The organism is Nonomuraea sp. NPDC050680 (genome assembly GCF_040654555.1).
Taxonomy (GTDB): domain Bacteria; phylum Actinomycetota; class Actinomycetes; order Streptosporangiales; family Streptosporangiaceae; genus Nonomuraea.
In genome coordinates this window covers 55487-282829 of sequence record NZ_JBFAIF010000009.1, presented here as the reverse complement: position 1 = coordinate 282829, position 227343 = coordinate 55487, and the positions used below count along the sequence as shown (strand labels likewise).

The 227343-nt window shown below is 70.9% G+C and carries 215 protein-coding genes and 1 pseudogene (2 of these 216 only partly in view); 104 read left to right on the top strand and 112 right to left on the bottom strand.

The annotated features are described in order from the left end of the window. Positions 1-1309: the 5' portion of a S8 family serine peptidase gene (locus AB0H88_RS29165; RefSeq protein ID WP_357649869.1), read on the bottom strand. The gene continues 2678 nt to the left of window position 1, outside the view; only the first 1309 of its 3987 coding nucleotides appear in the window; the start codon lies at positions 1307-1309; its stop codon lies off the left edge, out of view. 148 nt (positions 1310-1457) lie between these two features. Between AB0H88_RS29165 and AB0H88_RS29160 the strand changes: the two genes are divergently transcribed. After that, positions 1458-2444, top strand: a complete 987-nt coding sequence (locus AB0H88_RS29160; protein WP_357649867.1) for a LuxR C-terminal-related transcriptional regulator — start codon at positions 1458-1460, stop codon at positions 2442-2444. Between the two features lie 2 nt (positions 2445-2446). Continuing rightward, entirely contained in the window at positions 2447-3478 is a 1032-nt protein-coding gene (locus AB0H88_RS29155) for a LuxR C-terminal-related transcriptional regulator (RefSeq protein ID WP_357649865.1), read from the top strand. Positions 3479-3481: 3 nt separating this feature from the next. On the opposite strand, the gene AB0H88_RS29150 is transcribed toward AB0H88_RS29155, so the two are convergent. Further along, a complete protein-coding gene (locus tag AB0H88_RS29150) occupies positions 3482-4024 on the bottom strand; it encodes an isochorismatase family cysteine hydrolase (RefSeq protein ID WP_357649863.1) in 543 nt (180 codons plus the stop codon). 87 nt (positions 4025-4111) lie between these two features. Here AB0H88_RS29150 and AB0H88_RS29145 point away from each other — a divergent pair, with 87 nt between their 5' ends. Next, complete coding sequence (locus AB0H88_RS29145) at positions 4112-4585, top strand: hemerythrin domain-containing protein (protein WP_357649861.1); 474 nt, start codon at positions 4112-4114, stop codon at positions 4583-4585. Here the strand turns inward: AB0H88_RS29145 and AB0H88_RS29140 are convergent. Beyond that, complete coding sequence (locus AB0H88_RS29140) at positions 4566-5444, bottom strand: LysR family transcriptional regulator (RefSeq protein ID WP_357649859.1); 879 nt, start codon at positions 5442-5444, stop codon at positions 4566-4568. The genes AB0H88_RS29145 and AB0H88_RS29140 overlap by 20 nt on opposite strands. 80 nt (positions 5445-5524) lie before the next feature. On the opposite strand from AB0H88_RS29140, the gene AB0H88_RS29135 reads away from it, so the two are divergent. The 3 genes from AB0H88_RS29135 (at position 5525) to AB0H88_RS29125 (ending at position 9757) form a co-directional block, all read left to right on the top strand. Next, the gene (locus AB0H88_RS29135) at positions 5525-6727 is read left to right on the top strand and encodes an MFS transporter (protein WP_357649857.1); all 1203 of its coding nucleotides are present in this window, start codon (positions 5525-5527) and stop codon (positions 6725-6727) included. Positions 6728-6853: 126 nt separating this feature from the next. Further along, the gene (locus AB0H88_RS29130; RefSeq protein WP_357649855.1) at positions 6854-7504 is read left to right on the top strand and encodes a TetR/AcrR family transcriptional regulator; all 651 of its coding nucleotides are present in this window, start codon (positions 6854-6856) and stop codon (positions 7502-7504) included. A 171-nt stretch (positions 7505-7675) separates the two neighbouring features. Further along, the gene (locus tag AB0H88_RS29125) at positions 7676-9757 is read left to right on the top strand and encodes an alpha-galactosidase (RefSeq protein ID WP_357649853.1); all 2082 of its coding nucleotides are present in this window, start codon (positions 7676-7678) and stop codon (positions 9755-9757) included. Here the strand turns inward: AB0H88_RS29125 and AB0H88_RS29120 are convergent. Continuing rightward, positions 9729-10571, bottom strand: coding sequence for an AraC family transcriptional regulator (locus AB0H88_RS29120; protein WP_357649851.1), 843 nt, complete (start codon positions 10569-10571; stop codon positions 9729-9731). The two genes, AB0H88_RS29125 and AB0H88_RS29120, sit on opposite strands and share 29 nt — an antisense overlap. 93 nt (positions 10572-10664) lie before the next feature. Here AB0H88_RS29120 and AB0H88_RS29115 point away from each other — a divergent pair, with 93 nt between their 5' ends. Next, complete coding sequence (locus tag AB0H88_RS29115) at positions 10665-11402, top strand: phytanoyl-CoA dioxygenase family protein (protein WP_357649849.1); 738 nt, start codon at positions 10665-10667, stop codon at positions 11400-11402. 60 nt (positions 11403-11462) lie between these two features. On the opposite strand, the gene AB0H88_RS29110 is transcribed toward AB0H88_RS29115, so the two are convergent. Further along, positions 11463-12473: a substrate-binding domain-containing protein gene (locus AB0H88_RS29110; RefSeq protein ID WP_357649847.1), complete on the bottom strand. Its 1011-nt coding sequence runs from the start codon at positions 12471-12473 to the stop codon at positions 11463-11465. A gap of 237 nt (positions 12474-12710) precedes the next feature. Between AB0H88_RS29110 and AB0H88_RS29105 the strand changes: the two genes are divergently transcribed. Then, the gene (locus tag AB0H88_RS29105) at positions 12711-15011 is read left to right on the top strand and encodes a glycoside hydrolase family 3 N-terminal domain-containing protein (RefSeq protein WP_357649844.1); all 2301 of its coding nucleotides are present in this window, start codon (positions 12711-12713) and stop codon (positions 15009-15011) included. A 67-nt stretch (positions 15012-15078) separates the two neighbouring features. Here the strand turns inward: AB0H88_RS29105 and AB0H88_RS29100 are convergent, their stop codons facing one another. The 12 genes from AB0H88_RS29100 to AB0H88_RS29045 all read right to left on the bottom strand — a co-directional run bounded on the left by AB0H88_RS29100 (position 15079) and on the right by AB0H88_RS29045 (position 28179). After that, entirely contained in the window at positions 15079-16947 is a 1869-nt protein-coding gene (locus AB0H88_RS29100) for a cytochrome c oxidase assembly protein (RefSeq protein WP_357649842.1), read from the bottom strand. 85 nt (positions 16948-17032) lie between these two features. Next, on the bottom strand, positions 17033-17560 hold the full coding sequence (locus AB0H88_RS29095) for an MFS transporter (RefSeq protein WP_357649840.1): 528 nt from the start codon (positions 17558-17560) through the stop codon (positions 17033-17035). A gap of 87 nt (positions 17561-17647) precedes the next feature. Then, entirely contained in the window at positions 17648-18253 is a 606-nt protein-coding gene (locus AB0H88_RS29090; RefSeq protein ID WP_357649838.1) for an energy-coupling factor transporter transmembrane protein EcfT, read from the bottom strand. Then, a complete protein-coding gene (locus AB0H88_RS29085) occupies positions 18250-18924 on the bottom strand; it encodes an ABC transporter ATP-binding protein (protein WP_357649836.1) in 675 nt (224 codons plus the stop codon). Before AB0H88_RS29085 ends, AB0H88_RS29090 begins: the two co-directional genes overlap by 4 nt. A gap of 84 nt (positions 18925-19008) precedes the next feature. Then, positions 19009-20175 carry a thiolase family protein gene (locus AB0H88_RS29080; RefSeq protein WP_357649834.1) on the bottom strand — a complete coding sequence of 389 codons (1167 nt, stop codon included), beginning with the start codon at positions 20173-20175 and terminating at the stop codon, positions 19009-19011. After that, a complete protein-coding gene (locus tag AB0H88_RS29075) occupies positions 20160-21575 on the bottom strand; it encodes a class I adenylate-forming enzyme family protein (protein WP_357649832.1) in 1416 nt (471 codons plus the stop codon). Before AB0H88_RS29075 ends, AB0H88_RS29080 begins: the two co-directional genes overlap by 16 nt. 7 nt (positions 21576-21582) lie before the next feature. Continuing rightward, on the bottom strand, positions 21583-22194 hold the full coding sequence (locus AB0H88_RS29070; RefSeq protein ID WP_357649830.1) for a biotin transporter BioY: 612 nt from the start codon (positions 22192-22194) through the stop codon (positions 21583-21585). Between the two features lie 145 nt (positions 22195-22339). Continuing rightward, the gene (locus tag AB0H88_RS29065) at positions 22340-23947 is read right to left on the bottom strand and encodes a sugar ABC transporter ATP-binding protein (RefSeq protein WP_357649828.1); all 1608 of its coding nucleotides are present in this window, start codon (positions 23945-23947) and stop codon (positions 22340-22342) included. Further along, positions 23947-24945, bottom strand: coding sequence for an ABC transporter permease (locus AB0H88_RS29060; RefSeq protein ID WP_357649826.1), 999 nt, complete (start codon positions 24943-24945; stop codon positions 23947-23949). The genes AB0H88_RS29065 and AB0H88_RS29060 overlap by 1 nt, the downstream gene beginning before the upstream one ends. Then, positions 24942-26012, bottom strand: a complete 1071-nt coding sequence (locus tag AB0H88_RS29055; RefSeq protein WP_357649824.1) for an ABC transporter permease — start codon at positions 26010-26012, stop codon at positions 24942-24944. Before AB0H88_RS29055 ends, AB0H88_RS29060 begins: the two co-directional genes overlap by 4 nt. Next, a complete protein-coding gene (locus AB0H88_RS29050) occupies positions 26009-27094 on the bottom strand; it encodes a mandelate racemase/muconate lactonizing enzyme family protein (protein ID WP_357649822.1) in 1086 nt (361 codons plus the stop codon). The genes AB0H88_RS29055 and AB0H88_RS29050 overlap by 4 nt, the downstream gene beginning before the upstream one ends. Before the next feature lie 26 nt (positions 27095-27120). Then, positions 27121-28179: a sugar ABC transporter substrate-binding protein gene (locus AB0H88_RS29045; RefSeq protein WP_357649820.1), complete on the bottom strand. Its 1059-nt coding sequence runs from the start codon at positions 28177-28179 to the stop codon at positions 27121-27123. Positions 28180-28303: 124 nt separating this feature from the next. Here AB0H88_RS29045 and AB0H88_RS29040 point away from each other — a divergent pair, with 124 nt between their 5' ends. After that, entirely contained in the window at positions 28304-28978 is a 675-nt protein-coding gene (locus AB0H88_RS29040; RefSeq protein WP_357649818.1) for a GntR family transcriptional regulator, read from the top strand. Between the two features lie 370 nt (positions 28979-29348). Further along, positions 29349-30215: a pentapeptide repeat-containing protein gene (locus AB0H88_RS29035; RefSeq protein WP_357649816.1), complete on the top strand. Its 867-nt coding sequence runs from the start codon at positions 29349-29351 to the stop codon at positions 30213-30215. Between the two features lie 4 nt (positions 30216-30219). Here the strand turns inward: AB0H88_RS29035 and AB0H88_RS29030 are convergent, their stop codons facing one another. Then, a complete protein-coding gene (locus AB0H88_RS29030; protein ID WP_357649814.1) occupies positions 30220-30957 on the bottom strand; it encodes an amino acid racemase in 738 nt (245 codons plus the stop codon). Positions 30958-31125: 168 nt separating this feature from the next. Here AB0H88_RS29030 and AB0H88_RS29025 point away from each other — a divergent pair, with 168 nt between their 5' ends. From AB0H88_RS29025 to AB0H88_RS29005, 5 genes are all read left to right on the top strand, one after another. After that, positions 31126-31821, top strand: coding sequence for a helix-turn-helix domain-containing protein (locus tag AB0H88_RS29025; RefSeq protein ID WP_357649812.1), 696 nt, complete (start codon positions 31126-31128; stop codon positions 31819-31821). Continuing rightward, on the top strand, positions 31818-32732 hold the full coding sequence (locus tag AB0H88_RS29020) for an alpha/beta fold hydrolase (RefSeq protein ID WP_357649810.1): 915 nt from the start codon (positions 31818-31820) through the stop codon (positions 32730-32732). The genes AB0H88_RS29025 and AB0H88_RS29020 overlap by 4 nt, the downstream gene beginning before the upstream one ends. A gap of 254 nt (positions 32733-32986) precedes the next feature. Next, on the top strand, positions 32987-34600 hold the full coding sequence (locus AB0H88_RS29015) for an AbfB domain-containing protein (RefSeq protein ID WP_357649808.1): 1614 nt from the start codon (positions 32987-32989) through the stop codon (positions 34598-34600). 152 nt (positions 34601-34752) lie between these two features. Next, entirely contained in the window at positions 34753-35865 is a 1113-nt protein-coding gene (locus AB0H88_RS29010; RefSeq protein WP_357649806.1) for a sensor histidine kinase, read from the top strand. Next, entirely contained in the window at positions 35856-36500 is a 645-nt protein-coding gene (locus AB0H88_RS29005) for a response regulator transcription factor (RefSeq protein WP_357649804.1), read from the top strand. The genes AB0H88_RS29010 and AB0H88_RS29005 overlap by 10 nt, the downstream gene beginning before the upstream one ends. A gap of 16 nt (positions 36501-36516) precedes the next feature. On the opposite strand, the gene AB0H88_RS29000 is transcribed toward AB0H88_RS29005, so the two are convergent. Beyond that, positions 36517-37716, bottom strand: a complete 1200-nt coding sequence (locus AB0H88_RS29000; RefSeq protein WP_357649802.1) for a DUF6596 domain-containing protein — start codon at positions 37714-37716, stop codon at positions 36517-36519. Between the two features lie 71 nt (positions 37717-37787). Between AB0H88_RS29000 and AB0H88_RS28995 the strand changes: the two genes are divergently transcribed. Next, positions 37788-38153 (top strand): VOC family protein, encoded by a 366-nt coding sequence (locus AB0H88_RS28995; RefSeq protein ID WP_357649800.1) that lies wholly within the window; start codon positions 37788-37790, stop codon positions 38151-38153. Between the two features lie 12 nt (positions 38154-38165). Here the strand turns inward: AB0H88_RS28995 and AB0H88_RS28990 are convergent, their stop codons facing one another. From AB0H88_RS28990 to AB0H88_RS28950, 9 genes are all read right to left on the bottom strand, one after another. Then, a complete protein-coding gene (locus AB0H88_RS28990) occupies positions 38166-39794 on the bottom strand; it encodes an ABC transporter ATP-binding protein (protein ID WP_357649798.1) in 1629 nt (542 codons plus the stop codon). After that, entirely contained in the window at positions 39791-40591 is an 801-nt protein-coding gene (locus tag AB0H88_RS28985; RefSeq protein ID WP_357649796.1) for an ABC transporter permease, read from the bottom strand. Before AB0H88_RS28985 ends, AB0H88_RS28990 begins: the two co-directional genes overlap by 4 nt. A 2-nt stretch (positions 40592-40593) precedes the next feature. Beyond that, positions 40594-41499: an ABC transporter permease gene (locus tag AB0H88_RS28980; protein ID WP_357649794.1), complete on the bottom strand. Its 906-nt coding sequence runs from the start codon at positions 41497-41499 to the stop codon at positions 40594-40596. Then, positions 41496-43088, bottom strand: a complete 1593-nt coding sequence (locus AB0H88_RS28975; RefSeq protein ID WP_357649792.1) for an ABC transporter substrate-binding protein — start codon at positions 43086-43088, stop codon at positions 41496-41498. Before AB0H88_RS28975 ends, AB0H88_RS28980 begins: the two co-directional genes overlap by 4 nt. Further along, positions 43085-44227: an LLM class flavin-dependent oxidoreductase gene (locus AB0H88_RS28970; protein ID WP_357649790.1), complete on the bottom strand. Its 1143-nt coding sequence runs from the start codon at positions 44225-44227 to the stop codon at positions 43085-43087. The genes AB0H88_RS28975 and AB0H88_RS28970 overlap by 4 nt, the downstream gene beginning before the upstream one ends. After that, positions 44224-45258: an LLM class flavin-dependent oxidoreductase gene (locus AB0H88_RS28965; RefSeq protein WP_357649788.1), complete on the bottom strand. Its 1035-nt coding sequence runs from the start codon at positions 45256-45258 to the stop codon at positions 44224-44226. The genes AB0H88_RS28970 and AB0H88_RS28965 overlap by 4 nt, the downstream gene beginning before the upstream one ends. Next, complete coding sequence (locus AB0H88_RS28960; RefSeq protein WP_357649786.1) at positions 45255-46409, bottom strand: LLM class flavin-dependent oxidoreductase; 1155 nt, start codon at positions 46407-46409, stop codon at positions 45255-45257. Before AB0H88_RS28960 ends, AB0H88_RS28965 begins: the two co-directional genes overlap by 4 nt. Before the next feature lie 76 nt (positions 46410-46485). Next, positions 46486-47805, bottom strand: coding sequence for an NtaA/DmoA family FMN-dependent monooxygenase (locus AB0H88_RS28955; protein ID WP_357649784.1), 1320 nt, complete (start codon positions 47803-47805; stop codon positions 46486-46488). Positions 47806-48001: 196 nt separating this feature from the next. Beyond that, positions 48002-48523 carry a MarR family transcriptional regulator gene (locus AB0H88_RS28950; RefSeq protein ID WP_357649781.1) on the bottom strand — a complete coding sequence of 174 codons (522 nt, stop codon included), beginning with the start codon at positions 48521-48523 and terminating at the stop codon, positions 48002-48004. A gap of 100 nt (positions 48524-48623) precedes the next feature. Here AB0H88_RS28950 and AB0H88_RS28945 point away from each other — a divergent pair, with 100 nt between their 5' ends. The 10 genes from AB0H88_RS28945 (at position 48624) to AB0H88_RS28900 (ending at position 60552) form a co-directional block, all read left to right on the top strand. Next, positions 48624-49211 (top strand): helix-turn-helix domain-containing protein, encoded by a 588-nt coding sequence (locus AB0H88_RS28945; protein WP_357649779.1) that lies wholly within the window; start codon positions 48624-48626, stop codon positions 49209-49211. Positions 49212-49247: 36 nt separating this feature from the next. Continuing rightward, on the top strand, positions 49248-49472 hold the full coding sequence (locus tag AB0H88_RS28940; RefSeq protein WP_357649777.1) for a hypothetical protein: 225 nt from the start codon (positions 49248-49250) through the stop codon (positions 49470-49472). Positions 49473-49533: 61 nt separating this feature from the next. Then, entirely contained in the window at positions 49534-50361 is an 828-nt protein-coding gene (locus tag AB0H88_RS28935) for a TetR/AcrR family transcriptional regulator (protein ID WP_357649775.1), read from the top strand. A 255-nt stretch (positions 50362-50616) separates the two neighbouring features. After that, positions 50617-51777, top strand: coding sequence for a LacI family DNA-binding transcriptional regulator (locus AB0H88_RS28930; RefSeq protein WP_357649773.1), 1161 nt, complete (start codon positions 50617-50619; stop codon positions 51775-51777). After that, on the top strand, positions 51774-53807 hold the full coding sequence (locus AB0H88_RS28925; RefSeq protein ID WP_357649772.1) for a beta-galactosidase: 2034 nt from the start codon (positions 51774-51776) through the stop codon (positions 53805-53807). Before AB0H88_RS28930 ends, AB0H88_RS28925 begins: the two co-directional genes overlap by 4 nt. Further along, positions 53800-55122 (top strand): sugar ABC transporter substrate-binding protein, encoded by a 1323-nt coding sequence (locus AB0H88_RS28920; protein ID WP_357649770.1) that lies wholly within the window; start codon positions 53800-53802, stop codon positions 55120-55122. The genes AB0H88_RS28925 and AB0H88_RS28920 overlap by 8 nt, the downstream gene beginning before the upstream one ends. Beyond that, positions 55119-56015: a sugar ABC transporter permease gene (locus AB0H88_RS28915; protein WP_357649767.1), complete on the top strand. Its 897-nt coding sequence runs from the start codon at positions 55119-55121 to the stop codon at positions 56013-56015. Before AB0H88_RS28920 ends, AB0H88_RS28915 begins: the two co-directional genes overlap by 4 nt. Continuing rightward, complete coding sequence (locus AB0H88_RS28910) at positions 56012-56851, top strand: carbohydrate ABC transporter permease (protein ID WP_357649765.1); 840 nt, start codon at positions 56012-56014, stop codon at positions 56849-56851. The genes AB0H88_RS28915 and AB0H88_RS28910 overlap by 4 nt, the downstream gene beginning before the upstream one ends. Before the next feature lie 25 nt (positions 56852-56876). After that, positions 56877-59156 carry an alpha-xylosidase gene (gene yicI, locus AB0H88_RS28905; protein ID WP_357649763.1) on the top strand — a complete coding sequence of 760 codons (2280 nt, stop codon included), beginning with the start codon at positions 56877-56879 and terminating at the stop codon, positions 59154-59156. A gap of 1 nt (position 59157) precedes the next feature. Further along, positions 59158-60552, top strand: coding sequence for a GH1 family beta-glucosidase (locus tag AB0H88_RS28900; RefSeq protein ID WP_357649761.1), 1395 nt, complete (start codon positions 59158-59160; stop codon positions 60550-60552). Positions 60553-60794: 242 nt separating this feature from the next. Here the strand turns inward: AB0H88_RS28900 and AB0H88_RS28895 are convergent, their stop codons facing one another. Continuing rightward, on the bottom strand, positions 60795-61442 hold the full coding sequence (locus AB0H88_RS28895; RefSeq protein WP_357649759.1) for a TetR family transcriptional regulator: 648 nt from the start codon (positions 61440-61442) through the stop codon (positions 60795-60797). Between the two features lie 83 nt (positions 61443-61525). On the opposite strand from AB0H88_RS28895, the gene AB0H88_RS28890 reads away from it, so the two are divergent. After that, positions 61526-63013 carry an FAD-dependent monooxygenase gene (locus AB0H88_RS28890; protein WP_357649757.1) on the top strand — a complete coding sequence of 496 codons (1488 nt, stop codon included), beginning with the start codon at positions 61526-61528 and terminating at the stop codon, positions 63011-63013. Positions 63014-63140: 127 nt separating this feature from the next. On the opposite strand, the gene AB0H88_RS28885 is transcribed toward AB0H88_RS28890, so the two are convergent. The 3 genes from AB0H88_RS28885 to AB0H88_RS28875 form a co-directional block, all read right to left on the bottom strand. Next, on the bottom strand, positions 63141-63872 hold the full coding sequence (locus tag AB0H88_RS28885; protein WP_357649755.1) for an SRPBCC domain-containing protein: 732 nt from the start codon (positions 63870-63872) through the stop codon (positions 63141-63143). Position 63873: 1 nt separating this feature from the next. Further along, positions 63874-64458, bottom strand: a complete 585-nt coding sequence (locus AB0H88_RS28880; protein ID WP_357649752.1) for a helix-turn-helix domain-containing protein — start codon at positions 64456-64458, stop codon at positions 63874-63876. A gap of 69 nt (positions 64459-64527) precedes the next feature. After that, positions 64528-66012 (bottom strand): FAD-dependent monooxygenase, encoded by a 1485-nt coding sequence (locus AB0H88_RS28875; RefSeq protein WP_357649750.1) that lies wholly within the window; start codon positions 66010-66012, stop codon positions 64528-64530. A 72-nt stretch (positions 66013-66084) separates the two neighbouring features. On the opposite strand from AB0H88_RS28875, the gene AB0H88_RS28870 reads away from it, so the two are divergent. After that, positions 66085-66744 (top strand): TetR/AcrR family transcriptional regulator, encoded by a 660-nt coding sequence (locus AB0H88_RS28870; protein WP_357649748.1) that lies wholly within the window; start codon positions 66085-66087, stop codon positions 66742-66744. A gap of 57 nt (positions 66745-66801) precedes the next feature. Here the strand turns inward: AB0H88_RS28870 and AB0H88_RS28865 are convergent, their stop codons facing one another. From AB0H88_RS28865 to AB0H88_RS28850, 4 genes are all read right to left on the bottom strand, one after another. Continuing rightward, the gene (locus tag AB0H88_RS28865) at positions 66802-67605 is read right to left on the bottom strand and encodes a hypothetical protein (RefSeq protein WP_357649994.1); all 804 of its coding nucleotides are present in this window, start codon (positions 67603-67605) and stop codon (positions 66802-66804) included. A gap of 163 nt (positions 67606-67768) precedes the next feature. After that, positions 67769-68884, bottom strand: coding sequence for a hypothetical protein (locus AB0H88_RS28860; RefSeq protein WP_357649746.1), 1116 nt, complete (start codon positions 68882-68884; stop codon positions 67769-67771). Between the two features lie 42 nt (positions 68885-68926). Continuing rightward, positions 68927-69733, bottom strand: coding sequence for a hypothetical protein (locus AB0H88_RS28855; RefSeq protein WP_357649745.1), 807 nt, complete (start codon positions 69731-69733; stop codon positions 68927-68929). Further along, positions 69730-70053 carry a PadR family transcriptional regulator gene (locus AB0H88_RS28850; RefSeq protein WP_253778576.1) on the bottom strand — a complete coding sequence of 108 codons (324 nt, stop codon included), beginning with the start codon at positions 70051-70053 and terminating at the stop codon, positions 69730-69732. The genes AB0H88_RS28855 and AB0H88_RS28850 overlap by 4 nt, the downstream gene beginning before the upstream one ends. 206 nt (positions 70054-70259) lie before the next feature. On the opposite strand from AB0H88_RS28850, the gene AB0H88_RS28845 reads away from it, so the two are divergent. From AB0H88_RS28845 to AB0H88_RS28835, 3 genes are all read left to right on the top strand, one after another. After that, positions 70260-71384 (top strand): winged helix DNA-binding domain-containing protein, encoded by a 1125-nt coding sequence (locus AB0H88_RS28845; protein ID WP_357649743.1) that lies wholly within the window; start codon positions 70260-70262, stop codon positions 71382-71384. A gap of 90 nt (positions 71385-71474) precedes the next feature. Then, a complete protein-coding gene (locus AB0H88_RS28840; protein ID WP_357649739.1) occupies positions 71475-72224 on the top strand; it encodes a TetR/AcrR family transcriptional regulator in 750 nt (249 codons plus the stop codon). Between the two features lie 70 nt (positions 72225-72294). Then, positions 72295-74277: an alpha/beta fold hydrolase gene (locus AB0H88_RS28835; RefSeq protein ID WP_357649736.1), complete on the top strand. Its 1983-nt coding sequence runs from the start codon at positions 72295-72297 to the stop codon at positions 74275-74277. 32 nt (positions 74278-74309) lie between these two features. Here the strand turns inward: AB0H88_RS28835 and AB0H88_RS28830 are convergent, their stop codons facing one another. Next, a complete protein-coding gene (locus AB0H88_RS28830) occupies positions 74310-74687 on the bottom strand; it encodes a DUF5335 family protein (RefSeq protein WP_357649734.1) in 378 nt (125 codons plus the stop codon). 271 nt (positions 74688-74958) lie between these two features. On the opposite strand from AB0H88_RS28830, the gene AB0H88_RS28825 reads away from it, so the two are divergent. Next, on the top strand, positions 74959-75570 hold the full coding sequence (locus tag AB0H88_RS28825; RefSeq protein WP_357649732.1) for a PepSY domain-containing protein: 612 nt from the start codon (positions 74959-74961) through the stop codon (positions 75568-75570). 73 nt (positions 75571-75643) lie between these two features. Here the strand turns inward: AB0H88_RS28825 and add are convergent, their stop codons facing one another. Further along, entirely contained in the window at positions 75644-76609 is a 966-nt protein-coding gene (add, locus tag AB0H88_RS28820) for an adenosine deaminase (RefSeq protein WP_357649730.1), read from the bottom strand. A 79-nt stretch (positions 76610-76688) separates the two neighbouring features. On the opposite strand from add, the gene AB0H88_RS28815 reads away from it, so the two are divergent. After that, the gene (locus AB0H88_RS28815; protein WP_357649728.1) at positions 76689-77339 is read left to right on the top strand and encodes a TetR/AcrR family transcriptional regulator; all 651 of its coding nucleotides are present in this window, start codon (positions 76689-76691) and stop codon (positions 77337-77339) included. Positions 77340-77352: 13 nt separating this feature from the next. Here AB0H88_RS28815 and AB0H88_RS28810 read toward each other — a convergent pair. The 3 genes and pseudogenes from AB0H88_RS28810 to AB0H88_RS28800 form a co-directional block, all read right to left on the bottom strand. Further along, positions 77353-78261, bottom strand: a pseudogene (locus AB0H88_RS28810) (RNA polymerase sigma factor); the annotation flags it as partial. 506 nt (positions 78262-78767) lie between these two features. Further along, on the bottom strand, positions 78768-80192 hold the full coding sequence (locus AB0H88_RS28805) for a wax ester/triacylglycerol synthase family O-acyltransferase (protein ID WP_357649726.1): 1425 nt from the start codon (positions 80190-80192) through the stop codon (positions 78768-78770). Between the two features lie 44 nt (positions 80193-80236). Then, positions 80237-81292 carry a winged helix DNA-binding domain-containing protein gene (locus AB0H88_RS28800; protein ID WP_357649725.1) on the bottom strand — a complete coding sequence of 352 codons (1056 nt, stop codon included), beginning with the start codon at positions 81290-81292 and terminating at the stop codon, positions 80237-80239. A 9-nt stretch (positions 81293-81301) separates the two neighbouring features. On the opposite strand from AB0H88_RS28800, the gene AB0H88_RS28795 reads away from it, so the two are divergent. Together AB0H88_RS28795 and AB0H88_RS28790 are read left to right on the top strand one after the other, a co-directional pair. Next, positions 81302-82531, top strand: coding sequence for a cysteine desulfurase-like protein (locus AB0H88_RS28795; protein WP_357649723.1), 1230 nt, complete (start codon positions 81302-81304; stop codon positions 82529-82531). Between the two features lie 21 nt (positions 82532-82552). Beyond that, entirely contained in the window at positions 82553-83524 is a 972-nt protein-coding gene (locus AB0H88_RS28790) for a tyrosine-type recombinase/integrase (RefSeq protein WP_357649721.1), read from the top strand. A 72-nt stretch (positions 83525-83596) separates the two neighbouring features. Here the strand turns inward: AB0H88_RS28790 and AB0H88_RS28785 are convergent, their stop codons facing one another. Together AB0H88_RS28785 and AB0H88_RS28780 are read right to left on the bottom strand one after the other, a co-directional pair. Continuing rightward, positions 83597-83947, bottom strand: coding sequence for a hypothetical protein (locus AB0H88_RS28785; RefSeq protein WP_357649719.1), 351 nt, complete (start codon positions 83945-83947; stop codon positions 83597-83599). 92 nt (positions 83948-84039) lie between these two features. Continuing rightward, positions 84040-86037 carry an AAA family ATPase gene (locus tag AB0H88_RS28780; protein WP_357649717.1) on the bottom strand — a complete coding sequence of 666 codons (1998 nt, stop codon included), beginning with the start codon at positions 86035-86037 and terminating at the stop codon, positions 84040-84042. A gap of 61 nt (positions 86038-86098) precedes the next feature. Between AB0H88_RS28780 and AB0H88_RS28775 the strand changes: the two genes are divergently transcribed. From AB0H88_RS28775 to AB0H88_RS28745, 7 genes are all read left to right on the top strand, one after another. Further along, positions 86099-86710 (top strand): TetR family transcriptional regulator, encoded by a 612-nt coding sequence (locus AB0H88_RS28775; RefSeq protein ID WP_357649715.1) that lies wholly within the window; start codon positions 86099-86101, stop codon positions 86708-86710. A gap of 38 nt (positions 86711-86748) precedes the next feature. Next, positions 86749-88818, top strand: a complete 2070-nt coding sequence (locus AB0H88_RS28770; protein ID WP_357649713.1) for a polysaccharide lyase family 8 super-sandwich domain-containing protein — start codon at positions 86749-86751, stop codon at positions 88816-88818. 39 nt (positions 88819-88857) lie between these two features. After that, on the top strand, positions 88858-89382 hold the full coding sequence (locus AB0H88_RS28765) for a PadR family transcriptional regulator (RefSeq protein ID WP_357649711.1): 525 nt from the start codon (positions 88858-88860) through the stop codon (positions 89380-89382). Between the two features lie 198 nt (positions 89383-89580). Then, entirely contained in the window at positions 89581-90324 is a 744-nt protein-coding gene (locus AB0H88_RS28760; RefSeq protein ID WP_357649709.1) for a siderophore-interacting protein, read from the top strand. Positions 90325-90360: 36 nt separating this feature from the next. Beyond that, complete coding sequence (locus tag AB0H88_RS28755; RefSeq protein WP_357649707.1) at positions 90361-90957, top strand: CoA pyrophosphatase; 597 nt, start codon at positions 90361-90363, stop codon at positions 90955-90957. A 216-nt stretch (positions 90958-91173) separates the two neighbouring features. Next, positions 91174-91866: a lysophospholipid acyltransferase family protein gene (locus AB0H88_RS28750; RefSeq protein ID WP_357649705.1), complete on the top strand. Its 693-nt coding sequence runs from the start codon at positions 91174-91176 to the stop codon at positions 91864-91866. Between the two features lie 73 nt (positions 91867-91939). Beyond that, positions 91940-93517, top strand: a complete 1578-nt coding sequence (locus AB0H88_RS28745; protein WP_357649703.1) for a penicillin-binding transpeptidase domain-containing protein — start codon at positions 91940-91942, stop codon at positions 93515-93517. A 156-nt stretch (positions 93518-93673) separates the two neighbouring features. Here the strand turns inward: AB0H88_RS28745 and AB0H88_RS28740 are convergent, their stop codons facing one another. Next, complete coding sequence (locus AB0H88_RS28740; RefSeq protein ID WP_357649701.1) at positions 93674-94369, bottom strand: PadR family transcriptional regulator; 696 nt, start codon at positions 94367-94369, stop codon at positions 93674-93676. A 107-nt stretch (positions 94370-94476) separates the two neighbouring features. Between AB0H88_RS28740 and AB0H88_RS28735 the strand changes: the two genes are divergently transcribed. Continuing rightward, a complete protein-coding gene (locus AB0H88_RS28735) occupies positions 94477-95385 on the top strand; it encodes a MerR family transcriptional regulator (protein ID WP_357649699.1) in 909 nt (302 codons plus the stop codon). A 125-nt stretch (positions 95386-95510) separates the two neighbouring features. Here AB0H88_RS28735 and AB0H88_RS28730 read toward each other — a convergent pair whose 3' ends face one another. Further along, positions 95511-95792 carry a DUF3040 domain-containing protein gene (locus tag AB0H88_RS28730; RefSeq protein ID WP_357649697.1) on the bottom strand — a complete coding sequence of 94 codons (282 nt, stop codon included), beginning with the start codon at positions 95790-95792 and terminating at the stop codon, positions 95511-95513. Positions 95793-95925: 133 nt separating this feature from the next. Here AB0H88_RS28730 and AB0H88_RS28725 point away from each other — a divergent pair, with 133 nt between their 5' ends. Beyond that, positions 95926-97002 (top strand): Rv2578c family radical SAM protein, encoded by a 1077-nt coding sequence (locus AB0H88_RS28725; RefSeq protein ID WP_357649695.1) that lies wholly within the window; start codon positions 95926-95928, stop codon positions 97000-97002. 48 nt (positions 97003-97050) lie between these two features. Here the strand turns inward: AB0H88_RS28725 and AB0H88_RS28720 are convergent, their stop codons facing one another. Both AB0H88_RS28720 and AB0H88_RS28715 read right to left on the bottom strand, forming a co-directional pair. Continuing rightward, positions 97051-98073: a zinc ribbon domain-containing protein gene (locus tag AB0H88_RS28720; protein WP_357649693.1), complete on the bottom strand. Its 1023-nt coding sequence runs from the start codon at positions 98071-98073 to the stop codon at positions 97051-97053. Then, complete coding sequence (locus AB0H88_RS28715; RefSeq protein ID WP_357649691.1) at positions 98057-98350, bottom strand: hypothetical protein; 294 nt, start codon at positions 98348-98350, stop codon at positions 98057-98059. The genes AB0H88_RS28720 and AB0H88_RS28715 overlap by 17 nt, the downstream gene beginning before the upstream one ends. 671 nt (positions 98351-99021) lie before the next feature. Between AB0H88_RS28715 and AB0H88_RS28710 the strand changes: the two genes are divergently transcribed. The 5 genes from AB0H88_RS28710 to AB0H88_RS28690 all read left to right on the top strand — a co-directional run bounded on the left by AB0H88_RS28710 (position 99022) and on the right by AB0H88_RS28690 (position 105435). After that, positions 99022-99303, top strand: a complete 282-nt coding sequence (locus AB0H88_RS28710) for a hypothetical protein (RefSeq protein ID WP_357649689.1) — start codon at positions 99022-99024, stop codon at positions 99301-99303. 112 nt (positions 99304-99415) lie between these two features. Beyond that, positions 99416-99544, top strand: coding sequence for a hypothetical protein (locus AB0H88_RS28705; protein WP_357649687.1), 129 nt, complete (start codon positions 99416-99418; stop codon positions 99542-99544). A 60-nt stretch (positions 99545-99604) separates the two neighbouring features. Beyond that, positions 99605-102718, top strand: a complete 3114-nt coding sequence (locus AB0H88_RS28700; RefSeq protein ID WP_357649685.1) for a S41 family peptidase — start codon at positions 99605-99607, stop codon at positions 102716-102718. A gap of 156 nt (positions 102719-102874) precedes the next feature. Continuing rightward, positions 102875-104245, top strand: a complete 1371-nt coding sequence (locus tag AB0H88_RS28695; RefSeq protein ID WP_357649683.1) for a glycosyltransferase family 4 protein — start codon at positions 102875-102877, stop codon at positions 104243-104245. A 476-nt stretch (positions 104246-104721) separates the two neighbouring features. Next, the gene (locus tag AB0H88_RS28690; RefSeq protein ID WP_357649682.1) at positions 104722-105435 is read left to right on the top strand and encodes an HNH endonuclease family protein; all 714 of its coding nucleotides are present in this window, start codon (positions 104722-104724) and stop codon (positions 105433-105435) included. 21 nt (positions 105436-105456) lie between these two features. Here the strand turns inward: AB0H88_RS28690 and AB0H88_RS28685 are convergent, their stop codons facing one another. Beyond that, positions 105457-106290 carry an SGNH/GDSL hydrolase family protein gene (locus AB0H88_RS28685; RefSeq protein WP_357649681.1) on the bottom strand — a complete coding sequence of 278 codons (834 nt, stop codon included), beginning with the start codon at positions 106288-106290 and terminating at the stop codon, positions 105457-105459. 217 nt (positions 106291-106507) lie between these two features. Between AB0H88_RS28685 and AB0H88_RS28680 the strand changes: the two genes are divergently transcribed. Continuing rightward, positions 106508-107752 carry an isochorismate synthase gene (locus AB0H88_RS28680; RefSeq protein ID WP_357649680.1) on the top strand — a complete coding sequence of 415 codons (1245 nt, stop codon included), beginning with the start codon at positions 106508-106510 and terminating at the stop codon, positions 107750-107752. Positions 107753-107872: 120 nt separating this feature from the next. Here the strand turns inward: AB0H88_RS28680 and AB0H88_RS28675 are convergent, their stop codons facing one another. The 3 genes from AB0H88_RS28675 to AB0H88_RS28665 are packed head-to-tail and all read right to left on the bottom strand — an operon-like array spanning position 107873 to position 110492. Further along, positions 107873-108487 (bottom strand): YigZ family protein, encoded by a 615-nt coding sequence (locus AB0H88_RS28675; protein WP_357649679.1) that lies wholly within the window; start codon positions 108485-108487, stop codon positions 107873-107875. A gap of 53 nt (positions 108488-108540) precedes the next feature. Then, positions 108541-109917 (bottom strand): MFS transporter, encoded by a 1377-nt coding sequence (locus AB0H88_RS28670; RefSeq protein WP_357649677.1) that lies wholly within the window; start codon positions 109915-109917, stop codon positions 108541-108543. Continuing rightward, positions 109914-110492 (bottom strand): helix-turn-helix domain-containing protein, encoded by a 579-nt coding sequence (locus AB0H88_RS28665; RefSeq protein WP_357649675.1) that lies wholly within the window; start codon positions 110490-110492, stop codon positions 109914-109916. Before AB0H88_RS28665 ends, AB0H88_RS28670 begins: the two co-directional genes overlap by 4 nt. Before the next feature lie 144 nt (positions 110493-110636). Here AB0H88_RS28665 and AB0H88_RS28660 point away from each other — a divergent pair, with 144 nt between their 5' ends. Beyond that, positions 110637-112142: a serine/threonine-protein kinase gene (locus AB0H88_RS28660; protein WP_357649673.1), complete on the top strand. Its 1506-nt coding sequence runs from the start codon at positions 110637-110639 to the stop codon at positions 112140-112142. Positions 112143-112159: 17 nt separating this feature from the next. Continuing rightward, positions 112160-112738, top strand: coding sequence for a TetR/AcrR family transcriptional regulator (locus tag AB0H88_RS28655; RefSeq protein WP_357649671.1), 579 nt, complete (start codon positions 112160-112162; stop codon positions 112736-112738). 46 nt (positions 112739-112784) lie between these two features. On the opposite strand, the gene AB0H88_RS28650 is transcribed toward AB0H88_RS28655, so the two are convergent. Continuing rightward, a complete protein-coding gene (locus tag AB0H88_RS28650; RefSeq protein WP_357649669.1) occupies positions 112785-113309 on the bottom strand; it encodes a CGNR zinc finger domain-containing protein in 525 nt (174 codons plus the stop codon). A gap of 96 nt (positions 113310-113405) precedes the next feature. Here AB0H88_RS28650 and AB0H88_RS28645 point away from each other — a divergent pair, with 96 nt between their 5' ends. Together AB0H88_RS28645 and AB0H88_RS28640 are read left to right on the top strand one after the other, a co-directional pair. Continuing rightward, positions 113406-114278 (top strand): hypothetical protein, encoded by an 873-nt coding sequence (locus tag AB0H88_RS28645; RefSeq protein WP_357649667.1) that lies wholly within the window; start codon positions 113406-113408, stop codon positions 114276-114278. A 173-nt stretch (positions 114279-114451) separates the two neighbouring features. Next, positions 114452-114910: a MarR family transcriptional regulator gene (locus AB0H88_RS28640; RefSeq protein ID WP_357649665.1), complete on the top strand. Its 459-nt coding sequence runs from the start codon at positions 114452-114454 to the stop codon at positions 114908-114910. Between the two features lie 11 nt (positions 114911-114921). Here AB0H88_RS28640 and AB0H88_RS28635 read toward each other — a convergent pair whose 3' ends face one another. The 3 genes from AB0H88_RS28635 to AB0H88_RS28625 are packed head-to-tail and all read right to left on the bottom strand — an operon-like array spanning position 114922 to position 116775. After that, complete coding sequence (locus AB0H88_RS28635; protein WP_225291204.1) at positions 114922-115134, bottom strand: hypothetical protein; 213 nt, start codon at positions 115132-115134, stop codon at positions 114922-114924. A gap of 25 nt (positions 115135-115159) precedes the next feature. Continuing rightward, a complete protein-coding gene (locus tag AB0H88_RS28630) occupies positions 115160-115774 on the bottom strand; it encodes a LysE family translocator (RefSeq protein ID WP_357649662.1) in 615 nt (204 codons plus the stop codon). A 29-nt stretch (positions 115775-115803) separates the two neighbouring features. After that, the gene (locus AB0H88_RS28625; protein WP_357649660.1) at positions 115804-116775 is read right to left on the bottom strand and encodes a YafY family protein; all 972 of its coding nucleotides are present in this window, start codon (positions 116773-116775) and stop codon (positions 115804-115806) included. 55 nt (positions 116776-116830) lie between these two features. Here AB0H88_RS28625 and AB0H88_RS28620 point away from each other — a divergent pair, with 55 nt between their 5' ends. After that, a complete protein-coding gene (locus tag AB0H88_RS28620; protein WP_357649658.1) occupies positions 116831-117580 on the top strand; it encodes a DeoR/GlpR family DNA-binding transcription regulator in 750 nt (249 codons plus the stop codon). Between the two features lie 40 nt (positions 117581-117620). Further along, positions 117621-118769 (top strand): MFS transporter, encoded by a 1149-nt coding sequence (locus AB0H88_RS28615; protein WP_357649656.1) that lies wholly within the window; start codon positions 117621-117623, stop codon positions 118767-118769. 116 nt (positions 118770-118885) lie between these two features. Here the strand turns inward: AB0H88_RS28615 and AB0H88_RS28610 are convergent, their stop codons facing one another. The 3 genes from AB0H88_RS28610 to AB0H88_RS28600 form a co-directional block, all read right to left on the bottom strand. Next, positions 118886-119647, bottom strand: a complete 762-nt coding sequence (locus tag AB0H88_RS28610; protein WP_357649654.1) for a TSUP family transporter — start codon at positions 119645-119647, stop codon at positions 118886-118888. Positions 119648-119948: 301 nt separating this feature from the next. Continuing rightward, on the bottom strand, positions 119949-120566 hold the full coding sequence (locus AB0H88_RS28605) for an ATP-dependent Clp protease proteolytic subunit (protein ID WP_357649652.1): 618 nt from the start codon (positions 120564-120566) through the stop codon (positions 119949-119951). Between the two features lies 1 nt (position 120567). Then, the gene (locus AB0H88_RS28600; protein ID WP_357649650.1) at positions 120568-121131 is read right to left on the bottom strand and encodes an ATP-dependent Clp protease proteolytic subunit; all 564 of its coding nucleotides are present in this window, start codon (positions 121129-121131) and stop codon (positions 120568-120570) included. A gap of 137 nt (positions 121132-121268) precedes the next feature. Here AB0H88_RS28600 and AB0H88_RS28595 point away from each other — a divergent pair, with 137 nt between their 5' ends. Next, positions 121269-122498 (top strand): histidine kinase, encoded by a 1230-nt coding sequence (locus AB0H88_RS28595; protein WP_357649648.1) that lies wholly within the window; start codon positions 121269-121271, stop codon positions 122496-122498. Next, a complete protein-coding gene (locus AB0H88_RS28590; RefSeq protein WP_357649646.1) occupies positions 122495-123145 on the top strand; it encodes a response regulator transcription factor in 651 nt (216 codons plus the stop codon). Before AB0H88_RS28595 ends, AB0H88_RS28590 begins: the two co-directional genes overlap by 4 nt. A gap of 54 nt (positions 123146-123199) precedes the next feature. Here AB0H88_RS28590 and AB0H88_RS28585 read toward each other — a convergent pair whose 3' ends face one another. Beyond that, on the bottom strand, positions 123200-124054 hold the full coding sequence (locus AB0H88_RS28585) for a DUF2268 domain-containing putative Zn-dependent protease (RefSeq protein WP_357649644.1): 855 nt from the start codon (positions 124052-124054) through the stop codon (positions 123200-123202). Between the two features lie 68 nt (positions 124055-124122). Further along, positions 124123-124890 carry a hypothetical protein gene (locus tag AB0H88_RS28580; protein WP_357649642.1) on the bottom strand — a complete coding sequence of 256 codons (768 nt, stop codon included), beginning with the start codon at positions 124888-124890 and terminating at the stop codon, positions 124123-124125. A gap of 54 nt (positions 124891-124944) precedes the next feature. Between AB0H88_RS28580 and AB0H88_RS28575 the strand changes: the two genes are divergently transcribed. From AB0H88_RS28575 to AB0H88_RS28545, 7 genes are all read left to right on the top strand, one after another. Continuing rightward, positions 124945-125946 (top strand): MoxR family ATPase, encoded by a 1002-nt coding sequence (locus AB0H88_RS28575; RefSeq protein ID WP_357649640.1) that lies wholly within the window; start codon positions 124945-124947, stop codon positions 125944-125946. Positions 125947-126037: 91 nt separating this feature from the next. Then, the gene (locus tag AB0H88_RS28570) at positions 126038-126973 is read left to right on the top strand and encodes a DUF58 domain-containing protein (protein ID WP_357649638.1); all 936 of its coding nucleotides are present in this window, start codon (positions 126038-126040) and stop codon (positions 126971-126973) included. A gap of 68 nt (positions 126974-127041) precedes the next feature. Next, positions 127042-127989, top strand: coding sequence for a VWA domain-containing protein (locus AB0H88_RS28565; RefSeq protein WP_357649636.1), 948 nt, complete (start codon positions 127042-127044; stop codon positions 127987-127989). A gap of 11 nt (positions 127990-128000) precedes the next feature. Continuing rightward, positions 128001-128591, top strand: coding sequence for a methyltransferase (locus AB0H88_RS28560; RefSeq protein WP_357649634.1), 591 nt, complete (start codon positions 128001-128003; stop codon positions 128589-128591). Further along, complete coding sequence (locus tag AB0H88_RS28555) at positions 128588-129127, top strand: TrmH family RNA methyltransferase (RefSeq protein WP_357649632.1); 540 nt, start codon at positions 128588-128590, stop codon at positions 129125-129127. Before AB0H88_RS28560 ends, AB0H88_RS28555 begins: the two co-directional genes overlap by 4 nt. Before the next feature lie 35 nt (positions 129128-129162). Next, complete coding sequence (locus AB0H88_RS28550; protein WP_357649630.1) at positions 129163-129963, top strand: glycerophosphodiester phosphodiesterase family protein; 801 nt, start codon at positions 129163-129165, stop codon at positions 129961-129963. Between the two features lie 14 nt (positions 129964-129977). Beyond that, positions 129978-131420 carry an MFS transporter gene (locus AB0H88_RS28545; RefSeq protein WP_357649628.1) on the top strand — a complete coding sequence of 481 codons (1443 nt, stop codon included), beginning with the start codon at positions 129978-129980 and terminating at the stop codon, positions 131418-131420. Between the two features lie 75 nt (positions 131421-131495). Here the strand turns inward: AB0H88_RS28545 and AB0H88_RS28540 are convergent, their stop codons facing one another. Further along, a complete protein-coding gene (locus tag AB0H88_RS28540; protein WP_357649626.1) occupies positions 131496-131996 on the bottom strand; it encodes a helix-turn-helix domain-containing protein in 501 nt (166 codons plus the stop codon). Between the two features lie 33 nt (positions 131997-132029). Here AB0H88_RS28540 and AB0H88_RS28535 point away from each other — a divergent pair, with 33 nt between their 5' ends. Further along, a complete protein-coding gene (locus AB0H88_RS28535; protein WP_357649624.1) occupies positions 132030-132542 on the top strand; it encodes a nuclear transport factor 2 family protein in 513 nt (170 codons plus the stop codon). A gap of 70 nt (positions 132543-132612) precedes the next feature. Next, entirely contained in the window at positions 132613-133254 is a 642-nt protein-coding gene (locus tag AB0H88_RS28530; protein ID WP_357649622.1) for a hypothetical protein, read from the top strand. Between the two features lie 57 nt (positions 133255-133311). Here AB0H88_RS28530 and AB0H88_RS28525 read toward each other — a convergent pair whose 3' ends face one another. Next, positions 133312-134538: an ROK family transcriptional regulator gene (locus AB0H88_RS28525; protein ID WP_357649620.1), complete on the bottom strand. Its 1227-nt coding sequence runs from the start codon at positions 134536-134538 to the stop codon at positions 133312-133314. 83 nt (positions 134539-134621) lie between these two features. On the opposite strand from AB0H88_RS28525, the gene xylB reads away from it, so the two are divergent. The 3 genes from xylB (at position 134622) to AB0H88_RS28510 (ending at position 137844) form a co-directional block, all read left to right on the top strand. Next, positions 134622-136028 (top strand): xylulokinase, encoded by a 1407-nt coding sequence (xylB, locus tag AB0H88_RS28520; RefSeq protein WP_357649618.1) that lies wholly within the window; start codon positions 134622-134624, stop codon positions 136026-136028. Next, positions 136025-137182, top strand: coding sequence for a xylose isomerase (gene xylA, locus AB0H88_RS28515; protein WP_357649616.1), 1158 nt, complete (start codon positions 136025-136027; stop codon positions 137180-137182). Before xylB ends, xylA begins: the two co-directional genes overlap by 4 nt. 317 nt (positions 137183-137499) lie before the next feature. Beyond that, complete coding sequence (locus AB0H88_RS28510; protein WP_103962598.1) at positions 137500-137844, top strand: RNA polymerase-binding protein RbpA; 345 nt, start codon at positions 137500-137502, stop codon at positions 137842-137844. 123 nt (positions 137845-137967) lie between these two features. On the opposite strand, the gene AB0H88_RS28505 is transcribed toward AB0H88_RS28510, so the two are convergent. From AB0H88_RS28505 to AB0H88_RS28490, 4 genes are all read right to left on the bottom strand, one after another. After that, a complete protein-coding gene (locus AB0H88_RS28505; RefSeq protein WP_357649613.1) occupies positions 137968-138477 on the bottom strand; it encodes an FxsA family protein in 510 nt (169 codons plus the stop codon). 158 nt (positions 138478-138635) lie between these two features. Further along, positions 138636-139379 (bottom strand): polyprenol monophosphomannose synthase, encoded by a 744-nt coding sequence (locus tag AB0H88_RS28500; RefSeq protein ID WP_357649611.1) that lies wholly within the window; start codon positions 139377-139379, stop codon positions 138636-138638. A 6-nt stretch (positions 139380-139385) separates the two neighbouring features. Then, a complete protein-coding gene (gene lnt / locus AB0H88_RS28495) occupies positions 139386-141035 on the bottom strand; it encodes an apolipoprotein N-acyltransferase (RefSeq protein ID WP_357649609.1) in 1650 nt (549 codons plus the stop codon). A 574-nt stretch (positions 141036-141609) separates the two neighbouring features. After that, on the bottom strand, positions 141610-143841 hold the full coding sequence (locus AB0H88_RS28490; RefSeq protein ID WP_357649607.1) for an ATP-binding domain-containing protein: 2232 nt from the start codon (positions 143839-143841) through the stop codon (positions 141610-141612). A 294-nt stretch (positions 143842-144135) separates the two neighbouring features. Between AB0H88_RS28490 and AB0H88_RS28485 the strand changes: the two genes are divergently transcribed. The 6 genes from AB0H88_RS28485 to AB0H88_RS28460 are packed head-to-tail and all read left to right on the top strand — an operon-like array spanning position 144136 to position 150793. Next, a complete protein-coding gene (locus AB0H88_RS28485; RefSeq protein WP_225291232.1) occupies positions 144136-145341 on the top strand; it encodes an ROK family transcriptional regulator in 1206 nt (401 codons plus the stop codon). Between the two features lie 42 nt (positions 145342-145383). Beyond that, a complete protein-coding gene (locus AB0H88_RS28480) occupies positions 145384-146721 on the top strand; it encodes an ABC transporter substrate-binding protein (RefSeq protein ID WP_357649605.1) in 1338 nt (445 codons plus the stop codon). A 1-nt stretch (position 146722) separates the two neighbouring features. Beyond that, positions 146723-147649, top strand: coding sequence for a sugar ABC transporter permease (locus AB0H88_RS28475; protein WP_357649603.1), 927 nt, complete (start codon positions 146723-146725; stop codon positions 147647-147649). Further along, entirely contained in the window at positions 147646-148536 is an 891-nt protein-coding gene (locus tag AB0H88_RS28470) for a carbohydrate ABC transporter permease (RefSeq protein WP_357649601.1), read from the top strand. The genes AB0H88_RS28475 and AB0H88_RS28470 overlap by 4 nt, the downstream gene beginning before the upstream one ends. Continuing rightward, the gene (locus tag AB0H88_RS28465) at positions 148533-149807 is read left to right on the top strand and encodes a 6-phospho-beta-glucosidase (RefSeq protein ID WP_357649600.1); all 1275 of its coding nucleotides are present in this window, start codon (positions 148533-148535) and stop codon (positions 149805-149807) included. Before AB0H88_RS28470 ends, AB0H88_RS28465 begins: the two co-directional genes overlap by 4 nt. After that, complete coding sequence (locus AB0H88_RS28460; RefSeq protein WP_357649598.1) at positions 149807-150793, top strand: BadF/BadG/BcrA/BcrD ATPase family protein; 987 nt, start codon at positions 149807-149809, stop codon at positions 150791-150793. The genes AB0H88_RS28465 and AB0H88_RS28460 overlap by 1 nt, the downstream gene beginning before the upstream one ends. Before the next feature lie 116 nt (positions 150794-150909). Here AB0H88_RS28460 and AB0H88_RS28455 read toward each other — a convergent pair whose 3' ends face one another. The 7 genes from AB0H88_RS28455 to AB0H88_RS28425 all read right to left on the bottom strand — a co-directional run bounded on the left by AB0H88_RS28455 (position 150910) and on the right by AB0H88_RS28425 (position 158588). Further along, positions 150910-152475, bottom strand: a complete 1566-nt coding sequence (locus AB0H88_RS28455) for a glycerol-3-phosphate dehydrogenase/oxidase (protein WP_357649596.1) — start codon at positions 152473-152475, stop codon at positions 150910-150912. Continuing rightward, positions 152472-153947: a glycerol kinase GlpK gene (gene glpK, locus AB0H88_RS28450; RefSeq protein WP_357649594.1), complete on the bottom strand. Its 1476-nt coding sequence runs from the start codon at positions 153945-153947 to the stop codon at positions 152472-152474. Before glpK ends, AB0H88_RS28455 begins: the two co-directional genes overlap by 4 nt. Positions 153948-154027: 80 nt before the next feature. Beyond that, positions 154028-154795: an IclR family transcriptional regulator gene (locus AB0H88_RS28445; protein WP_357649592.1), complete on the bottom strand. Its 768-nt coding sequence runs from the start codon at positions 154793-154795 to the stop codon at positions 154028-154030. 60 nt (positions 154796-154855) lie between these two features. Next, the gene (locus AB0H88_RS28440; RefSeq protein WP_357649590.1) at positions 154856-155344 is read right to left on the bottom strand and encodes an Lrp/AsnC family transcriptional regulator; all 489 of its coding nucleotides are present in this window, start codon (positions 155342-155344) and stop codon (positions 154856-154858) included. Between the two features lie 23 nt (positions 155345-155367). Continuing rightward, complete coding sequence (locus AB0H88_RS28435; protein ID WP_225291242.1) at positions 155368-155961, bottom strand: ATP/GTP-binding protein; 594 nt, start codon at positions 155959-155961, stop codon at positions 155368-155370. A 284-nt stretch (positions 155962-156245) separates the two neighbouring features. Next, the gene (locus AB0H88_RS28430; RefSeq protein WP_357649588.1) at positions 156246-157097 is read right to left on the bottom strand and encodes a terpene synthase family protein; all 852 of its coding nucleotides are present in this window, start codon (positions 157095-157097) and stop codon (positions 156246-156248) included. A gap of 381 nt (positions 157098-157478) precedes the next feature. Further along, entirely contained in the window at positions 157479-158588 is a 1110-nt protein-coding gene (locus AB0H88_RS28425) for a Xaa-Pro peptidase family protein (RefSeq protein ID WP_357649586.1), read from the bottom strand. Positions 158589-158732: 144 nt separating this feature from the next. Here AB0H88_RS28425 and AB0H88_RS28420 point away from each other — a divergent pair, with 144 nt between their 5' ends. From AB0H88_RS28420 to AB0H88_RS28410, 3 genes are all read left to right on the top strand, one after another. After that, on the top strand, positions 158733-159980 hold the full coding sequence (locus AB0H88_RS28420) for a SpoIIE family protein phosphatase (RefSeq protein WP_357649584.1): 1248 nt from the start codon (positions 158733-158735) through the stop codon (positions 159978-159980). Positions 159981-160045: 65 nt separating this feature from the next. Further along, a complete protein-coding gene (locus AB0H88_RS28415; RefSeq protein WP_357649992.1) occupies positions 160046-160942 on the top strand; it encodes a 5'-3' exonuclease in 897 nt (298 codons plus the stop codon). Between the two features lie 115 nt (positions 160943-161057). Further along, positions 161058-162476 carry an RNB domain-containing ribonuclease gene (locus AB0H88_RS28410; protein WP_357649582.1) on the top strand — a complete coding sequence of 473 codons (1419 nt, stop codon included), beginning with the start codon at positions 161058-161060 and terminating at the stop codon, positions 162474-162476. Positions 162477-162545: 69 nt separating this feature from the next. On the opposite strand, the gene AB0H88_RS28405 is transcribed toward AB0H88_RS28410, so the two are convergent. The 3 genes from AB0H88_RS28405 to AB0H88_RS28395 form a co-directional block, all read right to left on the bottom strand. Beyond that, a complete protein-coding gene (locus AB0H88_RS28405) occupies positions 162546-162716 on the bottom strand; it encodes a hypothetical protein (RefSeq protein WP_357649580.1) in 171 nt (56 codons plus the stop codon). A gap of 296 nt (positions 162717-163012) precedes the next feature. Beyond that, positions 163013-165736, bottom strand: coding sequence for a DEAD/DEAH box helicase (locus tag AB0H88_RS28400; RefSeq protein ID WP_357649578.1), 2724 nt, complete (start codon positions 165734-165736; stop codon positions 163013-163015). A 41-nt stretch (positions 165737-165777) separates the two neighbouring features. Next, on the bottom strand, positions 165778-166407 hold the full coding sequence (locus AB0H88_RS28395; protein WP_357649576.1) for a TetR/AcrR family transcriptional regulator: 630 nt from the start codon (positions 166405-166407) through the stop codon (positions 165778-165780). A 54-nt stretch (positions 166408-166461) separates the two neighbouring features. On the opposite strand from AB0H88_RS28395, the gene AB0H88_RS28390 reads away from it, so the two are divergent. Beyond that, positions 166462-167940 (top strand): MFS transporter, encoded by a 1479-nt coding sequence (locus AB0H88_RS28390; protein WP_357649574.1) that lies wholly within the window; start codon positions 166462-166464, stop codon positions 167938-167940. A 7-nt stretch (positions 167941-167947) separates the two neighbouring features. Here AB0H88_RS28390 and AB0H88_RS28385 read toward each other — a convergent pair whose 3' ends face one another. Genes AB0H88_RS28385 through AB0H88_RS28360 form a run of 6 tightly spaced genes read right to left on the bottom strand, consistent with a single transcriptional unit; the run spans position 167948 to position 172195 of the window. Beyond that, positions 167948-168835: a YegS/Rv2252/BmrU family lipid kinase gene (locus AB0H88_RS28385; protein WP_357649572.1), complete on the bottom strand. Its 888-nt coding sequence runs from the start codon at positions 168833-168835 to the stop codon at positions 167948-167950. A gap of 16 nt (positions 168836-168851) precedes the next feature. Then, positions 168852-169703, bottom strand: a complete 852-nt coding sequence (gene tatC, locus AB0H88_RS28380; protein WP_357649570.1) for a twin-arginine translocase subunit TatC — start codon at positions 169701-169703, stop codon at positions 168852-168854. 33 nt (positions 169704-169736) lie between these two features. Then, the gene (gene tatA / locus AB0H88_RS28375) at positions 169737-170057 is read right to left on the bottom strand and encodes a Sec-independent protein translocase subunit TatA (RefSeq protein WP_357649568.1); all 321 of its coding nucleotides are present in this window, start codon (positions 170055-170057) and stop codon (positions 169737-169739) included. 28 nt (positions 170058-170085) lie between these two features. After that, positions 170086-170286 (bottom strand): hypothetical protein, encoded by a 201-nt coding sequence (locus AB0H88_RS28370; protein ID WP_357649566.1) that lies wholly within the window; start codon positions 170284-170286, stop codon positions 170086-170088. Continuing rightward, positions 170283-171248 carry a WYL domain-containing protein gene (locus tag AB0H88_RS28365; RefSeq protein WP_357649564.1) on the bottom strand — a complete coding sequence of 322 codons (966 nt, stop codon included), beginning with the start codon at positions 171246-171248 and terminating at the stop codon, positions 170283-170285. Before AB0H88_RS28365 ends, AB0H88_RS28370 begins: the two co-directional genes overlap by 4 nt. Beyond that, entirely contained in the window at positions 171245-172195 is a 951-nt protein-coding gene (locus tag AB0H88_RS28360) for a WYL domain-containing protein (RefSeq protein ID WP_357649562.1), read from the bottom strand. The genes AB0H88_RS28365 and AB0H88_RS28360 overlap by 4 nt, the downstream gene beginning before the upstream one ends. Before the next feature lie 39 nt (positions 172196-172234). Here AB0H88_RS28360 and AB0H88_RS28355 point away from each other — a divergent pair, with 39 nt between their 5' ends. Further along, positions 172235-173332, top strand: a complete 1098-nt coding sequence (locus tag AB0H88_RS28355; RefSeq protein ID WP_357649560.1) for a DUF3866 family protein — start codon at positions 172235-172237, stop codon at positions 173330-173332. Here AB0H88_RS28355 and AB0H88_RS28350 read toward each other — a convergent pair. Together AB0H88_RS28350 and AB0H88_RS28345 are read right to left on the bottom strand one after the other, a co-directional pair. Next, on the bottom strand, positions 173278-173757 hold the full coding sequence (locus AB0H88_RS28350; protein ID WP_357649558.1) for a DUF3291 domain-containing protein: 480 nt from the start codon (positions 173755-173757) through the stop codon (positions 173278-173280). The genes AB0H88_RS28355 and AB0H88_RS28350 overlap by 55 nt on opposite strands. Positions 173758-173790: 33 nt before the next feature. After that, positions 173791-174432, bottom strand: a complete 642-nt coding sequence (locus AB0H88_RS28345; protein ID WP_357649555.1) for a helix-turn-helix domain-containing protein — start codon at positions 174430-174432, stop codon at positions 173791-173793. A 79-nt stretch (positions 174433-174511) separates the two neighbouring features. Between AB0H88_RS28345 and AB0H88_RS28340 the strand changes: the two genes are divergently transcribed. Beyond that, on the top strand, positions 174512-175294 hold the full coding sequence (locus AB0H88_RS28340; protein WP_357649553.1) for a GNAT family N-acetyltransferase: 783 nt from the start codon (positions 174512-174514) through the stop codon (positions 175292-175294). Positions 175295-175362: 68 nt separating this feature from the next. Here the strand turns inward: AB0H88_RS28340 and AB0H88_RS28335 are convergent, their stop codons facing one another. The 6 genes from AB0H88_RS28335 to prcB all read right to left on the bottom strand — a co-directional run bounded on the left by AB0H88_RS28335 (position 175363) and on the right by prcB (position 181322). Then, a complete protein-coding gene (locus AB0H88_RS28335) occupies positions 175363-176259 on the bottom strand; it encodes an FKBP-type peptidyl-prolyl cis-trans isomerase (RefSeq protein WP_357649551.1) in 897 nt (298 codons plus the stop codon). Positions 176260-176338: 79 nt separating this feature from the next. After that, positions 176339-177283 carry an FKBP-type peptidyl-prolyl cis-trans isomerase gene (locus AB0H88_RS28330; protein ID WP_357649549.1) on the bottom strand — a complete coding sequence of 315 codons (945 nt, stop codon included), beginning with the start codon at positions 177281-177283 and terminating at the stop codon, positions 176339-176341. Positions 177284-177357: 74 nt separating this feature from the next. Continuing rightward, positions 177358-178716, bottom strand: a complete 1359-nt coding sequence (pafA, locus tag AB0H88_RS28325) for a Pup--protein ligase (RefSeq protein ID WP_357649547.1) — start codon at positions 178714-178716, stop codon at positions 177358-177360. Positions 178717-178897: 181 nt separating this feature from the next. Continuing rightward, positions 178898-179425: a hypothetical protein gene (locus AB0H88_RS28320; RefSeq protein ID WP_357649545.1), complete on the bottom strand. Its 528-nt coding sequence runs from the start codon at positions 179423-179425 to the stop codon at positions 178898-178900. A 260-nt stretch (positions 179426-179685) separates the two neighbouring features. Further along, the gene (prcA, locus tag AB0H88_RS28315) at positions 179686-180486 is read right to left on the bottom strand and encodes a proteasome subunit alpha (RefSeq protein ID WP_357649990.1); all 801 of its coding nucleotides are present in this window, start codon (positions 180484-180486) and stop codon (positions 179686-179688) included. 20 nt (positions 180487-180506) lie between these two features. Beyond that, a complete protein-coding gene (prcB, locus tag AB0H88_RS28310; protein WP_357649988.1) occupies positions 180507-181322 on the bottom strand; it encodes a proteasome subunit beta in 816 nt (271 codons plus the stop codon). 230 nt (positions 181323-181552) lie between these two features. On the opposite strand from prcB, the gene AB0H88_RS28305 reads away from it, so the two are divergent. Together AB0H88_RS28305 and AB0H88_RS28300 are read left to right on the top strand one after the other, a co-directional pair. Continuing rightward, entirely contained in the window at positions 181553-181693 is a 141-nt protein-coding gene (locus AB0H88_RS28305) for a hypothetical protein (protein WP_357649543.1), read from the top strand. A gap of 127 nt (positions 181694-181820) precedes the next feature. Continuing rightward, on the top strand, positions 181821-182879 hold the full coding sequence (locus tag AB0H88_RS28300; RefSeq protein ID WP_357649541.1) for a DNA polymerase IV: 1059 nt from the start codon (positions 181821-181823) through the stop codon (positions 182877-182879). Here the strand turns inward: AB0H88_RS28300 and AB0H88_RS28295 are convergent. Together AB0H88_RS28295 and AB0H88_RS28290 are read right to left on the bottom strand one after the other, a co-directional pair. Next, positions 182855-183853, bottom strand: coding sequence for an endonuclease domain-containing protein (locus AB0H88_RS28295; RefSeq protein ID WP_357649538.1), 999 nt, complete (start codon positions 183851-183853; stop codon positions 182855-182857). The two genes, AB0H88_RS28300 and AB0H88_RS28295, sit on opposite strands and share 25 nt — an antisense overlap. Positions 183854-183886: 33 nt before the next feature. Then, positions 183887-184096, bottom strand: coding sequence for a ubiquitin-like protein Pup (locus AB0H88_RS28290; RefSeq protein ID WP_225291274.1), 210 nt, complete (start codon positions 184094-184096; stop codon positions 183887-183889). Positions 184097-184246: 150 nt separating this feature from the next. On the opposite strand from AB0H88_RS28290, the gene AB0H88_RS28285 reads away from it, so the two are divergent. Beyond that, positions 184247-184651: a hypothetical protein gene (locus AB0H88_RS28285; RefSeq protein ID WP_357649535.1), complete on the top strand. Its 405-nt coding sequence runs from the start codon at positions 184247-184249 to the stop codon at positions 184649-184651. A gap of 244 nt (positions 184652-184895) precedes the next feature. Here AB0H88_RS28285 and dop read toward each other — a convergent pair whose 3' ends face one another. The 4 genes from dop to AB0H88_RS28265 form a co-directional block, all read right to left on the bottom strand. Beyond that, positions 184896-186410, bottom strand: coding sequence for a depupylase/deamidase Dop (gene dop, locus AB0H88_RS28280; RefSeq protein ID WP_357649532.1), 1515 nt, complete (start codon positions 186408-186410; stop codon positions 184896-184898). An 86-nt stretch (positions 186411-186496) separates the two neighbouring features. Further along, on the bottom strand, positions 186497-187621 hold the full coding sequence (locus tag AB0H88_RS28275) for an acyltransferase (RefSeq protein WP_357649530.1): 1125 nt from the start codon (positions 187619-187621) through the stop codon (positions 186497-186499). A gap of 137 nt (positions 187622-187758) precedes the next feature. Beyond that, a complete protein-coding gene (gene arc / locus AB0H88_RS28270) occupies positions 187759-189522 on the bottom strand; it encodes a proteasome ATPase (RefSeq protein ID WP_357649528.1) in 1764 nt (587 codons plus the stop codon). 204 nt (positions 189523-189726) lie between these two features. Further along, entirely contained in the window at positions 189727-190578 is an 852-nt protein-coding gene (locus AB0H88_RS28265) for a tRNA (adenine-N1)-methyltransferase (RefSeq protein WP_225291278.1), read from the bottom strand. Between the two features lie 55 nt (positions 190579-190633). Here AB0H88_RS28265 and AB0H88_RS28260 point away from each other — a divergent pair, with 55 nt between their 5' ends. After that, a complete protein-coding gene (locus AB0H88_RS28260) occupies positions 190634-191725 on the top strand; it encodes a GNAT family N-acetyltransferase (protein WP_357649526.1) in 1092 nt (363 codons plus the stop codon). 130 nt (positions 191726-191855) lie between these two features. Then, positions 191856-192353, top strand: coding sequence for a hypothetical protein (locus AB0H88_RS28255; RefSeq protein ID WP_357649524.1), 498 nt, complete (start codon positions 191856-191858; stop codon positions 192351-192353). Between the two features lie 584 nt (positions 192354-192937). On the opposite strand, the gene AB0H88_RS28250 is transcribed toward AB0H88_RS28255, so the two are convergent. Next, complete coding sequence (locus AB0H88_RS28250; protein ID WP_357649522.1) at positions 192938-193207, bottom strand: FCD domain-containing protein; 270 nt, start codon at positions 193205-193207, stop codon at positions 192938-192940. A 151-nt stretch (positions 193208-193358) separates the two neighbouring features. Between AB0H88_RS28250 and AB0H88_RS28245 the strand changes: the two genes are divergently transcribed. Next, positions 193359-193868 (top strand): gluconokinase, encoded by a 510-nt coding sequence (locus tag AB0H88_RS28245; RefSeq protein ID WP_357649520.1) that lies wholly within the window; start codon positions 193359-193361, stop codon positions 193866-193868. A gap of 270 nt (positions 193869-194138) precedes the next feature. Here AB0H88_RS28245 and AB0H88_RS28240 read toward each other — a convergent pair whose 3' ends face one another. Then, positions 194139-195641: an FHA domain-containing protein gene (locus AB0H88_RS28240; protein ID WP_357649518.1), complete on the bottom strand. Its 1503-nt coding sequence runs from the start codon at positions 195639-195641 to the stop codon at positions 194139-194141. A gap of 329 nt (positions 195642-195970) precedes the next feature. Beyond that, on the bottom strand, positions 195971-197107 hold the full coding sequence (locus tag AB0H88_RS28235) for a site-2 protease family protein (RefSeq protein ID WP_357649516.1): 1137 nt from the start codon (positions 197105-197107) through the stop codon (positions 195971-195973). Between the two features lie 115 nt (positions 197108-197222). On the opposite strand from AB0H88_RS28235, the gene AB0H88_RS28230 reads away from it, so the two are divergent. The 3 genes from AB0H88_RS28230 (at position 197223) to AB0H88_RS28220 (ending at position 200128) form a co-directional block, all read left to right on the top strand. Continuing rightward, complete coding sequence (locus tag AB0H88_RS28230; RefSeq protein ID WP_357649514.1) at positions 197223-198083, top strand: RecB family exonuclease; 861 nt, start codon at positions 197223-197225, stop codon at positions 198081-198083. 186 nt (positions 198084-198269) lie between these two features. Further along, positions 198270-199448, top strand: a complete 1179-nt coding sequence (locus AB0H88_RS28225; protein ID WP_357649512.1) for a sensor histidine kinase — start codon at positions 198270-198272, stop codon at positions 199446-199448. Then, the gene (locus tag AB0H88_RS28220) at positions 199445-200128 is read left to right on the top strand and encodes a response regulator transcription factor (RefSeq protein ID WP_357649510.1); all 684 of its coding nucleotides are present in this window, start codon (positions 199445-199447) and stop codon (positions 200126-200128) included. The genes AB0H88_RS28225 and AB0H88_RS28220 overlap by 4 nt, the downstream gene beginning before the upstream one ends. Positions 200129-200195: 67 nt before the next feature. Here the strand turns inward: AB0H88_RS28220 and AB0H88_RS28215 are convergent, their stop codons facing one another. The 8 genes from AB0H88_RS28215 to metH all read right to left on the bottom strand — a co-directional run bounded on the left by AB0H88_RS28215 (position 200196) and on the right by metH (position 211472). Continuing rightward, entirely contained in the window at positions 200196-201221 is a 1026-nt protein-coding gene (locus AB0H88_RS28215) for a dipeptide ABC transporter ATP-binding protein (protein ID WP_357649508.1), read from the bottom strand. Continuing rightward, positions 201218-202252 carry an ABC transporter ATP-binding protein gene (locus AB0H88_RS28210; RefSeq protein WP_357649506.1) on the bottom strand — a complete coding sequence of 345 codons (1035 nt, stop codon included), beginning with the start codon at positions 202250-202252 and terminating at the stop codon, positions 201218-201220. The genes AB0H88_RS28215 and AB0H88_RS28210 overlap by 4 nt, the downstream gene beginning before the upstream one ends. Continuing rightward, the gene (locus AB0H88_RS28205; protein WP_357649504.1) at positions 202249-203262 is read right to left on the bottom strand and encodes an ABC transporter permease; all 1014 of its coding nucleotides are present in this window, start codon (positions 203260-203262) and stop codon (positions 202249-202251) included. The genes AB0H88_RS28210 and AB0H88_RS28205 overlap by 4 nt, the downstream gene beginning before the upstream one ends. Before the next feature lie 93 nt (positions 203263-203355). Continuing rightward, on the bottom strand, positions 203356-205119 hold the full coding sequence (locus AB0H88_RS28200) for an ABC transporter substrate-binding protein (RefSeq protein WP_357649502.1): 1764 nt from the start codon (positions 205117-205119) through the stop codon (positions 203356-203358). Positions 205120-205176: 57 nt separating this feature from the next. Further along, complete coding sequence (locus tag AB0H88_RS28195) at positions 205177-206175, bottom strand: ABC transporter permease (protein ID WP_357649500.1); 999 nt, start codon at positions 206173-206175, stop codon at positions 205177-205179. A gap of 250 nt (positions 206176-206425) precedes the next feature. Then, complete coding sequence (locus AB0H88_RS28190) at positions 206426-206950, bottom strand: cellulose synthase (RefSeq protein ID WP_357649498.1); 525 nt, start codon at positions 206948-206950, stop codon at positions 206426-206428. A 240-nt stretch (positions 206951-207190) separates the two neighbouring features. Beyond that, a complete protein-coding gene (locus AB0H88_RS28185; protein WP_357649496.1) occupies positions 207191-207835 on the bottom strand; it encodes an HAD family phosphatase in 645 nt (214 codons plus the stop codon). 172 nt (positions 207836-208007) lie between these two features. Beyond that, entirely contained in the window at positions 208008-211472 is a 3465-nt protein-coding gene (metH, locus tag AB0H88_RS28180) for a methionine synthase (RefSeq protein WP_357649494.1), read from the bottom strand. Between the two features lie 92 nt (positions 211473-211564). Here metH and AB0H88_RS28175 point away from each other — a divergent pair, with 92 nt between their 5' ends. From AB0H88_RS28175 to AB0H88_RS28165, 3 genes are all read left to right on the top strand, one after another. Beyond that, positions 211565-212026 carry a universal stress protein gene (locus tag AB0H88_RS28175; protein ID WP_357649492.1) on the top strand — a complete coding sequence of 154 codons (462 nt, stop codon included), beginning with the start codon at positions 211565-211567 and terminating at the stop codon, positions 212024-212026. Between the two features lie 278 nt (positions 212027-212304). Next, positions 212305-213159: a PAC2 family protein gene (locus AB0H88_RS28170; protein ID WP_225291297.1), complete on the top strand. Its 855-nt coding sequence runs from the start codon at positions 212305-212307 to the stop codon at positions 213157-213159. A 284-nt stretch (positions 213160-213443) separates the two neighbouring features. Next, the gene (locus AB0H88_RS28165) at positions 213444-213935 is read left to right on the top strand and encodes a hypothetical protein (RefSeq protein WP_357649490.1); all 492 of its coding nucleotides are present in this window, start codon (positions 213444-213446) and stop codon (positions 213933-213935) included. A gap of 65 nt (positions 213936-214000) precedes the next feature. Here the strand turns inward: AB0H88_RS28165 and AB0H88_RS28160 are convergent, their stop codons facing one another. Together AB0H88_RS28160 and AB0H88_RS28155 are read right to left on the bottom strand one after the other, a co-directional pair. Then, a complete protein-coding gene (locus AB0H88_RS28160; RefSeq protein ID WP_357649488.1) occupies positions 214001-214816 on the bottom strand; it encodes a CbiX/SirB N-terminal domain-containing protein in 816 nt (271 codons plus the stop codon). A 131-nt stretch (positions 214817-214947) separates the two neighbouring features. Next, a complete protein-coding gene (locus AB0H88_RS28155; protein ID WP_357649485.1) occupies positions 214948-216120 on the bottom strand; it encodes a uroporphyrinogen-III synthase in 1173 nt (390 codons plus the stop codon). A 307-nt stretch (positions 216121-216427) separates the two neighbouring features. Here AB0H88_RS28155 and AB0H88_RS28150 point away from each other — a divergent pair, with 307 nt between their 5' ends. Then, positions 216428-216910, top strand: a complete 483-nt coding sequence (locus AB0H88_RS28150; RefSeq protein WP_357649483.1) for a peptide deformylase — start codon at positions 216428-216430, stop codon at positions 216908-216910. Here AB0H88_RS28150 and AB0H88_RS28145 read toward each other — a convergent pair. The 3 genes from AB0H88_RS28145 to AB0H88_RS28135 are packed head-to-tail and all read right to left on the bottom strand — an operon-like array spanning position 216849 to position 218680. Beyond that, positions 216849-217130 carry a WhiB family transcriptional regulator gene (locus AB0H88_RS28145; protein ID WP_357649481.1) on the bottom strand — a complete coding sequence of 94 codons (282 nt, stop codon included), beginning with the start codon at positions 217128-217130 and terminating at the stop codon, positions 216849-216851. The genes AB0H88_RS28150 and AB0H88_RS28145 overlap by 62 nt on opposite strands. A 30-nt stretch (positions 217131-217160) precedes the next feature. Further along, entirely contained in the window at positions 217161-218078 is a 918-nt protein-coding gene (locus AB0H88_RS28140) for a glycosyltransferase (protein WP_357649479.1), read from the bottom strand. Next, positions 218075-218680: an HAD-IIIA family hydrolase gene (locus AB0H88_RS28135; protein ID WP_357649476.1), complete on the bottom strand. Its 606-nt coding sequence runs from the start codon at positions 218678-218680 to the stop codon at positions 218075-218077. The genes AB0H88_RS28140 and AB0H88_RS28135 overlap by 4 nt, the downstream gene beginning before the upstream one ends. Positions 218681-218852: 172 nt before the next feature. On the opposite strand from AB0H88_RS28135, the gene AB0H88_RS28130 reads away from it, so the two are divergent. The 9 genes in view from AB0H88_RS28130 to AB0H88_RS28090 are tightly spaced (at most 22 nt apart) and all read left to right on the top strand, a layout consistent with a single transcriptional unit that may run on beyond the window. Continuing rightward, positions 218853-220484, top strand: a complete 1632-nt coding sequence (locus tag AB0H88_RS28130; RefSeq protein ID WP_357649474.1) for a carbamoyltransferase C-terminal domain-containing protein — start codon at positions 218853-218855, stop codon at positions 220482-220484. Then, the gene (locus tag AB0H88_RS28125) at positions 220481-221428 is read left to right on the top strand and encodes a glycosyltransferase (RefSeq protein WP_357649472.1); all 948 of its coding nucleotides are present in this window, start codon (positions 220481-220483) and stop codon (positions 221426-221428) included. The genes AB0H88_RS28130 and AB0H88_RS28125 overlap by 4 nt, the downstream gene beginning before the upstream one ends. After that, positions 221425-222501, top strand: coding sequence for a glycosyltransferase family 9 protein (locus AB0H88_RS28120; protein WP_357649470.1), 1077 nt, complete (start codon positions 221425-221427; stop codon positions 222499-222501). Before AB0H88_RS28125 ends, AB0H88_RS28120 begins: the two co-directional genes overlap by 4 nt. Further along, a complete protein-coding gene (locus AB0H88_RS28115; protein WP_357649468.1) occupies positions 222479-223678 on the top strand; it encodes a glycosyltransferase in 1200 nt (399 codons plus the stop codon). Before AB0H88_RS28120 ends, AB0H88_RS28115 begins: the two co-directional genes overlap by 23 nt. Before the next feature lie 22 nt (positions 223679-223700). Continuing rightward, positions 223701-224249, top strand: a complete 549-nt coding sequence (locus AB0H88_RS28110) for an SIS domain-containing protein (protein WP_357649466.1) — start codon at positions 223701-223703, stop codon at positions 224247-224249. Beyond that, a complete protein-coding gene (locus AB0H88_RS28105) occupies positions 224246-225610 on the top strand; it encodes a PfkB family carbohydrate kinase (protein WP_357649464.1) in 1365 nt (454 codons plus the stop codon). The genes AB0H88_RS28110 and AB0H88_RS28105 overlap by 4 nt, the downstream gene beginning before the upstream one ends. Next, the gene (locus AB0H88_RS28100; RefSeq protein ID WP_357649462.1) at positions 225607-226281 is read left to right on the top strand and encodes an SDR family oxidoreductase; all 675 of its coding nucleotides are present in this window, start codon (positions 225607-225609) and stop codon (positions 226279-226281) included. The genes AB0H88_RS28105 and AB0H88_RS28100 overlap by 4 nt, the downstream gene beginning before the upstream one ends. Continuing rightward, on the top strand, positions 226272-227144 hold the full coding sequence (locus AB0H88_RS28095; RefSeq protein ID WP_357649460.1) for a glycosyltransferase family 9 protein: 873 nt from the start codon (positions 226272-226274) through the stop codon (positions 227142-227144). The genes AB0H88_RS28100 and AB0H88_RS28095 overlap by 10 nt, the downstream gene beginning before the upstream one ends. Further along, positions 227141-227343 carry the beginning of a UDP-glucuronic acid decarboxylase family protein gene (locus tag AB0H88_RS28090; protein ID WP_357649458.1) on the top strand. Its footprint extends 757 nt past the window's final position, so 203 of the gene's 960 nt are visible here — the first part of the coding sequence; its start codon is at positions 227141-227143; its stop codon lies beyond the right edge, outside the window. The genes AB0H88_RS28095 and AB0H88_RS28090 overlap by 4 nt, the downstream gene beginning before the upstream one ends.

The following is a 227343-nucleotide window of genomic DNA, read 5'->3' as shown; positions in this document are numbered from 1 at the left end:
GGGCGGTGATGTCCGGCTTGAGGCTGTAGTCGGCCAGCACCGGGCCCCTGCTGGAGAACTCGGCGAGCTTCTCCGACCCGTCCACCGCGGCGACGGTCAGCGCCGACGGCGCCGAGCCCGGTGAGGCGATCTTCCGGTTGAGGTAGTCGTTGCCCGCCGCGATGACGAACAGCGACGACGACTGGGCGCTGAGGTTGTCCACCGCCTGGCTCATCGGGTCGGGCCCGGTGTAGCAGCAGCCGCCGAGGCTCATGCTGATCACTCTGGCCTGCTGACCGACGGCCCACTCCATCCCGGCGATGATGTCCGACTCCTCGCCGTTGCCGCTCTTGTCGATGACCTTGCCGACGAGCAGCGACGCCTTGGGCGCGACGCCGGTGTACTTGCCGTCGGAGGCGGCGCCGTTGCCCGCGATCGTGGAGGCGACGTGGGTGCCGTGCCCGTGGCCGTCCTGGACGTCGGCCTCGTCGGTGAAGTTCGCGCTCGCCGCCACGCGCCCGGCGACGTCGGGGTGACCGAGGTCGATGCCGGTGTCGAGGACCGCGACCTTGACGCCCTCGCCCTTCAGCCCGGCGGCCCACGCCTCCGGCGCGCCGATCTGCGGCACGCTCTTGTCGAGTACGGCCCGCACCTTGCGGTCGAGCCAGATGGCCGAGACGCCCCGGTCAAGCTTGGCCGTGGCGTTCTTGTCCGTGGCGTTCTTGTCCGTGGCTGGGGGATCGATGGCGCTCCAGAACTGCTGAACCGCCTTCTTGTCCACCCGGATCGCCGCGCCGCCCACGCTGGGCAGCCCGCGCGGCGCGGAGGTGGCGGGCAGGGCGTCGGCCTGCGCTGACAGGGTGTTGGCCGGCTGCTTGGCCTGACCGTACTGGACGATCAGCGGCAGGCCGGCGCTCTCCTTGTCGGTGTAGCCGTTCTTGGCCAGGTAGGCGACGTCGAACAGGCCCTTGTCCATGCGGCCCGACGACACCAGGTCCATCACGTCGGAGGGGAAGACGTAGTAGGAGTCCCGATCGCGGACGGAGATGAAGTTCACCGGAGCGCCGTCGGGCCGCTTGGCCGGGGTGACCTGGTGCCGCGGAGTGCCGCCGGGGCCGGTGTCGTAGGCGACCACGTCACCGGTGATCAGCGTGATCTTCGGCGCGTCCTTGGCCGGTGTTCCGGACGACTCGACGGCGGCGGCGGTCTGGCCGGAAAGGGCGGGTGCGGGGGTGGCCGAAGCCGGCGGCTCTACGGCCATACCGGTCGTCAGCACCAGCCCCAGCGCTAAAAGCCCGATGGACGGGTTGCGCCATCGTGGACGAGTCATGGTTCTCCTCGCGGGATAGCAGGCATGATCGACTCTCCCGAACCATGACATGTCAAGAAATATCCTGAAAAGGTGACTTGACGTCCTTTTCCCGCCAATGACGGGAAAAGGACGACTGGGGAGTGGGGTTTTGGGTGATCATGTTGGGATGCTGCGCATCCTCGGCCTGTCAGCGGCGGAGCAGGCCCTCTACGAGGCTCTGGTCGAGCACTCCCCCGTCACCCTCGACGAGCTGGACCGGCTCGCCGGCACCCCCGGCCTGGGCGTCGGACTGGAGGAGCTGGGGCTGATCGCCCGCCTGCCCGAGGACCCGCCCCGGTTCGTCGTCGTACCGCCGGAGATGGGGCTGGACGCGCTCATCCGCGAGCGGTCCCGCGCCCTGGCCGACGCCCGGCTGCGGGTGGCCCAGCTGTCCACGCGCTATCACCTCACCACGCCCACCCAGGAGTCGGGCGGCCTGGTGGAGGTGGTGATCGGGCGGGAAGCGGTGCTGCGCCGGTTCGAGCAGCTGCAGCGCGGCACCCGGCGCGAGATCCGGATGTTCGACGCGCCGCCGTACGCGGGCGTCGTGGGCGGCAACACCCAGGAGTTCGACCTGCTCAGCCGCGGCGTGGACTACCGGGTGGTCTACGATCGGCGGGCCATCGAGATGCGCGGCACGCTGAAGACCATCGTGGACTACATCGCCGCGGGCGAGCAGGTGCGCGTCGGCGACGTGCCGATGAAGCTGGTTCTCAGCGACTACCCCATGGCCCTCGTACCGCTTCGGCATGATCTGCAGATGGTCGAGTCGGCCCTGGTCGTGCACGACTCGACGCTGCTCGACGCCCTGGCGGCGCTGTTCGAGATGTACTGGGAGCGCGCCGTGCCCCTGCATGTCAGTCACGGGCGTGCCCGGCTGCCGGAGACCCGGAGCCCGACCGACGCGCAGCGCGATCTGCTGGCCCGGCTGGTGGCGGGCCAGACGGACAAGGCCATCGCGGCCCACCTCGGCTGGAGCGACCGCACGGTACGCCGTCACGTGCACGCCATGATGATCCAGCTGGACGCCCAGACTCGCTTCCAGGCCGGCTACCAGGCCGTCCTGCGCGGCTGGCTGGCCGACGAGAAGGGCGTACACGATGACCCGGAGTGACGATGACCCGGAGTGACAGGGACGGCGCGGGCGCGCTCGGCGCGGCCGGGCTCACCCCGGACGAGGAGGCGGTGTACGAGCTGCTCATCGACGGCTCGCCGGCCACCACCGCCCGGATCGCCTCGCTGGGCGCGCCGGCCGGGCTCCGCGCCGACCAGCTGCCCGCCGTGCTCGCCGCGCTGGAGGCCAAGGGGCTGGTCACCCGATCCGGCGCCCACTACGCCGCCGTCGCCCCGGAGGCCGCGCTCGACGTGCTCCTGGTCACCGCGGAGCGGGAGCTGCTGCGCGCCCGCGAGCGCGCGGGCGAACTCGACCAGGCCTTCCAGCGCCGCCGGGCGGCCGGGGAGACGCCGCCGGCGGTCGTCGAGGTGGTGACCGGGCAGCGGGCGGTCCAGCAGCGGCACGCCCAGATCCAGCGGGCCGCCTGGCACCAGCTGCGCTGCTTCTCCAAGCCGCCCTACTTCGACCCGCCGGGCAGCGTGGCGGCCCAGCGCGAGCTGCTCGACCGGGGCGTCACGAGCCGCATGATCTACGAGCGGGGGTTCGTCGACCGGATCGGGGCGCTGCGCCAGATCGAGACGATGGTCGGGGCGGGCCAGCAGGCGCGGGTGCTGCCCAGCCTGCCCATGAAGCTCTACCTCATGGACGACCGCTTCGCCCTGCTGCTGTTGCGGCACCACCCGGACGATCCCGACGCCGACGCCGCCCTGGTGGTCCACCCGTCCGGGCTGCTGGAGGCGCTGAGCCGGCTGTTCGAGGGGCTGTGGCAGCGGGCGCTGCCACTGCGCCTGCGGCCTCCGGCTCCGGGCGCGGCCCCGCCCGTACGAGCGCGTGCCTCCGCGCATGACGACGAGCGGCTGATCGCGCTCCTGGTGGCCGGGCTGACCGACGAGGCCATCGCCCGGCAGCTCGGCGTCGGCTACCGTACGGCGGAGCGGCGCATCGCGAACCTGATGAGCAGGCTCGGCGCCCACACCCGCTTCCAGGCGGGCGTCCAGGCCGCCTTCCGCCACCCGCCGCCGCCGGAGGAGTGACGCTCAGCGGTCCAGGCACTCGGCCGAGAGGGCGAGGCGGGCGGACATGTTGCGCTCCATCATCCGCAGGGCCGCCTCGCCGAGGTCGTGGTGGATGGAGGCCACGCAGTCGGGCGGCACCCTCAGGGCGTAGTGACGTACGTAGGCGTCCAGCGCGCTGTAGAGCACGCACTGCTCGGTCACCTGGCCGGCCAGGACGACGGTGTCGACGTCGGTGCGGCCCAGCAGATACTCCAGCGAGGTGCCGTAGAAGGCGCTGTGGCGGACCTTGGGCAGGAAGGCGCAGTCCGGCGGCGGCAGGATCGGCTCCACCAGGTCCGGGCGGCGGCCGTTGAGGGCCTGCGTCTCGATCTCCCGCCGATCTCGGGTGAAGTCGCCGTAGTTGTCGTTGACGTACACCAGCTCGACCTCTTCGCGGGTACGCGCCCGCGCCACCAGCTTCGCCATCGGTTCGATGATCTTCGCTACGTTGCGGCGCAGGGGTTCGGCGTCCTCGTGCTCATACGGATTCAGCATGTCGATGATGACCAGCGCGGTTCTTGCCATTCCCTCTTACTGTCCACGACGTGCGGTTTTAGCCGAACGGCCCCGGGCAGACGGCCTGCACCCCGGACGAGGGACGAAGGAGAATCGATGGACGCCATCGTGCTGCTGAAGGACGACCACAAGACGGTCGAGGGGCTGTTCAAGAAGTTCGAGCAGGCCGGAGAGCGGGCCTACACCGAGAAGCGCCGCCTCGTGGACCAGATCACCAAGGAGCTGGTCACGCACGCCTACATCGAGGAGGAGTACTTCTACCCGGCCGCTCGCGCCAAGGTGCCGGAGACGAGCGACCACGTGCTGGAGAGCGTCGAGGAGCACCACGTCGTGGTGTGGCTGCTGTCCGAGCTGAAGGACCTTGACCCGAAGGACGAGCACTTCAACGCGAAGGTCACGGTGCTGATCGAGAACGTCCGGCACCACGTCGAGGAGGAGGAGAAGGACTGGTTCCCGCAGGTCCGCGCCGCGATGGGGCGCAAGGAGCTGCAGGAGCTCGGCGAGCGCATGGAAGCCGCCAAGGCGGAGGCCCCCGCCGAGCCGCTCGCCGTCAAGAGCGCCTCGCAGTAGTCGTCACGTGTTCGACGAACAGGGCCGCGGCGGCGGTCGGGGTGGGCACCGGGTTCCAGGCCAGGCCGATGGGGCGGTGCTGGGCCGGGACGAGCGGGCGGTAGGTGGGGTCGTCGTGTTCCAGCGAGGCGGGCAGCGGCAGGACGCCCACACCGAGCCCGGCACCGATGAGGCCGCGTACGGTGGCGATCTCCTCGCTCTCGAACGCGATGACCGGCTCGAACCCGGCCTCCACGCACAGCCGGTCGATCACCCGGCGCAGGTCCGTCGTCGGGGCGAAAGCGACGAACGGCTCGTCGCGCACGTCGGCGAGCGTCAGTCCCGGGACGGCGGCGAGCGGGTGCTCGACGGGCAGGGCGAGGCAGAGCCGCTGCTCACGTAGCGGGTGCCAGCGCGCGGGGTTGCCTTCCGGCGGCGGAGTGACCAGGGCGGCGTCGATGTCGCCCTGGTCCAGCCAGGTGAACAGCTCCCTGGCGAAGCCCTGGTGCAGCTCGAAACGGATGCCGGGCGTGCCCGCCCGCAGGTCGCGCAGGATCTCCGGCACCAGCCAGCGGCCCACCGAGTGCAGGAAACCCAGCCGGATCAGACCGGTGTCCGGGTTGGTCAGGGCGTCGATGCGGCGGCGGGCGCCCTGAAGCTCGGCCACGGCGCGGGCGGCGTGCTCGCGGAACAGCAGGCCGAACCGGTTGAGCGCGAGCCGGCGCCCGTGCCGATGGAACAACTCGACCCCCAGGTCGGCCTCCAGCCGGGCCAGCGCCCGCGACAGCGTGGACTGGTTGATCCCCTCCATCGCCGCGGTGTCGCGCATGTTCTCCGTGTCACACAGCGTCAGGAACCAGCGCAGGGTCTGCAGCTCCATCCTGCGATGATGCTCTTTGCGCATCAGCTCCGTCAAATTCTGCATTTTGCGCATCAAGGCTGATCGGTCACGCTCGACGGGTGCTCTCGACTCTGGTGTCAGGGGATCGCGCCTCCCTCCGGATCAGGTACGGGCTGATGTTCGGCGGCCTGGCCAACTTCCTGGCGCTCTACTACGTCCAGCCGTTGCTGCCCGGCGTCGCCGACCACTTCGGGGTTTCCGCCGCGGCGTCGACGGCGGTGCTGTCCCTGGCCACGATCACGATGGCGGTCGCGCTGCTGTTCGTCGGCCCGATCTCCGATGTGGTGGGCCGGGTGGTGATCATGCGGTGGTCCCTGACCGGCTGCGCGGTCCTGGGCATCGCCGCGGCGTTCGCGCCCACCTGGCACTCGCTGCTGGTCCTGCGCGGGCTGCAGGGCGTCGCGCTGGCCGGGCTGCCCGCCGTGGCGCTCGCCTACCTGCGTGAGGAGATGCCCGAAGGGACCCACGTACGGGCCAACGCCACCTACATCACCGGCACGGCCCTCGGCGGGGCGGCGGGGCGGTTGCTGCCCGGCCCGGTCCAGGCGGTGTGGGGCTGGAGCGGCGCCAGCGCCGTCGTGGGGGTCGTCACGCTGCTCTGCGCGATCGGCCTGTGGGTCCTGCTGCCGCCGTCGCGGCACTTCGAACGGTCCAGCCCGCGGCTGGGCGACCTGCTGCGCAACACCGCGCTCACGCTGCGGGACCCGTCTCTGATGGCGCTGTGCCTGGTCGGCGCGGCGACGATGGGGGCGTTCGTCGGGCTGTGCAACGCGCTGACCTTCCGTCTGGAGGCGGCGCCCTATCTGCTGGGCGGCGCGGGCGCGCTGGTGTTCCTGGCCTACCCGGTGGGCGTGCCGGGGCCGCTGGCCGCCGGGCGGCTGGCGCTGCGGCGCGGGCTCGGCCTGGCCGCCCTGCTCGGTGTCGCGCTTCTGGTGACCGGGACGCTGCTCACCGCCGCGCCCCAGCTGCCGGCCATCGTGATCGGGCTGGCCATGGTCACCTTCGCCTTCCTCGGTACGCACTCCCTGGTCAGCGGCTGGGTCTCCGACCGCGCTCACCGGGTGGGCGTCGGTGTGGGCCAGGCCGCGGGGCTGTACCTGCTGGCCTACTACGCCGGCAGCTCGGTCTTCGGCTCGCTGGCCGCCTACCGGTGGGAGACGGGCGGCTGGTCGAGCGTGATCACCGTCTCCGTCGGGCTGCTCGTCGGCGCCGGGTTCCTGCTGGACCTGGCCCGCCGCTTCGACACGCGATCATGCCGGTAGCCGTCACCGGGGACGGCGTCGCCGTCTCCTACCAGATCCGCGGCCGGGGCGAGCCCCTCGTCCTGCTGGCCGGGCAGGCCAACGGGCATGCCAGAATCGAGCTGCCGAGACGTACCCGAGAGGACGATGACCATCCCCGCCGACCGAAACGCCGACCGAAACGCCGAGCCCGCCGAGGGACGGACGGCCGTGGTGAGCCGGACGGGCCCCAAGCGCAGCGAGAGCATCCGGCTCGCGGTCCTCAACGCCGCCGACGATCTCCTGGTCGAGCGGGGGTTCAACGGGGTGACCATCGAGGGCATCGCAGCCCGGGCCGGGGTCGCCAAGCAGACCGTCTACCGCTGGTGGAAGTCCAAGGTCGACATCCTTCTCGACACCCTCGCCGACGACGCCCGCGAGGCCCTGGCCTGGCCGGGCGGCGAGGGGGAGGCCGAGGAGGAGCTGAAAGCCCAGCTCCGCCGGATCGCCGGGTTCTTCGAGGAGCCGTCGGGCCAGGTCCTGCGGGCGCTGCTCGGCCACGCCCAGACCGACCAGGCCACCGCCCTGGCGCTGCGCGAGGGGTTCCTGCGCGAGCAGCGCGAACGCGATCTGCTGGGGCTGCGCGCCGTGCTCGAACGCCACACCGGCCGCCCGGTGCCCGAGCCCGCCGCCGACACCCTGCTGAGCGTGCTGCTCGGCCCGCTCTACTACCAGGCGCTGGTCCACGGCGGCCCGCCCGCTCCCGAGTTGCTGGATGCCACCGCCCGGCACGTCCTCGACCTGGCCGCCCACGCCTGACCACGCACCCTTCCCCGGCGGCTGACGAGCACAGCGGCGCACCCCTGCCCAGCGGCGGGCGTAGCGGCATACCCCTGCCCGGTGGGTGGCGAGCGCGGCATGCGAATCTCTTACACGGAAGCGGCGGGCGAGACGGCCCGGCGCCGGTCCGAATGTGAGGAGCCCCCCGACGTGTCACCCGTCATCCTGTCCGCCGCTGGCGCCTGTCTCGTTCTCGACGTCGCGGGCCCCGGCCTGCCGCGCGTGCGCTACTTCGGCGCCGACCTGGGCGCGGTCGCCGAGCCGCACCTGCTGCCCGCGCTGGCGTCGCTGACTCCCGCGCCGCCGCTGGTGCCGCTCCAGGGCGACAGCTGGTACGGCCGGCCGGGCCTGTCAGGAGCCCGTACGTCCGCGCATCGGCCGGTCAGGTGGAGTCTCTACGGCCCGGTCGAGACGCGGGCCGTGCCCGGTGCGGGTGGCAGCGTGACCATCACCGCGACCGACGAACAGGCCGGGCTCCGGCTGGTGAGCGAGCTGGCCATGGACGCCCACGGCGTGGTCACGATGCGGCACGCGCTGACCAACACCGCCGCCGACCCGTACCGCGTGGAGGAGCTGACCTGCGCGTTGCCGCTGCCCGCGCGGGCGGATGAGCTGCTCGACTTCACCGGGCGGTGGGCGCTGGAGAAGGTGCCGCAGCGCCGGCCGCTGGCCTACGGCGTCTGGTCGCGGGAGAACCGGCGCGGGCGCACCGGGCACGACGGCACGGGTCTGCTGGTGGCGGGAACGGGCGGGTTCGGGTTCCGGCACGGCGAGGTGTGGGCGGCGCACGCCGGATGGAGCGGCGACCACGTCCACTACGTCGAGCGGTTGACGGAAGGCGTGACGCTGCTGGCGGCCGGCGAACTGCTCGCGCCCGGCGAGATCACCCTGGGCGAGGGCGAGACGTACGAGACCCCGCTGGTCTATTTCACCTGGTCGGACTCCGGGCTGGACACGGCGGCCGGGCGGCTGCACGACCACCTGCGCTCGCGCGGACAGCGCCCGGCCCGCCCGGTCACCCTGAACAACTGGGAGGCCACCTACTTCGACCACGGCCTCGACCGGCTGCTGGCGCTGGCCGACCGGGCCGCGGAGGTGGGGATCGAGCGGTTCGTCCTGGACGACGGCTGGTTCCGGCACCGCCGCGATGACAAGGCCGGGCTCGGCGACTGGTATGTGGACGAGGGGGTGTGGCCCGACGGCCTGCACCCGCTGGCGAAGCACGTGCGCAAGCTCGGCATGCAGTTCGGGCTCTGGTTCGAGCCGGAGATGATCAATCTCGACTCCGACCTCGCCCGCGAGCACCCCGAATGGGTGCTCGGCCGCGCCGACCGGCTCCCGCCGCCGCAGCGCAACCAGCACGTGCTCGACCTGGCCCGGCCGGAGGTCTTCGACTACCTGCTGGAACGGATCGGCACGCTGGTGAACGAGTACGAGCTGGACTACATCAAGTGGGACCACAACCGCGACATCGCCGAGCCCGTCCACGACGGCGTGGCGGGTGTGCACGCGCAGACCGTGGCCGCCTACCGGCTGATCGACGAGCTGCGCCGCCGCCATCCCGGGCTGGAGATCGAGTCGTGCTCGTCCGGCGGCGCGCGGATCGACTACGGCATCCTGGCCCGCACCGACCGGGTCTGGACCTCTGACTGCAACGACGCGCTCGACCGGCAGGCGATCCAGCGCTGGACCGGCCTGCTCGTGCCGCCGGAGCTGATGGGCAGCCACGTCGGCGCGCCCCGCGACCACAGCACCGGCCGGTCGCTGGCGCTGTCGTTCCGGTGCACCACCGCGCTGTTCGGCCACATGGGCGTCGAGTGGGACCTTACGTCGGCGAGCGAGGCCGAACGCGAGGAGCTCGCGGAATGGATCGCCCTGCACAAGCGGCTGCGGCCGACGCTGCACGGCGGGACCGTGGTCCGCGCCGACCATCCCGACCCGGCGGTGCTGCTGCACGGCGTGGTCCGGGACGGGCACGCGGTGTTCGCCTGCGTCCAGCTCGCCTCCCGGGTGGCCACCGGCCCGGCCCCGCTGCGCCTGCCAGGACTGGACCCCGAGACCGTCTACGAGGTACGGGTGGCGGGCCGCCTGCCCACGGGTGTCGGGCTGCCGGAGTGGACGGCCGCCCCGGTACGCCTGCGGGGCTCGGTCCTGGCCGGGCTCGGCCTGCCGTCCCCCGCGCTGAAGCCCGCCACCGCGCTGGTCATCGAGCTGGAGGCCGTCCAGGGGTGACAGGTGCGCTGAACCTGGCCCGGTAACCGGACGGGCTCATCGCGAAGAACTGCCGGAAGCGGCGGCTGGCGTAGTTGGGATCGCTCCACCCCACCTGCCTGCCGATCGCCGCGACCGGCAGGTCCGTCTCGATGAGCAACGCCGCCGCCCGCTCGGCCCGCAGCCGGTTCAGGTAGGCCATCGGCGAGATGCCGAGCTGGGCGGTGAACGTCCTGGCCAGGTGCGCGGCCGAGACACGCGCGAGCGCCGCCAGGTCGTCCACCGACCAGTCCCGCCGCGGGTCGCCCTCCAGCTCCCGTACGGCCAGCAGCACCGCGGGGTGCGTCCCCGCGCTCCCGGCGGCGGGTTCGCCGAGCGAGGCCGCGGCCCCGCCCAGCAGGCACAGCAGCGCTCCCACCTGCGTGATGTGCCCGCCCACCGCCGCCGGAAGCGCGGCCTCCACCACCGCGAGTGCCCCGTCATCCAGCCGCGACACGTGCCCCGAGCGGTGCAGCAGCCTGCCGATGTGCGGTTCGGCCCGCAGCCAGGCCAGCTCCCGCTGGAACATCTCCGGACCGACGTACACGTTGTGCACCACCAGCCCGCGGCAGTCGCGGTAACCGTGCCAGTCACCCGGCCGCAGCAGTGCGACCGAGCCGCGGCTCAGCCCCTGCTCCCCGCTGGCGGAGACGTGCGTGGCCGTGCCTCTGGTGACCACGGCCAGCTCCAGGAAGTCGTGGCTGTGCGCGCTGTTGTCGGCGGCCAGCTCGTGCCGCTCCGCCACCACGGGCGGCCGGTCGGGGGTGAAGACGTCGTCGCGTCGTACACGGTGCACATCAGGATTGTGCTACATGCGAGCAACCCCCGTCCTAGCCCGTCTCGGGCCCGTCCGGCAAGAGTAGAGGCACCACCGACAAGGGAGAAGCACATGCTTGACGACGCTCAGGTGTCCGCCTACCGGCGTGACGGTTTCATCCACCTGCCCCAGGTGATCTCGCGCGAGGAGGCCGCCCGGTACGCCAAGGCGGCGCTGGCCGCGCAGGAGACCGTGCGGGACAACCGGGAGGGCGACATCTTCGTCCAGTTGCTGCAGCTCTGGCAGCAGGACGAGACGCTGCGCGAGCTCACCCTGCACCCGGGGCTCGCCGCGCTCGCGACCCGCCTGGCGGGCGTGCCGCTGCGGCTCTGGCACGACCAGCTGCTGATCAAGAGACCGCACAACGGCGCGGCCACCGAGTTCCACCAGGACCAGCCGTACTGGCCGCACACCGGCTCGCGGCACGCCCTGTCGGCCTGGATCGCGCTGGTCGACGTGCCCGTCGAGCGGGGCTGCATGACGTTCGTGCCCGGCTCGCAGGACCTCCAGGACCTGCGCGCCCAGGACTTGACGGACGGCCAGGACCTCTTCCGGGTCGCGCCCGAGCTGCGCTGGCGGCAGCGGGTGACCGTCCCGTTGAAGGCGGGAGACTGCACCTTCCACAACTCGTACCTGGCGCACTGCGCCACGCCGAACTTCACCGACGACCCGCGCATCGCGCACGTGGTCATCTACATGGACGCCGACGCGGTCTTCGCCGCAGAACCGGCGCACGTGCTGACCGATCCCCTCGGCCTCACCCCCGGCCTGCCCCTGCCCGACGAGCACTTCCCGAGCTTCGCTCGCTGATCGGCCCCGCCGTCACCCGGGTGGGCTCGGCCGCCAGACCGCTGACGCCCGCGCCCGGCCTCACCCGGGTGGGCGCGTCGTGCTGCCTCTGACGATGAGGGTCGTGGCGAGCTCGATCCGGGTGCCGGCCGAGCCCCTGCGGTGGGTCAGCTCTTCGGTGATCAGCCGGACCGCCTCGTTGGCCATGTCGTCGAGCGGCTGGCGGACCGTGGTGAGCGGCGGGGACAGCATCTCGCACAGCGGAGAGTCGTCGAAGCCGACCACCGACACCTCTTCGGGGATGCGGATGCCGCGCTCGGTCGCCGCCTGGTAGACGCCCGCGGCCTGTAGGTCTGAGCCCGCGAAGATGGCCGTGGGCCGGTCGGGATGGTCGAGCAGCTCGGCGCCGAACGTCTTGCCGCCGGAGACCTGGAAGTCGGCGAAGCGCGTGAGGTGCGCCTGCGGCTCGACGCCGAAGGTGCGGTGCGCTGCCAGGTAGCCCTCGTAGCGGTCCAGGGTGCACTGCGTGTCGAGCGGGCCGCCGATGAAGCCGATCCGCTCGTGCCCCAGCTCCAGGAGATGGGTCGTCGCCATCACCCCGCCCGACCAGTTCGTCGCGCCCACGGTTGAGAGCCGGGGGTCGCGCTTGCCGACCGGATCCAGGAGCACCAGCGGGACCCGCAGCAGCTCTTCGACGGCCGCGATCTCCTCCTGGTTGGCGCGCGAGAGCACCAGGACGATGCCGTCGGTGCCGCGCTTGCGCACCATCCCGATCCAGCGCCGCAGGTCGAAGTCGGCGCGCGCGGAGGAGGTCACGACGAGGGAGAATCCCCAGCGCGCGGCCGCCTGCTCCGCGCCCTTGACCAGCACCTCCGCCCAGGGCGAGCCGAGTCCGTCGATGAGCAGGTCGACGAGGCCGACTTGCGGGGCGCTGGGCGGGCGCGGGGCTTCGTATCCGGAGGTCCGGACCGCTTCGAGCACCTTGCCGCGGGTGGCGGCGGAGACGTGCTTCTTGCCGCTCAGCACTTTCGAGACGGTCGGAACCGACACCCCGGCCACCGCCGCGACGTCGGAGAGCGTGGGTCGGGGCACAGCACCTCCCGTTTGCCGACTTTCGGAAAATCGTTCGTCCCGCAGCCGCTTATCTACCTGGGCTGATGAGGCGCTATGACAAGTGTTGACACGGCTACAGGCCGGAATCTACCGTAACGGAACGGCAATGTCACGATAGCTTTTCGGAAAACTATCCGGAAACTTTCCGACGCGATGACGGACGCCCGGCGCCGAACCGGGCGCATCGAGTGCCAGATCGACAGTGAGGGTGCGTGCATGACGATCGATGAGCGTCGAGCGCGACGCGTCGGCGACCTGCTGGCCGATATGTCACTCGACGAGAAGCTCGCGCAGCTCGTGGGCGTGTGGCTGAACGTCAATCGCGAAGAGGGTGTCGTCGCGCCGCTGCAGGATGCGATGCAGGGAGAGGACGTCGCGTTCGAGGAGTTCGCCCGCGACGGACTCGGGCAGATCACCCGGCACTACGGGACCCGGCCCGTCGACCCGGAGTGGGCGAGCACCCTGCTGGCCGCGCGGCAGCGGTGGCTGCTCGACCACACCCGCCTCGGCATCCCGGCGCTGGCGCACGAGGAATGCCTCACCGGCCTGGCGGCCTGGCGGGCGACGACCTATCCGGTCCCGCCGGCCTGGGGCGCCTCGTTCGACCCCGAGCTGGTCGAGCGGATGGGCCGGCAGATCGGGTCGAGCATGGCCGCGCTCGGCGTTCACCAGGGGCTCGCTCCCGTGCTCGACGTGATTCGTGACCAGCGGTGGGGGCGGGTCGAGGAGTGCGTGTCCGAGGATCCGTACGAGGTCGCGACGATCGGGGCGGCGTACGTGCGGGGGCTCCAGTCCACGGGCGTGATCGCCACGTTGAAGCATTTCGTCGGCTATTCGAACTCCCGCGCCGGGCGGAATCTGGCCCCGGTCCACGCGGGGCCGCGCGAGGTGGCCGACGTGCTGCTGTTCCCCTTCGAGGTGGCGATCCGGGACGCGGGGGCGGGTTCGGTGATGAACTCCTACGCGGAGATCGACGGGATTCCGATAGCCGCGGACGAGTACTACCTCACCCGGATCCTGCGTGACGAGTGGGGCTTCGACGGCACCGTCGTCGCGGACTACTTCGCGGTCGCCTTCCTGCACACGCTGCACGCCGTCGCCACGGACGCCGAGGACGCCGCCGTGCAGGCGCTCACGGCGGGGATCGACGTCGAACTCCCCACCGGAGTGGCCTATCTGGCGCCGTTGAAGCAGGCCGTGACGAGCGGGCGGATCGCCGAATCGCTGATCGACCGGGCGTTGAGCCGGGTGCTGCTGCAGAAGGCGAAGCTCGGGCTGCTCGACGACGACTACGAGCCGGCTGCTTCGGGGCCCGTCGACCTGGACGACGCCGAGTCCCGGGCGCTGGCGCGGCGGCTGGCGGAAGAGTCCATCGTGCTGCTGACGAACAACGGCCTGCTCCCCCTCGGTGACGGCGCGGGACAGCGCGTGGCCGTCATAGGCCCGAACGCGGACAGCGTCACCGCGCTGTTCGGCTGCTACTCCTTCGTCAACCACGTCCTGCCGCACTTTCCCGAGGTCGAGCCGGGCATCGAGTCACCCACGCTGCTCGACGCCCTGCGGGCGGAGTTCCCGGACGCGGTGCTGCGGGTGGCGCACGGCACGGGTGTCGACGACGGCGACCGCGCGGGGTTCGGCGCGGCCGTGGACCTGGCGGCCGCCTCTGACGTGGTGATCCTCGTGCTCGGCGACCGGTCCGGCCTGTTCGGCCGGGGCACCTCCGGCGAGGGCTGCGACGTGGACACCCTCGACCTCCCCGGCGCCCAACAGGCACTCGCCGACGCGGTCCTCGCCACGGGCACTCCGGTCGTGGTGGTTCTGCTGACCGGCCGGGCCTACGCCGTGCCGGGCATCATCCGCGAGGCCGCCGCCGTGGTGCAGGCGTTCTTCCCCGGCGAGGAGGGCGCGGGGGCCATCGCCCGGGTGATCAGCGGAGCCGTCAACCCGTCGGGGCGGCTGCCGATGAGCATGCCCGGCTCGGCCGCCGGCCAGCCGTACAGCTATCTGCATCCCCGGCTCGGCGCGGCCGGCTCGGTGAGCAACATCGACCCCGCTCCGCAGCTGGGCTTCGGTCACGGGCTGAGCTACACGCGGTTCACTTACGACGACGTGTCCGTGGCCGGAGCCGCCCCGGCGGCGGACGGGTCGATCCGCTGCTCGGTCGTCGTCCGCAACGCGGGTGAGCGGGCGGGCGCGGAGATCGTGCAGGTGTACGCGTCGGACGTGGTCGCCTCGGTCACCCGGCCCGTCGCCCAGCTGGTCGGCTACGCGCGCGTCGAGCTCGCTCCCGGCGAGCGGGTGTCGGTCGGCTTCGAGGTGCCGACGCGGCTGCTGGCCTTCACCGGGCGCGACGGCCGGTGTGTCGTCGAGCCCGGCGAGGTGAGGGTGACCGTCCGCCGCTCCGTCACCGACGTCGTCGCCGAGAGGTCCGTGACGCTGACCGGGCCGGTGCACGAGATCACCGGCGCCGAACGGCGGCTGACCACGGTCGATCTGACGAGCGTCCTCCTCCGCTGAGCGAAGGCTGACCACGGTCGATCTGACGAGCGTCCTCCTCCGCTGAGCGAAGGCTGACCACCATCGTTCAGGAAAGCGTCCTCCTCCGCTGAGCGGCCCGCCGCCACGACGCCAGCCGTACCACCGGGGCCACGAGCACCACGACCGCGACGACCAGCACCGTAAGCCCGGCGGCCCGCTGGTCGGCGGTCAGGTCCGACACCCCCGGCGGCGACACCAGCGTGAACCAGTCCACGCCCACCCCGGGCCCGAACCGCAGGGCCAGCCCGAGCGCGAGTTGCGTCACGGCGAGCACCGCGAGCAGCCGCACCCGCGTCACCCAGGTGATCGGGCGCGGCAGCGGATCCACCCCGGCCAGCACCCAGAAGCACAGTGCCCCGGCGCAGAAGAGCAGCGCCAGGGTGAGCAGATGGAGCGCGTAGCTGTACAACGACTGGCCCAGCCAGCCGGTCCCGTACAGCACCGCCACCGGCACGATCTGCGCGGCGGCGAGGGTCAGCGGATGGGTGAGCCGCGCGGCCAGGCGGCTGTCCAGGATCGCGCGGGTCACCTCGCCGTACTGGGACCGGTCCGTGGTGGTCTGGGCGGCCAGCGTCAGCGGCGCGCCGAGCGCCAGGAGCAGCGGCGCCACGAGCGCGACCAGGCCGTACTGCAGCGCCTGCGCGGACAGCATCGCGCGGGCGTAGCCGCCCACGCCGCTGAGCAGGGCGAACGCCAGCACCGCGAGCCCGGCCAGCCACGCGGCGGTACGGCCCGGCGGCCACACGATCCCGTCGCGGGCCAGCCGGCGCAGCCCGAGGAGGTAGCCGATCGCGGGGACGGCCAGCAGGAGCAGGATCAGCGGGTCCAGCCTGATCTCGGTGATCAGGCCGCCGATCGAGAAGGGCGGCAGCTCGTACTCCAGCAGGAGGTGGTCGTGGCCGCCGCCGCCCTCCGAAGGCGGCGGCGGGGTGCGTGACAGGGCGACCGCGAGCCCGACTGCCGCCGCCATGACGATCGCCTCGCCGGTGGCCAGGCGGACGAACGTGCGCCGCACCGGGCGTTCGGCCAGGCCCGCGACGGTACGGCGGCGATGGTTGTGGCCGAAGAGGCCCAGGGCCACCAGCGCGGCCGCCTTGGCCAGGATGAGCAGGCCGTAACGGGTCTGCCACAGCTGCGCGACGGCGTCGAGGCGCACCCAGGCGCTGGCCACGCCCGACACGGCCACCGCGCCGAAGCAGGCCAGCGCCAGCGTGCTGAACCTGGGCACCACCTGCGCGAGCCGGTCCGAGCGCCGGAAGTGGACCAGGACGGCGGCCAGGCCGCCCACCCACACCGCCACCGCCGCCAGGTGCGCCATCAACGCGGAGATCGCGATGTCGTGGTCGCCCGCCGAGGCGGCGTGGCCGACGTAGGCGGGCGGCAGGATCGCGAAGACGGCGACCGCCAGCAGGAAGGCGTTCCACCACGGCGAACGCCACAGGCTGGTGCCGATCGCCACCGCTCCCGCCGCCGCGGCCACGATGAGCAGGGCCTGAGTCTGCGGGACGGTCGTGCCGAACGACAGGATCGACGGGGTTTCGAGCAGGTCGGTGAGCGGCAGGCCGACGACCTCCGAGATCGTCAGCAGGTACGTCACCACCGCGGCGGCAGCCCAGCCCAGCCCCCAGCGGCCGGCGGCGCGCAGGCAGGCGGCGACCTGCGGCGTGCCGCGCGGCGCCAGGATCACGGCGGCCACCAGCGTTCCGACGGTGGCGAAGGCGCACAGGTCATAGGCGAACCGGGCCAGGGGCATCCCCCAGTCGGTGAACGGTCCCGCCTTGGGCAGACCGGGGATCGACGGCTGCGGCACGCTTCCGCCGAACAACAGGGCCGCGACCAGCACCAGGACTCCGGCGGCCACGGCGACGACGGCGTATCGGCGGGCCGGCGTCGCCCCGCCTCGGGAAGTGGACACGGCTGCTCAGGCGCCGACGGGCAGGGGGCGGCGGCATAAGGGGGTTGACGGCATGGTGATCTCCACGTGGCTGCGGGACTGGGTCTCAGAGGGCAGCCGGGAGCGGGGGTCCACGCCGGACGACCGCGTGCCGCAGGACGCTGTCGTACGGTCCGCCGGGTGAGCGATAGGCGGGCGCCGGTGGGGTGAGCGGGTATACGGGGCACGAGGGCAGGACCAGGAGCAGGCGTACGGCCAGCCGCCGCAGCAGCGCCCACAGTGCGGTCTCGCCCCTGGCCAGCCACCACCCGGTCACCAGGGTGGCGGTGAGGTGGCAGAGCACCATGCCGATGTCGGTGGCCGGTCTGTGTCCGGGCGGCATGGGCGCGGGGGCGGCGTGCCAGGAGAACAGCGCGTGCAGGAGGACTTGCGCCGAGCCGAGCAGGACGGCGATCGGGACCGGCGCGCGCTCCCGGCCGGCCAGGGCGGCGGCGCCCGCCGTCACGAGCCCGGCGCCGAGCGCGAGATGGCCGGGGCCCGGGAGGGTGCCGTCCGCGAACCAGTGGGCCAGGGCGGCCAGCGTCACACAGACGGCCGCGAAGAGGGCCGACCGCGCTAATCGCAACGGCAGCATGGCTCGCATGGTGCCCAAATGCTCCCACACCAGCAGCCCGCCGTGAGGCTCGTTCCCACCTATGGCGTTTTATCCGACATTGTCCGGTCAGTCGTCCAGGCCGCGGGCGCTGAGGGCCTCGCCCAGCGCGTCCGCGTGCCGCAACGCGCTCACCACCAGCGGCACGGCGAAGGCCCGCACGCTCCACTGCACTCCCCTGGCGCGCTGCGCCTCCCGTACGCGGGTCGCCAGGTCGGCCATGACCGGCACGCTGCGGATCGTGAGGGACAGCAGCAACGACAGCCGGAACGGATCCAGCCCCACCCAGCGCGCCGGCGACAGGCAGCGTTCCAGGAACGCCATCATGGCCTCCGTCCGCGTCGTCAGGGTGACCAGCCCGGCCAGGGCGACGGCCAGGACGACCCGGGACACCGAGGTGACCGCCGACGGCAGGTCCGCGAACACCGCCTGCATGGCGAACAGCGCCACCGCGAACCAGCGGACCGGCCGCACCTGCGCCCAGGCCGCCGCCGCGCCCACCCCGGAGACGGCGAACAGCGCCCCCACCACCAGCGCGGCGACCGCCATCGACACCGGCGCGCGCAGCAGGACGAGCACCGTGCAGCACGCCGCCAGGCCCGCGAGCTTGGCTCCCGCGGGCAGGCGGTGCAGCGGCGAGCCGCCTGGGACGTAGGCGCCGGTGAGCCCGTTCACGACATGAGCTTCCGGTAGTGGCCGATGGCCGCCGACGGTGTGGCGTCGGCCACGATCCGCCCCTCGTCCATCACCAGCAGGCGGTCGAAGTCGGCCAGCAGCGCGAGATCGTGGCTGATCACGACCACCTGCTGCGGCAGTTCGCGCAGCACGTCGGCGACCAGCCGGGAGTGGCGCAGGTCCAGGAGGGTCGTGGGTTCGTCCATCACGAGGATCTCGGGTTCGAGCACCAGGACCGAACAGAGGGCGAGCAGCTGTTTCTGGCCGCCGGACAGCTGGTGGGCGGGGTGGTCGGCGTGGCCCGCCAGGCCGTACCTGTCCAGCACGTCCGTGACCCGGCGCTGGACCTCCTCCCGTGGCAGCTTGCGTCGCCGCAGGGAGAACGCGACGTCCTCGGCCACGGTCGGCATCACGATCTGCGCGTCCGGGTCGGTGAACAGGAACCCGACGCGCCGCCTGATCCTGGCCGCGTGGCGGCGGGTGTCGTCGCCGAGGACGGTGACGGTGCCGGAAGTCGGCAGGACCAGGCCGTTCAGCAGCCGGGCCAGCGTGCTCTTGCCCGACCCGTTGGCCCCGATCACGCCGATCCGCCGCTCGGGCAGGCGGGCCGTGACGCCGCACAGCACCTCACGCTGCCCGAGCCGGACCCGCACGTCGTCCAGCTCGATCACCCACACCACCTACGAATCTCAACCTCAACCGGCTTGCTCATCGGCTCACACCACGCACGCATTCAACCCGCTCGCTCATTGGGCTCACACCACCTCGAACAGGGCGGCGACGCCGAGGCCGCCCCCGACCGCCGCCGTCGCCAGGCCCAGCGTCCCCGCCGGCGCGCCCGACCGTACGAGCCGCGTGAACAGCCGGGTGACCACGACGGCTCCGGTGGCCCCCCACGGATGGCCGAGCGCCAGCGCGCCGCCGTCGGCGCAGACCCGGTCCCGGTCGGCGCCGAGCGGGTCGAGCCCGAGCGCGTCGGTGACGGCCAGCGTCTGGGCCGCGAACGCCTCCACGATCTCCACCGCCGCGATCTGCTCCATGCTCACTCCGGTACGGCCGAGCAGCCGTCGTACGGCGGGCACCGGACCCCAGCCGGGCAGGGCGGGATCACAGCCGACGACGGCCCCGCCCCGCAGCCGGAGGCCCGGCAGCCCGGCCCTGGCGCGCAGGCGTTCCGTGGTGAGGGCGAGCGCCGCCGCCCCGTCGCTGACCGGCGAGGAGTTCCCGGCCGTCACCGACCCTCCGGCGACGAACGCCGCGGGCAACCGCGCCATCGACTCCGGCCGCAACACCCGGGGCCGCTGATCCTCCGTCCGCCCCTTGACCTCGACGATCTCCGCCGCGAACCGGCCCGCCTCCCGCGCGGCCACCGCCTTGGCGTTGCTCGCGCGCGCGTAGTCGTCCTGGCGGGCCCGATCCACGCCGCGCGCCGCGGCGAGCGCCTCGGCCGCCGCGCCCATGTCCGGGTCCGGATGGCCGGCCGGGGTGAAGGGCGCCCGCTCGTACGGCACGGCGGGGCTCCCCCGGTGCGCCCGCAACGGCGCGGTGGAGGCGCTCTCGACCCCACCGGCGATGACCAGCTCCATCTCCTCGCTGGCCACGGCCTGACCCGCCATCAGGATCGCGGCCAGCCCGCTGCCGCACTGCCGATCCACCGTGGCACCGGGAACGGCCTCGCCCAGCCCGGCGCCCAGCGCCGACACGCGAGCCAGGTTCCCGCCCGGACCCATGCAGTTGCCGAGCACCACGTCCTCGATCGGCACGCCGAGGCCGGCGACGTCACGGGCCAGCGCCTCGATGACGGGCGAGGCCAGCCTGTCGGCGGTCACCTCCTTGAAGGCGTGCCCGGCGGTCCCGATCGCCGTACGGCGCGCGGCCACGATGACCGGCGCGATGTCCGGCCGCATCAGGTGAGCCGCCACAGGTCAGGATCGTCACCGGCCAGGCGGGCGGACAGGAGGCCGCGGGCCGGTTTGCCCGCCGAGGTGCGGGGCAGGCTGTCCACCGCGTACCAGCGGCGGGGCCGCTGCGCCGCGGCCAGCCCGCCGCGGGCCACGGCCTCGAGCGAGGCCCGCGAGGGCGGAGTCCCGGCGCCCACCTCGACGATCGCCGTGACCACCGCGCCCAGGTCCGGGTGCGGCGAGCCGACCACCACGACGTCGCCCACCCCGCGCACGCTCCTGAGCACCTCTTCGACGTCCTCCGGCACGACCGTGGCGCCGCCGGTCTGGATCGCGCCGTCCCCCCGGCCGCGCAGCCGCAGGACCTCACCCGAAAGGTACGGCTCCGCCACGTCGCCGACGCTCATCCACCCGTCGCCATCCACCCGCAGCGGGCCGGCCGCGCCGGCCAGATAGCCCTCGGCCAGCCAGGGCGACCGCGCCCACACCTCGCCGAGCGCCTGGCCGGGCAGGGTCCTGACCTGGAGTTCGACACCCGGAAAAGGGCGCAGCCCCGCGCCGTCGGCGTCGGCGGCCACGAAGGACAGCTCGGTCGCGCCATAGTAGGACACCACCCGTACGCCGGCCTCCGCCGCCCGCTCCCGCAGCCCGGCCGGCAGCGCCGCTCCGCCGATCACGACGGTCCGCAGCGGGGCACCGTCCTCCATCGCGTCCAATGCGTCCAGTACGGCCGGCAGGCAGTGCGGCACCAGGTGGGCCACGGTCGCCCGGCCGAGCTGCTCGTCCAGGGACCCGGGCGACCAGCGGCCCGGCACCAGAGCCGTGGCGCCGACGGCCAGCGCGTGCACGGCCGCGAAGCCGTACAGGGACGAGCCCAGGGGTCCGGGCACCAGGACGACGTCGCCGGGCCCGATCCCGGCCAGCTCGCTCACCCACGGGAAGGACGCGGTCCAGGACCCGCGCGTGCGGACCACGGCCCGGGGACGGCCGGTGCTCCCGGAGCTGAAACACGCCCAGGCCCGATCGCCGGGCTCCGGGTGCGGCCACGCCGCCGCGCGTTGAGCCGGCGTGCCCGCCTCGGCGGATGATTGAACGTCGTTCGTCCCAGCGGGCGGGAGGCTGTCGAGGTGACGGTCTGCGGGGATCGCAGCCCGTAGCCGTTCGTCCCAGGCAGGGTCGCACAGCAGCGGCGTACCCCCCGCCAGGTCCGTCGCCAATGCGGCAATGAGCTGGTCCACCGGATCCGCCAGGCTGATCGCGACCAGCGCCCCGCGGGCCAGGCCCGGCGCGGCCAGGTCCGCCGCGGTGTCACGGATCCGCCGGGCGAGCTCGGCGTAGCTCAGTTCGCCCGCCGGGCCGCACACCGCGAGACGGTGCGGGTGGTCGGAAGCGTGGCGCAATACCTGTGCGGCGACCGGCATGACCGGTTCAGCCCTCCTTGCTGGCGCGGAGCCGTTCGCGATGCACGGCCGGGACCGCGTCAGGGTATGCCCGTTGAGTACCTCTCGTCACAATCGCGGCCAGCACCGCCTTGATCAGGTCACCGGGCAGGAACAACGTGGCGCTGAGCAGCGCCGTCCGGCCCAGCGGGACGCCGGTGACAGCCGCCTGCACGGGCAGGCCGACCAGGTAGATCACCCCGATGCCGCCGACCACACAGGCCACCACCAGCCGTACGATGCCCGGCCGTTGGCCGCCGCGTTCGACGATCCAGCCGGTCACGGCCGCACCGGGCAGCCAGCCGAGCAGGTATCCGGCCGACGCCCCCGCGAACACGCCCAGCCCGCCACGCCCGCCGGCCAGCAACGGCAGGCCCGCGGCCACGAGCACGAGCAGTACGGCGACGGCCAGGGCGGCCCGCCACGAGCCCAGGATCGTACCCGCCAGCATGACGCCGAACGTCTGCAGCGTGATCGGGACCGCGTTGCCGAACAGGTTCAGGGTGCCCGGCAGGCCGAGTGCGGCGATCAGCGCCGCGAACACGCTGATCCGGGCGATGTCGCCGGTGGGGAAGCCCTTCCCCCTGGTGATCCTCGGCATGTCACCCTCCTCCACTTCGCGTAGGTGCGCGGAACTTCCTCGTAGGTGCGGATCCGATCTCACACCACAACGCCCCAGGACACGTATGGAGGGATGCCACAACAATCGCTCGCGAGCGTCGTCACCGGACGACTTGAGCAGGGGCCTACTCTCGCCGACGGGCGTACCTGAGCGCACGATCGGCCCATGACGTGGTTCCGCCGGCGACCCGAAGAACGGGTGACCGCTCCCTTTCCTCCTCGCCCGTGGGCGGCCGCGGAGGTCCCGCGTGGATCAACCGGATGATCGCGTGGCTCATCCGGGCGTAGTCGTGGTCGTTGACCAGCTCGCCGCGGAGGCTGAAGTCGTTCATCACCGCGATCCGGTCGGCGAGGGTGACGATCTCCGGCAGATCCGAGGAGATCAGCAGCAGCGCCAGCCCCGACCCGGCCAGCTCTGCGATCAGCTCGTGGAAGGCCGCCTTGGTGCGTACGTCGATGCCGACCGTCGGCTCGTCCACGATGAGGATCTCGCATTCGGCGGCGAGCCACTTGGCGAGGCTGACCTTCTGCTGGTTGCCGCCGGAGAGCTGGCCCGCGAGCTGGGACGGTGAAGAGATCCGGATACCCAGCCGATCGGCGTACCGAGCCACCAGGCGACGTTCCGCCCGATCGCTCACCAGCCCGGCCCTGGCCAGGCGCCGCCACACGGTGACGCTGACGTTGCGGACGATCGGCTGGTCGAGGAAGAGGCCTTCTTCCTTGCGGTTCTCGGTCACGTAGCCGATGCGGTGGACGCGCAGTCCCTCGCCGACATCGCGGATGCGCGCTGGACGGCCCCGCACCTCCACCGTTCCCGACGTGATCCGGTCGAGCCCAAGCAGCGCCTTGGCCAGCTCGCTGCGGCCGGCTCCGACCAGACCGTAGAGCCCGAGGATCTCCCCCGGGCGCACCGACAGGGAGATGTCGCGGTGGCCGCGCGCGGTGCATACCTTGTCGAGCCGCAGGGCGGGCGCCGTCGCCGGGTCGACCTGCCGCTCGGCGAGGCGGACCGAGGAGTACGCCCGCCCGACCATGAGGTCGACGATCTGGTCCTGCGTGTAGCCGGCGAGCGGTTCGGCCTCGGCCACGCTGCGCCCGTCGCGCAGCACGGTGACCGTGTCCGCCACCGCGAACACCTCCTCCAGCTTGTGGCTCACCAGCACCACGGCCCGTCCGTCGTCGCGCAGCTTGCGCACGATCCCGTAGAGCCGGTCGGCCTCGTCCCCGGTGAGCGACGCGGTCGGCTCGTCCAGGAGCAGGACCTTACTGTCGACGCTCAGCGCCTTGGCGATCTCGACCAGCTGCGCCTGCGCCACGGACAGCCGGGATACCGGGGTGTCCGGGTCCAGGTCCAGATCGAGCAGTCCGAGGCAGCGGCGGGCCTCGGCCTGCATCCGCGCCCGGTCGACGAGACAGAAGCGCCGCGGCAGGTGGTGCAGCAGGATGTTCTCGGCGATGGAGAACTCGGGGATCAGGTTGCGCTCCTGGTGCACCACACCGATGCCGGCCCGCTGGGCGTCGAGCGGCCCGTTCAGGTGCAGCTCGGCGTCTCCGAGCGCGACCCGCCCGCCGTCCGGCCTGTGCACACCGGTGAGGATCTTGATGAGCGTGCTCTTGCCCGCGCCGTTCTCGCCCAGCAGGGCGTGCACGCTGCCCGCGGCAAGCCGCAGGGTGGCCCCGTCCAGCGCGCGGACCCCCGGGAACGTCTTCACCAGGTTCTCGGCGGTGAGCATCACGACGGCCCTTTCGACAGCTTCTGGCGTACGGTCCCGAGTAGCACCGCACCGAGAACGACCGCGCCGACGATCAGGTCGATCCAGCGCGGGTTGATACCGAACTGCGCCTGCGTGATGTCCACCAGCCGGACGAGGAACGCCGCGAGGCAGGTGCCGGCGACGCTGACCACCCCGCCGGCCAGCGCCACCCCGCCGATGATGGGCGCGGCGAAGCTCGGCAGCAGCAGATCGTCGCCGATGCTGGAGTTGACGGAGCCGGAAGCGGCGACCGTGATGACAGCGGCGACCCCGGCGAGCAGGCCGCTGAGCCCGTGCGCGATGACGATCGACCGATCGTTGGAGATGCCGGAAAGCCGCGCGGCGAACGGGCTGCCGCCGGTCGCCAGCAACTGCCGGCCCACGACCGCGCGGCCGAAGAACAGGGCCACCAGGATGGCCACCACCAGAGCGAGGATGAGGACGACCGGCAGCCCGAGCACCGAGGCGGCGCCGACGTCGCGCAGCCCTTGCGAGTACCCCTGGAAGGTGTCGGGGCCGTTGACCCCGTACCGCAGCCCTTCGATGATCGTCATGGTGGCGAGGGTCACGATGAAGCCGTTGATCCGGGTGAACACGACGAGCAGCCCGTTGACCAGACCGGCGGCGAGACCGACCCCGAGCGCGCCCAGCACGGCCAGCGGGACTGGCAGGCCGCCTTCGAGCATGAGCCAGGCCGCGACCATGGCGCACAGACCCGTGAGTGTGCCGACCGACAGGTTCATCTGGCCGATGGCCAGCACGACCATCTGGGAGAGGCCGATGACGATCGGGACGGCGAGGAAGCGGAAGAACGCGTCCAGCGTGCCGCGTGAAAGCAGGTTGCCGTCCGTGGCGACGGCCAGCGCGACGAAACCGGCGGCGGCGAGCACGGCGAGGGTGAACTCCGGCCGGGCGGTGACGTCCTTGAGCCTCCCGCCGGGTCGGGCGCGGCCGGCTGTCGTGGTGCCGGTGCTCATGCCCGCGCCCCCCTTCGTTCCGCGACGACGTGGCGCACCCGGTCGAGCGACAGCGCGCCGAGCAGCACCAGGCCGATGTAGAGATTGAGCTGGTCGAGCTGGAACTGCAGCAGGTTCAGGCCCTTGTAGATGACCTGGGTGAGCGTCGCGCCCAGCACCGTGCCGAGCACGCTGACGGCGCCGCCGGCCAGCAGCGTGCCACCGAGCACCGGGCCGAGGAACGACGGCAACAGGAACGCGTCGCCGATGCGCGCCGAGAAGGCACCGTTGTTCGCGGCGAGCAGGAAGCCGGCCAGCCCGGCCAGCAGCCCGCTGAGCGCGTGGGCCTGCACCACCCGGCTCCGGACGGGGATGCCGGACAACTCGGCCGCCTTCTCGTTGGCGCCGGTCATCAGGATCTCCCGGCCCAGCCTGCTGAAGCGGAACAGCAGCCCCACCGCCAGCACCGCGACGAGGGCGAGTGGCACGACCAGAGGGATGCGCGGTCCACACAGCTCGCCCATGCAGTAGTCGGCGAACGTGTCGTTGCGCAGCGCGTCCATGCCGGCGGGCCGGCTGCTGAAGGCGACGCCGTCGGTGAACCTGGTGTAGAGGATCGTGATGAGCCCCACCAGGGCGAAGTCCATCGCCAGCGTGACCACGAACGAGTTGACGCCGGTACGCGAGATGATCAGCCCGGCCAGTGCGCCGAGCAACGTGCCCACGAGCAGCCCGATCACCAGGCCGACCACCAGCGACACGCCGAGCCGGTCGTAGGCGAGGCCCATGGCGAACGCACTCATCGCCGCCATCCGGCCGACGGCCATGTTCATGTGCCCCAGCGACAGCACCGCCAACTGGGAGAGGCCGACCACCGCGTACACGCTGATGTCCGACTGCAGCGGCACGAGCGTGAGCGTGGTGTTCATGAACGCCGGCCGCAGCACGGTGAAGATCGCGACCAGGGCGATCAGCAGGATGAGCAGCCCGAGGCGCGGGTTCGCCCAGAGTGGCATCCGCGACGGCCCGCGCGGTCCGGGCGGACCTGCCGCAGGCGTCTCCGGCGGCGTCGCGGTCCGCGTGCTCACCGGACTCTCCGATCGTCGATCGCGTCGCGGTCCCACTCGATGCCGAGGCCGGGCGACGTCGGCGCCATCGCGTGCCCGTCGGCGACTTCGATCTCCCGCCGCGTGATCGCCCTGAGCTGGGGGATGTGCTCCAGGTAGCGGCTGTTGGGCACCGCGCAGCAGAGGCTCACATGCAACTCCATGAGGAAATGCGGGCAGACCGGCACGTTGTACGCCTCGGCCAGGTGCGCGACCTTGAGCCACGGTGTGATGCCGCCGATGCGTGCCACGTCCACCTGCACGATGCCGGCCGCCTGCCGGTGCAGGTACTCGCGGAACTGCGCCACGGAGTAGAGCGACTCACCCACCGCGATGGGGATCGAGGCGGCCGCGGCCAGTGCCTGGTGCCCAGCGATGTCATCGCCCGGCAGCGGCTCCTCCAACCAGTAGGGGTCGGACGGTTCGAGGAGCCGGGCCCGCCTGACGGCCTCCGCGGGGGTGAGCGACTGATTGGCGTCGAGCATCAGGTCGAAGCCCGGCCCGACCGCCGCACGGACCGCGGCCAGCCTTTCCGCGTCCTCCACGGGAGAGCGACCGATCTTGAGCTTGACGCCGGGCCAGCCCGCGGCCTGGCCGGCCTTCGCGCCGGAGATGAGTTCCTCGGTGGTGAGGTGCAGCCAGCCGCCCTCGGTGTCGTACAGCGGAATGCGCTCCTTCGCGCCTCCTGCGAGTACCCACAGCGGCTGGCCCGCGTCGCGGCACCGCCAGTCCCACAGAGCCGTGTCGACGGCGGCGAGGGCCAGGGAAGTGATCGCGCCGACCGTGGTCGCCCGGGTCGCCGCGAACAGGTCGCGCCACACGGCCTCCACCCGGCGGGCGTCCGCGCCCGCCAGCCTGGGCAACAGGTAGTCGCGCAGCAGGGCGAGCACGGCGGTGCCACCGGTGCCGATCGTGTACGTGTAACCGGTGCCGGTGCCCCCGTCGTCGGTCCGGATCTCGACGAAGACGGTCTCCTGCTTGATGAACGACTGGACGGCGTCCGTGCGTACGGTCTCGACCTCCAGGTCGACGAGATACGCCTCGGCGTGGATGATCGCGGGCAAAAGTGGCTCCTCCTGGGCTCGTGGGACTACTTGCAGGACAGGTACTGGCTGTCGAACGCCTTCTTCAGCTCGTCGGTCTTCGCCTGCCGGTCCGTGTCATAGGTGCCGACGGCGTCCTTGGTAACGACGAAGGAGCCGGAGTCGATGATCACTCCCGGCTGTCTCATCGTGCAGCCACCCGCGAGCTTCATCAGCGCGTACGACCCGACGGACGCCTGGCCGACCGGGTTCTGCAGTACGGTCGCGGCGACCGAGCCGTCCCGGATGCCGGCCAGGATGGTCTTGTCGTCGTCGATCGCAACGACCTTGACCGGTAGCTTGGACTGCTTCACGCCCTGCGCGGAGGCGACCGCGGGGTTGTAGGCGGTGTTGACGATGCCCTGGATCTGGTCGCCTTTGGCGGCGAGGAGGTCGGCGACCGCCTTCTGCGCCGTCTGCAGGTCCTTGTCCACGTCGGTCACCGTCTGCAGGAGCTTGACCTTCCCGCCGGTCTCGTCGACCGCCTTCTGCACCCCCGCGATGCGGCGTTGGGTGTTGGAGTCCACCTTGTTGCCGGTCAGGTGCACAAGGTTCCCCTTGCCACCCACGGCCTTGATCGCGGCCTGCGCCGCCTTGTAGGCGGCCATCTGGACATCGGTGGACAGGCAGAAATCCGCCTTGTCGACGCCCCCGGAGGGGCAGGACGCCAGCGAGGCGACGGGGACGCCCTGCCGCTTGAGGTCCTCGAAGGTGGCGTTGATGTTCTCCGGGGAGACGCCGAAGACGCCGAAGGCGTTGTAGCCCTGCGCGGCGAGGGACTTCAGCACGTCGTTCTGCTTGGTCTGGTCCCAGTCGGAGGTCTCGTTGAAGGTGACGTCGCCGATGCCCAGATCGCTCTTCGCCTTGGCGGACGCGTCCTTCCACGGCTGGAAATAGGGGTGTGCGCCGCCGGGGACCAGGGCGATCTTGACCTGGTCAGGCGTCCGGGTGGGGGTATCGGCCTTCGCTGTGCCGTCGCTCTTCCTCGTGCACCCGGCGGTGGCGGTGGCGGCGAGCACCAGGGCGACGGCCAGCCAGCCGAGCCGGACCAGGGGTGGTTGATTCATGACCACGCCTCTCAATAATCATGGATCCTATAGGATGTTTCATGGAGGTATAGTCCTTACCTGTCAGGACGTCAAGACTTAACCTCTGAGCAACACGTCGACCTCTTGGGAGGATCTCGGCCCGATGGCATCCACCAAACCGAGCCGGCTCAGGCGGTCCACGCTCGGCGACGACATCTACGACGTGCTCAGAGCGCGGATTCTCGAGCACAGCATGCAACCGGGCGACCGCGTCAACATCGACGCGCTGGCCCGCGAGCTCGAGGTGTCCCAGACGCCGATTCGCGAGGCCCTGGCCCGCCTGGAGTCCGACGGGCTGGTCCGCAAGCGCCCCCTCGTGGGCTACACGGTCAGCCCGCTGCTCACCCGTGCCGAGTTCACCCGCATGTTCGAGATGCGGCTGCTGCTGGAGTGCGCCGCCGCCCGATGGGCCGCCGAGCGGGCCACCTCAGGCCAGCGCGCGGCGATCTCCGCGGAGGCCGCCACATCGATAGCGCAGGAGCCGGACGACGCCGGCGGCTGGCGCTGGCACGCGGCCTTCACCACTCACGACGCCCGCTTCCACGACCTCATCGCCGAGGCGTCGGGCAACCCCTTGCTCCGCGACGGTCTCGAGCGCTTGCACGTCCACCTTCACCTGCACCGCAGATACTTCCCCTACGCCCACGCCGGCACGACGATCGAGGAGCATCACCGCGTCGCCGAGGCCATCGAGGCCGGAGACCCGGACGCGGCCGAAGCGGCGATGCGGCGACACCTGACCGAGGCATGCGAGCGCCAGCTGACGGCGTTCGACTGACGCCGGGGCCCGCCGGCCGGAGCCTCGATCACACCGTCGCGGGGGGAAACCCTTTCCCCCGCTGAGCCTCGGCATGTCGCCGCCTCCACTTCTCGTAGACGCTTCTCGTAGGCGCACGGAACTTCTCGTAGTCGCGTGGAACTTCTCGTAGGTGCGGATCCGATCTCACACCACAACGTTCTGGGACACGCATGGACGGATGCCACAACATTCGCCCGCGAGCGTCGTCACCGCTCAACTTGAGTAGGGGCCTACTCTCGCCAACGGGCCGACTTGAGCGCACGATCCGCCCATGACGTGGTTCCGTTGGCGACCCGAAGAGCGGGCGACCGCTCCATTATCACGGGCGGAATTCGCCACTCTCCAACCCGTGGAACGCGCTGAGCTGCACCGCGCGGCCCAAGACAGCCGGCGCCAGTTCGTCACCACACTGCTGCAGATCCCCGCGACCATCGCGGTGCTGGGCGGGCTGCTGCTGACGGCGCAGGGTCTGGCTCAGACCGCGAAATCGGTCGACGCCTCCCGAGAGGAGTTGCTGATCGCCAGGAAAGGCCTCGAAGTCGCGCAGAAGGGCCAGGTCACCGACCGATTCACCAAGGCCGTCGAACAACTCGGCAGCCCGAACATGGAGGTGCGGATCGGCGGCGCCTACGCCCTCGAAAACATCGGCAGGGATGTCCCCGACTACCGGCAGACGATCGTCGACGTTCTCGCCAGCTATGTCGTGGGAAACGGCCGCACGTCGACCAAGAAGAACTACGGGCAGGCCAGAGATGTTCGGACCATGCTCACCGTGCTGGGCCGGGTCCGTCCGCCCAGCCCGAAGGAGGGCTGGATCGACCTGTCACACGCCCGGCTCGGCGCCGCCGACCTGAGCAACGCCTACCTCCCGCGAGCCAAGATGTTCGGCACGGTCCTTGCCGGAGCCTCGCTGTTCGACGCAGATCTGTCCGACAGTGTCATGCCCTTCTCCGACTTCTCCTCCGCCTACCTGACGAACGCCCACCTCGCTCGCGCCAATTTCAACCTCGCCGACCTGACCAAGGCATCCCTGGAGAGGGCCGACCTGACCGAGACCATCTTTCTCACGGCGGACCTGAGGGGCGCCAACCTGACGGACGCCACTTTGACGGGCGCCGATTTCGACAACGCTGACCTGACCGGCGCCATAGGACTGCCCCCCACCGCCCAACTCAAGAAGATCGTCCAATGGAACCGCCAGACGAAGTGGCCGTGACCGGTCAGCCCCGGGGAGCGGCCAACCCTCCCCCACGCCAGGTGGGCAGCGGCCGGTGACCGGCGGCGACCTCGTACGCGGCGACTGCCATGAGGCGGGTGGAGTCGAGCGTCGGCAGCGGCGACACCTCGGGCGTCACCAGGAGGGGGATCTCGGTGCAGACGAGCGCGACGGCGTCACACCCCCGCTCCGCGAGCCGCGAGATGACACGGACGTACTGCCGCCGTGACTCCTCGGTGAACACGCCGCTCACGAGCTCCGCGAAGATGATCTCGTTGATGATCCGCCGGTCGTCCGGCTCCGGCACCTCGGCCGCGATCCCACGCGCGGCGAACGCCTCCGGATAGAGCCGGCTGTCCATCGTGTACGCCGTACCGAGGACACCGACCTTCGTCCACCCGTCGCGAACCGCCTGGTCGGCGACCACCTCGGCGATGTGCAGGCCAGGCAGGGCGAGATCCGCGCCGGGCCGTTCGAGCGCCAGATGGGCGGTGTTGTCCGGGCAGGCGAAGAAGTCGGCCCCGGCCCGAGCCAGCCGCCCCACGCTGACGGCCAGCGTGTCCCTGATCGAGTCGTAGTCACCCGCGTCCCACGCGGGCATGCTGTAGCCGAAGGCGATGTAATCGAGCGTCACGTCGGGGTGCTCGTGCCGGCCCACCCGGCGGAACCCCTCCTGGCAGTAGGCCAAGAAGCACAGGGCCGCCCCTTCGGTGCTGTGGGCGAGGATGCCGAGATGCCGCATGTGATCACTCCTCCCTTCAACGATCACGGGAACTCGGGACAAGTGAACGGCGCCGTGGGCGTCCGATCAACCTGGTGCGGGCGTGCGGTTCATGCGCGTCGGCGTCGGTTACCGCAACCCATGAGGACACGGCAGATGACGATACCTTGAGCGTCACCAACGTCTGGAATGGAGCGGATGATGGCGGGATCCGACGGGCCGGTGATGGCTGAGCTGGAGGACCTCATCGCCAAGGGACGCAAGCACGGGGCGCGCAAGCGGGTCATTCTGCTGCAGGCCGCCCGCCTGTTCGTCGAGCGCGGCTACGACCTCACCGGGATCGATGACATCGGCGCTGCTGCTGGCGTGAGTGGGCCTGCGGTCTATCGGCACTTCGCGGGCAAGCAGGGCATTCTCCTCGCTCTGATCGAGTTGTCGATGGAACGGTTGCAAGAAGGCAGCCGTGTCGCGCTGGAGGCTCGAGAGCGGGAGCCGAGGGAGCGGCTGGTCATGCTGGTGGACTGGTTCTCGGCCTTCGCTCTGGAGAACCAGGAGTTGATGCTGATCCTGCAGGGAGAACTGTCGAGACTGCCTGAGGAGGATCGGCGGCGTCTCCATCACCAGATGCGGACTTTGCGCGAAGAGTGGGGCGCCCTGCTCGTCGAGGTGCGGCCCGATCTGTCCGGCCTGGGTGCCCAGATCGCGGTCACGTCTGTCATCGGAATGGTCACCCCGGTGGTCGCCGCCCGCCTGGGGGGAGAGACCGCGGCCGTCCGCGAGCATCTGAGAGCTCAGATGCTCGCGGTGATGCGAGTATCCGCTCTCTCCTCGTCACTTCCGACAAAAGTTAACGGGGCTATACTTTTTCATGATCGGCGTGCGTGATCGCCGTGCGCGACAGCATGCCCATGAAGATGAGGTGCACGGTGGGACGATGGATCGAGAGCAATGGCGTTCGACTGTGGTGCGAGACCAGGGGGAATCCGGCAGACCCGGCGATTTTGCTGGTGATGGGTCTCGGCGCTCAGGGAACCGCCTGGCCAGATGACCTATGCGAGATGCTTCGAGCTGGAGGGCACTACGTAGTTCGCTACGACAACCGGGACACCGGCCTGTCCGGGCGCGTCGACTACGAGGCGCGACCGTATACGCTGACCGACCTGGCCGATGATGCGTCCGGCCTGCTCGACGGGCTGGATATCAAGACCGCGCACATAGTCGGAGCCTCAATGGGCGGCATGATCGCGCAAGAGATCGCCCTGGAACATCCTGAGCGAGTGCGCACCCTGACGGCTGTCATGTCCGCGGCGGTCGCCATCGATCCCAAGACGGGCACCTTCCGAGGCTCCGAACGGGATCCGCGACTTCTCGAGTGGGACGCCCGGCAGGCGGCCGATCCGCCCGCCACGGAAGAACAGCAGATCCAGGCCAGAGTCGACCTCGCTCGTATCCTGACCGGCTCCCTCACCCCGTTCGATGAGACGGCGACACGCCAGGTGATCGCGCGAGAGTTCGCCCGAGGTGGAGACATGGCGCACACCATGCGGAATCACATCCTCGCGGTGATGGCCTCACGTGATCGTTCCGAGCTCGTCGGCTCCATCACCGCCCCCACCTTGGTGATCCATGGCACGGAGGACCCCATGGCGCCCTTCGAGCAGGGCAGGGCACTCGCCGCGGCGATCCCCGGCAGCGTCCTGGTGCCCATCGAAGGGATGGGCCACACCATGCCCACGCCCGTGCTTCCCCTCATCGCCTCCGCGGTCCTCCAGCACACCAACCGCGCGGACCTCTGAACTCTGACCCCGAACGGCACAGGGGGCCGTGAACTGGCGCAGGTACGCCAGTGCGGCTCCGGGGACCTCGTACTCGGCGATCAGCTCAGCAAGGTGAAACTCCCTAACCTCTGTAAACCAGTGAGTACCAGGAGAAACCAGGCGAACGGCGATATTCTGCGCCCGCCGAATGGAACGGACACCCGGAAAAGCGTTATGGGGTCGCCCCCAGCCAGTCTCCTCGGGATGAGAGATCGTCTCGCGAAAGGACTCACATGGTTCTCCATACCAGCCGACGGAGCCTGCTGAAGGCCGCGGCCGGGATCGCGGTGCTGCCGGCGCTGCCCTCCGTGGCGCGGGCGTCGGCGGCGTTCAAGCACCCGGGGCTGCTGCACACCCAGGCGGACTTCGACCGGATCGCGGCCGCGGTGCAGGCGGGAGCGCAGCCGTACAAGAGCGGGTGGGACAGGCTCGTCGCCAACGGGCACTCCAAGAGCACGTGGAAGGCGCGCCCGCTGGAGACGGTGGTGCGCGGCGGGACCGGGCAGAATTATGGGCAGTTCTACAACGACGTGCACGCCGCCTACCAGAACGCGCTGCGCTGGAAGATCTCCGGCGAGAAGGCGTTCGGCGACGCCGCCCGGGACATCCTGAACGCCTGGTCGGGCGTGTTGAAGGCGATCAACGGCAACGCCGACCGGTTCCTGGCGGCGGGCATCTACGGCTACCAGTCCGCTAACGCCGCCGAGCTCATGCGCGGCTACCCTGGCTTCGACGTCGAGCGGTTCCAGAAGATGCTGCTGACCGTCTTCTACCCGGTGAACGACCGCTTCCTGCGTGAACACAACGGTGCCTGCATCACCAACTACTGGGCCAACTGGGACCTGTGCACCATGGCCTCGATCATGGCGATAGGGCTGTTCTGCGACGACCGGGCCAAGTTCGAGCGGGCCGTCGACTACTTCAAGAACGGCAAGGGCAACGGGTCCATCATGAACGCCATCCCGTTCCTTCACCCGGGCGGTCTCGCCCAGTGGCAGGAGAGCGGGCGCGACCAGGCGCACACCGTCATGGGCATCGGCCTGATCGGCACCATCGCGGAAATGGCCTGGAACCAGGGCGTCGACCTGTACGGCTACGCCGACAACCGGATCATGAAGGCGGCCGAGTACGTCGCCAAGTACAACCTGGGCCAGGACGTGCCGTTCACCACCTACAAGTGGGGCCACGGCCAGAACTGCGCCCCCCGGGAGCAGACGGTCATCTCGAACGCGGCGCGCGGCCAGGACCGTCCCGTGTGGGAGCTGCTCTACAACCACTACGCCAACCGACGCGGGCTGGCGTTGCCGTACACGAAGGCGTACGCCGAGCGGGTGCGGGCCGAGGGCGGTGGCGGCGACTACGGGCCGAACAGCGGCGGGTTCGACCAGCTCGGCTTCGGGACCCTGCTGTTCACCCGCGCCGCCGCCTCCTCCGGCGGTGGCGGCGCGCTGCCGACCGGGGTGACGCGCACCCTCCAGTCGATCAACTTCCCGAAGGAAGGGATCGCCGCCTCGGGTGCTCTCGGCGTGCTCGGGGAGGCGGCGCCGCTGCGGATCGTGCCCGGCCTGGCCGACGCCAAGGGCTACTCGCTCATGGACGGGGACGGCCGCTACCTGCGGCACAAGGATTACCGGCTGCGGTTCGACGCCGACAACGGCACCGAGCTGTTCGAGCGGGACGCGACCTTCCTCGCCCGGCCGGCCTCGGGCGCGGGGAGGGTGCGGCTGGAGTCGCTCAACTATCCTGGCCGGTTCATCCGCCACCGCCACCACCAGCTGTGGCTCGACAAGGACCAGAACACCTCCGCCTTCCGAGCCGACAGCACCTTCAAACCTGCCACTTCCTGATCACCCGCGCACCTCGCGCACGACGATTCATCCCCCTGGAAGGAGACACGTTCGTTCAGCGGAACCTGTGATCGGCCGGACGGCGCTCGCTCCGGCCGCCGGGCACGCTGTGCCGCGCCGCCGCGACGCCGCGACGCCTAGACTTCGCAACCGTGGCAGGCATAGTTTTCAGGCAGCTCACCGGAGTGCTGGCCGGGCTGGTCACCGGGGCCGCCGCCCTCGCCCTGTGGACCTTCGCCTGGCCGTACCGGAACAGGTGGGCGCCGGGGATGGTGGCGCTCGAACGGGCCCGGCTGGCCGTCTGGTTCGGGCAGGAGACCGACGGGGCCGCGTCCGGTCACGGCTATCTCGCGCTGCGTGCCCTGGTCGGCGTGTTCGGCGGTTACCTCGCGCTGGCGCTGCTGTTCCTGGCCCTGCTGTTCCTGGGCGGCAGCATGTGGGTGTTGTTCTCCGGCGACTACGCGCCGGTGGCGCTGGACCTGCCGGGCATCAGGCTGTCGATGCACAGCTGGGCGGTCGGCCTGGCCTGCGGGGTGCTGATGCTGGCCCTGGGCGCGTTCTGGTGCCGCCTGCTGGTGGCGACCGAGCGGCGGCTGGCCGTACGCTTCCTCGGTCCCGGGCCGCAGGAGCTGATGCGGCGGCGCATCGCCGAGCTGACCGTCAGCCGGTCCGGCATCGTACGGGTGGTCGACGACGAGCGGCGCAGGATCGAGCGGGACCTGCACGACGGCGTGCAGCAGCGCGGCGTGGCGCTGGCCATGCTGCTCGGGCGGGCCCGGCACAGCCCCGCCGGGGCGGCCGAGCTGGTGGATCAGGCCTACGCCGAATCCCGGCAACTGCTCGACGAGCTGCGCAGCGTGGCGTGGCGGATCTACCCGACCGCGCTCGACGAGCTGGGCCTGCGCACGGCGCTGGCCGGTGTCGCCGAACGATCGTGCGTGCCGGTGACCGTCGACTACGGGCTGGCCGCGCGGCCCGTCTCGGAGGTGGAGACCGCCCTGTACTTCGTGGCCAGGGAGGCGATCACCAACGCGGTCAAGCACGCGCGGGCGCGGGACATCCTGGTCGTGCTGAGCGAGGACGAGCGGTCGGTACGCGTGGTGGTCTCCGACGACGGCCGGGGCGGCGCCGACCCGGCGGGCGGCGGGCTGTCGGGGCTGGCCAGGCGGGTGATGGCACTCGACGGCCGGTTCGAGGTCGACAGCCCGCCCGGCGGCGGCACCAGGATCTGCGCGACCCTCCCGAAGGAAGCATCGTGCGGCTGATCCTCGCCGACGACGCCGTACTGCTGCGTGAGGGCCTGATCAGGCTGCTGGAGGAGGCCGGGCACGAGGTCGTGGCCGCGATCGGTGACGCGGGCTCCCTGATCGAGGCGGTGGCCGAACACCGGCCGGAGGTCGCGGTGGTGGACGTGCGGATGCCGCCCACCCACTCCGACGAGGGCCTGCGCGCGGCGCTGGAGATCCGCGCGCGCTGGCCCGGCATCGGGGTGCTGGTCCTGTCGCAGTACGTGGAGAAGACGTACGCGGCCAAACTGCTCTCCGAGGCCACCGAGGGCATGGGCTACCTGCTGAAGGACCGGGTGTCAGAGGTGGCGGACTTCCTGGGCTCACTGGAGCGGATCCGCGCGGGCGGCACAGTCATCGACCCGGAAGTGGTCAGGCAGCTCCTCGCCCGCACCACACACGTGGACCCGCTGCGTACGCTCAGCGAACGCGAGTCGCAGGTGCTGCGGCAACTCGCCGAGGGCTTCACCAACGCCGCGATCGCCACGAACCTCCACGTCTCCCTGAGCACGGTGGAGAAGCACGTCAACGCGATCTTCGACAAGCTCGACCTGCCCGTGACCCCCGCGTACAGCAGACGGGTGCTGGCCATCCTGCGCCACCTCGACGGCTGAGCGCCGGCGGGCGAGCCTACGTGAGCTGGGCGGCGCGCGACTCCAGATAGCGCTGCTCGGGGAGGCTGAGCGTGCGGCGGGCGGCCAGCTCGTACTGGGCGCGCGCCGCCTCCCGGTCGCCCGCGAGGTCGAGCAGATGCGCGCGTACGGCCAGCACCCGGTGATGCCCGGTGAGCGCCGGATCGGTCTCGGCCTTCGCCAGCCCCTCCAGCCCGGCGAGCGGCCCGTGGACCATGGCGACGGCGACGATCCGGTTGAGCGTGACCATGGGCCCCGGCGCGATGCCGTCGAGCAGGTCGTACAGGGCGAGGATCTGCCGCCAGTCGGTGTCCTCGGCCCGCGGCGCCTCGTCGTGCACGGCCGCGATCGCCGCCTGCACCTGGTAGGGGCCGAGCGGCGCGGCGGCCAGCGTCTCGGTGATCAGCTGGACTCCTTCGGCGATGGCCTCGGCGTCCCATTTGCTACGGTCCTGCTCGGCCAGCGGCACCAGCCCGCCGTCGGGCCGGGTGCGGGCCGGGCGGCGGGCGTCGGTGAGCAGCATCAGGGCGAGCAGCGCGGCCACCTCACCGTCGCCGGGCAGGCGGCCGTGGAGCTGCCGGGTCAGGCGGATGGCCTCGCTGGACAGCTCCACGCGGTGCAACGTACCGCCGGAGCTGGCGGTGTAGCCCTCGTTGAAGATCAGGTACAGCACGTGCAGCACCGCGGCCATCCGCTCGGCCTGCTCGGCCTCCGGAGGCAGCGTGAACTCGGCGCCACTGCTCTTGATGCGCTGCTTGGCGCGGCTGATGCGCTGCGCCACGGTCGGCTCGGGCACCAGCAGCGCGCGGGCGATCTCGGCGGTGCTCAGCCCGCCGACGGCGCGCAGCGTCAGCGCCACCTGGGAGACCGTGGTCAGCGCGGGATGGCAACAAAGCAGGAGCAGCGTGAGCGTGTCGTCCACGGCGGGCGACGGATCCGGCTCCGGCGGCGCCAGCGCGGCGGCGGACTCCTCCCTGCGCCGCCGGGCGGACTCGCTGCGCCACAGCTCGATCCGCCTGCGGGCGGCGACGGTGATCAGCCAGCCCTTGGGATTGGCGGGCACCCCCTCGTCGGGCCACTGGACGGCGGCCGCCAGCAGGGCCTCCTGCACGGCGTCCTCGCACAGGTCGAAGTCGCCGTAGCGCCGGACGACCGCGCCGAGGACCTGCGGCGCCAGCTCTCGCAGCAGCCCTTCCAAAGTTTCCCCCTCGAAACGTGTCGAATTCGGCTGCTCGGGTTCTACGTCCCTTATGACGGAAGGAAACCATCATGTTCGAGAACACCAGAGCCTTCAGCGGCTTCTCCACCGACGACATCCCGGCCGCCAAGCGGTTCTACGGTGAGACGCTCGGCCTGCGCGTCTCCGAGGACCACGGGATCCTCACGCTGCACCTCGCGGGCGACCGCGACACGATCGTCTACCCGAAGAAGGATCACACGCCGGCGACGTTCACGATACTCAACTTCCCGGTCAGCGACATCGACAAGGCGGTGGACGAGCTGGTGACGCGCGGGGTCGTCTTCGAACGACTGGAGGGCACCGACAGCAAGGGCGTCAACCGCGCGGGCGGCCCGCTGATCGCCTGGTTCAAGGACCCGGCGGGCAACTGGCTGTCGGTGATCCAGCTGGACTGACATCAAGCGGCGCTACCCGAGGCCGAGGCGGGGCACGGCGTCCACCAGGGCGCGGGTGTAAGGGTGCCGGGGCCGCTGGAACACCTGCTCGACCTCGCCCTCCTCCACCACCCGGCCGTCCTTCATGACGAGCACCCGGTCGCTCACGTGGTGGACGACGCCCAGGTCGTGGGAGATGAACAGCAGGGCGGTGCCGTACTCCGCCTGAATCTCGGCCAGCAGGTCGAGCACCTGGGCCTGGATGGAGACGTCGAGCGCCGAGACGGGCTCGTCGCAGACCAGCACGTCGGGGCGGGGGGCCAGGGCTCTGGCGATGGCGACCCGCTGGCGCTGGCCGCCGGACAGCTCTCTGGGGTGGCGGGCGGCGTACGCGGCGGGCAGGCCGACGCGTTCCAGCAGGTCCAGCGCCCGCGCCCGGCGTTCGCGGCGGGGCAGGGCGAGCGGCTCGGTGACCAGGCGGCCGACGGTGTGGCGGGGGTCGAAGGAGTCGAGCGGGTTCTGGGAGATGAGCTGGACGCGCTGCCGCATCGGGCGCCGCTGGCGTTCCGGCAGCCCGCTCCACTGCCGCTGATGCAGGCTCACCCGTCCCGTCTCGGGTTCGAGCAGGCCGAGGACGAGCCTGGCGAGCGTGGTCTTGCCGGAGCCGGACTCGCCGACGATGCCGAGCGTCTCGCCTTCGTGCAGGGTGAAGGCGACGTCGTCGACTACGCGACGCGGTCCGTACGACTTGGTCAGGGCGGCGGCGGCGAGGACCCGCACGGACGGGTTCGGGGCGCGGCGCGGGAGCGGCAGGCCGCCCGACAGGCGGGTGCCGCTGGAGGCGGCGGAGGGGACGGCGGCGAGCAGCGAGCGGGTGTAGTCGTGCGCGGGCGCCGACAGCACGCTCCGGACGGGCCCCTCCTCGACCACGCGGCCGTCCTTCATGACCAGGACGCGGTCGGCGATCGAGGCGACCACGGCGAGGTCGTGGCTGATCAGCAGCAGTGCCGTCCCGGCGGCCTTGCGCTCGGCGAGCAGCCGCAGGATCTGGGCCTGCACGGTGACGTCGAGGGCGGTGGTGGGCTCGTCCGCGATGATCAGCTTGGGCTCGGCGGCGATGGCCGAGGCGATCAGCACCCGCTGCCGCAGCCCGCCGGACAGCTGGTGCGGGTACTGGCGGGCGCGGGCGGCCGGGTCGGGGACGCCGACCGCGTCGAGCAGCTCCAGCACCCGTTCCGGGCGCCGGGCGCGAGGAACCACCTCGTGTACGGCCAGCACCTCGCCGATCTCGGCGGCCACGGTACGCAGCGGATCGAGCGACACCAGCGCGTCCTGCAGCACCAGCCCGGCGAACCCACCGCGCAGCCGCCGCCAGCAGGCCGGGCGGAAGCCGCGGGCGTCCCTGCCGGACAGGTCGAACGTACGGGCCTCGACCCGGGAGCCCGGCCCGGCCAGGCCGAGCAGTGACCGGGCGGTGACGCTCTTGCCGGAGCCGGACTCGCCGACGATCGCCACGCACTCCCCCGCCGCGACCGACAGCGAGACACCGCGCACCACCTCGGTCGCGCCGAAGCTCACCCGCAGATCCGATACGGCCACCAGCGGGATGTCCGAGACGGGCGCGCGGCCGGTCTCCGCGTGCTCTTCCTGGAACGTGGTCATGGCGTCCTTCCCTCGAAGCGGCGCTGCAGCCGCCGCCCCATCACGGTCAGGCAGACGACGGTCAAGGTGATCGCGATGCCCGGGAACAGCGCCTCCCACCAGGCGACGCGCAGGTAGTTGCGGGCCTCGGCGAGCATGGCGCCCCACTCGGCGGCCGGCGGCTGGGGTCCCATGCCGAGGAAGCTGAGCCCCGACGCGCCGATGACGGCCTGGCCGAGCCCGATGGTGGCCAGTACCGGGATCGGGCCCAGCACGTTCGGCAGCACGTGCTGGGCGGTGATGACGGCCCGGGAGCGGCCGAAGGTCACGGCCTGCTCGACGTAGCCGGCGTGGCGGACCACGAAGGTCTGGGCCCGGATCACCCGGGCGTAGTTGGGGATCTGCGCGACGGCGATCGCGAAGATCACGCTCCCGGTGCCGGGGCCGGTGATCGCGATGACGAGCAGCGCCAGCAGCAGCTCCGGCAGGGTCGACAGCACGTCGAACGAGCGGGCCAGCGCCTCGTCCAGCCATTTCGGCGACAGCCCGGCGGCCAGGCCGAGCAGGACGCCCGAGGTCACGGCCACGGCGGTGGCCGAGACGCCGATGCTGATCGAGTGCCGGGCGCCGTACACCACCCTGGACAGCACGTCCCTGCCGAGGTGGTCGCTGCCGAACCAGTGCGCGCCGCCGGGCGGGGTCAGCGCGCGCAGCGGGTCGGCCACGAGCGGGTCCACGCCGGTGAGCAGGCCGGGCACGGCGACGGCCAGCGCCAGCAGGGTCAGGAAGGCGGCGGGTAGGAGGATCCTGGCCGGCACGCTCAGCCCCCGATCCTGGGGTCGATGGCGCGGTAGGCCAGGTCGAGCAGCGTGCTGATGGTCACGTACGCGATCGCCGACAGCAGCACCACGGCCATCACGACCGGCATGTCCCGGCCCGTGACCGCCTGCATCGCGACCTGGCCGATCCCCGGACGGCCGAACAGCACCTCCGTGATCACCGTCCCGCCGAGCAGCGTGCCGGTGAACCACCCGGCCAGCGTCACGGCCGGGATCAGCGCGTGCCTGAGCGCGTGCCTGGCGACCAGGGCCCGCTCGGTCAGCCCGCGCGCCCTGGCCGTGACCGCGAACGGCTGCTCCAGCGCGCGTTCGAGCCCGCCGCGCAGCACCTGCCCGAGCACGCCGGCGATCGGCAGGCCGAGCGCGAGCGCGGGCAGGACGAGCGCCTGCGGTCCCGAGGCGCCGGAGACCGGGAACCAGCCGAAGGTGAACGAGAACACCGACAGCAGCACGATCCCGATGAGGAACGGCGGCACCGAGACCGACACGAGCTCGGCGGCCGAGGCCGCGCCGCGCGACCAGCGGCCCCGGCCCGCGGTGGCCAGCGCGATGACCCCGGCGAGCGTCACTCCGGTCGCCGCGGCGGCGAGCGTGAGCTGGAGCGTCGGGCCCACCTGGGTGGCGAGGATCTCGCCGACGCCGCGCTGGAGCTGGTACGACCGGCCGAGGTCGCCGTGCAGCAGCCGCCACAGATAGGACAGGTACTGGACCACCTCGGGACGGTCGAGCCCCCATTCGGCGACGATCCTGGCCCGGATCTCCGGGGTGTCGGCGCCGTCGCCGATCAGGATGTCGATGGTGTCCCCCGGGGCGAGGAGCAGCGCGACGTACGAGGAGGTGGCGGCGGCCCAGAGCACGGCCAGCCCGGTGCCCAGACGTTTGATCATGTGCCGGCCTGGACGTCGTAGGCGTTGCGCGGCGTCCCCGAGCCGGGGTCGAAGCCGAGGCCGCGCACGCTGTTCTGGGCGGCCAGCTGGTCGGCGGGCACGTAGATCGGGAAAACGACGGCCTTCTCGGTCACCACGGCGCGCTGCACCCGGGTGTAGAGGTCCTTGCGTAGTGACTGGTCGGCGGTGGTGGACGCCTGGGCCAGCCACTTGTCCACCCGGGGATCGGAGAAGTGGGTGCGGTTGATGGCCCCCTTGCTCGGCAGGATGAGGTTGAGCGCGGCGCCGACGTCGGAGTCGCCGCGGGAGTTCTCGAAGATCTCGTACTGGTCGTCGTCCACGGCCTTCTGCGCCGTGCCCTGGTCGACGATCTTGACCTGGAAGTCGATGCCCGCGCTCTGCTTGACCTGGGCCTGGATGGCCTGGGCGAGGATGTCGCGGCGGTCCCGGACGTACGGCGCCGCCGAGACGCTGCGTACGGTGAGCCGCTTGCCGTCCTTGACCCTGAAGCCCTCGCTGTCGCGCTGCCGCCAGCCGGCCTCGTCGAGCAGCGCGTTGGCCTTGGCGGTGTCGCCGCCGAAGGTGTGCTCCAGCGACGGGTCGTAGAACGGGCTCGCCTTGCCGACGACGCTCCACGCCCTGGTGGCGGTGCCCTGGTAGACGGAGGCGAGGACGGCGTCGACGTCCACGGCCTCGCGGAAGGCCTGCCGTACGCGCTGGTCGTCGAAGGGGGCGTGCGAGGCGTTGAAGTAGTAGGAGAAGGAGGTGCCCGAGTTGAGCGCGGTCTGGAAGGCGTGCTCCTTCTTGATCAGGCTCACGTCGGTGGCGGGGACGCCCTCGATGACCTGTACCTGGCCGGAGGTGAGCGCGCCGACGCGGACCGCGGCCTCGGGCAGGAAGCGGTAGGTGATCTCGGAGAGGTAGGCGGGCCCCTGGTGCCCGGCGCTCGGCGGCGCCCACTTGTAGGCGGGGTTGCGGTGGTAGTGGAGCTCCTGGCCCTGTACGTACCGGTCGAGGATGAACGGGCCGGTGCCCACCAGGTCGGGGCCGCCGAACTTGAGGTTCTTGGCCGCCTGCAGCGACTTGGGCGAGACCTGCCCGCCGTACGGCGAGGCCAGGAAGTCGAGGAACAGCCCGTCGGGCTTCTTGAGCGTGACCTTCACCGTGGTGGGCGAGACCACCTCGGCCTTGTCGAAGGCGGCCAGCTGGATCGCCGCGACGGCCGCGTTGTAGCCCGGCACCAGGAACTGCTCCAGATTGGCCTTGACCGCCGCGGCGTCGAACGTCGTGCCGTCGTGGAAGCTCACGTCGTCGCGCAGCTCGAAGGTGTAGCTCAGCCCGTCGGCCGAGACCTTCCACGACTTCGCCAGCCACGGCTGGAACGAGCCGTCGCGGCCGCGGGACAGCAGCGCGTCGAACTGGTTGAACACGAGCAGCCTGACCTTGTTCTGCGCCCACTGCTGCGGGTTCAGGGTGATGGGCTGCGTCTCGATCGCCCAGGTCAGGGTGGTGCTCTGGGCCTGCTGGGCGGACGGCTGGGAACCGCAGGCGGCCAGGGTGAGCATGAGGACGACCAGGGTCCGCTTCATGAGCGGCCGTCCCACGCGTCGGCCAGCAGCTCGTAGGAGCGTACGCGGTCGGCGTGGTCGTGGGTGATGGTCGTGACCAGCAGCTCGTCGGCGCCCGTCACCCGCCGCAGCACGCGCAGCCGCTCGGCGACGGCCTCGGGCGTGCCCACGAACCTCGTGTCGATCCGGTCCTTCACCAGCGCCAGGTCCTCGGCGCTCCAGACGTGCGCGTCGGCTTCCTCGGGTGTCGGGTACGTCCTGGCGCCCGCCCCGGTCCTGATGCTGCGTACCCACAGCCCGTACGGCTTGGCCAGCTCCCGCGCGGTCGCGTCGTCGCCGGCCACGACGACGTCGGCCGACACGATCACGTAGGGCTCGGCCAGGGCCTTCGACGGCTTGAACGCCTTCCGGTAGCCCTCGACGGCTTCCAGGACGCTGGACGGGCTGACGTGGTAGTTGGCCGCGAACGGCAGCCCGCGCTCGCCCGCCACCTGGGCGCTCTGGCCGCCGCTGCTGCCGAGGATCCACAGCTCCACCTCCGCCCCCTCGCCGGGGACGGCGTGCGCCTGGTGGTCGCCGGTCAGGAACGCGATGACGTCGTCGATCTGCTCGGCGAAGTCGGGCGTCTGAGCGCCGGGCTGCTGGAGCAGCGAGGCGTGGAAGGCCAGTTGCGGGTGCGCGGCGAGCCTGGACCAGTCGAACGGCGGCGGAATGAGCAGCCCGTCGACGACCCGCCCCGCCGCCTCGCCGGGTGCCGGTGGCGAGGCGGGCCTGGGCTCGCCACGTGAGGACTCCGCCGGCGCGGCCTTGTCGGCGAGTTCGGCGCGGCGTTGGCCGGAGCGGCCGATGCCGAGGTCGATCCGGCCCGGATACAGCGCGTCGATCAGCCCGAACTGCTCCACCACCGACAGCGGCGTCTGGTGCCCGAGCTGCACGGCTCCGGATCCGACCCTGATCCGGCCGGTGGCCGCCGCCACCAGGCCGATGAGCACGGCCGGGGCGGAACTGGCCACGCCGGGGGCGAAATGGTGCTCGGCCAGCCAGTAGCGGCGGTAGCCGGACGACTCGGCCCGCCGGGCCAGGTCGATGGTGTTGAGCAGCGCATCACGCGCGGTGCCGCCGGAGGGGATGGGGGCGAGGTCGAGGATGGACAGCGTCACGCGGCACCTCCGGGGAACGGCCTGCTGGGGATCTCCTGGCGCAGTACGGGGGCGACCTCCGCCTGGAACAGCTCCAGCGCGTCCCGGTGCTGCTTGGGCGTGAGACCGTCGGCGTCGGCGTGCAGGTGCATGACCTCGTGCCCGAACCGCTTGTGGTAGCGCAGCACCTTGTCGATGATCTGCCGCGGGCTGCCGACCAGGATCGAACCGCGTTCGATGGCGTCCTCCAGCGTGGCGAACACCGGCTCGATCCCGAGCTTGGCGAACAGCGCCAGCCGGGCGTCGAAGATCGGCCGGTAGGTCGCGATCGCCTCCTGCGAGGTGCGGGCCGCGTAGTAGCCCGCCGTCCCCGCCCCGACCAGCGCGTCTGCCGGATCGTGCCCGTAGCGGACCCACTGCTTCCGGTAGTAGTCGATCAGGTCGGCGTACGGCTCGATGGGGTTGGTGACGTTCGCGGAGAACAGCGGGTCACCGTAGTAGGCGGCCAGGTCCACCGACTCCTTGCTGGTGGCGCTGCCGTGCCACACCCTGATCGGCCGCTGGAGGGGCCGGGGCCAGGTCTCGGCCTCGGTCAGCGCGGGGCGGAACCGGCCCGCCCAGGTGACCTTGTCCTCCCGCCAGAGGCGGCGGAACAGGTCGTATCCCTCGCGGTTGCGGTCCCACTGGTCCTCGGCGGTGACGTGGAAGAGCTGCGCCTGCGCGGCCCCGTTCCCCTTGCCGATGATCAGCTCCAGCCGGCCGTCCGAGAGGTGGTCGAGCGTGGCGTAGTCCTCGAAGGCGCGTACGGGATCGAGCAGACTCAGCGTGGTGACCGCGGTGAACAGCCGGATCCTGGACGTCCTGGCCGCGATGTGACTCAGCACCACCGGGGGCGAGGAGGAGATGAACGGCCGCTCGTGCCGCTCCCCCACGCCGAACCCGTCGAAGCCCAGCTCCTCGGCCAGCACCGCGTTGTCGACGACCTCGCGGAACCGCTCGGTGGGCGACCGCTTGTCGTTATGGACGATTAACGTGATGGCCAGAAATTTCATGACACCTCCGCATAGCGGCTGGCCGGGCGCGGCAGGCCGAGCAACCCGCGCAGCGTCGTGGCCTCGTACGAGCGCCTGAACACCCCGCGCCCGCGCAGCTCCGCCGTCAGCCCGCGAGTGATCGCCTCCAGGTCGTACGGCAGCGCGCCGGGACGCAACCGGAACCCCTCGATCCCGGCCCGCCGCCACTGGAGCAGCAGCTCCGCCAGCTCCTCCGGGGTGCCGGTGAAGATCGCGGCGTCGGAGCGCAACTCGGTCCCGTCGAGCCCGTCGAGGCGGGCCTTGCGCTCGGCCGCGTCGTCGCCCAGGAACACGACCAGGTCGGCGAAGACCCGCAGCTCCGCCGACAGCTGCCTGACCTCCTCGACGATGGCGCGCGCCTGGTCGGCGGAGTGCGGCGTGACGTAGACGACGTCGGCGCCGCCCGCGGCGAACTCGTACGGCAGGCGGGCGTGGGCGAGCGCCGTGACCACCGGCTGGCCCTGCGGCGGCCGAGGCGTGATCGACGGCCCGCGCACCGAGAAGAACCGCCCGGCGAAGTCGATGTAGTGAAGCTTGTCCCGGTCGATGAAGCGGCCGGTCGCCAGGTCGCGGATCTCCGCGTCGTCCTCCCAGCTGTCCCAGAGCCGCCGTACGACCTCGACCGCGTCGGCGGCCTCCTCGAACAGCGCCCGGACGTGCTCGTCATCGATCGAGAAAGACCCGTCCAGACGGGGGAAGGGGCGGCGGCCGAAATGCGCCGCCTCGGTGCTTCTGGCCGAGATCTGCGGCCGCCACCCGGCTCGCCCGCCGCTGACGTGGTCGAGCGTGGCGATGCCGATCGCCACATGGAACGGCTCGGTGTGCGTGGTCGTGGCCGTCGGCACCAGCCCGATCCTGCTGGTGAGCGGCGCCAGCCGGGCGGCCAGCAGCACCGCGTCGAAGCGCCCGCGCACCTGGTCGGCCCGACCGTCGGGCCCGTCCAGCAGCGTGGACTGGAGGCTGAGGGAGTCCTCGATCGTGACGAAGTCGAGCAGCCCCCGCTCGGCCTCGGCCACCAGCGCCGCCCAGTAGCGGGCCGAGAAGATCGCCTCCGGCCGCGCGGACGCCTCGCGCCAGGCGGCCGGATGCCAGCCGGCGCCGTCCAGCGCGACGGCGAGATGCAGGGTCACTAGGGCACCATCCTTCTGGTGGGCATGGTCATGGTGCTCGCTGTCCTTCTGGTAGGCATGGTCATGGTGCTCGCTGTCATGACAGCTCCAGGTGCTCGCGCAGGGTGGTGCCGGTGTAGTCGGTACGGAAGGCGCCGCGCTCCTGCAGCAGCGGCACCACGCGGTCCACGAACTCATCCAGCCCGCCGGGCGTCAGATGCGGCACCAGGATGAACCCGTCCGCCGCGTCGGCCCGCACGTGCTCGTCGATCTGACGGGCCACGCCCGCCGGCGTCCCGACGAAGGTCTGCCGCCCGGTCACCTCGATCACCAGCTCGCGGATCGTCAGCTTCTTCTCCTCGGCCAGCGCCCGCCATTTCGCGGCCACCGCCGCCCGGTCGCCGAACGGCACCCGCCCCTGCGAGAGGCCCTCCGACAAATCGGGCTCGACGTCCGGCAGCGGCCCGTCCGGGTCGTAGGCCGACATGTCACGACCCCACACCTGCTCGATGAAGGCGGTCGCGGTCTGCGGGCCGACCTGCTGGCGGCGGATGGCGGCCGCGTTCTCGGCGGCCTCCTCCTCGGTGTCGCCCAGCGCGTACGTGGCCGCCGGCATGATCTTCAGCTGGTCCGGCTCGCGCCGGTAGCGCGCCAGGCGGCCTTTGACGTCGGCGTAGAAGGCCCGCCCTTCCTCCAGCGTGCCGTGGCGGCTGAAGATCACATCGGCCGTGGCGGCGGCGAACTCCCTGCCCTCGTCGGAATCCCCGGCCTGGATGATGACGGGATGCCCCTGGGGGCCGCGCGGCAGGGTGAACTGCCCTTCGACGGTGAAGTGCGGGCCCTCGTGGTGGACCGTCCCGATGGCGGCGGGGCCGACGAACTGGGCTTGGCTCTTGTCGGCGAGATGCGCGCCCGGCTGCCAGGAGTCCCAGAGCTCGCGTGAGAGGCGGACGAACTCGGCGGCGCGGGTGTAGCGGTCGGCGCGGTCGAGGTAGCCGCCGCGCCGGAAGTTCTCGCCGGTGAAGGCGTCGGAGGTGGTCACCACGTTCCAGGCGGCCCGGCCGTCGCTGAGGTGGTCCAGGGTGGACAGGCGCCTGGCCAGTTCGTACGGCTCGTTGAAGGTGGCGTTGACGGTGCCCGCGAGCCCGAGTCGCTCGGTGACGGCGGCCAGCGCGCTCAGCACGGTGAGCGCCTCGGGACGGCCCACCACGTCGAGGTCGTGGATACGGCCTTTGAGCTCGCGCAGCCGCAGCCCTTCGGCCAGGAAGAAGAAGTCGAACTTGCCCCGCTCGGCCGTCCTGGCCAGGTGGGCGAACGAGGCGAAGTCGATCTGGCTGCCGGAGCGGGGGTCGGTCCAGACCGTGGTGTTGTTCACGCCGGGGAAGTGGGCCGCGAGATGGATCTGCTTGCGCGTCACTGGTCGCGGAGGTTCGGGTGAGTGGAGTGGGACATCGCGCCTCCCTTGAATGCCTACATAAACAGTAGGAAAAGAGGGTTTTTATGTCAATGGCCACGAGGGAACTTCAGGCGGGTGGCGAAGACGGCCGGGCCGACGCGACAAGCGCCCCAGCCGGGAAGTTATCCGGGCGGGGGATAAGCGCCCAGCCGGGAGGCTATCCGGGCGGGGTCAACAGGCCGCGCAGGATGCGGGTGAGCGCGGTCGCGTCGTCCGGCGGCAGGCCGGCGGCCAGCCGGGCCAGGTTGGCGGCGTGCTCGGTGAGCGCGGCGTCGATGACCCGCCGCCCCTCCTCGGTGAGCGCGATGCGAAAGCTGCGGCGGTCGGCCGGGTCGAGACTCCGCTCGACCAGCCCCGCCGCCTCCAGCCGGTCGAGGCGGTTGGTCATGCCGGCCCGCGACATCATCAGCGTCGCCGACAGCTCCGAGGGGATCAGGGTGTACGGCGGCCCGCCCCTGCGCAGCGCGGACAGCACGTCGAACTCCCCTTGGCGCAGCCCGTGACGCGCGAACACCTGCTCGACCGCCGCCTCCGCGACCCGCGCCACCATGGCGATCCGGCCGAACACCGCCATGGCCGACAGATCCAGGTCCGGCCGCTCACGGCGCCACTGCTCCAGAATCACGTCGATGGAGTCCCGTGACTGGTCGGATGCCTGCTCCTCAGGCGCGCCGTTCATGCGGTCGATCCTATTCGGCCGGCGATGGTCGGCCCCGAACCAATCATGGATATGCGCAACTTTATTTGCGCAATTTTCCTTTCGCTTCTAGGGTGGAGCCATGGCCACGCATGAGACCCGCCGCCTCAGCGATCTCGACGAGCTCAAGGCGTTTTCGCACCCGCTGCGGTTGAAGCTCTACCGGGCCCTGCTCGTGGCGGACACGGCGACCGCCTCCCAGCTGGCCGACCAGGTAGACGAGGCCGTCTCCCTGGTCAGCTATCACCTGCGCAAACTCGCCGCGCACGGCCTCATCGAGGAGGCCGTGCCGCAGACCGGCGACGGCAGGGAGCGCTGGTGGCAGGTCGCCGCGCAGCACCTCAGCGCCAGGGCCCCGGCCCCGGAGGAGGGCCCGGAGATCGTCGCCGCCCGCACCGCTCTGTCCCGCGTGGCCTCCCGACTGCAGGGCGAGATGTACGAGCGCTACCTCGACGAGCAGCCCGCCTGGCCCGCCGAGTGGCGCGGCGCCGCGTTCGCCTCCGAATACCTGGCCTCACTCACCGCCGAGGAGCTGCGGCTGGTCGGCCAGGAGCTCGACGCGGTCGTCGAGAAGTGGTGGGCGCGCGGCAAAGCCGCCGAGGCGGCGGGCGACACCGAGGGCCGTGAGCACGTCGCCCTGCAGTTCTTCGGATTCCCGTTCCGGGCCTGAGCGTCATGGTCCCCGAGACTTCCAGGAGGTCGGCACATGGACGCCGACATGCACCTCTACACCGAACGCCACAGAGTCGCCGAGTTACAGGCCGAGGTCACCGGATGGCGCCTGCTCCGGGATCGCCGGCGCGAGCTCCCGCCCAGGTGGGCGGCCGGCGTGACGGCGCTCGGCTGGACCATGGTGTCGGCCGGCCTGCGCCTGATCAGCCTGCCCCGGCGAGCACCGAGCACCGTCCCACGCTTCGGTGATCACCCCTGATATCCTTATGGCGTAAGGAGATCATGGCGTCAGGGATTATCGCGTCCGTGGGGGTTGTCAGGTGGTGGTCTTCGCCGGCCAGGGAGACGCGCGCCGCTCGATGGCCCTGCTGTGGCGGGCGACGGGGCCGGAGCCACGCACCGGTCCCGGCCCCAAGCCGGGGCTGAGCGTGGACATGATCGTGGACGCCGCGATCGCGGTCGCCGACGAGCAGGGCATGGCGGCCCTGTCCATGCGCGCGGTGGGCGAACGCCTCGGGCGTACCGCGATGGCCCTCTACACCTACGTGCCCAGCAAGAGCGAGCTGATCGACCTGATGCACGACCGCGCCCTGGCCGAGCTGCCCACCGGCTACGACCTCGGACCGGGCTGGCGGGCGGCCGTGACCTCGTGGGCCGAGGACGTCCGGGCGTTCTACGTACGTCATCCGTGGGTGCTGCAGGTCTCGCAGGTCCGGCCGGTGCTGGGGCCCAACGAGTTCGTGATGATGGAGACGATGGTGGGCGTCCTGCGCGCGACCGGGCTGCGCGCCGGTCCGCTCCGGGGCGTCGTCTCGCTGCTGACCGACTTCGTCCGGGGCGCGGCCAGGACGGTCGCGGAGTCACGGCAGGCGCCGGCGGCGACCGGGGTGTCCGACGAGGAGTGGTGGTACGCCCGATCGGCCCTGCTCGAAGAGGTCGCCCCCGGTTTCGCCGAACGATTCCCGATGGTCGCCTGGATCGAGACCGACGACCCGCCTCCCCCACCGTCCCGCGAAACCCCGCAGTCCGGGCAGGCCACGACATACCTGGAAGAAAAGGCACGGCCGGCCTTCGCCGCCGGGCTCACCGTGGTGCTCGACGGCATCGAGGCGGCCATCGCCCGCGCGGGCATCAGACCAGCGGGCTGATCTTCGGCTCCCCGCCGGTGTACCACTCGGTGGCGAGCAGCCGGTCACGTGTCGCCTCGGGCCCCGCGGTCATCAGCATCCCCATCGTGGCGCCAAGCGGTGGTTGACCCAGGCGTCGCCGCGGCCACGGTGCCGTATTTAGGACGGCACATTTAACAATATTGACACCTCCACAAAACAGACTCTAGGTTGTGCGAAACGTTTCGACAACCGTACAGGCCGGTCATCGGCGGCCGTATACAGGGCCGGAGTGGAATGTCTTCGTTACGTGATGTGGCCGAGCGGGCACAGGTGGCGGTCAGCACCGTCTCCGCCGCGCTGAACGGCACCCGCCCGGTGGCGGCGGCGACCAAGCGGCGCATCGAGCAGGTCGCGGCCGAGCTCGGATACCGCCCGAACCTGCTGGCCCGGGGCCTGCAGAGCAAGCGGACGCGCATCCTGGCCCTGCTGTTCCCCGCTCCGCGCAGCGGTTTCGGGCTTACCGAAATGCAGTTCGCGACCGGTGCCGCCGAGGCGGCCAGCGAGCTGGGCTATCACCTGCTGCTCTCCCCCGAGAACGCGGACCCGATCGAGGAGCTGCGCCACCTGACCGGCTTGGGGCTGGTGGACGGCGTACTGCTGATGGAGGTGGGCCTCGACGACGAGCGGCCGGAGTTCCTGTCAGCGGCCGGGGTTCCGTTCAGCATGATAGGGCGGACCCGCGAGCCCGGCTCGATCGACTACGCCGACATCGATTTCGCGGCGACGGCCAAGGCCGCCGTGGCGCACGTGTCCGGGCTGGGGCATCGCAAGCTGGCCTTCTTCAACCTGTCGACCGACACGTACGCGGCCCAGTACGGGCCCGCCATCCGTGCCGAGGCCGAGTTCGCCGAGGCCGCCCACGCGGCCGGGATCGGATACGTGGACGACTTCCGCCCCGGTTCGGCCGAGGAGGGCAGGCAGGCGTTCGAGGACCTGGTCACCGCGCATCCCGATGTGACGGCGCTGGCCGTGATGGACGATCACGCGGCGGTCGGCGTGATCGCCGCCGTGGCGGCGCGCGGCTGGCGGATCCCGGAGGACCTGACGCTGCTGCTGGTGCTGTCCTCGGCGCGGGTCGCCGAGATGTTCCACCCCAGGCTCACCACGCTGGAGCCGCCCAGCGCCGAGCTGGGCCGGCTCGGCGCGCGCATGCTCATCGACCGGCTGCTGGGCGAGGGCCCACCACAGCAGCGGCTCGTGCCCTGCCGCCTGGTGATCGGTGACAGCTCCGCACCACCGCGCGCGGAGCCGCCCCGCGAAAAGCCTCCGCACGAAGAACCTGCCCGCGAAGAGCCACCGCACGAAGAGCCACCGCACGAAGAGCCACCGCACGAAGAGCCTCCGCGCGAAGAGCCACCGCTTGAAGAGCCTCCGCACGAAAAGAGGACGGTATGAGACCGCGGTTGGGGATGCACACGCTGACCCACGGGCGCGGACTGCTGTTCGGCGGGGACTACAACCCCGAGCAGTGGCCAGAAGAGGTCTGGGCCGAGGACGTCGAGCTGATGAAGGCGGCCGGGGTCAACCTGGTCACCGTCGGTGTGTTCAGCTGGGCGCGGATCGAGCCGGAGCCGGGCGCGCGGGACTTCGGCTGGCTGGACCGGGTCCTCGATCTGCTGGGCGCGGCCGGGATCGCGGTCGACCTGGCCACCCCGACCGCCTCGCCGCCGCCGTGGCTGGGGCACCGCTGGCCGGAGACGCTGCCGGTCGACGAGTCGGGGCACCGCCTCTGGTACGGCTCGCGCAACCAGTTCTGCCCGTCGTCGCCGGTCTACCGGGAGCGGGCGCTGGCGATCGTGACCGACCTGGCCGACCGGTACGCCGGCCACCCCGCCCTGGCGCTGTGGCACGTGGGCAACGAGTACGGCCAGATCTGCCATTGCGACGAGTCCGCGGCGGCGTTCCGCATCTGGCTCCAGGACCGCCACGGCGACCTGGACGCGCTCAACGAGGCGTGGGGCACCACGTTCTGGAGCCAGCGCTACAGCGACTGGGCCGAGATCATCCCCCCGCGCCGCGCCCCGTACATGATCAACCCCACCCAGCGGCTGGACTGGCAGCGCTTCTGCTCCGACGCGCTGCTCGCCCACTACCGCGCCGAACGCGACATCCTGCGCGAGCGAACCCCTGATCTACCGATCACCACGAACTTCATGGGCCTGTTCAAGCCGGTGGACTACTGGTCGTGGGCCGGCGAAGAGGACATCGTCTCCAACGACTGCTACCCCGACCCGGCGGACCCGCTCTCCCCCGCGCGGACGGCGCTCACGCACGACCTGATGCGCGGACTCGGCCAGGGACGGCCCTGGCTGCTGATGGAGCAGGCCACGAACGGCGTCAACTGGCGCCCGCACAACCTGCCCAAGCCGCCGGGGCAGTTCCGGCTCGAATCGCTGCAGGCGGTGGCCCGCGGGGCGGACGGGCTGTGCTACTTCCAGTGGCGGGCCTCGCGCTTCGGCGCCGAACGCTTCCACGCCGCGATGGTGCCGCACGCGGGGCCGGACACGCGCCTGCACGCCGAGGTCCGCGCGCACGGCCAGGAGCTGCGCAAACTCGCCCCCGTGGCGGGCGAGCCGGTTCCGGCGCAGGTGGCGATGGTGTTCGACTGGGCGAGCTGGTGGGCGCTGGAGGAGCGCGGCCTGCCCAGCGACCGCCTCAACGCCCCCGACCAGCTCCTGAGCTACTACCTGCCGTTCTGGGAACGCGGCGTGAGCGTGGACCTGGTGCCGCCCTCGGCCGAGCTGAGCGGCTACCCGCTGGTCGTGGTGCCGAACCTCTACCTCGTCGGCGATCAGGACGCCGCCGCCTTGACCGCGTACGTACACGGCGGCGGCGTGCTGATGGTCGGGCCGTTCTCCGGGGTCGTGGACCCGCGGGCGCACGTGCGTACCGGACGATTTCCCGCGCCGCTGCGCGAGGTGCTGGGCGCGTCCGGCGAGGAATGGCTGCCCGCGCCCGAGGACCGGCCCGTGCGCTGCCAATGGAGCGGCGGCGTCGAGTTCACCGCGCACACCTGGACCGAGCTGATCGCGGCGGAGGGCGCCGAGACGGTGGCCGAGTTCACCGAGGGCGACCTCGCCAGGCATCCCGCCGTGCTGCGGCACCGCGCCGGTCAGGGCGTCGCCTGGTACGTGGCGACCCTGCCCGAGCCGGTCGCGCTCGGTGCGCTGGCCGGGCGGCTGCTGGCCGACGCGGGCGTGCGCGGGGTCCTGCCCGACCTACCGCCGGACATCGAGGCGGTACGCCGCGGGGACGTCCTGTTCCTGCTCAACCACGGCACCGCCACGGTACGTGTGCCGATCCCCCACGCGGCCGATGACCTGCTGACCGGGTCCCCCGCGACAGGCCACGTCACGCTCACGCCACGTGCGGTCGCCGCGCTGCGTCCCCGATTTCACCCACACACTGGAGATCCCCTTGCGTAGAAGAACCTTCCTCCTCTCCTCAGCCGCCACGCTGCTCCTGGCCGGCTGCGGCACCGACGACTCCGGCTCCGACGCCGGCGCCCCGGCTGCGTCCCCCATCGCCGGGGACGAGAACGCCGCGGCCTCCCTCGTCTTCTGGAGCTGGGCGGAGAACATCCAGCGCGTCGTCGACCTCTGGAACAAGAAGAACCCCACCCAGAAGGTCACCCTGAGCGGACAGGCCGCCAGCGACGAGCTGATCGCCAAGTTCCTGACCGCGGTCAAGGCAGGCAACGCGCCCGACGTCCTGCAGGCGGAGTACCAGTCGCTGCCGACGCTGATCACCAACAACGCCCTGCAGGACCTGAGCAACACGATCGCTCCGGTCAAGTCCGCCTTCCCCGAAGGCACCTGGAACCTGACCTCCTTCGGCGGCGCCACCTACGCGGTGCCCGCGGACGTCGGCCCGATGATGCTCTTCTACCGCGCGGACCTGTTCGAGAAGCTGGGCCTTGCGGTGCCGAAGACCTGGGAGGAGTTCGGCGCGCTCGCCGAGACGGTAAGGAAGAAGGACGCCAAGCGCTACCTGACCACGTTCTCTCCCGGCGACGCCGGCTGGTTGGCCGGGTTCGCCCAGCAGGCCGGGGCCAACTGGTGGTCCAACGAGAAGGATGCGTGGAAGGTCGCCATCGACGACCCCGCCACTCGCAAGGTGCTGAGCTTCTGGGGCGGGCTGGTCAACTCGGGCGCGGTGCTCGGCGACCCGATGTACACGCCGCAGTGGAACAGCCAGATGAACGACGGCACCATCATCGCCTGGCCCAGCGCGGTCTGGGGCTCCGGCGTCCTGGCGGGCGTCGCCCCCTCCAGCAAGGGCAAGTGGAAGATGGCCCCGCTGCCGCAGTGGAGCGCGGGCGAGAACGTCACCGGCTTCTGGGGCGGCTCGTCCACCGCGGTGAGCGCGACCTCCAAGCAGAAGCCGCAGGCGGCGAAGTTCGCCAGGTGGCTGAGCACCGACCCCGAGGCGCTGAAGGTGCTCGTCGAGATCGGTCTCTATCCGGCGGCCACGCTCGGCCAGACCACCGGCGGGCTCGACGCCGCGCCCGAGTACATGGCCGGCCAGCCCGACTACTACGAGTCGGCCTCGAAGATCTCGCAGACGGCACGCGGCTTCGACAGCTGGGGGCCGAACACCAACGTCACCTACGGCCAGTTCGAGGACCAGCTGCCGACCGCGGTCAAGAACAAGGCCGACCTCGTGGGCGTGGCCACGCAGGTGCAGCAGGCCAGCGTCGCCGACCTGAAGAAGCAGGGCTACCAGGTCGTCGGCGGATGACCGGACAGCAAAGGCGCGCGCCATACCTGATGGCGGCGCCGGCCGTCATCCTGTTCACGGTCTTCATCGTGGTGCCGATCGGGTACGCCATCTGGCTGAGCCTGCACGCCATGCGGGTGCGGGGCGCCGGGTTCGGCATCCGGACCGAGGTGTTCATCGGCCTGGAGAACTACCTGGAGGCGATCCAGGACTCGGCGCTGTACGAGGCGATGCAGCGCATGCTCGGCTACGGCGTGATCATGGTGCCCGCCACCATGGGGCTGGCCCTGCTGTTCGCGTTGCTGCTGGACGCGCCCAGGGTCGGGGGCAAACGCGCCTCGCGGATCACGATCTTTCTGCCGTACGCGGTGCCGGGCGTCATCGCCAGCCTGCTGTGGGGGTTCATCTACCTGCCGGCGGTCAGCCCGATCAGCGCCGCCCTCAAGGGGGCGGGCCTGCCGGCCGCGGACTTCTTCGGCGACGTGTCGATCTTCTTCTCGGTGGCCAACATCGCCGTGTGGGGCTCGGTCGGGTTCAACATGGTGGTGCTCTACACCACGCTGCGGGCCATCCCCAAGGAGCTGTACGAGGCCGCCCGCCTCGACGGCGCCAGCGAGTGGCGGATCGCGCTGCGGATCAAGGTGCCACTCCTGCGCCCGGCGCTCACCATGACCTCGGTCTTCACCCTGATCGGCATGCTGCAGGTCTTCAGCGAACCGGCCACGCTGCGGCCGATGACCAACACCATCAGCCAGGACTGGGTGCCCCTGATGCGGATCTACCAGCAGGCGTTCGTGGACAACGACATCTACCTGGGCGCGGCCAGTTCGGTGCTGCTGGCCGGCGCGACGGTGCTGCTGTCGCTGGTCGCGCTGGCCGTCTTCAGGACCCGTAGCGCGAGGAGCGATCAATGAGAGCGCGCACCAAGATCGTGCCGACGCTGATCCTGGCGCTCGGCGGCGTGTACGCCCTGCTGCCCCTGCTGTGGGTGGTGATCGCGGCGACGAAGGGCCCGGAGGAGCTGTTCACCACGTTCTCCGGCTGGCCCAGCTTCAACGGCGGCTTCACCGAGAACATCGCCGCGCTGAACGACTACGGCCACGGGCGGTTCTGGCTGTGGATGCTCAACAGCCTCATCTACGCCGGCGGCGGCGCGTTCCTGACCGTGGTCGTGTCGGCCGCGTGCGGGTACGCCCTGGCCAAGTACCGCTTCACCGGGCAGCGGCTGATCTTCGGCGCGCTGCTGGCCGGGGTGCTGGTGCCGCAGATCACCCTGGCCATCCCGCAGTACCTGCTGCTGTCGGACATGGGGCTGGTCGGCACCTACTGGTCGGTCATCCTGCCCAGCGTCATCAGCCCGTACAGCATCTATCTCTGCCGCATCTACGCCGCCGCGGCCGTGCCGGACGAGATCATCGAGGCCGGCCGGGTGGACGGGGCGAGCGAGTTCCGGCTGTTGTGGTCGGTCGGCGTGCCGATCATGGCGCCGGGGCTGGTGACGGTGTTCCTGTTGCAGTTCATCGGCATCTGGAACAACTTCCTGCTGCCGTACATCATGCTGGCCAACGACGACCGCTTCCCGCTCACCGTGGGGCTCTACTCGCTGCTCAACCGGGGCGCCTCGCAGCCGGCCCTGTACAGCCTGGTGATCAGCGGCTCGCTGCTGTCGATCATCCCGATCATCGCGCTGTTCCTGTTCCTGCAGCGGTTCTGGCGGCTCGATCTCGTGGCCGGCAGCGTCAAGGGCTGACCATCCCCCTCACGAACGGATTGTGATGAAGTTCAAAGACGGCTATTGGCGGATGCGTCCCGGGGTGCGGGGCGAGTACGCCACCGCGGCCCACGACGTGACCGCGGCCGCCGCCTCCCTGCGGGTGCTGGCGCCGACCAGGCCGATCACCCGTCGCGGCAACACCATCGACGGGCCGGTCCTGCGGGTGGACCTGTCGTCCCCCATGCCGGACGTGATCAGGGTCCGTACGGTGCACCTGGCCGGGTCCGTACCGGCCGCGCCGGTTTTCGAGGTAGGTGACGAGGCACCCGCGGTGCAGACCACCGTGGACGGCGAGGAGGCGAGCCTGACCAGCGGCGCCCTGACCGTCAAGGTGCGCAGGGACCTGCCGTGGGAGATGTCCTTCAGCGCGGACGGCCGGGAGCTGACCCGCAGCGCCGGCAAGAGCCTTGGCCTCATGCACGATGCCGACGAACGGCACTTCATGGTCGAGCAGCTGCGGCTGAGCGCCGGGGAGCTGGTGTACGGGCTGGGCGAGCGGTTCGGCGCCCTGGTGCGCAACGGGCAGTCCGTCGACATCTGGAACGACGACGGCGGCACCAGCAGCGAGATGGCCTACAAGAACATCCCCTTCTACCTCACCAACCGCGGTTACGGGGTGTTCGTCAACCATCCGGGACGGGTGTCGTTCGAGGTCGGCTCGGAGACGGTGTCGCGGGTGCAGTTCAGCACCGAGGGCCACGACCTGGAGTACCTGATCATTTACGGGCCGACGCCCGCCGAGATCCTGCGCCGCTACACGGCGCTGACCGGCCGGCCGGCGCTGCCGCCCGCGTGGTCGTTCGGGCTGTGGCTGTCCACCTCGTTCACGACCGACTACGACGAGGCCACCGTGGCGTCGTTCGTGGACGGGATGGCCGAGCGGAGGCTGCCGCTGAGCGTGTTCCATTTCGACTGCTTCTGGATGCGGCAGTTCCGATGGTGCGACTTCGAGTGGGATCCCGAGGTGTTCCCGGATCCCGCGGGGATGATCGCCCGGCTCAAGGAGCGCGGGCTGCGGGTCTGTTTGTGGATCAACCCGTACATCGGGCAGGCGTCCGCGCTGTTCGACGAGGGGGCGGCGGCCGGTCACCTGTTGCGCCGCCCGGACGGCCGCGTCTGGCAGGACGACCACTGGCAGGCGGGCCGGGCGGTGGTGGACTTCACCTCCCCGGCCGCCCGCGAATGGTACGCGGACAAGCTGCGCGGGCTGCTCGACCAGGGCGTGGACGCGTTCAAGACCGACTTCGGCGAGCGCATCCCCACCGACGTGGTCTACGCCGACGGCTCGGACCCCGAGCGGATGCACAACTACTACAGCCTGCTCTACAACCAGACCGTGCACGACGTCCTGGCCGAGCGGCGGGGCGCGGAGGAGGCCGTGCTGTTCGCGCGGTCGGCCACGGTCGGCGGGCAGCGACTGCCGGTGCACTGGGGCGGCGACTGCGAGTCGACGTTCGAGGCCATGGCCGAGTCGCTGCGCGGCGGGCTGTCGCTGGGCATGGCCGGGTTCGGGTTCTGGAGCCACGACATCGGCGGGTTCGAGGGCCGCCCGGATCCGGCGGTGTTCAAGCGATGGGTGGCGTTCGGGCTGCTGTCGTCGCACAGCCGGTTGCACGGGAGCGGATCGTACCGGGTGCCGTGGCTGTTCGACGAGGAGTCGGTCGACGTGCTGCGCTCCTTCACCGAGCTGAAACTGCGGCTGATGCCCTACCTGTACGGGGCCGCCGTCCAGGCCGTCCAGGAGGGCCTGCCGATGATGCGGGCGATGCACCTGGAGTTCCCCGGCGACCGGGCCTGCGACCACCTGGACGCCCAGTACATGCTCGGGCCCGATCTGCTGGTGGCCCCTGTGCTGTCGGCGGATGGTGAAATTTCCTACTACGTCCCTGACGGTGTGTGGACCCGGCTGCTCGACGGCGAGACCGTCACCGGGCCGGGCTGGCGTACCGAGCGGCACGGATTCGACAGCCTGCCGCTGCTGGTACGGCCGGGAGCGGTGCTGGCGACGGGCGCCCGCGCGGACCGGCCCGACTACGACTACGCCGACGGCGTCACCCTGACCGCCTACGAGCTCGCCGACGGCGTGTCCCGTACCGTCACCGTGCCCGCCATGGACGGGGGTGCCGGGGCCGTGTTCGAGGTGTCCCGCTCGGGCGACCGCGTCCACGCTCGCCGCCTCCAGGGCGCGCCCGCCCCCTGGAACCTGCGGTACGCCGGCGTCGACGGCGCCGCGACCCCCGCCATCGACCACATCGAGATCACCCTCAGCTCCAAGGAGTGACATGCCCGCCTTTCCCGAGAACTTCCTGTGGGGCACCGCCACCGCCGCCTACCAGGTCGAAGGCGCCTGGGACGAGGACGGCCGCGGCCCCTCCATCTGGGACACCTTCTCCCACACGCCCGGTCTGGTGACCAACGGCGACACCGGCGACCTGGCGTGCGACCACTACCACCGCCTGGAGGAGGACCTGGACCTCCTCGCCGGCCTGGGGGTCGGCGCCTACCGCTTCTCCATCTCCTGGCCGCGCGTGCAGCCCGGCGGTCGCGGACCCGTCAACCGGCCCGGCCTCGACTTCTACTCTCGCCTGGTCGACGGGCTGCTGGCCAGGGACATCGCGCCGGTGGCCACTCTCTACCACTGGGACCTGCCGCAGGAACTGGAGGACGCGGGCGGCTGGCCGCACCGCGACACCGCGCTGCGCTTCGCCGACTACGCCAAGCTCATGGGTGAGGCGCTCGGCGACCGCGTCCACACCTGGATCACCCTGAACGAGCCGTGGTGCTCGGCCTACCTCGGCTACGCCTCCGGCGTACACGCCCCGGCCAGGACCGACCCCGCGGCCGCCCTGGCCGCCGTGCACCACCTGAACCTCGGCCACGGCCTGGCCGTCCAGGCCCTGCGCTCGGTGGCCGACCCGGCCGCGCGGATGTCGGTCACGCTCAACCTGCACCACGTGCGCGGCGTGTCCGAGCGCGACGCCGACGCGGTACGGCGCGCGGACGGGCTGGCCAACCGGGCCTTCCTCGGCCCGATGCTGGAGGGCGCCTACCCGCGCGACCTCATCGCCGACACCGCCTCGATGACCGACTGGTCGTTCGTCCGCGACGGCGACGAGGCCGCCGCGTGCGCGCCGCTGGACCTGCTCGGGGTCAACTACTACAACCCCGTCCTGGTACGCCAGTGGGACGGGGCCAGTTCACGGGAGACCGCGGACGGCCACGCCGACGGCGCCGCCTCCCCGTGGATCGCCTGCGAGGACATCGAGTTCGTCCGCCAGCCCGGCCCGTACACCGAGATGGGCTGGAACATCGACGAGACCGGCCTGACCGAGCTGCTCCTGCGCCTGCACCGCGACCACCCCGGCCTGCCCATGATGATCACCGAGAACGGCGCCGCGTTCGCCGACGTCGTGGACGGCGACGGGCGGATCAGGGACGAGCGGCGCATCGACTACCTGCACCGCCACCTGACGGCCGTCACCGAGGCGATCGCCGGCGGGGCCGACGTGCGCGGGTACTTCGTGTGGTCGCTGATGGACAACTTCGAGTGGGCGCACGGCTACGCCAAGCGGTTCGGCATCGTCCGCGTGGACCGCGACACGATGGAGCGCACCTGGAAGGACAGCGCGTACTGGTACCGCGACGTGGTCGCCTCGGGCAGACTGCCGGTGGGCTGACTGCCGGTGGGCAAACTACCGGTGGGCTGAACCCCGGTCATGGTGCCTCGCCCGCAGGCGAAGGAACGCTGAGCGCGAGGATGGCGCTGTCCGGCCGCGGCCCGCTCCGCCCATGGAATGACCTCCCCGAGGTCGGTCCCGAAGTCAGCCCTGCGGCCTGAGGAGAACGCGCTGACTCAAGCGCAGCTCTCGCGAACAACGGTGGCTGCCGTTCACCGAACGGCAGCCACCCATCATCCGGTTCACCGAGAGTCTGGCGCGCCCAGGTGGCCCAGCCCGTTGGCCAGCAGGGCGTATGCCCGCTCGGTGTCGCTCACCGCGCCCGGGTAGCGCTCGTCCGCGCTCTCGCCGGCCGCCAGCCGCATGGCGTTGTCGATCGTCAGCGTCCAGTGGACCGCCTGGATCTGCACGGCCGCCATGCGGGCGCTGAGCTCATCGAGGCCCGCCGTCTCCCGCAGCGCACCGGCGAGCGCTTCCTCGGCCGCCGCCTGGAACCGGTGCATCCGGGCGGCCAGCGACGAGGTCTCGAAGACCATCCGGTAGAGCGCCACGATCGCGGGTATGTCGTTGAGCCCGGTGGCCGGATCACGCCTGGCCAGCGCGTCGAGGTAGTGCACCCGCAGCGCCTCCAGCGGCGTGACGTCCGCCGCGCGGGACTCGACCACCCGCGCGCTCTCCGCCTCGTGGTCGGCGAAGCGATGCACCACGAGATCTTCCTTGGCCGGGAAGTAGGCGAACAGTGTGCGCCTGGACACCTCGGCCGCCTCCGCCACCTGGGCCACCGACACCTGGTCGTACCCGTGTCGCAGGAACAGCTCGATCGCCGCCTCGGAGATCGCGGCGTGCGTCCGCTGCTTCTTGCGCTCGCGCAGTCCGGGCTCGTTCGTCACACCGTCACCTTACCAGAAATCTGCACTTGGACTTTTTCTGCACTGGGTATATATTCGCACTCAGCGACAGAAGAGGGCGGGTCATGAAGGACTTCGAGGTGGTCATCGCGGGTGCCGGGCCGACCGGCCTGATGCTGGCGTACGAGCTGGCACTGGCCGGGGTCGACGCGCTGGTGCTGGAGAAGTTGCCCCAGCGCATCGAGCAGATGAAGGGCGGCGCTGTCCAGCCCCGCACGCTGGAGCTGCTGGAGCTGCGCGGGCTGGTGGAGCCGCTGCTGAGCCGGGCTCTGGTACGCGAACCGGTCGGCGGCCATTTCGCGGCCCTGCCGGTGCCGCTGGACTGCGAGCCGTGGCGGACCCGGCATCCGTACCCGATCGCGGTTCCGCAGTGGGAGATCGAGGAGGTCCTGGAGGAGGCCGCGACCGCCCGAGGCGCCCGCGTCCTGCGCGACGCCGGGGTCACGGCGGTCGAGCAGGGCGCGGACGGGGTGACGGTGAGCGTCGGTGAACGCCGGTTCCGGGCCGACTACCTGGTGGCGTGCGACGGCGGGCGGAGCACCGTACGCAAGCTGCTGGGCATGCCGTTCCCCGGCCGGGACGGGACGTTCGTGGCAGTGCTGGCCGACGTCCGGCTGTCCGCCACGTCGGCGTCGGTCCCCCGGGCGCTGGGCCACATGAGCGGCCTGATCCGCGAGGGCGGCGGCTACTGGTCCATGCTGGTTCCCATCGGTGGCGAGCGTTACCGGCTGACGTTCGGCAGCGAGGAGCAGGCAGACCTCGACCGCGACACGCCGGTCACGGAGGAGGAGGTCGCCACCGCGCTACGGGCCGTCTACGGCGAGGAGACCGTGCTGCGCGCGGTGGACAACTCCTCGCGCTTCACCGACGCGACCCGGCAGCTGGCGGATTACCGGGCGGGTCGCGTGCTGTTCGCGGGCGACGCCGCGCACATCCACCCGCCGTTCGGCGGGCAGGGCCTGAACCTCGGCGTGCAGGACGCGATCAATCTCGGCTGGCGACTGGCCGCGACCCTCCAGGGCCGGGCGCCCGAGGGCCTCCTGGACCGCTACCAGGCCGAACGGCATCCGGTGGCCGCCCAGGTGCTGCACCACACATCCGCGCAGCGGGTACTGAGCGCGCCTCGGCCCAGCGCGGACGTGGCGGCGCTGCGCGACATCTTCAGCGACCTGCTGCGGCTGCCGGACGCCAACCGCCACATGGCGGGCCTGATGTCCGGCCTGTCGCTGGGCTACGACCTCGGCGGCGAGCATCCGCTGGCCGGGCAGCGGGTGCCGGACGCCGACCTGCTCGTCGGCTCGGCGTCGACCCGGCTGTCCGCGCTGTTCGGCGCCGGGCACGCGGTCCTGCTGGACCTGGCCGGGATCGTCTCCGCCGAGTTCCGGCTGCCCGCGCGGGTCGATCTCGTACGGGCCAAGTGCGCGGACGACCTGGGCGCGCCGGCCCTGCTGCTGCGGCCCGACGGCTATGTGTGCTGGGCCGCCGATGACGCCGCCACCTGCGAGCGGGCATTGGCGTCCGCGCTGGCCGAGCACGTGGCCGCACTGGACTGAGCGCCACGCGACCGCAGTGGGTGGACTGAACTCCACGCGCCGAGCGCCGCCTCCCCCGCCGCGCGCAGAGCCAGGGCGGCGCCCGGCGACAGGCCCCCTAAGCGGGCCGTGACCTTGTCCAGGCTTTTCACTCGTCGAAAAGATGATCGAGCCAGGCATTCCAGGCCGGACCCTGGTCGCCGGTGCCGGCGAAAAGGTGGTGCGCGGCGACCATCGAGCCGCCGAGCCCCTGCAGGAATCGGTAGAGCGCGTCCGGGGTCAACACACCGAGCGTCTGGGCGTTGGCGTAGTAGACGACGCCTTCGATCGGGGCGAGCCCGGCGGGCGTGAACCGTACGGTGTCGCCCGGCTTGGCGTGGCCCGGAGCGCCGAGCGCGCCGTAAAGGATCTCCCAGGCGCGCGGCCAGTCGGCGACGGGCGGCCCGAACTCGGTGACGGGCGTGGCAGTCCGGCCGCGGAAGTGCGTCAGGTAGGCGACCAGGGTGGCGAAGAACATCTCCAGCCCCCTGGACATCGCCTCGAACTCAGCCTCCCAGTCGTCCCCCGGCAGGAAGCCGCTGGTCACCATGCGCAGCGTGGTGCTGCCCTGCTCGCGCCCCTCGACGAGGAACTCGTAGGCGACGAACCGGCCGTCCTCCGCCATCGGGCTGGCGTGCGCGAATCGGGCGGGCGGCTCCGCGGCGGTCACGGTGGATTCGGGGGTGTACTGGCCGAAGGCGGTACGCACCACGCCGTCGGCCACCTCGTTGCGGCCCATGAACCACGAGTCGATGCCGGGGCCGGTCGCGATGGCCGCCCACACCTCCTCGGGGCTCGCCCCGACCTCAGCCTCCTGGGGGAGCTCGAAGGAATGTCCCACCTCAGCGCTCCTTCAGCGACGGGTGCACGGCGACGACCAGCCGGTGGTCGCGACCGCCCTCGGCCGTCTCGTCATGGTATTTGCTCACCAGCGCGGTCACGGCGTCGGCCAGCTCCTCGGCGAAGGCCGCGCGGTCGGCCGCCGAGGCGAACCGCACCTCACCGTCGATCGCGAACGTCGCCACCCGCTTGCGGGCCTCGGTCGCGCCGGTGATCAGCGTCCCGACGTCGCGAACGAGCTGAGCGGCGACGGCGAGCAGCCAGCGGGCCGACAGCCGATCGGGCGCCTTCTCGGGATCGGGCTGCACCGCGGCCAGCGCGACGGGGGAGATCACGAAGGACGCGGCCGTGGCCTGCATCACCCGCTCGGTGACGTTGCCCTTCTTGCGCTCCTCCACCAGCTCGACCAGCCCGTGCCGCTCCAGCGTGCGCAGATGGTAGTTGACCTTCTGCCTGGCCAGGCCGACCCTGGCCGCCAGCGACGTGGCCGAGCCGGGCTCGACCAGCTCGGCCAGCAGCTTCGACCGCATCGGGTCGAGCGACGCCTCGGCTGCCGCGGGGTCTTCGATCACCGCCACTTCGTACATGGTGAAACGATGGCACCGAAAAAAGTTATTGTCAAGAAAGTCTGGCTGCTCGGAGGCCGGCAGAGGGCGTCACGCGGGCGGCAGCCAAGCGTGGAAGGCCGCCGTCAGGGTGGTGGTGTCGGCCGGGCCGGGGCCGGACGCCCAGGCGACCATGCCGTCGGGGCGGACGAAGACGGCCGACAGGCCGTCACGGTCCTCCACGGTCGCCTCGACGATATCCAGTGCGCCTCGCCAGGTGGCCGCCGCCTGCGCGATCTCAGGCTGCGACGGCGCGTGGACGAGCAGCGGCCGCCCCGACGTGGCGAACCCGGCGAGGGTCCGGGTGCCGCCGGACGGCAGCGTGAGCCGCAGGTCGGGGCAGGGGCGGCCGGCCAGGGGGTGGGTTGCGGGATACGGGAGGTCGTAGCGGGTGCCGAGCCCGTTCAGCAGTCGCCCGAAGTAGCGGTTGACCTCCGGCAGGTCGAGCAGGTCCGACACGATGTCGCGCATGGCCGCCGCGTGCGCGCCCGGTCGCAGCAGCGCCGACTGGGCGCGGGTGTTGTGCAGGACGGCGGCGCCCACGGGGTGGCGTTCGGCGGTGTAGGTGTCGAGCAGGCCGTCCGGCGCGCGCCCGGTGACCGTCGCCGCCAGCTTCCAGCCCAGGTTGACCGCGTCCATCAGCCCCAGGTTCAACCCCTGGCCGCCGTTGGGAGAGTGGACGTGGGCGGCGTCGCCGGCGAGCAGGACGCGGCCGAGCCGGTAGGTGGCCGCCTGACGGGCGACGTCGGTGAAGCGCAGGGTGTCGCGGACCGCTGTCACCTCGACCTCGACGCCCGTCACCCTGAGCAGGCTGTCGCGCATCTCCTCCCCGGTCAGCGGCACCTCGCGGTCCTCGGGGAAGCCGTCGTGCTCGACCGTCGCCACCATGCCGGGCGCGCACATCAACATCCCCGTCGGCTGCCAGCCCGGCGCGGGCAGCCGCTCCATGCCCGAGATGTCGCCGATCAGCCGCCGGACGACGCTCGTGGGAGCGGTGCCGGGGAAGTCGAACCCGGCCAGCTTCCGTACCGTCGATCGGCCGCCGTCGCAGCCGGCCACGTACGCCGCGCGGTCGCGCCGCTCCCCCTCCGGCGTCCGTACGGTCAAGGTGACGCCGGAGTCGTCCTGGGCCAGGGCCGTCACCTCGTGTTCGCGCCGGACCGGGACGCCGAGCGAGGCCAGGTGCTCGGTCAGGATCCGTTCCAGCTCCGGCTGCCAGATCAGCGCGCCGGTCCGCTCGGGTTCCTCCTGGAGGTCGGGGTCGATCTTGTGGATCTGGGCGAAGTGCCCCTTCTCGCTTCCGTGGTCGCGTGCCTTGTCGGCGAGACCCTGCTCCTGGAACTTCGCCAGGTGCTCCCCCAGCCCGCGGCGGCGCAGCGCCTCCGCGGCCAGCGGGCCGATACCGCGCGCCTTCGGCTCGCTCGTCGGCCGAGCCAGCCGGTCCAGCACCAGCGGCGTGACCCCGGCCAGCCGTAACTCGGCGGCGAGCAGCAAACCCACAGGTCCGGCTCCGACCACCACAACATCGGCGTTCATACGCCCTCCAAACTAGACTTGACCGTCTAGTCTCGTAGACTAGTACCCATTCGGAGAAAGTGGGGACAAGCCATGGCCGACCACGGCCCGCGACGTTCACCGGCCAAGCGCCGGGCCATCCTCGACGCCGCCATCCAGGTCTTCACCGACCTGGGCTACGCCCGCGCGAGCGTCGACGCGATCGCCGCGGCGGCGGGGGTGGGCAAGCAGACCGTCTACGGCCATTTCGGCGACAAGGAACAGCTCTTCCTCGCCGCGATCCAGGAGGCGAGGTCGGCAGTCGCAGGCGCACCGGGCCGGAGCGCGTCGGCGGGCGGCGCTCCGGCGGGTGAGGGGGGGACCGCAGGGGCGGCCGTCGTCTTCACGGGTGATCCGCGCAAGGACCTGACCGCCCTCGGCGAGCGGACGCTGGACATCGCGCTGTCAGCGCGGGTGGCGGCGCTGCACCGGCTGACCATCGCGGAGGTGGGCCACCACCCGGAGCTCCAGCGCACCTGGCGGAAGAGCTCCTCGTCGCTGGACGGCGGCGTGGCGGACTACCTGCGCGAGTGCGACAGTGACGGCAGGCTGCGGGTGCCGGACCCGGTCAGGGCGGCCCGCCAGTTCTCGCACCTGGTGATCAGCGAGGCGCGCGTCGACACCGCGTACGGCATGCTGCCCCTGCCGCCCGAACGGCGGCACGCCATCGCCGCCGACGCCGCCGACCTCATCGTCCGCGCCCACCACGTCTGACGGGAAACCTGGACCTCGGCTGCACGACGTCAGCCTGCTGGTCCTCGAGCTTCTGTTTCACCGCAGCGCGCGGACCTCGGGATAGAGCCGGGCACCAGCCAGGAGGGGGGATGCCTGATGGCGGACTGCCTGGTCGGCGAACTGGGTGACGTAGGCGTTCTGGATGCGCAGGCCGCGCGCCCCGTCGATGGATTCCAGCGGGAACAGGGCGCGGATCGGCGCCGCCAGGTAGATCACGGCGTAGTCGGTGAAGTTGAAGTGGCCGGTTCCGGCGATCTCGTAGCGCCAGACGGGGCCGGTGCTCGCGGCAAGCCATTGCCGGGTTCTGTCGCGCATGCCGCGGTTCTCCGCGTCGTCGGCGCGGCAGGTTTCGATGACACATGAGTTCTCTCCGCCCAGCATCAGCGCTGGGGCGCGCAGGCCGGTACGCACCACGCCGCCGTACAGAGCCCCGTCCAGGTCGACCGCACCCGCGCAGGACGGGTCGTCGTGGCAGGCCTGGAATGCGGTCGCGCCGCCGAAGGAGTGGCCGATGTACAGCGGGCGGCTCGCGTCGACGTGCCCGGCCAGGTTCGTGTCCCGGTCGAGTGCGGCGGCGTGGGCGGCGACGAAGCGGGCGTCCGCCGTCCACACGCCGATCACCCTGTCCGCGGTTTTTTCCTCGTCGCCCTCGGGCTTGCCGGCCGGCGTGCTGGCCACCACGTGCCCGTGCAGGACGGTGACGTTGGCGCTGTAGGTCGGGGTGATGCTCGCCACGACGTAGCCGTGGCTGGCCAGTTCCTGAGCGAGGGAGCTGAACACCGGCGCGTTCAACCCCATCCCGGGCGCGAGCACCACCAACGGGAACCGTCCCGGCGCCACGGCGGCGGTGTCGACGGCCCGGGTGCGTACGGCCGCGAAGCTGCCCTCGCCGAGGCCGGGCAGCGGCGTCGGGATGTGCTGTCGCGCCCACCCGCCAGGCGCGTAGGGCGCACGCGGGCCGCCGACGTCCTGAAGGGTGGGGTACCAGATCCATACCGACAGCTCACGTGGCAGGCCGGGCCGCGGCGCGAGGGGGTCCGTCCGGCTGGTGTCGGTCCATTCCTGGATCAGGCGCCCGACCCCGTACGCGCCGGTCGGGGCGGGCAGGTCCTGCGGCAGTACCCTCCGCACGGTCACCACGCCCAGATATCCGACGACCAGCACGACGAGCACGAGCGGCAGCCCGGTCAGGATCCGGGAGAGGCGCCGCCTGCGGGTCCTGAAGGTCTGCACCAGCAGCATGACCAGGGCGACGATGGCCGCCAGCCCCACGGCCAGCCGACTGATCTGCCCCAGGGAGGCGGCAGTAGTCGAGCAGGTAGCCGATCCCGTCGCGGAAGGCGATGGTGACGGGAACGCTCGCGGCCGCGCCGTACAGCGCCGCCCGCACGACCGGTGGTCGGCGGCGCGGCTCTGTTGATCCCTGGGCCCGGCCCAGCAGCCCGAGATAGGCGTTGAGCGGGACGAGCAGGGCGATCAGCAAGGTGACGCCGACGACCACGCGGAAGGCGGCGGCCTGGACAGGCTGCGGGCCGAGACCATCACCGATCGCCTCGGCCGACGCCAGCGAGCCCGAGACGGCGGTCGCGAGCAGGATGGCCGCGATGATCCGGTGCCGGCGCAGGGCCTCGGCGACCCGGCATGCCCAGGCGACGGGGATCCCCAGGCGTTGCACGGCGGCCAGAAAGTCCTCGACCCAGTCGGTGTGGCCCCTGGCAGCGGGACCCGCGTGGCGTAGGGCCAGAGCCAGGGGCACGGCCGACAGGGTGACCACCGCCAGTCCGGCGATCAGCAGCAGTTGCCGCCAGCCCCGCATGTCGGCGTGCGCGCCGACGGCGACCGACGCCCAGCAGGTCACCGCCGTCGCCGCCACGGCGGTGAGCACCACCCGTGCGCCTCGCAGCAGCTCAGCGGATCCGGGCCGCACCCAGGCGCGGATGGCCAGCGCCAGCGCCAGGGCGGGGACCAGCAGTTCGGTGGCGGAGATCACGGCGTCGTACGGATCGTCCTGCCACGGGCTGTAGGCCCGCACGGCGCGGAACTGGGTGGTCAGCAGGATCAGCACGGTGAAGGCCGCCGCGGACGCCATGCAGCACCGCAAGGCTCGAATGAAGGTCACACGCCGGACATTAGTACGCGAAACGATATACCGTCAAACGTACTAGTGGCGGAGAGCCCGCGTGACGCTGATAGCTGAGCACGATGCGGCCACCACGCCGACCGCCACGCCCGCCAGCGTCAGCGGGGTACGGCCGGCGGCCAGGGCGGCCGCGACGCCGTCCACCATGGCGACCACGCCGAGCAGGACGGTCACGGCCACGGCAGGCAGGACCGAAGGCCGCATCACCGCGATGGCCGGCCGGGCCCGTCGCAACGTGATGACCGGCCCGGTGGCGACCGCGAGCACCATCGCACCCAGCCCGATCACCCACGCCAGCAGACCGGCAAGGAAGCCCGCCGACAACCGGTGGAACCGCCCGAGCACCAAGGCACCCGCGACCTCGACGCCCACCAGGAGCGCCGCAGGCAGCAGCGGCCGGATCAGGCGGCGATCGCGGGCCGGAACCAGGACCCGCAGCGTCAGCTGCAGCGCTCCCGCTCCGGCCAGCACGCATCCCGCCAGAACCAGCCACCAGGCCGCCGAGACCAGCAGGCGAACCGCGTGCGGCGACCCGGGCGGCGGCGGATCCAGCAGGAGCCGATCCAGCAGCGGAACCGACGAGATCCCCACGCACCATGCGACCCAGGTCGTAGCCAGCGTCGCCTGGAGTCGCCGCCGCAGACGCGCGTCCGAGGCTCCCACCAGCGCCGGCCGCAGCCAGGCGCGGGTGGCGGCGCCCGCGAGGTCGAGCAGCACCCGCGGGCCGCCGTCGACATCCTCGACCAGCGCCGCGAGTTCCTGCCCGTAGCGCTCCCGAAACCATGGTGGATAGCAGGCCAGAGCGAGGCGCGCCGCCAGGCCGCTCATCGCGCCACGCCCGCTGACAGGCGGCGCAGGCCGGTGGTGGCGAAACGCGACATCTCGGCCAGCCGTTCACCCAGCGCCGACGCTCCCGCCGCAGTGATCCGGTACGGCCGGCGGCGCTCCTCCCCGGGCAGTGCCTCCACCAGGCCCTGCTCCTCCAGCCTGGACAGCGCGGCGTACAGCGTCCCCGGGCCGAGCGTGATGCCGGTCTGCTCCCGGACGTCCTTGACGATCGCGTAGCCGTGCTTCGGCTCCTCCGCCAGGCTCCCCAGAATCAGCAACGGCGGACTGCCCCACCCGAGCGGATCCGTGCGTCGAGCCATCACGCCCCCTAATACGTCAAACGATAGGTCGTCAGACGATGCTACCGCTCCGGTGGCCCCACCGCCCCAGGCGTGCGAGGGGCGCTTGAGCGCGGTGTCGTCGTCGCTGACCGCTGACGGTTCGACCATCGCCGCCGATCTCATCGTCCGCGCCACACGTCTAACGCGGAACAAAACCTTCCGCATTGCCGCCTACGGTGAGTCCCATGATGGAAATGTCGTGGTCCCAGGTCAGCGCCAGGCGTTTGGAGCGGCACGGTCTGACGGCCCCCGCCAAGGACGCCACCCCGGCGGACGTCGTCGCCGCCATGTGCGGCGCCCATGCTCAGGTGATGTCGGCGGCCGAGTTGTCGGTCGGCCTCCGTCTCGACGGCGTCACCCGTACCGGCGTCCGGGAGGCGCTGTGGGGCGAGCGCAGCCTGGTCAAGACGCACGGCCCGCGCGGCACCGTCCACCTGCTGCCCGCCCGTGACCTGCCGATGTGGATCGGCGCCCTGTCGTCGCTGCCTTCCTACGCCGCTCACGCCCAAGGCATACGTCTGACCTCCGCCCAGACCGACCAGGTAGTGGAGGCGATCCGCGAGGTGCTGACCGGAGCCGCCCTGACGATCGACGAGCTCAGCGACGCGGTCGTCGCCGCCACGGGACCGTGGGCGGGAGACCTCGTCATGCCGGCCTTCCAGACCATGTGGCCGCGCTGGCGGCAGGCCATGGCGACGGCGGCGCACCGGGGTGCGTTCGTGTTCGGCCCGGCCAGAGGGCGCAAGGTCACCTATACCGCCCCACCGGCGGGTTTCCGCCCGGCTGACGGGTGCGCCGAACTGGTGAACGCCTATCTGCGGGCGTACGGTCCCGCCACGCCCGAGCAGTTCGCCAAGTGGATCGGGGCGCCGGTCAAGTGGGCGGCCGCGGGCTTCGCGGCGGCCGAGCCGGAGCAGGTGCTGTTCGAGGGCGTCCCGGCCTGGGTGGCGGCCGGTGACACCGAGGTGCCGGAGGAGCCGCCGAGGGGCGTACGGCTGCTGCCGTACTTCGATGCCTATGTCGTGGCGGGGAGGCCGCGCGAGCTGTTGTACCCGGGCCTGGCCGCTGGGCGGGCGTTGAACGGCGGCCAGGCGGGCAACTTCCCGGTGCTGCTCGTGGACGGGCAGGTGGCCGGGGTGTGGCACCAGCGGCGGTCCGGCCGCCGGTTGGCCGTCACGGTGGAGCCGCTGCGCGAGCTCACCCCCGCCCAGCTGCGCGAAGTCGATGAGCAGGTGGCGCTCACCGGTCAGATCCTGGAGGGCGAGCCGCAGCTGACGCTCGGCCCGATCACGGTGGGCGGCCACGCCTGACGTTGCCCGGGGGGTGCCGCAATGAGATGGCAGGCGGGTGCGGAGTCCGCTGTCACGTTTTCGTCGGCCAAAGTCTCGGCCGAAGGTGTCGTGACCGATGGCCGCGGCGCCGACGCGGTGGTCGATCGGCTGCCCACGCAGACCGTCCCGCTGCCCCAGGCCGTGTCACGCGGGCTGGTCGATCCGCCGCGCGACGTCGTGAAGACCAACGTCGACGTGGGCGGCCGATTTGCGAATTATGCAGATCGGTCTATTCTCGGTGGCGTGGCGGTCAAGGGTGATGAGACGCGGGCGCGGCTGATCGAGGCGGCTCGGACACTGGTGGAGGCCAAGGGCTACCACGGCACCGGGCTCAATGAGGTGCTCGCGGTGGCGGGAGCTCCTCGTGGGTCGCTCTATCACCACTTTCCCGGCGGAAAGGACCAGCTGGTCAGCGAGGCTCTCACCGCCGCCGGTCGAGAGGTCGACGGCATCGTGGTCGAGCTGGCCTCGGCGGCGCCCAGCTCCCGCGAGCTCGTCAGGGCACTGCTGGCCGCGCTGGCCGACAGGATGGTCGCCGCCGGCTACGCCAAGGGGTGCCCGGTGGCGACCGTGGCCCTGGAGGTCGCCGCGACCAACGACGTCCTGCAGCCGATCTGCGGGGACATCTACGCGGGCTGGCAGCGGGCCCTGGCCGACGCCCTCCGGGCCGACGGTCATGACACGGCCGAGGCGGACGAGCTCGCGGCTACGGTGCTCGCTCTGATCGAGGGCGCGCTCGTGCTGGCCCGCGCCGGTCGTAGCCGGACTCCCATCGAGCAGACCAGCCGGCGCATCGCCAAGCTGCTCGGCACCGCCTGACCTCTTTCGCTGGAGGTCGGGCGTTTTGCTGTCCACGGATTATGTAGATCGGTCTAGAGAGGAATGCGCGATGGGCGAGACTTCGAGGAGCGCGCCGGACGCCGTGGTGTTCGGCGCGACCGGCTTCATCGGCAGGTGGACGGTGCTGCGCCTGCTGGAACAGGGCCGCACGGTCGCGGCCGTCATCCGCGAACCGGCTCGGGGCCGCACGGGCGCGGACGCCCAAGCGGCTCGGGACCGCACGGACGCGGACGCCCAAGCGGCTCGGGACCGCACGGACGCGAGCGCCCCGGCGGCTCAGGGCCGTGCGGGCGCGGGTGGCGGAGGTGAGTTGCGGGCCTGGCTACACGGTCATGGCGCGGACGCCGAGCGGCTCACGGTCGTGGCCGGTGATCTCACGGGCGGTCCGGGCCTGGGGCTGAGCGCGGCGGACGACGAGCGGCTCGCCGAGGTACGGGACGTCGTCAACGCCGCCGCCATCTACCGGTTCGGGCTGCGGCGTGAGGAGGCCAGGACGGTCAACGTCGAGGGCGCGCTCAACGTGCTGCGCTGGGCCGCGACCCGGCCCGGCCTGCGCAGGCTGATCCACGTGTCGGGCTACCGGGTCGGGCTGGGCCCGGCAGAGCGGTATCCGCTCCCGGAGGCCGAACTGGCGCAGCTCTACCGAGGCCAAGGGGCCTACGAAGGCTCCAAGGCCGAGGCGGACGCCGCCGTACGAGTCGTCGCGGAGCAGCTGGGCGTCCCGCTGACCGTGGTGAACCCGAGCACCGTGATCGGCCACTCGACCACAGGCGAGGCCGGCCAGTACATCGGCCTGGCCGAAGTGGTCCGCGACCTGTGGAACGGCCGCCTTCCGGCGCTGCCGGGAACCGCCCGTACGTTCGTGCCCGTGGAGACCGTGGATCATTTCGCGACGTTCATGGCCGCGATCCCCGAGCACGACCCGAAGCCCGGCGGCCTGCACTGGGTACTCGACGAGAACACCCCGAACCTGCCCGACCTGGTGCGCCTACTCGCTTCTCACCTGGGCGTACGCGCGCCGAAAACCCTCGTGCCGGTGGCCCTGATCCGCCGCCTCCCGGCCGCGCTGACCGGAGCCAACCCCGAGACCCTGGCCTTCCTGACCGAGGACCGTTACGACACCGCCTCAGCCGAGCGGGTCGCCGAGGCGGCGGGGCTCCGGCAGCCTTCCGTCGAGACCGCGCTGCGCCGCTGGGCAGATCGGCTGGTGGCGGACAGGTTCGGGACGGCCCCGGCCGTGCTTCCCGGTGGCTTCCATGACGTCGGCGGATCGCGTACCTACCTCGCCGGGGACAGGACCTCGCCCGGCTTCGTGCTCCTGCACGGACTCCCCCTCGACGGCGACTCCTGGCAGGCAGTTGTCGGCGAACTGGACGAAGCACCGGCTCTCGTCGCCGACCTGCCGGGACTCGGCCGCTCGGCCCCCACCTCGGCCAGCCCCCTGGCCTGGCTCACCGATCTGCTGGCGCCCGTACGAACCCGGCCCGTGATCGTCGCCCACTCCGCCGCGGCCGCACCGGCGCTCCGCTTCGCCGCCGCCCATCCCGATCGCCTCAGTGCCCTGGTCCTCGTCTCCCCCTATTTCCTCCAGGAGGCGGCCCCGAGACTGCTCCGCACACCGGCACTCGCCACGCCACTCCTCAAGAGAATCTCCGCAGACCGTCTAGCGACCTCACTCCTCGGCGACGGCGATTCCCCGGACGAAGCCCGCCGCGCCATCGCGAGCGCCGCCGCCCACCTGCGCCGGCCGGGCGTCGCCCGCCGTGCGGCCCACCGGCTCCGGGACGCGAACCAGCCCGCCGAACGCGCCGCTCTCCAAGCACTGCTCAGCGAGACGGTCTCGGTCCCGGTCCACCTCGTTGCCGGGCAGCTGGATCCGCTGATCGCCGACCCGGGCCCGGCCACCGTCACGACCATCCCCGCCACCGGCCACCACCCGCACCTCACCCACCCCGCCGCCATCGCCTCGATCATGCGGCGCGTCGCCGGGCCACCGAGCCGAGGGCACAAGGTCGTCGGTGCGCCGGACTGAGGTCACAAGATCGTCGGTGCGCCGGACTGAGGTCACAAGATCGGCGCGCCGCTCCACACGGCCGGCTCATGGAGCATGATGATCGTCTGCGTGCCTTCCGCGTCCACGATGTCGAAGGCCCGGGGTATGCCGGGCGCCACGGTATCGGCGAGTATCCGCTGCGGCCGCTGGATGAGATGAGCGAGCACCACCGGATATCGCCCATCCCGCCCGCCTATCGCCACGGTGAAGATGTCGTCCTTGTCGTCGTACTCGAGGTAGGCGAGCGGGAGCTTCTCGGCCTGCATGAGATCGCCGAACGTCCGGCTCAGCACCTCGACGGTCACGTCCGAGCCCTCGTACTGCCTTGACAGGTTGTCGAAGAACTGACGCCATTCCTCGCGCGGCAGCTCGGGTCGCTCCTCGGTCATCTGACGGTTCCTTCCCTCCGGATGCGGGCCCGCGATCTCCTCCATGCTGGTCGGACCGCACGCGCTCGCACATCACATGGTCGGGTAGGTCCTCCCTCAGCCCTTGTTATGAAGACCCGCCCGCAGCAGCAGTCGCCCACGACGGCGACGATCAAGGAAGGAGCCATGGCGCCCACTATCGGGCCCGACGCACCGGAAAGCCAAGTCCGCGCCGCAGCGTCGGTCATGTCGCTCACACCGTTCTACCTGCGGAAATGATAAGTGTCGCCATATGACTAAAACGATCATCGGGGGCGCTCTGGCGGGCGCGGCGCTGCTTACGGCGACCGCCTGCGGGGGCGACGCCCGTCAAATGACCGGGGAGTTCGGCGCTCCTCCCACGCCGTACATCGCCGCCACCGAGTCGCCCAAGTACGACGCCAAAGCCGACTCCCAGAAGCGCTCGGCGGTGAAGAAGCTGGAGGAGGTGGGAAAGGCCGCGATGAAGGCCGTGCCCGGCTCGACGCTCGTCTCGATGGAGACCGAGGAGAACGGCAACCTCTGGGAGGTACAGGTCGTCGACGACAAGGGCATCGAACACCAGATGGACCTCGTATCGGGCACCGCCAAGGTCGTCAGCGGCCCACGGGCGGAGGACGACGAGAACGCCGACGACAAGGCCCGCTATCTCGACCGCATCAAGTCCGCCAAGCTCGACTACGCGCAGGCGGCGGCCAAGGTCCTCGCGGCCGTGCCGGGGGGCCGCATCACCGAGATCAACCTGGACAGCCACCGGGACAAGATCGTCTGGGAGGTGGACGTGGTTCCGCCCAACGGGCCCAAGCAGAACATGACGGTGGACGCGACCGACGGCGCGGTGACCAAGGACAGCCACTCGGACTGATCGGGGACGCCGAGCGCTGACCGCACCCCCGACGGTCAGCGCACCCCTCCTCAACGTCAGCGAGCGCGGCGGGTCATCGACCCGAGTCCGAAGCCGAAGTCGCCAGCCAGGCGTCCACCCCCGCCCGCAGCCCCGCCTTGAGCTCCTCCCCGGCGAACGAGGCGTCGATCGAGGCCCGGGCGAACCCGGCCAGCTCCGCGTCGTCGTAGCCGAAGACCTCCCGCGCCAGCGCGTACTCGCCGGCCAGGTCGCTCTCGCCATCGGTGTTGAGGGTGACCGCCAGCCCCGCCGCGCTCAGCCGCCGCAGCGGATGCTCGGCCAGGCTGGGCACGACACCGAGCAGGACGTTCGACGTGGGACAGACCTCCAGCGGCACCCCGCGCTCCCGCACCTCGGCGACCACCGCCTCATCCTCCAGGACGCGGACGCCGTGCCCGATCCGCTCGGCGTGCCCGATCGTGAGCGCTTCGCGGATGCTGTCCGGCCCGCCGAACTCCCCCGCGTGGTGCACCAGGCGCACCCCGGCGTCCCTGGCCGCGTCGAGCACCTCCGCGAACGGCGCTACCGGGTGGCTCTCGTCGCCCGCCAGCCCGATGCCGACGACCGCCTCATAACGGGTGGCCAGCCGCAACGTCTGCCAGAGCCGGTCGACGGAGCGCCGCCGGGAGTGGTCCAGCAGCACCCGGCACTCGATCCCGTAGCGGCGCGACCCCTCGGCCAGCCCGTCCAGCACCGCCTCCAGCGGCATCTCCGGCGCGCCGAGCCGCTCGCCGTGCGCGGCCGCGGTGAACGACACCTCCGCGTAACGGGTGCCCTGGGCCGCCTCGTCCTCGCAGAACTCCAGCGCCACCCGCCGGAAGTGCTCGGCCGTGAGCAGCCGCCCGCGTACCAGCGCCCGATGGTCGGCGAACTCCCGGAACGTGGCGAACGGCCCGCCCCGCCCGGCCGGCCCGCCGAACTCGCGCGAGGTCTCGGGGCGTACCGTGCTCTCCAGGTGAACGTGCAGGTGGGCTTTGGGCAGCAGCCGTACGTCTCTCACTGTCAGCACCCTAGAGGGGGAAACGGACAGACCGCATCTAGATTTGGATATTGACTGACTGGTCAGTCATAATGATCTTATGTCCCCCAGGACGGTCGACAAGGCCGCGCGACGCAAAGAGATCCTCACCGCGGCGGTGCGGGTATTCGCCCGCAAGGGCTTCGCCGCCACCCGCATCAACGACATCGCCGCCGAGGCGGGCATCGCCAAAGGCAGCGTCTATCTCTACTACGACAGCAGGGACGCGCTGCTGGAAGCCGTCTTCGAAGGTTACCGGGCCATGTCGGCCGCCATCTTGGACCGGGCGGTCAACGGACCCGGGCCCGCGCTGGAGCGGCTCGCCGGGATGGTACGCGAGGTGCTCGGCGTGCTGGTCGCGCGGCGCGAGCCCGCCCGGATCATGGTCGACCTGTGGGCGGCCTCCCGTGACGCGGCGGGATCGCCGGTGGACATGGCGGCCGTCTACGGCGACGCGCGGGCCGCGATCACCGAGCTCCTGCGCCAGGCCGGGAAGGAAGGCGTACTGCGTGAGGACCTGAGCGAGCGCCACGCGACCGTCATCGTGGGGGCCATCGAGGGCTGCCTGCTGCAGTGCCTGGTGGATCCCGGGCTACCGGCGGCGGAGCTGGCCGAGCCGATCATCCAGGTCTGCCTGGAGGGGCTGCGCCGACCGGCCGTCCATACCCCCGATTTCCGGGGCTACGAGCCGGCCACCCGCCCATGCCCCTGACCGGGCACCCGACCTAGCTGAGGTATTCGCGCAGCGCCAGAGCCCTCGAGGGGTGGCGGAGCTTGGACATGGTCTTGGCCTCGATCTGCCGGATCCGCTCGCGGGTCACGCCGTAGATCCTGCCGATCTCGTCGAGGGTCATCGGCTTGCCGTCGTTCAGGCCGTAGCGCATGGAGATGACGCCCGCCTCGCGCTCGGACAGCTCGTCGAGCAGGGCCCGCAGTTGCTGCTGGAGCAGGGTGAAGGAGACCGCGTCGGCCGGGGAGACGGCCTCGGTGTCCTCGATGAGGTCGCCGAACTCGCTGTCGCCCTCCTCGCCTAGCGGTGTGTGCAGGGAGATCGGCTCGCGGCCGTAGCCCTGTACCTCGGCGACCCGGTCGATGGGCAGCTCGGTCTCGACGGCGATCTCCTCGGGCGTGGGCTCGCGGCCGAGCTCGCCGGACAGCCGCCGCTGCGCCCGCGCCACCTTGTTGATCATCTCGACCATGTGGACCGGGATGCGGATCGTCCGCGCCTGGTCGGCCATCGCCCGGGTGATGGCCTGCTTGATCCACCATGTGGCGTAGGTGGAGAACTTGAACCCGAGCCGGTAGTCGAACTTCTCAATCGTACGGATCAGCCCCAGGTTGCCCTCCTGGATCAGGTCGAGGAAGAGCATGCCGCGGCCGGTGTAGCGCTTGGCGATCGACACCACCAGGCGCAGGTTGGCCTCCAGCATGCGCTCCTTGGCCCGCAGGCCGTCGCCGGCGATCCATTCGAGGTCGGCGCGGAGCTGACAGGGCAGATCGGGCTCCGTGCTGAGGCGCTCCGCGGCGAACAGTCCGGCCTCGATCCGCTTGGCGAGGTCGATCTCCTGCTCGGCGTTGAGCAGCGGCACCCGCCCGATCTCCTTGAGGTATGCCTTGACCGAGTCAGCGCCGGCGACGGGTGCGCCGTCGGCGACGTTTTCGTCTAGCTCGAGAACCTCTGCTGCTTGGGACAAGACACTCTCCTCGCTCGGGTCGTTCGACTGGCGAATATCGATCTCGGACCAAGAAGTCCCTCGGGGGCGAGGAAGCGGGAGACGGGGCGGGTCGTCGCCGACCACGCTGTCCGGCTGCTCCTGATGCACGGGTCCGGCTGGACGACCGCGGCCCGGGGGGCGAAGATGGCCATCATCGGTTACTTCCCGCGCGCGGGTGATTCGGCACCTGTCCGTCGTAAGAGGTTCGCCGTGGCTGCGCGGGGCAGGGCGAGTGTGAGCTCGCCGCCATAGTCGTTAAGGCGACGAGACGCGTGTCCGGCCTCGATCCCACCATCGTCATCCACGCTACCCGCTGCCCAGCCATGCTCGGCGCCCACCCGGCGGCCAGTAAAGAGTCGCCGTTAAGAGTCGCCGGCACAGCGGCCGGCAAAGGACGGGTCAGCGTCGTACTCGCGAGCGACGCGCTATTGCGGCAGGTTCCTTTCCGCGTTGAGCAGCTCGTCCAGCGCCCCGCGCAGATCGTCGGCGAGCTCCCACGCGTCGGGCACCATCTCCCGGTCGGTCACCACGCCGATGTCCAGCGAGCCGTCGTAGGAGAAGGCTGTGATGTTCACCCCGCCGCTCACGTCGGTGATCACCGAGACCGGGTAGTGGGTGAGCAGCCGGGCCCCGCACACGTACAGGGGGAACTGCGGGCCCGGCACGTTCGAGATGGCCACGTTGATGGGCGGCGCGGTCTGCCCGACCAGGCCGAACGCCGATCTGGACGCCAGCCCCATGAGGGCGGCGGGCATGGACTCGCTCAGCTCGCGCAGCCACCGCGCGGGCGCCAGCGAGAACCTGTCCTTGATCCGCTGCATGGCGAGCCGCACCTGCTCCAGCCGCGCCACGGGATCCTCGAGGTGGACGGCCAGCGGCGCCGTCATGAACGTCACCTGGTTGCCGCCCGTCCCCGCCTCCCGCAGCGAGAACGGCACCCCGGCGATCAGCGGCTGGCTCGGGACGCCTCCGTGCGCGGCCAGCCACCGGCGCAGCGCGCCCGCGCACACGGCCATCACCACGTCGTTCACCGTCACCCCGAACGCCTTGCGCACCTGCTTGATCTCCTCCAGCGGCAGCGAGACGAACGCGAAGCGCCGGTGCTCGGAGACCGGCCCGCTGAACGGGGTCTTGGGCGCGGGCAGCGACGGCAGCTCCGGGGCCTGCCCGGCGCCGGCGACCCGGCGGGCCAGCCCCGACACCATCCGGCTGCCCGGCAGCGACGACACGACGGGGATCTCGTCCAGGTGCGGCATCGCCCGGGCGGCGAACCGTACCGCGTGCGCCGGATTGCCGGCCAGCCTGGCGAGCCCGCGCAGGACCATCTCGGCCGCTCCCGGCGGCGCCGAGTCGCGCTCGGGCGCGACCACCGGCGTCGGCGCGGGTGTGGGACCCACATCGAGAAGCGCGGCCAGTACGTCGGCGCCGCCGATGCCGTCCACGGCCGCGTGGTGGATCTTGGTGTAGAGCCCCATGCGGCCGCCGGACAGGCCGTGGATCAGGTAGATCTCCCACAACGGCCGGCGGCGGTCCAGGCGGCGGGCGTGCAGCCGGGACACCTGGTCGGCCAGCTGCCGGTCGTCGCCGGGCGGCGGCAGCCCGATCTCCCGTACGTGATAGTCGAGGTCGAGGTCGTCCTCCTGCACCCAGTAGGGGTGGTCCAGTCCGAGGGGCACGAACGCGAGCTTGCGCCGCAACGCGGGCACGTACGGCAGGCGCCGCTCCAGCAGGGCCTGGAGGTCGGCGCGGTTGAGATCGCCGTCCAGAATGGCCAGGCCGGCGATGTTGGCGATGTTCGTGGTCGTCTCGAAATGGAGAAACTGGGCATCCAGGGCGGTCAGCTGCGGCATGGCTCACACCTCCGCCCCGAACAAATCAGACTCAGCCTATTACTTCAAGAGCCCATTACCTCAAGTGAGCGGGCCTCCGCGTCCGGCTCGGCGAAGGCCAGCAGGGCCATCGCCTCCTCCTCCAGCGCCTCGGTCGAGACCGGGATGAAGGGCGTGAGAAGCAGCTTGGCCTTCCTGCCCGTGCGCCTGATCTGCCAGGTCCCGGCCACGAAACCGTCGACCAGGTAGGTGGCGCGCACGCGCAGGTTCTTGGTGACGACCTCGCCACGATGCTCCTCGGCCAGCACACGCGTACGGTCGGCGTGTCCGAGCATCAGGTTGTCGAAGTCGGGCAGGAACCTGACCGGCGCCGGCACGTCCCCCTCCGGCCTGGGCGCCTCCGGCAGATCGAACAGCTCCCGGCCGCGCTCGTCCACCAGCACCTCCAGCCGGTCGCGCATGCCGTTCAGCACGGCCTTGAGCCCGCTCAGCCCCGACCACGTCTGCATGTCGGCGGCGGTGGCCGGCCCGAACGCGGCCAGGTACCGCTCGACGAGCGTCTCGATGTCCGGCTCCGCGGCGAGCTCGATTCCCGGCAGGGCGAAGGCGGACTCGCGCGGGAAGCTCCACCGGTCCTCGGTCGGCACCATGATCAACGGGACCATCATGCGCACCGCATAGCCGAGCGCCCGGTCGTAGGCGCCCGGGAACTCCACCTCCAGCCTCGGCCGCAGCTCGTTGAACGTGTGCGGCCCCTCGGCCAGCAACCGCTCCGCCGCCGCCGCGACGGCGGCGAAGTCGACCTCCGGGAAGCGGCGCGCCGCGCCGGCGAGCAGCGGCCGCAACAGGGGCCGGAACTCGGCGAAGTCCGCCGCGGTCACCAGATGCAGGGTGGCGCGCATCATGGTGGCGCGCACGAGCGTCCGCGCGCGCAGCGCCGCGTGCAGGTCGTCGCGGGCGAACCGGTCGAGCCGGGTCCACAGTCCCAGGTACGGCGGGCGGGGCTCCTGCGCCTGCAACCCGGCCAGGCGGTGCACGACGGCGGCCACGCCGCCCTGATGGCGGCGCAAAAGATGCTGCCGCGCCAGGGTGGCCCGGTTGAGCTCTCTCAGGGTGAGCATGAACACATCATGCCCTTTGTCACTAAATTTCCTGTCGCTACATTCCCTGTTCAATCGGTGCGCGCGACCTATCCCGCACTGGACGACGGCCACGCCTATCTCGACGGCGCGGCGGGCACCCAGGTCCCGCAGTCGGTGATCGACGCCATCGTGAGCGCCTACCGTACGGGCATCGGCAACGGGGGCGGCGCCTTCGAGGCCAGTCACCGCGCCGACGACATCGTGGCGGCCTGCCGCGCGGCCGTGGCCGACCTGGTCGGCGGCCTGCCGGACGGGGTGATCCTCGGACCGAACATGACGACGCTGACCTATCGCCTGGCCGGAGCGCTGGCCCTGGGCTGGGGCCCCGGCGACGAGGTGGTGGTCTCACGGCTCGACCACGACGCCAACGTCCGGCCCTGGATACAGCTCGCGACGCGGGCCGGGGCGACGATCCGCTGGGCCGAGGTGGATCCGGCGACCGGGGAGCTGCCGGTGGAGCAGTACACGAACCTGATCGGCGAGCGCACCAGGCTGGTGGCGGTGACCGCCGCGAGCAACGTGCTGGGCACCGTCCCGGACGTGGCCGCGATCACGGCGCTGGCGCACGCGGCGGGGGCACTGACCTACGTGGACGGCGTGCACGCCACCGCGCACGGCCCCGTGGACATCGCGCAGCTGGGCGCCGACTTCTACGCCACCAGCGCCTACAAATGGTCGGGCCCGCACATCGGCGCGGTCATCGCCGATCCGGCGCTGCTGGAGACGATCAGACCGGACAAGCTGGCCTCCTCCCCCGACACGGTGCCGGAGCGCTTCGAGAGGGGTACCTCCCCCTTCGCCGACCTGGCCGGCGTGACGGCCGCGGTGAACCACCTGGCCACCATGGTCCCCGGCACCGGAACGCGCAGGGAGCGGCTGCTCACCTCGCTGACCGCGGCCGAGGCGTACGAGCAGGAGCTGTTCGCCGTGCTGATCGCGGGCCTGGAGGCGATGCCGCACGTCACGTTGTACGGCAAGCCCGCCAGGCGTACGGCGACCGCCTACTTCACCGTCGCCGGGCGCACTCCACGCGAAGTCGCGGAGGCGCTGGCCGCGCGCCGGGTGAACGTGTGGAACGGCCACAACTACGCCTGGGAGCTGACCGGCGCGCTGGGCATCCGCGACTCCGGCGGCGCGGTGCGGGTCGGGCTGGTGCACTACAACGACCATTCGGACGTCGACCGCCTGCTGAAGGCCGTGACCCGCCTCGAAGAGTGATCGCGGGGCTAAGATCGCCGGGTGAGCCTGCCCGCCGTACCGGGCCTGCCGACCACGCTCGTCGAGCCGGCCCGCGACCCCTATCACGTCTATCTCGACTCGCTGACCAGCCCCGAGTCGCGCCGCACGATGCGCGGCTGCCTCGACCGGCTGGCCCGCCTGCTCACCGGCGACGAGGCGGCCAGCGGCGCGGGCCAGCCGTGGCATCTGCTGCGTTACGAGCACACGGTACGCATTCGCACCCTGCTGACCGATCAGGGGTGGTCGGCGGCCTACGTCAACAAGCACCTGGTCGCGCTGCGCCGGGTGCTGAAGGAGGCGTGGCGGCTCGGGCAGAGCAGCGCGGAGGACTACGCGCGCGCCTCCGACCTGGCTCCGGTACGTCAGAGCCGCCTGCCCACCGGTCACCACGTGCCGCCGGAGGTCGTGGGTGCGGCCCTGTCGGCCTGCGACGACTCGCCTGCCGGGATCCGCGACGCGGCGCTGATCGCGGTGCTCTACTCCACCGGCTGCCGCCGCGCCGAGATCGGCGGGCTGTCGCTGTCCGACTACGACCCGGGCGCCCGCTCGCTCCGCGTCCGCGGCAAACGCGACAAGGAGCGGATGGTCTACCTGACGACCGACGCGATCGGGCTGGTCGAGCGGTGGCTGGCGGTACGGGGCGATGAGGCGGGCGCGTTGTTCAGTCCGATCAGCAGGATGGGCCGCCTACGGCTGCGCGAGGGCCGCCCCGTCGGGCTGACCGGGCAGGGCATCGCCGACATCCTGGCCAGGCGGCTGGGCGAGGCGGGGGCGTCCCGGCGTACGGCGCACGACTTCCGCCGCACCTTCATCGGCGAGTTGCTGGACGCGGGCGTCGACCTGGCCACCGCCCAGGCGCTGGTCGGCCACTCGTCACCGGCCACCACGGCCCGCTACGACCGCCGCCCGGAGAAGACCCGCCGCGAGGCCGTCGACCGGCTCCGCCTGCCCGCCGCGCGGCCGCTCCGCTGAGCTTGGTGGTGGCGCGCGATCCGCTGTCCCTGCCCACCGTCCTGACCGGGCGGCAGGCAGGGGGTGGCGGGATCAGGTGTTCATGTTGGACACCACGATGTAGCCGATGACCATGCCGAGGATCATCGCCACACCCGAGGTGACCGCGGCCCACTTGCCCAGCGTCTCGCCGCGCGTGTGGCCCGCGATGCCCAGCCCGATCCCGGCCAGGCCGAACAGAATGGGAATGAACAGCAGAGATATCGCCGCGCAGACGAACGCGATGATCGACAGCAGCTGCCCGGCCGGCTTCTGGCCGGGCTGCGCGTATGGCGCCTGCTCGTAGGGGGGCGGAGGCGGTGGCCCGGGGGGCGGCTGCTGCGCCCACTGGGCCTCACGGCGGGAAGGATCGTCGCCGGGGGGCGGATCCTGGGGGGAGGTCACGATCTGGGCTCCTCTCGAGAACACAACCAAGTCGGCGGCCCGTTCCTGACGTGAGGACATCACACACCGTGTCGGTCGTCCTGTCGAGCGGATCAGGCTACGACATCTGGTGACTCAGGTGATTTGGCGGCTGCAAAGACATCGAGAGGTAGCGGCCGGGAGTGCACCACGTCCAGCCGGGAGACCGCGCGAGTGAGCGCGACGTACAAGCGGTTGAGGCCGCGTGCCTCAGCCTCGACGATGGCGGCGGGCTCGGCCAGCACCACGTGGTCGTACTCCAGGCCCTTGGCCATCGAGGCGGGCACCACGCTCAGCCGCTCGCCGAGGTCGAGGCCGCCGTTCCAGAGGGCGTCGGTCAGCGGGCCGGCGTCGGCGTCGGCCGCGATCACGCCGATCGACCCCTCGAAGGTCAGCGCCTCACGGGCGGCCGCGACGACCCCCTTCTCCAGCTCGGTCACCCGGGTGACGAGCAGCCGGCCGTCGGTGCGGTACGACGTGGTGGCGGGCACGTCCACGTCGAGCGCCGCCAGCAGCCGGTTGGCCGGGCCGACCACCACCGCGGGCACCCGGAACCCCGTCGTCAGCGCGACGATCCCGGCCTCCGGCTTACCGAGCAGTTCCAGGTGCCGCGGCCAGGACACGGCCGCCCATGGCGTGGTGCCCTGAGCCAGATCGCCGAGCACGGTGATCGAGCCGTGCTCGCTGCGCCTGGCCACCGCCCGGCACTGCATCGGCGACAAATCCTGCGCCTCGTCCACGATGACGTGGCCGTAGCCGCGCGGCCGTTCCAGCAGCCCGGCGATCTCGTCGAGCAGCACCAGGTCGGCCTCGGACCACTTGGCGCTCTTGTAGCCGCGCGGCGGCCGGGCCCAGGTGATGGCCGCCCGCTCGTCGGCCGTCAGGATCGGGGCGGCCGGGCCCGGATCGCTCAGCAGAGCGCACAGGAGCTCCTCAGGGCGTACGGCCGGCCAGATCTCGTCCAGGAACGGCGTGAGCGCCTTGCCGATCTTGCGCGTCCAGACGGCGTTGCCCGTGTGACCGCGCGACTCGGCCTGGCGCCGCATCAGCTCGGTGATCCGGGCGCGCACCCGTTCACGCCCGATCGCGTACGGCATGGCCTCGCGCCGGGTGTCGTCGACGATGCGGCGCAGTTCGTCCGCACCGACCCGCCACCGGTAGGAGCCGTCGGCGACGGAGACGGGCTCGACCGGCTTGCCGATGCGCCCGTACAGGGCCTTGCGCAGGACCTCGGCCATCCGCGCGTCGTGCTTGACCAGCGCGGCGACCGGGCTGTCCGTGGCCCTGACCGCGACCGTGCCGAGCAGCCGCTCCAGCGTGGTCTGCTCGACGTCGACCTCGCCCAGCGCGGGCAGCACCGCCGAGATGTAGCCGAGGAAGGCCCGGTTGGGGCCCAGCACCAGCACCCCCGAGCGCTCCAGCCGCTGCCGGTGCGCGTACAGCAGGAACGCCGCCCGGTGCAGCCCGACGGCCGTCTTGCCGGTGCCGGGCGCGCCCTGCACGCAGATCGACTCCGCCAGCCCGGCACGGACCAGATCGTCCTGCTCGGGCTGGATGGTGGCGACGATGTCGCGCATCGGGCCCACGCGAGGCCGTTCGATCTCGGCGGCCAGGATCCGGCTCTCTGTCTCCTGGCCTTGGGCGAGCCGTTCGTCCTCGAAGGACGTCAGTTCGGTGCCGGCCCAGCCGAATCGGCGGCGTACCTCGACGCCCATCGGGTCGCGGGCGCTGGCCCGGTAGAACGCCCGCGAGACGGGCGCCCGCCAGTCGATGACGACCGGCGGGCCGCCGTGCTCGCCGGTGATGTGCCGTCTGCCGATGTGGTAGCCGCGCCCCTGGTGTTCGACGGAATCGCCGCCGAAGTCGAGCCGTCCGAAGAACGGCGGGCCTTCCGGCTCCTCGCTCAGCTCCTTGGCCAGGCTCTTGAGGTGGCGGCCGAGCCGTTCGGCGCTGTAGCGGTCGCCCGCCACGCTCTCGCCGACGATCACGTTGTCCCTCGCCGCGTCGAGCATCCTGCGCAGCCCGGCTCCGCACTGTTCGACGTATCGCCTCTCCTCGTCGAGCGTGGACATCTCACCTCCCGTTAACTCGGTTAATATTTTTACCAGGTTAACACTTTGCTAGAGTGGACTCATGACAGGACTTCGGCAGTTGCAGAGGGAACACGTGCGCGAGGCCATCTCCACCGCGGCCATCTCGCTCTTCCTGGCGCGTGGTTTCGACGAGGTCCCCGTCACCGAGATCGCCGCCGCCGCGCGGGTGTCGAAGCCGACACTGTTCAAGTACTTCCCGGCCAAGGAGGACCTCGTCCTGCACCGCATCAGCGACCACCAGGGCGAGTTCGCGCGGGTGGTGCGGCAGCGCACCGCCGGCGAGCATCCGCTGACGGCGCTGCACCGGCACTTCCTCGAAGCCCTGGCCCGGCACGACCCGGTCACCGGGCTGAACGACCAGCCGGAAGTGATGGCCTTTCGCCGCATGGTGTTCGGCACGCCCAGCGTGGCCGCCCGCCTGCTGCACCACATGTCGATGGACGAGGACGCTCTGACCGCCGCGCTCGCGGAGGCTCCGGAGATCCCCGACGCCCTCACCGCCTCGCTGCTGGCGGCGCAGGTGCTGGCCGCGCACCGGGTGCTGGCCAAGCACAACTGGCAGGCCCTGGCCGACGGGCGCGCGCTGGCGGAGGTCGAGCCGGAGGCCGTACGCCGCGCCGACCGCGCCTTCGCCCTGCTGCGCCACGATTGACGCGCCTTCGCCCTGCCGCACCACGATTGAGGAGCGACATGCCAGACCTCGAAACGGCCCTCGAAACGGCCAGGGCTCGGCTGCGGCACGAACTGCTGGACACCGCCTCCGGCACCACCGCCGTCGGCGCGGCCACCGGCCTGGCCGGCCCCGGCCTTCTGACCGGCCCCGTCCCCGACCTTCCGACCGGCCCCATCTCCGGCCCGCCGACCGGCCCTGTCCTCGGCCCACTGGCCGGTCCCGGCGCCGATGGGCCCGGTCCTCTGGTGAACCGGCCCGGCGCCGACGGCACGTGGCCGGACCTCGACTACGCCGACCGGGGCGACGGCCGGAACTGGGCGCCGCTGGAACACCTGTCCAGGACCCTCACCCTGGCGCTCTCCCCGCAGCACCGGCCCATCGCCCTCACCGCCCTCGACGCCTGGCGCCGCCGAGGCCCGCGCAGCGCCAACTGGTGGTACAACGAGATCGCCGCACCCCAGCTGGCCGGAGACGCCCTCCTACTGCTCGCCGACCGGCTCGGCCCGTCCGAGCGCGCGGCCTGGGGCGCCTGGCTCGCGGCCTGCGCGGGCTCCATGGAGATGACCGGCCAGAACCTCGTCTGGACCCAGGCGGTCGTCCTGCGCCACGGCCTGCTGGTGGACGACGCTGGCCTGGTCTCCTCGGCGGTCGCGCGGATGGCGACAACCCTGCGGCCGACCCACGACGAGGGGATCCAGGACGACTTCAGCTTCCACCAGCACGGCGCGCAGCTCTACTCCGGCGGCTACGGCTTCGCGCTGGCCGCCGACCTGGGCTTGTGGATCTATGTGGTGTACGGCACGCCGTGGGCGTTCGGCGCCGCCGAGGTGGGCTTCTTCACCGATTTCCTGCTGGACGGCCTGAGCTGGGCGATACACGGGGGCGCCTTCGACTTCACCACCATGGGCCGCAACATCACCCGAGCGGACGCCCACCGACCCACCCCCGACCTGCGAACCGCGATCCGCCGCCTGCGCGCGGCTGGTGCGCCCCGGCAAGCCGAGCTGGCGGCCTTCGAACAACATCTGGCCGAGGCCGAGCAGCCGGCTGCGGCACCCACTGCCGGGACCGCTCCTGGGGCCGCCGCAGGACCCGGTCCCAGGTCCGGTGCCGGGTCCAAGGCGGCACGGCTCACTACCGGGACCGAAGGCACACAGCTCACGGCCGGGCCCGTCGGGTGTCGTTATTACCCGTGTTCCGACTATCTCGTGCATCGGCGGCCCGGCTGGTCGGTGTCCGTGCGCATGTCGTCCACTCGTACCGCGCCCACCGAGACCATGAACGGCGAGAACCTGCGGGGCCGCCACCTCGGTGACGGCGTCGCCCCCATCCGGGTCGGTGACGGACCGGAGGACGGCTACCGGGCCGTCATCCCGCTGTGGGACTGGGCGCGACTCCCGGGCGTGACCGCCGAGCAGCCGCCCGACCCGGCGGCGCTCCTTCCGCGCCCCAACGACCAGCACGGCGCGTCGCCGGACGTCGGCGGCTGGACGGACGGCCGCCATGGCATGGCCGTGATGCGCCTGGCGGGTACCGACCGGATCGCGGACGGCTGGAAGGCGTGGTTCTGCTTCGACGACGTCTTCGTCGCGCTCGGGGCCGGGATCACCGCGCCGTCGGCCGCGTACCCGGTGGTGACGACGATCGACCAGCGCCTGGCGACCGGCCCATTGACCACCGGGCCGTTGGCGACCGAGCCGTTGACCACCGGGCCGTTGACCACCGGGCTCTTCGTGCATCAGGGACGGATCGGTTACCTGCCGCTGTCCGACCGGGAGTCGGTGTCGGCGTGGGTGGCGCGCCGGAGCGGCAGTTGGTCGGACATCACCGCGACGAGGTCCACTGGGACGCTGGCCGCCGAGGTGTTCACCGTCGGCTTCGACCACGGCCCGCGGCCGGCCGGCGCCACGTACGCGTGCCTGGTCCTGCCGGGCGCGGACGCGGCGGCCACGGCCGCGCGCTGGGCGGACCCCGGTGTCACCGTGCTGTCCAACACTCCCCTGCTGCAGGCGGTCCGCTGCGACCGCAGCGGCGTGACCCTCACCGCCCGCCACGACGCGCGAGGGCTGGCTTTCACGCTGAGCTGATGTTTACTTCGTTATATCGTTCGATATAGCATCCGAGCCATGATGAACGCACGCCGCGCGCCCGGCGGAGGCGGTCTCGGGCCGACCGGGCGCTTCTTCGGCCCCGGTGAGCTGCGCCTGGCGATCCTGGCTCTGCTCGCCGAGCAGCCCGGCCACGGCTACCAGGTGATGAACCGCCTCGCCGACCGGTTCAACGGGACGTACGAGCCCAGCGCGGGCTCCATCTACCCCACGCTGCAACTGCTGGAGGACGAGGGCCTCGTCCGGGTCGAGGCGGCCGAGGGCCGCAAGGTGCACCACATCACCGAGTCCGGCCAGAACGTGGTCGGCGAGCAGGCCGAGGAGATCGACCGGCTCTGGGCGCGGGCGGCCAGCCGGGGCGAGTGGGGGATGTTCCGTGAGCCCGAGGCGGCCGAGATTATCGGCCCGGCCCTGCGCCTGGTGAAGGCCGCGGTCAAGACGCTCGCCCACGCGCACGGCGATCCCCGGGTGGTCGACGAGATCCAGACGATCTTCATCGAGGCCCGCCGCCGGATCGAGCAGCTGGACCCCCGCCGCCGCTGACCGTCCACACTCGGCCCGTCCGCACTCGGCCCGTCCACACCAGCCTGCCGCGCTCAGCCCGTCCTCGCGTCCGCACACACCGTGTCCGCACACACCGTGTCCGCACACACCGTGTCCGCACACACCGTGTCCGCACACACCGCGTCCGCACACAGCCCGTCAACTCACAGCCCGTCCGCACACAGCAAGGAGCTGGCCATGAAGACGACCATCACCCGCGCGCTGCGCGACCGGCTGTTCGTCGTCGGGGAGGTGCTGGAGACCGAGCAGGTGACGCCGCGCATGCGGAAGATCAAGATCGGCGGCGAGGCTCTGGGCGATCTGAAGTGGACTCCGGGGCAGCACGTACGGCTGGTGGTCAACGACATCTTCGCCGCCCGTACGTGGTTACGGGGCGAGATCGCCGACGCCCTGCGTACCTACTCCATCTGGCACCACGACCCCAGCTGGCAGACCATCGAGCTGATCGGCTTCGACCACGGCGGCGACGGACCGGGCACGACCTGGATCAGGAACGCCCGCCGCGGCCAGGAGATCGCCTTCACCAAGCCGGAGGGCAACCTCGTGGTACGCCCCGCGCCCTACCATCTGTTCGCCGGGGAGGAGACTGCGTCGGTCGCGTTCGGCGCGATGCTGCGCGCGCTGCCGCTGGGCGAGACGGTGTTCGGGGCCGTGGAGGCCGACGGGCCCGGCGACCACCTGGACCTGCCGCGCGAGCTCATCCGGGTCTGCCGCGACGGAGCGTCCGCCGCGAGCTCCGAGCCGCTGGTGGAGGCCGTCAGGAAGCTCGACCTGCCGGACGAGCCCGGGGTGGCCTACCTCGCCGGGGAGGCCCGGACGATCCAGGCCGTCCGCGCGCATCTCGTACGCGAACGGGGCTGGCAACGCGGGGACGTACGGACGAAGCCCTTCTGGACGCCCGGCAAGCGCGGCCTCGACTGACATAGGTGGATATAGCGGGCGTGAGATCCTGGGCTGGTGCTTCCTCCGATCGATGAGTTGCGTGAGCTGGTCACTACCCGCCTGACCGCCTTCGACCGCCGGGAGGTGCCTCCGGCCGAGGGGGTGCGCCGGGCCGCCGTGACGGTGTGCGTGCTCAGGGACCCGGCCGGCCTGCCGTACACGATCCTCATCAGGCGGGCGCCGCGCGGGCGCAATCCCGGGCAGTGGGCGCTGCCGGGCGGCCGCCTCGACGACGGCGAGCAGCCGGTCGAGGCGGCGCTGCGGGAGCTGGCCGAGGAGACGGCCGTCACCGGCGTCGAGGTGGCCGGGGCGCTCGACGACTTCGTCACCGACTCGGGGTTCGTCATCACGCCGGTGGTGGCCTTCGGCGGGGAGCAGCGGCCGGTCGCCGACGCGCACGAGGTGGCCTCGGTGCACGCGGTGCCGCTGGAGCGGTTCCTGGCGCCGGGGGTGCCGCGCTGGCGCGGCGGGCTGCTGCAGATGCCGTTGGGGCCCTCGATCGTCGTCCACGCGCCGACGGGGGCGATTTTGTGGCAGTTCGCGGAGGTTGCCCTGCGTGGCCGTGAGCTGCGGGTCTTCGACGTCGCCCAACCACACTGGACCAGAACCTGACCGATTCTTTTGGGCCGGTGGAATACGTGCCGCCGGATGTCCGTTAGCATCGAATGGCCGATGTGGTCTGTGTCCCCCGGGCCGCAAATTACCGCCTTCACGGAATACCGTTCGGCTGGAGCCGTGTTGTGCATCTCGCCGAGGAGGCGACCGCCACATCGGCCTTAGGCTTTTCAGGCGCCCCGGTTCCGGCCGGGGCGCCTGCCTCTAGGGTGGGTGGCCGGACCGCCGATCATCCAGGAGAGCCCGTTGCTGTATCACGTGGTCAAGTTCGCCGCTACGCCGATCGCCCATGCGATGTGCCGCCCGCACATCTCCGGCGCGGCGCACGTGCCGAGGACGGGACCGGCGATTCTGGCCGCCAACCACTTGTCGGTGCTCGACTCCTACCTGCTGCCCGCGCTGCTGCCGCGGCACGTGACGTTCGCCGCCAAGAAGGAATACTTCTCCGGCAACCCGGTCTCCGGCTGGTTCATGCGCCTGGGCGGCAGCCTGCCCACCGACCGCGACAGCGCGCACGCCGCGCAGGAGATGCTCGACGCCGCCGCCGACCTGCTGGATCGCGGCGAGCTGTTCGGCATCCACCCTGAGGGCACCCGCTCCCCCGACGGCCGCCTCTACCGCGGCAAGATCGGCGTGGCCTGGCTGGCGCTCAAGACGGGCGCGCCCGTGCTGCCGGTGGCCCTCAGCGGCACCGAACGCGTGCTGCCGGTCGGCGCCAAGGTGCCGCGCCCGGCCAGGATCGGCATCACGATCGGCGCGCCGATGCGGTTCGAGGGCGACCACGGCAAGGCCCGCGACCGGCGCCGGGTGACCGACGAGATCATGGCCGCGATCCGGGAGCTGTCCGGCCAGGAGTACGTGCCGACCTATGCGTCGAGCTTCAAAGCTGCCAGCAATATGTCCTAATTTGTCGCTAAGCTCTGCAACCTGTCGATGACCTGGGGGCTGACCAGTGGCGCGTGGCCGCACTATCGCGATCGTGTCCTGCGTCACCGTGCTGGCGGCGGGGGCCGCTGCCGGTGGCGCGTACTACGTGCTTCATACCAGAGGCACACCCGCCGAGACGGCGCGGCTCTTCGCCGCCGCCTGGCAGTCGGGCGACAAGGCGGCCATGAGCGCCGCGCTGGCCGCGCCGCAGCAACTGACGGCGTACGACCAGATGCGCACCGGCCTCGCGATCGAGTCCACCTCGATCAAGCTGGGCACCGTCACCAAGTCCGGCGACGACCGGGCCCGCGTGCCGTACACCACGACCTTGAAGCTGAAGAACATCGGCGACTGGACCTATGAGGGACAGATCGACCTGAAGGTGGCCGATCGCGCCTGGAAGGTCGACTGGACACCCAAGACCCTGCACCCGTCACTGACCGCCGGCGCCACGTTCGCGCTCAAGACGCGCTGGCCCGATCGGGCGAAGATCACCGACGCCGACGACGGCCGCATCGACGACGGCTCGGCCGGCGGGTCGGTACAGCAGCTCGTCGGCTATCTCGACAAGGCGACCAAGAAGGACGTGGCCAAGCTCGGCTCCTCCTACCAGGTCGGCCAGGCCATCGGCCGGGGCGGGCTGCAGGAGACGTTCCAGAAGCAGTTGGCCGGCACCCCGGCGACCGAGATCAAGGTCGGCGACAAGACGCTGCAGACGATCGAGGGCAGCGGGGGCGAGGACGTGAAGACGACGCTCGACCCGCGCGCGCAGGCCGCCGCGGTCGCCGCCGTCAAGGACGTCAAGAAGCCCACCTCGATGGTCGCGATCAAGCCGAGCACGGGCGAGATCCTGGCCGTGGTCAACAACCAGGGCGGCTTCAACCGGGCGCTCGACGGCCGCTACCCGCCGGGCTCGACGTTCAAGGCCGTCACCGCGATCGGGCTGCTGGCGGCCGGGATGTCGCCGGAGGACAAGGTGACCTGCCCGATGTACGCGACGGTGGGCGGAATGAAGATCCGCAACTCGGAGAAGGAGGAGTTCGGGTCATTGTCGTTCCTCGACTCCTTCGCGCACTCGTGCAACACCACGTTCGCGCCGCTCGCCGAGACGCGCCTGGGCGCCGACAAGCTGCTCAAGACGGCCGAGGACGTCGGATTCAACCAGCCGCTGAACATCGGGGTTTCGGCCACCAAGGCGAGCTTCCCCAAGGCGGAGTCAGACGCCGAGCTGGCCGCCGAATCGTTCGGGCAGGCCAGGATCACGGCCAGCCCGCTGTCGATGGCCTCGGTCGCGGCGGCCATCGCCGACGGCACCTGGCGGCCGCCCACGCTGGTGCCCGACCTGAAGCAGAAGGCGGCCGAACAGCCGCTGCCCGAGGGCGTCAAAACCAACCTGCACGCCATGATGGCCGCCGTCGTCTCCAAGGGCACCGCCAAGGCCTCCGGGCTGCCCTCGGGCACCCACGGCAAGACGGGCACGGCCGAGTACGGCACCGGCGACAAGCTCAAGACCCATGCCTGGTTCATGGGGTTCAAGGATGACGTGGCCTTCGCCGTGGTGGTGGAGGGCGGCGGCACCGGGGGCAAGGTCGCGGCCCCGGTGGCGGCCACCTTCCTGCGCCACCTGTGACCCGCCCAAGTCCCTAGGTCTGGGCGGTCACTTTCCTGCGCCACCTGTGACCCGGCCAAGTCCCTAGGTCTGGGCGGTCACTTTCCTGCGCCACCTGTGACCCGGCCAGATCACCAGGCCTGGGCGGTCACTTTCCTCCGCCCTCTGCGACCCGATTCAGCCCGCCAGGCCGCCTCTGTCCAGGCGGGCTCTTTCCGCCGTCCCGGTCTCGTCCGCGTGGCCCCTTGCCGCGAGGCCCGTCGGGACCGGCGCGGAGCGGGTGTTCTGGTGATAGACCTGCCACTGGTCGAGGCCGGGGAACGTACCGATCGTCAACTCCGCCAGCAGCGCCCCGGTCCACGCCTCCTCGGCCACGCTCATGGCCAGGGCGTATTCGGACTCGATGAGGAACAGCCGCGGGATCTCGCCGCGCTCGACCTCGAGGGTCTCGCGCTGGACGGCGATCCGGTCACGGAGCAGGGCGAGCCGCCGCCGGAGCAGCGCGGCGACCTCGTCGGGGTCGAGCCCGCCCATCACCGACAGCCCGGCCTCGAACCCCGTCGGCTCCCGCTCAGGAGTCCCCAGCAGCTCGCGCGTCCAGTCCTCGGCCTCCTCGCGGCCGTCGCCGGTGATGCGGTAGACGGTCCGCTCGGGCCGGCCCCCTTGCCGGGTGCTCTCCGTGGCCTCGATCAAACCGTGCTTCTCCAGATTGCGTACCACTGTGTAGAAGGAGCCCCATTTGATGGGCGTCTCGCGGTCCTTGCCACGGGCCCGCAGGACGGATGCCATCTCGTACGGATGCATCGGCCGTTCCGCGACCACCGTGAGCACGGCGAGGGCCAGCAGATTGGCCACCCGGCGTCGTTGCGCCACCCACACCATCCCCATAGACGAATATTCGTGGGCGAGTATACGCGCGCGAGTATTCACGGGGCAATACCGCTTGCGTCTCCAGTGGGTGGAAGGTGCAGGTTGGTGCCGTGAGTGATCACGTGGAGTTCTACACGATCGGCGAGCTGGCCCGTCGCACCGGGTTGCCGGTACGGACGATCCGGTTCTGGTCCGACTGCGGCATCCTGCCGCCCAGCGGCCGCACGGCCGGCGGCTATCGCCTGTACGACGAGGCCGCGGCGGCCCGGCTCGAACTGATCCGCATGCTGCGCGACCTCGGCATCGGGCTGGAGGCCGTGCAGGACGTCCTGTCCCGGCAGGTCACGGTGGCCGAGGTGGCGCGGGTGCACCTGCGGGCCGTCGACGCCGAGATCCGGGCGCTGCGGATGCGCCGAGCCGTACTGCGCGTGATCGCCGAACAGGGCGGCACGACCGAGGAGACACTGATGATGCATGAACTGGCCAGGCTGTCCGCCGCGCAGCGGCAGCAGATCATCGACGAGTTCGTCGACGGCACGTTCGCGGGGCTCGATCTGGACGGCGACGCCAGGATCGTGGCCGGGTGGATGCGGGAACTGCCCGACGAGCCCGCGCACGGCCAGGTGGGCGCATGGGTGGAGCTGGCCAGGCTGGCCACCGACACCGACTTCCGCCGCCGGCTGCGGCGGATCGCGCTGGCGGGCCCGCAACCCACCTCTGGTGACGATCTGCGGGCGGCGGCGCTGGAGCACGTACGGCCGGCGCTGGCCGATGAGGTGGCGCCGGAGTCGGCCGAGGGCCTGCGGATCCTCGACCGGGTCGTCGACAGCTCACAGCGGGGGCCCGAGCTGCTCGCATGGCTGGAGACCGTCGCCGACGCCCGGGTCGAACGGTATTGGGAGCTGATCGCCACACTCAACGGCCGCGAGACCGCCCCTGCCGCGGTGCCCGCGCTCCAGTGGCTGATCGCCGCCCTGCGCGCCCACCGCCAAGCTGAACCACTGACAACGTCAGATTAACGCGCCCCGTGCAGACGCATTCGAGGTGACATGTCCCCCCGGCGTGACACGCCGGGGGTGACACGCCGGGGGTGACACGACAGCAGCCTGGACATCACAGAACACCCGGGTTTTCGGGAGGGGCGTCAGAGCGAGGCGGCCAGCGCGAGGGCCGTGGCGGCCTCGTGCTGCAGGACCATGATCAGCAGCGTGGCGACCAGAGTGGCGATCAACAGCCAGCTGATCAGGATGATGACCGTCGAGCGGCGCGGCCTGCGCCGGCGGCCGGACTCCCCGTCGACCCTCTCCTCGCTGCGACGAGCCCGCTCGTTGAACGACTCCAACCTCGCCACGAGTCGCGGATCGTCGTCGACGAGGTGCTGCTCGATCTGCGCCAGCATCCGCTCCTCGTCCTGCGACCAGGCCATGGGTGCACCTCCGGAACGCAAGCTCTGTGCCGGGTTTCTGCCCAACCATGAAGATCATTAGCCCCCGCCCAAGCAGGTAATTGCCACCTCTTTTCATTTGCGATCATCATCGAACCTTTGTTCTAATCATGGGATGCGCTGGGACAACCTGCGCCTGGCCGACTCCGGCCAGGACGATCCGGCCGTGCCGCTGTTCGCCCGCGGCGCGGTCACCCGCACGTTCGACACTCCCGAGTTCAAGGGGATGACCTTCTACGAGATCCATGCCCGCTCGATCATCAACCGGGTGCCGGCGGCCAGCCGGGTCCCGTTCGAGCACACCATCAACCCCTATCGGGGCTGCGGCCACCGCTGTGTCTACTGCTTCGCCCGCAAGACCCACCAATATCTCGGCCTCGACGCCGGCGCTGATTTCGACTCGAAGATCGTGGTCAAGGTCAACGCCGCCGAGCTGGCCCGCAAGGAGCTCGCGGCGCCCCGCTGGCAGGGCGGTGCCATCGCCATGGGCACGAACGTCGATCCCTACCAGCGAGCCGAGGGCCGTTACCAGCTGATGCGTGGCATCCTGGCCGCCCTGCGCGACGCCGCGAACCCGTTCTCGATCCTCACCAAGGGCACGCTCATCCTGCGCGACCTCGACCTGCTGACCGAGGCCGCCGAGGTCACCCAGGTGAGCGCCAGCGTGTCGGTCGGCTTCGTCGACCCCGATCTGTGGCGCTCCGTCGAGCCCGGCACCCCCGCCCCGCGCCGACGGCTGGAGGTCTGCGCCACGCTCAACGACCACGGCATCCCCTGCGGCGTGCTGATGGCGCCGATCCTGCCGTACCTCACCGACTCCCCCGACCAGCTCGAACGCACGGTCAAGGAGATCGCCCAGGCGGGTGCCACCCACCTGGCGCCCATCGTCCTGCACCTGCGGCCCGGGGCGCGCGAGTGGTGGCTGGGGTGGCTGTCGCGCGAGCATCCTCGGCTCGTGCCGCGTTATCTGGAGCTGTACGGAAGGGGGGCGTACGCGCCGCAGGCCTACCAGCAGCGCATCACGGACCAGGTCAAGGAACTAGCCCGCCAGTACGGCGTCGGCCGCGCGACCGTGGCTTCGGCGCGCCGCCTTCCGCCGCGCCCCCGGCCCGACCCAGAGGCCGGAGCGCAGCCCGGCCCAGCAGCGCGGCAGCTCAGCCTTCCCGGCCTGTCCGGGCTTCCGGACGAGTAGCGGCGGGTAAGACCAGCGTCTTGAATTCTCTGTGGTTGCCTGAAGAAATCAGGTAACTCGGACAGGCGTAGCCTGGCTTGGGCCGCTTGCGTGCTTGATAAGTATGAGCACGGGGGTGGCTTTGGCGTGGTGGAAGCCGGTCCGATGGTGAGAATTCCTGACATGCCCTGTCCGGTACGGCTGGTGCCGTCCCGGCTTGGGTGCATGGCCCGCCGGACGCTGTCCACCGCCGGTGGGCGGTGGGGCGGGCACCGTGCGCCGGTCGGGCACACGGCGGGAAGTCGTCGAGGTGTTGCGTGGGTTGGCTGAGGCGTGGGTGGGCCGTTTCGGGGTGGGGCGGTTCTTGGCTCTGTCGCGGGATGCGGGTCGGGGGTGCAGGTCTGATCCGGTGCGGCGGGCGCGCCGGGCCGCCCGAGTGGGTTTGCGGGTGCGGCGGGCGCGGGCGACGTTGCCTTCCACGATGGTGGCGATGGTGCGCACCCCGGTGGCGCGGTGGGTGCGGGTGGCGTTCTGGCCGAGCAGGCCACGGGCGACGATCCGCTCGGCCGCTGCCCAGTCCCGGTCACACGACAGGCCGCAGGCCGGGCAGGAGGCCCACCTCCAGCCCCGCTCGTCGAGCCGGTCCGGAGCCGGGCAATGCTTGAGCACCGACGTGCCCTCCCCGCACCGGGGGCAGTACCGGGAGGTGCCACGTGCCGGGACGGTGACCACCGCGATGGAGTGTTTGGCGGCCAGGTGCCGGATCGCCTCGACGATCTTCCCGCGTACCTGCCCCGACAGGCGCGCGTTCGCCCTGGCTCGGCGTCCGCGCGCCTCCAGGGTGGCCAGATCTTCCAGGGCGATGACCGTCGCCCCGGCGGTCACGGCCTGATCGACCGCCCAGCGCGCCGCCGACCAGGCCAGCGCCTTATTCAGATGCCGGATGCGCGCACACAGCCGCTCATGCTCAACCCCGATGCGTTGCCAGGCCGTACTCACCGCGACGTAGCGGGAATCAGCAGGCGTGATCCCCGCCAGCAGCCTTTCCAGGTGCCGGTGCTTGGCGGCCAGGTGCTCACGCTCGGCCCGCAACCGAGCCAGCTTGGCCGAAACACCGCTCGCGTCGTAGGCGAACGGCCATCCAGCCCTTCGACGGCAACACCCGCCCATCCAGCCCCACCCCGGACGCCAAAGCGTCCAGATCAGCCGCATTCCACCGGGCGGCCAACACGCGGGCGGTCAGGTCGCGGGCCAGGCCGGCCAGCCAGGCCACCCGCCGCACCAGCAGGCCCTGCGCAACGACCTCACCGGTCGCCTCCACCACCGCCGCATAGGCGGTGCAGCAGGCGGTCGCGGTGAGTTCACTCATGCACCGCTCCCGTCTCGGAGGCGGGCCGAACGTGACGAACCGCGCTCAGGTGGGCCGCCATCTGAGCACCGCTCGACCGCCGGCGACCACATGCGGGCACGAGAGTGCCGACGGGACGGCGGACGTGGCAACAGATGCACCACACGGTCAGCGCATCGCGATCGGCGGAGAGCCGGAACGCCCGCATGCCTGCACACCCACCCCTCAAGGACGCAACCTCACGATCAGCAATCGAAAGATTGCCATTAGCTGACCATGGCAGGTAGAACATATGAACGACAACGCTCTGATTGCCTGCTTGCTTGGCTAGGACCTCGTGCGGCGTCGCGCCATCACCATCCGTCGTACCACCGACGCCTCCTTCACCGTGGACAACCTGCTGGGCTACCTGATCGACACGTCCGGCCACGCCGACTCCGTGGCCAAGGTCGAACGGGCGCTCGGCGCGCTCGACGGCGCCCACCCTGGCGCTGTCGGCCGTCGAAGGGGTCCACGTCCGGTTCGGCGATGGCCAGGCGGGGGGTGGGCCGATCTGCTCGACGGGTTCCGGTTGCCGCCGACCACCCGGCCGCCCCTGGTGGCAGCGCGAGTGAGGCGGTCGGCGCGACGGTGTTCGCGATCGAGCGCGCCCCGTCACCACGGCGGCCGACTTCCGCGGGCGGACGACGAACGTGCTGCGGCGGGCGCTGCGCCAGGCGGGCACCCTGGTGTACGAGCCGTGCCACCGCTTCGAGCTGGAGGTGCCGCCGGAGTCGCTGAGCGCGGCGACCGTACGGCTGGCGGCCCTGGGCGCCATGGTGGCCGATGCCGTGCGGCGGGAGGCGGTGTGGCTGGTGATCGGCGACATCCCGGCCGTGGCGGTGCGCGAGTTCGAGCTGGCGCTGCCCGGCCTGTCACATGGCGAGGGCGTGTGGTGGTCGCGGCCCTTCGGCGACCGCCCCGCCCGAAGGTAACAATATGTGACCGTTCACCCGCCGACAGTTATTTCATATGTCGGTTTTCTGCCGGAAATGGGTACTAAGGCGGTTGATGTACTTATCCCACATCATCCGTTCAGGGGGAACCATGGCTCAGACGAACAAGAAGCCGGCCGCCAAGACCGGCAAGACCAAGAAACAGACGATCAAGCCCGCCCGCCAGGACAAGGACGTCAAGGACGCCAAGAAGGAGCCCAGGAAGCCGGACGTGGCTTGACGCGGTGAAAGGATCAGGCAGCCGCGGCCGGAGTCCCGGCTGCCTGATCACGGAGCACACATGTCCGCCTACCTGCGCTTCCCCTCCATCTTCCAGGACGTGGTCGTCTTCGCGGCCGAGGACGACCTGTGGATGGTCTCCGCCCTCGGGGGGCGCGCCTTCCGCCTGACCGCCGGGCTCGCCGAGGCCGGCTACCCGCGCATCTCGCCGCGCGGCGACCAGCTCGCCTTCGTCGGGCGCGAGGAGGGCCCTGAAGAGGTGTACGTCATGCCCGCCGACGGGGGCGCGGCCCGGCGGGTCACCTATCACGGAGCCCGCTGCACCGTGACCGGCTGGGACCCCGAGGGCCGCATCCTGTACGCCAGCGACGAGTGCCAGCCGTTCGAGGGCCGCAAGTGGCTGCACCGGGTCGCGCCGGGCGGCGTGCCGCACCGCCTGCCGTACGGGCCGGCGAACTCCATCGCCCACGGCCCCCGCGGCATGATCGTCCTGGGCCGCAACACCGCCGATCCCGCACGCTGGAAGAGGTACCGCGGTGGCACCGTCGGCGACCTGTGGATCGACCCCGACGGCGAAGGCCGTTTCCGCCGGCTCATCCGGCTGCCCGGCAATCTGGCCTCCCCCTGCTGGAGCGGTGACCGCGTCTGCTTCCTGTCCGACCACGAGGGCGTCGGCAACGTGTACTCCTGCACGCCGGACGGCGACGACCTGCGCAAGCACACCCACCACGACGACTACTACGCCCGCAATCTGTCCGGTGACGGCCACCGCCTCGTCTACCACGCGGGCGCCGACCTCTACCTGCTCGATCCCGGGGACGCGCCCCAGCGGATCGACGTACGGCTGGCCAGCTCCAGGACCCAGCGCAACCGCAGGTTCGTGGAGGCCGACGACTACCTCGAGGGCGCCACGCTCACTCCCGACGGCAGCGCCCTGGCCGTCACCGCGCGCGGCAAGGCGTACACCATGGCCGGTTGGGAAGGGCCGGTCCGGCAGCACGGCGAGCCCGACGGCGTCCGCTACCGCTTCCTGACCTTCCTCAACGACGGCCGCCGTCTCATCGCCGCCGCCAGCGACGACGGTGACGAGGAGCAGCTGGTCATCCTCGGCGACCCGGCCGCCCCGGCGATCGCCCGGCTCGGGCGTATCACCGCGCTGGTGCCCGACCCCGCCCACGACCGCGTCGCCGTGACCAACCACCGCGACGAGCTGCACCTCGTCGATCTGGCCACGGGGCGGGCCGTGCTCGTCGAGGCCAATCCGCACGGCCCGCCGGCGGACCCCGCCTGGTCGCACGACGGCCATTGGCTCGCCTACGCCACCCCGCTGAACGCCCACACCGCCGCGATCATGCTGCACCACCCCGCGACCGGCCAGACCGTCGCCGCCACCGAGCCGCTGCTCGAAGACTCCCGTCCCGCCTTCGACCCGCGCGGCCGCTATCTCTACTTCATCGGCCAGCGCGTCTTCTCCCCCGTCTACGACCAGCTCCAGTTCGACCTCGGCTTCCCCCTCGGCACCCGCCCCTACGCCATCGCGCTGCGCCGGGACGTCCCCGACCCGTTCGTCCCGAGCCCCCGCCCCCTGGGAGCGAAGGACGAGGAGGATGAGGAGGAGGACACGGAGGAGCCCGAGCCGCTGCGCGTCGACCTCGATGGCCTGGCCCGCCGCGTCACCGCCTTCCCCTTGCCGGAGGGCCGCTACGAGCGCGTCGCCGGGCTGCCGGGCAAGGCCCTCATTCTCAGCAGTCCGCTGCAGGGTGAGAGCATCCTGGACCTGTACGACTTCACCAAAGGTGAGAGCGAGACCTTCGCCCGCGGCGTCAGCGACTTCGAGCTGGGCCGCGATCACAAAACGCTCCTGTACCGGGCGGGCGACCGGCTGCGCGTGCTGAAGGCCGCCGAGACGCCCGACGACGACGGCGACAGCCCGAGTCGCGAAACCGGGTGGATCGACCTGTCCCGGATCAAGGTGTCGGTCTGCCCGGCGGCGGAATGGCGGCAGATGTTCCGCGAAGCGTGGCGCCTGCAGCTCGAGAACTTCTGGACCGAGGACATGGCCGGCGTCGACTGGCACGCCGTCTACGAGCGCTACCTGCCGCTCGTCGAACGCGTCAGCACCCGCGGCGAGTTCTCCGACCTGCTGTGGGAGCTCCACGGGGAGCTGGCCACCAGTCACGCCTACGAGAGCGGCGGCGAGTACCGGCCCGGCCCCGACTACACGCAGGGCAAGCTCGGCGTCGACTGGGACCACCGCGACGGCGTCTACCACATCGGCGCCATCGTCACCGGCGACCCGTGGAACCCCGAGGTCACCTCGCCGCTCAACCGGATCGGCCTGGACGTACGGCCGGGCGACGCGGTCCTGGCCATCAACGGCGCCCCCATCGGCGAGACCGCCACCCCCAACGAACGCCTGGTCAACCAGGCCGACGAGGAGGTCGAGCTCACCCTGCGCCGCGGCGAGCACGTCTTCACCGCCGTCGTCCGCGCCATCGCCGACGAGGGGCCCGCCCGTTACCGCGACTGGGTCAACCTCAACCGCGCCCGCTGCCATCAGCGCTCGGACGGCCGCGTCGGATACGTACACATTCCCGACATGGGCACCGACGGGTTCGCCGAGTTCCATCGCGGCTTCCTGGCCGAGCACGACCGTGACGCGCTCATCGTCGACGTCCGCTTCAACGGCGGCGGCGACGTCTCGGCGCTGCTGCTGGAGAAGCTGGCCCGCCGCCGCCTCGGCTACGACTATCCCCGCTGGGGCGATCCCGAGCCCTACCCGCCGGAGTCGACGCGCGGCCCGCTGGTCGCCATCACCAACGAATGGGCCGCCTCCGACGGCGACATCTTCAGCCACACCTTCAAGCTGCGGGGCCTCGGCCCGCTCGTCGGCAAGCGAACCTGGGGCGGGGTCATCGGCATCTGGCCGCGGCACCGGCTGGCCGACGGCACCCTCACCACACAGCCAGAGTTCTCCTTCGCCTTCGACGACGTCGGCTGGCAGGTCGAGAACTACGGCACCGACCCGGACATCGAGATCGACATCACCCCGCAGGACTACGCGGCGGGCACAGACACCCAGCTCGAGAAGGCCATCGACGTGATACTCGGGCTGCTGGCCGAACACCCCCCGCACACCCCAGATCCAACACATCGGCCACGGATGCAACCTTAAGAGGATTTGCAACGTCTATAGATCATGTGTGGGGTTAGTCCTCGGGGATGGACAGGACACTCCACCGAAGCGGGACAATAAGCCGGTGGCGAATTCGCACAGATCGCCACAGGCCACTTGTGTAGTGACACTCTCGGTTCAAGGGGGACTTCTCAGGTGCGCGCACTGGCACGCAAGGGCAGGTCGGCGATGGTCCGGCTGTACAAGGGCTACAACCGCCGCAAGGTGCGCAAGGCGCCGCCGCCGTCCACGGACAAGGTCAGGATCCTGATCCTGCACGCGTACGGCATGGGCGGCACGATCAGGACCGTCTTCAACCTCGCCAGTTATCTGGCCGAGAACCACGACGTGGAGATCGTCAGCATCCTGAAGGAGGCCGAGGAGCCCTTCTTCCCGATCGACCCGCGGGTCAAGTTCCGCTTCCTGGACGACCGGCTGAACCCGGGCCCGGACCCGGTACGCGCGATGCTGTCGAAGAGGCCGAGCAAGCTCATCCCGCCGGAGGAGTCGGCGTTCCACCGCTTCAACCTGTGGACCGACCTGAAGCTGGCCCGCTACATCCGCTCGCTCGACACCGGGATCCTCATCTCCACCAGGCCCGGCCTCAACCTGGCGATGGCCCAGTTAGCTCTGCCGAGCGTCATCACCATCGGCCAGGAGCACGTGGCGCTGCGCACCCAGCCGGAGGCGGTGCAGGAGCTGATCAAGTGGCGCTACCGCCGCTTCGACGCCCTGGCCACCCTCACCAAGGCCGACCTGCGCGACTATCGCGCCGCCCTGCCCAAGAAGCCGAAGCGGCTGATCCGCATCCCCAACGCCGTACCGCCGATGACCGGCGACCTGGCCAAGCTCGACGCCAAGGTCGTCATCGCCGTCGGCAGGCTGACCCGCCTCAAGGGCTTCCACCGGCTCATCGTCGCCTGGGAAGAGGTCGCCAAGACCCACCCCGACTGGAAGCTGCGCATCTTCGGCGCCGGCCCCCAGGAGGACAACCTGCGCCAGCAGGTGATCGAGGCGGGTCTCGAAGGCCAGATCGAGCTGCCCGGCGCCACCAGCGACGTCGGCGCCGAACTGGAGAAGGCGTCCGTCTTCGTGCTCAGCTCGCGCCACGAGGGCTTCCCGATGACCATCCTGGAGGCCATGGCCAAGGGGCTGGCCATCGTCAGCTTCAACAGCCCGCACGGGCCGAAGGAAATGATCACCGACGAGGTCGACGGGCTGCTGGTCAAGCCGCGTACCAACGCCAACCTCGCCACCTCGCTCCTGCGCGTCATCGAGGACGAGGAACTGCGCCGCCGCCTGGCGGCCGGGGCGCTGGAGACGGCGCGCACGTACGACGTGGACGTCATCGGCGCCCAGTGGGACGCCCTGTTCGAGGAGCTCCTGGCCCGCCGCAACGGCACCTACGTCCGTCCGACGCGCACGCCCGCGGAACCGGCATCGTCCGAACCGGCATCGTCCGAACCGGCATCGTCCGAACCGGCACCGGCACCGGCCGAGCCCGCGCGGACTCCGCGGTCCTCCTGACGGGCGCCTGACGGCTGACGGCTGACGGCTGACGGCTGACCGAGGACGTCCGCGCCCCCGATCGTTCCGGGCGGACGTCCCAGGGCCGACTGTCAGGGCCGGTCAGGGCGGTCAGGTACGACTCCTCGGGCTCCTCAAGGCGGTCAGGTACGGCTCGTCAGCTCGACCGGCTCCGCGATGACGTCCACCAGCGCTCCGTTGCGGTGGACCGTGATCGGCAGGGGCCGCCCGATCGCCTCGGCGAACATCAGCCGCTGCAGGTTCTCAGTTGCTTACATCATTACTCCGCCAACAGAGAAACGGCCACCACCTTTTCCGCCGACTGCCCCGGAGCATGGAGCCTCCACATCCGGAGCAACAGGACCGTGCGCTATACACCCCTCCCTCGGCGGCCTCAAACCTCTCACCGTGTCAAACACCACAATGTCGGGAATTGATCTCTAGAGAACCTGTGCCCAAGAATCCCGGAGGCGTACTTGAGCACAAAGGAAACGATCGCCCTCCTGGCAGGGGGCGTGCTGGTCGTCTCCCTCATCGGCGGCACCAAGACCAGCCCGGCCACCGCGGCCAGTCCTCTCACCAACACCAGCGGAACCCGCCCAGGACTCGCCCCCATCGCCACCGACGCCGACCGGGCCAGCGCCCGCACCCTCATCAAGCGGCTCCGGGTCAAGGGCCGCGGCCCCAAGACCGGCTACGAGCGGACCAGATACGGCGACAACTGGGCCGACACCGCCACCGGCGTCCCGTACGCCCGCAACGGCTGCCGCACCCGCGACGACCTGCTCGCCCGCGACGGTCACGACGTCAAGTATCGCCAGGGCTCCCGCTGCGAGGTCGTCTCCCTCATCCTGACCGACCCCTACACCGGCCGGACCATCGACTGGCGCAAGGACCACGCCGACGAGATCCAGGTCGACCATGTCATTCCGCTCGCCTACGGCTGGCGGATGGGCACGCCGCGCTGGTCGATGTCCAAGCGCCTCGACTTCGCCAACGACCCGCTCAACCTGCTGCCCGTCTACGGCGCCGCCAACGAGCAGAAGGACGCCTCGGGACCGGCGGGCTGGCTGCCGCCGCAACACCGTATCCGCTGCGCCTACGTCACCCGCTTCGCCCAGGTCGCGCTCAAGTACGACCTGCCCGTCACCCGCGCGGACAAGAACGCCATGCTCGCCCAGTGCCGCTGACCACCGCGGCACCACGGCTGCTCAGAGCACGTCGATCCACTCGAAACCGTTCTTGAACGTCAACTGGGCCAGGACCCGCTGCCCTTGGGCATTGGGGTGGAAGTAGTCCCACTTGCTGACCTGGTCGAGCGTGAACGGGTAGGCGAACACCGCACCCCCGTCCGTACGGCACGCGGGTCCCAGCGTCGCGCACGCCTCGGCGGCCTCGTGGTTGTAGTCCATCACCCGCGCGCGTACCCGGGCCCGCCGCGCCACGTCCGCGGGCTTGCCCGACGAAGGGGAGGCGAGCATCGTGGGGCAGATCCGGCCGAGCGTCCAGAACGTGCGCGCCAGCGCGTTGCTCTTGCCGACCTGCCACAACCGGCGCAGGTCGGGAATGCTGGCGAAGAACACCCTGATGCCCGGCACCCCGGCCCGCAATTCCGCCAGAGCCGCGTCGAGCCGCTGCCGGTAGACCCGCACGGGCGTCATGTCCTTCTCCGCCGGCTTGCACGCGTCCTGGGCGCCGATGAGGATGGTGACATATGTCGCCTTGGCGGTGATCGCCTGCTTCACCTGACCCATCAGGTCCGCGCTCGTCGACCCGGGCACCGCGAAGTTGCGGTTGTGCCCCGTGATCGACCGGCTCAGCCCGGCCAATCGCAGGTAATGGCTGGTCACCTCGGCGTTGTCCCCCGCCGACCAGGAGCGGGAGGTGCACGAGACGTACCAGCCGCACGCGTTGAACCCCGCTGAGACCGAGTCTCCCAACGCCGCCATGACCTCTGGGACCGGCTCCGCCGAGGACGCGTGTGCCGTACCGGAACCGAGGAGAACGAGGGCAGCGGCGAAGAGGGGTGTGAGACGAGTGATCATGCGGCCCAAAGTAGGGATGGGCGCGGAGGCCGACTATGTCGTCAAGGCAACATCTGCCATCTCGGGACCGTGTTCATATCGCTGCTTGACAGTCCTGATCCGATGGGGATGCTCCGAATATCATGCGGGTTCCCCCTTTATCTGGGTTCATTGACCGTAACCGGTCATTCACGGGGGTCCCAGTCGAACGTGTTCAGTTCCCGCATAGAGTGTCTGGGTGAGTGTCGCGCTCGGAACCACCCGCCCGCTACCGGTTCGCACCACCCCCATAGGTGACCCCGGTGACTTGCTGGCCTCCCTGCCCCGGACCGCCGCCCCCTACGCCTGGATCAGGCACGGCGAAGGACTCGTCGGCTGGGGTGAGGCCGCGCGGGTGGCCGTTCCCGCAGGTCCCGACCGGTTCGCCTGGGCGAGCCGGTGGCTCGCCGACCTGTTCGGCGACGCCCACATGGACGCCTACCTCGACGGTCCCGGCGGTATGCCCGGCGTCGGGCCCGTCGCCTTCGGCTCCTTCACCTTCGACGAGAACGCCGCCGGCTCCGTCCTCGTCGTGCCGCAGGCCGTACTCGCCCGGCGTGACGGCCGCGCCTGGCTCACCACCATCGGCGACGCGCGGCTCGAACCCCTCACTCCCGTACGCGATCCGGGCCGCATCAGCTACGGTGACGGCAGCCTGTCCGCCCCGCAATGGGAGCATGTCGTCGCCCAGGCCTCCCGGCGCATCCGCGAGGGCGAACTGGAGAAGGTCGTCCTGGCCCGCGACCTGATCGCCACGGCCGAGCGGCCGATCGACGTACGCCTCCTGCTCGACCGCCTCGCCCAGCGCTACCCCGACTGCTACACCTTCTCCGTCGCCGGCCTGGTCGGCGCCACCCCCGAGCTGCTCATCCGGCGCACCGGCAAGGAGATCGAGTCGCTCGTCCTGGCCGGCACCACGCCGCGCGGCACCGGTCCGGCCGACGACCTGGCGCGCGGCGCGGCGCTGTTCGCCTCGGCCAAGGACCGGCACGAGCACGAGTGCGCGATCGCGTCCGTACGCGAGACGCTCGCCCCGCTGTGCTCGTCGCTGCAGACTCCCGACGAGCCGGAGCTGCTCATGCTGCCCAACGTCCAGCACCTGGCCAGCCACGTCACCGGGCGTCTGGCCGACGGCGCGTCGGTGCTCGACGTGGTCGCCGCCATGCACCCGACCGCGGCCGTGGGCGGCACGCCCACCGACACCGCCATCAAGGTGATCCGAGAGCTGGAGGGGATGGATCGCGCGGGCTACGCGGGGCCGGTCGGGTGGATCGACGTGCACGGGGACGGGGAGTGGGGGATCGCGCTGCGGTCGGGGATCGTCCGGGGGCGCCGGGCGCGGCTGTTCGCGGGCGCCGGCATCATGGGCGACTCCGACCCGAGCTCCGAACTCGCCGAAGCGCAGGCGAAGTTCCGCGTCATGCAGTACGCCCTTGAAGGGTGATTTTTCGTGATTTTTGTTACGGCACAGCACGGGAGGCCCCAGACGCCGCACGTGGCTGAGGGCCTCCAGGGACACGGCCGCTGAGCCCGCACGGGGTCGGCCGCCGTTACGGCCGCGTTCTCAACCCGCTACGTGGATTCTGTTGCCCGGTGTCACCTGAGCCCTGCCTGCTGTCAGGGTGGCCACCCAGTCCGTGAAGGTCGCCGTCTCGTCGTCCGCCACCGCCACCGTGAAGACGACCTTGCTGCCGTAGGACACCTCCCTGATGGGGTGTCTGGATGCCCTGAGGTCGTTCTCTATGCGGCCTGCCTGGTCGTGGGCCACCATCACCTGGATGAGGGTCGCCGGGATCATCCGGATCGGTACCGCCTGGTCCAGGGTCTCCGTCACCGCGGAGCTGTAGGCGCGGACCAGGCCGCCGGCGCCCAGGAGGGTGCCGCCGAAGTAGCGGGTCACCACCGCCACCACCTCGTTGAAGCCTCTGCCGGTCAGGGCCTGGAGCATGGGGGTGCCCGCCGTGCCGCCTGGTTCGCCGTCGTCGTCGCCCTTGCGGTCGTCGCCGATCACGTAGGCCGTGCAGTTGTGGGAGGCGCTCGGGTGCAGGTGGCGGCGTTCGGCGATGAAGGCCGAGGCTTCCGCGGGTGTCCTCGCCGGAGCGAGCGCGCAGACGAAACGAGAGCGGCGGGCCTCCGTCTCGTGCTCGATGGCGGCGCTGAGGGTGAGGTAGGAGGACACGCCCACAGATTAGTGCTCGGCCGGACAGGCCGTCGGGGCCGGCATCCCCCGCGTCATGGGCTGTGGCTGCTCTCCGCTGAGGCCGGTGCCGAGGGCGAGCCCACGCCACGAGACTGGTCCATCTGCCGCCATTCACGACGCAACCCGGTCAGCCCGATGGTGAGGAAATAGACCGCCCCGCACGCGACCAGCACCGGTGACAGTCCGGCGGCGGCCACCGCCGCGCCGGCCATGAGCCCGCCCAGCGGAATCCCGGCCCAGGCCAGCGAGTCTCCCAGCGCGTTGACCCGCCCCAGCAGCCGGCGCGGCACCCGCTCGAAGAGTATGGCGCCCAGAATCGGGTTGATGAGCCCCCCGCCGAGCCCACTCAGCGCGAACACGACCAGCATCGCCCACACCGGCGCGTCCATCGCCAGGACCAGGTACCTCGGCGGCCCCGCCACCAGGAAGGCCACGAAGAACACCACCCGCCGCCGCATCCGGTGCGCCACCGCGGCGGCCACCAGGCTCCCGCCGACCGCCGCCAACCCCATGACGGCGCTGTTCAGCCCGATCACGGCCGGGCCGTGGCCGGACTCCCGGGCCCACACCGGCACGAGTACCTGGGCGAACGCGGCGTCCAGCAGATTCGTCACGGCGACCATGAGGGTGAGGGCCAGCAGCATCGGCTCGGCGCGCAGAAAGGCGACCCCCTCGGCGAAGCGCCGCCAGTAGCTCGCCCGCTCCCCCTCACCGCCCGCCGAATCAAGGACCGAACCCTCGCCAGGCTCCCGTACGGGGATCGGGTCGTTCTGAGGGTCTGGCGTCTGGGCGTGGATCGGGGCGCCCGCGTACGGTGCCTGGGCGCGTGGCAGCGCCCACACGATGACGACGGAGCCGAGCGCGAAGCAGGCCCCGCTGACCGCCAGCCCCACCAGCGGACCGGCCAGCGCCACCAGCGCCCCGCCCATCGCCGGGCCCAAGGTGGCGGCCAGCCGTTCGGTCACGCCCGACAGTGCCGCGGCCCGCTCCAGCGGTATCCGGCCACGTTCGGCCGCCTCCGGGACCATGATCTCCTTGGCCAGGTCGCCGGGCCCGCGAGCCGCGCCGATCAGCGCCACCAGGCCGAGCAACACCGGGAAGGCCAGCAGGTCGAGCGCGTGCAGCAGCGCCACGGCCGCGGCTGCGGCGGCGCTCACCACGTCGCCGGCCCACGAGACCCGGCGCGGGCCCAGGTGATCGACCAGTGGCCCCGCGAGCAGCTTGACCAGGACGTACGGAGCCATCTCGCAGAAGGCCACGAGCCCGGTCATGGCGGCGCTGCCGGTCGTGACGAGCACGAACCAGGGCAGCGCGATGGCCGAGACCCGGGTGCCGGTCAGCGACATCGCCATCGCGGCCAGCACGCCGGCCAGCGGGCGTAAGGACCGCCCGGCCACAGGAGGAGTCATGGTAGATCCGGCTCCGATCCGGCCGGCTCCGGCAGCAGGTGCATGACCAGCGACACCCGTTCGGCACCCTCAGCCGTCTCCTCGGACGCGTCGCGCCGATAGCGGTCGATCACGGACAGCAGCTCCTCGCGCAGCCGCTCCGCCTCGTCCGGGGTGAGGCGGAGCGCCCAATGGCTGATGTCCAAGGCGTCGAACCAGGGGCGGGGCATGGTCTGCAGTTCGTTCAGCGCGCGCTGTGTCAGCAGGCTGTGCGCGGCCGCCACGGAGCGCAGGTACGCCATCAGCGCCTCGGGCTCCTGCATGGCCACGTCGCTGGAGGTCAGCCGGGTCACCTCGTGCACCGCACGCCACCACCGCTCCCGCGCGTTCCCGCGTTCGCTGTCCTCCTCGACGAAGCCCGCCGCCGCCAGCCTGCGCAGGTGGTAGCTGGCCGTGCCGGAGTTGACGCTGAGGCGCTCGGCCAGCCGAGTGGCCGTCGAAGGACCGTACTTGCGCAGCAACTGGACCAGCTCCACCCGCACCGGGTGGGCCAGGGCCCGCAGGCCCTTGGCATCGAGAACTACGTCTGAGGTCATGTCCCTACTCTAGATTGCCAACATCTCTTCGCAAACACTTCTACGCGAAGAGATGTTGTCAATCTCCGGCTTCGCCATCGGCGCCGCCGCGAGTGCGGCGTCGGCCTTTACATTGTAGATTTACTAGCGTGGTAAAGTGCGATCGTGAATCCCCCCTTCACGCCCCTCGCCCCTGAAGACCCTCCCGAGATCGGCGGCTATCGTCTGGTGGCGCGCCTGGGAGCCGGCGGCATGGGGCAGGTCTACCTCGCCAGCACCCAGAGCGGCAGGCGCCTGGCCGTCAAGGTGATCCGCGCCGAATACACCGGCGATCCCGAGTTCCGGCGGCGCTTCCAGCAGGAGGTCGCCGCGGTCCAGCGGGTGCAGAGCCTCTACACCGCGCCCGTCGTCGACGCCGATCCCCATTCCAGGACGCCCTGGCTGGCCACCGCCTACGTACCCGGGCCCTCGCTCGACAAGGCCGTCGCCCAGCACGGCCCGCTCCCGCCCCGGACGGTCCTGACCATGGTCTGCGGCGTGGCCGAGGCGCTGCAGGCCATCCACACCGTGCAGGTGGTGCACCGCGACCTCAAGCCCTCGAACGTGCTGCTGTCCCCCGAGGGGCCCCGCGTCATCGACTTCGGCATCGCCAAGGCCGTCGACGCGACCCCGCTGACCGGCACGGGCATCCGCATCGGCACACCGCTGTTCATGGCGCCCGAGCAGGCGCTCGGGCATCCTGCCGCGCCGCCGGTCGACGTGTTCGCGCTGGGCGGCTTGGCACTGTTCGCGGCGACCGGCCGTACGCCGTTCGGCGAGGGCCCCGACCCGGCGGTGCTCTACCGCGTGGTGCATGACGAGCCCCAGCTCGACGGCTGCCCCCCGGAGCTACGCGACCTGATCGCCCGCTGCCTGGCCAAGGACCCCGCGCACCGGCCGACGCCACGCGCCCTGGTCGCCGAGCTCGAACGCTACGCGCAGCCCGCGCCGGGGCCCGAGTGGCTGCCTCCCCCTCTCACGCATGCCCTGCCCGCCTACGCGGCTCCGCCCTCGCCTCCTCCGGCCCGTACGCGCCGGACGTTCGGGCTCGGCGTCGTGGCGGGCGCGGCCGTGGCCGCCGCAGTGGTCGCGGCGGCCGTCACGGCCGTGCTGATCAAGCCGGGCGCCGCCGACGGCACTCCGCTCGCCCAGCCCGCCGCGACCGTCACGGTCACCGAACAGGCACCCGCGAGTACGCCCCCCACCGACACTGGATCCCCTGACACCGGGGACACCACGCCGAGTCCTGTAGGCACGGCGACCGAGGGCTCGGTGGCCGGGGCGAAGGCGGGCACGCTGCTCGGCACGTACAAGGGGATCAACGTGACCGAGTACTACGGGGTCAACTTCACCGACGACCCCACCCACCCGAAGGAGAACGAGGGCGACGTCAAATACAGCGCCATCGGCCTCCGCGCGGACAAGATGGCCGTGCTCGACTCCGGGCAGAACGGCACCTACCAGGCGTGCGTCGACAACACCAAGTACATGAGCAGCTATGAAGCCGACCAGGCCAAAGGCAGACTCGTGTGCGTCTTCGGCCAGAGCACGATCGGTCTCGTCAAGGTGACGAAGGTCAACGAGGGTGACAGTGACTACATCACTTTGGACCTGACAGTCTGGCAGCGCTGACGCCTACTCTTGAAGTCATGTCCGTGACGCCCTTGCGGGGCGGGCCGGCGCGCGAGGCCGAACTGCTCGGCGTCGTGCTCGATGTGCTGCGCGAAACCGGCTACGACCGGCTGACCATCGACGCCGTGGCCGCACGCGCCAAGGCGGGCAAGCACACCGTCTACCGGCGCTGGCCGTCCAAGGCGGAACTGGTGGTGGCGGCGTTCGTCAACGCCGTCTCCGCCACACCGGTGGCACCCGACACGGGTGAGCTGCGGGCCGATCTGCTCGGGCTGATGGAATCGCTGGTGGGCGAGCTGGCCCGGCTGGGCGATGTCATCGCCGGGCTGGTCGGCGAACTCCTGCACAACGCCGACCTGGCCCGCGCGGTGCAGCAGAACTACGTCGCGACCCGTCGCCGGTTGACGCTGGAGGTGTTCGAGCGGGCCTGGGCCAGGGGCGAGCTGTCCCGCAGCGCCGACACCGACCTGCTGTGGCAGGTGGGCCCGGCGGTCCTGTTCTTCCGGGCGCTGGTGAGCGGCGAGCCCGTCGACGGCGAACTGGCCCGGCGACTCGTGGACCACGTCGTACTGCCCCTCGCACTCGGCCGCCGATAGCCTCCCCGCCCCGCCCAACCCCCGCCCAGCCCTCGCCCAGCCCTCGCTAGGACCGCTGCCGGGCGCGGTACGCGCTGGCCTTGGCGCGGTTCTGGCACGACAACCCGCAGAAGCGCCGCGAGGTGTTACGCGTCACGTCGAAGAAGACCAGCGAGCAGCCCTCCGCCTCGCACGACCGCAGCCGTACCCCCTGCCCCACCCCGATCACCATGGCCAGCGCGGTGCCGATGTCGGCGGCCCAGGCGTCGACCAGCGAGGCCCCCGGCTGATGGAAGGCCAGCGTGGGCGGCTCTCCACTCAGGTGGGCGACGGCCGCGTACCGTACCAGCAGCGCGTTGAGCGAGACGACGGAATCGGGACCGCCGCCGAAGACGGGCCGCAGCTCGGCGGCCACGTTCGCCAGGTGATCGGCATCGGCGGCGGTCAGCGCTCCGGCGGGCGGCCGCTCAAGGCGCGCCGTGGCGTCGAGTACGGCGGCACGGCGCGCGGCCCCGTCGGCCGGCGGCTCAAGGTCGCGCCCATGCGCCTCACCCACGGCCAGTACGTTCACCAGGAGGACGGCGAGCTCCACCCACCGGCCAACATAACTGTCTATTTGCGATTGACCAGTGATGCGCCAGGAGTCTATCGTCACTGTCATAGCTTACCTAGACAGTGAGGAATCGGCATGTCCATCGATGGAAGACTCGCCCGGCGCATGTGGCACCAGTTGGAGCCGATCCACGCGGCGCTGTACTTCTCCCCGCAGGCCTTCGAGGAGGCGGCGGCGATCGGCTACGACGTGGAGTCGCGCTGGCCGAGCTACTTCGCCTACCGCACCGCGCCGTTGGGCCGCGCGGGCACGAACCTGGCCTTCGCCACCTATTACAGCTTCAGCCCGCGGACGATCGCCGAGCACGTTCCGGCCGTCTGGGACACCGCGAGCCCCGCACAGGTGCTGCGCGCCCGCCAACGGGCCGTGGACCGTACCTATCGGACCATGCTCGGCGACGGGGTCGGGGCACTCGGCGAGGCCGCCGAGCTGGCCCGGCAGGTGGCTGAGAGCGTGACGGTGGGCGGACGGCCCTTCGCCGCCGCCAACCTGGACCTGCCCTGGCCCGATGAGCCGCACCTGGCGCTCTGGCACGCCGCCACCGTGCTGCGCGAGCACCGCGGCGACGGCCACCTGGTGGCGCTCCAGGCGGCGGAGCTGGACCCGTGCGAGTCGCTGGTCTCCTTGGCCGCGGTCGGCGGCGCCCCGGTGGCCAACTTCGCCGGGCGCGGCTGGAGCGAGAGCGAGTGGGGCGCCGCCCAGGACCGGCTGGCCGGGCGCGGCCTGGTGGACACCGAGGGCCAGGCCACCGACCAGGGCCGGGCGCTGCGCGACCAGGTCGAGCGGATGACCGACGACCTGGCCGCCGAGCCGTGGCGGCAGCTGGGCGAGCAGCGCGCCGATCGGCTGGCCCAGCTCATCCAGCCGGTCCTGGGAGCCGTCTTCGAGGCGGGCATTCTCCCGATGACCAGCACGCTCGGCATCGCCACCGTGAAGGTCCCCGACTGACCGGCGCGCCCTCCCCGAGCGGCCCGCCCTATCGGCTCACGGTGACGATCGCGCCGCCCTGACACCCGACAGCGCTTGACGGCGCCGTCCTCGGCCTCGTCGGATCGCGCGCGGGCCTACGCCATCCCGTCTGAAGACGGGAGCACCGTTCCGCATCTCGGTAGAATCCGCCTGTGAGTCGTGACGAGGAGGCCGTGCGCCACACGGTCGAGCGGATGGCACGGATCTTCTCCGACTGGGGCTTGCCGCCCATGGCCGCACGGGTGCTGTTCACGATGATGGCGTCCGAGGAGCAGACGCTGACGGCCGCCGAACTCGGCGAGCGGCTCGGCGTCAGCCCGGCCGCCATCTCCGGCGCGGTGCGCCTGCTCACGCAGATGCACCTGGTGGTGCGCGAGCCGGTGCCCGGATCCCGCCGCGACGTCTACCGCCTGCCCGACGACGCCTGGTACGAGCTGACGCTGACGAAGATGCCGATCTTCCGGCAGATCACCGGCGAGGCGACGGCCGCGGTCGAGGCGGTCGGCGGCGACGGCACCGTGGCCGGCGCGAACCTGGCCAGAATGCGCGACTACTTCGAGTATGTGGAACGGGAACTGCCCCAACTCCTCGGCAAATGGCGCGAACGCTGAAGAGCTGAACGCTAGCCCCTGCCGTACTTCTTGTGCACGGCCTGCTTGCTCACCCCGATCGCGTTGGCGATCTGCGCCCACGGCAGTCCGGCCACCCTGGCCCGGCGCACCTGTACCGCCTCCATGCGCTCGAGTTCGTGCCGCAAGGCGGTGGTGGCCTGCAGCGCCCGCAGCGGATCCTCGTCCTGCGCCTGCCGCATCAGCGTCGCCAGGTCGTTCGTCATCCCCTTAACGTAGCCCAGCGGCCGGTCATCGCGAATCCAGGACGAGCCGCAGGCCGAGCCCGATGAGGACGACGCCGGAGATCTGCTCCAGCCGCCGCCTGACCTCCGGGCGGCCGAGGTACGCCTTGGCCTTGGCGACGGTCCAGATGAGCAGGCCGTACCAGAGCAGGTCCACGAGCACCCAGACGACGGCGAGCGTGACCAGAGTGAGCGGGACGTTCTGCCCGCGCGGTACGAACTGCGGCAGGAACGACATCGCGAACACCGCCGCCTTCGGATTGGCCAGGCAGGTCCCGAATCCGGCCAGGAACGACCTGCGCCGCCCGCTGACCGCCTCCACCTCGACCGGCGGCGCGTCCTTGCGGCGGGCCTGCCAGAGCGACTGCGCGCCCATCACGACCAGCAGGATCGCGCCCGCGACGCGCATCACGTCGTAGGCCACCTGCGAGGCCAGCACCAGCGCCGACAGGCCGAACGCGGCGGCCAGCCCCCAGATCAGGATGCCGCTCTCGTTGCCCAGGGTGGCGGCCAGGCCGCAGCCGCGCCCGGCCCGCAGCGTCTGTCTGAGAATGATCGCGGTACTGACCCCGGGAACCATCGCCACCAAGATGCACGCGCCAACGAATGCGATGAGATACATGTGGGGCATCGTGGCAGAATCGCCCGGATTCAGCCGTAGATTTTCCCGAGCTCCGCGATCGCCTCGGCCATCAGCGCGCGCAGCTCGGGCGGTCCGAGCACCTCGACGCTCGCCCCGAGCCGCAGCAGCAGCCAGCGGGCGTGCCTGAGCGACTCGATCGGCACGGTGAGCGTGCGCCAGCCCTCCGCGTCGGGCTCGCCGCCCTCGGCCAGCGCGGCGGTGATGACGTCGTTGCCCATCGTGTACGCGAGCAGGCTGTCCGTGCCGGGGGCGACCTTGATCACGGCCTCGGCGGTGTACATGCGCTCGCGGAACTCGCGCGAGTAGTCCTGCCAGAAATCGCCGAGGTCGAAGCCCTCGGGCCGGTCGAACCCGCCGGGCAGGGTCGCCAGGGCCAGAATGCGCGCCACCCGGTAGGTGCGCGGCGTCTGCCCGTCGGGGGCGGCGATCAGATACCAGGAGCCGCCCTTGAGCACGAGCCCGTACGGGTTCACCTCCCGCTCGACCTCCTGTTGGCCCCAGCGCCGGTAGGTCATCCGCAGCCGCCGCTGCTCCCAGACCGCGGCGGCCACCTCACTGAGATGCGGCACGTCGTCGGCGTCGCGGTACCAGCCGGGTACGTCCATCAGGAAGCGCTCGCGCATCCGGGAGGCGTGCGAGCGCGGCTCGGGCGGCAGCGCGGCCAGCAGTTTCAGCTCCGCGCTCGCCACCACCTCCGACAGCCCCAGCTCGGCCGCGGGCCCGGGGAGACCGGCCAGGAACAGCGACGACGCCTCCTCGGCCGTCAGCCCGGTCAACCGGGTGCGGTAGCCGTCGAGCAGTTGGTAGCCGCCCGCCGGGCCGCGATCGGCGTAGACCGGCACGCCGGCCGCCGACAGCGCCTCGACGTCGCGATAGACGGTCCTTACCGACACCTCCAGCTCCGCGGCCAGGTCGGTGGCGGTCATCCGGCCGCGCGCCTGCAGGAGCAGCAGGAGGGAGAGCAGACGGCTGGCGCGCATGGGCCCATTGTATTGCGCACATTCATCGTGTTTGTATGAACATATGGAACGTGTGATGTCCATCATGAACGCCCTCCGCGCCCACGACAGCGTCTCGGTCGCCGAACTGGCCGCCGAGCACGGTGTGTCGGAGATGACGATCCGCCGCGACCTGGACGAGCTGGCCCAGCAGGGTGTGCTCCGCAGGGTCAGGGGCGGCGCCCTGTCGCTGCTGCTGCGCGGCGAGGAGCCGCCGTTCGGCGTGCGGGAGCGCGAGGCGGTCGAGACCAAGCAGCGGATCGGCACCGAGGTGGCCGGCTTGATCGCCGACGGCGAGGCGGTGCTGCTGGACGGTGGCACGACCGCGCTGGAAGTGGCGCGCGCGCTGCTGGACCGCCGGCTCACCGTGCTCCCGCTGGCGCTCCAGTCCGTGTCACTACTGGCCCCCGCGCCGCGCGTACGGCTGGTGCTGCCCGGCGGAGAGGTACGGCAGGGCGAGCTGAACTTCATGGGCCCCCTGACCGAGACCTCCATCAAGGCCCTGCGCTTCGACACGGCGGTCATCGGCTGCTGCGGCCTGTCCGCCGAGCACGGGCTGACCGCCCACGACCTGCCGGAGGTGGCCGTCAAGCAGGCCGCCATCGCCGCCGCCCGGCGGGTGATCGTGGCGTGCGACTCGGGCAAGTTCGCCAGAACGGCGTTCGGCGCGGTCTGCCCGATCACGCGGCTCGACGTGGTGGTGACCGACGACGGCATTCCGCGCGAGCAGCACGACGCCCTGGTGGCCGCCGGGGTCACCGTCCGCCTCGTCCAGGAGTCCCAGTGAAGCGTTCCCGGATCGCCGTCCGCCTCGTCCAGGAGTCGCCGTGAACCGCGCCCGGGTAGCCGTTTGTCTGCTGTTCTTCCTCGCCGGGGCCGCCGTGGGCACCTGGACGGCCCGGATTCCGGCCATCAAGGAGGATCTCGGGCTGAGCGACGGACGACTGAGCCTGGCGCTGCTGGCCATCGCCGCCGGGGCGGTGGCGGGCATGCAGGCGGTCGGCCGCCTCGTCGACCGCTACGGCAGCAGCCGCGTCATGATCCCGGCCGCGCTGCTCCAGGGAGCCGTGCTCGTCCTGCCCGCCTACGCCGCGAACCTGGGCACGCTGGCCGCCGCGCTGTTCGGGTTCGGCGTGGTGCACGGGGTGCTGGACGTCTCGATGAACGCCAACGCGGTGGAGGTGGAACGCGCGTGGGGGCGGCCGATCATGTCGTCGTTCCACGCGGTGTTCAGCATCGGCGGGTTCGCGGGCGCCGCGGGCGGCGGGCTGTTCGCGCACCTGGCGCTCTCCCCCGCCGCCACGTTCCTGTCCGTCGGGGCGGTGGTCGCGCTCCTGGCCGCGTGGGCGGCGGCATGGGCGTTACGCTCCCGGCCCGCCCCGGTGGTCCCGGCGGACGGGGTACGCCCGGGGCTGCCCAAGGGCATCCTCTTCCTCGGCGTGCTGGCGTTCTGCTGCCTGGTCGGCGAGGGCGCGGCGGCCGACTGGAGCTCGGTCTACCTGCGGGAGGATCTGGCCGCGTCGGCGGGGTTCGCGGCGGCGGGATATGCCGCGTTCTCCATCATGATGACGGCCGGGCGCCTGGCCGGGGACCGGCTGGCCGCCCGCTTCGGGCCGGTGGCGCTGGTGCGCGGATGCGGGCTGCTGGCCGCCGCCGGGCTGGGACTGGCCCTGACCATCGGGCATCCCGTGGCGGCGGTGGCCGGGTTCGGGTGCTTCGGGGCAGGGTTGTCGTGCATCGTGCCGCAGGTGTTCTCCGCCGCCGGGCATCGTGACCCGGCGTTCGCGGGGCGGGCGCTGGCGAGGGTGGCGAGCATCGGCTATCTCGGGTTCCTGTCCGGGCCGGTGCTCATCGGGGGCATCGCCGAGCTCTCCGGGCTGCCGCGGGCGCTGGCCGTACCGGCACTGCTGGCCGCGTTCGTGGCACTGGCCGCGACCGCGCTGCGCACTCGTACGGCCGAGCCGGTCGGATCGTAGCTGGTCGAGTCCTAGCTGGTCAGGCCCCAACGCGGTCGGTTCCAGCCAGTCAGGCCCCAACGCGGTCGGTTCCAGCCGGTCAGGCCCCAACGCGGTCGGTTCCAGCCGGTCAGGTCCTAGCCGAACTGCTGCCAGCCCAGCCTGATCACCATGGCCACCACCACGCACAGCAGCACGACACGGACGAAGCCCGTGCCGCGCTTGAGCGCCATGCGGGCGCCCACCTGCGCGCCCGCCACGTTGCAGACGGCCATCCCCAGGCCCAGCCCCCACAACACATGCCCCTGCCAGGCGAACACGAACAGCGCGCCCAGATTGGTCCCGGTGTTGATGATCTTCGCCGAGGCGGAGGCCGACACGAAGTCGAGCCCGAGGATCGTGGTGAACGCGATGATCAGGAACGTCCCCGTCCCCGGCCCCATGATGCCGTCGTAGAAGGCGATGCCCACGCCCGCGATCGTCACGGCCGCCACGACGCGACGGTTCGTCCGCAGATGGGGCTGCGGCACCGAGCCCATCGCCGGACGCAGCGTCACGAAGGCGGCCACGCCGATCAGCACCGCCATCACGGCGGGGCGCAGCACCTCGGCCGAGATCGCGGCCGCGGCCAGGGCGCCGAGCCCGGCGCTGACCACGGCCAGCCCCACGCCGGGCAGCGCGACCGCCCGGTCCAGCTTGGTGGTGCGCGCGTAGGTCACGGCGGCCGAGGCGGTGCCGAAGACCGAGGAGAGCTTGTTGGTGGCCATCGCTTGTACGGGCGGTATGCCCGTCACCATCACCGCGGGCAACTGCACCAGCCCGCCACCGCCCACGACGGCGTCGACCCAGCCCGCGCACAGGGCAGCCGCCAGCACCAGCACCACATGCTCCAGCGGCACGCCACTCCCCCTATTTCCCCCGAGAACCGCCAGAAGCGTATATGTCCTGCTTTCGCAGTCAGTCAGGTGGGATGCCCCTTTGCCCCGAAGGCCTCGGGGCGGCCGCCGGTCACCAGGCTCAATACGGGCCGCCCCGCAGGTCCTCGTCATCGCCCGGCGTCAGCGAGCGACTGTCAGTATCCGCTCCCGCGCATCGGCGACCCACTTTCGGCGGCCGCTTCCGCCCTTCAGCGTGCGGCGGCTGCCGGCGTCCGCCTCCGCACATCAGCGGGCGGCGGCTGCCGGCGTCCGCCTGCGCCCTTCAGCGGGCGGTGGTCAGTGTCCGCTTCCGGGAGGCGTAGATGTCGTCGATCAATTGATAGGAGCGCGCCTGCTCGGCCGTGAAGATCCGGTCCCGCTCGATGTCCTTCCTGATCTCCAGATCCGTCTTGCCCGTGTGCCTGGCCAGCATGGCCTCCTGCTGGTCGCGCATGCGCAGGATCTCCCTGGCGTGGATCTCCATGTCGCTCGACTGGCCCCGGCCGCCCTCGGTGGCGGGCTGGTGCAGCAGGATGCGGGCGTGCGGCAGGGCGGCGCGCTTGCCCGGCGTGCCCGCCGCCAGCAGCACCGCGGCGGCCGAGGAGGCCTCGCCGATGCAGACGGTGTGGATCTCCGGCCGGACGAACTGCATCGTGTCGTAGATCGCCGTCATGGCGGTGAACGAGCCGCCCGGCGAGTTGATGTACATGTTGATGTCCTGGTCGGGGTCGAGCGACTCCAGCGTCAGCAACTGCGCCATCACGTCGTTGGCGCTGGTGTCGTCGATCGGCGTGCCCACGAAGATGACCCGGTCCTCGAACAGTTTGTTGTACGGGTTCATCTCCTTCATGCCGTAAGAGGTGCGCTCGGTGAACGAGGGCAGCACGTAACGTCCGCTCATGTCAGTTCATCCCCTGGGCCATGTGGTCGACGAATCCGTAGTCGAGCGCCTCCTGCGCGGTGAACCAGCGGTCGCGGTCGGAGTCGGCCTGGATCTGCTCCAGCGGCCGGCCGGTGTGCTGGGCGGTGATCTCGGCCAGCCTGCGCTTGGTGTAGAGCAGGTTCTCCGCCTGGATCTGGATGTCGCTGGCCGAGCCGCCGATGCCGCCGAGCGGCTGGTGCATGACGATCCGCGCGTTGGGCAGCGCGTAGCGCTTGCCGGGGGCGCCGGCGCACAGCAGCAGCTGCCCCATGGAGGCGGCGAAGCCCATCGCGACCGTCGCGACGTCGCACGGGACGAACTGCATCATGTCGTAGAGAGCCATCCCCGCGGTCACCGATCCGCCGGGCGAATTGATGTAAAGCGTTATGTCCCGATTCGGATCCTCGGCCGCCAGCAAAAGAAGCTCGCCGCACAGCCGATTGCATATCTCGTCGTCGACCTCCTGGCCCAGAACAAGTATGCGCTCCTTCAGCAGGCGCTGGCTTATCTGGTCAGGCCAGGCCGCACGCTGGGTCTCCGTCATGGAATCGCCTTTCTCTCGAACTATTCAACGACGCTAGACCCGGACCGCCGGAATTCCAGCTCCTTTTCGCTTGGGGCGCATTTCTCTAAAGGCGCATTCCACCGAGAGCGAATAACCGTCGACATACAATCGCGAGTGTGAGATGGAACCTGCCCCGGCGATGGGCGTGCCTGATCCTCGGCGGCGCGCTGCTGATGCCGTACATGATGGCCGGGGTCCTCACGTCGGGCCTGCTCCAGGGCCAGTCGGTCAATATGTACCTGCCCGCCCAGCTCGGGGTGTTCGTGGCGGTGCTGCCGGTGGTGGCGCTGACCGGGCTGTTCCTGCCGGTACGTGCGCTGGAGGTGAGCGCCGCCCAAGGGCTGCTCGGCGCCGGCGTGGAGACGCCGCCCAGGCAGGCGCGCCGGTCGTGGGAGGAACGGTGGCGCACGACCGCCTGGTACACCCTCCATCTGGGAGTCGGCGGCGTGGCGAGCGGGTTCACGCTGGCCGGGATTCCGTTCACGGTCTTCACGTTGGCGGTGCCGTTCTTCGGCGGGCCCGCGCGCCTGCTGGGGTTCGACGTCGAGCCGGGCTGGGCGGCGCTGTACTGGCCCCTGATCGGGCTGGCCGTGCTCGGCGCGGTGGTGCTCGTGGCGGCCGGCGGGGGCGCCCTGCTGGCCCGGCTCGCCCCCGTGCTGCTCGGCCCGACCCCCGGCGAACGACTGGCCGCGGCCGAGCGTCAGGCCCGTACGCTGGCCGAGCGCAACCGGCTGGCGCGCGAACTGCACGACTCCGTCGGCCACGCCCTGAGCGTCGTCACCCTCCAGGCCGCCGCGGCCGGACGGGTGCTCGACCGCGACCCGGAGACGGCCAGGACGGCCCTGGCGGCCATCGAGCAGTCGGCCCGCGCCGCCCTTGACGACCTCGACCACGTCCTCGGCGTCCTGCGCGATGGCTCCCCGCCCCCGGAGGCCGGGCCGCCGCAGGCGACGCTGGCCGATCTCGGCGACCTCGCCGCCACCACCGGCGCCGACGTGCGCCCCGAGGTGGGCGACCTGACCGGCGTGCCCGCCGTGGTCTCCAGGGAGGCCTACCGGATCGTCCAGGAGGCACTGACCAACGCCATCAAACACGGTCAGGGGCCGGTACGCCTGGCCGTCGCCGTACAGGACGGCGACCTGAGACTGGAGATCACCAACAGGCCCGCCACGAACGGCGGCCGGTCGGCCGGCCGGTCCGGCACAGAACCCGGCGCCCGGTCAGGTGGCCGGGGTGTGACCGGTATGCGGGAGCGTGTCCGGCTGCTGCGTGGCGATCTGGAGGCGGGACCGGTGGAGGGCGGCTGGCGCGTGTCCGTCCGGCTGCCACTACGGTCGGTCTCATGACGCTCAAGGTCGTGATCGCCGACGACGAGGACCTCATCCGGGCCGGTCTGCGCGTCATCATCGACGCCGAGCCGGGGCTGAGTGTGGTCGGCGAGGCCGGTGACGGTGCCGCGGTGGTGCCCGTGGTGCGCCGCGAGCGGCCCGACGTGGTCCTGATGGACGTACGGATGCCCGCCGTGGACGGCATCCAGGCCACCCGGCGCCTGGTGGCCATGGACGAGGCGCCCAAGGTGCTGGTGGTGACCACGTTCGAGAACGACGACTACGTCTACGAGGCGTTGCGGGCGGGCGCCAGCGGGTTCCTGCTCAAGCGGACCAGGCCCGACGAGCTGGTCCACGCGATCAAACTGGTGGCGGCCGGGGAGTCGCTGCTGTTCCCGGCCGCGATCCGGACGCTGGCCGGCCGCCGGTCTCCCGACGCCCGGCCCGCCTCGGTGCCCGGCATCGCGCGGCTGACGGGCCGCGAGGGTGACGTGCTGCGGCTGATGACCAGGGGGCTGTCCAACGGCGAGATCGCCGCCGAGCTGGTCGTCAGCCAGGAGACCGTCAAGACGCACGTCGGCAACGTGCTCACGAAGCTGGGCGCGCGAGACCGCACCCAGGCCGTGATCGCCGCCTACGAGTCGGGCTTCGTTCGCCCCCGCTGAGACGAAGTCTCAGCTCGACCAAGCCTCACCCCGCTCAGACCAAGCCTCACCCCGCTAGGACGAAGCCTCGCCCCGCCGCACGATCTGCGACACCGGCAGTGCCGTGCTCTCCGCGACCGTCATCCCGGTGGCGGCCAGGTGCGCGTCCACCAGCCGCAACCCCACCGCATATCCCGCCATGTCGGGAATGCCACGAGGCTCCTGCCCGAACCGCGCCACAGTGGTGTCCCCCAGCACGTACGCGGACGTGAGGTGCATGCCCTCCAGATCGAAGTCGGCCATGATCTTCTCGTAGGCCCGGTCCAGCTCCTCGCCGCTGACCATCGACGACCACGGTCCCATGGCCTCGGCCCCCGACAGCTCCCGTACGAACGCCTCCGCCAGCCCTTCGGAGATCACGTGCTCCCCCACCGTCGGGTGCCACGGCACATTGGTGTAGCGCGCCTGGTGGTGGAACTCGTGGACGGCGCAGTGCGCGATCCTGCCGATGATCTCCTCCGACGGCCAGCCCAGCAGGTACAGCAGGCCAGGCGAGCTGCCCATCCCGTAGTAGCCGCCCGTGACCTTCATCAGCTGCTCGCTGCCGGGATCGCCCAGCACGAACAGGACCCGCAACGACTCGGGCAACTTGAGTCCGGCCAGCCGATCGGCGGCCCGGTGCAGCTCGCGCTCGATCTGCCCCAGGACGTCCGCCTCCATCATGGCGTGGAGCGCGGGCAGGTAACGCGGGTCCTCGGCGTCCACCCGGAAGCCGCTGCCCTGGTGGTGGATGTCGACGATGTCGCCCGGCACCGGTATGACCTGGCGGATGGGCTCGAGCAGCTCACGCAGAAGGTCGGGACGCCGCTCCAGCGGCTGCTCCAGCAGCTCGGCCATAGGCGTGAGCGTGTCTTGAACGATGAATTCCATGTCCACGGACGCTAGAGCCTCACGCGACGTGAGGCTCAAGCCAATTAACAGCACGGCGAGCCGGGAGATCAGAGTGGCGAGCCGTCTCCCGTGTCCTCGCCGGGCGACGGCCCCGGCGTGGCCTGCCCGCTCTTGCTCGGCGCCGGCGTCTGACTGGGCGTCGGCTGCTGCGGCTCCCGCGTGGCCGGCGTCGGGGGCGCCGTCGGCTGGAAGTTCGTCGGCGGCAGCGGCCTGGGCAGCGGCTCGGTGTCCTCCCTGCCCATGATCAGCAGCAGCGCGATCACCGTACCGAGCAGCAACAGCACGGCCAGCGCCAGCGCGGCCAGCAGCACCCGCCGGCGCGTCTCGGTGAGCGGCCGGCGTCCACGCGGCTGTCCGGGCAGGGCGGGGGCGCGGTCGGTCAGCCAGTACGGCACGAAGTCCGGGCCGTGCGCCTGGCCGATGAGGGTGCCGCCGACCATCACCGGCTCCAGGAACCATTCGGCCCCCGGCCGGCCCGGCGCGTACGGCACCGCCACCCAGGGGGCCGTGCCGGTCTCCATCGCCAAAACCTCCGGCGCGCCTTCCAGCACCGCGGTGCGCGTCTTGGTGGCCCGGCCGAGCCAGCCGCGCATGCCTGCGGGCGCGGCCTCGCGCATCACGGTCACGAACCGTTCGCGCGCCGCGGCGTCGAAGGCGGCGCCGCGGGTCAGCACGGCCAGGGAGACGGCGCGCCCGTCCACCCCCTGCCCGAGGTAGACGAAACCGGCCGGCGCCGAGTGCAGGCGGGCCTGCACCACGAACGGCCCCAGCCGGGGCGGATCTCCGTACTGCAGCGGACTGGCCACGTTTGCCATGAAAGCACAGACCGGCGCCGTGCACGTTGGCGGGACGTTTGGTGGAATGGCGTCATGAGCGTCGCCGAAGATTTGCCAGACGAAACCGATGCGGCCGTGCTGCGTCAAACTCTTGACGAGGTCCGGCGGGTGATCGTCGGCCAGGACCACATGGTCGAGAGGTTGGTCGTCGCGTTGCTGGCCCGCGGTCACTGCCTGCTGGAAGGCGTGCCAGGCGTCGCCAAGACCCTCGCCGCCGCCACCTTGGCCACGGTGGTGGGCGGCACGTTCGCCCGGATCCAGTTCACCCCGGACCTGGTGCCGAGCGACATCGTCGGCACCCGCGTGTTCCATCCCTCCAACGAGAAGTTCGACGTCGAGCTGGGTCCGGTGTTCGTCAACTTCCTGCTCGCCGACGAGATCAACCGGGCGCCCGCCAAGGTTCAGTCGGCGCTGCTGGAGGTGATGGCCGAGCGCCAGGTCACGCTGGCCGGGGTCACCCACCAGCTGCCCAAGCCGTTCATCGTGCTGGCCACCCAGAACCCGATCGAGTCCGAAGGCGTCTACCCGCTGCCCGAGGTGCAGCGCGACCGGTTCCTGTTCCGCGTGCGGGTGCCGCACCCGAGCGCGCACGAGGAGCTGGAGATCCTGCACCGCATGAGCGTCACCCCGCCGACGGCCGAGCGGGTGCTGGACCCCACGCGGCTGATGGCGCTGCAGGAGGCGGCCGAGCAGATCTCGGTGCACCAGCTCGTCGCCGACTATGTCGTACGGCTGGTCATGTCCACCCGATCACCGGCCGAGTACGGGCTGGGCCAGCTGGCCGAGACCATCGAGATCGGCGTCAGCCCGCGCGCCACGCTCGGCCTGGTCTCCGCCGGACGCGCCCTGGCCCTGCTGCGCGGCCGTGACTACCTGCTGCCCGACGACGTACGGGACGTGGCCGTCGACGTGATGTCGCACCGGCTGATGCTCACCTTCGACGCGCTGGCCGACGGCGTCGATCCCGAACAGGTTGTCCGGCAGATCCTGCACGCCGTACCGCCGCCCCTCGTCGTGTGGAACCAGAACCGATGACGGAACCAGCACCGGTAACGGAAGCAGCATCGGTGACGGAAGCAGCATCGGTGGCAGAACCGGAACCGACGACGCGGACGGAGCACGGCCGATGAGGACGGCCGAGCAGGCGCTGCGGCGGCTGGAGCTGACGGTGACCCGGCGGCTCGACGGGCTGCTGCACGGCGCCCACCTGGGGCTGCTGCCGGGGACCGGCAGCGAGGCGGGCGACAGCCGGATCTACGTGCCCGGCGAGGACGACGTGCGGCGGATGGACTGGGCGGTCACCGCCCGCACGACCGTGCCGCACGTCCGCGACCTGATCGCGGACCGCGAGCTGGAGACGTGGGCGCTGGCCGATCTGTCGCCCAGCATGGATTTCGGCACCGCCGACAGCGACAAGCGCGACCTGGTGGTGGCCGCGGTGGGCGCGATCGGGTTCCTGTCCAGCCGGATGGGCGACCGGTTCGGGGCGCTGGTGCTGCACGACGAGTTCGTGCACCGGATGCCGGCGCGCACCGGCCGGCCCGCCCTGTACGGGCTGCTGCACTCGCTGATGGACGCGCCGCGCGGGCAGGCCGTACCCGACGCACCCGATCTGGCGGAGGGCATCGACGTGCTGGCCGCCACCCGCAGGCGACGCGGCATGCGGCTGATCGTGTCGGACTTCCTCGACGCCCGGCCCGAGCTCGACCCCGGCGCCGAGCGGCCCTGGGAGCGGCCGATCAAGCGATTGTCGGCCCGCCACCAGGTGCTGGCCGTGGAGATCATCGACCCGCGCGAGCTCGAACTCCCCGATGTGGGCCGGGTCGCGTTCGCCGACCCCGAGAGCGGGCACGTACGCGAAGTGCACCTTTCCTCTAAAGTACGCCGAGACTATGCCGAAGCGGCGGCACTGCAACGCGAAGGCACCAAGGCCGCGCTGCGCCGCGCCGGTGTGGCGCACCTGGTGCTGCGGACCGACAGGGACTGGGTGTTCGACGTCGCGCAGTTCGTCCTCCGCCAGCGGCGCATGACCCATCTCGCCCATCGCAGGGCACGTGCGTAGCCGGACCGCCATCGAACAGCGCGACAATGGGCCTATGCCGAAGGAGGCAGGCCGAAGAAGGAGGCAGGGTGACCTTTCTGTCGCCGGCGTGGTTGTGGTTGTTCGCGGTGGTGGCGCTGCTCGTGGTCGGATACGTCGTGGCGCAGTTCGCCAGGCGCCGCTACACCGTGCGCTTCACCAACCTCGCGCTGCTCGACCTGGTCGCGCCCGCGGGCCCCGGCTGGCGGCGGCACGTGGCGCCGCTGCTGTTCCTGGTCATGATGTCGCTGCTGGTCATCGGCGCGGCCAAGCCGGCCGACCAGGTGAAGGTGCCGCGCGACCGGGCCACCATCATGATCGCGCTGGACGTGTCGCTGTCGATGGACGCCGACGACGTCCAGCCCAACAGGATCAGCGCCGCCAAGGCCGCCGCCCAGTCCTTCGCCAGGGAGCTGCCCGACCGGTTCAACGTCGGCGTGGTCTCCTTCGCCCGCTCGGCCAACGTGGTCATCGCCCCCACCACCGACCACCAGGCCGTCGTGACCGCGATCGGCAATCTGACCACCCGGCCGGGCACCGCGATCGGCGAGGCGGTGTTCAACTCGCTCGACTCCGTACGCTCCTTCGACCAGCAGGCCGCCACCGACCCGCCGCCGGCCGCGATCGTGCTGCTGTCCGACGGCGACAACACCTCGGGCCGGGGCGTCAACGAGGCCATCGACGCCGCCCAGCAGGCCCGGGTGCCGGTCTCCACGATCGCGTACGGCACGCAGGAGGGCACCGTCTCCATCGACGGCCGGCCGGTGAACGTGCCGGTCAACAAGCAGACCCTGCAGTCACTGTCCGACGGCACCAGCGGCCGGGCCTACGCCGCGGAGTCCGGCAGCGAGCTGCGTGACGTCTACGAGCAGATCGGCACCTCTCTCGGCTTCAAGCTGGTGGACCAGGAGGTCACCCAGTGGTTCATCGTGGCCGCCATGGTGGCCGGGCTGCTGGTGGCGGGTGCCGCGGTCCTGTTCGGTGCCCGGATCCCGTAACGTTTTGCCACGTGGCCCACTACTTCTCCGAGCAGCCGCAGACCGCGAGCCGGCCGGGCTCCGTCGACCTGGTGCTGCCCGACCTGCACCTGCGACTGGAGACCGACCGAGGCGTGTTCTCGCCCGAACGGGTCGATCTCGGCACCCGCGTGCTGCTGGAGAGCGTGCCGCCGCCTCCACAGGAGGGCGACCTGCTCGACCTGGGCTGCGGCTACGGCCCGATCGCGCTGACCATGGCCTCGCGGGCGCCCGGCGCGACCGTCTGGGCCGTCGACGTGAACCGGCGCAGCGTGGAGCTCACCACGCGCAACGCCCAGGCCGCGCGCCTTGACAAAGTAAGGTCCGTGCATATCGACGAGGTACCCGATGACGTGAAATTTCGGGCTATCTGGTCTAATCCCGCTATCCGTATTGGCAAGCCCGCCCTGCACGAGATGCTCACCCGCTGGCTCACCCGGCTGACGCCCGACGGCGTCGCCTACCTGGTCGTACAGAAGCACCTCGGCTCCGACTCCCTGCAGCGCTGGCTCGGCGAGCAGGGCTGGCAGGCCGGCCGCGCGGCCTCCCGCGCCGCCTACCGAATCCTGAAGGTAACCCGATGAGAAGGCAGCTGCGCCCCACCGACGTCAAGCGGCTCAACCGCACCTGGCGCAGAAACACCTCGAACCGGCTGTCGCTGATCCTCGAGTCGGTCACCGGCCCGTTCAACGTCGGCTCGATCTTCCGCAGCGCCGCCGCGTTCGGCGTCGACCAGATCTGGCTGGCGGGCAACGCCACCCCGCCGACCAACCCGAAGGCGGGCAAGACGGCACTCGGCACCGAGCGGCTGGTCACCTGGCACGAGCCGGTCCCCGCCGTCGACGCGGTGAAGGCCGCCCGCGAGGACGGCTACTCCGTGCTGGCCATCGAGCTGACCGCCGAGGCCGTGCCGCTGCACCGGGCCGACCTGGGCCGCGACGTGTGCCTGGTGGTCGGCAGCGAGGACCACGGCTGCTCGCCGGCCCTGCTCGACGCCGTCGACGGGGTCTGTTACATCCCGCAGGTCGGGCGGGTCGGCTCGTTCAACGTCTCGGTGGCCGCCGCCATCGCGCTGGCCGAGGCCCGACGCCAGGAATGGCAGAATCTCCCCGATTTGTAACCTCATTTTTTCCCACGGAAGGCATACTTCAGGACGTGCTCAGCCGCCGCTTCGCGTTTCTCGACCATCCGGGCCCGCTGGCCTTCGCGCATCGCGGGGGCGCCGCCGAGGGCGCCGAGAACTCCGTCGCGGCCTTCGAGCAGGCCGTCCGGCTGGGCTATCGCTATCTGGAGACAGACGCGCACGCCACGGCCGACGGGGTGCTGCTCGCCTTCCACGACCACACCCTCGACCGGGTCACCGACCGGCGCGGCCGCATCTCGGAGCTGCCCTACAGCACGGTCAGGCAGGCGCGCATCGGGGGTGTGCACGAGATCCCGCTGCTGGAGGATCTGCTCGGCGGCTGGCCGGAGATCCGCTTCAACATCGACGTGAAGGAGGCCGCCGCGATCGCGCCGCTCGCCGAGGCGGTCCGGCGCACCGGGGCCTACGACCGGATCTGCCTGACCTCCTTCTCCGACGAGCGCCTGGTGCTGGCCAGGGCCGCGCTCGGCCGGGAGGTCTGCTCGGCGCTCGGCCCGCGCGGCGTCGCCGCGCTGCGCGCCGCCGCGTCCACCTCCGGCTACGGGCGGCTGCTGACCCGGCTCAAGCGCGCGGGCGTGCCCTGCGCGCAGGTGCCGGTGGGCTTCCGCGGCCTGCGCGTCACCACCGGCCGTCTCATCCGTACGGCGCACGCCATCGGTATGCAGGTGCATGTATGGACGATCAACGACCCCACCCGCATGGAGCACCTGCTCGACCTCGGCGTCGACGGTGTCATGACCGACAACGTCACCGGCCTGCGTGACGTGCTGGAGCGTCGCGGCCTGTGGCATCCGGGCCGCATGGCCGCATAGGAGCGACACGACATATGCCCGTACCCGCACCCCCCGCGGCTCCCGACGACACCGCCGACTCCCCCTCGGCACGCAGGCGCGAACAGCGCGGCTGGTACGTCTATGACTGGGCCAACTCCGCCTTCTACACCACGATCATCTCGGTCTTCCTCAGCCCGTACCTCATCTCGGTCGCCAGGACCGCGGCCTGCGCCAAGGACTTCCCCTCGGTCGCGGCCGCCACCTGCTCGACCGACTTCGACAAGCTGGCCGAGGCCAACCCGGGCCTGGGCTATGTCGACGTGCTGGGCGCCGACATCAGACCGGCCGCGTTCTTCGGGCTGACGCTGACCGTGGCGGTGCTGCTGCAGATCCTCTGCCTGCCGGTCGTGGGCGCGCTGGCCGACCACACCGGGCGCAAGAAGGAGATGCTCGGCGGCTTCGCCTACGTGGGCGCGCTGGCCACCGTGGGCCTGTACTTCCTCGAAGGCGACCGCTACATGCTGGGCGGGGTGCTGTTCATCCTGGCCAACCTGGCCTACGGCTCGTCCGTGGTGGTCTACGACTCCTTCCTGCCGCAGATCTCCACCGCCGAGGAACGCGACCGCGTCTCCTCCCGCGGCTGGGCGATCGGCTACCTGGGCGGCGGCGTGCTGCTCGCGCTCAACCTGGTGCTCTACCTCAAGCACGAGAGCTTCGGGCTGAACGAGGGCATGTCTGTGCGGATCAGCATGATGTCGGCGGGCCTGTGGTGGGCCATCTTCACGATCGTCCCCCTGCTGAGGCTGCGCAACCGGCCGGTCGCGGCCCACGAGAGCACGGCGTTGCGCTCTGTCGGCGGCAGCTTCAAGCAGCTGGGCCGTACGCTGAGCGAGCTGCGCCGCTATCCGCTGACGCTGCTGTTCCTGGTGGCCTACCTCGTCTACAACGACGGTGTGCAGACCGTCATCGGCAACAGCTCGGCCTTCGCCTCCGAGGCGCTCAAGCTGAGCAAGGAGACGCAGATCAGCGCGATCCTCATGGTGCAGTTCGTGGCGTTCTTCGGCGCGCTGCTGATGGGCTGGCTGGCCCGCCGGTTCGGCACCAAGCACACGGTGCTGGGCAGCCTGGTGGTGTGGACGGTGATCGTCCTGGCCGCGTACTTCCTGCAGGAGAAGGCCGCCCTGCAGTTCTACCTGCTGGCCTTCGCCATCTCGATCGTGCTGGGCGGCACCCAGGCGCTGTCGCGCTCGCTGTTCTCGCTGGTGATCCCGAAGGGGCGGGAGGCCGAATACTTCAGCCTGCTGCAGATCAGCGACAAGGGGTCGGCGTTCATCGGCTCCTTGACCGTGACGATCGCGATCCAGCTCACCAACAGCTACCGGATCGCCATCATCTCGATGATCATTTTCTTCATCATCGGGTTCGTCCTGCTGGCCATGGTCAACCTGCCGAAGGCCATCCGCGACGCGGGCAACGAGGTGCCGGCGCGGATCTGACGCCTGTCTCAGGGGGCCGCCTCGTCGTCTTTACGGGGCGGCCTCCTCGCGTCTGCCGGGGACGAGCTCGCCGTCTTACGAGGCCGCCTCGTCGCCTCTGCCGGGAGCGGAGAGGACCATCGTGCCGGGCCCCTGAGCGGCGCCGGGGCCGCGTACGGCGCGCACCGTGTCCGCGTCGGCCCGGCCCCCGCAGTGCGGGCACGTCACGACCGGCGTGAACCGCTCGCCGCAGGAGTGCACCAGCAGCGCGGGCGGCCCGCCGGGCGGGGTCGCCCAGCGGTCCCCCCAGGCCATCAGCGTGAACAGCGCGGGCACGATGTCGCGGCCCGCCTCGGTCAGCGTGTACGTGAAGCGCACCGGTCGTTCCTGATAAGGCCGCCGCTCCACCACCCCGGACTCGACCAGGCGCTCCAGCCGTCGCGTCAGCAGGTTGCGCGAGATGCCCAGATCCTCCGCGAGGTCGTCGAACCGGCCCACCCCCAGGAACAGATCCCGCAGGATCAACGGCGTCCACGGCTCGCCGACCACGCCGACGGCCTGAGCGATGGAGCAGTGCATCTCCCCGAACCTGTTCACGACCCCAGCATAGTGGGTTGATAAAGTGAACTCATGACAGTTCACATTCAGGACTCACCTGCCCGCGCCTACCGCGAGGCCGGCGAGGCGAAGAACGTCGACGCGATCATGTCCACCCTGGCGCCGGACGTGGTCTTCCACTCCCCCCTCAGCGCCACGGCGACCTTCCACGGCCAGGAGCAGGTCCGCGAGCTGTTCACCGCGGCGCTGGGCGCCCTGTCCGGCCTGCGCTACCACACGGACGTAGGCGACGAGCGAACCCGCATGCTCGCCGCCACCGCCCGCCTGGGCCGCGAGGAGATCGAGGAGTCGGTCCTGCTGCGCCTCGACGACCAGGGCCTGATCAAGGAGATCACCATGTGGATCAGGCCGCTGCCAGGCCTGACCGCCATGATGGCCGCCCTCGGCCCCGCCTTGGCCAGAGCGACCGGCAAGCCGGGCCTGCCGCTGCTGGTCGGCGCGGCCACCAAGCCACTGGCCGCGATGACCCGCTTCGGCGACCGCACCCTGGTGCCCCTGCTCGCCAAGCGAGAGCACCGCTCTTGACATCAACGCTCCAAAGGGAGAGCATTGCTCACACAAGAGAGCAATGCCCTTCCCCCTTCTTGGAGTGACCGTGAACGCCCGACTGACCTCTGCGGCTTTCGCCGCCGGCGGTGTGCTGTTCCTCATCTACCCGGCCGTGCGGCCCTCCGGCGACGACGCGGCCGCCATGGCGTCGGGCGCGTGGGTGGCCGGACATCTGGCGGCCATGATCGGCTTCATCCTCACCGGGCTGGCCGTCCTGGGACTGCACCAGGCCCTGGGCGACCGGCTGTCGCTGCGAGCGGCGGCGGTGACGTGGGCCGGCGCGGGCCTCACCCTGCCCTACTACGGCGCCGAGGACTTCGGGCTGAACGTCATCGCCCGCCGGTCCCTGCGCGACCACGCCCCCGCGCTGATGGAGCTGACCGAGGAGTTCCGGTACGGGCCGGTGGCGATGACCATGTTCGCCGCCGGGCTCGCGCTGCTGGGCGTGGGGGCGGTCATGGCGGCGGTGGCCGTGTGGCGCTCCGGCGCACTGGCCAGGTGGAGCGGGGTGCCGTTCGCGGTGGGGTTCGCGCTGTTCATCCCGCAGTTCTTCGGGCCGTACTCGCTGCGGATCGCGCACGGCGCGCTGATCGCCGTCGGCGGCCTCTGGCTGGCCGTCGAGCTGTGGCGCGCACGATCCACGACGCCGAGCTCACCGACCCGCAGCTCCGCGGCCGCCCATCGGTGAAGCCGCCCATGAGTGCAGCCGCCCATCAGTAAAAAGGCGCGACATCCACGAAGGGCGCTAGGGGGACAGCAGCAGCGCCGGGTGGCCGATGACGCGTTCGATCACCACGCCGGCCGCGCCGAGCACCGCGGCGTTCCCCGCCAGCTCCGAGGCGACCACCGGCGGTACGGCGGTACGCAGCGAGCCGCTCCCCTCCCCCAGCGCGGCCTCGACCGCCGGGCGGATCCAGGAGGCCAGCGGCGAGAAGATGCCGCCGAGGACGATCGCACCGGGGTCGACCAGGTTGACGGCCGAGGCGAGGGTGGCGCCGAGTGCCCGGCCCGCTCCGTCGAGCGCGGCCAGCGCCCGCTGGTCCGAGTGTTCCAGCAGGTCGATGAGCTCCCTGATCGGGCCGTCCGGCTTGGCCGCGGTGGTGGCCGTGACGGCGGGCAGCCCGGCGGCGCGCAGGATGGCGTCCTGGCCGGCGATCTGCTCCAGGCAGCCGCGCCCGCCGCAGGTGCACGGCGCGCCGCCCGGCTCCACGACGAGGTGGCCGAGCTCGCCGGCGAACCCGTGCGTGCCGCGCAGCACCTGACCGTCCATGACGATGCCGGCGCCGATCCCGATCTCGCCCGAGACGTGGATGAAGCCGCCGTGCCGCGCGCCGTCGCCGAACCACAGCTCCGCCAGCGCGGCCAGATTGGCCTCGTTGTCGTGGGCGGCCGGGATCGGCAGGTCGGGCAGCGCGTCGCGGAGCAGGGCGCTGACCGGGACGTCGGTCCAGCCGAGGTTCGGGGCGCGGCGGACCAGGCCGTTCTCCCGGTCGAGGAGTCCGGGGAGGGCGACCGTCGCGCCCGCCACCGCCAGGCCCTGCCCGGCGGCCGCGGCGACGGCCTCGGCGGCCAGCCGTCCCAGCGAGGAGATGACCGACTCGGGCGCACGCCCCCGGTTGTCGAAGGTCACGAGCTGGTGGTAGCGGGTGCGCCGGCCCAGGTCCAGTACGCACGCGGCGAGGTAGTCGACGTTGATCTCCAGGCCGAGCGCGGCGGCGCCGTCGCCGTTGACCGAGACGGCGATCCCGGGCCGGCCGCGCTCGCCGCCCTGGACCAGCGCGCCGTCCTGAACCAGCCCGGCGCCTTCGAGCACCGCGAGCAGGTTGGAGACGGTGGTCTTGGTGAACCCGGTCTGCTCGGCCAGCCGGGCACGGGTGACCGGCTGGCAGCGTACGACCTGCTCCAGCACCACGGCGAGATTGCGTTCGCGCATGGTGGCGTGCCGGAGCGGCCCTTCCCTGGGTTTTGTCACAATCTAAGACTAATGGGTCTTCCTGGCGATTCGCCGGTCTGTTACGCTATTTAATCCATACAGTTGACTAATATGGAGACCTGGTGACAGAGGCACTGGTGGCCGGGGTCGACTCTTCGACTCAGTCGACGAAGATCGTGCTGTGCCGGGCCGGTGACGGCACAGTGGTCGACGAGTTCGCGGCCCCGCATCCCGACGGCACGGAGTGCCATCCCCGCCATTGGGAGAGCGCGCTCGACAAGGGGCGGCACCTGCTGGAGCGGGCCGCCGCCGTCGCGGTGGCGGCCCAGCAGCACGGTATGGTCGCGCTCGACGGCTCCGGCGAGGTGGTCCGGCCCGCCCTGCTGTGGAACGACACACGCTCGGCGCCGCAGGCCACCCGGCTGACCGCCGAGCTGGGCGGTCCTGCCCGGTGGGCCGAGCTGACCGGCAGCGTGCCCGTGGCCTCGTTCACGGTCACCAAGCTCCGCTGGATGGCCGAGCACGAGCCGGAGCTGGCCGCCCGCACCGCGGCCGTGCTGCTGCCCCACGACTGGCTGACCTGGCGGCTGGGCGAGCGCCGGGCCCTCACGACCGACCGGGGCGACGCCTCGGGCACCGGATACTGGTCCCCGGCGACGGGAGAGTACCTGCCCGAGTTCGTGTCGGCCGCGATCGGGCACGAGGTCGAGCTGCCCCGCGTGGCCGGGCCGAACGAGATCGTCGGGCACCTGCCGGGCGGCGCCGCCATCGGGCCCGGCACCGGCGACAACATGGGCGCGGCGCTCGGGCTCGGGCTGCGGCCCGGCGACGTCGCGGTGTCCATCGGGACCTCGGGCACGGTGTTCGCGGTGAGCGAGGTGCCCGCCGCCGACGCCTCGGGGATGGTCGCCGGGTTCGCGGACGCGACCGGGCGCTTCATGCCGCTGCTGGCCACGCTCAACGCGGCCAGGATCCTCTCCTCCGCGGCGTCGATGATCGGCTGCTCGCTGGCGGAGCTGTCGGAGCTCGCGCTGGCCGCCCCGCCGGGCGCCGGCGGCCTCACCTTGCTGCCCTACCTGGACGGCGAGCGCACCCCGAACCGGCCGGACGCCTCGGGCACGCTCACCGGCCTGACCACGCGCAACGCCACACGCGAGAACCTGGCGCGGGCGGCGGTCGAGGGGCTGCTGTCCTCCCTCGCCGACGCCATCGACCACCTGAGCGCGCAGGGCGTACGACCGCGCCGCGTGCTGCTGATCGGCGGCGGCGCGAAGTCCGAGGCGGTGCGCCGCATCGCCCCCCAGATCTTCGGCAAGCCCGTCGCCGTCCCCGAGCCCGCCGAATACGTGGCGCTCGGCGCGGCCCGCCAGGCCGCCTGGGCGCTGGCCGGCACGCCCGAGCCACCCGTCTGGACGGCCCAGCCGGTCCAGGAGTACGACGGGCCGCCCACTCCCCATGTCCGTGACCAGTACGCCGAGCTGCGCGACCGTACGGCCGGCTGGCAGCACCACCGAGAGGATCGATCATGAGCGAAGACCCGTACACGCCCACCCCCGAGGACCGTTTCTCCTTCGGCATCTGGACCGTCGGCTGGGAGGGCGTCGACGTGTTCGGACCGGCGACCAGGGCGCCCATGCCCGCCGACCGAGCCGTGCGCAAGCTCGCCGAGATCGGCGCGTACGGGGTGAACTTCCACGACAACGACGTGTTCGACTTCGACCGCCATGACCGGGACGAGCGGGTCGGCGCGTTCCGCAAGGCGCTGGAGGAGACCGGACTGGTGGTCACCACGGCGACCACCAACCTGTTCTCACACCCGATCTTCAAGGACGGGGGCTTCACCTCCAACGACCGCGACGTGCGCCGGTTCGCGCTGCGCAAGGTGATGGACAACATCGACCTGGCCGCTGAGCTGGGCGCGCAGGTGTATGTGTGCTGGGGAGGCAGGGAAGGCGCGGAGAGCGGCGCGGCCAAGGACGTCCAGGCCGCGCTCGACCGCTACAAGGAAGCCTTCGACGTGCTCGGCGCGTACGTGCTGGACCACAATTACGACCTCAAGTTCGCGATCGAGCCCAAGCCCAACGAGCCGAGGGGCGACATCCTGCTGCCCACCATCGGCCACGCGCTGGCGTTCATCAACGAGCTGGAGCACCCGGAACTGGTCGGGCTCAACCCCGAGGTGGGCCACGAGGAGATGGCCGGGCTCAACTACGCGCACGGCATCGCGCAGGCGCTGTGGCACGGCAAGCTGTTCCACATCGACCTGAACGGGCAGAACGGCCCGCGCTACGACCAGGACTTCCGCTTCGGCGCCGGCAACGCCCGGGGCGCCTTCTGGACCGTCGACGTCCTGGAGTCCAACGGCTTCTCCGGTCCCATCCACTTCGACTTCAAGCCGCCGCGTACCGAGGACGACGAGGGCGTGTGGGCGTCGGCGGCGGCGTGCATGCGCAACTACCTGATCCTGCGGGAGAAGGTGCGGGCCTTCCGCGCCGACCCCGAGGTCCGGGAAGCGCTGCTGGCGGCCCGGCTGGACGAGCTGGCCGTGCCGACCCTCGCCGACGGGGAGAGCTGGCGCGACGTGCGCTCCTTCACCCCCGACATCGACGCGCTCGCCGCCCGCGGCGCCGCGTTCGAGCACCTGGACCAGCTCGCCATCGAGCACTTGTACGGGGTGCGCTAGGCCCGTCGGCCGACCTTGTCCCCCCGCCGGCGGGCGCTTGCCTCCCGGCGGGGGCCTTCTCACTTCTGTCCCGGATTACCGGGAGCGAGCATAGGCCACCTTGCGGTCAGGCCGATTCGCGAACTGTCTCAAGAATGACCATGGCTCTCACGTGGCCCGGAGCTCCGAAACGCCGACGGAAGCCCGTTTGCGGGCAACTCCTCGGGGAGAGAGCGATTGGATCACCCCGCAGGGGGGAATCCCATCACGGTACCAAGCGTTACACACCGTGGGAGACAGACCCCTCACGATGGGGGCCCTGTAGGAGGCATTTAAACATGGGCGAGCGCGCGCTTCGTGGCACCCGGCTCGGGGCAACCAGCTACGAGAACGACCGTAACACGGATCTGGCCCCGCGCCAGGACGTGTCCTACACCTGTCCCAAGGGCCATCGCTTCGAGGTTCCGCTTGCCGCCGAGGCCGAGATTCCCGCGACCTGGGAGTGCCGCATGTGCGGCGCTACCGCGGTTCGGGTCGACGGCGAGCAGCCGGAGTCGAAGAAGACGAAGCCCCCGCGGACGCACTGGGACATGCTCCTGGAGCGACGGTCCATCGAGGACCTGGAAGAGGTGCTCAACGAGAGGCTGGCGGTCCTACGGGCCCAGCGTCGAAAGAGCGCCTGACACCTTCTCACGGTGAAAGCCCCCGGACATCTTGTCCGGGGGCTTCGCATTGCTCGCGGCCAGTAGGGGCCGGTAGGGCTCGCGCCGGTCAGCAAGCCACACCGGCCGTTGGACGGCTCGCGATCAGGACGGCTCGCGGTCTTCCCTGATCACTTCGCCGTGCACCACACCGGCACCGTGCCCGTTGCCTCGCCCGCTGAGGTGTCCGTCGACGGGCCCGCCGCCCGGCGTCGAGAAGAGGTGCGCGTACGGCGAGGCCGCCGCCATCCTCTTGACCCGGCGGTCGAAGAACCAGGACACCAGGCGCCGCATCGCCGGCCGGGTGACCGGCAGCACGCACAGGAAGCCGAGGACGTCGCTCAGGAACCCCGGCGTCAGCAGCAGCGCGCCGCCCACCAGGATCAGGCCGCCGTCGGCGAGCTCTTTGTCGGGCATCCGGCCGGACTGTAGCGCGTCCTGCAGCGCCCGCCACGCCCTGCGCCCCTCGCGGCGCACCAGCCACGCGCCCAGCAGGCTGTCGGCGATGAGCAGGGCCACGGTCGTCCAGCCGCCGATCACCGAGCCGACCTGGATCAGCAGCCAGATCTCCAGCACCGGGACGATCAGGAAGGCCAGGAAAAGCAGGAGCCGCATCGTCTTCCCCAATCCGCACCCGCGAGGTATCTCCGCGACGTATCTGAAGGCGTACCTAAAGGACCGTGCACACGACGTTTCCAAAGGACCGTGTACACAAGGACAACGCCTGGCGCGCCCGAACCGTTCCGCCGCTACCTGAGGGTGGCCACAGGTTCTCAGCCGCGCTTGCCGCGCAGCCGGGCGGGCAGGCCGGACAGTCCCCAGACGGCGATGCGCCAGAACGACTCGGCCATGACGCGGCTGCTCATCTTGCTCGTGCCGACGGTCCGCTCCACGAACGTGATCGGCACCTCGACCACCCGCAGGCCGTGCCTGGTCGTCCGCAGGGTGAGGTCGACCTGGAAGCAGTAGCCCTGCGACTCGACGTCGGCCAGCCCGATCTTCTCCAGCGTCGCGGCGCGATAGACGCGGAACCCGGCGGTCGCGTCGCGTACTGACATGCCGAGCATGAGCCGCGTGTAGATGTTGGCGCCCCTGGACAGGAGCTCGCGGGAGACGGGCCAGTTGACCACCTTGCCGCCGGGCACCCAGCGCGACCCGATCGACAGGTCGGCGCCGTCGGAGACCGCCTCCAGCAGCTTGTGCAGCTCCTCAGGCTGGTGCGAGCCGTCGGCGTCCATCTCCACCAGCACGTTGTAGCCCTCGTCCAGGCCCCAGCGGAACGCGGCGATGTAGGCGGCGCCCAGCCCCTCCTTGCCCGCCCGGTGCAGGACGTGGACGTGGTCGTCCTTGCCGGCCAGCTCGTCGGCGATGTCACCGGTGCCGTCGGGGCTGTTGTCGTCGACCACCAGCACGTGGACGTCCGGCAGGGCCTTTCGCACCCGCTCGGTGATCAGCGGCAGGTTGTCGCGCTCGTTGTAGGTCGGTATGACGATGAGTATCCGGCCAAGAGTCTCCATGATCAGTCATTCCTCACCGGTCGCCTTACGCCTGACACGCCACGCGGCGACCCCGGCGGCCGCCACTCCCATCAACGCCAGCGCCCACTCTGGCAACGCGCCGATCTGGGTCGCGACCGTCGCCTGGGTGCGCACGGGCACCTTCACCACGTTCATGTCCGCGACGAGCTCGCGGGTCTGCCAGGAGACCTTACCGTCAGGTGTGACGTAGGCCGAGATGCCGGTGGTGGCCGCCGTCACGACCGCCCTGTTGTGCTCGACGGCCCGCAGCTTCGACATGGCGAGCTGCTGCGGCGGCAGGTTGGACTCGGCGTAGGTGGCGTTGTTGGTCTGCACCACCAGCGGCGTGGCCCCGGTCTTGACGGTCCCGCGCACGGTGCCGTCGTAGGCCACCTCGTAGCAGTTGACCGCGCCGATCGTCACCGGGCCCATCTTCAGGTCGCCCGGCTTGGTGCCCGCCACCGACTGCCTGCCCACCAGACCGGCCCGCTCCCACAGGGCCAGCACGATCTCCTTGAAGGGTGTGTACTCGCCGAACGGCACCAGCTGCTGCTTGTCGTAGTAGGCGCCGGGCCCGGTCACCGGGTCCCAGACCAGGCTGCGGGTCGCCCGGTTCTCCTCGCCGATGGCCACGACCGCGCCGACCAGCGTGGGCACCCCGACGTCCTTGACGGAGTCGTCGATGATCTGGCGGGCGGTCGCGTCGCGGTAGGGGTCGATGTCGGTGGAGTTCTCGGGGAGGACCACGATGTCGGGCTTGGCGAGTTTCCCGTCCCGTACGGCCTGCGCCAGCTTCTTGGTCTCGTTGGCATGATTTTTCAGGACAACGGCGGGCTCGTCGCCCAGGATGTACATGCCGCGGCCCGGCACGTTGCCCTGCACGATACCGATGTTGATCGTGCGCCCCTCGTCGCCCGGCCTCGGCACGGCCAGGGTCAGCAGGGGCACGGCCAGAGCGAGCGCGAGCGGGACGAGCCGCCCTATGACGCCCCGGCCGACCGCGGGCCGCCACAGCAGCGTGCGGGCGAGCAGGGCCCCGCACAGCGCGACGGCGAACGACACGAGCGGCGCCCCGCCCAGCGCGGCGTACTCGGTGAACAGCGACTCGCCCTGGCTGAAGGCCAGCCGCGCCCAGGGGAAGCCGCCAATGGGGAACAGCCCGCGCGCCCACTCCATGGCCACCCAGAGCCCGCCGAACCACAGCGGCCACAGCCGCAGGCGGAACACCAGCGCGGCCAGGGCGGCCATCACGGCGTAGAACAGGCTCTCGACGCCGACCAGCATCACCCAGACGTCGTTACCGATCGTGCGTACCCAGGCCAAGGTGGGGAACAGGAACACGGCGGCGGCCAGGTAGCCGAGCCAGGCGGCGCGCCGGGGGCGCGTGCGGTAGAGGGCGGCGACGATCAGCGCGACGCCGAGCGGCGCGGCCGGCCACCAGTCGATGGGCGGAAAAGCGAGGAACAGCAGTCCCCCACCGGCCACGGCGGCGACCACCCGGGCCATCAGCAGCCGCCCGGACTCCTGCCCACTCCGCCCCACGGGAGCGGACGCACCGGAGGGAGGCTCGGGCGTGCTGGGTTCGGGCGTGGGCGAGTCAGGGGTGTGCGGGGTTCCGCCGCCCGTGGGCGGTGGGCCCGTCTTGTCCTGCACCACGCGGGATTCTCCTCGCCGTTCGCACGCCTGCTTGCGAAAACGCTACCGCCCCCGGACGGCGATTCGGCCCTCGCGGCACCCGGTGATCCGCAAATAGGGGTCCCAGGCGCTGGACGTCCCAGGATAGGGGTGGGCCCGATCGGGCGAGGAGCGGCGGCGAAAGGAGCGGCAGGGTGATCCCGTGACCTGACGGGACCACCCGGCGCTGATGGCGATCCTGCGCACGAGAGGGAAGAGGGCCCGGAAACCCTTCGGACCGGACCCGTCTCGTCGGCGGCGAGCGCGGAATTCCGTTGTCTACTGGGCTCCCGGGCCCGTCCCGGGTCCAACCCCCCGCCCGGTTGGGGTGCCCCGACTCGACGGACCGACGGCCCTGCACCTGGCTGTGTGGACGGAGTCACGCTCCGTCACGGACGCAGGATCCGACGATGTCAGAGACGGCCAACCGGCCAAGTCCCGTGCTGGACTGCGCAGCAAACTACCGACTCCACCTCAGATGTCAACCGTGTCCCGATCAGCAGAAACATCAAGTTTCCGCAGGTAGGACATGCTTGCGTTGTCGCATTAAAGCGATCTAATGCCCATTTTTCGGCCCGGACGCGCGGCTTGGCAAGCCGCCCAGCGCCCCCGACAGGAGGGCTGACAGCGGCCGCTCGTGGACGACGCCGAGCCGCTGGGTGGCCCGGGTAAGAGCGACATATAGGTCACTCAGGCCGCGCGGCGACTGCGAGGCTATCAGGTCCGGCTCGGCCACGATGACCGAATCGAACTCCAGCCCCTTCGCATCGGTCACCCCGAGCACGGCCACGGGGGCGTCGAGCGCCGCGGTGCCCCGGGTGGCGCGGGCGGAGACCACGGCGGCCCCCTCCACCGTGTCGGAGATCACCTTGCCGAGCTCGCCGAGCAGCGCGTCCGGGACGACCACGGCGACCTTGCCGCCCTCCCCGACCTCGGCCTTGACCAGCTCGGGCAGCGCGGACAGCGGCGCAGACCAGGGCTCGGCACCGGTGTCGCGGACCGAGGCGGGCGCCTCGAGCGCCGGGTCGATGGTGGCCAGCACCCGGGCGGCGACCTCCATGAGCTCCACCGGCGTGCGGTAGTTGACGGTGAGCCGCTCCTGGCGCCAGCGCCCCGCCACATACGGGTCGAGCACCTGGTTCCACGAGCGGGCCCCGGCCATCGAGCCGGTCTGCGCGATGTCGCCGACGATCGTCATCGACCGGGTGGGCACCCGCCGCATGATCACCCGCCAGGCCATGGACGACAGCTCCTGCGCCTCGTCCACGATCACGTGACCGTAGGCCCAGGCACGGTCGGCGGCGGCCCGCTCGGCGGTGGTGAGGTAGGGACCCTCGCCGCGCTGGCGTTCGGCCAGGCGCTCAGCGTCCATGACGTCGGACAGGCCCGTCAGTTCGAGCACCTCGCGGGCGTAGGCGAGCTCGGCCTCGCGCTCGTGCTCGGCCGCCTGCCGGGCCGCGGCGAGCTCCTCCTCGGCCTGCAGGGCGCTGGCGCGCAGCACCTGCTCGTCGATCTCGCCGAGCAGCTCGGCCGCCTCGTCGAGCAGCGGCACGTCGGACTCGGTCCACTCCCCTCCCTCACGCCGCAGCAGCGCGCGCTCCTGCGGTGTCAGGGCCGAGGCGGCGTAGTCGAGCCGCTCCGGCGAGCCGTACAGGCCGAGGAGCAGCCGTTGCGGGGTGAGGTACGGCCACAGCCTGTTCAGGGCGGTCTTGACCGGCTGCTCGGTGCGCAGTTCCTCACGCAGGTCGGCCAGCTCGTCGTCGTCGATGAGGCCCTTGCCGAGCTTCTTGGCCGCCTGCCTGGCCAGGGCGTTGAGCAGGGACCTGACGAACACCGCGCGCGCCTGGTTGTGCGCGCGGCGCGAGCGGGTGGCCTTGTTCTTGGCCGATTCGAGCATGTTGCGGTCGATGGTGAGGGTGTAGCGGCCCAGGTTCAGCTCGACGGGCTTGCGGGGCACCCGCTGCCGGTCGCGTACGGCCCGCTCGATCACCTCGGCCATGCGGAGGTCGCCCTTGACCGCGGCCACCTCCGGCCGGTCCCTGGCGGTGGCCGTCAGGCCGGGGTAGAGCTCGCCGACCGTCGACAGCAGCACGTCGGTCTCGCCCAGCGAGGGCAGCACCTGCTCGATGTAGCGCAGGAAGGTGAGGTTGGGGCCGAGGATCAGCACTCCGCGGCGTTCGAGGCGCTCCCTGTGGGTGTAGAGGAGGTACGCGGCGCGGTGCAGGGCCACGACGGTCTTACCGGTGCCAGGACCGCCCTGGACGACCAGCACGCCGTTGAGGTCGGCGCGGATGACGCGGTCCTGCTCGGACTGGATGGTGGCGACGATGTCGCGCATCCGACCGGTGCGCCGCTCGTCGAGGGCGGCCAGCAGCGCGGCCTCGCCATTGAGCGTGGCGCGGTCCTCGTCGGTCAGCGTGTCGAAGTCGAGCAGGTCGTCGTCGACGCCGATGACCACGCGGCCCTTGGTCTGCAGGTGCCGCCTCCTGGTGAGGCCCATGGGCGCGGCCGGGGTGGCGCGGTAGAACGGCTGGGCCACGGGCGCTCGCCAGTCGATGAGCAGCCGCTCCTGCTCGTCGTCGGTGATGCCGAGCTTGCCGATGTAGAGCCTGCCCTCGTCGACGTGATCGAGCCGGCCGAACACCAGCCCGCGCTCCACCGCCCAGAGCCGGGCCAGCCTGGAGGCGTACATGCCGGCGAACGTGTCACGCTCCGACCTGTTCTGCAGCGTACCGACGGCGCCGGTGCCGAGCACCTCCTTCAGCTGGCTCTGGGTGCGTTCACGCAACGCGTCGAGGCGGGCATAGAGGCGGGCGACGTACTCCTGCTCCCTTGCGAGCTCTGTTTGACGAGTTGCCGCCTGACCATTATTGTTGTTAATGGGACACTCCGGGCCATTCTGCTTGTTGTTACAACAAACGACGACATTAGCATGCCTGTTGAGGCACTCCCATCTTCCCGCGCCACACCCCGGCCCGCATCCGGTCACGGCTTGGTTTCACCCCTTGACCGAAACCCTCCGGGCCTCTTAGGTTCGCATCAAGTTAGGAAAGTTTCCTAACTTCAGGTCAAGGGGTGGAAGTTGAGCGGTCCGGTACCAGGGACTCCCAGTCTGCTACGCGCCATCAATGATCGCGCGGCATTGCAGGCCCTCCTGGAGCGCGGCCCGCTGACCCGCCCCGAGATCGGCACCCTGACCGGCCTGTCGAAGCCGACGGCCTCGCAGTTGCTGTCCCGTCTGCAGGAGGCGGGGCTGGTGGTGCTCGACGGCATCAGGGAGGGGCTGCCCGGCCGTACCGCGGAGGTCTACCGGATCAACCCGGCGGCGGCCTACGTGGGCGCGCTGGACGTCACCCCCGCCCGGATCGAGGCCAGGGTCGCCGACATCACCGGCACGACCGTGGGCTCGTACACGCTGCCCACCCCGCGCCGGCCGGGCGGCGAGCTGGTCGCCAGGCTGCGCGCGGCGCTCGACGGCGCGGGCTCGCCCGGCCCGCTGCGCCGGGTGGTGATCGGCGTGCAGGCGGCGATCGACCCGTCCACCGGCCGGCTCGGCTACGCCACCGCCAAGGACATGCCGGGCTGGCAGATCGGCGACCTGGTGCCGACGCTCGCCGAGGGACTCGGCGTGCCGGTGTCGGTGGAGAACAACGTCAACCTGGTCGCACTGGCCGAAATGGCGCACGGGGCCGCCCGCGGCGACTCCGACTTCGTGCTGCTGTGGGCCGACGAGGGCATCGGCTCGGCCATCGTGCTGGGCGGGCGGATGCACCGGGGCGCCACCGGCGGCGCGGGCGAGGTCGGCTACATGCCGACCCCGGGCGCGCCGACGGCCCGCGAGGCGGGCCGCTACGCCAACCACGGCTACCAGGCGCTCACCGGCGGCCCCGCCGTGCTGAAGCTGCTGCGCTCGTACGGCGTGCGCGGCACGGACTTCCGCCAGGCCATCGCGAACGCGGTGCGCGCGGCGGACGACCACCAGACGGGCCAGAAGGCCGACGACGCCAGGGCTGGGCTGCGCGACATCGCCGCCCGGCTGGCGGTGGGCCTGGCCGCCATCACCTCCGTCATCGATCCCGGGCTCATCGTGCTGACCGGCGGCGTGGTGCTGTCGGGCGGCGAACCCCTGCGCGAGCTGGTCGAGCACGAACTGCACGCGCTGACCATCCCGCGGCCCCGGCTGCGCCTGTCGTCCGTCGAAGGCAACCCCGTCCTCGCCGGCGCGCTCGACCTCGCCCTCGACCTCGTCCGCGACGAGGTCTTCGGCTCCACGGTCCCGACTCCCTGAGCTCCACAACCACATGAGTAACGTCATGAGGAGGCACCCCCCGTGCGCTTCGTCCCCTTGGCGGCCGCAGGGCTCGCCGTCCTGACTCTGGCCGCGTGTACCGCGGGCAAAGAGGGCGGTCCCGCTCTCGGCTCCCAGTCCAAGCCCAGCGGCACCGCGCCGACCGCGCTGCCGGCCGCCTCCATCGAGCTGTGGCACGGGTTCTCGGCGGACTCGGAGGTGAAGGCGTTCACCGACGCCATCGCCGGGTTCAACAAGAAGTACCCGCAGATCAAGGTCAAGCTGGTCAAGGGCGTACAGGACGAGCAGATCACCCAGGCCGTACGCGGTGGCCGCCCGCCGGACGTGGCCTCGTCCTTCACCACCGACTCGGTGGCGACCTGGTGCAAGAGCGGCGTGTTCCAGGATCTCAACCCGGTGATCAAGCAGGACGGCGTCGACCTGTCGGGCCTGCCGCCGGTCGTGAACGACTACACCCAGTACGAGGGCAAGCGGTGCGTGATGCCGTTGCTGACCGACGCGTACGGCCTCTACTACAACAAGGCCCTGATGAAGGGCAACCAGCCGCCCAAGACCCTGTCGGAGCTGACCAAGCTGGCCAAGGAGCTCACGGTCCGCAACCCCGACGGCACCATCAAGGTCGCCGGGTTCATCCCGAGCGGCCAGTACTACGAGAACACCGCGGGTCACTGGGGCGCCATGGTCGGCGCCAAGTGGACCAACCCCGACGGCACCTCGGCGATCGGCTCCGACCCCGCCTGGAAGACCCTGCTGAACTGGCAGAAGGAGCTCGTCGACTGGTACGGCTACGCCAACCTGGACAAGTTCCGCAAGAGCCTGGGTGACGAGTTCTCCGGTAAGCACCCCTTCTACCAGGGCAAGGTCGCCATGGGCATCGACGGCGAGTGGCGGGTGGCCATGATCGCCAACGAGGCGCCGAAGCTCGACTACGGCACCGCCCCCATGCCGGTCGACGACGCCAAGCCCGACCTGTACGGCAGCGGCTTCACCGCGGGCACCGTGATCGGCGTGCCGAAGGGCGCCAAGAACCCCGAAGCCGCCTGGGCGCTGGTGAAGTACCTGACCACTGACACCGGCGCGCTGGTCACGCTGGCCAACGCGATCCGCAACGTGCCGACGACCAAGGCCGCGCTGGACTCGCCCGAGCTGAAGAAGGACGAGCACTTCCAGACCTTCCTCGACATCTTCGCCAACCCGAAGTCGAGCACGATCCCGGCGCACGTCAACAGCGTATTCAACCAGGAGGCGCTGCAGGGGTTCTTCACCTCGTGGGAGAAGGGCTCGGTCAAGGACCTGGACGCGGGGCTGAAGGGCGTGGACAAGACCATCGACGCCAAGTTCAAGCTGTCGGGCGGCTGAGGTGGCGGCCGTACCGCTCAGGCGCCGGGAGGGGTTCCGTGCCCTGCTGTGGCTGTCGCCGTGGCTGGTGGGGTTCGGGGTGTTCTTCGCCTATCCGCTGCTGGCGACCGTCTACTTCTCCTTCTTCAACTACGACCTGTTCTCGCTGAAGTTCAACGGCCTGGACAACTACCGCTACTTCCTGCAGGACGAGCGGGCCTGGATCTCGATCGGGAACACGGCCTGGCTGGTGGTCGTCATGGTGCCCGCCCAGGTGCTGTTCGCCCTGGGCGTGGCGCAGTTGGTCACCAAGCTGAAGGCGGGCGTGGGGTTCTTCCGCACGGTGTTCTACCTGCCGTCGCTGGTGCCGGTGACGGCGGGGACGGTGGCGTTCGTCTTCCTGCTGAACCCGGCCACCGGGCCGGTCAACCGGATCCTCGCGCTGGTGGGGATCTCCGGGCCCGACTGGTTCGGCGACAAGGACTGGTCGAAGCCGGGGCTGACGCTGCTGGCCATGTGGGGCGTCGGCAACGTCATGGTGATCTTCCTGGCGGCGCTGCTGGACGTGCCCAGGCATCTGTACGAGGCGGCGGCCATCGACGGGGCCGGGGCGTGGCGGCAGTTCCGCAGCATCACGCTGCCGACGATCCGTCCCGTGCTGATGTTCTCGGCGGTGACCGGGGTCATCTACACGCTGCAGTACTTCACCCAGGCGATGATCGCCTCCCGGGTCGCGGCCGGCGTGACCGACGCGCCGGGCACCTCGTTCGTGCCCGGTTATCCGGAGATGTCGACGTTGACGCTGCCGCAGTGGCTGTTCCAGACGGGCTTCCGCGACTACGCGATGGGCTACGCCTGTGTGCTGGCGCTGGTGCTGTTCGCGGCGTCGATGGTGTTCACGCTGATCCTGCTGCGCCAGTTCCGCGGGTTCGAGGAGGTGGCCGAATGACCGCCACGCTGGCGGCGCCCCCCACGCGGGCCGCCGGGCGGCGCGCCCGGGAGCGGCGTGGCCGTACCAGGAGGGTGCTGTACTGGATCGCCACGCACGCGGTCGCCGTCGCGCTGGGGATCGCGTTCGTCGGGCCGCTGGTCTTCGTCCTGCTGACGGCGGTGATGAGCGACAACCAGACGCTGACCGACGAGCTGTGGCCGCACAGCTGGAACTGGGGCAACTTCGGCGAGGTGTTCGCCAGGGCGCCGATCCTGCTGTGGCTGCGCAACACGATGATCTACGCGGTAACCGGCACGCTGTTCACGCTGGTGTCGTCGATCCCGGTGGCCTACGCGCTGGCCCGCTTCCGCTTTCCCGGGCGCAGGCTGGCGTTCCTGCTGGTCATCACCATGATGATGCTGCCGCCCCAGGTGGTCGCGGTGCCGATCTACCTGATCTGGGCGCGGCTGGACCTGACCGGGACGCTGCTGCCGCTGATCCTGCCCATGCTGCTCGGCGACGCGTTCTCGATCTTCCTGCTGCGGCAGTTCCTGCTCTCGATCCCGCGCGAGTACACCGACGCGGCGCGGGTGGACGGCTGCACCGACTTCAGGACGCTCATCCGGGTGATCCTGCCGATGGCCAGGCCGGGCATCGCGGCGGTGGCGCTGTTCCAGTTCTTCTATTGCTGGAACGATTACTACGGGCCGCTGCTGTACGCCGCCACCAACCTCGACAGCTGGACCCTGTCGGTGGGGCTGGCCTCGTTCAAGGCACTGCACAGCGTGCAGTGGAACCTGACCATGGCGGCGACGCTGCTCGTCATGGCTCCGGTGATCATCGTGTTCTTCTTCGCCCAGAAGGTCTTCATCGAGGGCGTGACATTGACAGGAGTGAAGGGTTGAAACTGGCCGTGGTGGGGGGCGGCTCGACGTACACGCCCGAGCTGATCGACGGGTTCGCGCGGCTCCGCGACGAGCTGCCGGTCTCGGAAATCGCACTCATAGATCCCGATTTATCGCGACTTGAGGTTGTTTCTGGGATGGCGCGCCGCATGCTGGCACATGCCGGGCATCCGGCCCGGGTGCTGGCCACCTCCTCCGTCGAGGAGGGGGTCTCGGGGGCGCAGGTCGTACTGTTCCAGCTGCGCGTGGGCGGGCAGGCTGCGCGCGACGTGGACGAGACGCTGCCGCTGCGCTGCGGCTGCGTGGGGCAGGAGACGACCGGCGCGGGCGGCCTGGCCAAGGCGCTGCGCACGGTGCCGGTCGTGCTGGAGATCGCCGAGAAGGTGCGTACGCACGCGCCGGAGGCGTGGATCGTCGACTTCACCAACCCGGTCGGCATCGTCACCCGCGCCCTCCTGGACGCCGGGCACCGGGCGATCGGGCTGTGCAACGTGGCGATCGGCTTCCAGCGCCACGTCGCCGCCCTGCTGGGGGTGCCGCCGGCGCGGATCTCGCTCGGCCACGTGGGGCTCAACCACCTGACCTGGGAACGGGCCGTGTACCTGGACGGCGAGGACGTGCTGCCGTCGTTGCTCGCCGAGCACGCGGAATCGCTGGCCGACGACCTGGCCCTGCGGCCCGGCCTGCTCCGCCGGCTCGGCGTGGTGCCGTCGTACTATCTACGCTATTTCTACGATCACGACGCGGTCGTGGAGGAACAGCGGGCCAAGCCGTCGCGCGCGGCCGAGGTGGCGGCGATGGAGACGAAGCTGCTGGAGATGTACGCCGACCCGTCGGTCGTCGAGAAGCCGGCGCTGCTGGGCGAGCGCGGCGGCGCCTACTACTCCGAGGCGGCGGTCGCGCTGATCGCCTCGCTGCTCGGCGACCGCCCCGGCACCCATGTGGTGAACCTCCGCAACCACGGCACACTGCCCTTCCTGGCCGACGACACGGTGATCGAGGTGTCCGCGCACGTCACCGCCGCCGGGGCCGCGCCGCTGCCGGTGGCGCCGGTCGAGCCGCTGTTCGCGGGGCTGATCGCGCACGTGTCCGCCTATGAGACGCTCGCCCTGGAGGCGGCCCGGCACGGCGGCGCGGACCGGGTACGCGACGCCCTGCTGGCCCATCCCCTGATCGGGCAGGACGCGACCGCCGAGGAGCTGACCGGCCTGCTGCTGGACGCCAACCACGCGTACCTGCCGTGGACGACTCGCCGTGGCCAGGTGAGGTAGTGGAGCACCGCAGGCTCGTCCTCGCGGTCGACGGCGGCAACAGCAAGACCGACGTGGCGCTGGTCACGGAGGACGGCGATGTGCTGGCCACCGGCCGCGCGGGCCCGTTCGCGCCGCAGAGCGACGGCGTTCCGGCCGCGCTGGACGCGGTGGAGGAGGCGGTACGGCAGGCGCTCGCGCAGCTGCCGCGGGACGGCGCCCCCAGCCGGTTCGATCATGTGGCGGCCTACCTGGCGGGGGCCGATCTGCCGGTCGAGGAGGAGGCTCTGGCCCGTGAGTTCGCCCGCCGGGGCTTCGGCCCGGACATCTCCGTCCGCAATGACACCTTCGCCCTGCTCCGGGCGGGCGCCTCGAACTCCTGGGGCGTGGCCGTGGTGTGCGGCGCGGGCATCAACGCGGTCGGCGTCTCCCCCACCGGCGAGGTGGCGCGCTTCCCCGCGCTCGGGCGCCTCAGCGGCGACTGGGGCGGCGGCCAGGGCGTCGCGGAGGAGGCGCTGTGGCACGCCGCCCGCGCCGAGGACGGCCGCGGACCGGCGACCGCGCTGGCGGAGCTGTGCACGCGGCACTTCGGCGTGCGCACGGTCGAGGAGCTGATCCTGGAGTTCCACTTCGGCCGCCTGGACGAGGACCGCCTGCACGAGCTCACGCCGGGCGTCTTCGCCATGGCCGCGGCGGGCGACCCGATCGCCAGATCGCTGGTGGAACGCCAGGCGGAGGAGATCACCGTGCTGGCCGAGGTCTGCCTGCGCCGCCTGGACCTGCTGGAGACGCCCACGGAGGTGGTGCTGGGCGGCGGCATCCTGCGGGCCCGCGACCCGCTCCTCACGGCCCTCCTGGACCTCTCCTTCGCCGCCAGGGCGCCGCGGGCCAAGCTGGTGGTCGCCGACGTCCCGCCGATCGTCGGGGCCGCTCTCGACGGCCTGGAGCACCTGGGCGCGACGGACCTGGCCAAGACCCGCCTGCGCGCCCGCTACGAACAGACCTGACCGGCCTTGGCGGTGGGCGCCTTGGGGGCGGGCCTTCGGAGCGGGCCTTGGGGGCGGGCCTTCGGAGCTGGCCTTGGCGGTGACGGGCCCGGGCGGTGATCAGGGCGCGGCGGTGGTCAGGACGCGGGAACCGGGCCGCCGGTGAGGAGCGTCTCGACGCGGGTGCGGACCTCCGGGGTGTCGAGGCCGCGGACCGTGAGGGTGGTGCGGCGCCGTACGACGTCGTCGACCGTCGCCGCCCACTCGTGGTCGCGCGCGTAGACCGCCTGCGCCCAGATGTCCGGCCCGTCCGGATGGATCCGCTCGCCCAGCGCGGGCGTGTCGCGGATGAGCCGGGCCAGGTCGAACGCGATCGAGCCGTAGTGCGAGGCGAGATGGCGGGCCACCAGCGGGTCCATCCGGGTGCCCGGCTCGCGGTCGGTCCACAGGCGCATCGCGACGGCGTCCGGGCTGGCCAGGCCGGGCAGCGGCATGGCGGGCAGGATGGCCGCGAGGTCGTCGCCGAGCGGGTGGCCCGGCAGGTGGGCGAGCATGTCCAGGACGAGCTTGCCGATGTGCCGGTAGGTGGTCCACTTGCCGCCCGCCACCGACAGCATGCCGCCCTTGCCCCGGCTGAGCACCGTCTCCCGCTTGGCCGACGACACGCCGCCGGGGCCGCCCGGCAGCACGCGCAGCCCGGCGAAGGCGTAGGTGATGTCCTCGCGCCGCAGTTGCGACTCGCGTACGGCGTGCCCCGCCTCGTCGAGGATCTGGGCCACATCGGCGTCGGTGGCGCGTACATCGGCGGGGTCGCCCTCGTAGGCCTCGTCGGTGGTGCCGAGCAGCAGGTGGTCCTCCCACGGGATGGCGAAGGACACGCGGTATTTGTCGATCGGGGTGGTCAGGGCCGCCTTCCACGGCTCGTGGCGGCGCATGACCAGGTGGGCGCCCTTCGACAGGCGGATGCTCGGCGCGGCCCCGGGGTCCTCCATGCGCCGCAGGTGGTCCACCCACGGGCCGGTGGCGTTCAGCACGAGGCCGGCTCCTACGCCGAACTCCGTACCGTCGAGCCGGTCGCGCAGTTCCGCTCCCGAGACCGTGCCGCCGCTCTCGCGCAGGCCGACGACCTCGGCGTGGTTGAGCACGACCGCGCCCGCGTCGACGGCGGCGCGCACGGTCATCACCGCGACCCGGCTGTCGTTCATCTGGTGGTCGCCGTAGACGGCGGCGGCGCGCAGCCCCTCGGAGCGGAGCGCGGGCACTCTGGCCAGCGCCTGGTGCGGGGTGATGACCCGGCCGAGCCCGTCGCCGAACACCGACAGCGCCGAGTAGAGGAACACCCCCGCGCCCAGCTTGGCGGCGCCGTGCGGGCCGCCCCGGTAGACCGGCACCACGAAGGAGAGCGGCTTGACCAGGTGGGGGGCGATGTCGCCGGCCAGCGCCCGGCGTTCGCGGTGGTTCTCGGCGACCAGCTTGACATTGCCCGTCTGCAGGTAGCGCAGGCCGCCGTGGACGAGCTTGGAGGAGGCGCTGGAGGTGGCCCCGGCGAAGTCGCCGCCGTCGACCATGGCGACCCGCAGGCCCGCCTGGGCGGCCATCCAGGTGACGGAGGTCCCGAGGATGCCGCCGCCGATGACCAGCAGGTCGTAGGTGCCCCTGGACAGCTCCTCGCGGGTCTCGGCGCGGGAGGCGGTCGTGGTCATGGCGTGCTCCAGTCGAGGCTGCGGTCGATGGCCTTGCGCCAGTTGCGGTATTCGCGGTCGCGGACGTCCTGGCCGATCTTCGGCCGCCACTCGGCCGCCTTGTGCCAGTTGGCCCGCAGGCTGTCGGTATCGGGCCAGTAGCCGGTGGCCAGCCCGGCCGCGTAGGCGGCGCCCAGGCAGGTGGTCTCCGACACCATCGGCCGTACCACCGGCACCGCGAGCACGTCGGCCAGGATCTGCATGAGCAGGTTGTTGGCGGTCATGCCGCCGTCGGCGCGCAGTGAGGTGAGCGCGAGCCCGGCGTCGGCGTTCATCGCGTCGACCACCTCGCGCGTCTGCCAGGCGGTCGCCTCCAGCACGGCCCGCGCGATGTGCCCCTTGGTGACGAACCCGGTCAGCCCGGCGATGATCCCGCGCGCGTCGGAACGCCAGTGAGGGGCGAACAGGCCGGAGAACGCGGGAACGAAGTAGCAGCCGCCGTTGTCCTCGACGGTGCCCGCGAGGGTCTCGATCTCGGCGGCGGTGGAGATCAGGCCGAGGTTGTCGCGCAGCCACTGCACGAGCGAGCCGGTGACGGCGATCGAGCCCTCCAGCGCGTACGTGGCGGGGGCGTCGCCGATCTGGTAGCCGACGGTGGTGAGCAGCCCGTGCTTGGAGGCGACGGGCTCGGTGCCGGTGTTCATCAGCAGGAAGCTGCCGGAGCCGTAGGTGCTCTTGGTCTCGCCCGGGCCGAAGCACGTCTGGCCGAACAGGGCCGCCTGCTGGTCCCCCAGCGCCGCCGCCACCGGCACGCCGTCGTCAGTGGTGCCGTAGACCTCGGCGGAGGGGCGGATCTCCGGCAACATCGCGCGTGGCACGCCGAGCGCGGCGAGCAGCTCGTCGTCCCAGCTCAGGGTGCGGACGTTCATCAGCATCGTCCGGCTGGCGTTGGTGACGTCGGTGACGTGGCGACCGGTCAGCCGCCAGATCAGCCAGCTGTCGACGGTGCCGAACAGCACGTCGCCGCGCTCGGCCCGCTCCCGCAGGCCGGGGGTCTCGTCGAGCAGCCACCGGATCTTCGGCCCGGCGAAGTAGGTGGCCAGCGGCAGCCCGGCCCGCTCGCGGAACAGCTGCTCGTGCCCGGCCAGGGACCGGACCAGGGCGTCGGTACGGGTGTCCTGCCAGACGATCGCGTTGGCCACGGGGCGCCCGGTGTGGCGGTCCCACAGGACGGTGGTCTCGCGCTGGTTGGTGATGCCGAGGGCGACGAGCTGGCCGAAGTCGATGCCGCTGCCGGTGACGGCCTCGGCCACCACGCCCTGGACGGCGTCCCAGATCTCGGCGGCATCGTGCTCGACCCAGCCGGGCCGGGGGAAGATCTGCCGGTGCTCCCGCTGCGCCACCGAGACGATCCGGCCGTCCTGGTCGAACACCATGCACCTGCTCGACGTGGTGCCCTGGTCGATGGCGGCGACGTAATGCGGTCCAGGCACGGCTTCCTCACTTCGATGTGTTCGGCATTGCCGAACGGTTGTCAAATCCTAGCTGCGGCCGGGCCGGGCGTGTCAACACGTCACCGGCTCAGGTCGCGGGTGATGGCGCGGGCGGCGTCGCGGACGTAGGAGACGATCGTGATGCTCGGCTCGCCGCCCTCGGCCAGCCGCTCGACCGCGCCCCTGACGCCGATGGCGCCGACGGTGACGCCGCGCGCGTCCCGGATGGGAGCGGCTATGGAGACCTCGCCCTCGACCAGCTCCTCCACGTCGCAGGCCCACCCACGGCCGCGGACCAGCTCCAGCTCCTTGGCGAGGTCGTCGGCGCCGGTGAGGGTCTTGGGGGTGAAGGCGGCCAACCCCTCGGCGGCGGGCTCGCCACCTGCCGCGGCGTCGCCGTACGGGTCGTACGCCAGGAGGACCTTGCCCAGCGCGGTCGCGTGCGCGGGCAGCAGCGTGCCGACCTGCAGGACCTGCATACTGTCGTCGGGCCTGAACACATGGTGGACCACCAGGACGCCGCCCTCGTGCGCGGTGCCGATCCACACGCTCTCCCTGCTGCGCCCGGCCAGCGCGTCGGCCCAGTTGAGCGAGCGGGTGCGCAGCACGTTGACGTCGAGGTAGCTGCTGCCCAGGTGCAGCAGCGTGCCGCCGAGCCGGTAACGGCCCGTGGCGGCGTCCTGCTCGACGAAGCCGACATGGACGAGCGTGCGCAGGATGCCGTGCAGGGTGCCCTTGGGCAGGCCCATCGCGCGGGCCAGCTCGGCCACGCCCAGTTCGCGCGGGCCGGAGGCGAGCAGCCTCAGGATGCCGGCGGCCCGTTCGACGGACTGGATAGTCTCTCCCACGCCCACACCGTAGCGCAGTTCGGCAATGCCGAACAGTGGACGATGTCGCAGACTACGTCGTCAAGCGGGGGGAGCCGGAGTGGGCGCCGGCTCGCCGGCGCCGTCGCCCGCCACCTCGGGCGGCCGGTGCTCGTAGGGGGTGCTCAGCACGACAGTGGTGCGCGTGGAGACGTTCGCCGACGCGCGGATGTGCTGCAGCAGCTCCTCCAGCGCCAGCGGCGTGGCGACGCGCACCTTGAGGATGTAGCTCTCGTCGCCCGCCACGCTGTGGCACGCCTCGATCTCGGCCAGGTGGGCCAGCCGCTCAGGCGCGTCGTCGGGGGCCGCGGGGTCGATCGGCTTGATGGACACGAACGCGGTCATCGGCAGCCCGATCGCGTCATAGTCGATGATCGCGGCGTAACCGCGTACGACTCCGCGCTTCTCCAGCCGGCGCACCCGCTGGTGCACCGCCGAGACCGAGAGCCCGGTCTCCCTGGCCAGATCCGTGAAGCTCATCCGGCCGTCCCTGGCGAGCAGCGTGACGATCTGGCGGTCGATCTCCTCCATCGGTCAAAGGTAGCCGGTGATGGTCACGACATGGTCCCGACCGGGGTGGCTCCCTGGCGCATGGCGTGCTCGACCAGCGTGATGAGCACTTCCCGGCCGGAATCCTTCCTGCGGGCGTCGCAGCGCACGATCGGGATCTCCGGTTCGAGGCCGAGCGCCATCCGTACCTCGCCGACCGTGAAGGGGCGCGCGCCGTCGAAGCAGTTGAGCGCCACCACGAACGGCTGCCCGCGCCGCTCGAAGTAGTCGATGGCCGGGAAGGAGTCGGCCAGCCGCCGTGTGTCGGCCAGGACCACCGCCCCGAGCGCGCCCATCGCCAACTCGTCCCAGACGAACCAGAAGCGTTCCTGGCCGGGCGTGCCGAACAGGTACAGCATGTAGTCGTCGCGGATCGTGATCCGGCCGAAGTCCATCGCCACGGTGGTGGTCGGCTTGGCCTCGACGCCCGACAGGTCGTCGATGTCCACGCCGATATGCGTGAGCGCTTCTTCCGTCCGCAGGGGACGGGTCTCGGAGACCGCGCCCACCATGGTGGTCTTGCCCACGCCGAACCCGCCCGCGATCAGAATCTTGATCGCGGTCGGCAACCGCCATCGATCAGAGCGACCGAAGTCCATCCAGCACCGCCTGTACATCCCTCCGCGGCCGTGCCGCGCATGCACAAATCCGCCCTGAGGAGCCGTGGTCAGTAGAACCTGTCAAGGCGCAGAGAAAAGGTCGAACCACGTGCCTGGCATCGAGACACCCTAGCAACGCCACATATTCCACTCAAGCCACAATCATCCTCAGGAATCAATATGTCATGGTTTGTCGCATCTAGACCAGTTATTCGCCTCCGTTTCACCGAAGGGTAAAGGTCCTTGTCATGGGAGGTTGCGAGACCGTAACGGCTTCAGAGGGCCTAGCCGGAAATACCGTGCAAACCGGCGTTGAACCCGATCTGTCGCCGTAGGTAGGCGGCCGTGCGCGGACTGCGTTCGTGTACCGGCTTGAGCAACTCCAGCGCCTCGCGCGCCAGCTCCCCCATCGCGTCCGCGACCTCGGCATGGCTGACGCCGAGCATCAGTACGTTCAGGTCGCCCCAGCTGACGTCCCTGCGGTAGGAGGCCAGATCGCCCAGCAGGTGCAGATAGCGCTGCACATGCGCGCTGACGGCCCGCAGTTCCTCCAGATGACGTCTGGCCCACTCGTCGCCCGCGTAGATCCAGTGCGACAGGTCCACGAAGCAGGACCCCCGGCTGTCGGCGTTGTCCAGATAACGGGCGAAGGTGGGGACGGCCCGGGTGTCGCGCCACACCCACGCCCTGGCCATCGCCTCGAACATGCCGCCCAGCTGGTCCCGCCAGAGCGGGTGCAGGACCTCGAAGTCCTTGACCGTCGCCAGCTCGTCGCGCAGGTCGGCCAGGAAGCGGGAGACCGCGGCCCGCGGCGCCGCGCCGTCGGCCACGGCCAGACAGTCGCGGGCCAGGGCCTCCACCTGAGAACGCGTCGTCGTCGTGTGGTCCACCAGACGGTCGACGGCCGAGACCCACAGCGACGTCCGGTTGACGATCTTGAGCGCTTCGGACGTGGCCCAGGGAGCGCTGAAGGCGCCGGTCAGCGCCAGCGCGGTGTAGAAGTCGGAGTCGAAGGCCGCCGGCGGGAACAGCCCGCCGTACATCTGGGCGCAACGACGTAGATCCCTGCCGCACTCCGCGGCGAGCGCGCACGCCAGGCCCAGCTCGTACGCTTCCTTCAACTCGTCGTCCGGCATCCTAGAGCCGCTCGATCGGCATGCGGATCATGGGCGACGACCCCCCAAACCGGCATTCTGCCGCTACTGGCGAATTTTCACATGATCACCCACATTTGATCAAGGCAAGGACACGGCCGCATCACCCCCCACAGTCACGCCGCACTGTCACCCCCATGTCATCCACCGTGTTCAGCATCCACCGTTCGGGCCGCCCTGTCAGCCATCCTTTCCGCCACTTGTCAGCCAGCCCCTCTTTCCGTCCCTTGTCAGCCCACCCCTCAACCCGGCGGCTCCTGATACCCCTCGTTCGCCGCAAACGTGCAGCGAAGGGGCGATAACTGTTTTCCCTTTCGAATCCGAACCCGGACGACCCCAGAGGGCATGGTCGAGGCCGGACGGTCAGACGATCACCAGTTCGCGGGAGGTGACGTTCAGCCGCTCGCCGCCCGTCTCGGTGCACACCACGATGTCCTCGATGCGCGCACCGTGCCGGTCGGGCAGGTAGATGCCCGGCTCGACGGAGAAGGCGAAGCCCGGCTCCATCGGCTCGGCGTTGCCGGCCACGATGTACGGCTCCTCGTGCGTCTCCACGCCGATCCCGTGCCCGGTGCGATGGATGAAGTAGTCGCCATAACCCGCCTCGGCGATCAGGTCGCGGGCCGCCGCGTCGATCGACTCGCACGGCACGCCCGGCCGTACGGCGGCACAGGCGGCGTCCTGGGCCCGGCGCAGTACTTCGTAGTACTCGGCGAAGTCGGCCGGCGGCGAGCCCACGGAGTAGGTGCGGGTGGAGTCGGAGCAGTAGCCGCTGTGGAACTGCCCGCCGATGTCGACCACGACCGGCTCGCCCGCCTGGATCACCCGGTCGGACACCTCGTGGTGCGGGCTGGCGCCGTTGGGGCCCGAGGCGACGATGACGAAGTCGACCGTCTCGTGCCCGGCGGCCAGGATCGCCTCGGCGATGTCCCGGCCGACCTCGCGCTCGGTGCGCCCGGCCCGCAGGAACTCCGGCACCCGCCGGTGCACCGAGTCGATCGCCTCCCCCGCCTCGCGCAGCGCGGCCACCTCGGCCGGCGACTTGCGCATCCGCAGCTCGCGCAGCACGCTCCCGGCCAGTGTCTGCTCGGTCTCCGGCATGGCCTCGCTGAAGCGCAGCGACGCCATCGCCCACATCCGGTCGGCCAGGCCCACCTTGGCCACCCGGCCGAGCCGCGAGGCGGCGATGCGATAGGGGTCGTCGGTCTCGTCCCATGCCACGAAGTCCAGGCCGAGCCGCGAGGCGGGCGACGCCTGCGCGGCGGGCAGTTCGAGCCGGGGCACCATCATGTAGGGCTCGCCGGCGGCGGGAACCACCAGGCAGGTCAGCCGTTCGAGCGGCTTGGCGTCGTAGCCGCTCACATAGCGCAGGTCGGGGCCCGGGGTGAGCAAAAGGGCGTCGAGGCCGGACTTCGCGGTGGCCTCCTGGACGGCGGCCAGCCGGGACACGGGATACAAGTCTGATGACGTCACAGGCACAATCTACTCGGACCGCTCCTCCTAAAATCCGCGAAAAGCTCTCACAACGCGGTAAGCCATGGCTACACTCCGCCCATAGACGATCACGTACTGTGGTGTCAATTGTCCCCTTCCACCCGCGTTTCGAGAGAGAGGCTCATGGTCGACGTCTGGGGTAACCACCAGCGCCGCCCGATGAGTGCGGCCGACCTGGTCCGGCGACTCGCGGAGCCGCCCGCGGCCGAGCGCGACGCCGAGATGCTCGCCGTACGCCTGGCGCACGCCGAACGCCTCGGCAACATGGGCTGGGCCGAATGGAACCTCCACACCGGGGTGGCCACCTGGTCCGACCACGTCTACCTGATCTTCGGGCGGGACCGGGAGGACGGGCCGATCCGCCTGCCCGACCTGGCGGCGCACGTCGAGCCCGGCGATCTGGGCGCGCTCGACCAACTCCTGTGGAGCGTCGTGCAGGGCGTGGAGCCGGTGCAGGCCGAGTTCCGCATCCGGCGGGGCGGCGAGCTGCGCAACGTACGGGTCGTGCTGGAGCCGCTGATGGCGCCCGGCGGCCCGGAGGGCGTGCACGGCGTGGTCCAGGACATCACCGGCCGCCGCCGCGCCGAGCGCATCATGTCGGAGTCGCGCCGTCAGCTGCTGGAGGCCCGCGAGAAGGCGGCCGAGGAGCGCCACGTGATGCTGGCGCTGCGCGAGGCGATCCTGCCCGAGCCGGTCGGCTGCCTCGATCTGCCGTGCACCCGGATCGCGGTCCGCTACGTACCGGCCGAGAAGACCTCGAACCTGGGCGGCGACTGGTTCGAGGCCGCGGCGCTGCCCGACGGCCGGGTGCTGCTGGCGATCGGCGACGTCTCGGGGCACGGCCTGCCCGCCATCGCGCACATGGCGCAGCTCCGCCACGCCCTCATCGGCCTGACGATGACCGGCGAGCCGCCGAACCAGCTGCTGGCCTGGCTGAACGAGCTGGTCATGCACCGGCTGCACGAGACCACGGCGACCGCGGTGATCGGCCACCTCGACACCGCGAGCCGGGTCTTCACCTGGAGCCAGGCGGGCAACCTGGCGCCGATCCTGGTCCGCGACGGCGTGGCGGGCCCGCTGGGCCAGCCCAAGGGCGTCCTGCTCGGCGCCACCGACCAGCCGTACGGGCTGGCCACCACGCGGCTGCGCGACGGGGACGTGCTGCTGCTGTTCACGGACGGGCTGGTGGAGCGGCGCACCCGCGACATCGACGAGGGCCTGGCGCTGGCCACGGCTGCCGCCTGCGAGCTGCCGGGCCGCGACCTGGACGCCGGGCTGGACCGGCTGCTGGCCGGCATCGGCGGCCCCAACCCGGAGGACGACGCCTGCCTCCTCGCGGTGGGACTGGGCGGAGGGCAGGGCGAGAGCTGAGCGGGGGAAGTCCGGGCTGGGAGTGGGCGGCCGACCTGCGGGGGTGCGACCATAGGCGGGTGCTGATGCTTCTCGACACCCCGTCGCTGTACTTCCGCGCCTTCTACGGCATCCCGGAGTCGATCACCGCGCCCGACGGCTCGCCGGTGAACGCGGTGCGCGGCCTCATCGACATGATCGCCACCCTCGTGCGCCATCACTCCCCCACCGAGCTGGTCGCCACGATGGACGCCGACTGGCGCCCCGCCTTCCGGGTGGCCGCCATCCCGACGTACAAGGCGCACCGGGTCGCCCACGGCGACGTGGAGGAGGTGCCCGCGGCGCTGGTGCCGCAGATCGCGGTCATCGAGCAGGTGCTCGACGCGGTCGGCATCGCCCGGCTGGAGGCGCCCGGCTACGAGGCCGACGACGTGATCGGCACGCTGACCCATCGCGCCGGCGGGGCGGTCGACATCGTGACGGGCGACCGCGACCTGTTCCAGCTGGTCGACGACGCCCGCCCGGTGCGCGTTCTCTACACCGTGCGGGGCATCCGCAACCTGCAGACGGTCGACGAGGCGTTCGTGGCGGACAAGTACGGCATTCCCGGCCGCACCTATGCCGACTTCGCGACCCTGCGTGGCGATCCCAGCGACGGCCTGCCGGGCGTGGCGGGCGTCGGCGAGAAGACGGCGGCCGCGCTCATCACCCGGTTCGGCTCGCTCGGCGCGCTGCTCGAGGCCCTCGAAGCGGGCGCCACGGACGGCTTCCCGGCGGGCAGCCGCACCAAGCTGGCCGCCGCCCGCGACTACCTGCGGGTGGCCCCCGCCGTGGTGGCGGTCGCCTCGGACGCGCCGCTGCCCGAGACCGACCTGACGCTCCCGCAGAAGCCCCGCGACCCGGACTCCCTCGTACGCCTGGCCGACCAGTACGGCCTCGACACCCCCCTCAACCGCCTGCTGGAGGCGCTCGGCAAGGCATGACCGCGCATCGGCTCCACGGCCTCGCCAAGACGCCCCGCCTGACGCCACGCACACTGATCAGGCCGAGAAACGGGAGCGGATCAGGCCGAGGAGCTTGTGACGATAGGTTGCTCTTGTGACGAACATCCGGGTACCCAGCGACGTCCCCGCCCGCCTCGACGACGGGTTCGAGCGGATCCGGCGAGAGCAGCGGCTGCCCGGCGAGTTCCCGAGAGCCGTGCTGGACGAGGCCGACTGGGTGGCGTCGGTGCCCAGGTTCGGCGGCAAGGACATGACGGAGCTGCCGTTCGTCACCATCGACCCGCTCGGCTCGATGGACCTCGACCAGGCCGTCCACCTCGAGCGGCTACGCGGCGGCTACCGCGTCTGGTACGCGATCGCCGACGTCGGCGCGTTCGTGCGGCCGGGCGGCGCGATCGACGCCGAGGCGCGCACCCGGGGCGAGACCGTCTACCTGCCCGCGAGCAAGGTGCCGCTGCACCCGAAGGTGCTGTCGGAGGACGCGGCCAGCCTGCTGCCCGGCGTGACCCGCCCGGCCGCCGTGTGGCGGATCGACCTGGACGCGGAGGGCCGCACGGTCGGCGCCGACGTACAACGGGCCCTGGTACGCAGCCGCGAGCGGCTCGACTACGCCTACGTGCAGGCGGCGATCGACACTGACACCGCCGGCGGCACGCTCGGTCTGCTGGCCGAGATCGGCAGGCTGCGACTGGAACTCGAACGCGAGCGCGGCGGCGTCACCCTGCCCACCCCGGAGCAGGAGGTGGTGCCGGACGGCGACGGCTACCGGCTCGAATACCGGCTGCCGCTGCCCGCCGAGGCGTGGAACGCGCAGATCTCCCTGCTCACCGGCATGGCGGCGGCCTCGATGATGCTCGACGCGGAGATCGGCGTGCTGCGCGTGCTCCCGGCGCCGCGCTCCGGCGACCTGCAGAAGGTACGCCGGGTGGCCGACGCGCTGGGCGTCCCGTGGCCCGCCGGCGCCTCCTACGGCGACGTGGTCCACGACCTGGATCCGAAGAACGCGCAGCAGGCGGCGTTCCTGCACGAGTCGAGGGTGCTGCTGCGCGGGGCCGGCTACGTGGCCTTCAACGGGGAGCCGCCGAAGCTGGCCGAGCACGCCGCGGTGGCCGCGCCGTACGCGCACGTCACGGCGCCGCTGCGGCGCCTGGTCGACCGCTACGCGACGGAGATCTGCCTGGCGATCGCCGCGGGCGAGCCAGTGCCGCAGGACGTGGCGGAGGCGCTGACGGGCCTGCCGGACATCATGGCCGGGACCGGCCGCCGCGCGGGCGCGGTGGAGCGCGCCTGCGTGGACCTGGTGGAGGCGTTCCTGTTGCGCGATCGCGTCGGCCAGGCGTTCGACGCGATGGTGATCGACGTCGACGAGCGCCGCGAGGGCGGCCAGGTCCAGATCGCCGACCCGGCCGTGATCGCCCGCTGCGACGGCCCGCTCCCCCTGGGCGAGCAGGTCTCGGTACGCCTGACCCAGGCCGATCCGGCCACCCGAGAGGTCCGCTTCGACCTGGCGTAACAGAAGCAGTGCCCCTGACGTGACAGAGCCGCGCACGGGAGGCCCCGCACGCGGCTCCATGAGTTCCGGCTACCGCTTGAGGGGCTTCCAGGCTGCCCCCAGCCCCATCAGGTGCAGCGCGACGCAGAGCAGTCCGGCAGTGGTGAGAGTGGTGGCCGTGAGCACGCCGCCCACGGCGAGGTTGGCGATCTCGAAGATCAGCGCGAGCACGAACAGCACCGCGGCGATGAGAGCGAACATGGCGACCTCCGGCTTGTAAAAACCCGCTTCGACCTGGGCATTTCCATACCGAATCGCCCGGAAACTGACTACATGGTGACGTTGCGTATACAGCCCACCACATCACCTTGACCGGACGGTCAGTCGGCCGGGGAAGACCCCGGCCCACAGGACGCACGTAACGGCGCCCGGCCCCGTAAACCGCAGGAGCGTGCCCCTGGACGGGGGCCCGCCCCGTAGGGCGGGTGGGGCCCACCGTGCTCTGCCGTAAAGCAGGAAAACAGCGCTCTTATCCCTACAGACAGAGCCGCAGCGGATCAAGACAAGGACGAATACGCGACAACCCCCCGGCGCATGGCGTCCATGGCTTTGGCCGCGGTCTGCTTGATCTTGCTCCCCTGGGGGGCGGCATGCCCCAGCTGGCCGAGCAGGTCCATCAGCTGCTTCACCCAGCGCACGAAGTCGCCCGCCGCCAGCTCGTTGCCGTTGATGCCGTCCATGAGCACCGCGTCCAGGCTGTGCCCCTTGGTCCAGCGGAACGCCGCCCACGCGAACCCCAGGTCGGGCTCGCGGATCGTGGACAGCCCGTGGTCGGACTCGATGCCCTCCAGCTCGCCCCAGAGCCGCATCATGGCCGTCAGCGCGTCCTGCGCCCGCCCGGCGGGGATCTTGGGGCGGCGGGCGTCGTCGGCGTTGCGCGACTCGAAGACGAGTGCCGACACGCACGCCGCCAGCTCCGCGGGCTCCAGTTGCTCCCACAGCCCGCTGCGCAGGCACTCGGCGGTCAGCAGGTCGAGCTCTGTGTAGAGGCGGCCCAGGCGGCGGCCCTCGTCGGTGACGGCCTCCTCGTGCAGGTAGCCGAGCTGCTCCAGCACCGAGCAGATCCGGTCGAAGGTGCGGGAGATGACGTGCGAGCGGCCCTCGACGCGCCGCCGCAGCCCGTCGGTCTCACGATGCAGCTTGTAGTAGCGCTCGGCCCAGCGGGCGTGGTCCTCCCGCTCGTCGCAGCCGTGGCACGGGTGCTGGCGGATCCGCCGGCGCAGCTCGTTGATCTCGTCGTCCTCGACGGCGTGGTCGCGAGCCCTGGTGGGCTTGCCCAGGTCGCGGTCGCCGATCTTGGCCAGCAGCGTGGAGACGAGGTTGGCGCGCTCCTTCGGCGAGCGACCGTTGAAGTTCTTCGGGATGCGCAGCTTCTCGATCGGCTCGACCGGGACGGGGAAGTCGGCCGGGTCGAGCTTCTTGACCTGCTTGCCGATCGTCAGGACCAGCGGGCTGGGGCCGGCGCCGCGCGGGTTGCGGCCCGGGTCGAGCACGATCGCGAGCCCGGCCCGGCGCCCGCCCGGCACGCGGATGACGTCGCCGGGCTGCAGCGCCTCCAGCGACTTGACGGCCGCGGCCCGGCGCGCGGCGCCGCGCTGCTTGGACAGCTCGGCCTCGCGGTCGGTCAGGCGGCGCCGCAGCGCCGCGTATTCGGGGAAGTCGCCCAGGTGGCAGGTCATCGCCTCCCGGTAGCCCTCCAGCGCCTCCTCGTGCTTGCGCAGTTGCTTGGCCAGCCCGACGACCGCCCGGTCGGCCTGGAACTGGGCGAAGGACTCCTCCAGCAGCGTGCGGGCGCGCTCGCGGCCGAACTGACCGACCAGATTGACGGCCATGTTGTACGAGGGCTGGAAGCTGGAGCGCAGCGGGTAGGTGCGGGTGCCCGCGAGCCCGGCGACCGACAACGGATCCATGCCGGGCTGCCAGAGCACCACGGCGTGGCCTTCGACGTCGATGCCCCGTCGCCCGGCCCGGCCGGTGAGCTGGGTGTATTCGCCGGGGGTGAGGTCGGCGTGCGTCTCGCCGTTCCACTTGTCGAGCTTCTCGATGACCACGCTGCGGGCGGGCATGTTGATGCCGAGCGCCAGCGTCTCGGTGGCGAAGACCGCCTTGACCAGGCCGCGGGTGAACAGCTCCTCGACGACCTCCTTGAAGGCCGGCAGCATGCCCGCGTGGTGGGCGGCCAGGCCGCGCTCCAGGCAGTCGCGCCACTCCAGGTAGCCGAGCACGGACAGGTCCTCGTCGGGCAGGTGCGCGGTGCGCTCGTCGACGAGTTGCCGGATCTCGTGCCGCTCCCGCTCGTCGGTGAGCCGGATGCCGGCGTGCAGGCACTGCAGGACGGCCGCGGCACAGCCGGCGCGGGAGAAGATGAACGTGATCGCGGGCAGCAGCCCCTCGGAGTCGAGCTTCTCGATCACCTGGGCGCGGTCCGGCGGGCGGGAACGCTGCGGCCGGCCGTAGCCGCGCCTGCCGCGCCCGGCGGTCAGCCGCTCGGTCTCACGGGTGACCCGCATCAGCGTGGGGTTGAGGCGCGGCGTCAGCTCGTCGTTCATGAACAGGTCGTAGACGCGATTGCCGATCATCAGGTGCTGCCACAGCGGCACCGGCCGGTGCTCGTCGACGATGACCGTGGTGTCGCCGCGTACCTCGCCCAGCCACTCGCCGAACTCCTCGGCGTTGCTGACCGTCGCCGACAGCGCCGCCAGCCGGACCGACTCGGGCAGGTGGATGATGACCTCTTCCCAGACCGCGCCGCGGAAGCGGTCGGCCAGGTAGTGGACCTCGTCCATGACCACGTAACCCAGTCCGGCCAAGGTGGCCGAGCCGGCGTAGAGCATGTTGCGCAGCACCTCGGTGGTCATGACGACGATCGGGGCCTCGCCGTTGACGCTGTTGTCGCCGGTCAGCAGCCCGACCTTGGCCGTGCCGTAGCGCTTGACGAGGTCGTTGTACTTCTGGTTGGACAGCGCCTTGATCGGAGTGGTGTAGAAGCACTTACGCCCCTGCTCCAGGGCCAGGTGGACGGCGAACTCGCCGACGACCGTCTTGCCGGACCCGGTGGGGGCGGCGACCAGCACCCCGTCGCCCGCCTCCAGAGCGCGGCAGCCGTCGACCTGGAAGTCGTCGAGCTCGAAGTCGTAGAGGCCCCGGAACGATCCGAGTGCGGCTCCGTCGTCCCCGTACTTCTCGCGGAAGGCCGCGTACCGCTCCGCTGGACTCGTCATACCCGTCACCCTACCGAAATCGCTATTCCGGTCCGTCCCGGCTAGCCCGCCAGATAGTCGCCCAGGCCCCCGCGCAGCAGGTCGAAACCGGCGTTGGCGGCCGCGACCGCGTCGGGGTATGCCTCCCCGGCGCTCTGCCCGTGGTGGATGCGCCGGGTGTTCTGCACCTGCAGGGTCCGCAGCAGGGCGTAGAGCTGCCCGGCGGCGAACGGCGCGCGTGGGTCGCCGGGTCGCTCCCGCTCGATGGCCTCGGCCATCGCCCCCTCGGCCGCGATGTGGAACATCAGCAGCCTGGCCGCCAGCGAGGGCGTCTTCCTGAACAGCTGCAGCTGCGCCGTGTAGGCCGGACTGTCGTCGAGCCCGGTCTCGGGGGCGTGGCGGGCCAGCCGCTCCAGGAACTCGCGGCGGGCCCCCTCGACCAGCGACTCACCCGGCCGCCGGCCGCTCACCATCTGGGCGATGTCGCTGAAGCCTTCCCCCATCACGTCGAGGACGATGTCCTCTTTCGTGGAGAAGTAGTTGAAGACGGTCATCTTGGAGACACCCGCGCGCTCGGCGATCTCCAGGACCGACACCTCGGCGAATCCGCGCTGGGTGAACAGCTCCATCGCGGTGTTGTGGATCTTCTGCCGGGTCTCCCGTTTCTTGCGCTCGCGCAACCCCTCTTCCACAGCGCCCATCCTAACTGAATTGACTTGGTCTAAATTTTGACTCAGTCTATAAATATGACCCAAGCGCAGAAACGGATCGCCATGATCGGCGTGCTTCTCACGCTCATCCTGGCCGTGCTGGACCAGAACATCGTCGCGACCGCGTCATGGTCGATCGTCCGCGAGCTCGACCCCGTCCACGGTCTGGAGCGGCTGCCCTGGCTGGTCACCGCCTACTCCCTGGCCGCCACCGCCGCCCTGCCCCTCTACGGCAAGCTGTGCGACGTCTACGGCGCCAAGCACGTCTATCTGGGCGCCGTGGGCCTGTTCCTGGCCGGATCCGCACTGTGCGCGCTGGCTCAGGACATGGGGCAGCTGATCGCCTTCCGCGCGGTGCAGGGGCTCGGCGGCGGCGGCCTGATGAGCGTCACGATGATCGTCGCCGCCCATCTCACCCCGCCCCAGCAGCGGGCCTCGGCGGGCGGCGCGGGCGGCCTCATCGCGGGGCTCGGCCTGGTGGCGGGCCCACTGCTGGGCGGCGTGTTCACCGACCACGCCACCTGGCGCTGGATCTTCTATCTCAACCTGCCGGTCGGCCTGTTCGTCCTGGTGTCGGCCGCCATCGCGATCCGGCTCGGCGACGGCGGGCTGCGCCACCGCATCGACTATCCAGGAGCGGCTCTGATCGCGATGGCGGCCTGCCTGCTGCTGCTGATCGTCGAGTGGGGCGGCAAGATCTACGCCTGGGACTCGGCCACGATAGTGGCGCTCACCGGCCTGGACGTGGTGCTGTTCGCCGCGTTCGCCTGGCGCCAGCTCACCGCGGCGGAGCCGATCCTGCCCTTGTCCATGTTCCGCCACCCGACGCTCAGGATCGCCCTGCCGCTGCAGCTCCTGACCGGCCTCGGCATGGCGGGCGGCATCTTCTACACGGTCATCTACCTGCAGGTGGTGGCCGGCGTCAAAGCCACCGATTCGGGGCTGTACCTCATCCCGATGGCGATCGGCATGGTCGTGTCGGGCACGATCTCCGGCGTGCTCATCGGGCGCGGTCGCGACACCAAGCCGTTCCTGATCGCGGGCATGGCCTGCGTGACGGCCGCGATGGTGCTGCTGAGCCGCCTGGAGACGGCCACGTCCGCCTGGACGCTGCGCTTCGACCTGTTCGTGATGGGTGTCGGGTTCGGCATGGTGCTGGGCATCGTCGTCATGCTGGTGCAGAACTCGGCACCGCGCTCCCAGCTCGGCGTTGCCACCACGTCCATCCGCTTCGTCCAGGTGCTCGGCTCGGCGCTGGGCACGGCCACGTTCGGCATCCTGCTGAACCGGACCACCGAGTCACACCTGCCGCCCGGGACCCGGGCCGGGAGCCTGGCGAGGGCGGTGCCGCCGGAGGCGCGTGAGCGGGTGGTGGGCGCGCTGCTGTCCGGTGTGCACGTGGTGTTCCTGTCGGCGGCGGGCGTGATGGCCGTCGCCGTGCTGCTCGCCGTGTTCCTCAGGACCAGCCCCGCGCTGCCCGCCGATCCGCCCGCCCCGCAACGGGTCGGGGTCTGACCTCTGGTCAGGTGATGACCCGCAGCGCCCCTGGCTGGATCTCGCACGTGACAGGGCTCGGACCGATCCGCTCCCCGTCGGCGTAGGCCACCACGTCGGGCGCCTCCAGTCGGACGCTCCGCACCCGCCTGACGGACACGGCCTCGTGACGGACGTGCGAGCCCCGGTAGACGCTCGGGAACACCCGGACGAACTCGGCCGTGGACACCGCCTCCAGGATCATCACGTCGAGCAGCCCGTCGTCGGGCCGGGCATCGGGGCAGACCCGCATCCCGGCGCCGTAGGAGGAGGTGTTGCCCACCGCGACCAGCATGGCCTCCCGCTCGATCGGCTCGCCATCGTCGAAGGTGAGGCGGAAGGGGATCGGCCGGAAGCGCCGCAGCTCCTGGACGGTGGCCAGCAGGTACTTGGCCATACCCGGTGGCCAGGTGAGCCCGTTGGCCCGCTCGTTCACCCGGGAGTCGAACCCACAGCACACCACCCCGGCGAACAACTCGTCGGCCCCGCCCGCGCGGACGCGGGCGGCGTCGACCAGCCGGGAGCGGCCGCGCAGCACCGTACGGGCAGCCGCGATCGGGTCCTTGGGCGGCACGCCCAAGGAGGTGGCGATGTCGTTGCCGGTGCCCGCGGGGATGATCCCGAGCGGCACGTCCGTCCCGGCGACCGCCTGCACGGCCAGGTGGACCAGGCCGTCGCCGCCGAAGGCCACCAGGGCATCGGGGCGCTCGGCCACGGCGGCGCAGGCGCGCTCCAGCGCGTCGGCCGCGCTGTCACCGACGATCACCGACACCTCGGCGCCGCCCGCGCGCAGGCGGCGGGCCACGGGTCCGAGCAGGCGCACCGTCCGGCCGCCTCGGGCGGCGGGGTTGACGAGCAGGACGAGTTGGGGGGCCACGCCCGGAACTTATCGCCTATCGGTCCGCATCGGAATCCTGTTCCAGCGGTGACGCCTCATCGTCGGACAGGTTTGAGAAGTTCTCGCCGGCGGGCAGTCGCCGCTCGCGCAGGTACATGAACAACTCGGCGGCCGCGAACAGGACGATCATGGGTGCGGCCAGGGCCATCATCGCGAAGGGATCGCCACCCGGCGTGATCACGGCGCCGAACACGAACATGATGAAGATGACCATGCGGCGGTGCTTGGCCACCGTCGCGTGCGACAGCGCCCCGATGACGTTGAGGAACACCAGGAAGAGCGGCAGCTCGAAGGACACCCCGAAGATGGCGATCATGATCAGGACGTAGTCGAGATAGTCGTCGATCGCGATGGTGGCGACCGTGTCGTCGAGTGAGAAGCCCAGCAGGAAGCCGAGGCTGGTGTGCATGATGATGTAGGCCAGCACCGCACCCAGGGCGAACAGCGGGATCGCCAGAGCCAGGAACACCACCGTGTGGCGCTTCTCGTTGCGGTAGAGCGCCGGCGTGACGAACGACCAGATCTGGTAGAGCCAGACCGGCGAGGCCAGCACCAGGCCGATCATCGCGGACACCTTCAGCGTGATGAAGAAGGACTGAAAGATGCCGTTGTAAGTCAGGCTGCAATGGCCCGTGAGCTGCTTCGACTGGAAGGTGTCGCAGTAGGGGGCCTTGAGAATCGCCCACACGGGGTCGAAGAAGATCCAGCCGATGATGATGCCGACGACCACCGCGATCGTCGCGATGAGCAGCCGGTTACGCAACTCCCGCAGGTGATCCATGAGCGGCATGCGGCCCTCGGGATCGCGGGCCGAACCTTCTCCGCTCGACTTCTTGAGCAGCGCCATCTAGCAGTCCCAGGAGTGCGAGGAGGGGCAGGGTCAGGCTTTCTTGTCGGCACTGGCGCGCAGCTTGGCCGCCTGCTCCTCCAACTGGCGAGCCTGCTCCTCCACCGACAGCGCGGGCGCGGCGTGGATCGGCTGCGGAGGCGCGGGCTGCGGCTGGGCGGTCGTCTGCGTCACCGTGTCGACCGGAGCCGGCCTGTCGTCGTAGTCGTCTTCGCGCAGCTTGGCCGTCTCCGACTTGAAGATGCGCATCGACCTGCCGAGGCCCCTGGCCATCTCCGGCAGCTTCTTGGCACCGAACAGCAGGACGAGCACGCCGGCAATGATCAGAAGCTCAGTAGGTCCGAGGTTTCCCATGAAACGTCCTTTTTGAGCGATTGCTGTTTCAGCCACGATCGTACGCTGCCGGAGGGTTGGTCTCATCCCCCCGGTGCCTCAATCTGGCCCGCCGCGGCTCGAGCTGGGCCCGCGCCCCGGCTACTTCACTGCTCAGACTACGCGCGGCGGAGAGGAGTCGTACACCCGCGACCGCCAGCGCTGCCAGCCCGGCGACGCCGAGCCCGGCCGCCACGAAGATCCAGGTCATGTCCGGTGAGCGTAGCGGCTCAGGGCCCGCTCGGCCTCCTCCCGCACCCGCTCGGCCATCGCGGGCGGCGAGAGCACCCTGCCGGTGTCGCCGAGACGCAGCGCCAGCTTGAGCAGCCAGTCCTCGTCGCGGGCCCGCAGCGCCACCCGCAGCCGCCCCTCGCCCAGCTCGGTGACCTCCTCGCACGGGTAGTACTCGGCCACCCAGCGCCCGGCGGCGGTCACCTCCAGCTCGACCAGCTCGTCGGTGGGCGAGGGCCGGAACACGCCCTGCGCCACGTCGATCGGCTCGGCCTCGGCGGGCGGGTCGGCGGCCACCTCGAGCACCTCGACGCCGAGCATCCGGTCGAGCCGGAACAGCCGCATCGCCTCGGCCCGGTAGCACCAGCACTCCAGGTAGGTGCGGCCGTCGACGACGACCAGCCGCATGGGGTCGACCTCGCGCGGCGTCACCTCGTCGCGGCCCGGCACGTAGTAGCGCAGCGACAGGCGGCGCCGCCTGGTCAGCCCCTCGCGCACGCGCAGCAGCGCGTCGGGGGTGGCGTCGACGTCGACCGCGACCTGGCTGCTGACGGCCGCCGCGCCCTCCCCCGCGGCCCGCTCCAGCTTGGCGACCACCCGGGGCAGCGCGTCACCGGGCACCTCGGCCAGCTCCGGCATGGCGGCGAGCATGCGCAGCGCGACCAGCAGCGCGCTGGCCTCGTCGATGCCCAGCCGCAGCGGCCGGGCGATGGTGTCGGCGTTGTCGATGAGGATCTCGCCGCCGTCCCACGACACGTCGATCAGGTCGCCGGGCGTGTGCCCCGGCAGCCCGCACATCCACACCAGCTGCAGGTCGTCGATGAGCTGCTTCTCACTCAGCCCGAACACCCCGGCCACCTCGCCGAGCTGCGCGCCCGGGTGCGACATCAGGTACGGCACGAGCGCGAGCAGCCTCGGCAGCCGGTCGGCGGATCCACTCACGCCAGCGCTCCCTTCAGTCGGCGGATGACGGCCTCGCGGGCGTCTGGCGGCTCGACCACCTCGACGTCGGCGCCCAGGCTGGCCATCCAGCCGGCCAGTCGTTCGGGGTCGGTGAAGCCCAGGTCGACCTCGTCCCATCCGTCGGAGCCCACGCGTACGGCCGTGGACAGCTGCCGCAGCCCCTCGCAGGCGCCCTCCCGTACGCGGATGACGGCCGTGCGCCCCTCGACCGGCTCCTCGGGGAAGCCGACCATGGCCCGCAGGTCGACGCCGGGCGGCACCTCGACCGAGCCCGGCCGCCCGACCGTGGCGACCTGCCCGGTGATGCGGCTGAGCCGGAAGGCGCGCGGCGCGTCCCGGCCGCGGTCGAACCCGGCGAGGTACCAGCGGCCCCGGCGGCTGACCACGCCCCAGGGCTCGACCGTGCGGCTGCGCACGCTCTCGCTGCCGGCGCTGCGGTAGTCGAAGCGCACCAGGCGCCGGTCGCGTACCGCGTCCCACAGCGCGGGAAAGGCCGGGTCGCGGGTGTCGAGGCGCAGCTCCAGCGCCCCGGCGCCGATGGTCTCGTCGGTGGCCACGCCGCCCGCGCGCAGCTTGAGCAGCGCGCCGGAGGCGGCCTCGGCGAGGCTGGCGCGCTGCCACACCTGCGCGGCCAGGCCGAGCACGGCGGCCTCGTCGGCCTCCAGGGTGATCTCCGGCAGCTCGTAGGACTGGCGCTCGATGCGGTAGCCGGGCTCATCCTCCCAGGGATCGCGCACCACGTCGATGGGGATGCCGATCTCGCGCAGCTCGTTCTTGTCGCGCTCGAACATCCGCTGGAACGCCTCATCACCGTCCCGGTCATAGCCGGGGACGGCCTGGCGGATCTGCTCGGCCGACAACGGGCGGCGGGTGGCGAGCAGGCAGATCACCAGGTTCAGCAATCGCTCGGTCTTGCGGCGCGACATCCTGCCTCACTCCTCCTTCAACGACGCTACCCTGCCCGAGTGATCAGATGGCGCAAGGGCGAGGTCGTGCGGATCCGGCGCGAGTGGCCGGGAGCCATGGAACTGGACGTCGCCGTCTCCGGAGGGGACCACCAGCCGGGCGTCGAACCCGGCGGGACGTACCGGGCACTGGCCTATCCGCTGCTGGTGGGCCGTCCGGAACCCGGCGACGAGGTCCTGCTCAACACGACGGCACTCGCGATGGGTCTCGGTACGGGAGGTTACGCCATGGTGGTGGCAGTCCCGAACCGTTTACCGGAAGATCCGCAGGGACCCGGGCACCTGGTGAAGGCCCGCTACACCCCGTTGCAGGCCACCGTGCTCGGCGCCGACGAGCAGGACTCGCCCTTCCACGAGATTCTGCGCGAGGCCGACTCGGTCGACGGCATGCCGGTGGTGGTCGCCGACCTGCACTCGGCCCTGGCGCCGATCCTGTGCGGCCTGTACGAGGCACGCCCGGGCGTCCGCGTCGCCTACGTGATGCAGGACGGCGGCGCGCTGCCCGCCTGGTTCTCGATGGCCTGCGCGAAATTGCGGGAGATCGACTGGCTGGCCGGGGTGGTGACGGTGGGTCAGGCGTTCGGCGGCGACGTCGAGGCGGTGACCGTCCACACGGGCCTGCTGGCCGCCAGGCACGTGCTGGAGGCCGACGTGGCGATCGTCACGCAGGGACCCGGCAATCTCGGCACCGGCACCCGGTGGGGCTTCTCGGGCGTCTCGGCGGGTGAGGCGGTCAACGCCGCCGCGGTGCTGCGCGGCCGCCCGGTGGCGGCGCTGCGGGTGAGCGAGGGCGACCTGCGCGAGCGCCACCTCGGCGTCTCGCACCACTCGCTGACCGCCTACGGCCGCGTCGCGCTGGCTCCGGCGCGGGTGGCGGTGCCGCTGCTGCCCGGTGAGTTCGGGGAGCGGGTCAGGGACCAGGCCGAGCTGCTCGCCGTCCGGCACGAGCTGGTGCCCGTGCCGGTCGGCGGCCTGCACGAGGCGCTGCGCGAGTCTCCGGTCAGGCTCTCGACCATGGGCCGGCCCCTGGAGGAGGACCTGGCCTACTTCCTGGCCTCGGCCGCGGCGGGCAGGTGCGCGGCCTCGCTGCTGTCGTAGGAGTCCTTGTACGTGAACGCCTCGGGGCTGGGCCCCTCGGCCTTGAGGCGTTCCAGGCGCTCCATGCCCTCGGCGAGGCTCGGGATGTGACCCTCCGGGATCCACCACATCACCATGTACGGCTCGGCCATCCGCAGGAACCACTCCCTGCGGCGGCGCAGTACGTCCAGATGGGCGCTGCGGTAGACGTAGTTCCACAGTGAGTCGAGCGACTCCCACACCGAGAAGTTGAGCAGCAGGTGGTCGCCGTAGTCGTGCGTGAGGGTCGCGGTCGGATCCTCGTCGCTCTCCTTCATCCGCCACACGAATCCGGGATAGCCGTCGGCGAGGGTGTTGATGGGCTCCAGCGCGGCGACGAACTCGGCCAGCTCGGGGCTGTCGATCGGGGCGCGCATGTGGGCGATGTTGAGCTCGGCTAGATGCATGACGCTCAGCACACCACCCTTCGCTCTTCTATGTCAATCTACTTTTGTTTTAGAAAGCGCCACGCAGCACTCCCCCGGCCGCGGATCCAGCCGGGCCCGTCCGGGATCATCGCCGAGCCCTTCGAGAACCCCCTGGCAGAGGGCAAGGTTCATGGAGCACACGAGCAGCGGCTGCTCGTGGCTCAGCACGTGGAAGGGGCAGTTGCGCATCCGCAGCGTGCCGCCGTCGGCGTAGGGCTCGTAACCCCGCTCACGCAGCACCGCCTCGACGGGTTCACTCCGCCCCCGGCCCAGCCGCTCGCCCGCCGCGCGCGCCGCCTTCTCGGCCGCCTCCTCGGCGCCGAGGGAGTCGACGACCTCGGCCAGCACCGAGGCCAGCGCCACGTAGTCACGCGGCGGCAGACTCACCGACCGCTCTCCCCCGGCCCTGCGGTAGACCTTCGCGGGCCGCCCGCTGCCGGGCCCCTTCTTCTCCTGCTGCCTGAAGGCGCTCTCCAGCAGCCCGGCCTCGACGAGCTTGTCCAGGTGGTGGCCGGCCAGCGTCCTGGACACGCCCGTGATCTCGGCCGCCTCTCCCCGGCCCAGGTCGCCGCCGCTGCCCGCCACTGCCTCGTACAGGCTGCGCCGCACCGGATCGTGCAGCAGCGCCAGGGCCTCGAGGTCGTCATCGCTCACAGCGGGAGTCTAGGCGCCCCTCTCCCCCGCGGACCGCACCGCGCTCTCCACCCGAGACCGCACCCCCTAGGCTTCTCCCGTGAGCGAACCCTCCCCCCTCCTCGCCGCCTACGACCGCACCAGGTTGCGCGTCCCCGAGCACCCCGCCGACGGGCTCGTGTACGAGATGGACGGCCCGCTGCTGCGCGTCACCGGCCGGTTCCGCGGCTTCGTCGAGGGCCCGCCCGTGCTCGGCGTCGAAGGCGCCAGCCTGGACGCGCTGATCGCCCGCCAGCGCGACCACTTCGCGGCCCGCGGCGAGGCCGTGGAGTGGAAGACCCGCGCCCACGACCTGCCGGCCGACCTGCCGGATCGGCTCGTCCGCGCGGGGTTCGCGCCGGAGGAGCGGGAGACGGTGCTGGTCGGCGTCGCCAAGGAGATGCTGGACGCGCCGCCCCTGACCGCCGGCGTGACCATCCGGCAGGTCACCGCCGACGCCGACCTGTGGGCGATCGCCGCCATGGAGTCCGCCGTCTGGGGCGAGGACTGGAGCTGGCTGGGCGAGGACCTGATCCAGCGGGTCACGACCGATCCCGGCGGCCTCGCCGTACTGGTGGCCGAGGCGGACGGCCGGGTCGTCTCGGCCGCCTGGCTGGTGCACATGCCGGGCACCGGCTTCGCCGGGCTCTGGGGCGGCTCCACGCTGCCGGAGTGGCGGGGCCGCGGCATCTACCGCGCTCTGGTCGCCCGGCGCGCCCAGCTCGCCGTGGCGGCCGGGGTGGACTATCTCCAGGTGGACGCCTCGGACGACAGCCGGCCGATCCTGGCACGGCTTGGCTTCCACACGGTGACCACGACCACGCCGTACGTCTGGACGCCCTGAACCGTCCCGTTCGATCCATTTGATCCAGCAGACGGCCTGGACCGTCACAGCAGGTCAGGCGGGGCGTCTCAGTAGGCGGCCAGAACGTCCACCACGAAGACCAACGTGTCGGCGGCGCGGATGCCGAAGGCGGGCTGGCCCGCGGGCCCGTATCCGTAGGTGGGCGGGACGATCATCAGTACGCGACTGCCCACCGGGACGCCTGCCAGCGCCCGGTCCCAGCCCTTGATCACGCTGCCGTCGCCGATCGTGAACGCCTTCGGCTGCCCGGTGCTCCAGGTGGCGTCGAAGATCCGGCGCTGCCCCCAGATGGCGCCCTCGTACTGGGTGACCAGCAGTTGCCCCGCCCTCGTCCGGCGGCCCGTCCCCTTGGCCAGCACCTTGGCGGCGAACCGGCGGGGCGGCGCGGTCGCGGGCACCGAGAGCCCCGGCCGGGCGCCGCCGGTCACCCGCACGCCCGCCAGCGACCCGCCCCGCCCCTTGACCGAGGCGTTCTTCGGGTGCGCGCCGAGAATGTCGATCACGTAGAACAGGTCGTCGCCCGCGCCGACCCCCTGCGGCGGGTTCGCGCCGAAGCCGTCGGCCGGCGGGATGGCGGCGATCACTCTGCTGCCCACCCGGCGGCCCCGCAACGCCAGGTCCAGGCCGGGCATCAGCCGGCCGACCGGGAAGGCGGCGGGGGCGCCACGGTTGAAGCTGGAGTCGACGAGCCGGTTCTCCCCACCGTCCCACACGTGCGCGGTGTACTGGACGATCGCCACGTCGTCCTTGCCCAGCGGCGCGCCCTTGCCCTCGGTGAGCTGGTCGACCTGCAGCCCCGCCGCCGGCTTGCCGGCCGGGAAGACGATCGTGGGCTTGGCGCCGAACCGGCCGCCCACCTTCAGCTCCGGATCGCCCGTCTGGGTGCCGGTGCAGGCCGTCAGCATGGCCAGCGGTAACAGCAGCACGACGGTACGGCGGCGCATCGGACCCCTCCCGAGCGGGCGGCCCGGCGACGGTGTCGTCGCCGGGCCCGGAGATGCTACCGCGTCATCAGATCACCCGTCAGTAAGCCGACAGGACGTCCACCACGAACACCAGCGTGCTGTTGGCCGGGATGCCGTTCTGCTCCTGCTTGCCGTAACCGAGGTCCGGCGGGATGCTCATCACGACCCGACTGCCGACCGGAACCCCGGCCAGGCCCTTCTGCCAGCCCTGGATCACGTTCGCGAGCGGGAACGAGGCCGGCTCGCCCTTGGTCCAGCTGGAGTCGAACACCTTGTCGGTGCCCCAGATCTTGCCCGTGTAGTGGGCGACCACGGTCTGGCCCTGCTTGACCTTCGCCCCGGTGCCCTGGATCACGGTCTTGACCACGAGCTCCTTGGACGGCTTGTCCTTGGTCTTGGTGGTCAGCTCGGGCGCCTTGTCACCGCCCGGGTTGACGACCTTGACGCCCTTGATGCTCTCGCCGACCTCCTTGCCGGTGGCCGCCTTCAGCGCCGCGGGCGGCGCCCCGACCACGTCCACGACGAACACCTTCGTCGGCTGCGGCTGCTGGCCCTGCTGCGGCGGCTGCTGGGCGGCGTCGGCGGCCAGCACGGCCAGCACCCGGCCGCCGTGCTTGACCTTGGCGAAGCCCTCCTGCAGCACCTGCGGCAGTTGCTGGTCGACCGCGATGGTCTCCGGCGCCTTGGAGTCGTAGGAAGAGCCTTGGAAGGCGTTCTGCTTGCCGTCCCAGTTGTAGACGGTCAAGTTGATGATGATCTTGTCGCCGCTCTTCACCTGCGGGCCCGTGCCAGGGGTCAGCACCTCGTAGGAGGACTTGGTGGCGGGCGAGCCGGCGGGGAAGGTCACCGTGGGCTTGGCGCCCACATTGCCGGTGACCTGCACCTTGCCCGGAGCGCTGCTCGCGGTGGCGGCGGCCCCGTTGGCACCCGAGTCGGAGCCGCCGCACGCGGCGGCGAAGAAGATCAAAGGCACGGCGGCCAGAGCGGCCAGAGCGCGGCGCATGGATTTCCCTCGGAAAGACGTCAGATTCGCGTCACCCTATCCGACATCGAAGTAGGGCCGTGGTAAACCAGTCGCTACATTCCAGCGATGAGCTTGTCCACCCGCTCGTCGACGCTGCGGAACGGGTCCTTGCACAGCACCGTGCGCTGCGCCTGGTCGTTCAGCTTGAGATGCACCCAGTCGACGGTGAAGTCGCGCCGCTTCTCCTGCGCCTTCCGGATGAACTCGCCCCGCAACCGCGCCCTGGTCGTCTGCGGCGGCACCGACTTGGCCTCGAAGATCTTCAGGTCGGACGCCACCCGCTCCACCGAGCCGCGCTTCTGCAGCAGGTAGAACAGGCCACGCTTGCGGTGCACGTCGTGGTAGGCCAGGTCGAGCTGCGCCACCCTCGGCGAGGACAGCGGCAGATCGTACTTCTTGCGGTAACGCTCGATGAGCTGGTATTTCGTCACCCAGTCGATCTCGCGCGCCACCAGGTCGAGGTTGCCGGTCTCGACCGCGTGCAGCGTCCGCTCCCACAGCTCCAGCACCCGGCGCGCGATCGGGTCGCCGCCCCGCCGGTCGACGAAGTCCTTGGCCTTGGACAGGTATTCCTGCTGAATCTCCAGGCTCGACGCCTCACGGCCGTTGGCCAGCCGCACCCGGCGCCGCCCGGTCATGTCGTGCGACACCTCGCGGATGGCCCTGATCGGGTTCTCCAGCGACAGGTCGCGCATCACCGTACCCGCCTCGATCATGCGCAGCACCAGGTCGGTGGCGCCGACCTTGAGCAGCATGGTGGCCTCGCTCATGTTCGAGTCGCCGACGATGACGTGCAGACGGCGGAACCGCTCGGCGTCGGCGTGCGGCTCGTCTCGCGTATTGATGATCGGCCTGGACCGGGTCGTCGCCGAGGAGACGCCCTCCCAGATGTGCTCGGCCCGCTGCGACACGCAGTAGACCGCGCCGCGCGGCGTCTGCAGCACCTTGCCCGCGCCACAGATGATCTGCCGGGTGACCAGGAACGGGATCAGCACGTCGGCCAGCCGGCCGAACTCGCCGTGCCTGCCGACCAGGTAGTTCTCGTGACAGCCGTAGGAGTTTCCCGCGGAGTCGGTGTTGTTCTTGAAGAGGTAGATGTCACCGGCGATGCCCTCTTCGCGCAGCCGCTTCTCGGCGTCGACGAGGAGTCCCTCGAGGATGCGCTCGCCGGCCTTGTCGTGGGTGACGAGTTCGATGACGTTGTCACACTCGGGTGTTGCGTATTCAGGATGGCTGCCCACGTCGAGGTACAGACGTGCGCCGTTGCGGAGGAAGACGTTGCTCGATCGGCCCCAGGACACGACCCGCCGGAACAGGTAGCGCGCGACCTCGTCGGGGGACAGCCTGCGCTGTCCCCTGAACGTGCAGGTCACGCCGTACTCGTTCTCCAGCCCGAAGATGCGACGATCCATCACCTCACACTATGCCCACGGATCGTCAAGCGGGAGGGATCTTCCCCGTGTTTCCCTCACGCGCTTCGGTCCGTCCCGCTGGATGGTCATCCCCCGGAGGGCCATCCCCAGGTGAGCAGCTTTCCGCCCGGGCCCGCTTTCCGCTTGTACGACCGGCATGGGGCCGAACCCTCTTGGGGCGTCAGGGGGTGTAGATCTCCTGGACCTGGACGATCTCGCCCTTGTAGACCGTGATCAGCGACGGGTGGGCGGCGCGCTTGTGCCGCTTGATCAGGATGGACCGCGAGCAGCGCTTGCTGCCGAGAGCGTCCTTCCTGCCGACCGTCAGGTCGCCTTCGGCCACCTTGCAGCCGAACGCCGACAGGAACACCACGTTCTTGGCGATCCGCGACGAGTAGGCCATCGAGTCACCCTTGGGCGGGGTGACGAACTGCCCCTCCGTCATGGTGCCCTTCTTCCACTTGACCGGCGTGTACTCGGCGGTGTCGCCGCTGAGGTACGTGATCAGGCCGCGCAGGATGCCGTCGTGGCGAGGGGAGATGTGCTTGGTGAAGTCGTGCTTCGGATCGGCCTGGAAGGTCGTGCCGAAGGTCTTGGGCGCCTTGAACTTGGGCACGCCCGTGGTGGCGGCGTTCGCGGCGGTGGCGGCCGTGAGGACGACGGTCGCGGCGGCGACGCCCGCGAGGAGGGTGCGCATGGGGTTCTTCACGCCTTCTGAGATCCTCGTTCCCGCTCGACGGTTCGCCCAAATGCATGTGAACCAGGTCACACTCCCGCAGGGCTCGCGGGCCGTCTCGTGACGGCGCCGGCCCGCTGGGCAGCGGGCCGGGCCTGTGTGGCAAAAAAGCTCGGACGGGCGGAGACCGCCCGCCCGAGCAAGGCGAGGTCAGAGCACCCGAGCCGGGCACGCCTGGAGCGGCGGCCATCGGCGTTGACCATGACCGGCTGCGCACGCCCGGAGGCGGGGATCTACAGCGGCGGCGAGCCGTCGTCGACGTCGCCCTCGGGGCCGGTCGGGGGTGGGGTGTCGGAGCCGGCGTCGGATTCGAGCGGAGAACCGCCAGTGGCGGGCGGAGTCGCGGCGGGCGGGGCGGCGGCGAGGAGACGCTCCAGGCGCGGCCCCGCGAGCCGCTGGAACTTGCGATGCTCGCGGTTGCGGTCCAGCACCGCCACCTCGAGCTGCCCCACCGGCGGACGCTCCCCACCGGGCTCCGTGAGCGCCATCAGCGCCACCTCCAGCGCGTCGGCCAGCGGCATGCCCTCCCGGTAGCCCTCCTTCAGCCGCGTCGCCACCGCCTCCGCCTGGCCGCCCATCGCCGCGAAGCCGTGCTCGTCGAAGACGGACCCGTCGAAGGTCAGCCGGTAGATCGCGTCACCCTCCGGCGCGTCGCCCACCTCGGCCACCACGACCTCCACCTCGAGCGACTTGATCGACTCGGTGAAGATGCGGCCCAGGTTGGAGGCGTAGAGATTGGCCAGGCCGCGGCCCGTCACATCGGAGCGGTCGTAGGTGTAGCCGTTGATGTCGGCGTAGCGGATGCCGCCCAGCCGGAGCTCCTCGAACTCGTTGTAACGGCCCACCGCCGCGAACCCGATGCGGTCGTAGATCTCGCTGACCTTGTGCAGCGCCCGCGACGGGTTGGGGGCGACGAAGAGGATGCCGTCCTCGTACTGCAGCACGACGACGCTGCGGCCCCGCGCGATGCCTTTGCGCGCGTAGTCGGCCTTGTCCCGCATGATCTGCTCAGGGGACGCATATCCAAAAGGCATGGACACGGATGGGGTCCTTTCTAGCGCAGCGGGGCGATGGGGCCGTCAGGGGAGATGAGGCGCAGTTCGAGCATCTGCTCGACGTAGCCGGCCACCTCGTCGTCCAACAGCCGGCGGAAGCCGTCGGCGTCGATCACCGAGACGATCGGCCAGATCTTGCGCGTCACATCGGGCCCGCCGGTGGCCGAATCGTCGTCCGCCGCGTCGTACAGCGCCTGGATCAACGCCATCACCGTGTCGTCCGCCGACGCCCCATCGCGGTAGAGCTTCTTCAGCGCCCCCCGCGCGAAGATCGAGCCGGAGCCGATCGCGTCGAACCGGTCACGCTCGTAAGGGCCGCCCGCCACGTCGTAGCTGAAGATCCGCCCGCCGTCGCGATCCGCGTCATAGGCGGCGAACAGCGGCACCACCACCAGCCCCTGCATCGCCATGCCGAGATTGCCGCGGATCATCGCTGCCAGCCGGTTGGCCTTGCCGTTGACCGATAGCGTGCGTCCCTCCAGCTTCTCGTAGTGCTCCAGCTCGACCCGGTAGAGCCTGGCCATCTCGATGCCCGTGCTGGCCGTGCCGGCGATGCCCATGCACGAATAATCGTCGGTCCTGAACACCTTCTCCACGTCACGCTGAGAAATGATGTTGCCGGACGTCGCCCGCCGGTCGCCCGCCATGACCACGCCATCGGCGAACGTGGCGGCGACGATCGTGGTCGCGTGCGGAACCTGGTCGCCGATCGGCGTGGCCAGAATCTCACCACGCACCGGAAGCAGCCCTGGCGCGCGCGAAGCCACGAACTCGGTGAACGAGGAACTTCCGGTGTTGTGGAAAAGCTGGTCCATCAAGCCGACGGGCAGATCCCTGTGCGATGCCACGCGACTCCCTCCCAAACGTCACTGTCCCTAAAGGGGACCCTACTCATGTTGTGTCGCTGTCTGCACTTCCCACGATCAGCCCACGGCGAACCGTTCACCAGATCGTTTCTTTACGCCCAGAAGAGGCCGTGTGATTGTCGGTATGTCCGCACGTCCCGAAAAGGAGGCCGACCCGCGGCTCCCCAGCCGACCTGCGGGTGATCGCGGCTCTCGCCATCGTGGCACTCTGCCCCCTGCGGGACCGGCGCGCCCGCCGGGGGGAGGACGTCACCCTCGTCATCGCCGCCTGGGCACTCCCCCGCCGCTCGCTCCTCAGCCGCGACGGCCGCCTACTCTGACCGTCGTGTCCACCCAGGTCTGGGCCCCGCACGTCCTACTCCGGCCTGGGCCCCGCACGTCCTACTCCGGCCTGGGCTCCGCACGTCCTACTCCGGCCTGGGTCCGGCACGTCCTACTCTGAAAGACGTGTCCACCAGGGACTGGGTCCTGCACGTCGACCTCGACCAGTTCATCGCCGCCGTCGAGATCCTGCGCCACCCCGAACTCCGCGGAAGACCCGTCGTGGTCGGCGGCTCCGGCGACCCCACCCAGCCGCGCACCGTCGCCGCCACCGCCACCTACGAAGCCCGCGAACACGGCGTCCACTCCGGCATGCCGCTCCGCACCGCGCTCAAACGCTGCCCCGACGCCGTCTTCCTGCCCAGCGACCCGCCCGCCTACGAGGCCGCGTCGGAACGGGTCATGGCCACGCTGCGCGGATTTCCCGTCCTGGTCGAGATCTGGGGCTGGGACGAGGCGTTCATCGGAGCCAGGACCGACGACCCCGAGGCGCTCGCCACCGCCCTGCGGCAGGCCGTCCTGACCGAAACCGCCCTGTCCTGCTCCGTCGGCATCGGCGACAACAAGCACCAGGCCAAACTCGCCTCCGCGTTCGCCAAACCCGCCGGGATCTACCGTCTCACCGGCGACAACTGGGCCGAGATCATGAACGACCGGCCCACCGACGCGCTCTGGGGCATCGGCGCCAAGATCGCCAAAAAACTGGCCGACCTGGGACTCCACACGGTCGCCCAACTCGCCGCCGCCGACCCCGCTGACCTGGCCCGCCGCTTCGGCCCCACCAACGGTCCCTGGTATCGCTATCTCGCCCTCGGCAAGGGCGAAGCCGAGGTCGTCACCACTCCCTGGGTCGCCCGCGGCCACAGCCGCGAGATCACCTTCCCGCACGACCTCACCGACAGAACCGAAATATCCACCCACATAGCCACACTGGCCCGACAGGTCGCCTCAGACGCGACCGCCGCGGGACGGTTGATCGTCCGTGTCTCGGTGAAGGTGCGATTCGCGCCCTTCCTCACCCGCAGCCGCCAGTCGAAGCTCCCCTCACCCACCTCAGACGCGGCCGAGCTGTCCCGCGCCGCCCTCACCGTGCTCGACCGCTTCGACCTCAACCGGCCGATCCGCCTCCTCGGCGTGGCCGTCGAATACGCCCCACCGGATCAGACCCGGACCGCTCGCTCATAGAATTCGGACCGCATCTCCTCATCGGCACGGATGAACTCCTGGATCTCCTCCTCAGACACATCCTCGATGTCCTGCCACTCGACCGTCGCCTCGATGTAGGCCCACGCGCGGCGCACCACACCCGAGTCATCTCTGAACTGGCCGATGCCCGAGTTGCACGGCAGGCAGAGCGCGTGGCGCACGTCGCCCGTACGGTGACAGTGATCGACATGCTCGGGCGGCCGGCCCCAGCACACGACACACAATCCGTGCTGATCGGCGATCATGCGCTCAACGTCCTCGTGACGTATTCGATAACGCTGGGACAGGTGATAGGTCCTGGTCGGTGCGACAGGCATGTCACTGCGCCGCTGCTCAGGCAGGACCACGAACTCCGGCCAGAAGATCTCGCCGTCGAGGTAGTGGGCCGCGAGCTCGAGCAGGACGGTGTTGTCACCGAAATGCCCCAGCCCGTTGTTGCAGTTGAAACAGAGAACCCCGCGAACCAGCCCGCTGGCGTGACAGTGATCCACGAACGTGCCCGGAACCACCTGACAGATGGCACATAGCCCATCCTGCTGGGCAAGCATGCGCTCGAAGTCATCCTGGGTGATGCCGTAGCGGAGTTTGAGCAGGTAGTTCCGCTCACTTCCGTGGTTCTTGATCTTGTTATCCTGCATCACCCGAGCGTGACACGGCTTGCAATAATTAGTCCGCCCATCATTGCTGGCGCGATTGCGCCCGAACTCCGCAAAGGCTTTCGCCTCCATGCAGCGAGGACAGTACTTGCTCCCAGCAGGAACCTCGACCTTCTCGCGGACAGTCTTGCCCTGCTCGCCACGACGCTTGCGATAGCTCTGAGTGGACCTCACCCGGAAACAGCTCTTGCAGTACCGCGCAAGCCCATCGCTCAGTCGCTTGTTCAGCCCGAACTCAGAGACCTCCTTCACCTCCTTACAGTCCGGGCACCACTTCATTCCCTCCGGCGTTTCCACCCCATTCCTCCCGATTTCGATGTCCGCTTTGCCCTACTCTCCGCCTTTTTGGACATAACTGCGCACGAACTCCTCTGCGTTCTCTTCGAGAACTTCGTCGATTTCGTCCAGAATCGCGTCGACATCGTCGGTCAGCTTCTCCTGGCGCTCCTGCACGTCCGGTGCCGCCGAAGCCTCGGTCTCCTCGACCTCGCTCTCGCGCCGACCGGCCTGCTTCTGGCCACCCGTGTCCTTGCTTGCCATGTCCTACCTACCTCCGCTTGGGGGACTGCTCTCTAGGCATATCTTCCCCGAACCGGGCGACATTTCGCGCCCAAGGCCCCGCGATCTTGCCGACTTGACTAGATAGTCATCCTATCCAATAATGAGCCCCCTGTCCCACAGGAGGTTCCGATGTCCCCCTCGTCCCTGAGCACGGCAGGTGTGCTCCTCATCACAGTCCCGGCGGTGGCGTTCGGCGGCGTCTCGCTGCTGACGTTCCTCATGCGGAACGTGCCTGGCTACAACGACAACCCGGTGCGACGCAGCCTCTGGCGGGCGGGCCACGCTCACGCGGGCGTGCTGGTGCTGTTCAGCCTCGTGGCGATGCTCTACGTGGATCAGGCGGACCTTTCGGACGGCCTGAAGAGCCTGGTCCGCATCCTCATCGTGGCCGCCCCGATCCTCATGCCGCTCGGCTTCTTCCTGTCGGTGGTCCGTCCCAGCGACACCAAGCCGAGCAAGCTCATCGGGCTGACGGTGGTGGGCGGCGCGGCGCTGGCGGTGGGCACGCTGACGCTGGGCGTGGGCCTGCTCTGATTGGCGCCACCGGTCTGATTGGCGCCACCGGACGCCACCGAATGTCACCGGAAGCCACCCGGTGTCACCGGGCGCCGCCGGGTGCCGGAGCGAACATAGGTGGCCGAGAACGCGACGTGACGGCGCCCGGCCATGAATCGCCGGAGAAGCGTCCCCCTGGACAGAGCCCGGCCACGTGCGCGCGTTGGCGTCTTCCCGTGCTGTGCCGTAAAAATTCGACTCTTCGCGGGGGAGCCGCAGAGGGCTAGTCCCCGCCGGTGAGGGCGGCGACCAGGTCGGCGGCGGTGCGGCAGCGGTCGAAGAGTTCGCCTACATGGGCCTTCGTGCCGCGCAGTGGTTCGAGGGTCGGCACGCGCTGGAGGGACTCGCGGCCTGGGATGTCGAAGATGACCGAGTCCCACGAGGCCGCCGCGACGGACTCGCTGTATTGGCGCAGGCAGCGACCGCGGAAGTAGGCGCGGGTGTCGGTGGGCGGGTTCTCGACGGCGCGCTGGACGTCGTCCTCGGTGACCAGGCGCTGCATGCGTCCGCGGGCGACGAGGCGGTTGTAGAGGCCGCGGTCGGGGCGGATGTCGGAGTATTGCAGGTCGACGAGCTGCAGCCGGGGGTGGGACCAGGTGAGCGAGTCGCGGGTGCGGTAACCCTCGAGGAGTTCGAGTTTGGCGACCCAGTCGAGTTCGCGGGAGAGCTGCATGGGGTCTTCGGCCAGGCGGGTGAGGACGGATTCCCAGCGGTCGAGAACGTCCTTGTTCATCTCTTCCTGGGCGGTGCCGCGTTCCTCGACGTACTTGCGGGCCTGCTCGAGATATTCCATCTGCAGCTGGATGGCGGTGAGCTTGCGGCCATCGCGCAGGGGGATCTCGTAACGGCAGGTGGGGTCGTGGGAGACCGCGCGCAGGGCTTGTACGGGGTTCTCGACGGCGAGGTCGCGGCTGAGGAAGCCGTCCTCGATCATGGCGAGGACGAGGGCCGTGGAGCCCAACTTCAGGTATGTCGAAATTTCCGACATGTTGGCGTCGCCGATGATCACGTGCAGCCGCCGGTACTTCTCCGGGTCGGCGTGCGGCTCGTCCCTGGTGTTGATGATCGGCCGCTTGAGCGTGGTCTCCAGGCCCACCTCGACCTCGAAGAAGTCGGCCCGCTGGCTGATCTGGAAGCCTTCGCCGCGCGAGTCCTGTCCGATGCCGACCTTTCCCGCGCCCACGACGACCTGGCGGGAGACGAAGAACGGGGTGAGGTGGCGGACGATGTCGGCGAAGGGGGTGGCGCGCCGCATGAGGTAGTTCTCGTGGCAGCCGTAGCTGGCGCCCTTGGCGTCGGTGTTGTTCTTGTAGAGCTGGATGGGCGCGTTGGACGGGATCGCGGAGGCCCGCTGGGCGGCGTCGTACATGACGCGTTCGCCGGCCTTGTCCCAGATGACGGCGGCGCGCGGGTTGGTGCACTCGGGTGTGGAGTATTCGGGGTGGGCGTGGTCGACGTAGAGCCTGGCGCCATTGGTGAGAATGACGTTGGCGAGGCCGAGGTCCTCGTCGGTGAGCTGGCTGGAGTCGGCGACCTCTCTGGCCAGGTCGAAGCCGCGAGCGTCGCGCAGCGGGTTCTCCTCTTCGAAGTCCCACCTCGCCCTGCGCGCTCTGGCGGCGGAGGCCGCCAGGTAGGCGTTGACCACCTGCGAGGACGTGACCATCGCGTTGGCGCCTGGCTGACCTGGTACGGAGATGCCGTACTCGGTCTCGATGCCCATCACCCGACGCACCGTCATGCAACACCCTCTGTTCGTCCGGATCTGCCTATCCGCCGTTTATATGCCCGAGCCTATGCCCTTCACAGTGCCCCGGGGTCACAGAGTTATGGCACCGCAGTCTTTTCCACCTTTACGGCGGGAACTGGGGGGGTTTGTGGACGCGCCCGGGGCTTAAGCAGACGCTGGATGGGGCGTTCGGCAAGGGAGTAGACAAGGTAGGACACGAGCACGGCCGCGAGCGTGGTGGTGAGTGCGGCGGCCCAAGGGGCCATTCTGGCGGCCAGGATGGGGATGAGAGCCACGGCGACGACCGAGTGGAAGAGATAGAGCGGGTAGGTCGTCGCACCGAGCGCAGTGAGCGTTCTGGACGGTCGCAGCCGGAACACGCCGAGCGCGACGAACGACATCGCGGCGAAGATGACCGTGATGGTGAGGATCACGCTGAGGTCGCTGACGGGCATGCTCTTGAATCCGGCGACCTTGATCCGGCCGTGGACGCGTTCGAGCGCGGAGTGCACCGCCAGGACGTAGCCGCAGGCGACGAAGAGCCAGGGCAGCACGGCGTTGCGGTGCTTGTGGATGAGATAGAGGGCCATGCCGGCGGCGAAGTAGGGGGCATAGCGGGGCATGACGATCTCGTTGAGCACCTCGTTGCCGAGCAGTTCGGCGCCGAGCGCGGCGGCCAGCCAGACACCGGCGAAGATCAGGACACGGCCGTAGGTGACACCGATGATCACGAGGATGGCCATGAGGAGATAGAAGCGGAGTTCGGCCCAGAGCGACCAGTAGACGCCGCTGGCGTCCACGACCTTGAACAGACGCTGGAACATACTGGCGTTCACCAGATACTCACCCGGTGAAAGCTTGGGGTCGAGCGCCTTGGCGCCGGTGAGGCCGTAGAGAGCGGCGACGGCGGCGAGGCTGAGCCAGTAGGCGGGGTAGAGCCGGACGAACCTGCTCCGGGCGAACGCGCCGAGCCCCCTCCCCCACGCGCTCATGAGGATGACGAAGCCGCTGATGACGAAGAATAACTCCACGCCCAGGATGCCGAGCCCGGCGAACGGGGCGACGGCGGGGAAGAGCTCGGCGGGCCTGTCTCCCCAGACGGAGGCGAACGCGATCAGGTAGTGGAAGGCCAGCACCGCCAGGGCGGCGACGAACCTGAGCAGATCGAGTTCGGCCAGCCGGCCTTCTCCGTGAGAGCGCCTCGGCCGGTTGGGTGGTTGCACGCCCTGTTGGACGACACAACGATCACTTTGGTTCCGTTGGTCCCAATTTTCACACGGGTCCCTCGGCGGTGCGGAGAAGACGAGGCGGCATGAGAAGGGGCCGCGCGGATCTCCGCGCGGCCCTTCTCAACAGCCTGTTACAGGTATTGGCCGGTGTTGGCGACGGTGTCGATGGAGCGACCCGCCTCCGCGCCCTGCTTGCCCGACACGAGCGTGCGGATGTAGACGATCCGCTCGCCCTTCTTGCCGGAGATGCGGGCCCAGTCGTCCGGGTTGGTGGTGTTAGGCAGGTCCTCGTTCTCGGAGAACTCGTCCACGCAGGCCGCGAGCAGGTGCTGCACCCGCAGGCCCTTCTGGCCGCTTTCGAGGAACTGCTTGATGGCCATCTTCTTGCCCCGGTCGACGATGTTCTGGATCATCGCGCCGGAGTTGAAGTCCTTGAAGTAGAGGACTTCCTTGTCGCCGTTGGCGTAGGTCACCTCGAGGAAGCGGTTCTCTTCGCTCTCGGTGTACATGCGCTCCACGACGCTCTGGATCATGCCGTGAATGGTGCCCTCGCGAGAACCGCTGTGCTCCGCGAGGTCGTCGGGGTGCAGCGGCAGTTCGGAGATGAGGTACTTGGAGAAGATGTCCTTCGCCGCTTCGGCGTCGGGCCGCTCGATCTTGATCTTGACGTCCAGGCGGCCGGGCCGCAGGATCGCCGGGTCGATCATGTCCTCGCGGTTGGAGGCGCCGATGACGATGACGTTTTCCAGGCCCTCGACACCGTCGATCTCCGACAGGAGCTGGGGAACGATGGTGTTCTCGACGTCCGAGGAGACGCCGGAGCCTCGGGTGCGGAAGATCGAGTCCATCTCGTCGAAGAACACGATCACCGGGGTGCCCTCTGAGGCCTTCTCACGAGCCCGCTGGAAGACCAGGCGGATGTGCCGCTCGGTCTCGCCGACGTACTTGTTGAGCAGCTCAGGGCCCTTGATGTTGAGGAAGAAGCTCTTGCCTTCCTGGCCGGTCTTCTCCGCGACCTGCTTGGCCAGGGAGTTGGCGACGGCCTTGGCGATGAGCGTCTTGCCGCAGCCGGGCGGGCCGTAGAGCAGAACGCCCTTGGGCGGGCGCAGCTTGTGCTCGCGGAACAGGTCGGCGTGCAGGTAGGGCAGCTCGATGGCGTCCCTGATCTGCTCGATCTGCCTCATCAGGCCACCGATCTCCTCGTAGGAGATGTCGGGGACCTCTTCGAGCACGAGCTCTTCGACTTCGGACTTGGGAATCCGCTCGTAGACGTAGCCCGAGCGGGGTTCGAGCAGCAGCGAGTCGCCCGCCCTGATCGGCTGCCCGACCAGTGACTCGGCGAGACGCACGACGCGCTCCTCATCCGCGTGCGAGATGACCAGTGCGCGCTGCCCCTGGTCGAGGAGCTCTTTGAGCATCACGATCTCGCCGACCTCTTCGTAGCCGAGGGCTTCGACCACGTTGAGCGCCTCGTTCAGCATGACCTCCTGGCCACGCCGGAGCGAGTCGACGTCGACGGCGGGGCTGACATTCACCCGCAGCTTGCGGCCGCCGGTGAACACCTCGATCGTGCCGTCTTCTCTGGCCTCCAGGAAGGTGCCGAACCCGGATGGCGGCTGTGCCAGCCGGTCGACTTCTTCCTTGAGGGCAACGATCTGATCCCTGGCCTCCTTGAGTGTGGCGACCAGGCGCTCGTTCTGGCCGGTGACGGCCGCGAGGTTCGCCTGCGCCTCGTGGAGACGCTCTTCAAGGACTCTGGCCTGACGGGGTGACTCGGCCAGCTTCCGCCTCAGCGCGGTGATCTCCTCTTGGAGGAAGGAGACCTGTGTTGAAAGATCAGCGACCTCCCGTTCGCGCTGCGCGGCTCGAGCCTCAGCATCATCGCGAGCTGCCACGCCCCGTCACCTCCTTCCCAGTCGAGGGCGACTACTAAGGACCTTACCTATCTCGGGCCCCTCCGTAACCTGGCCGGGCAGTGTTCGTCGTGTGACATTCAGTGTTCGGCGAATAATCCCTAATAGTGCGTTTAATACTGGCAGCATAGGAACACGGCGTTCTGTTCCCGTGTCACGCACCAACGCACCCTCGTGGCCAAATTGTCATAGTTCCTCAGTGGTCCCCTTCGGTCGTCGGCGGCGTGGTGGCGGTGCCACACCGTCCGCCATGCGGCGGGCGCTGACGAGGAAACCGGTGTGGCCGATCATCCGATGATCCGGTCTCACCGCGAGCCCTTCGACATGCCAGTCGCGAACCAGGGTCTCCCACGCATGGGGCTCGGTGAAACTCCCGTGATCGCGAATGGCCTCGACGGTCTTGGACATCTGGGTCGTCGTGGCCACGTAGCAGCAGATGACGCCACCCGGTGTGAGGGCCTTGGCGGCGGCGTCGACGCACTCCCAGGGAGCGAGCATGTCGAGGATGACGCGGTCGACGTCCACCTCGTCGATCGAGGCGACCAGGTCGCCGACGACGAGCCGCCAGGTGTCGTCCATGGGGCCGCCGTAGAACTTCTCCACGTTCTTGCGCGCGACGTCGGCGAACTCCTCGCGCCGCTCGTAGGAGGTGACGTGGCCCTCGGGACCTACGGCGCGCAGCAGGAAGCAGGTCAGCGCGCCGGAGCCGACCCCCGCCTCGATCACCCGGGCGCCGGGGAAGACGTCGGCCATGCCGACGATCTGCGCGGCGTCCTTGGGGTAGATCACGGCGGCGCCGCGCGGCATGGCCAGAGTGTAGTCCTGCAGCAGGTGGCGGAAGGCGAGGTATTGGGTGCCGCCGGAGGAGCGCACCACGGAGCCTTCAGGCTGCCCGATCAGGTCGCTGTGGGGGATGGCGCCCTTGTGCGTGTGGAAGACGCCGTCCTCTTTGAGCGTGATCGTGTGGCGCTTGTTCTTGGGGTCGGTGAGCTGCACCTGATCCCCCGCCTGGAACGGCCCATGCCTGCGGAAACCCATGTCGGCAAGGTTATAGGGCTTTCGAGCACGCCTTGACGCGCGATATCTATGAGGGATGTTCCCCCGCGAAGTGATCTCTACCGGTCCCCTGGTGTTGCGGCGTCCCGCCGATTCCGACGCCGAGGCGATCGTACGCGCGTGTGACGACCCGGTGACGGCCCGGTTTCTGTACACCCTGCCGTCGCCCTACACATTGCAGGACGCGCGCGCCTATCTGCGGGCGGCGGAGGCGAAGTGGGCCGACGGCGGCGCCGAGTTCACGATCACCGAGAACGGCCACTACGTCGGTGCCATCGGCGTCCAGCCGCCCGATCCGTGGGGCGTGGCGGCGATCGGCTACCTGGCCGCGCCGTGGGCGCGTGGCAAGGGCGTGGTGAGCCGGGCGACGCGGGCGGTGACCGAGTGGCTGTTCGACCATGGCGTCGAGCGCGTGGAGTTGCACGCCGCCGTGGAGAACATCGCGAGCTTGCGGGTCGCCTACAAGACCGGCTTCCAGGAGGAGGGGCGCCGGCGTGACGCCAAGGTCGGGCGTGACGGGCGCCGCACCGACATCATCACGTTCGGCCGGATCCGGCGCGACTCCGGCCTGGCGGCCGAGTTCTATCTGCCGTTCTTCGACGGCGGCGAGCTGAGCGATGGCGTGATACGGCTGACACCGATGGAGGTGGCCGACGCCTCCGAGTTCCACGCGATGATGCGGGAGCCGAGTGTGGCCGCCTACGCGGTCGGGCCGCGGACCACGCTGGAGGACAACGAGCGGCGCTGCCGCTACACCGGCTACTGGTGGGTGTCTGGGCAGCGGATCGAGCTGGCGATCAAGGACGCCGTGTCCGGGAGGTTCGCGGGGCACGTGCAACTGGTGCAGGTGGTGCCGACGATCGGGCAGGGCATGATCGGATATTCGCTGCGGTCGGAGTTCCGGGGCAGGGGGTTCATGACGCGGGCCGTGCGACTGCTGGTGGACTGGGCCTTCGCCAACACTCAGCTGCACCGGATCGTGGCCGGGACCGAGGTGGGCAACAAGGCTTCGCAGCGGGTGCTGGAGCGGTCGGGCTTCGTCCAGGAGTCGATGCAGCGCGAGCTGTTCCCCAGGCAGGACGGGACCCGGTCGGACGAGCTGGAGTGGCTCCGCCTGCGCCCCCGCTGACCGGAAATCCCGATTTCCGGTTGGGGGCTGGTCAACTGACACCTCGGCGGCGAGACTCGGGGTCACCGCCCCTGAGATACGCGTGATCAGACTGCGCGATCTCACTTCCCCTCCTCCGAGGGATACAGCGATGACTTACAACCGTGTCGACGTCGCCATGCGCGAACTCATCGCCTCGTTCTCCTGCCTGGACCCCGCAGGACTGATCGACAGGCTGAGCGGGACCGCCGCGGCGGTCACCGGAACGGCTTACGCGGGATTCGTACGGGTGGACGCGCTACGGGAGGTCGCCCATGCCGTCAATGTGCACGCGCCCCCGGTCGATCCGCTGCGGGTACGCCCGTGGCTGGAGGGGTCCGGGGTGCTCAAGACGCTCGCCACGCGATCCGTCCGGCTGCTGATCGTGCCGGACGCGTCGATGGGCGAGCCCGGTTTCCTGGCCATGCCGGTGCCGCTCGCCACGAGGGACCACGTGTTCCTGTGGGTGGCGGGACGCCGGTTCGGGGAGCCGGAGGAGCACCTGCTGAGCCGCTTCGCCACCGCCGCGGGCCGGGCCCTGGAGGCCGCCAGCGGGCTGGAGGCGGCCATCCGGCTGTTACGCGGCGTGCAGGCCTTCCCCTGCGCGTGACGGGCGCCGGGCCGGGTTCGGTACGGGCCGGATCGCGAGAATACGGACGACCTACGGGTGGATCTGATGGGGTACGACGGCCGTTTCCGGGCAGCGGTTCCGGGAGATTCTTCGCCGCTTTCCTATACCCAAACTTGGAAATTACGGGATTTCCACAGAATGGGTGGATGCGTCCTTCCGGGCACCCGCGGCGGGGTCGCGACTCTCGCGGCCCCGCTGCTCAGGGGCGCCCCTGGGACCGGCGCCCCGCGGAACCCGCGCCGGCGCGTGGCCTGGCGCATAGCCAGCCTGCCTGGCGCGTAAACGGCTTTGCGGACCGCCTAGTTCGTACAGCCACTGCACGTCACCGGGCATCGCGGTATTCGTTGGCATATTTCGCCTCTTGCCGCCCCAAGGAACGAGGAGTGCACCCCCGCCAATGCCGCATCGTCTGCGCGATCAGGCGCCTGCGGCACCGCTCCGCTACCGGCGCGCCAGCCATCGCTCAACGCCCGACGCGTGTCAGCCATCCTCAACGCCCGACGTGTGCCAGCCATCGCTCCACACCCAACGCGTGTCAGCCATCGCTCCGCCACCGGCGTGCGTCAGACGTCTTGACCGAGCATGGCGCTCGTCGCCTCGTCGCCTCGTCGACGATGTCGCGCGTTGCGCGTTGCGCGTTGCGCGTTGCGCGTTGCGCGTTGCGCGTGCGTGGGGTCTCCGGCCTGGACCGCCTGGGCCACCTCCGCGTGCACCGTCGTGAGCGCGACGAGCATGTCGTTGCCCGAGGCTTCGAGCAGCGTCCGGTGGAACAGGATGTCGGCGGCCAGGAAGGACTCCAGGTCGCCGAACCTGCCGTGGACGGCCATCCGCATGACACTTCCGTCAACTGGCCGCACTGCTCGGGGGTGGCGTGGGTGGCCATGCTTTGCCGTCAAAAGTATGATTTATTCGACTTCTCAGCTTGATTGATATGACGCAAGCTGTCTAGTCTGACGCGCATCCGAGCCCGAGAGGTTGCCCCGCATGGACGACTCGCCCCGCCCGCAGCTCATCGTCGTCATGGGGGTGACGGGATGCGGCAAGTCCACCGTCGGCACAGCGCTCGCCGAACGCCTCGGGGTGCCGTTCGCCGACGCCGACGACTTCCACAGCCCCGCGAACGTCGCCAAGATGAGCGCCGGAATGCCGCTCGACGACGCCGACCGGCTGCCGTGGCTGCGCGCGGTGGGCGCCTGGCTCGCCGAGCACGCCGGCACCGGGGCCGTGGTGGCATGTTCCGCGCTGAAGCGTCGCTACCGCGACCTGCTGCGGGAGGCCGCCCCCGAGGTCAGCTTCCTGCACCTGGACGGCGACGTGGGCATGATCAGGAAGCGGGTGGCGCACCGGTCCGGGCACTTCATGCCCGAGTCGCTGGTGGCCTCGCAGTTCGCGGCCCTCGAACCCCTCGGCCCCGACGAACGCGGCGTCGCACTCGATCTGTCACTGCCGGTCGACGACGTCGTGAACGCCTATCTCGCCCGTACGACCTCATGAACGCGCGCCTCAACCGTCCGACCTCCTGAACGCGTACCTCAGTCGGACGGCCTCCCGAGCATGTGTCTCGCGCGGACGGCCTCCTGACCTCACCCCGCGCGACGTCCGGCCCGCAAGGCCCTCAGCCCTGGGCGGTGCCGGGGCACACGGTGGTGGGCGGGGGCACGGTGGTGGGCGGGGCACGGTGGTGGGAGATCACAGCAGAACGCCCGCACCCCCAACAGGAGCACGGGCGTTCAACAAGAGTCGGGAAGATTCAGGGCGGGGGAATCATCCCCGGTGGGCTTCGAAGCGCATCGTGCGGGAGACGCCGACGCGGACGGTGGTGCCCGGGACGATGGTGACGGGCTCGTTGGGCGGGATGTCGTAGAAGTTGGGGTCGCCGGGCGGCTGGATCTGGGTGCCGTTGACCGACCCCAGGTCGACCAGGTTGACGTCCCAGCCGTCGAGCGCCACCCGCAGATGCCTGCGGGACACCGACCCGTCGGGGCTGGTCACCTTGGCGGGCCTGGCCGTGCCGCCCGCCACCTCCGGCGCGCGCTCGGGGTCGCGTCCCAGCAGGTAGTCGCTCTCCAGCGGCAGCGCGGTGCCGTCGTCGAGGATGAGGACGCCCAGCGGGGGCCGCGGCCCCTTGTACGGTACGAGGGTGCGCTGGACGAGCGCGATGCCGCAGACCGCGCAGTAGGGCACGCGCGGGTCGTTGAAGTGGTCGTTCTTGCAGTCGACGCCGTAGACGAGCTGCCGGTCGCCGTGCTCCTCCTGGGCGGGCGGAGGCGGAGGCTGCTCGAACAACTCGCGGGGCTGCTCGAAGTGCTCGCGAGGCTGCTCGAAGTGCTCCCGGGGCTGCTCGAAGTGCTCGCGCGGCTGGTCATAAGGGGGGGCGGGCTGGTCGTACTGCTCACGCGGCTGGTCGTAGGGGGAGGCGGGCTGCTCGTACTGCTCGGGCATCGTGCCGTTGCCGGAGTGCACGGGTGCGGGCTCGTCGTAGGTGGGGAACCCACTCGGCTGCTCGGCCGGGGGCGGCGGGTCCGGGACCGCCGACAGGAACGGCGGCTGCTCCAGCACGGGAGGCTGCGGCTGAGGCCCTGAGGCGGGCTGGGGGCTCGAGAACGGCTGCGGGCCCGAGGGGCCGGCGGCCGACGGGGTGGAACCCGAAGGGGTGGCGGGCTGGTCGTTGCCCGACAGCGGATAGGGGGCCATCTGCACCGGAGGCGGCACGATCAGGTCGGGCTCGAAGTGCAGGGCGGTGTTGGGCAGTTCGCTGGTCACCGGCCTGGACTGGGCCGCGGGCCGTTCGGCGACGTCACCGAAGTCGCCCACCAGCCCGCCGCCGTGCACCACGCCGCCGTCGAAGCTGACCGCGGGATGCGGCTCGCCCCCGCCGGGCAGGCTCAGCGAGACGCGTTGGACCGGCCCGTTGATGAGCCGGTCGGCCCAGGTCAGCGAGTCGCTGCCGGCCAGCCGGGTCTCGCCGGAGTCCGTGGTGACCGTGGCCGAGGCGGAGCCGCTGACCAGGACGGCCACGCCGCTGTCGACCGGTCCCGCGACCGCGCAGGTGGCGGGGTCGCCGGTCATGTTGGCCGCGAGCACCTGGGCGGCGCGCCTGGCCAGCGCTCTGCCGTCGCCCCCTGCGGCGGCCGTCTCGCGTAGTGCCTTGAGCAGTTCATCGGCCGCGGCCTCGGCCGCGTCGCACACCAGCAACAGCCCGCCCAGATAGGCGACCAGCCCATCTCCGGGAAGCGGGCGTACCGCCCCGAAGCCCTGGCCCGTCATGATTCCTCCTTCATGACGGCCGCGCTGCGCTCATCGGCGCCCTCGCTGCGCTCGGTCACTCAATTCTCCTCCCCGGAAGCCGGCGTTATCACGGCACCCGCACTGCCGTGCCGGCCACCAGCCATACGCATACCCATACGGCGAGGCGGCGTCGCGGCCGCCCCGTCTCGATTCGGTGAACCGGTGGACCGGTGGACCGCAATAAACCTGGCCGAACAGAACACTATCGGCCAGGCCTCTCATCCTCGAACCGCCGGGTGCGATCCGGAATCACCTGATCACTGGACATGACACTAGCCGGGGGCTGCCGCATATACGAGTGGGACATATCAGACGCCGCTGAAGACGCGGTTGACGTCGGCCGTAGCGAGCACGCCGTAGATCTCGCCGCCGCGCTCCACGAGCAGGTATTCGCCGGCCGGGGCCTCGCGCATGGCGTCGATGAGCGCCTCCCCCATCAGGTCGGCGGCCAGCACCATGGACGGCTCCAGCGACTTGGCCATGGAGCCGGCGTTCACCCAGGGGCGGCGGTGCTCGGGAGTGGCCTGTACGGACGCCTCGTGCACGATCGCGACGGGGCGGCCCTCGTGGTCGACGACGACGAGGGCGCCGGCCCCCTTCTCGGCGGCCTGGCGCAGCGCCTCCGACAGCGGGGTCTCGGCGACGACGGGGATCGCCCTGCGGGCCAGGGTACGGGCGTTGACCTGCGGGATCCTGGCGCGGATGCGGGCCACGCGCAACGACTGGGTGGCGCCGAGCCAGATGAAGGAGGCCAGCACCAGCGGCCACAGCAGGTCGCGGAAGTCCACTTCCTGCCCGCTCATCAGCGACATGGCGATCGGCGACACCACCAGCAGCACGGCCAGCACCCTGCCGCCCCAGGCGGCGGCGATGGTGCCGGAGCCGGCGTTGCTGGTCAGCTTCCAGACACCGGCGCGCAGCATCCGGCCGCCGTCGAGCGGCAGCCCGGGCAGCAGGTTGAACACGCCGACGATGAGGTTGGCCACCCAGAGCTGCCAGATCAGCACCTCGGGGATGCCGCCACCGTTGATCAGGAAGACGTCGGCGGCCAGGCCGATCCCGGCCAGGCCGAGCGACAGCGCCGGGCCGGCGGCCGCGACCATGAACTCCTTGCCGGGGGTCGGCGGCTCCTTCTCGATCTCCGACACGCCGCCGAGCAGGTAGAGGGTGATCCGGCGGACCGGCAGGCCGTAGGACTTGGCCAGCACGCTGTGGGCCAGCTCGTGCAGCAGGACCGAGACATAGAGGAGGACGGCGAAGACGAAGGCGACGGCGTAGGCGGCCGTGGCGTCGAGCTCGGGCAGCATGGCGCGCACCCGATCACCGAACATCCAGGTGATGAAGGCCGCGACGATGAACCACGTCCACGACACGTAGACCGGGATGCCGAACGGCTTTCCCATCCGAAGACCGGAAAATTCCTGCTGCGGGCTTTGCTCGCTCACCGCGCTCCTTGCCGTTCATTACATGCTGTCCGCTGCCTTGATGCTACGCGCCGGACGAGGTGCTCCCGGCTTCGCGGGCCCTATTCTGTCGGGCTCTTGACCTAGAGTGCGGTGCATGACGTTGACCGAACCGGTGATCATCGGAGCCCTCTCCCCCTCCCGGGCGGGCGACTTCATGACCTGTCCGTTGCTCTATCGCTTCCGCGTGATCGACCACTTGCCGGAGAAACCCTCGGCCGCCGCCGTGCGCGGCACGGTGATCCACGCGGTCCTGGAGCGCCTCTACGACCTGCCCGCGCCGCGCCGTTCGGTGGAGGCGGCGCTGGAGCTGCTGGAGCCGCAGTGGGAGCGGCTGCTGTCCAACGATCCGCACTACGCCGAGATGTTCGCCGACGACGACGAGCAGGCGACGTGGCTGGCGCAGGCGCGGGCGATGCTGGAGCGCTATTTCACGCTGGAGGACCCGACGCGGCTGGAGCCCGCCGAGCGGGAGCTCTATGTGGAGGCGGTCCTCGACGGCGGCCTCATGCTGCGCGGTTACGTCGACCGGCTCGATGTGGCGCCGAGCGGCGAGGTGCGGGTCGTCGACTACAAGACCGGCAGCGCGCCGGGCCCCGACTTCGAGGCCAAGGCGCTGTTCCAGATGAAGTTCTACGCGCTGGTGCTGTGGCGGCTGCGCGGCCAGGTGCCGAGGCTGCTGCAGCTGGTCTACCTGGGCGGCGGCGGCGAGGTGCTGCGTTACGCGCCCGACGAGGCCGATCTGCTGGCCACCGAGCGCAAGGTGCGGGCGCTGTGGACGGCGATCGAGCGGTCGCTGGAGACGGGCGAGTGGCGGGCGCGGCGCAGCCGCCTGTGCGACTGGTGCGACCACCAGGCGATCTGCCCGGAGTTCGGCGGCACCCCACCGCCGGTGCCCGACCGGCAGCCGGGCGACACGGTCCGGAGCAACCGCCGGGCGGCCACGGACGAGCTGTAGGCCACCCGCGCCGGCGCGACCGCCGGATGGCCACGAACGAGTCGCGGGCGGCCTGGAGCTGTCGGCGGGCGGCCACAGGCGGCACCGTCCGGAGCGACCGGCGGGCGACCTTGGCCAGCTGTAGGAGCCCGGCTCTCCTCCCTTGGGAGGAGGTTCCCGGCTTTCACCTGGACCTACAGTGAAGCGGTGCGCATCGATCGGGCCAGGTTCCACGACACCCTGTTCGCCGTGGCGCTGGCCGCGGTCTCGGTCTGGCTCTTCCTGTCTTCCGATTCGGCGTTGCTGGAGCCGGGCGGCGGGCAGGCGTTCGACGAGATGCGGGGCGCCGATCCCTTCGGCGCCGTGCTGGTGGCGCTGGCGTGCGCGCCGGTCGCGGTGCGCAGGCGCTGGCCGCTGGCGACGCTGTGCGCGGGGCTGCTGCCCGAGACGCTGCTGACCGGGCTGGGCTACGGCTCCGGGGCGGCGGCTGCGCCGGTGCTGGTGTTGCTCTATTCGGTGGCGTCCCTGCGGGGCCTGGCCGTGGCGCTGTGCGCGCTGCTGCTGTCGTTGCTGGCCTACGCGTTCGCCGGGGCGCTGAGCCCTGTCACCGGCGGCAGCTGGAGCGAGCACCTGGTGGCGTTCATCGTGCTTCTCGCGCTCTGGGGGGCCGGGCGAAGCCTGCGGCTGCGCCGCGCCTACCTGGAGGAGCTGAAGGACCGCGCGGCCCGGCTGGAGCGTGCCTCCGCGGCCGACACGCGGGCCGCGCGGGCCGAGGAGCGGTCGAGGATAGCCCGCGAGCTGCACGACGTCGTGGCCCATCACGTGAGCGTGATGACGGTGCAGGCGGCGGCCGCGCGCCGGGTGCTGGCCGCCGACCCCGACATGGCGCGTGAGGCGCTGTCGGCCATCGAGCACACGGGCCGGATGGCGATGAGCGAGATGCGCAACATCGTGGGTGTGCTGCGCACCGACGCCCGGGCCGAGCTGGGACCGCAGCCGGGGATGGACGACCTGCCGGCGCTGGTGGAGCAGATGCGGGAGGCGGGGCTGGCCACGCGGCTGTCGATCGAGGGCGAGGCCCGGCCGATCCCCGCCGGGGTCGATCTGGCCGCCTACCGGCTGATCCAGGAAGGTCTGACCAACAGCCTGCGGCACGCGGGCGCGGGCGCCAAGGCGGTGGTGACCGTACGCCATGGTCCGCGTGAGCTGGACGTGCGGGTGGAGGATGACGGGCGGGGGGCGGCGAGCCTCTCCGGGCCGCCAGGGCATGGTTTGGTGGGCATTCGCGAGCGAGTTGCCCTCTATGGTGGAATCCTCAGCATCGGTCCGCGACCGGGGGGCGGTTTCGAGGTGCGCGCGAGGTTTCCGTTGAAGGACTCACCATGACGATCAGGGTGCTGCTGGTGGACGACCAGCCGCTGCTGCGCACCGGTTTTCGCCTGATACTCGAGGCCGAGCCCGACATCACGGTGGTGGGGCAGGCCGGTGACGGCAAGGACGCGCAGGAGCAGACGCGGGCGTTGCTGCCCGACGTCGTGCTGATGGACATCCGGATGCCCGGGGTCGACGGCATCGAGGCGACGCGCAGGATCGTGCGGGAGGCGGCGCCGACGGCGCACGTGCCGAAGGTGCTGGTGCTGACGACGTTCGACCTGGACGAGTACATCGTGGAGGCGCTGCGGGCGGGCGCTTCGGGGTTCCTGCTGAAGGACGTGCCGCCGGACGAGCTGGTGCAGGCGATCCGGGTGGTGGCGGCGGGCGACGCGATCGTGGCGCCGAGCGTGACCCGCCGGCTGCTGGACCGGTTCTCCAAGCGGCTGCCGTCGGCCTACGAGCAGGCGACCCCCGCGCGGCTCGACCGGCTGACCGAGCGGGAGCTGGAGGTGCTGCGGTTGATCGCCAAGGGGATGTCCAACGCGGAGATCGCGCGCAAGCTGGTGGTCAGCGAGACGACGGTCAAGACGCACGTCGGCAATGTGCTCACCAAGCTGGGCCTGCGTGACCGCGTGCAGGCGGTCGTCCTCGCCTATGAGAGCGGCCTCGCCACGCCGGGCGCCGCTTCCTGACCTTCACGGTGGCGGCGAGAACGATCTGTACGGTCGGCGGCGGGGACCCCCCGTCCGCCGACCGGCGTCAGGAGGTCGCGGCGGCCGTCGTCGGCGCCGGGGCGGGGGCGTTCTCCGGGAAGTGGCAGGCCACGCGGTGGCCGCTGGCCAGCTCTTCCAGCGGCGGCTCCACCGTCTTGCAGATGTCCTGGGCCTTCCAGCACCTGGTGTGGAAGCGGCAGGCCGGTGGCGGGTTGAGCGGGCTGGGGACGTCGCCCGTCAGCCTGATGCGGTCGCCGTCCGCGCGGGCCTTGGGGTCCGGGATCGGGACCGCCGACAGCAGCGCGTTGGTGTAGGGGTGCATGGGGCTGCTGTACAGGCGCTTGCGGTCGGCGATCTCCACGATCTTGCCGAGGTACATCACCGCGACCCGGTCGCTGATGTGGCGGACCACCGACAGGTCGTGGGCGATGACCACGTAGGTGAGGTCCAGCTCGTTCTGCAGGTCCTCCAGGAGGTTGACCACCTGGGCCTGGATCGAGACGTCCAGCGCCGAGACCGGCTCGTCGGCGATGATCAGCTTGGGCTTGAGCGCGAGTGTGCGGGCGATGCCGATGCGCTGGCGCTGGCCGCCCGAGAACTCGTGGGGGTAGCGGTTGTAGTGCTCCGGGTTCAGGCCGACCAGCTGGAGGATGTCCTGGACGGCCTTCTTGATCCCGTGCTCGGTCTGCACGCCCTGGATGCGGAACGGGGCACCGACGATGGTGCCGACCGTGTGGCGCGGGTTGAGCGACGAGAAGGGGTCCTGGAAGATCATCTGCATGTCGCGGCGGAGCGGCCGGAGCTTGCCCTGACTCATGTGGGTGATGTCGCGGCCCTCGAAGACGACCTTGCCCCCGGTCGGCTCCAGCAGCCTGGTCACCAGCCGGCCGGTGGTGGACTTGCCGCAGCCCGACTCCCCCACCAGGCCGAGCGTCTCACCCTTGAACACGTCGAAGCTGATCCCGTCGACCGCCTTGACGGCCCCGACCTGCCGCTTGAGCAGGCCCTTGGTCACCGGGAAGTGCTTCTCCAGGTCCTGGACGGAAAGAAGCGGCTCGTTCGAGGTGGTCACTGCGTCTCCAGCACTGGCTTGACTTCGTTCTCCCACAGCGTCCGCCGCTGCGTCCTGCTCAGGTGGCAGCGCACCAGGTGGCCGGGGTCGGTCTTGATCAGGGCCGGCACCTCGGCCTTGGACCGGCCGTCGGTCTGGTCGGAGTAGGGGCAGCGGGGGTGGAAGGCGCAGCCCGACGGCACGTTGATCAGCGACGGCGGGGTGCCCTTGACGGGCAGGAGCCGTTCGGTGGGCTCCCGGTCGAGCCGGGGCATCGAGCCCAGCAGGCCCCAGGTGTAGGGGTGCTCGGGCCGGTAGAAGATGTCCTCGGCCGAGCCGTACTCGATGCATTTGCCCGCGTACATGACCAGGATGTCGTTGGACAGCTCGGCAACCACGCCCAGGTCGTGAGTGATGATGATCAGCGCGGAGTTGAACTCGCGCTGCAGGTCACGCATCAGGTCGAGGATCTGCGCCTGCACGGTCACATCGAGCGCGGTGGTCGGCTCGTCGGCGATGAGCAGCTCGGGGTCGCACGACAGCGCCATCGCGATCATGGCGCGCTGGCGCATGCCGCCGGAGAACTCGTGCGGGTAGGAGTCGACCCGGCGCTTGGGCTCGGGGATGCCGACCCGGCCCAGCATGTCGATGGCGTGCTTGCGGGCCACGCTCTTGGAGACCTTGTTGTGGATGCGGTAGGCCTCGATGATCTGGTCGCCCACCGTGTAGAAGGGATGCATCGACGACAGCGGGTCCTGGAAGATCATCGCCATCTTGCGGCCGCGCAGCCGGCGTACGTGCTCCTGCGAGGCGGTGACGAGGTCTTCGCCGTCGAGCCAGATCTCACCGGAGACGTTCGCGTTCTTGCCGCGGTGCAGGCCGAGAATGCCGAGGCTGGTGACCGACTTGCCCGACCCGGACTCGCCGACGATGCCCAGGGTCTTGCCGCGTTCGAGGCTGAAGGACAGCCCGTCGACGGACTTGACCACGCCGTCGTCGGTCGAGAAGTGGACCTTCAGGTCCTTGACGTCGAGAAAGGGGCTCTCGCTCACGTCAGCCTCACTCTCGGGTCAACCACCGCGTAGAGCAGGTCGACGATCAGGTTGGCCAGGATGATGAAGCCCGCCGCGGTCAGCGTGACGCCCATCACCTGGGGCAGGTCGTTGTTGTTGATGGCGTCGACCGCGTACTTGCCGATGCCGGGCAGCGAGAACGTGCTCTCGGTCAGCACCGCGCCGCCGAGCAGCAGGCCCAGGTCGAGGCCGAACATGGTCATCACGGGCGTGAGCGTGGCACGCAGGCCGTGTTTGACCACCACCATGCGTTCGGGCAGGCCCTTGGCCCGCGCCGTGCGGATGTAGTCCTCCGACATGGTCTCCAGCATGCCCGCTCTGGTGAGCCGGGCATAACCGGCGGCGTAGAGGAAGGCCAGCGTCACCCACGGCAGGATGAGGTTGTTCGCCCAGGTGAGCGGGTCTTCCGAGAACGGCACCCAGTCGGCGACGTCGCCGACCAGACCGAGCTGGTCGCGGAAGATGGCCAGCGACACGATGCCGGTGAAGAAGATGGGCAGCGACACGCCCGCCAGGGCCACACCCATCGAGAGGCGGTCGAAGAAGCTGCCGCGCCGCAGCGCCGACAGCACGCCCGTCGAGACGCCGAACACCACCCACACCACGGCGGCGCCGAGCGCCAGCGACAGTGTGATCGGCAGCCGGTCGAGCAGGTCGGGCAGCACCGGGTTCTGGGTGACGTAGGAGTAGCCGAGACATGGGGCGGGGCAGTGCTCGACGCCGGGACCGTAGTTGCGGTCGACCCCGACGAAGATGCCCTTCACGAACCGCCCATATTGCACGACCAGCGGGTCGTTGAAGCCCAGCCTGACGGCGGCCTCGTGGATCATCTGGTCGTTGGCGGCCTTGCCCACGTAGCGGGAAGCGAGGTCGTCAGCGGACATCCCGGCGAGTCGCGGGACGAGAAAGAAGATGGCGAACGTCGCGATGCTCACCACGAAGAGCAGCATGACGGCCGCTATCAACCGTCTGATGATGTATGTGGCCACTGATCTCGGCCATGGCGGCCGGGCCTTGTGGGCCCGGCCGCCGAAGCCTTCACCTGCTTTCGACGAACGTTCCGGAGGTTTTCCCGGACCGGGTTACTGGGTGCTCAGCGTCAGGAACTCGTACATCCCGAAGTTCTGGCTGACGAAGGCGTTCTTCAGCGTCGGCGGCCGGTAGAACAGGCCGTGCGCCCAGACGTAGGGCAGGATGAACGCGTCGTCCATGACCTTCTTGTCGACCGAGGCCCAGATCGAGTTGCGCTTGGTGGCGTCCTGCTCTCCCGCGGCCTGGTCGATCAGCTTGTCGATCTCCGGGTCCTTCACGCCGAGGTTGGTGTTACCGGCGGCGCGGATGACGCGGCTGTCGACGATCTGCTGGAAGAAGCCGAAGCCCTCGGGGTAGTCGGCGCCCCAGCCGTAGACCATGAGGCCCAGGCCGTTCTTCTTGGCGAAGTCGGGCTTGCCGGCGTACAGCTTGAAGTAGTCACCCTGCGGGAAGCCCTTGACCTCCAGTTTGATGCCCACGCGGCCGAGCGACTGCTGCAGCGACTCGGCGGTCTGCTTCTCCGCCGCGCGCTCGACGCGGAAGGAGATGGTGGTGCTGAAACCGTTGGGCTGGCCGCAGGCCTTCAGCTCTTCCTTCGCCTTGTTCACGTCGCCGCCGGGGTTGGCCTCGACGCCGTAAAGGTCGTTCTTCTCGTAACCGGTCATCTTCGACGGCATGAGGCTGAGGGCGACCTCGCCACCGGCGTCGGGACCACCGTAGGCGCCCTGGATCGCGGAGCGGTCAGCCGCGTACAGCACGGCCTTGCGGCAGTGGACGTTGTCCAGCGGCGGCACGTCCGCGTTGAGGTTGGTGAACCAGGTGCGGTCGAGCGGCGCGGAGTCGGCGTACTGCTTGACCTTGTCGTCCGTCAGGACGGTCTTGCGGGCGTTGGCCCCCACGCCGGTGCTGTTGATCTTGACGTCGATCTTGCCCGAGAGCAGGCGCTGGTCGAGGTCGTCCTCGTTCTGGCCGAGCAGCACCTCGATCGAGTCGTTGAGCTGCTTGCGGTTGGGGTCGGTCGCCGCGTCCCAGTTCGGGTTCTTGACCAGCTCGATGCGCTTGCCGAGCTCGTGGGCCTTGAACATGTAGGGGCCGGTCGCGACCGGGTGCTCCTTGTACTTGGTGCCCGTGTCCTTGGCCTCCGGCACCGGGGCCGTCTGCGGGAGCATGGCGAAGTAGTCGAAGCCGCCGTAGGCCTTCTTCAGGTGGAAGACGACGGTCTGGTCGTCGGGCGTCTCGATGCCCTTCCAGCTGTCGAGCTTGCCCTTCATCTTGTACGGGCCCGTGTAGTCGCCCAGGTCGAGCCAGTCGTTGAAGTAGGTCGGGCCGCTGGGCAGGATCTCCTTGTCCAGCGAGCGGGCCACGGCGTACTTCACGTCCTTGGACGTCACCGGGGTGCCGTCCTCGAACTTGATGCCCTTGCGCAGCTTGTACGTCCAGGTCTTGCCGCCGTCGCTGGCCTTGCCGAGGTCCTCGGCCAGGTCACCGACGAGCTCGAGGCCCTCCTTGCCCGGCACCGGCTTGAACATGGTCAGCGCGCGCGTGTAAAGGCGGGAGAAGTTCCAGGCGTAGCCGTAGTACTGGTCGCCGGGGTCAACCGAGTCGAAGTCGCCCGGCATGCCCATGTGGAGCGTGCCGCCCGTCTTGTCGGAGGGGTTGACGACCTGCGTCACTCCGGCGTTGTACTGGCTGGCGGGCGCCTCAGCGGTGGCACCACCGGTCTTCTTGGCAGAGCCGCCACCGCCACACGCGGAGACGACCAGGGCGAGAGCAGCGGTGATCGCGACCGCCGACGCCGTGGATCTTATCTTCATCGACCTGACACACCCCTTGTAACTAGGAGTCCAAAATTTGCGGGATAACTCACGTGGTCATCGAGCCTTGGGATCGAAGGCGTCCCTCAGGCCGTCACCGAGCAGGTTGAACGCCAGCACCGTGACGAAGATCGCGAGACCGGGGAAGACCATGTAGTTGGGCGCCACTTCGTAGTTGTGGACCGCGTCAGCCAGCATGCCTCCCCACGTCGGGGTCGGCGGCCGCACACCCACGCCGAGGAAGGACAGCGCGGCCTCGAACAGGATGTTCGACGGGATGAGCAGCGTCGAATAGACCAGGATCGGGGCCAGCAGGTTCGGCAGGATCTCCTTGAACAGGATGACGTGGTTGCGCGCGCCCAGGCTCCTTGAGGCGTCGACGAACTCCCGCTCACGCAGGGATAGCGTCTGACCTCGGATAATACGCCCAATATAGGGCCAGTTGAAGAAGCCGATGATGAACACGAGCAGGCTGATCCTCAGCGTGTCACCGGACATCCCGAACGCCTTGTCGGGGATCACCCCGCCGAGCGCCAGCGCGAACACCAGCAGCGGGAAGGCGAGGAAGATGTCCATGAGCCGGCTGATGACCGTGTCGATCCATCCGCCGAAGAAGCCGGCGATCATGCCGAACACGGTGCCGAGCAGGACGCAGAGCAGCGTCGCGAAGAACGCGATGAGCAGCGAGATGCGCGCGCCGTAGAGGACCCGGCTGAACAGGTCGCGGCCCGTGGTGGGTTCGACCCCGAACAGGAAGTCCCAGCTCATGCCGCCGAACGTGCCGATCGGCGCCTGGATGGCCGGGTCGATCTTCTCCCGGTGCCATTCCGCCGGCGGGTGGCCGAGCCACGACACCAGCAGCGGCGCGAAGATGGCGACGAGGATCAGCACGACGATGACGATCCCGCCGATCATCGCGATCTTGTCGCGCTTCAGCCGCATCCATGCGATCTGGCCAAGGGAACGCCCTCGGATGACTGAGGAGTCCGCGCCCTCCAGAACGGTTTCCGGTCCGGCTTCGATAGCCGAGCCCGGAACATCGAGCGGTGCGGTCATGCCAATGGCCCCCTGGATGCCAGACGACGTCGTCCGTGTGGGCGCGGTCCCGATCAGGTTATGCGCCGCGCTGGTGAAGTCGCTAGTTGCGTCCTCAGGAGGCAGAATCTATGGCCTGAGCTGGTGTGACCAGTCCCTCAGGGCGTGATGTGGCTCAACTGTGATTGACGCGAAACTCATTCGTATCGATCTTGGGGTGATTGTCTACGCCCCGTCCCGGTTGCGTCTCGGAACTGTGACACACCTTGGATCAGCTGATGCCCCTGCGCTTGAGAATATCCTCGATGTCGGAGAAGTCGTCGTCGTTGTTCTTCTTCGCCGCCGCCGCGGCGGGCTTTCCTGCGGGCTGACCCGTCGCCTGCCCTGTCGTCTGCCCGGCCGTCTGCCCTGTCCTTTGGCCGACCGCGCGTGGCTGCGGCGCGGCCGGGGCCTCCGCGGCCTTGCCCGGCTTGCCGTCGCGCGCCACCTTCAGCTTCCGGCTGCGCATGAACCCCGAGGCCACGAACAGCACGACGGACAGCCCGGTCACGGCGACGCCCGCCCAGACAAGGGGGTTGAAGATCAGGCTCGTCACGAAACTCACGATGGTGGCGCCGATGGTCCACAGTGACTGCAACGCGCCGGTCAGGTAGGCGGCCAGCGGGAGCAGCGCCCACGCGGCCATCCTCATGCCGGCGGCCGCGCCTCTGCGCCGAAACGCCAGGAAACTGAGCACCAAGCCCGCGATGGTCACACCGGCGCACAGCGGCAACCAGTAGATCTGCTCGAAAGTCATTCCGCCGCCCCTCTGTTATGTGGCTTCGCTCCCATCCTGGCATGCTTCCCCCCGCCGCCCCTCCTCCCCAAGTACCGGCCCTCCCTTAGGGGATCGGCCCCTGCGCGGCTGGGGGTCGTCCTTTTGCCGGGCTGAAAGCTTTACTTTTTTGTACGGCAAGCATGGGGAACCCGCCACCCGCCGCACGGGGCTGAGGGCCTCCAGGAATACGGCCTCTGACCGGATGGTGGCCGGCCGCCGTTACGCGCGGATCAACGCGCGCAGGGTGGGGATCGTGACGTCCGTCAAGGAGGGGACCACGAGGCGGCCGGGCGCAGGATCGATGGGCAGGAGGCTGGGGACCGCTACGACCGCGCAGCCCGCCGCCGTGGCGGCGGCCACGCCGTTGGGCGAATCCTCCAGGACGACGCAGCGCACCGGGTCGACACCCAGCAACTCGGCCGCCGTCAGGTAGGGCTCCGGGTCGGGCTTGGTGCGGGTGACATCGTCGGCCGTCACGATGGCGTCGAACCGGTCACGGCCGACGGCCTTGAGCACCGCGTCGGCGATCTCCCTGAGCGACGAGGTCACCAGGGCGCCCGGGATGCCCTCCTCGCGTACGGCGTCGAGCAGTTCGGAGGCACCGGGCATGAGCGCCACGCCGTCCGCCAGGCGGGTCACCATGCCGTCGGTCATCCACTCGCGCAGGTCCTCCGGAGCGACGGACGAGCCGGAGACGGCGAGCATGTAGGCGACGGTGCGTTCCATGGAGCCGCCCACGAGGTGCGCCTGGTGATCGAGCGTCCACTCGCCGCCGAGTCTCGCCATCACCTCGATCTCGATCTCCAGCCACACCTTCTCGCTGTCGACCAGCAACCCGTCCATGTCGAAGAAGACGGCTTCCATGCATCCCCCGATCGGTTCGTGTACGGCACCGCGACGGCACCCCGTCCCGCCATTCTCACCGCCCACACGAAGACCGCGAGCGCCGGGGGCCTCACCCACGGCATGACCGGGAGCGAGGCCGAACGGCTCTGGCCGGGCCAGACGTCGAAGAACGTCAGACGTCCGAAGTACGTCAGACGTTGAAGTACTTCGCCTCCGGGTGGTGGGCGACCAGGGCGGAGGTGGCCTGCTCCGGGTGGAGCTGGAACTCCTCCGACAGCGTCACCCCGATCCGCTCCGGGTCCAGGAGCTGGAACAGCTGCACCTGGTCCTCGAGATTGGGGCAGGCCGGGTAGCCGAAGGAGTAGCGACAGCCCTGGATGTTGACCTTGAGCATGTCGTCCAGCGACTCCTCGCCGCCGATCCCCCACTCGGCGCGCACCCGGGCGTGCCAGTATTCGGCCAGCGCCTCCGTGAGCTGCACCGACAGCCCGTGCAGCTCCAGGTAGTCACGGTAGGCGTCCTTGGCGAACAGCTCGGCCGTCGCCTCGGAGATCTTGCCGCCCATCGTGGCGACCTGGAAGCCGACCACGTCCACCTCCCCCGACTCGCGCGAGCGGAAGAAGTCGGACAGGCACAGGTGCCGGTCACGGCGCTGGCGCGGGAAGGCGAAGCGGGTGCGCTCGTTTCCGGCCTCGTCGAGGATGATCAGCGAGTCGCCCTCGCTGACGCATGGGAAGTAGCCGTAGACGACGGCCGCCTCCAGCAGCCCTTCGGTCTGGATGCGGTCGAGCCACATGCGCAGCCGCGGCCGTCCCTCGGTCTCGACGAGCTCGTCGTAGCCGGGGCCGTCGCCGCCGCGCGTGGGCTTGAGGCCCCACTGTCCGAGGAAGAGCGCCCGCTCGTCGAGGAAGGCGGAGTAGTCGCTCAGCGAGATGCCCTTGACGATGCGGTCACCCTGGAAGGGCGGCACCGGCACCCGGTTGTCGGCGGCCACGTCGGAGCGCGCGGGCAGCTCCGCCTCCGGCGTGCGGGTCAGGACGGCGCCGGTCTTGACCCGGCGCTCGCGCAGCGGCGGCAGCGTGGCCCCGGCGACACCGCGCTTGACGGCCATGAAGGAGTCCATCAGCCGCAGCCCCTCGAAGGCGTCGCGGGCGTAGCGGACCTCGCCGGCGAACAGCTCGGCCAGGTCCTGCTCGACGTAGGCGCGGGTGAGGGCGGCGCCGCCGAGCAGCACCGGATAGCGTTCGGAGATGCCCCTGGAGTTCATCTCCTCCAGGTTCTCCTTCATGATGACCGTCGATTTCACCAGAAGTCCGGACATGCCGATGACGTCGGCCTTCTGCTCGTCGGCCGCCTCCAGGATCGCGGAGACCGGCTGCTTGATGCCGAGGTTGACCACCTGGTAGCCGTTGTTGGACAGGATGATGTCGACCAGGTTCTTGCCGATGTCGTGCACGTCGCCCTTGACCGTGGCCAGCACGATGCGGCCCTTCGTCTCACCCTCGACGCGGTCCATGTGCGGTTCGAGGTAGGCGACGGCGGTCTTCATCACCTCGGCCGACTGCAGCACGAACGGCAGCTGCATCTGCCCCGAGCCGAACAGCTCGCCGACCGTCTTCATGCCATCGAGCAGCACGTTGTTGATGATCTCCAGGGCGGGCCGCTCCGCCAGACCGGCCTCGAGGTCGGCCTCCAGCCCCTTCTTCTCACCGTCGATGATGCGCCGCTTGAGCCGCTCCCACAGCGGCAGCGCGGCCAGCTCCTCGGCCCTGCCCTCGCGCATGGCGGTGGCGTCGACGCCCTCGAACATGTCGATGAAGCGCTGCAGCGGGTCGTAGCCCTCGCGGCGGCGGTCGTAGACCATGTCGAGCGCGACCTGACGCTGATCGTCGGGGATGCGCGACATCGGCAGGATCTTGGAGGCGTGGACGATGGCCGAGTCGAGCCCGGCGTTGACGCACTCGTTGAGGAACACCGAGTTGAGCACCATGCGCGAGGCCGGGTTGATGCCGAAGGAGATGTTGGACAGGCCCAGCGTGGTCTGCACGTCGGGGTAGCGGCGCTTGAGCTCGCGGATGCCCTCGATGGTCTCCAGGCCGTCGCGGCGGCTCTCCTCCATGCCGGTGGCGATGGTGAAGGTGAGGCAGTCGACGATGATGTCGGACACCTGCATGCCCCAGTTGGCGACCAGGTCGTCGATGGTCTCGCTCGCGATGCGTACCTTCTCGGCGGCCGTGCGGGCCTGGCCGTTCTCGTCGATGCACATGACCACGACCGCGGCGCCGTGCTCGCGTACGGCCGTCATCGTCTTGTGGAAGCGTGAGTCGGGGCCGCGCCCGTCCTCGTAGTTGACCGAGTTGACCACCGCGCGCCCGCCGAGCATCTCCAGCCCGGCCCGCAGCACCTCGGACTCGGTCGAGTCGAGCATGATCGGCAGCGTGGAGGCGGTGGCCAGCCGGAACGCCAGTTCCTTCATGTCGGCCACGCCGTCGCGGCCCACGTAGTCGACGCACAGGTCGAGCAGGTGGGCGCCGCCGCGGGCCTGCTCGCGGGCCATCTCCACGCAGTCGTCCCAGCGGCCTTCGAGCATGGCCTCGCGGAAGGCCTTGGAGCCGTTGGTGTTGCACCGCTCGCCGATGGCCAGGTAGGAGGTGTCCTGGCGGAACGGCACGGTCTGGTAGAGCGAGGACGCGCCGGGCTCGGGGTGCGGGCGGCGGGCGGCCGTCTGCTTGCCGCGCACGCGGTCGACGACCTTGCGCAGGTGCTCGGGGGTGGTGCCGCAGCAGCCGCCGACCAGCGACAGGCCGTAGTCGCGGGTGAAGGTCTCGTGCGCGTCGGCGAGCTCGTCGGCGCCGAGCGGATAGTACGCGCCGTCGGAGGTCAGCACCGGCAGGCCGGCGTTGGGCATGCACGAGAGCTTCAGCCGGGAGTGCCGGGCCAGGTAGCGCAGGTGCTCGCTCATCTCGGCCGGGCCGGTGGCGCAGTTGAGGCCGATCAGGTCGACGCCGAGCGGCTCGATCGCGGTCAGCGCGGCGCCGATCTCGGAGCCCAGCAGCATGGCGCCGTTGGTCTCGATCGTCACCTGGGCGATGATCGGCACGTCGCGCCCGGACTCCTCGGCGGCCCGCTTGGCGCCGATGACGGCGGCCTTGACCTGGAGCAGGTCCTGGCAGGTCTCGATGATCAACGCGTCGGCGCCGCCCGCGATCAGGCCCGCCGCGTTGTCGCGGTAGGACTCGCGCAGGTTGTGGTATGGCAGGTGCCCCAGGGTCGGCAGCTTGGTGCCGGGGCCCATCGAGCCGAGCACGAAGCGCGGCTGCTCGGGCGTCGACCAGTGGTCGGCCCGCTCGCGCGCGATCCTGGCACCCGCCTCGGAGTATTCGAAGACCCGCTCGGGGATGTCGTACTCGCCCAGGGCCGCCAGGTTGGCGCCGAAGGTGTTGGTCTCCACGCAGTCGACGCCCACGGCGAAGTAGGCGTCGTGGACGCCGCTCACGATGTCGGGACGGGTGACGTTCAGCACCTCGTTGCAGCCCTCGTGACCCTCGAAGTCGTCGAGGGTGGGGTCCTGGGCCTGCAACATCGTCCCCATCGCCCCGTCGGCGACGATCACTCGCTGGGACAACACTTCACGGAAGGACGGGGAGCTGCTCATGGGCTAGAGCTTATCGGCTGTGCAGAAAGGCTTGAGCGGACGGCTATTCTGCCAGGAAGACAATTCGACCATATGTCTAATAGGGGTTCCCGATGGCCTACCGCACCGTGCTGGCCGGCACCGATGGCTCCGCCTCCTCCTTCCGCGCCGTCCGCGCGGCGGCGTCCCTGGCCGGCGCGACCGGCGCCACCCTCGTCCTGGCGTGCGCGTACCTGCCCATGCGGGCGAGCGAGCGGGCCGCCGCCGCGGACCGGCTCGGCGACCTGGCCTACAAGGTGAGCGGCTCCACCCCCGCCGACGACGCCCTGAGGGCCGCCCGCGAGCACGCCGTCGCCGCCGGCGCGACCGAGGTCGTCCTGGCGGCGGAGGAGGGCGACGCGGTCGACGTACTCATCACGCTGGCCGCCGCGCACCAGGCGGATCTACTGGTCGTCGGCAACCGCGGGCTCAACAGCCTGGCGGGGCGGCTGCTCGGCTCGGTGCCGTCGCACGTCGCCCACCGCGCCTCCTGCGACGTGCTGATCGTCCACAGCACCTCCGGCGGCCGCGCCTGACCCTCACCCAGCACTGAGCGAGAGCGCCCTGGCCCCCTTACTCAGTGAGAACCTCCAGCCTCAGAGCATCGCCCGTGGCCGCGCCCGACCCCTCGCTCAGCGAGAGCGCCCGCCCGAGCTCACCCGGTGAGAGCGCCTGACCTGACGGTGCCCGGCCGTCGCCGCGTGACGACTTCTGACCGGTCGCTGCGCGACGATGACTGATCATCGTTACTCCGTGACATGACCGCCTCCTCACCGCATAGGCTTAGCTGGACAGCGGAGAGAGGAGGCGACACGTGATCGAGTTCGAAAGGTTCCCCGAGCTCGTCGACCCGGTGCTCATAGCCGCGTTCGAAGGGTGGAACGACGCCGGCGAGGCATCCAGTGGTGTGATCGCCCACCTCGAGTCCGCCTGGAAGGCGGAGCCGCTGGTCGAGCTGGATCCCGACGACTACTACGACTTCCAGGTCACCCGGCCCGTCGTGGAGATGGGCGACGGGCTGACCCGCTCCATCATCTGGCCGACGACGCGACTGTTGCGCGCCCGGCCGCCGGGCGTCGAGCGTGACGTGGTGCTGCTGCGCGGCATAGAGCCCAACATGCGGTGGCGGTCGTTCTGCGCCGACATCGTGGAGGTCTGCCGCGAGCTCGGCGTCGAGCTGGCCGTGATGCTCGGCGCGCTGCTCAACGACTCCCCGCACACCCGCCCCGTGCCGATCCTGGGCGGTGCCACGGACGAGGACCTGGCCCGTTCGACCAACCTGGAGCTGAGCCGCTACGAGGGCCCCACGGGCATCGTGGGCGTGCTCCAGCAGTCGTTCGGCGATGCCGGTCTCAACGCCGTCTCGCTGTGGGCGTCGGTGCCCCACTACGTGGCCCAGCCGCCCAACCCCAAGGCCACGCTGGCGCTGCTGCGCCGCCTCGAAGACCTGCTGGAGATCCCGATGCCGCTCGGCGATCTCGACGAGGAGGCCCGCGCCTGGGAGAACGGCGTGGACGAGCTCGCCTCCCAGGACAGCGAAGTGGCCGAATACGTCAAGGAGCTCGAGGAGCGCAAGGACGCCGCCGAGCTGCCCGAGGCCAGCGGAGACGCGATCGCCGCCGAGTTCGAGCGCTACCTGCGGCGCCGGGACCGCGACACTGACAGCTGACTCGCAGCCTCTTTTGCCGAACTTTCTGGAAGTTTCAGGTAATAATCGGTAACCATACAACTTTGCACCAAGTTGGAACCCCCAGGACCGGCTCGTCACAAGGACCCGGCCGCGAATGCCGCGTTGAACCTGCTCCCCGCGAACCTGCCCCCCCGTGAACCTCTGCCCCCGTGAACCCGCCCCGTGAACCTTCCCATGTGACTGCGCACGTTAGGCCAACCATGGCGACTTCCCACGTAGACCCGCATCAGAGGAGTCAGGACACCCGGCGACGCATCCTGGAGATGGCGCTCTCCCTCAGGCAGGACCGCCCCGGCGGCTCCGTGGACCATTTCCTCGCCCTGCTGCAGGACCGGCTCCCGCTCTGGCTCAGCATCCTGCACGGACTGTCCCACCGCATCGGCAGGGGCGGCGTCGCCGACAACCTCCTGCCCATCGTGCGGGCGGGCATCGACTACTACACCGACGTGCAGGCCGTGGCGCTGCCCGCGTTCACCTCGCCGTCCGTGACCGTCCGCTTCCGGCAGGCCGTACGCGATCACGGGCTCGGGCCGATGGCGGAGATCCTCCCGCTGGCCGCCTATCTGGAGGGTGAGCAGCGTCTGGGACGGGTGGCCGCCGACGTCGATCCGGAGGGCACCGCCCGGCTGCTGCTGGCGGGATGCTTCCATCACGCCTACATCGAGATGTTCATGGGCGCCGACGCGGGACCGTCCCGGGACGCCGGCGCCCAGGAGATCGTCCGCGAACTCCGCCTCGAACCAACCCCCGCCTGACGCCTCCCGGCCGCACCGCTCGCCCCCTGCCGACCATGGCGTCCGTCGGCGGAGGGTGAGCCGAGCTAAGCGGTCTGTACGGCGCTCCAGGTGTCCGGTACGGCCGTCCGGTTCCTCGTCTGGTCGAAGCGGTGCCAGATCAGCTCCACCACGGCCGGGTCGGCTCCCAAGGGCTCGCTGACCAGATCCGCGCCCGCCTCCGCCAGGCGGCCGTGGAAGAAGCCGGGCGCCAGCAGGTACGAGGCGACCGCCAGGCGCGAGGCCGGGCCCGACCTGACGCCTTCCACCGCCTCGCCTGGCAACGGACCCGACCGGAGGCGTTCCAGGGCCTCGCCGAGCGACGGGCTGCCCGCCGAGGTGAACGCGGCCGTGACCGGGCGGCCCAGCCGTACCGCCAGCAGGTGGGCGGCGGCACGGACATCGGCGAGCCCGGCCGGGTCGGAGGAGCCCGCCGCGCCCAGGATGACCGCGTCGGCGGGGCGCAGTCCCGCGCGGGCCAGCTTGCGGGCGAGCGCGGTGGTGAGCAGCCGGTGCGGGCCGAGCGGCGGCGCGACGAGCGCGTCGGGGCGGTGCTCGGCGACGACGTTCGGCAGGTCGATGTGCACGTGGTAGCCGCCGGCGAGCAGCAGCGGCACCACGACCACGGGCCCCGGGACGGCGGGCAGCACGTCGGCCAGCAGCGGCGAGCTGATCTCCAGGTAGCTCAGCTCGACACGATGCCGGGGCCGCGCCCGCCCGACCGCCGCCGCCAGCGCGGCCAGGGACCGCTCCCCCGCCGCGCTCCGCGTCCCGTGCGCGGCCAGCACCAGGGTGGGCACGGCCGAACCGCCCCGCACCGACACGACCGGCCCTGACGCGCTCGAACCGACCCGCCCAGACACAGCCGACACCGACGCGCTCGAACCAGCCAGCACAGACTCGACCGACATCAACGCGCTCGAACCGACCTGTGCGGACGCACCCGGAATCGGCGCGCCAGAAACGGGAGTGGCCCCCTGGGGCCTGGACGGCGTCACAGGGGCGCCGTCTCGTGGCTGCAGGCGAGTCGGTAGCCCCGTTTGACCACCGTCTCGACGATCCCGGCAGGCCCCAGTGCGCGCCGCAGCCGCGTGATCGCCATCTCGACCGCGTGCTCCGCCGAGTCGCGCGACAGGCTGCCCGGCAGCACGGTACGCAGGTCGGTGCGGGAGATCACGTTGCCGGGCTTGTCGGCCAGGCGCTTGAGCACGGCCATCGGCGCGGGCGGCAGCGGCCTGAGCTCGCCGTCGACGACCACCGCGTGCCCGCGGATCTCCAGCCGGTGCCCGCCCGCCACCAGCCGGGTGACGCCGTGTTCTGGCAGGTGCCTGGCCAGCGCCCTGGCCAGGGCGCCCAGGCGTGACCTGTCGGGCTGCAGGGTTGGTACCCCACGCGTGACCAGCGGTCCGGCGGTGACCGGCCCGACGCAGGCCGCCACGACGCGGTCGCCGAACGCCGCCAGCAGCTGGTCCTCCAGCCCCTCGGCGCGGGCGGCGCCGAGCATGGCGTGTACGGCGGGCGCGCTGGTGAAGGCCACGGCGTCCACGGCGCCGGAGAGCGTCTGGGTGATGAGGCGGCGCAGCGGCGAGGGGTCGCGGTAGGGCAGCCACCGGTAGACCGGGATCTCGATCACCTCTGCCCCGGCCTCCCGCAGCGCCTCGACGAACTCCGTCAGCGGCTCGCCGTGCTGCTGCACCGCGATGCGGCGCCCGCGCAGGTCCTGGGCCAGAAGGTACTGCTTGACCTCCTCGCAGGACTCGGTGGTGGGTGTCCAGTGGTCGTTCAGCCCGGCGGCGCGCACCGCTCCCCTGGCTTTGGGGCCGCGGGTGAGCAGGCGGGCCCTGGTCAGGTGGTCGGCCAGGTCGGCGGACAGGCCCCAGCCCTCGGCGGCCGCCATCCAGCCGCGGAAGCCGACGCCGGTGGTGATCACCACGTCGTCCACCGGGCCGGCCAGGCTGAGCCGGGTGGCGGCCAGCAGGTCGGAGTCCTCGGAGAGCGGCACCAGCCTGATGGCGGGCGCGCTCACCACCCGTGCGCCGCGCCGTTCGAGCAGCGCGCCGAACTCTTCGCGCCGCCGGGTGGCGGTCACGCCGACGGTGAAGCCGGACAGCGCGTCCGGCGCCGTCTCCAGCTCACGCGCCGGGTCGTCTAGGGGAAGCGCGTTCATGCGAACACCCCCTGTGGCGGTGGGCTTGGCCGGGCCCCGAGCGCCCGGCCAAACATCACAGGTCCATGAGCCGGAAGTGAGATCACAGATTAGATAGTGCTTTCGGGTGGTTTCGCCGCTGGGTCCCCCTTGTTACCGCTGTGCTACAACCCAGAACGGTTACCGCTCTGCCGCGACCCAGAACCGTCACCGCTCTACCGCGACCCAGAACCGTCACCGCGGTGCTACAACCCAGATCCCTGGCGGTTGATCCCGAAGGCGGAGGGGAAGCACCACCCCAGACCACGCGACCTATCGGGGAGTTGCGGTGACAGTCCGCCCTATCCGCATGTTCAGCGATCCGGTGCTCCGCTCGGTGGCGGCGCCGGTTCACGATTTCGACCGCGAGCTCCGGGGGCTGGTCAAGTCCCTGACCGCGACGATGCGCGCGGGAGCCGGCCGCGCCGGGCTGGCCGCGCCCCAGATCGGGGTGCCACTACGCGTGGTCGTCTACTCCTACGACGGCAAGTCGGGATGCCTGGTCAATCCGCGGCTGGAGCTGTCGGAGCGGCGTGTCACGGCTGACGAGGCGTGCCTGTCGGCGCCGGGCCTGTGGTGGCCGCTCGAACGTTCGTACATGGTGACGGCTCGGGGCCGCGACGCGTTCGGCAAGGGCGTGACCGTGCGGGCTCTGGGTGTGCTGGCCAGAGTGCTGCAGCACGAGGTCGACCACCTCGACGGCGTGCTGTTCAGCGACCGCCTCGAGGACGGCGAGCGCCAACGCTTTCTCGCCGAGGTGAGGCCAGGATGATCTCCCGTCGCTCCGACGGGTCGGTGCCGCCCCAGACGCCGTAGGCCTGTCCGGTGCTGAGCGCGTAGTCGAGACACGGCTCACGTACCGGGCAGTCGCGGCAGACGACTTTGGCGCGCTCCGCTTCCGCGTGCCCCAGCCCCTCGGGCGAGATCGGGAAGAACAATTCCGGGTCTACGACCAGGCAGGCGGCCTTGTGCGACCAATCTATTGGCATCATGCCAAATGGCCCTACCCACCACTTTTCCGGTCATACATCCTCAAGAAGGCGATCCCAGTCGGCCAGGAACCTGGGCAGCCCGTAACGGGCCAGCGCGGCGGAGCGGGCCGCCTTGCCGGTCTGGGCGGCGAGCTCCGGGTCCTCGACGAAGCCTCTGAGCGCGTCGGCCAGGACGTCCACCCGGGTCGAGAGCACGCCCGCGTCGAGCGGCACCGCCTCGACGGCCTCGGTGACGGCCAGCGCGACGACCGGAAGGCCGAGCGTCATCGCCTCGATGAGGGCCAGCCCGAGGGAGGTCCACCGGTAGGGATGCAGGTAGACGCGCCGCCTGGCCAGCTCGGCGTGCATCCGCGCCTGCGGCAGGTCATAGGCCCCGTACGGCAGGGCGTCCGCCTCCATGCCGAACAGGTCGAGCGGCACCTCGGCGGCGAAGCGGGGCAGCAGGTCGGTCCCCGCCACCCGGGTGCGCCTGACCGGCTCGTTCACCACCACAGCGGCCCTGGGCAGCTCCCCGGTGTAGAGGTGGCCGGGGTCGGGGATGCCGTGCTCGATCACCCGGGTGGGCGCCCTGCCACTGTCCCAGAACAGCTCGTTGAAGTGGGTGACATGCACCAGCGTGAGGTCCGTGCGGCCGGCGAGCGGGTGGCGGGTGCGCGGTACATCGCCCGTGGGCGTGTTGTGCTCCACGTACACGCCCGGCACGTCACGGCCGAGCCATTCGCGGGCCAGCTCGGGCTCGTGCGGGCGCTGGTAGACGGCGACGTCGATGTGCTCCTCGCGCAGCCGATCCCAGGGCACCTCACGGGCGCGTTCCGGCCAGTCGAAGGTCATCGCCCGTCCCCGGCCGTCCGGACCCCGGCCGGGGACGAGCGGAAGCACGTAGTCGTGCTCACCGCGTACGAAGGAACTGGTCCACGAGCCGTGCACATGCCAGTGCAGGATCCTCACCAACGGCTCCAGCCCACCAGCGGCGACCAGACCGCGGCGCCCGTGCTCACGCGAGCCGCCTCGCCGGCCTGGTCGACGGCGCTCAGCACCCGGTCCGCCACGTCGGACAGGTCCTCGGCCACCTCGGCGGCCTGCTGGATCTCCTCCCTGCGGGTCTCACCGGTCGGCACCAGGATGCCCCTGGCCCCCGCCGCCCTGGCCGCCTCCATGTCCCTGCCGATGTCGCCCACGACCACGCAGTCGCGCGGGCTGACGTCGAGGACGGCCGCCGCCCTGATCACCAGGCCCGGCGCGGGCTTGCGGCAGGTGCAGCCGTCGCAGTCGTCGTGCACACAGATGGCCCACGCGTCGAACGGACCGAGGAGCTCCTCCACCCTGGCGTTCACCTGATCCATCTCATCCGGCGTGAGCAGCCCCTTGGCCACGCCCGACTGGTTGGTGACGACCGCCACCGGCACGTCGGCGCGGCGCAGCCGCGCCAGCGCCTCCAGCGCGCCCTGCATCGGCTCGACCCTGGCCGGGTCGCCGTTGTAGGGGACGTCCTTGATCAGGGTCCCGTCCCGGTCGAAGAGCACCGCTCCGGGACGTCGTTGTTCGAACACTTTCACCTCCGTCGCGCTGTCAGCCAGCTACCCGAGGGCCCCCTCCGCAAACAACTACTCAGCGTGACAAACCGCAGGATGCCTGGCCTGTTTTCGCAGTACAGAGGAGTTGGCCGGGTTTGAGAGCCGCTTCTCTCGGTAGCCACTCTCTACGTCCCGGGGGAGGAACGTAATGAGATTTCTCGGCATCAACGCGATATTTCATGACCCTGCCGCTGCCTTGGTCGCCGACGGCCGGATCGTCGCCGCCGCGGAGGAGGAACGGTTCAGCCGCCGCAAGCACGGCAAGCGCCCGGTGCCCTTCTCGGCGTGGGAGCTGCCGGAGCAGGCGGCCGCCTGGTGCCTGCGCGAGGCGGGTCTCCACCCCGAGGACCTGGACGCGGTCGCCTACTCCTACGACCCGTCGCTGGTCCGGCAGCGCCCCGACGGCGACTGGGAGGACCTGCGCACCAGGTACGCCGTGCGGGTGCCGAACTTCCTGGCCACGGCACTGCCCGGCCTCGACCCCGCCCAGGTGCGCTACGTCCCCCACCACATGGCGCACGCCGCCTCGGCCGGGCTCGCCTCGCCCTACCGGGACTGCGCGGTGCTGGTCTGCGACGGGCGCGGCGAGAACGTCTCGCACCTGGCCGGCCGCTACCGCGACGGCGAGCTGGAGGTGCTGGCCGCGCAGGAGCTGCCGCACTCTCTGGGGCTGATGTACGAGGACGTCACCGAGCACCTGGGCTTCCTGCGCTCCTGCGACGAGTACAAGGTGATGGCCCTGGCCTCCTACGGCCGGCCGCGCCACCTGCGGTCGCTGCGCGAGTTCGTCCGCACGACCGGCGACGGCGGCTTCCGTACCGAGCCCGTCGACTGGAACACCTACGCCAAGGCCCTGCCACGGGGCGCCCCGTGGACCGCCGACCACGCCGACCTGGCGGCCAGCGTGCAGGCGCGGCTGGAGGAGGTGCTGCTGGAGCTGATCGGGTGGCTGCACGAGCGCACCGGCGAGCGGCGGCTGGCACTGGCCGGCGGCGTCGCGCTGAACTGCGTGGCCAACTCCCGCCTGCTGGCCGAGGGGCCGTTCGAGGAGATGTGGGTCCAGCCGGCCGCCGGTGACTCCGGCACCGCGCTGGGCGGCGCGCTGCACCTGGCGCAGGCGTACGGGGAGCCCGCCGCGCCCATGCCGGGGGCGGACCTGGGGCGCGGCTTCACCGACGAGGAGCTGGGCGCCTGGCTGGAGGTGGCGCGGGTGCCGCACTCGCGGCCCGCCGACCTGGCCGCCGCGGTCGCCGCCGAGCTGGCCGCCGACCGGATCGTCGCCTGGTTCCAGGGCCGCTCGGAGTACGGCCCGCGGGCGCTGGGCCGCCGGTCGCTGCTCGCCCATCCCGGGTTCCCGTACAACACCGAGCGGCTGAACGACGTGAAGGGCAGGGAGCAGTTCCGGCCGATCGCGCCCATGGTGCTCGACTCGCGGGCCGCGGAGATCTTCGGGCGGGGGCCGGTGCCCTCGCCGTACATGCTGTTCGTGCACGACGTCCACCCGGACTGGCGGGAACGCATACCGGCGGTGGTGCACGTGGACGGGACCGCGCGCATCCAGACGGTCTCGCCCGCCTCGGATCCGCTGCTGGCCAGGATGCTGACCTGCTTCGAGTCCCATACGGGTCTGCCGGTGGTGGTCAACACCAGCCTGAACACGGCGGGACGGCCCATGGTGGACGATCCGCGTGACGCGCTGGAGTGCTTCGGGTCCTCGCCGGTCGAGGTGCTGGCCCTGGGGCCGTACCTGGTGCGGCGCGGGCAGGTGTTCGCCTCGTGATCACCGTGGTGGTCCCCACGATCGGGCGGCCCAGCCTGCGCGCCACGCTGGCGGCGGTGGCCACCCGGCTGCCGGTCATCGTGGTGGACGACCGTCCCGCGAGCCGGTCGGGCCCGCTCGACGTGCCCGAGCGCGTACGTGTCGTGCGGTCTTGGGGCCGGGGGCCCGCGGCGGCGCGCAACGCCGGGTGGCGGGCGGCGGACACACCGTGGGTCGCCTTCCTCGACGACGACGTCATCCCGCGGCCGGGCTGGGCCGAGGCCGTGTGGGCCGACCTCGCGGAGCTGGCCGACGACGTGGCAGGCAGCCAGGGCCGCGTCGAAGTGCCGCTGCCGCCCGGCCGCCGGCCGACGGACGCCGAGCGCAACACCGCCGGGCTGTCCACCGCGGAGTGGATCACCGCCGACATGGCCTACCGCAGAAGCGCGCTGGAGGCGGCCGGCGGGTTCGACGAGCGCTTCCCCCGGGCCTACCGGGAGGACGCCGATCTCGCGCTGCGGATGCTCCGCGCGGGACACCGGCTGGTCAGGGGCGAGCGGGTGACGGTCCACCCGGTGCGCGACGACGGGTTCTGGTCGAGCGTGCGGTTCCAGCGCGGCAACGCCGACGACGCGCTCATGCGGCGCCTGCACGGGCCGTCGTGGCGGGCGGCGCTGGGCGGCGCGCCGGGCCGGCTGCGCCGCCACGCCCTCACCACCGGCCTCGGCTGCACCGCGGCCACCCTGGCGGCGACCACCCTGGCGGCCCGCGGCGGGCGCCTGACCGTGATCGCTGTTCTGGCCGCCGCCGGGTGGGGCGTGCTGAGCGCCGAGTTCGCCTGGGCGCGGATAGCGCCGGGGCCGCGGACACCGGCGGAGGTCCTGCGGATGGCCGTCACCAGCGTGGCGATACCGCCGGCCGCCTGCGCGCACCGGCTGCGAGGGGAATGGAGGGTCCGGCGATGAGCGTGTCGCGCGCCCGCGGGGCGGTCCGGGGCCGGGTGCTCGTGGCGCGGCTGGACGACGCGGGCGACGTGCTGCTCGCCGGCCCCGCCGTACGCGCCGTGCGGGCAGGCGCGCGCGAGGTGGTGCTGCTGGCCGGCCCGCGCGGCAAGGCCGCCGCCGAGTTGCTGCCCGGCGTCGACCGGGTGATCGAGTGGCGGGCGCCGTGGATCGACCACGATCCGCCGCCGGTGGACACGGACCGGGTCAATGAGCTGATCGAGCAGGTCAGGGGGGTGGACGAGGCGCTGATCCTGACCTCGTTCCACCAGTCGGCGCTGCCGCTCGCCCTGCTGCTGCGACTGGCCGGCGTACGGCGGATCTCGGCGATCAGCGAGGACTACCCGGGCTCGCTCCTGGACGTCCGTCACGTGGTGGACGAGAGCCGCGACGTGCCCGAGTCGGAGCGGATGCTCGCGCTCGCGCGGGCGGCCGGGTTCGAATTGCCGCCCGATGATCAGGGAAAACTCGCTGTCCGGCGCCCCCTCCCGGATATCGGGCACGTTATCGGGAACCTTGTAGATACCGGCATAGGCGCCGGCGAAGGCGCGTATGTAGTGGTGCACCCGGGGACGTCAGCACCCGCCAGGACCTGGCCTGCCGAACGGCATCGGCAGGCGGTCCGGGAGCTGGCCGAAGACGGGCACCGGGTCGTCGTGACAGGCAAGGAGCGCGAGCTCACCGCCTATGTCGCCCACGATGTCGCGGTCGACCTCGGCGGACGAACGACGCTTTCACAGCTGGCAGCCCTCATCGAGCGGGCCGGCGTGCTCGTGGCGGGAAACACCGGCCCCGCGCACCTGGCAGCCGCGGTCGGTACGCCTGTCGTGAGCCTGTTCGCCCCGGTCGTCCCGGCCGCCCGGTGGGCTCCCTACGGAGTGCCCACGGTGCTCCTCGGCGATCAGCGAGCCCTCTGCCGGGACACCAGGGCACGGGAGTGCCCGGTCCCCGGGCACCCATGTCTGTCGCAGGTGACAAGCGAGCAGGTGGTCAAGGCAGTGAGGGAGCTGACCAGTGAATGTCGATCTGATCTCTGAACACGCGGACCCCCTGGCCGCGATCGGCAGCGTCGACTCAGGTGGCCAGAACGTCTACGTCGCCGCGCTGGCCGTCGCGCTGGGAGAGCGCGGGCACACGGTTGTCGTCCACACCCGCCGCTCCGATCCGGCCCAGCCGGACTCGGTGCCTCTGGCGCCCGGCGTCACGGTCGAGTACGTCACGGCCGGGCCCGCGGTTCCGATCCCGAAGGACGAGCTCCCGCTGTACATGCCGGAGTTCACCGACCGCCTCGCCGACCGCTGGGCCGTGCGCCGGCCCGACGTCGCGCACGCGCACTTCTGGATGAGCGGCCAGGCGGCCCTGCAGGCCACCGAGGACGTACCGGTGGTGCAGACCTTCCACGCGCTGGGCACGGTCAAGCGGCGCTGGCAGGGCCCCTCGGACACCAGCCCCGCCCACCGTCTCGCGACGGAGCGTGAGATCGGTGCCCACGCCGACAGAGTGATCGCCACCTGCGGCGATGAGGTGAACGAGCTGCGCGCGATGGGCGTGCCCGAGCAGCGCGTCGCGGTCGTGCCGTGTGGCGTCGACCTGACCGAGTTCTGCCCCCGGGGCCCGGTCGCGCCGCGCGTGGCGGTGGGCGCCCGGCGCCCGATGGTGCTCAGCATCGGGCGCCAGGTGCCGCGCAAGGGCGTCGACACCGTCATCCAGGCCATGCGCGGGCTCTCCGGGGCCGACCTGGTGATCGCCGGCGGTCAGCGGGACGGCGAGGAGGCGGCGCGCCTTCGCGATCTGGCGGCCGCGTACGGCGTCGGGGAGCGGGTGCACGTGATCGGCAGCGTCTCCCGCGAGCGCGTCCCGGCGCTCATGCGCTCGGCGGACGTGGTGGTCTGCGTGCCCTGGTACGAGCCGTTCGGCATGGTGGCCGTCGAGGCGATGGCGTGCGGCGTGCCGGTCGTCGCCTCCGCGGTCGGCGGCCACCTCGACACGGTCGCGGGCTGCGGCCTGCTGGTGCCGCCCCGCCGCCCGCGCGCGCTGGCCAGGGCCCTGCGCAACGTGCTCGCCGATGAGGACCGGCGCCGGGCGCTGGGCGCGGCCGGGGCACGCCGCGCCCAGGAGAGGTACGGCTGGGCCAGCGTCGCGCAGCAGACCGAGGCCGTGTACACGCAGGTGATCGACGGCAAGGTGGGCCGCCTCGCCGCTCTTGGGGGCTGAACATGGATCTTGGGGGCTGAACATGGACACGCATCTGGAGAAACTCTGGTGGGCCCTGTCGAGGGTCGACGACCACGCGGCCACGGTCCGCGCGTGGGGCGGCAAGCTCGCGGGGGTGCTGGGGGCCGGAGGCAGGCTGCTGGCCTGCGGCAACGGCGGCTCGGCGGCCGAGGCGCAGCACCTCACGGCCGAACTGGTCGGCCGGTTCCGGGCCGACAGGCCGCCGTACTCGGCGATAGCCCTGCACGCCGACACCTCGTCGATGACGGCGATCGCCAACGACTTCGGCGCCGAGCAGGTGTACGCCCGGCAGGTGCGCGCGCACGGCCGTCCGGGAGACGTCCTGCTCTGCCTGTCCACCAGCGGCGGCAGCGGCAACGTGCTGGCCGCGGCGCTGGCCGCGCAGGAGCGGGGGGTGATCGCGTGGGCGATGACGGGCCCGGCCCCGAACCCGCTGGCCGTCCTCTGCGACGAGGCCGTCGCCGTACCCGCCGAGGAGGTGTGCACCGTACAGGAGGTGCATCTCGCCATGATCCACCTCCTGTGCGACGCGGTCGAGGAGGCCCTGTGAGGGGCCCCCTGGTCGTCATCGGCGACACGCTGCTGGACCTGGACGTCGAAGGCGACACCGAACGGCTCTGCCCCGACGCGCCCGTCCCCGTGCTGGACGTGGCCGCCGAGCACGCCCGCCCGGGAGGCGCGGGCCTGGCCGCGCTGCTGGCCGCCCGCGACGGCGCCGAGGTCGTGCTGATCACCGCCATCGGCGACGACCCGCCGGGCCGCCGCCTGTGCGGGCTGCTGTCGGCGGAGGTCGAGCTCGTACGCCTCCCGCTGCGCGGCAGCACGGTGCGCAAGACGAGGGTGCGGGCCAGGGACCAGACGCTGCTCAGGATGGACACGGGCGACGGCCGGGCCGGATACGCCCACGGCTGCCAGCCGGCCGAGGCCCTCGCCCGGGCCGCCGTGGTGCTGGTCTCTGACTACGGCCGGGGAGTCGCCGGGGTGGCGCGCGGGCTGCTGCGCGCGGCCGAGGCCCCGATCGTGTGGGATCCGCATCCCAAGGGTGAGGAGCCGGTGCCCGGCTGCGCGCTCCTGACGCCCAGCGAGCCGGAGGCCAGGCAGCTCTGCGCGCACCCGTACCACGGGCCGGACCAGGCGGCCCGCCGCCTGCTGCGCGACCTGCGCGCCCAGGCGGTGGCCGTCACACTGGGCCCCCGGGGCGCCGCCCTGGCGATCCAGGGCGGCGGCCCGGCCAGGCGGGTGCCCGCGCCGGTCCTCGCCTCCGTCCGGGACGTGTGCGGGGCCGGCGACCGCTTCGCCGGCGCCGCGGCTCTCGCGCTGGGCGACGGCGCGGACGCCGAGGAGGCGGTCACGACCGGCGTGAGCGCGGCCTCGCGCTTCATCGAAGGCGGCGGCGCCGCCTCTGTCGGCGGCGCCGCGCGCCGGCCCGGCGTCCGTCTGGCCGAGCAGCGGCTCGGCGACCGCCCGCGCACCGCGCTGGAGGTGGCCGAGCTGACCCACGCGAACGGCGGGCGGCTGATCGCCACCGGCGGCTGCTTCGACCTGCTGCACGCGGGGCATGTGAGCCTGCTGCGGCGGGCCAGGGCGCTCGGCGACGCGCTCGTCGTCTGCGTCAACTCCGACGAGTCGGTGCGCCGGCTGAAGGGCCCCACCAGGCCCGTCGTGGACGTGCGCGACCGCGTCGAGGTGCTCAGAGCGCTCGGCTGCGTGGACGCGGTGCTGGTGTTCGACGAGGACACACCCGCCGCCGTCATCGAGCGGCTCCGCCCCGACGTGTGGGTGAAGGGCGGCGACTACGAGGGCGACGTGCTACCCGAGTCCGCCGTGCTGCGGCGGCTCGGCGCCGAGACCGTCGTGCTCAGCACCTTGCCGGGACGATCGACGACCAACCTCATCAGGGAGATCCGATGAACATATTGATCACTGGGGGCGCCTCCGGGCTCGGCCTGGCGACGGCCGAGGCGGTGTGGAAGGAGGGCTGGCGGCCGCTGGTCGTGGACGTGCGGGAGCCCGAGCAGGACTTCGAACACGCGATCGCCGATCTGGCCGACCGGGGGCAGGCCGAGCGGGCCGTCACGGAGCTGGCCGAGCGGGCCGGCGGTCTCGACGCCGTGGTCACCGCCGCCGGGATCGACGCCTGCGGGCGGCTGGCCGACGTCCCCGCCGACGACTGGGACCGGGTGATCATGGTAAACCTGCTCGGCACGGCCTCGGTCGTACGGGCGGCGCTGCCCTACCTGACGCGCTCCCGCGGCAAGGTCGTCACCTGCGCCTCGACGCTCGGACTGCGCCCGCTGAGCGACGCGTCCGCCTATTGCGCCTCGAAGTTCGGCGTCGTCGGGTTCACCCGCGGTCTGGCCGTCGAGCTGCGCGGGCAGGTGGGGGTGACGCTGCTGATCCCCGGCGGCATGCGGACGGGCTTCTTCGACGGCCGTCCCGAACAGTACCGGCCGGGACCCGAGGCGGGCCTGAACAACCCCGCCGACGTCGCCCAGACGATCGTCTTCGCCCTCGGCCAGCCCCCCGGATGCGAGGTGAGAGAGCTCGTCGTCTGCCCTTCCACGGAGACGTCATGGCCCTAGAGCTCCTCGCGCTGCGCGGGCTGGGCCTCGGGGACCTGCTCACGGCCGTACCCGCGCTGCGCGCCCTGCGCCAGGGCTTCCCCGAGCACCGGATCACGCTGGCCGCGCCCGCCGGGCTCGGCCCCCTGCTGCCCCTGACCGGGGCCGTGGACGCGCAGATCGACGTGTCGGGCCCCGGTCCGGTTCCGTTCGAGCGGCCGGACATCGCGGTCAACCTGCACGGCCGGGGCCCGCAGAGCGTCGAGGCGCTGCGGTGTACCGATCCGGGACGGCTGATCAGCCACGGTGCCGGGCCGCCGTGGCGCGACGGCGTGCACGAGGTGCGGCGCTGGTGCGACCTGCTGCGGTGGTACGGCATCGAGGCCGACCCGGCGGATCTGACACTCGGCGTCTCCGACCGGACGGGACCCGTGATCGTGCACCCGGGGGCCGCCTACCCGGCGCGGCGCTGGCCGCCCGAGCGGTTCGCCCGCGTCGCCGCCGCCCTGGGCGACGTGGTCGTCACGGGGAACGCGGCCGAGGTGCCGCTGGCCCGCGAGGTGGCCGAGCTGGCGGGGCTGCCGCCGGAGCGGATGCTGGCCGGGCGTACCGACCTGGCGGGCCTGATCGAGCTGGTCGGCAGGGCCCGGCTGGTGGTCTGCGGCGACACGGGCGTGGCCCATCTGGCGACGGCGTTCTGCGTGCCGTCGGTGGTGCTGTTCGGACCGGTGTCGCCCGCGCTGTGGGGCCCGCCGCCGGGGTGGCGGCACGTGGCGCTGTGGGCGGGCCGCAACGGCGACCCGCACGGCACGGCGCCCGACCAGGGCCTGCTGAGGATCGAAGTCTCCGAAGTCGTCGACGCCGTCTTGGAGGTCACATCATGAGGGCATTGGTCACCGGCGGCGCCGGGTTCCTGGGCTCCTACCTCTGCGAGCGGCTGCTGGAGGAGGGGGCGCAGGTGGTCTGCATGGACAGCTTCCTCACCGGCGGGCCGCGCAACGTCGAGCACCTGATCGACCGGCCGGCATTCCGGATCATCGAGTGCGACCTGACCGGATACGTGCACGTACCCGGTCGGCTCGA

What these genes read in the sequence shown, in the direction of transcription:
- AB0H88_RS28900 (WP_357649761.1), top strand. Translation starts at nt 59,158, where the DNA reads ATGCCCGCCTTTCCCGAGAACTTCCTGTGGGGCACCGCCACCGCCGCC.
- AB0H88_RS28875 (WP_357649750.1), bottom strand. Translation starts at nt 66,012, where the DNA reads ATGAACGCCGATGTTGTGGTGGTCGGAGCCGGACCTGTGGGTTTGCTG.
- AB0H88_RS28350 (WP_357649558.1), bottom strand. Translation starts at nt 173,757, where the DNA reads ATGCATCTAGCCGAGCTCAACATCGCCCACATGCGCGCCCCGATCGAC.
- AB0H88_RS28930 (WP_357649773.1), top strand. Translation starts at nt 50,617, where the DNA reads ATGTCTTCGTTACGTGATGTGGCCGAGCGGGCACAGGTGGCGGTCAGC.
- AB0H88_RS28925 (WP_357649772.1), top strand. Translation starts at nt 51,774, where the DNA reads ATGAGACCGCGGTTGGGGATGCACACGCTGACCCACGGGCGCGGACTG.
- AB0H88_RS28825 (WP_357649732.1), top strand. Translation starts at nt 74,959, where the DNA reads ATGACTAAAACGATCATCGGGGGCGCTCTGGCGGGCGCGGCGCTGCTT.
- AB0H88_RS28155 (WP_357649485.1), bottom strand. Translation starts at nt 216,120, where the DNA reads ATGAACGCGCTTCCCCTAGACGACCCGGCGCGTGAGCTGGAGACGGCG.
- AB0H88_RS29045 (WP_357649820.1), bottom strand. Translation starts at nt 28,179, where the DNA reads ATGAATCAACCACCCCTGGTCCGGCTCGGCTGGCTGGCCGTCGCCCTG.
- yicI (WP_357649763.1), top strand. Translation starts at nt 56,877, where the DNA reads ATGAAGTTCAAAGACGGCTATTGGCGGATGCGTCCCGGGGTGCGGGGC.
- AB0H88_RS28945 (WP_357649779.1), top strand. Translation starts at nt 48,624, where the DNA reads ATGGCCACGCATGAGACCCGCCGCCTCAGCGATCTCGACGAGCTCAAG.
- AB0H88_RS28730 (WP_357649697.1), bottom strand. Translation starts at nt 95,792, where the DNA reads ATGGCCTGGTCGCAGGACGAGGAGCGGATGCTGGCGCAGATCGAGCAG.
- AB0H88_RS28190 (WP_357649498.1), bottom strand. Translation starts at nt 206,950, where the DNA reads ATGACTTTCGAGCAGATCTACTGGTTGCCGCTGTGCGCCGGTGTGACC.
- AB0H88_RS28400 (WP_357649578.1), bottom strand. Translation starts at nt 165,736, where the DNA reads ATGACGAGTCCAGCGGAGCGGTACGCGGCCTTCCGCGAGAAGTACGGG.
- AB0H88_RS28285 (WP_357649535.1), top strand. Translation starts at nt 184,247, where the DNA reads ATGTCCCCCTCGTCCCTGAGCACGGCAGGTGTGCTCCTCATCACAGTC.
- AB0H88_RS28260 (WP_357649526.1), top strand. Translation starts at nt 190,634, where the DNA reads ATGTTCCCCCGCGAAGTGATCTCTACCGGTCCCCTGGTGTTGCGGCGT.
- AB0H88_RS28185 (WP_357649496.1), bottom strand. Translation starts at nt 207,835, where the DNA reads ATGGAAGCCGTCTTCTTCGACATGGACGGGTTGCTGGTCGACAGCGAG.
- AB0H88_RS28230 (WP_357649514.1), top strand. Translation starts at nt 197,223, where the DNA reads ATGACGTTGACCGAACCGGTGATCATCGGAGCCCTCTCCCCCTCCCGG.
- AB0H88_RS28880 (WP_357649752.1), bottom strand. Translation starts at nt 64,458, where the DNA reads ATGTACGAAGTGGCGGTGATCGAAGACCCCGCGGCAGCCGAGGCGTCG.
- AB0H88_RS28165 (WP_357649490.1), top strand. Translation starts at nt 213,444, where the DNA reads ATGGCGCTCTCCCTCAGGCAGGACCGCCCCGGCGGCTCCGTGGACCAT.
- AB0H88_RS28220 (WP_357649510.1), top strand. Translation starts at nt 199,445, where the DNA reads ATGACGATCAGGGTGCTGCTGGTGGACGACCAGCCGCTGCTGCGCACC.
- AB0H88_RS28845 (WP_357649743.1), top strand. Translation starts at nt 70,260, where the DNA reads ATGATGGAAATGTCGTGGTCCCAGGTCAGCGCCAGGCGTTTGGAGCGG.
- AB0H88_RS29145 (WP_357649861.1), top strand. Translation starts at nt 4,112, where the DNA reads ATGGACGCCATCGTGCTGCTGAAGGACGACCACAAGACGGTCGAGGGG.
- AB0H88_RS28435 (WP_225291242.1), bottom strand. Translation starts at nt 155,961, where the DNA reads ATGGACTTCGGTCGCTCTGATCGATGGCGGTTGCCGACCGCGATCAAG.
- AB0H88_RS28765 (WP_357649711.1), top strand. Translation starts at nt 88,858, where the DNA reads ATGATGAACGCACGCCGCGCGCCCGGCGGAGGCGGTCTCGGGCCGACC.
- AB0H88_RS28780 (WP_357649717.1), bottom strand. Translation starts at nt 86,037, where the DNA reads ATGTCCACGCTCGACGAGGAGAGGCGATACGTCGAACAGTGCGGAGCC.
- AB0H88_RS28975 (WP_357649792.1), bottom strand. Translation starts at nt 43,088, where the DNA reads ATGAAGCGGACCCTGGTCGTCCTCATGCTCACCCTGGCCGCCTGCGGT.
- prcB (WP_357649988.1), bottom strand. Translation starts at nt 181,322, where the DNA reads ATGGACCAGCTTTTCCACAACACCGGAAGTTCCTCGTTCACCGAGTTC.
- AB0H88_RS28590 (WP_357649646.1), top strand. Translation starts at nt 122,495, where the DNA reads ATGACGCTCAAGGTCGTGATCGCCGACGACGAGGACCTCATCCGGGCC.
- AB0H88_RS28910 (WP_357649765.1), top strand. Translation starts at nt 56,012, where the DNA reads ATGAGAGCGCGCACCAAGATCGTGCCGACGCTGATCCTGGCGCTCGGC.
- AB0H88_RS28555 (WP_357649632.1), top strand. Translation starts at nt 128,588, where the DNA reads ATGAGAAGGCAGCTGCGCCCCACCGACGTCAAGCGGCTCAACCGCACC.
- metH (WP_357649494.1), bottom strand. Translation starts at nt 211,472, where the DNA reads ATGAGCAGCTCCCCGTCCTTCCGTGAAGTGTTGTCCCAGCGAGTGATC.
- AB0H88_RS28535 (WP_357649624.1), top strand. Translation starts at nt 132,030, where the DNA reads ATGACAGTTCACATTCAGGACTCACCTGCCCGCGCCTACCGCGAGGCC.
- AB0H88_RS28980 (WP_357649794.1), bottom strand. Translation starts at nt 41,499, where the DNA reads ATGATCAAACGTCTGGGCACCGGGCTGGCCGTGCTCTGGGCCGCCGCC.
- AB0H88_RS28505 (WP_357649613.1), bottom strand. Translation starts at nt 138,477, where the DNA reads ATGCGGCTCCTGCTTTTCCTGGCCTTCCTGATCGTCCCGGTGCTGGAG.
- AB0H88_RS28545 (WP_357649628.1), top strand. Translation starts at nt 129,978, where the DNA reads ATGCCCGTACCCGCACCCCCCGCGGCTCCCGACGACACCGCCGACTCC.
- AB0H88_RS28455 (WP_357649596.1), bottom strand. Translation starts at nt 152,475, where the DNA reads ATGACCACGACCGCCTCCCGCGCCGAGACCCGCGAGGAGCTGTCCAGG.
- AB0H88_RS28805 (WP_357649726.1), bottom strand. Translation starts at nt 80,192, where the DNA reads ATGCCGCAGCTGACCGCCCTGGATGCCCAGTTTCTCCATTTCGAGACG.
- AB0H88_RS28420 (WP_357649584.1), top strand. Translation starts at nt 158,733, where the DNA reads ATGGTCGACGTCTGGGGTAACCACCAGCGCCGCCCGATGAGTGCGGCC.
- AB0H88_RS28360 (WP_357649562.1), bottom strand. Translation starts at nt 172,195, where the DNA reads ATGTCGCGCCGCAAGACCGAGCGATTGCTGAACCTGGTGATCTGCCTG.
- AB0H88_RS28175 (WP_357649492.1), top strand. Translation starts at nt 211,565, where the DNA reads ATGGCCTACCGCACCGTGCTGGCCGGCACCGATGGCTCCGCCTCCTCC.
- AB0H88_RS28830 (WP_357649734.1), bottom strand. Translation starts at nt 74,687, where the DNA reads ATGACCGAGGAGCGACCCGAGCTGCCGCGCGAGGAATGGCGTCAGTTC.
- AB0H88_RS29060 (WP_357649826.1), bottom strand. Translation starts at nt 24,945, where the DNA reads ATGAGCACCGGCACCACGACAGCCGGCCGCGCCCGACCCGGCGGGAGG.
- AB0H88_RS28705 (WP_357649687.1), top strand. Translation starts at nt 99,416, where the DNA reads ATGGCTCAGACGAACAAGAAGCCGGCCGCCAAGACCGGCAAGACCAAG.
- AB0H88_RS29015 (WP_357649808.1), top strand. Translation starts at nt 32,987, where the DNA reads ATGGTTCTCCATACCAGCCGACGGAGCCTGCTGAAGGCCGCGGCCGGG.
- AB0H88_RS28570 (WP_357649638.1), top strand. Translation starts at nt 126,038, where the DNA reads ATGAGGACGGCCGAGCAGGCGCTGCGGCGGCTGGAGCTGACGGTGACC.
- pafA (WP_357649547.1), bottom strand. Translation starts at nt 178,716, where the DNA reads ATGGATCGTCGCATCTTCGGGCTGGAGAACGAGTACGGCGTGACCTGC.
- AB0H88_RS29065 (WP_357649828.1), bottom strand. Translation starts at nt 23,947, where the DNA reads ATGCTCACCGCCGAGAACCTGGTGAAGACGTTCCCGGGGGTCCGCGCG.
- AB0H88_RS28470 (WP_357649601.1), top strand. Translation starts at nt 147,646, where the DNA reads ATGACCGCCACGCTGGCGGCGCCCCCCACGCGGGCCGCCGGGCGGCGC.
- AB0H88_RS28100 (WP_357649462.1), top strand. Translation starts at nt 225,607, where the DNA reads ATGAACATATTGATCACTGGGGGCGCCTCCGGGCTCGGCCTGGCGACG.
- AB0H88_RS28700 (WP_357649685.1), top strand. Translation starts at nt 99,605, where the DNA reads ATGTCCGCCTACCTGCGCTTCCCCTCCATCTTCCAGGACGTGGTCGTC.
- AB0H88_RS28775 (WP_357649715.1), top strand. Translation starts at nt 86,099, where the DNA reads ATGACAGGACTTCGGCAGTTGCAGAGGGAACACGTGCGCGAGGCCATC.
- AB0H88_RS29075 (WP_357649832.1), bottom strand. Translation starts at nt 21,575, where the DNA reads ATGCCGGTCGCCGCACAGGTATTGCGCCACGCTTCCGACCACCCGCAC.
- prcA (WP_357649990.1), bottom strand. Translation starts at nt 180,486, where the DNA reads ATGCCTTTTGGATATGCGTCCCCTGAGCAGATCATGCGGGACAAGGCC.
- AB0H88_RS28965 (WP_357649788.1), bottom strand. Translation starts at nt 45,258, where the DNA reads ATGAAATTTCTGGCCATCACGTTAATCGTCCATAACGACAAGCGGTCG.
- tatC (WP_357649570.1), bottom strand. Translation starts at nt 169,703, where the DNA reads ATGGCGCTGCTCAAGAAGTCGAGCGGAGAAGGTTCGGCCCGCGATCCC.
- AB0H88_RS28635 (WP_225291204.1), bottom strand. Translation starts at nt 115,134, where the DNA reads ATGACGAACGACCTGGCGACGCTGATGCGGCAGGCGCAGGACGAGGAT.
- AB0H88_RS29025 (WP_357649812.1), top strand. Translation starts at nt 31,126, where the DNA reads ATGGAGCGGATGATGGCGGGATCCGACGGGCCGGTGATGGCTGAGCTG.
- AB0H88_RS28815 (WP_357649728.1), top strand. Translation starts at nt 76,689, where the DNA reads ATGTCCCCCAGGACGGTCGACAAGGCCGCGCGACGCAAAGAGATCCTC.
- AB0H88_RS29150 (WP_357649863.1), bottom strand. Translation starts at nt 4,024, where the DNA reads ATGGCAAGAACCGCGCTGGTCATCATCGACATGCTGAATCCGTATGAG.
- AB0H88_RS28255 (WP_357649524.1), top strand. Translation starts at nt 191,856, where the DNA reads ATGACTTACAACCGTGTCGACGTCGCCATGCGCGAACTCATCGCCTCG.
- AB0H88_RS28625 (WP_357649660.1), bottom strand. Translation starts at nt 116,775, where the DNA reads ATGCGCGCCAGCCGTCTGCTCTCCCTCCTGCTGCTCCTGCAGGCGCGC.
- AB0H88_RS29030 (WP_357649814.1), bottom strand. Translation starts at nt 30,957, where the DNA reads ATGCGGCATCTCGGCATCCTCGCCCACAGCACCGAAGGGGCGGCCCTG.
- AB0H88_RS28665 (WP_357649675.1), bottom strand. Translation starts at nt 110,492, where the DNA reads ATGACCTCAGACGTAGTTCTCGATGCCAAGGGCCTGCGGGCCCTGGCC.
- AB0H88_RS28510 (WP_103962598.1), top strand. Translation starts at nt 137,500, where the DNA reads ATGGGCGAGCGCGCGCTTCGTGGCACCCGGCTCGGGGCAACCAGCTAC.
- AB0H88_RS29155 (WP_357649865.1), top strand. Translation starts at nt 2,447, where the DNA reads ATGACCCGGAGTGACAGGGACGGCGCGGGCGCGCTCGGCGCGGCCGGG.
- AB0H88_RS28440 (WP_357649590.1), bottom strand. Translation starts at nt 155,344, where the DNA reads ATGGAGGAGATCGACCGCCAGATCGTCACGCTGCTCGCCAGGGACGGC.
- AB0H88_RS29160 (WP_357649867.1), top strand. Translation starts at nt 1,458, where the DNA reads ATGCTGCGCATCCTCGGCCTGTCAGCGGCGGAGCAGGCCCTCTACGAG.
- AB0H88_RS28855 (WP_357649745.1), bottom strand. Translation starts at nt 69,733, where the DNA reads ATGAGCGGCCTGGCGGCGCGCCTCGCTCTGGCCTGCTATCCACCATGG.
- AB0H88_RS28240 (WP_357649518.1), bottom strand. Translation starts at nt 195,641, where the DNA reads ATGACGGGCCAGGGCTTCGGGGCGGTACGCCCGCTTCCCGGAGATGGG.
- AB0H88_RS28330 (WP_357649549.1), bottom strand. Translation starts at nt 177,283, where the DNA reads ATGCGCCGCGCTCTGGCCGCTCTGGCCGCCGTGCCTTTGATCTTCTTC.
- AB0H88_RS28095 (WP_357649460.1), top strand. Translation starts at nt 226,272, where the DNA reads ATGGCCCTAGAGCTCCTCGCGCTGCGCGGGCTGGGCCTCGGGGACCTG.
- AB0H88_RS28130 (WP_357649474.1), top strand. Translation starts at nt 218,853, where the DNA reads ATGAGATTTCTCGGCATCAACGCGATATTTCATGACCCTGCCGCTGCC.
- AB0H88_RS28800 (WP_357649725.1), bottom strand. Translation starts at nt 81,292, where the DNA reads ATGCTCACCCTGAGAGAGCTCAACCGGGCCACCCTGGCGCGGCAGCAT.
- AB0H88_RS28500 (WP_357649611.1), bottom strand. Translation starts at nt 139,379, where the DNA reads ATGGAGACTCTTGGCCGGATACTCATCGTCATACCGACCTACAACGAG.
- AB0H88_RS29040 (WP_357649818.1), top strand. Translation starts at nt 28,304, where the DNA reads ATGGCATCCACCAAACCGAGCCGGCTCAGGCGGTCCACGCTCGGCGAC.
- AB0H88_RS28145 (WP_357649481.1), bottom strand. Translation starts at nt 217,130, where the DNA reads ATGATGCCAATAGATTGGTCGCACAAGGCCGCCTGCCTGGTCGTAGAC.
- AB0H88_RS28915 (WP_357649767.1), top strand. Translation starts at nt 55,119, where the DNA reads ATGACCGGACAGCAAAGGCGCGCGCCATACCTGATGGCGGCGCCGGCC.
- AB0H88_RS28850 (WP_253778576.1), bottom strand. Translation starts at nt 70,053, where the DNA reads ATGGCTCGACGCACGGATCCGCTCGGGTGGGGCAGTCCGCCGTTGCTG.
- AB0H88_RS28725 (WP_357649695.1), top strand. Translation starts at nt 95,926, where the DNA reads ATGCGCTGGGACAACCTGCGCCTGGCCGACTCCGGCCAGGACGATCCG.
- AB0H88_RS28430 (WP_357649588.1), bottom strand. Translation starts at nt 157,097, where the DNA reads ATGCCGGACGACGAGTTGAAGGAAGCGTACGAGCTGGGCCTGGCGTGC.
- xylA (WP_357649616.1), top strand. Translation starts at nt 136,025, where the DNA reads ATGAGCGAAGACCCGTACACGCCCACCCCCGAGGACCGTTTCTCCTTC.
- AB0H88_RS28120 (WP_357649470.1), top strand. Translation starts at nt 221,425, where the DNA reads ATGAGCGTGTCGCGCGCCCGCGGGGCGGTCCGGGGCCGGGTGCTCGTG.
- tatA (WP_357649568.1), bottom strand. Translation starts at nt 170,057, where the DNA reads ATGGGAAACCTCGGACCTACTGAGCTTCTGATCATTGCCGGCGTGCTC.
- AB0H88_RS28685 (WP_357649681.1), bottom strand. Translation starts at nt 106,290, where the DNA reads ATGATCACTCGTCTCACACCCCTCTTCGCCGCTGCCCTCGTTCTCCTC.
- AB0H88_RS28335 (WP_357649551.1), bottom strand. Translation starts at nt 176,259, where the DNA reads ATGCGCCGCCGTACCGTCGTGCTGCTGTTACCGCTGGCCATGCTGACG.
- AB0H88_RS28250 (WP_357649522.1), bottom strand. Translation starts at nt 193,207, where the DNA reads ATGCGGATGGCCGTCCACGGCAGGTTCGGCGACCTGGAGTCCTTCCTG.
- AB0H88_RS28405 (WP_357649580.1), bottom strand. Translation starts at nt 162,716, where the DNA reads ATGTTCGCTCTCATCGCCGCGGTGCTGTTCGTGCTCGCGCTGATCTTC.
- AB0H88_RS29070 (WP_357649830.1), bottom strand. Translation starts at nt 22,194, where the DNA reads ATGCCGAGGATCACCAGGGGGAAGGGCTTCCCCACCGGCGACATCGCC.
- AB0H88_RS28575 (WP_357649640.1), top strand. Translation starts at nt 124,945, where the DNA reads ATGAGCGTCGCCGAAGATTTGCCAGACGAAACCGATGCGGCCGTGCTG.
- AB0H88_RS28760 (WP_357649709.1), top strand. Translation starts at nt 89,581, where the DNA reads ATGAAGACGACCATCACCCGCGCGCTGCGCGACCGGCTGTTCGTCGTC.
- AB0H88_RS28835 (WP_357649736.1), top strand. Translation starts at nt 72,295, where the DNA reads ATGGGCGAGACTTCGAGGAGCGCGCCGGACGCCGTGGTGTTCGGCGCG.
- AB0H88_RS29140 (WP_357649859.1), bottom strand. Translation starts at nt 5,444, where the DNA reads ATGGAGCTGCAGACCCTGCGCTGGTTCCTGACGCTGTGTGACACGGAG.
- AB0H88_RS28245 (WP_357649520.1), top strand. Translation starts at nt 193,359, where the DNA reads ATGGACGACTCGCCCCGCCCGCAGCTCATCGTCGTCATGGGGGTGACG.
- AB0H88_RS28195 (WP_357649500.1), bottom strand. Translation starts at nt 206,175, where the DNA reads ATGACCGCACCGCTCGATGTTCCGGGCTCGGCTATCGAAGCCGGACCG.
- AB0H88_RS28990 (WP_357649798.1), bottom strand. Translation starts at nt 39,794, where the DNA reads ATGACCACGTTCCAGGAAGAGCACGCGGAGACCGGCCGCGCGCCCGTC.
- AB0H88_RS28670 (WP_357649677.1), bottom strand. Translation starts at nt 109,917, where the DNA reads ATGACTCCTCCTGTGGCCGGGCGGTCCTTACGCCCGCTGGCCGGCGTG.
- AB0H88_RS28995 (WP_357649800.1), top strand. Translation starts at nt 37,788, where the DNA reads ATGTTCGAGAACACCAGAGCCTTCAGCGGCTTCTCCACCGACGACATC.
- AB0H88_RS28770 (WP_357649713.1), top strand. Translation starts at nt 86,749, where the DNA reads ATGCCAGACCTCGAAACGGCCCTCGAAACGGCCAGGGCTCGGCTGCGG.
- AB0H88_RS29130 (WP_357649855.1), top strand. Translation starts at nt 6,854, where the DNA reads ATGACCATCCCCGCCGACCGAAACGCCGACCGAAACGCCGAGCCCGCC.
- AB0H88_RS28110 (WP_357649466.1), top strand. Translation starts at nt 223,701, where the DNA reads ATGGACACGCATCTGGAGAAACTCTGGTGGGCCCTGTCGAGGGTCGAC.
- AB0H88_RS28290 (WP_225291274.1), bottom strand. Translation starts at nt 184,096, where the DNA reads ATGGCAAGCAAGGACACGGGTGGCCAGAAGCAGGCCGGTCGGCGCGAG.
- dop (WP_357649532.1), bottom strand. Translation starts at nt 186,410, where the DNA reads ATGACGGTGCGTCGGGTGATGGGCATCGAGACCGAGTACGGCATCTCC.
- AB0H88_RS28415 (WP_357649992.1), top strand. Translation starts at nt 160,046, where the DNA reads ATGCTTCTCGACACCCCGTCGCTGTACTTCCGCGCCTTCTACGGCATC.
- AB0H88_RS28655 (WP_357649671.1), top strand. Translation starts at nt 112,160, where the DNA reads ATGTCCGTGACGCCCTTGCGGGGCGGGCCGGCGCGCGAGGCCGAACTG.
- AB0H88_RS28715 (WP_357649691.1), bottom strand. Translation starts at nt 98,350, where the DNA reads ATGAGTGAACTCACCGCGACCGCCTGCTGCACCGCCTATGCGGCGGTG.
- AB0H88_RS28390 (WP_357649574.1), top strand. Translation starts at nt 166,462, where the DNA reads ATGACCCAAGCGCAGAAACGGATCGCCATGATCGGCGTGCTTCTCACG.
- AB0H88_RS28200 (WP_357649502.1), bottom strand. Translation starts at nt 205,119, where the DNA reads ATGAAGATAAGATCCACGGCGTCGGCGGTCGCGATCACCGCTGCTCTC.
- AB0H88_RS28950 (WP_357649781.1), bottom strand. Translation starts at nt 48,523, where the DNA reads ATGAACGGCGCGCCTGAGGAGCAGGCATCCGACCAGTCACGGGACTCC.
- AB0H88_RS29105 (WP_357649844.1), top strand. Translation starts at nt 12,711, where the DNA reads ATGACGATCGATGAGCGTCGAGCGCGACGCGTCGGCGACCTGCTGGCC.
- AB0H88_RS28795 (WP_357649723.1), top strand. Translation starts at nt 81,302, where the DNA reads ATGCCCTTTGTCACTAAATTTCCTGTCGCTACATTCCCTGTTCAATCG.
- AB0H88_RS28870 (WP_357649748.1), top strand. Translation starts at nt 66,085, where the DNA reads ATGGCCGACCACGGCCCGCGACGTTCACCGGCCAAGCGCCGGGCCATC.
- AB0H88_RS28265 (WP_225291278.1), bottom strand. Translation starts at nt 190,578, where the DNA reads ATGGGTTTCCGCAGGCATGGGCCGTTCCAGGCGGGGGATCAGGTGCAG.
- AB0H88_RS28645 (WP_357649667.1), top strand. Translation starts at nt 113,406, where the DNA reads ATGTCCATCGATGGAAGACTCGCCCGGCGCATGTGGCACCAGTTGGAG.
- AB0H88_RS29115 (WP_357649849.1), top strand. Translation starts at nt 10,665, where the DNA reads ATGCTTGACGACGCTCAGGTGTCCGCCTACCGGCGTGACGGTTTCATC.
- AB0H88_RS28580 (WP_357649642.1), bottom strand. Translation starts at nt 124,890, where the DNA reads ATGGCAAACGTGGCCAGTCCGCTGCAGTACGGAGATCCGCCCCGGCTG.
- AB0H88_RS28605 (WP_357649652.1), bottom strand. Translation starts at nt 120,566, where the DNA reads ATGAGCGGACGTTACGTGCTGCCCTCGTTCACCGAGCGCACCTCTTAC.
- AB0H88_RS28940 (WP_357649777.1), top strand. Translation starts at nt 49,248, where the DNA reads ATGGACGCCGACATGCACCTCTACACCGAACGCCACAGAGTCGCCGAG.
- AB0H88_RS28890 (WP_357649757.1), top strand. Translation starts at nt 61,526, where the DNA reads ATGAAGGACTTCGAGGTGGTCATCGCGGGTGCCGGGCCGACCGGCCTG.
- AB0H88_RS29095 (WP_357649840.1), bottom strand. Translation starts at nt 17,560, where the DNA reads ATGCTGCCGTTGCGATTAGCGCGGTCGGCCCTCTTCGCGGCCGTCTGT.
- AB0H88_RS28600 (WP_357649650.1), bottom strand. Translation starts at nt 121,131, where the DNA reads ATGACGGAGACCCAGCGTGCGGCCTGGCCTGACCAGATAAGCCAGCGC.
- AB0H88_RS28620 (WP_357649658.1), top strand. Translation starts at nt 116,831, where the DNA reads ATGTCCATCATGAACGCCCTCCGCGCCCACGACAGCGTCTCGGTCGCC.
- AB0H88_RS28585 (WP_357649644.1), bottom strand. Translation starts at nt 124,054, where the DNA reads ATGGAATTCATCGTTCAAGACACGCTCACGCCTATGGCCGAGCTGCTG.
- AB0H88_RS28370 (WP_357649566.1), bottom strand. Translation starts at nt 170,286, where the DNA reads ATGACCTGGATCTTCGTGGCGGCCGGGCTCGGCGTCGCCGGGCTGGCA.
- AB0H88_RS28630 (WP_357649662.1), bottom strand. Translation starts at nt 115,774, where the DNA reads ATGTATCTCATCGCATTCGTTGGCGCGTGCATCTTGGTGGCGATGGTT.